The 222,228-nt window shown below is 71.9% G+C and carries 227 protein-coding genes, 1 tRNA gene and 2 pseudogenes (2 of these 230 only partly in view); 91 read left to right on the top strand and 139 right to left on the bottom strand.

The window, feature by feature from the left end; all coding sequences use genetic code 11:
- On the bottom strand, positions 1–223 hold the 5' portion of the coding sequence (locus ACFPLC_RS44400; RefSeq protein ID WP_378190140.1) for a winged helix-turn-helix transcriptional regulator. Its footprint begins 173 nt before the window's first position; 223 of the gene's 396 nt are visible here — the first part of the coding sequence; it begins with the start codon at positions 221–223; its stop codon lies off the left edge, out of view.
- A 104-nt stretch (positions 224–327) separates the two neighbouring features.
- Here ACFPLC_RS44400 and ACFPLC_RS44405 point away from each other — a divergent pair, with 104 nt between their 5' ends.
- Positions 328–1,758: an MFS transporter gene (locus ACFPLC_RS44405; protein WP_378190142.1), complete on the top strand. Its 1,431-nt coding sequence runs from the start codon at positions 328–330 to the stop codon at positions 1,756–1,758.
- A gap of 10 nt (positions 1,759–1,768) precedes the next feature.
- Here the strand turns inward: ACFPLC_RS44405 and ACFPLC_RS44410 are convergent, their stop codons facing one another.
- The 4 genes from ACFPLC_RS44410 to ACFPLC_RS44425 all read right to left on the bottom strand — a co-directional run bounded on the left by ACFPLC_RS44410 (position 1,769) and on the right by ACFPLC_RS44425 (position 4,127).
- Positions 1,769–2,212, bottom strand: coding sequence for an SRPBCC family protein (locus ACFPLC_RS44410; protein ID WP_378190144.1), 444 nt, complete (start codon positions 2,210–2,212; stop codon positions 1,769–1,771).
- A 1-nt stretch (position 2,213) separates the two neighbouring features.
- Positions 2,214–2,930: an anti-sigma factor family protein gene (locus tag ACFPLC_RS44415; RefSeq protein WP_378190147.1), complete on the bottom strand. Its 717-nt coding sequence runs from the start codon at positions 2,928–2,930 to the stop codon at positions 2,214–2,216.
- Positions 2,927–3,478, bottom strand: a complete 552-nt coding sequence (locus ACFPLC_RS44420; RefSeq protein ID WP_026469270.1) for a sigma-70 family RNA polymerase sigma factor — start codon at positions 3,476–3,478, stop codon at positions 2,927–2,929. Before ACFPLC_RS44420 ends, ACFPLC_RS44415 begins: the two co-directional genes overlap by 4 nt.
- A 145-nt stretch (positions 3,479–3,623) precedes the next feature.
- Positions 3,624–4,127, bottom strand: coding sequence for a hypothetical protein (locus ACFPLC_RS44425; protein WP_191313185.1), 504 nt, complete (start codon positions 4,125–4,127; stop codon positions 3,624–3,626).
- Positions 4,128–4,306: 179 nt separating this feature from the next.
- Here ACFPLC_RS44425 and ACFPLC_RS44430 point away from each other — a divergent pair, with 179 nt between their 5' ends.
- Positions 4,307–4,891, top strand: coding sequence for a fibronectin type III domain-containing protein (locus ACFPLC_RS44430; RefSeq protein WP_378236195.1), 585 nt, complete (start codon positions 4,307–4,309; stop codon positions 4,889–4,891).
- A gap of 54 nt (positions 4,892–4,945) precedes the next feature.
- Here the strand turns inward: ACFPLC_RS44430 and uvrA are convergent, their stop codons facing one another.
- Positions 4,946–7,798: an excinuclease ABC subunit UvrA gene (uvrA, locus tag ACFPLC_RS44435; RefSeq protein WP_378190152.1), complete on the bottom strand. Its 2,853-nt coding sequence runs from the start codon at positions 7,796–7,798 to the stop codon at positions 4,946–4,948.
- A gap of 88 nt (positions 7,799–7,886) precedes the next feature.
- Positions 7,887–9,080, bottom strand: a complete 1,194-nt coding sequence (locus tag ACFPLC_RS44440; protein ID WP_378190155.1) for an acyltransferase family protein — start codon at positions 9,078–9,080, stop codon at positions 7,887–7,889.
- Positions 9,081–9,190: 110 nt separating this feature from the next.
- On the opposite strand from ACFPLC_RS44440, the gene ACFPLC_RS44445 reads away from it, so the two are divergent.
- The 3 genes from ACFPLC_RS44445 (at position 9,191) to ACFPLC_RS44455 (ending at position 12,444) form a co-directional block, all read left to right on the top strand.
- Complete coding sequence (locus ACFPLC_RS44445; protein WP_378190157.1) at positions 9,191–9,868, top strand: MBL fold metallo-hydrolase; 678 nt, start codon at positions 9,191–9,193, stop codon at positions 9,866–9,868.
- A gap of 25 nt (positions 9,869–9,893) precedes the next feature.
- Complete coding sequence (locus ACFPLC_RS44450; protein WP_378190159.1) at positions 9,894–11,861, top strand: UvrD-helicase domain-containing protein; 1,968 nt, start codon at positions 9,894–9,896, stop codon at positions 11,859–11,861.
- 97 nt (positions 11,862–11,958) lie between these two features.
- The gene (locus ACFPLC_RS44455) at positions 11,959–12,444 is read left to right on the top strand and encodes an AMIN-like domain-containing (lipo)protein (RefSeq protein ID WP_378190161.1); all 486 of its coding nucleotides are present in this window, start codon (positions 11,959–11,961) and stop codon (positions 12,442–12,444) included.
- 18 nt (positions 12,445–12,462) lie between these two features.
- Here ACFPLC_RS44455 and ACFPLC_RS44460 read toward each other — a convergent pair whose 3' ends face one another.
- The 4 genes from ACFPLC_RS44460 to ACFPLC_RS44475 all read right to left on the bottom strand — a co-directional run bounded on the left by ACFPLC_RS44460 (position 12,463) and on the right by ACFPLC_RS44475 (position 15,476).
- Positions 12,463–13,245 (bottom strand): DUF1684 domain-containing protein, encoded by a 783-nt coding sequence (locus ACFPLC_RS44460; protein ID WP_378190163.1) that lies wholly within the window; start codon positions 13,243–13,245, stop codon positions 12,463–12,465.
- Between the two features lie 78 nt (positions 13,246–13,323).
- A complete protein-coding gene (locus tag ACFPLC_RS44465) occupies positions 13,324–14,262 on the bottom strand; it encodes a hypothetical protein (protein WP_378190165.1) in 939 nt (312 codons plus the stop codon).
- 231 nt (positions 14,263–14,493) lie between these two features.
- Complete coding sequence (locus tag ACFPLC_RS44470) at positions 14,494–14,661, bottom strand: hypothetical protein (protein WP_378190167.1); 168 nt, start codon at positions 14,659–14,661, stop codon at positions 14,494–14,496.
- Positions 14,662–14,771: 110 nt separating this feature from the next.
- Positions 14,772–15,476: a Crp/Fnr family transcriptional regulator gene (locus ACFPLC_RS44475; protein ID WP_378190169.1), complete on the bottom strand. Its 705-nt coding sequence runs from the start codon at positions 15,474–15,476 to the stop codon at positions 14,772–14,774.
- Between the two features lie 75 nt (positions 15,477–15,551).
- Here ACFPLC_RS44475 and rnhA point away from each other — a divergent pair, with 75 nt between their 5' ends.
- The 5 genes from rnhA (at position 15,552) to ACFPLC_RS44500 (ending at position 21,774) form a co-directional block, all read left to right on the top strand.
- A complete protein-coding gene (rnhA, locus tag ACFPLC_RS44480; RefSeq protein ID WP_310976647.1) occupies positions 15,552–16,013 on the top strand; it encodes a ribonuclease HI in 462 nt (153 codons plus the stop codon).
- Between the two features lie 101 nt (positions 16,014–16,114).
- A complete protein-coding gene (locus ACFPLC_RS44485) occupies positions 16,115–16,771 on the top strand; it encodes a hypothetical protein (protein ID WP_378190172.1) in 657 nt (218 codons plus the stop codon).
- 48 nt (positions 16,772–16,819) lie between these two features.
- Complete coding sequence (locus ACFPLC_RS44490; RefSeq protein ID WP_378190174.1) at positions 16,820–17,200, top strand: YchJ family protein; 381 nt, start codon at positions 16,820–16,822, stop codon at positions 17,198–17,200.
- 152 nt (positions 17,201–17,352) lie between these two features.
- Positions 17,353–18,585: a hypothetical protein gene (locus ACFPLC_RS44495; RefSeq protein WP_378190176.1), complete on the top strand. Its 1,233-nt coding sequence runs from the start codon at positions 17,353–17,355 to the stop codon at positions 18,583–18,585.
- A 117-nt stretch (positions 18,586–18,702) separates the two neighbouring features.
- Positions 18,703–21,774 carry a glycosyl hydrolase 2 galactose-binding domain-containing protein gene (locus tag ACFPLC_RS44500; protein ID WP_378190178.1) on the top strand — a complete coding sequence of 1,024 codons (3,072 nt, stop codon included), beginning with the start codon at positions 18,703–18,705 and terminating at the stop codon, positions 21,772–21,774.
- Between the two features lie 46 nt (positions 21,775–21,820).
- Here the strand turns inward: ACFPLC_RS44500 and ACFPLC_RS44505 are convergent, their stop codons facing one another.
- Complete coding sequence (locus tag ACFPLC_RS44505; protein ID WP_378190180.1) at positions 21,821–23,206, bottom strand: carboxylesterase/lipase family protein; 1,386 nt, start codon at positions 23,204–23,206, stop codon at positions 21,821–21,823.
- A 54-nt stretch (positions 23,207–23,260) separates the two neighbouring features.
- Here ACFPLC_RS44505 and ACFPLC_RS44510 point away from each other — a divergent pair, with 54 nt between their 5' ends.
- The 3 genes from ACFPLC_RS44510 to ACFPLC_RS44520 all read left to right on the top strand — a co-directional run bounded on the left by ACFPLC_RS44510 (position 23,261) and on the right by ACFPLC_RS44520 (position 26,335).
- Positions 23,261–23,668: a nuclear transport factor 2 family protein gene (locus tag ACFPLC_RS44510; RefSeq protein WP_378190182.1), complete on the top strand. Its 408-nt coding sequence runs from the start codon at positions 23,261–23,263 to the stop codon at positions 23,666–23,668.
- Between the two features lie 33 nt (positions 23,669–23,701).
- A complete protein-coding gene (locus tag ACFPLC_RS44515; protein WP_378190184.1) occupies positions 23,702–25,585 on the top strand; it encodes a Na+/H+ antiporter in 1,884 nt (627 codons plus the stop codon).
- A 63-nt stretch (positions 25,586–25,648) separates the two neighbouring features.
- Positions 25,649–26,335 carry a histidine phosphatase family protein gene (locus ACFPLC_RS44520; protein WP_378190186.1) on the top strand — a complete coding sequence of 229 codons (687 nt, stop codon included), beginning with the start codon at positions 25,649–25,651 and terminating at the stop codon, positions 26,333–26,335.
- Here ACFPLC_RS44520 and ACFPLC_RS44525 read toward each other — a convergent pair.
- Complete coding sequence (locus ACFPLC_RS44525) at positions 26,298–27,062, bottom strand: ABC transporter permease (protein ID WP_378190188.1); 765 nt, start codon at positions 27,060–27,062, stop codon at positions 26,298–26,300. The genes ACFPLC_RS44520 and ACFPLC_RS44525 overlap by 38 nt on opposite strands.
- Positions 27,063–27,079: 17 nt before the next feature.
- Positions 27,080–27,553, bottom strand: a complete 474-nt coding sequence (locus ACFPLC_RS44530; RefSeq protein WP_378190190.1) for an MmpS family transport accessory protein — start codon at positions 27,551–27,553, stop codon at positions 27,080–27,082.
- A 218-nt stretch (positions 27,554–27,771) separates the two neighbouring features.
- Between ACFPLC_RS44530 and ACFPLC_RS44535 the strand changes: the two genes are divergently transcribed.
- The 4 genes from ACFPLC_RS44535 to ACFPLC_RS44550 all read left to right on the top strand — a co-directional run bounded on the left by ACFPLC_RS44535 (position 27,772) and on the right by ACFPLC_RS44550 (position 31,504).
- Positions 27,772–28,623, top strand: coding sequence for a helix-turn-helix domain-containing protein (locus ACFPLC_RS44535; protein WP_378190291.1), 852 nt, complete (start codon positions 27,772–27,774; stop codon positions 28,621–28,623).
- Between the two features lie 106 nt (positions 28,624–28,729).
- Positions 28,730–29,707, top strand: a complete 978-nt coding sequence (locus ACFPLC_RS44540) for a LacI family DNA-binding transcriptional regulator (protein WP_378190192.1) — start codon at positions 28,730–28,732, stop codon at positions 29,705–29,707.
- 507 nt (positions 29,708–30,214) lie between these two features.
- Entirely contained in the window at positions 30,215–30,796 is a 582-nt protein-coding gene (locus tag ACFPLC_RS44545) for a MerR family transcriptional regulator (protein ID WP_378190194.1), read from the top strand.
- 51 nt (positions 30,797–30,847) lie between these two features.
- Positions 30,848–31,504 (top strand): RES family NAD+ phosphorylase, encoded by a 657-nt coding sequence (locus tag ACFPLC_RS44550; protein ID WP_191313136.1) that lies wholly within the window; start codon positions 30,848–30,850, stop codon positions 31,502–31,504.
- Here the strand turns inward: ACFPLC_RS44550 and ACFPLC_RS44555 are convergent.
- The 3 genes from ACFPLC_RS44555 to ACFPLC_RS44565 all read right to left on the bottom strand — a co-directional run bounded on the left by ACFPLC_RS44555 (position 31,486) and on the right by ACFPLC_RS44565 (position 34,819).
- On the bottom strand, positions 31,486–31,728 hold the full coding sequence (locus ACFPLC_RS44555; protein WP_378236196.1) for a hypothetical protein: 243 nt from the start codon (positions 31,726–31,728) through the stop codon (positions 31,486–31,488). The genes ACFPLC_RS44550 and ACFPLC_RS44555 overlap by 19 nt on opposite strands.
- A gap of 139 nt (positions 31,729–31,867) precedes the next feature.
- Entirely contained in the window at positions 31,868–33,805 is a 1,938-nt protein-coding gene (locus ACFPLC_RS44560; RefSeq protein WP_378190196.1) for a S9 family peptidase, read from the bottom strand.
- Between the two features lie 51 nt (positions 33,806–33,856).
- Positions 33,857–34,819, bottom strand: a complete 963-nt coding sequence (locus tag ACFPLC_RS44565; RefSeq protein WP_378190198.1) for a TerC family protein — start codon at positions 34,817–34,819, stop codon at positions 33,857–33,859.
- A 303-nt stretch (positions 34,820–35,122) separates the two neighbouring features.
- Here ACFPLC_RS44565 and ACFPLC_RS44570 point away from each other — a divergent pair, with 303 nt between their 5' ends.
- From ACFPLC_RS44570 to ACFPLC_RS44585, 4 genes are read left to right on the top strand one after another with little or no spacing between them, the layout of a single operon-like run.
- On the top strand, positions 35,123–37,993 hold the full coding sequence (locus ACFPLC_RS44570; protein ID WP_378190200.1) for an alpha/beta fold hydrolase: 2,871 nt from the start codon (positions 35,123–35,125) through the stop codon (positions 37,991–37,993).
- Positions 37,990–38,913 carry an ABC transporter permease gene (locus tag ACFPLC_RS44575; protein ID WP_191313128.1) on the top strand — a complete coding sequence of 308 codons (924 nt, stop codon included), beginning with the start codon at positions 37,990–37,992 and terminating at the stop codon, positions 38,911–38,913. Before ACFPLC_RS44570 ends, ACFPLC_RS44575 begins: the two co-directional genes overlap by 4 nt.
- Before the next feature lie 27 nt (positions 38,914–38,940).
- The gene (locus ACFPLC_RS44580; protein WP_378190202.1) at positions 38,941–39,108 is read left to right on the top strand and encodes a hypothetical protein; all 168 of its coding nucleotides are present in this window, start codon (positions 38,941–38,943) and stop codon (positions 39,106–39,108) included.
- Between the two features lie 45 nt (positions 39,109–39,153).
- Positions 39,154–39,894, top strand: coding sequence for an enoyl-CoA hydratase/isomerase family protein (locus ACFPLC_RS44585; protein WP_378190204.1), 741 nt, complete (start codon positions 39,154–39,156; stop codon positions 39,892–39,894).
- On the opposite strand, the gene ACFPLC_RS44590 is transcribed toward ACFPLC_RS44585, so the two are convergent.
- On the bottom strand, positions 39,891–40,391 hold the full coding sequence (locus ACFPLC_RS44590) for an SRPBCC family protein (RefSeq protein ID WP_191313124.1): 501 nt from the start codon (positions 40,389–40,391) through the stop codon (positions 39,891–39,893). The two genes, ACFPLC_RS44585 and ACFPLC_RS44590, sit on opposite strands and share 4 nt — an antisense overlap.
- 225 nt (positions 40,392–40,616) lie before the next feature.
- On the opposite strand from ACFPLC_RS44590, the gene ACFPLC_RS44595 reads away from it, so the two are divergent.
- Both ACFPLC_RS44595 and ACFPLC_RS44600 read left to right on the top strand, forming a co-directional pair.
- Positions 40,617–42,002: a S28 family serine protease gene (locus tag ACFPLC_RS44595; RefSeq protein WP_378190206.1), complete on the top strand. Its 1,386-nt coding sequence runs from the start codon at positions 40,617–40,619 to the stop codon at positions 42,000–42,002.
- A gap of 59 nt (positions 42,003–42,061) precedes the next feature.
- The gene (locus ACFPLC_RS44600; RefSeq protein ID WP_378190208.1) at positions 42,062–42,451 is read left to right on the top strand and encodes a VOC family protein; all 390 of its coding nucleotides are present in this window, start codon (positions 42,062–42,064) and stop codon (positions 42,449–42,451) included.
- 320 nt (positions 42,452–42,771) lie between these two features.
- Here the strand turns inward: ACFPLC_RS44600 and uvrB are convergent, their stop codons facing one another.
- Together uvrB and ACFPLC_RS44610 are read right to left on the bottom strand one after the other, a co-directional pair.
- Entirely contained in the window at positions 42,772–44,928 is a 2,157-nt protein-coding gene (uvrB, locus tag ACFPLC_RS44605; RefSeq protein ID WP_378190210.1) for an excinuclease ABC subunit UvrB, read from the bottom strand.
- A 113-nt stretch (positions 44,929–45,041) separates the two neighbouring features.
- The gene (locus ACFPLC_RS44610; protein ID WP_378190212.1) at positions 45,042–46,604 is read right to left on the bottom strand and encodes a DUF5685 family protein; all 1,563 of its coding nucleotides are present in this window, start codon (positions 46,602–46,604) and stop codon (positions 45,042–45,044) included.
- Positions 46,605–46,708: 104 nt separating this feature from the next.
- On the opposite strand from ACFPLC_RS44610, the gene ACFPLC_RS44615 reads away from it, so the two are divergent.
- Positions 46,709–47,242, top strand: coding sequence for a ribonuclease FAU-1 family protein (locus ACFPLC_RS44615; protein WP_378190214.1), 534 nt, complete (start codon positions 46,709–46,711; stop codon positions 47,240–47,242).
- A 5-nt stretch (positions 47,243–47,247) separates the two neighbouring features.
- Here the strand turns inward: ACFPLC_RS44615 and coaE are convergent, their stop codons facing one another.
- On the bottom strand, positions 47,248–48,432 hold the full coding sequence (gene coaE / locus ACFPLC_RS44620) for a dephospho-CoA kinase (protein WP_378190216.1): 1,185 nt from the start codon (positions 48,430–48,432) through the stop codon (positions 47,248–47,250).
- A gap of 156 nt (positions 48,433–48,588) precedes the next feature.
- Here coaE and ACFPLC_RS44625 point away from each other — a divergent pair, with 156 nt between their 5' ends.
- Both ACFPLC_RS44625 and ACFPLC_RS44630 read left to right on the top strand, forming a co-directional pair.
- Positions 48,589–48,831, top strand: coding sequence for a hypothetical protein (locus ACFPLC_RS44625; RefSeq protein ID WP_378190218.1), 243 nt, complete (start codon positions 48,589–48,591; stop codon positions 48,829–48,831).
- Between the two features lie 120 nt (positions 48,832–48,951).
- The gene (locus ACFPLC_RS44630; RefSeq protein ID WP_191313096.1) at positions 48,952–49,200 is read left to right on the top strand and encodes a hypothetical protein; all 249 of its coding nucleotides are present in this window, start codon (positions 48,952–48,954) and stop codon (positions 49,198–49,200) included.
- 56 nt (positions 49,201–49,256) lie between these two features.
- Here the strand turns inward: ACFPLC_RS44630 and ACFPLC_RS44635 are convergent, their stop codons facing one another.
- Complete coding sequence (locus ACFPLC_RS44635; protein ID WP_378190221.1) at positions 49,257–49,703, bottom strand: OsmC family protein; 447 nt, start codon at positions 49,701–49,703, stop codon at positions 49,257–49,259.
- Positions 49,704–49,867: 164 nt separating this feature from the next.
- On the opposite strand from ACFPLC_RS44635, the gene ACFPLC_RS44640 reads away from it, so the two are divergent.
- The gene (locus ACFPLC_RS44640; RefSeq protein ID WP_378190293.1) at positions 49,868–50,479 is read left to right on the top strand and encodes a TetR/AcrR family transcriptional regulator; all 612 of its coding nucleotides are present in this window, start codon (positions 49,868–49,870) and stop codon (positions 50,477–50,479) included.
- 164 nt (positions 50,480–50,643) lie between these two features.
- On the opposite strand, the gene rpsA is transcribed toward ACFPLC_RS44640, so the two are convergent.
- Positions 50,644–52,143 carry a 30S ribosomal protein S1 gene (gene rpsA / locus ACFPLC_RS44645; RefSeq protein WP_003098851.1) on the bottom strand — a complete coding sequence of 500 codons (1,500 nt, stop codon included), beginning with the start codon at positions 52,141–52,143 and terminating at the stop codon, positions 50,644–50,646.
- 318 nt (positions 52,144–52,461) lie between these two features.
- On the opposite strand from rpsA, the gene ACFPLC_RS44650 reads away from it, so the two are divergent.
- The 6 genes from ACFPLC_RS44650 to ACFPLC_RS44675 all read left to right on the top strand — a co-directional run bounded on the left by ACFPLC_RS44650 (position 52,462) and on the right by ACFPLC_RS44675 (position 58,434).
- Positions 52,462–53,313, top strand: a complete 852-nt coding sequence (locus tag ACFPLC_RS44650; RefSeq protein WP_378190223.1) for a class I SAM-dependent methyltransferase — start codon at positions 52,462–52,464, stop codon at positions 53,311–53,313.
- On the top strand, positions 53,310–54,224 hold the full coding sequence (locus tag ACFPLC_RS44655) for a GNAT family N-acetyltransferase (protein WP_378190225.1): 915 nt from the start codon (positions 53,310–53,312) through the stop codon (positions 54,222–54,224). The genes ACFPLC_RS44650 and ACFPLC_RS44655 overlap by 4 nt, the downstream gene beginning before the upstream one ends.
- Before the next feature lie 22 nt (positions 54,225–54,246).
- A complete protein-coding gene (locus tag ACFPLC_RS44660) occupies positions 54,247–55,167 on the top strand; it encodes a GNAT family N-acetyltransferase (RefSeq protein WP_378190227.1) in 921 nt (306 codons plus the stop codon).
- Positions 55,168–55,274: 107 nt separating this feature from the next.
- Positions 55,275–55,970, top strand: a complete 696-nt coding sequence (locus ACFPLC_RS44665; protein ID WP_378190230.1) for an ABC transporter ATP-binding protein — start codon at positions 55,275–55,277, stop codon at positions 55,968–55,970.
- Positions 55,967–57,865, top strand: coding sequence for a YhgE/Pip family protein (locus ACFPLC_RS44670; protein ID WP_378190233.1), 1,899 nt, complete (start codon positions 55,967–55,969; stop codon positions 57,863–57,865). Before ACFPLC_RS44665 ends, ACFPLC_RS44670 begins: the two co-directional genes overlap by 4 nt.
- The gene (locus ACFPLC_RS44675) at positions 57,862–58,434 is read left to right on the top strand and encodes a TetR/AcrR family transcriptional regulator (protein WP_378190235.1); all 573 of its coding nucleotides are present in this window, start codon (positions 57,862–57,864) and stop codon (positions 58,432–58,434) included. The genes ACFPLC_RS44670 and ACFPLC_RS44675 overlap by 4 nt, the downstream gene beginning before the upstream one ends.
- Here the strand turns inward: ACFPLC_RS44675 and ACFPLC_RS44680 are convergent.
- Positions 58,431–59,138 (bottom strand): AraC family transcriptional regulator, encoded by a 708-nt coding sequence (locus ACFPLC_RS44680; RefSeq protein WP_378190236.1) that lies wholly within the window; start codon positions 59,136–59,138, stop codon positions 58,431–58,433. The genes ACFPLC_RS44675 and ACFPLC_RS44680 overlap by 4 nt on opposite strands.
- Positions 59,139–59,224: 86 nt before the next feature.
- Here ACFPLC_RS44680 and ACFPLC_RS44685 point away from each other — a divergent pair, with 86 nt between their 5' ends.
- Positions 59,225–60,151, top strand: a complete 927-nt coding sequence (locus ACFPLC_RS44685; protein WP_378190238.1) for an NADP-dependent oxidoreductase — start codon at positions 59,225–59,227, stop codon at positions 60,149–60,151.
- A 275-nt stretch (positions 60,152–60,426) separates the two neighbouring features.
- Here ACFPLC_RS44685 and ACFPLC_RS44690 read toward each other — a convergent pair whose 3' ends face one another.
- The 3 genes from ACFPLC_RS44690 to polA all read right to left on the bottom strand — a co-directional run bounded on the left by ACFPLC_RS44690 (position 60,427) and on the right by polA (position 65,502).
- Positions 60,427–62,028: a S1 family peptidase gene (locus tag ACFPLC_RS44690; protein ID WP_378190240.1), complete on the bottom strand. Its 1,602-nt coding sequence runs from the start codon at positions 62,026–62,028 to the stop codon at positions 60,427–60,429.
- Positions 62,029–62,130: 102 nt separating this feature from the next.
- Positions 62,131–62,670 (bottom strand): EF-hand domain-containing protein, encoded by a 540-nt coding sequence (locus ACFPLC_RS44695; protein WP_378236300.1) that lies wholly within the window; start codon positions 62,668–62,670, stop codon positions 62,131–62,133.
- Positions 62,671–62,760: 90 nt separating this feature from the next.
- On the bottom strand, positions 62,761–65,502 hold the full coding sequence (gene polA / locus ACFPLC_RS44700; RefSeq protein ID WP_378190244.1) for a DNA polymerase I: 2,742 nt from the start codon (positions 65,500–65,502) through the stop codon (positions 62,761–62,763).
- Between the two features lie 62 nt (positions 65,503–65,564).
- Here polA and ACFPLC_RS44705 point away from each other — a divergent pair, with 62 nt between their 5' ends.
- Positions 65,565–66,005, top strand: a complete 441-nt coding sequence (locus ACFPLC_RS44705; RefSeq protein WP_378190247.1) for a PaaI family thioesterase — start codon at positions 65,565–65,567, stop codon at positions 66,003–66,005.
- Between the two features lie 5 nt (positions 66,006–66,010).
- Positions 66,011–66,982, top strand: a complete 972-nt coding sequence (locus tag ACFPLC_RS44710; protein ID WP_378190249.1) for a LysR family transcriptional regulator — start codon at positions 66,011–66,013, stop codon at positions 66,980–66,982.
- Here ACFPLC_RS44710 and ACFPLC_RS44715 read toward each other — a convergent pair.
- The 7 genes from ACFPLC_RS44715 to ACFPLC_RS44745 all read right to left on the bottom strand — a co-directional run bounded on the left by ACFPLC_RS44715 (position 66,948) and on the right by ACFPLC_RS44745 (position 73,963).
- Positions 66,948–67,709, bottom strand: a complete 762-nt coding sequence (locus ACFPLC_RS44715; RefSeq protein WP_378190251.1) for an alpha/beta hydrolase family protein — start codon at positions 67,707–67,709, stop codon at positions 66,948–66,950. The two genes, ACFPLC_RS44710 and ACFPLC_RS44715, sit on opposite strands and share 35 nt — an antisense overlap.
- A 163-nt stretch (positions 67,710–67,872) precedes the next feature.
- The gene (locus tag ACFPLC_RS44720; protein WP_446681630.1) at positions 67,873–68,586 is read right to left on the bottom strand and encodes an ABC transporter ATP-binding protein; all 714 of its coding nucleotides are present in this window, start codon (positions 68,584–68,586) and stop codon (positions 67,873–67,875) included.
- On the bottom strand, positions 68,573–69,499 hold the full coding sequence (locus tag ACFPLC_RS44725; RefSeq protein ID WP_378190253.1) for an ABC transporter ATP-binding protein: 927 nt from the start codon (positions 69,497–69,499) through the stop codon (positions 68,573–68,575). Before ACFPLC_RS44725 ends, ACFPLC_RS44720 begins: the two co-directional genes overlap by 14 nt.
- Positions 69,496–70,641 carry a branched-chain amino acid ABC transporter permease gene (locus ACFPLC_RS44730; protein ID WP_378190255.1) on the bottom strand — a complete coding sequence of 382 codons (1,146 nt, stop codon included), beginning with the start codon at positions 70,639–70,641 and terminating at the stop codon, positions 69,496–69,498. Before ACFPLC_RS44730 ends, ACFPLC_RS44725 begins: the two co-directional genes overlap by 4 nt.
- Positions 70,638–71,648: a branched-chain amino acid ABC transporter permease gene (locus ACFPLC_RS44735; protein ID WP_378190297.1), complete on the bottom strand. Its 1,011-nt coding sequence runs from the start codon at positions 71,646–71,648 to the stop codon at positions 70,638–70,640. The genes ACFPLC_RS44730 and ACFPLC_RS44735 overlap by 4 nt, the downstream gene beginning before the upstream one ends.
- A 94-nt stretch (positions 71,649–71,742) precedes the next feature.
- Entirely contained in the window at positions 71,743–72,924 is a 1,182-nt protein-coding gene (locus ACFPLC_RS44740) for a branched-chain amino acid ABC transporter substrate-binding protein (RefSeq protein ID WP_378190299.1), read from the bottom strand.
- Positions 72,925–73,348: 424 nt separating this feature from the next.
- The gene (locus ACFPLC_RS44745; RefSeq protein ID WP_086851473.1) at positions 73,349–73,963 is read right to left on the bottom strand and encodes an ANTAR domain-containing response regulator; all 615 of its coding nucleotides are present in this window, start codon (positions 73,961–73,963) and stop codon (positions 73,349–73,351) included.
- Positions 73,964–74,153: 190 nt separating this feature from the next.
- On the opposite strand from ACFPLC_RS44745, the gene ACFPLC_RS44750 reads away from it, so the two are divergent.
- A tRNA-Leu gene (locus tag ACFPLC_RS44750) sits at positions 74,154–74,227 on the top strand.
- A gap of 186 nt (positions 74,228–74,413) precedes the next feature.
- On the opposite strand, the gene ACFPLC_RS44755 is transcribed toward ACFPLC_RS44750, so the two are convergent.
- The 6 genes from ACFPLC_RS44755 to ACFPLC_RS44780 form a co-directional block, all read right to left on the bottom strand.
- Positions 74,414–74,659, bottom strand: coding sequence for a hypothetical protein (locus ACFPLC_RS44755; protein WP_378236198.1), 246 nt, complete (start codon positions 74,657–74,659; stop codon positions 74,414–74,416).
- A gap of 152 nt (positions 74,660–74,811) precedes the next feature.
- Positions 74,812–75,849 carry a hypothetical protein gene (locus tag ACFPLC_RS44760; RefSeq protein WP_378190257.1) on the bottom strand — a complete coding sequence of 346 codons (1,038 nt, stop codon included), beginning with the start codon at positions 75,847–75,849 and terminating at the stop codon, positions 74,812–74,814.
- Between the two features lie 902 nt (positions 75,850–76,751).
- Complete coding sequence (locus tag ACFPLC_RS44765) at positions 76,752–77,675, bottom strand: NADP-dependent oxidoreductase (protein ID WP_378190259.1); 924 nt, start codon at positions 77,673–77,675, stop codon at positions 76,752–76,754.
- Positions 77,676–77,781: 106 nt separating this feature from the next.
- Positions 77,782–78,177 carry a MerR family transcriptional regulator gene (locus ACFPLC_RS44770; RefSeq protein WP_378190261.1) on the bottom strand — a complete coding sequence of 132 codons (396 nt, stop codon included), beginning with the start codon at positions 78,175–78,177 and terminating at the stop codon, positions 77,782–77,784.
- Between the two features lie 9 nt (positions 78,178–78,186).
- Positions 78,187–78,699: a Dyp-type peroxidase gene (locus tag ACFPLC_RS44775; RefSeq protein WP_378190263.1), complete on the bottom strand. Its 513-nt coding sequence runs from the start codon at positions 78,697–78,699 to the stop codon at positions 78,187–78,189.
- 10 nt (positions 78,700–78,709) lie between these two features.
- A complete protein-coding gene (locus ACFPLC_RS44780; RefSeq protein ID WP_378190265.1) occupies positions 78,710–81,445 on the bottom strand; it encodes a helix-turn-helix transcriptional regulator in 2,736 nt (911 codons plus the stop codon).
- Between the two features lie 140 nt (positions 81,446–81,585).
- On the opposite strand from ACFPLC_RS44780, the gene ACFPLC_RS44785 reads away from it, so the two are divergent.
- The 4 genes from ACFPLC_RS44785 to ACFPLC_RS44800 all read left to right on the top strand — a co-directional run bounded on the left by ACFPLC_RS44785 (position 81,586) and on the right by ACFPLC_RS44800 (position 84,801).
- Positions 81,586–82,155, top strand: coding sequence for a VOC family protein (locus ACFPLC_RS44785; RefSeq protein WP_378190267.1), 570 nt, complete (start codon positions 81,586–81,588; stop codon positions 82,153–82,155).
- Between the two features lie 38 nt (positions 82,156–82,193).
- Positions 82,194–83,087, top strand: coding sequence for an alpha/beta fold hydrolase (locus tag ACFPLC_RS44790; RefSeq protein ID WP_378190269.1), 894 nt, complete (start codon positions 82,194–82,196; stop codon positions 83,085–83,087).
- A gap of 46 nt (positions 83,088–83,133) precedes the next feature.
- Positions 83,134–84,255, top strand: a complete 1,122-nt coding sequence (locus ACFPLC_RS44795) for an epoxide hydrolase family protein (protein WP_378190270.1) — start codon at positions 83,134–83,136, stop codon at positions 84,253–84,255.
- Between the two features lie 84 nt (positions 84,256–84,339).
- On the top strand, positions 84,340–84,801 hold the full coding sequence (locus ACFPLC_RS44800; RefSeq protein ID WP_378190272.1) for a VOC family protein: 462 nt from the start codon (positions 84,340–84,342) through the stop codon (positions 84,799–84,801).
- A 22-nt stretch (positions 84,802–84,823) separates the two neighbouring features.
- Here the strand turns inward: ACFPLC_RS44800 and ACFPLC_RS44805 are convergent, their stop codons facing one another.
- The 4 genes from ACFPLC_RS44805 to ACFPLC_RS44820 form a co-directional block, all read right to left on the bottom strand.
- Positions 84,824–85,681, bottom strand: coding sequence for a dienelactone hydrolase family protein (locus tag ACFPLC_RS44805; RefSeq protein ID WP_378190275.1), 858 nt, complete (start codon positions 85,679–85,681; stop codon positions 84,824–84,826).
- 161 nt (positions 85,682–85,842) lie between these two features.
- Complete coding sequence (locus ACFPLC_RS44810) at positions 85,843–86,634, bottom strand: FHA domain-containing protein (RefSeq protein WP_378190277.1); 792 nt, start codon at positions 86,632–86,634, stop codon at positions 85,843–85,845.
- The gene (locus tag ACFPLC_RS44815) at positions 86,631–87,824 is read right to left on the bottom strand and encodes a right-handed parallel beta-helix repeat-containing protein (RefSeq protein ID WP_378236200.1); all 1,194 of its coding nucleotides are present in this window, start codon (positions 87,822–87,824) and stop codon (positions 86,631–86,633) included. Before ACFPLC_RS44815 ends, ACFPLC_RS44810 begins: the two co-directional genes overlap by 4 nt.
- A gap of 883 nt (positions 87,825–88,707) precedes the next feature.
- Complete coding sequence (locus ACFPLC_RS44820) at positions 88,708–89,691, bottom strand: serine/threonine-protein kinase (RefSeq protein WP_378236201.1); 984 nt, start codon at positions 89,689–89,691, stop codon at positions 88,708–88,710.
- Positions 89,692–89,840: 149 nt separating this feature from the next.
- On the opposite strand from ACFPLC_RS44820, the gene ACFPLC_RS44825 reads away from it, so the two are divergent.
- The gene (locus ACFPLC_RS44825) at positions 89,841–90,299 is read left to right on the top strand and encodes a hypothetical protein (RefSeq protein WP_378207201.1); all 459 of its coding nucleotides are present in this window, start codon (positions 89,841–89,843) and stop codon (positions 90,297–90,299) included.
- Between the two features lie 12 nt (positions 90,300–90,311).
- On the opposite strand, the gene ACFPLC_RS44830 is transcribed toward ACFPLC_RS44825, so the two are convergent.
- From ACFPLC_RS44830 to ACFPLC_RS44860, 7 genes are all read right to left on the bottom strand, one after another.
- Complete coding sequence (locus ACFPLC_RS44830; RefSeq protein ID WP_378207198.1) at positions 90,312–90,911, bottom strand: dihydrofolate reductase family protein; 600 nt, start codon at positions 90,909–90,911, stop codon at positions 90,312–90,314.
- A 65-nt stretch (positions 90,912–90,976) separates the two neighbouring features.
- The gene (locus tag ACFPLC_RS44835) at positions 90,977–91,798 is read right to left on the bottom strand and encodes a helix-turn-helix domain-containing protein (protein WP_378207207.1); all 822 of its coding nucleotides are present in this window, start codon (positions 91,796–91,798) and stop codon (positions 90,977–90,979) included.
- A 47-nt stretch (positions 91,799–91,845) separates the two neighbouring features.
- The gene (locus tag ACFPLC_RS44840) at positions 91,846–92,610 is read right to left on the bottom strand and encodes a PIG-L deacetylase family protein (protein ID WP_378207195.1); all 765 of its coding nucleotides are present in this window, start codon (positions 92,608–92,610) and stop codon (positions 91,846–91,848) included.
- A gap of 95 nt (positions 92,611–92,705) precedes the next feature.
- On the bottom strand, positions 92,706–93,491 hold the full coding sequence (locus tag ACFPLC_RS44845; RefSeq protein WP_378207192.1) for a tyrosine-protein phosphatase: 786 nt from the start codon (positions 93,489–93,491) through the stop codon (positions 92,706–92,708).
- A gap of 46 nt (positions 93,492–93,537) precedes the next feature.
- Entirely contained in the window at positions 93,538–94,743 is a 1,206-nt protein-coding gene (locus ACFPLC_RS44850; protein WP_378236202.1) for an RNA polymerase sigma factor, read from the bottom strand.
- The gene (locus tag ACFPLC_RS44855) at positions 94,740–95,093 is read right to left on the bottom strand and encodes a YciI family protein (RefSeq protein ID WP_229902959.1); all 354 of its coding nucleotides are present in this window, start codon (positions 95,091–95,093) and stop codon (positions 94,740–94,742) included. Before ACFPLC_RS44855 ends, ACFPLC_RS44850 begins: the two co-directional genes overlap by 4 nt.
- Positions 95,094–95,116: 23 nt before the next feature.
- Entirely contained in the window at positions 95,117–95,842 is a 726-nt protein-coding gene (locus tag ACFPLC_RS44860; RefSeq protein WP_378207186.1) for a dihydrofolate reductase family protein, read from the bottom strand.
- Between the two features lie 242 nt (positions 95,843–96,084).
- Here ACFPLC_RS44860 and ACFPLC_RS44865 point away from each other — a divergent pair, with 242 nt between their 5' ends.
- Positions 96,085–97,092: an SMP-30/gluconolactonase/LRE family protein gene (locus ACFPLC_RS44865; protein ID WP_378236203.1), complete on the top strand. Its 1,008-nt coding sequence runs from the start codon at positions 96,085–96,087 to the stop codon at positions 97,090–97,092.
- Positions 97,093–97,122: 30 nt separating this feature from the next.
- Here ACFPLC_RS44865 and ACFPLC_RS44870 read toward each other — a convergent pair whose 3' ends face one another.
- Positions 97,123–97,491, bottom strand: coding sequence for a VOC family protein (locus ACFPLC_RS44870; RefSeq protein WP_378207181.1), 369 nt, complete (start codon positions 97,489–97,491; stop codon positions 97,123–97,125).
- A gap of 88 nt (positions 97,492–97,579) precedes the next feature.
- On the opposite strand from ACFPLC_RS44870, the gene ACFPLC_RS44875 reads away from it, so the two are divergent.
- Positions 97,580–98,203: a winged helix-turn-helix transcriptional regulator gene (locus tag ACFPLC_RS44875; RefSeq protein ID WP_378207178.1), complete on the top strand. Its 624-nt coding sequence runs from the start codon at positions 97,580–97,582 to the stop codon at positions 98,201–98,203.
- A 10-nt stretch (positions 98,204–98,213) separates the two neighbouring features.
- Here the strand turns inward: ACFPLC_RS44875 and ACFPLC_RS44880 are convergent, their stop codons facing one another.
- The 3 genes from ACFPLC_RS44880 to ACFPLC_RS44890 are packed head-to-tail and all read right to left on the bottom strand — an operon-like array spanning position 98,214 to position 100,613.
- Positions 98,214–99,107 (bottom strand): LysR family transcriptional regulator ArgP, encoded by an 894-nt coding sequence (locus ACFPLC_RS44880; RefSeq protein ID WP_378207176.1) that lies wholly within the window; start codon positions 99,105–99,107, stop codon positions 98,214–98,216.
- 48 nt (positions 99,108–99,155) lie between these two features.
- Positions 99,156–99,716 carry an adenine phosphoribosyltransferase gene (locus tag ACFPLC_RS44885; protein ID WP_378207173.1) on the bottom strand — a complete coding sequence of 187 codons (561 nt, stop codon included), beginning with the start codon at positions 99,714–99,716 and terminating at the stop codon, positions 99,156–99,158.
- A gap of 60 nt (positions 99,717–99,776) precedes the next feature.
- A complete protein-coding gene (locus ACFPLC_RS44890) occupies positions 99,777–100,613 on the bottom strand; it encodes a helix-turn-helix transcriptional regulator (RefSeq protein ID WP_378207170.1) in 837 nt (278 codons plus the stop codon).
- Positions 100,614–100,696: 83 nt separating this feature from the next.
- Here ACFPLC_RS44890 and ACFPLC_RS44895 point away from each other — a divergent pair, with 83 nt between their 5' ends.
- The gene (locus ACFPLC_RS44895; RefSeq protein WP_378207167.1) at positions 100,697–101,077 is read left to right on the top strand and encodes a nuclear transport factor 2 family protein; all 381 of its coding nucleotides are present in this window, start codon (positions 100,697–100,699) and stop codon (positions 101,075–101,077) included.
- 1 nt (position 101,078) lies between these two features.
- Here the strand turns inward: ACFPLC_RS44895 and ACFPLC_RS44900 are convergent, their stop codons facing one another.
- Positions 101,079–101,471, bottom strand: a complete 393-nt coding sequence (locus tag ACFPLC_RS44900) for a hypothetical protein (protein ID WP_378236204.1) — start codon at positions 101,469–101,471, stop codon at positions 101,079–101,081.
- A 164-nt stretch (positions 101,472–101,635) separates the two neighbouring features.
- Between ACFPLC_RS44900 and ACFPLC_RS44905 the strand changes: the two genes are divergently transcribed.
- From ACFPLC_RS44905 to ACFPLC_RS44920, 4 genes are all read left to right on the top strand, one after another.
- Positions 101,636–102,001, top strand: coding sequence for a YciI family protein (locus ACFPLC_RS44905; protein WP_444859549.1), 366 nt, complete (start codon positions 101,636–101,638; stop codon positions 101,999–102,001).
- Positions 101,998–103,224 carry an RNA polymerase sigma factor gene (locus tag ACFPLC_RS44910; protein ID WP_378207163.1) on the top strand — a complete coding sequence of 409 codons (1,227 nt, stop codon included), beginning with the start codon at positions 101,998–102,000 and terminating at the stop codon, positions 103,222–103,224. The genes ACFPLC_RS44905 and ACFPLC_RS44910 overlap by 4 nt, the downstream gene beginning before the upstream one ends.
- Entirely contained in the window at positions 103,221–104,027 is an 807-nt protein-coding gene (locus tag ACFPLC_RS44915) for a carboxymuconolactone decarboxylase family protein (protein ID WP_378207162.1), read from the top strand. Before ACFPLC_RS44910 ends, ACFPLC_RS44915 begins: the two co-directional genes overlap by 4 nt.
- A gap of 67 nt (positions 104,028–104,094) precedes the next feature.
- On the top strand, positions 104,095–104,436 hold the full coding sequence (locus ACFPLC_RS44920) for a VOC family protein (RefSeq protein WP_378207159.1): 342 nt from the start codon (positions 104,095–104,097) through the stop codon (positions 104,434–104,436).
- A 21-nt stretch (positions 104,437–104,457) separates the two neighbouring features.
- Here the strand turns inward: ACFPLC_RS44920 and ACFPLC_RS44925 are convergent, their stop codons facing one another.
- Complete coding sequence (locus ACFPLC_RS44925; protein WP_378207156.1) at positions 104,458–105,042, bottom strand: CGNR zinc finger domain-containing protein; 585 nt, start codon at positions 105,040–105,042, stop codon at positions 104,458–104,460.
- 78 nt (positions 105,043–105,120) lie between these two features.
- Here ACFPLC_RS44925 and ACFPLC_RS44930 point away from each other — a divergent pair, with 78 nt between their 5' ends.
- Positions 105,121–106,290 (top strand): MFS transporter, encoded by a 1,170-nt coding sequence (locus ACFPLC_RS44930; protein ID WP_378207153.1) that lies wholly within the window; start codon positions 105,121–105,123, stop codon positions 106,288–106,290.
- On the opposite strand, the gene ACFPLC_RS44935 is transcribed toward ACFPLC_RS44930, so the two are convergent.
- A complete protein-coding gene (locus ACFPLC_RS44935) occupies positions 106,287–107,177 on the bottom strand; it encodes a LysR family transcriptional regulator (RefSeq protein WP_378207150.1) in 891 nt (296 codons plus the stop codon). The two genes, ACFPLC_RS44930 and ACFPLC_RS44935, sit on opposite strands and share 4 nt — an antisense overlap.
- A gap of 83 nt (positions 107,178–107,260) precedes the next feature.
- On the opposite strand from ACFPLC_RS44935, the gene ACFPLC_RS44940 reads away from it, so the two are divergent.
- The gene (locus ACFPLC_RS44940) at positions 107,261–108,109 is read left to right on the top strand and encodes an EamA family transporter (RefSeq protein WP_378207147.1); all 849 of its coding nucleotides are present in this window, start codon (positions 107,261–107,263) and stop codon (positions 108,107–108,109) included.
- Here ACFPLC_RS44940 and ACFPLC_RS44945 read toward each other — a convergent pair.
- The 13 genes from ACFPLC_RS44945 to mraZ form a co-directional block, all read right to left on the bottom strand.
- The gene (locus ACFPLC_RS44945; RefSeq protein WP_378207144.1) at positions 108,106–108,936 is read right to left on the bottom strand and encodes an NAD(P)H-binding protein; all 831 of its coding nucleotides are present in this window, start codon (positions 108,934–108,936) and stop codon (positions 108,106–108,108) included. The two genes, ACFPLC_RS44940 and ACFPLC_RS44945, sit on opposite strands and share 4 nt — an antisense overlap.
- A 281-nt stretch (positions 108,937–109,217) precedes the next feature.
- A complete protein-coding gene (locus ACFPLC_RS44950) occupies positions 109,218–110,054 on the bottom strand; it encodes a cell division protein FtsQ/DivIB (RefSeq protein WP_378207142.1) in 837 nt (278 codons plus the stop codon).
- Between the two features lie 4 nt (positions 110,055–110,058).
- Entirely contained in the window at positions 110,059–111,447 is a 1,389-nt protein-coding gene (gene murC, locus ACFPLC_RS44955; protein WP_378207139.1) for a UDP-N-acetylmuramate--L-alanine ligase, read from the bottom strand.
- Positions 111,440–112,564 carry an undecaprenyldiphospho-muramoylpentapeptide beta-N-acetylglucosaminyltransferase gene (murG, locus tag ACFPLC_RS44960; RefSeq protein ID WP_378207136.1) on the bottom strand — a complete coding sequence of 375 codons (1,125 nt, stop codon included), beginning with the start codon at positions 112,562–112,564 and terminating at the stop codon, positions 111,440–111,442. Before murG ends, murC begins: the two co-directional genes overlap by 8 nt.
- A complete protein-coding gene (ftsW, locus tag ACFPLC_RS44965) occupies positions 112,561–114,063 on the bottom strand; it encodes a putative lipid II flippase FtsW (RefSeq protein ID WP_378207133.1) in 1,503 nt (500 codons plus the stop codon). Before ftsW ends, murG begins: the two co-directional genes overlap by 4 nt.
- Complete coding sequence (murD, locus tag ACFPLC_RS44970) at positions 114,050–115,456, bottom strand: UDP-N-acetylmuramoyl-L-alanine--D-glutamate ligase (RefSeq protein ID WP_378207130.1); 1,407 nt, start codon at positions 115,454–115,456, stop codon at positions 114,050–114,052. Before murD ends, ftsW begins: the two co-directional genes overlap by 14 nt.
- Positions 115,457–115,458: 2 nt before the next feature.
- The gene (gene mraY, locus ACFPLC_RS44975) at positions 115,459–116,541 is read right to left on the bottom strand and encodes a phospho-N-acetylmuramoyl-pentapeptide-transferase (RefSeq protein ID WP_043785144.1); all 1,083 of its coding nucleotides are present in this window, start codon (positions 116,539–116,541) and stop codon (positions 115,459–115,461) included.
- Positions 116,538–118,055, bottom strand: a complete 1,518-nt coding sequence (locus ACFPLC_RS44980) for a UDP-N-acetylmuramoyl-tripeptide--D-alanyl-D-alanine ligase (protein ID WP_378207126.1) — start codon at positions 118,053–118,055, stop codon at positions 116,538–116,540. Before ACFPLC_RS44980 ends, mraY begins: the two co-directional genes overlap by 4 nt.
- Positions 118,052–119,596, bottom strand: coding sequence for a UDP-N-acetylmuramoyl-L-alanyl-D-glutamate--2,6-diaminopimelate ligase (locus ACFPLC_RS44985; RefSeq protein ID WP_378207204.1), 1,545 nt, complete (start codon positions 119,594–119,596; stop codon positions 118,052–118,054). Before ACFPLC_RS44985 ends, ACFPLC_RS44980 begins: the two co-directional genes overlap by 4 nt.
- A 260-nt stretch (positions 119,597–119,856) precedes the next feature.
- Positions 119,857–121,782 (bottom strand): peptidoglycan D,D-transpeptidase FtsI family protein, encoded by a 1,926-nt coding sequence (locus ACFPLC_RS44990; protein ID WP_378207123.1) that lies wholly within the window; start codon positions 121,780–121,782, stop codon positions 119,857–119,859.
- A complete protein-coding gene (gene ftsL / locus ACFPLC_RS44995; protein WP_378236205.1) occupies positions 121,782–122,516 on the bottom strand; it encodes a cell division protein FtsL in 735 nt (244 codons plus the stop codon). Before ftsL ends, ACFPLC_RS44990 begins: the two co-directional genes overlap by 1 nt.
- Positions 122,513–123,460 (bottom strand): 16S rRNA (cytosine(1402)-N(4))-methyltransferase RsmH, encoded by a 948-nt coding sequence (gene rsmH, locus ACFPLC_RS45000; RefSeq protein ID WP_378202274.1) that lies wholly within the window; start codon positions 123,458–123,460, stop codon positions 122,513–122,515. The genes ftsL and rsmH overlap by 4 nt, the downstream gene beginning before the upstream one ends.
- Positions 123,461–123,674: 214 nt before the next feature.
- Positions 123,675–124,106, bottom strand: a complete 432-nt coding sequence (gene mraZ, locus ACFPLC_RS45005; RefSeq protein WP_014467434.1) for a division/cell wall cluster transcriptional repressor MraZ — start codon at positions 124,104–124,106, stop codon at positions 123,675–123,677.
- Positions 124,107–124,612: 506 nt separating this feature from the next.
- On the opposite strand from mraZ, the gene ACFPLC_RS45010 reads away from it, so the two are divergent.
- A complete protein-coding gene (locus ACFPLC_RS45010; RefSeq protein ID WP_378236206.1) occupies positions 124,613–125,578 on the top strand; it encodes a hypothetical protein in 966 nt (321 codons plus the stop codon).
- A gap of 53 nt (positions 125,579–125,631) precedes the next feature.
- On the opposite strand, the gene ACFPLC_RS45015 is transcribed toward ACFPLC_RS45010, so the two are convergent.
- From ACFPLC_RS45015 to ACFPLC_RS45030, 4 genes are read right to left on the bottom strand one after another with little or no spacing between them, the layout of a single operon-like run.
- On the bottom strand, positions 125,632–126,357 hold the full coding sequence (locus ACFPLC_RS45015; protein ID WP_378202279.1) for an ESX secretion-associated protein EspG: 726 nt from the start codon (positions 126,355–126,357) through the stop codon (positions 125,632–125,634).
- The gene (locus tag ACFPLC_RS45020; protein ID WP_378236207.1) at positions 126,354–126,911 is read right to left on the bottom strand and encodes a PPE domain-containing protein; all 558 of its coding nucleotides are present in this window, start codon (positions 126,909–126,911) and stop codon (positions 126,354–126,356) included. Before ACFPLC_RS45020 ends, ACFPLC_RS45015 begins: the two co-directional genes overlap by 4 nt.
- A 14-nt stretch (positions 126,912–126,925) precedes the next feature.
- Positions 126,926–127,471, bottom strand: coding sequence for a DUF3558 domain-containing protein (locus tag ACFPLC_RS45025; RefSeq protein ID WP_378202284.1), 546 nt, complete (start codon positions 127,469–127,471; stop codon positions 126,926–126,928).
- Positions 127,464–127,805, bottom strand: a complete 342-nt coding sequence (locus ACFPLC_RS45030) for a hypothetical protein (protein WP_378202287.1) — start codon at positions 127,803–127,805, stop codon at positions 127,464–127,466. The genes ACFPLC_RS45025 and ACFPLC_RS45030 overlap by 8 nt, the downstream gene beginning before the upstream one ends.
- A 273-nt stretch (positions 127,806–128,078) precedes the next feature.
- Between ACFPLC_RS45030 and ACFPLC_RS45035 the strand changes: the two genes are divergently transcribed.
- Genes ACFPLC_RS45035 through ACFPLC_RS45050 form a run of 4 tightly spaced genes read left to right on the top strand, consistent with a single transcriptional unit; the run spans position 128,079 to position 133,244 of the window.
- Positions 128,079–129,146, top strand: coding sequence for an AAA family ATPase (locus ACFPLC_RS45035; RefSeq protein ID WP_378202290.1), 1,068 nt, complete (start codon positions 128,079–128,081; stop codon positions 129,144–129,146).
- Positions 129,147–129,175: 29 nt separating this feature from the next.
- Positions 129,176–130,450 carry a DUF58 domain-containing protein gene (locus ACFPLC_RS45040; RefSeq protein ID WP_191314328.1) on the top strand — a complete coding sequence of 425 codons (1,275 nt, stop codon included), beginning with the start codon at positions 129,176–129,178 and terminating at the stop codon, positions 130,448–130,450.
- Complete coding sequence (locus ACFPLC_RS45045) at positions 130,447–130,683, top strand: hypothetical protein (RefSeq protein WP_378202293.1); 237 nt, start codon at positions 130,447–130,449, stop codon at positions 130,681–130,683. Before ACFPLC_RS45040 ends, ACFPLC_RS45045 begins: the two co-directional genes overlap by 4 nt.
- Positions 130,680–133,244, top strand: a complete 2,565-nt coding sequence (locus tag ACFPLC_RS45050) for a transglutaminase TgpA family protein (RefSeq protein WP_378202296.1) — start codon at positions 130,680–130,682, stop codon at positions 133,242–133,244. The genes ACFPLC_RS45045 and ACFPLC_RS45050 overlap by 4 nt, the downstream gene beginning before the upstream one ends.
- Positions 133,245–133,556: 312 nt before the next feature.
- Here ACFPLC_RS45050 and ACFPLC_RS45055 read toward each other — a convergent pair whose 3' ends face one another.
- The 3 genes from ACFPLC_RS45055 to ACFPLC_RS45065 form a co-directional block, all read right to left on the bottom strand.
- Complete coding sequence (locus tag ACFPLC_RS45055; protein ID WP_378202299.1) at positions 133,557–133,961, bottom strand: DUF3040 domain-containing protein; 405 nt, start codon at positions 133,959–133,961, stop codon at positions 133,557–133,559.
- A 250-nt stretch (positions 133,962–134,211) separates the two neighbouring features.
- Positions 134,212–135,432 (bottom strand): DNA polymerase IV, encoded by a 1,221-nt coding sequence (dinB, locus tag ACFPLC_RS45060; RefSeq protein WP_191314367.1) that lies wholly within the window; start codon positions 135,430–135,432, stop codon positions 134,212–134,214.
- Between the two features lie 107 nt (positions 135,433–135,539).
- Positions 135,540–136,265, bottom strand: a complete 726-nt coding sequence (locus ACFPLC_RS45065) for a methyltransferase domain-containing protein (RefSeq protein WP_378202302.1) — start codon at positions 136,263–136,265, stop codon at positions 135,540–135,542.
- A gap of 106 nt (positions 136,266–136,371) precedes the next feature.
- Between ACFPLC_RS45065 and ACFPLC_RS45070 the strand changes: the two genes are divergently transcribed.
- The 5 genes from ACFPLC_RS45070 to ACFPLC_RS45090 all read left to right on the top strand — a co-directional run bounded on the left by ACFPLC_RS45070 (position 136,372) and on the right by ACFPLC_RS45090 (position 141,261).
- Positions 136,372–137,274, top strand: coding sequence for a ParA family protein (locus ACFPLC_RS45070; RefSeq protein ID WP_378202305.1), 903 nt, complete (start codon positions 136,372–136,374; stop codon positions 137,272–137,274).
- A gap of 3 nt (positions 137,275–137,277) precedes the next feature.
- Entirely contained in the window at positions 137,278–138,087 is an 810-nt protein-coding gene (locus tag ACFPLC_RS45075) for a DNA-formamidopyrimidine glycosylase family protein (RefSeq protein ID WP_378202308.1), read from the top strand.
- 124 nt (positions 138,088–138,211) lie between these two features.
- Positions 138,212–139,258 (top strand): adenosine deaminase, encoded by a 1,047-nt coding sequence (add, locus tag ACFPLC_RS45080; RefSeq protein ID WP_378202311.1) that lies wholly within the window; start codon positions 138,212–138,214, stop codon positions 139,256–139,258.
- A gap of 367 nt (positions 139,259–139,625) precedes the next feature.
- Entirely contained in the window at positions 139,626–140,186 is a 561-nt protein-coding gene (locus tag ACFPLC_RS45085) for a GNAT family N-acetyltransferase (protein ID WP_191314320.1), read from the top strand.
- 43 nt (positions 140,187–140,229) lie between these two features.
- Positions 140,230–141,261 (top strand): quinone-dependent dihydroorotate dehydrogenase, encoded by a 1,032-nt coding sequence (locus ACFPLC_RS45090; RefSeq protein ID WP_378202316.1) that lies wholly within the window; start codon positions 140,230–140,232, stop codon positions 141,259–141,261.
- Here ACFPLC_RS45090 and ACFPLC_RS45095 read toward each other — a convergent pair.
- The 7 genes from ACFPLC_RS45095 to rimO form a co-directional block, all read right to left on the bottom strand.
- The gene (locus ACFPLC_RS45095) at positions 141,233–142,639 is read right to left on the bottom strand and encodes an allophanate hydrolase-related protein (RefSeq protein ID WP_378202318.1); all 1,407 of its coding nucleotides are present in this window, start codon (positions 142,637–142,639) and stop codon (positions 141,233–141,235) included. The genes ACFPLC_RS45090 and ACFPLC_RS45095 overlap by 29 nt on opposite strands.
- A 520-nt stretch (positions 142,640–143,159) precedes the next feature.
- The gene (pspM, locus tag ACFPLC_RS45100) at positions 143,160–144,140 is read right to left on the bottom strand and encodes a phage shock envelope stress response protein PspM (protein WP_378236208.1); all 981 of its coding nucleotides are present in this window, start codon (positions 144,138–144,140) and stop codon (positions 143,160–143,162) included.
- Between the two features lie 25 nt (positions 144,141–144,165).
- Positions 144,166–145,011, bottom strand: coding sequence for a PspA/IM30 family protein (locus ACFPLC_RS45105; protein WP_191314316.1), 846 nt, complete (start codon positions 145,009–145,011; stop codon positions 144,166–144,168).
- A 236-nt stretch (positions 145,012–145,247) separates the two neighbouring features.
- The gene (locus ACFPLC_RS45110; RefSeq protein ID WP_191314315.1) at positions 145,248–145,706 is read right to left on the bottom strand and encodes a helix-turn-helix domain-containing protein; all 459 of its coding nucleotides are present in this window, start codon (positions 145,704–145,706) and stop codon (positions 145,248–145,250) included.
- Between the two features lie 99 nt (positions 145,707–145,805).
- Positions 145,806–146,249 (bottom strand): CinA family protein, encoded by a 444-nt coding sequence (locus tag ACFPLC_RS45115; RefSeq protein ID WP_378202523.1) that lies wholly within the window; start codon positions 146,247–146,249, stop codon positions 145,806–145,808.
- Positions 146,250–146,320: 71 nt separating this feature from the next.
- Entirely contained in the window at positions 146,321–146,962 is a 642-nt protein-coding gene (pgsA, locus tag ACFPLC_RS45120; protein ID WP_378202324.1) for a CDP-diacylglycerol--glycerol-3-phosphate 3-phosphatidyltransferase, read from the bottom strand.
- Positions 146,959–148,395 (bottom strand): 30S ribosomal protein S12 methylthiotransferase RimO, encoded by a 1,437-nt coding sequence (rimO, locus tag ACFPLC_RS45125; RefSeq protein WP_378202327.1) that lies wholly within the window; start codon positions 148,393–148,395, stop codon positions 146,959–146,961. The genes pgsA and rimO overlap by 4 nt, the downstream gene beginning before the upstream one ends.
- Positions 148,396–148,446: 51 nt before the next feature.
- Between rimO and ACFPLC_RS45130 the strand changes: the two genes are divergently transcribed.
- The 3 genes from ACFPLC_RS45130 (at position 148,447) to ACFPLC_RS45140 (ending at position 150,152) form a co-directional block, all read left to right on the top strand.
- The gene (locus ACFPLC_RS45130) at positions 148,447–149,001 is read left to right on the top strand and encodes an amino-acid N-acetyltransferase (RefSeq protein ID WP_378202329.1); all 555 of its coding nucleotides are present in this window, start codon (positions 148,447–148,449) and stop codon (positions 148,999–149,001) included.
- 89 nt (positions 149,002–149,090) lie between these two features.
- Positions 149,091–149,525 (top strand): phospholipase, encoded by a 435-nt coding sequence (locus ACFPLC_RS45135; protein ID WP_378202332.1) that lies wholly within the window; start codon positions 149,091–149,093, stop codon positions 149,523–149,525.
- A 15-nt stretch (positions 149,526–149,540) separates the two neighbouring features.
- On the top strand, positions 149,541–150,152 hold the full coding sequence (locus ACFPLC_RS45140) for a nitroreductase family protein (RefSeq protein WP_378202335.1): 612 nt from the start codon (positions 149,541–149,543) through the stop codon (positions 150,150–150,152).
- On the opposite strand, the gene ACFPLC_RS45145 is transcribed toward ACFPLC_RS45140, so the two are convergent.
- From ACFPLC_RS45145 to ACFPLC_RS45160, 4 genes are all read right to left on the bottom strand, one after another.
- Positions 150,145–150,567, bottom strand: a complete 423-nt coding sequence (locus ACFPLC_RS45145) for a hypothetical protein (RefSeq protein ID WP_378202338.1) — start codon at positions 150,565–150,567, stop codon at positions 150,145–150,147. The genes ACFPLC_RS45140 and ACFPLC_RS45145 overlap by 8 nt on opposite strands.
- 40 nt (positions 150,568–150,607) lie before the next feature.
- Entirely contained in the window at positions 150,608–151,114 is a 507-nt protein-coding gene (locus tag ACFPLC_RS45150) for an RloB family protein (RefSeq protein WP_378236209.1), read from the bottom strand.
- A 65-nt stretch (positions 151,115–151,179) separates the two neighbouring features.
- Positions 151,180–152,382: an AAA family ATPase gene (locus ACFPLC_RS45155; protein WP_378202344.1), complete on the bottom strand. Its 1,203-nt coding sequence runs from the start codon at positions 152,380–152,382 to the stop codon at positions 151,180–151,182.
- Positions 152,383–152,465: 83 nt separating this feature from the next.
- Positions 152,466–154,955 (bottom strand): DNA translocase FtsK, encoded by a 2,490-nt coding sequence (locus ACFPLC_RS45160; RefSeq protein ID WP_378202345.1) that lies wholly within the window; start codon positions 154,953–154,955, stop codon positions 152,466–152,468.
- Positions 154,956–155,183: 228 nt separating this feature from the next.
- Between ACFPLC_RS45160 and ACFPLC_RS45165 the strand changes: the two genes are divergently transcribed.
- On the top strand, positions 155,184–155,999 hold the full coding sequence (locus tag ACFPLC_RS45165) for a lysophospholipid acyltransferase family protein (RefSeq protein WP_378202348.1): 816 nt from the start codon (positions 155,184–155,186) through the stop codon (positions 155,997–155,999).
- A 33-nt stretch (positions 156,000–156,032) separates the two neighbouring features.
- Entirely contained in the window at positions 156,033–156,647 is a 615-nt protein-coding gene (wrbA, locus tag ACFPLC_RS45170) for an NAD(P)H:quinone oxidoreductase (protein WP_378202351.1), read from the top strand.
- Between the two features lie 34 nt (positions 156,648–156,681).
- Here the strand turns inward: wrbA and ACFPLC_RS45175 are convergent, their stop codons facing one another.
- On the bottom strand, positions 156,682–157,269 hold the full coding sequence (locus ACFPLC_RS45175) for a hypothetical protein (RefSeq protein ID WP_378202354.1): 588 nt from the start codon (positions 157,267–157,269) through the stop codon (positions 156,682–156,684).
- A 70-nt stretch (positions 157,270–157,339) separates the two neighbouring features.
- On the bottom strand, positions 157,340–157,888 hold the full coding sequence (locus ACFPLC_RS45180; RefSeq protein WP_378202356.1) for a hypothetical protein: 549 nt from the start codon (positions 157,886–157,888) through the stop codon (positions 157,340–157,342).
- Positions 157,889–158,088: 200 nt separating this feature from the next.
- Here ACFPLC_RS45180 and ACFPLC_RS45185 point away from each other — a divergent pair, with 200 nt between their 5' ends.
- Positions 158,089–159,036 (top strand): EamA family transporter, encoded by a 948-nt coding sequence (locus tag ACFPLC_RS45185; RefSeq protein WP_378202359.1) that lies wholly within the window; start codon positions 158,089–158,091, stop codon positions 159,034–159,036.
- Positions 159,037–159,111: 75 nt separating this feature from the next.
- Positions 159,112–160,488, top strand: a complete 1,377-nt coding sequence (locus ACFPLC_RS45190; RefSeq protein WP_378202362.1) for an amino acid permease — start codon at positions 159,112–159,114, stop codon at positions 160,486–160,488.
- Between the two features lie 98 nt (positions 160,489–160,586).
- On the opposite strand, the gene ACFPLC_RS45195 is transcribed toward ACFPLC_RS45190, so the two are convergent.
- From ACFPLC_RS45195 to thyX, 8 genes are all read right to left on the bottom strand, one after another.
- Positions 160,587–162,230, bottom strand: a complete 1,644-nt coding sequence (locus tag ACFPLC_RS45195; protein ID WP_378202365.1) for a VWA domain-containing protein — start codon at positions 162,228–162,230, stop codon at positions 160,587–160,589.
- 141 nt (positions 162,231–162,371) lie between these two features.
- Positions 162,372–164,069 carry a ribonuclease J gene (locus ACFPLC_RS45200; RefSeq protein WP_378202368.1) on the bottom strand — a complete coding sequence of 566 codons (1,698 nt, stop codon included), beginning with the start codon at positions 164,067–164,069 and terminating at the stop codon, positions 162,372–162,374.
- On the bottom strand, positions 164,066–165,079 hold the full coding sequence (gene dapA, locus ACFPLC_RS45205) for a 4-hydroxy-tetrahydrodipicolinate synthase (RefSeq protein WP_191314299.1): 1,014 nt from the start codon (positions 165,077–165,079) through the stop codon (positions 164,066–164,068). Before dapA ends, ACFPLC_RS45200 begins: the two co-directional genes overlap by 4 nt.
- 90 nt (positions 165,080–165,169) lie before the next feature.
- Positions 165,170–166,651, bottom strand: coding sequence for a serine/threonine-protein kinase (locus ACFPLC_RS45210; RefSeq protein ID WP_378202371.1), 1,482 nt, complete (start codon positions 166,649–166,651; stop codon positions 165,170–165,172).
- A 176-nt stretch (positions 166,652–166,827) separates the two neighbouring features.
- Positions 166,828–167,271, bottom strand: a complete 444-nt coding sequence (locus ACFPLC_RS45215) for a hypothetical protein (protein ID WP_378202374.1) — start codon at positions 167,269–167,271, stop codon at positions 166,828–166,830.
- Positions 167,272–167,295: 24 nt separating this feature from the next.
- A complete protein-coding gene (locus tag ACFPLC_RS45220) occupies positions 167,296–168,537 on the bottom strand; it encodes an Nramp family divalent metal transporter (RefSeq protein WP_378202376.1) in 1,242 nt (413 codons plus the stop codon).
- Positions 168,538–168,677: 140 nt separating this feature from the next.
- On the bottom strand, positions 168,678–169,067 hold the full coding sequence (locus tag ACFPLC_RS45225; protein ID WP_378202379.1) for an ACT domain-containing protein: 390 nt from the start codon (positions 169,065–169,067) through the stop codon (positions 168,678–168,680).
- Entirely contained in the window at positions 169,067–169,819 is a 753-nt protein-coding gene (thyX, locus tag ACFPLC_RS45230) for an FAD-dependent thymidylate synthase (protein ID WP_378202382.1), read from the bottom strand. The genes ACFPLC_RS45225 and thyX overlap by 1 nt, the downstream gene beginning before the upstream one ends.
- 118 nt (positions 169,820–169,937) lie before the next feature.
- Here thyX and ACFPLC_RS45235 point away from each other — a divergent pair, with 118 nt between their 5' ends.
- Positions 169,938–170,456 (top strand): toxin-antitoxin system HicB family antitoxin, encoded by a 519-nt coding sequence (locus ACFPLC_RS45235; RefSeq protein WP_378202385.1) that lies wholly within the window; start codon positions 169,938–169,940, stop codon positions 170,454–170,456.
- 12 nt (positions 170,457–170,468) lie between these two features.
- Positions 170,469–171,392: a DUF4097 family beta strand repeat-containing protein gene (locus tag ACFPLC_RS45240; RefSeq protein WP_378202388.1), complete on the top strand. Its 924-nt coding sequence runs from the start codon at positions 170,469–170,471 to the stop codon at positions 171,390–171,392.
- A gap of 82 nt (positions 171,393–171,474) precedes the next feature.
- On the opposite strand, the gene ACFPLC_RS45245 is transcribed toward ACFPLC_RS45240, so the two are convergent.
- Both ACFPLC_RS45245 and ACFPLC_RS45250 read right to left on the bottom strand, forming a co-directional pair.
- Positions 171,475–172,059 (bottom strand): TlpA family protein disulfide reductase, encoded by a 585-nt coding sequence (locus tag ACFPLC_RS45245; RefSeq protein ID WP_378202390.1) that lies wholly within the window; start codon positions 172,057–172,059, stop codon positions 171,475–171,477.
- 13 nt (positions 172,060–172,072) lie between these two features.
- Complete coding sequence (locus ACFPLC_RS45250) at positions 172,073–173,287, bottom strand: winged helix-turn-helix domain-containing protein (protein WP_378202393.1); 1,215 nt, start codon at positions 173,285–173,287, stop codon at positions 172,073–172,075.
- Positions 173,288–173,347: 60 nt separating this feature from the next.
- Here ACFPLC_RS45250 and ACFPLC_RS45255 point away from each other — a divergent pair, with 60 nt between their 5' ends.
- Complete coding sequence (locus ACFPLC_RS45255; protein ID WP_191314289.1) at positions 173,348–173,905, top strand: GNAT family N-acetyltransferase; 558 nt, start codon at positions 173,348–173,350, stop codon at positions 173,903–173,905.
- A gap of 18 nt (positions 173,906–173,923) precedes the next feature.
- Here the strand turns inward: ACFPLC_RS45255 and ACFPLC_RS45260 are convergent.
- Positions 173,924–174,433 (bottom strand): annotated as a pseudogene (locus ACFPLC_RS45260) (GtrA family protein); the annotation flags it as partial.
- 87 nt (positions 174,434–174,520) lie between these two features.
- Between ACFPLC_RS45260 and ACFPLC_RS45265 the strand changes: the two are divergent.
- The gene (locus tag ACFPLC_RS45265) at positions 174,521–175,039 is read left to right on the top strand and encodes a hypothetical protein (protein WP_378202395.1); all 519 of its coding nucleotides are present in this window, start codon (positions 174,521–174,523) and stop codon (positions 175,037–175,039) included.
- On the opposite strand, the gene ACFPLC_RS45270 is transcribed toward ACFPLC_RS45265, so the two are convergent.
- The 12 genes from ACFPLC_RS45270 to truB all read right to left on the bottom strand — a co-directional run bounded on the left by ACFPLC_RS45270 (position 175,004) and on the right by truB (position 185,228).
- The gene (locus ACFPLC_RS45270; RefSeq protein WP_378202398.1) at positions 175,004–175,195 is read right to left on the bottom strand and encodes a DUF397 domain-containing protein; all 192 of its coding nucleotides are present in this window, start codon (positions 175,193–175,195) and stop codon (positions 175,004–175,006) included. The genes ACFPLC_RS45265 and ACFPLC_RS45270 overlap by 36 nt on opposite strands.
- A complete protein-coding gene (locus tag ACFPLC_RS45275) occupies positions 175,196–176,029 on the bottom strand; it encodes a helix-turn-helix domain-containing protein (protein WP_378202401.1) in 834 nt (277 codons plus the stop codon). It lies immediately after the preceding gene.
- A gap of 212 nt (positions 176,030–176,241) precedes the next feature.
- Positions 176,242–176,451 (bottom strand): hypothetical protein, encoded by a 210-nt coding sequence (locus ACFPLC_RS45280; protein ID WP_378202404.1) that lies wholly within the window; start codon positions 176,449–176,451, stop codon positions 176,242–176,244.
- Positions 176,452–176,710: 259 nt separating this feature from the next.
- A complete protein-coding gene (locus tag ACFPLC_RS45285) occupies positions 176,711–177,157 on the bottom strand; it encodes a tetratricopeptide repeat protein (protein WP_191314286.1) in 447 nt (148 codons plus the stop codon).
- Entirely contained in the window at positions 177,154–177,894 is a 741-nt protein-coding gene (gene dapB / locus ACFPLC_RS45290; RefSeq protein WP_378202408.1) for a 4-hydroxy-tetrahydrodipicolinate reductase, read from the bottom strand. Before dapB ends, ACFPLC_RS45285 begins: the two co-directional genes overlap by 4 nt.
- Complete coding sequence (locus ACFPLC_RS45295) at positions 177,891–179,255, bottom strand: M16 family metallopeptidase (RefSeq protein WP_378202411.1); 1,365 nt, start codon at positions 179,253–179,255, stop codon at positions 177,891–177,893. The genes dapB and ACFPLC_RS45295 overlap by 4 nt, the downstream gene beginning before the upstream one ends.
- Before the next feature lie 126 nt (positions 179,256–179,381).
- Positions 179,382–181,634, bottom strand: coding sequence for a polyribonucleotide nucleotidyltransferase (locus ACFPLC_RS45300; RefSeq protein ID WP_378202414.1), 2,253 nt, complete (start codon positions 181,632–181,634; stop codon positions 179,382–179,384).
- A gap of 222 nt (positions 181,635–181,856) precedes the next feature.
- Entirely contained in the window at positions 181,857–182,126 is a 270-nt protein-coding gene (gene rpsO / locus ACFPLC_RS45305) for a 30S ribosomal protein S15 (protein ID WP_003084034.1), read from the bottom strand.
- Positions 182,127–182,258: 132 nt separating this feature from the next.
- Entirely contained in the window at positions 182,259–182,762 is a 504-nt protein-coding gene (gene thpR / locus ACFPLC_RS45310) for an RNA 2',3'-cyclic phosphodiesterase (RefSeq protein ID WP_378202418.1), read from the bottom strand.
- A complete protein-coding gene (locus ACFPLC_RS45315) occupies positions 182,762–183,235 on the bottom strand; it encodes a helix-turn-helix domain-containing protein (RefSeq protein ID WP_191314281.1) in 474 nt (157 codons plus the stop codon). Before ACFPLC_RS45315 ends, thpR begins: the two co-directional genes overlap by 1 nt.
- Before the next feature lie 76 nt (positions 183,236–183,311).
- Positions 183,312–184,295 (bottom strand): bifunctional riboflavin kinase/FAD synthetase, encoded by a 984-nt coding sequence (locus ACFPLC_RS45320; protein WP_378202421.1) that lies wholly within the window; start codon positions 184,293–184,295, stop codon positions 183,312–183,314.
- A gap of 27 nt (positions 184,296–184,322) precedes the next feature.
- Positions 184,323–185,228, bottom strand: coding sequence for a tRNA pseudouridine(55) synthase TruB (gene truB / locus ACFPLC_RS45325; protein ID WP_378202424.1), 906 nt, complete (start codon positions 185,226–185,228; stop codon positions 184,323–184,325).
- 103 nt (positions 185,229–185,331) lie between these two features.
- Here truB and ACFPLC_RS45330 point away from each other — a divergent pair, with 103 nt between their 5' ends.
- Entirely contained in the window at positions 185,332–185,841 is a 510-nt protein-coding gene (locus ACFPLC_RS45330) for a GNAT family N-acetyltransferase (protein ID WP_378202427.1), read from the top strand.
- Here the strand turns inward: ACFPLC_RS45330 and ACFPLC_RS45335 are convergent.
- From ACFPLC_RS45335 to ACFPLC_RS45345, 3 genes are all read right to left on the bottom strand, one after another.
- Entirely contained in the window at positions 185,786–187,108 is a 1,323-nt protein-coding gene (locus tag ACFPLC_RS45335) for an MFS transporter (protein ID WP_191314278.1), read from the bottom strand. The genes ACFPLC_RS45330 and ACFPLC_RS45335 overlap by 56 nt on opposite strands.
- Before the next feature lie 278 nt (positions 187,109–187,386).
- Positions 187,387–188,709, bottom strand: a complete 1,323-nt coding sequence (locus tag ACFPLC_RS45340; protein ID WP_378202431.1) for an MATE family efflux transporter — start codon at positions 188,707–188,709, stop codon at positions 187,387–187,389.
- 269 nt (positions 188,710–188,978) lie between these two features.
- Positions 188,979–189,968 carry a DHH family phosphoesterase gene (locus tag ACFPLC_RS45345; protein ID WP_378202434.1) on the bottom strand — a complete coding sequence of 330 codons (990 nt, stop codon included), beginning with the start codon at positions 189,966–189,968 and terminating at the stop codon, positions 188,979–188,981.
- 25 nt (positions 189,969–189,993) lie between these two features.
- Here ACFPLC_RS45345 and ACFPLC_RS45350 point away from each other — a divergent pair, with 25 nt between their 5' ends.
- Complete coding sequence (locus tag ACFPLC_RS45350; protein ID WP_378202437.1) at positions 189,994–191,025, top strand: TRM11 family SAM-dependent methyltransferase; 1,032 nt, start codon at positions 189,994–189,996, stop codon at positions 191,023–191,025.
- A gap of 12 nt (positions 191,026–191,037) precedes the next feature.
- Here the strand turns inward: ACFPLC_RS45350 and ACFPLC_RS45355 are convergent, their stop codons facing one another.
- Together ACFPLC_RS45355 and ACFPLC_RS45360 are read right to left on the bottom strand one after the other, a co-directional pair.
- Complete coding sequence (locus ACFPLC_RS45355) at positions 191,038–192,189, bottom strand: SPFH domain-containing protein (RefSeq protein ID WP_378202440.1); 1,152 nt, start codon at positions 192,187–192,189, stop codon at positions 191,038–191,040.
- Positions 192,190–192,209: 20 nt separating this feature from the next.
- On the bottom strand, positions 192,210–192,437 hold the full coding sequence (locus ACFPLC_RS45360) for a hypothetical protein (protein WP_003084005.1): 228 nt from the start codon (positions 192,435–192,437) through the stop codon (positions 192,210–192,212).
- 161 nt (positions 192,438–192,598) lie between these two features.
- Here ACFPLC_RS45360 and ACFPLC_RS45365 point away from each other — a divergent pair, with 161 nt between their 5' ends.
- The 4 genes from ACFPLC_RS45365 to ACFPLC_RS45380 all read left to right on the top strand — a co-directional run bounded on the left by ACFPLC_RS45365 (position 192,599) and on the right by ACFPLC_RS45380 (position 194,696).
- Entirely contained in the window at positions 192,599–193,141 is a 543-nt protein-coding gene (locus tag ACFPLC_RS45365) for a TetR/AcrR family transcriptional regulator (RefSeq protein ID WP_378202443.1), read from the top strand.
- Positions 193,138–193,755 (top strand): class I SAM-dependent DNA methyltransferase, encoded by a 618-nt coding sequence (locus tag ACFPLC_RS45370; RefSeq protein WP_378202445.1) that lies wholly within the window; start codon positions 193,138–193,140, stop codon positions 193,753–193,755. The genes ACFPLC_RS45365 and ACFPLC_RS45370 overlap by 4 nt, the downstream gene beginning before the upstream one ends.
- Positions 193,756–193,991: 236 nt before the next feature.
- Positions 193,992–194,327 carry a DUF6355 family natural product biosynthesis protein gene (locus ACFPLC_RS45375; RefSeq protein WP_378202448.1) on the top strand — a complete coding sequence of 112 codons (336 nt, stop codon included), beginning with the start codon at positions 193,992–193,994 and terminating at the stop codon, positions 194,325–194,327.
- Between the two features lie 30 nt (positions 194,328–194,357).
- Positions 194,358–194,696, top strand: a complete 339-nt coding sequence (locus ACFPLC_RS45380) for a DUF6355 family natural product biosynthesis protein (protein ID WP_378202451.1) — start codon at positions 194,358–194,360, stop codon at positions 194,694–194,696.
- Between the two features lie 48 nt (positions 194,697–194,744).
- Here ACFPLC_RS45380 and ACFPLC_RS45385 read toward each other — a convergent pair.
- The 9 genes and pseudogenes from ACFPLC_RS45385 to rimP all read right to left on the bottom strand — a co-directional run.
- A pseudogene (locus tag ACFPLC_RS45385) lies at positions 194,745–194,897 on the bottom strand (site-specific integrase); the annotation flags it as partial.
- 76 nt (positions 194,898–194,973) lie between these two features.
- Complete coding sequence (locus tag ACFPLC_RS45390; protein WP_378202453.1) at positions 194,974–195,441, bottom strand: hypothetical protein; 468 nt, start codon at positions 195,439–195,441, stop codon at positions 194,974–194,976.
- The gene (locus tag ACFPLC_RS45395; RefSeq protein WP_378202455.1) at positions 195,438–196,256 is read right to left on the bottom strand and encodes an alpha/beta hydrolase; all 819 of its coding nucleotides are present in this window, start codon (positions 196,254–196,256) and stop codon (positions 195,438–195,440) included. Before ACFPLC_RS45395 ends, ACFPLC_RS45390 begins: the two co-directional genes overlap by 4 nt.
- Positions 196,257–196,259: 3 nt before the next feature.
- Positions 196,260–196,742, bottom strand: coding sequence for a 30S ribosome-binding factor RbfA (rbfA, locus tag ACFPLC_RS45400; RefSeq protein ID WP_378202458.1), 483 nt, complete (start codon positions 196,740–196,742; stop codon positions 196,260–196,262).
- A gap of 19 nt (positions 196,743–196,761) precedes the next feature.
- Entirely contained in the window at positions 196,762–197,055 is a 294-nt protein-coding gene (locus ACFPLC_RS45405) for a DUF503 domain-containing protein (protein WP_378202461.1), read from the bottom strand.
- Between the two features lie 79 nt (positions 197,056–197,134).
- Entirely contained in the window at positions 197,135–200,131 is a 2,997-nt protein-coding gene (gene infB, locus ACFPLC_RS45410; RefSeq protein WP_378236210.1) for a translation initiation factor IF-2, read from the bottom strand.
- 78 nt (positions 200,132–200,209) lie between these two features.
- The gene (locus tag ACFPLC_RS45415; protein ID WP_378202467.1) at positions 200,210–200,539 is read right to left on the bottom strand and encodes a YlxR family protein; all 330 of its coding nucleotides are present in this window, start codon (positions 200,537–200,539) and stop codon (positions 200,210–200,212) included.
- A 77-nt stretch (positions 200,540–200,616) separates the two neighbouring features.
- Positions 200,617–201,663 (bottom strand): transcription termination factor NusA, encoded by a 1,047-nt coding sequence (gene nusA / locus ACFPLC_RS45420; protein WP_378202470.1) that lies wholly within the window; start codon positions 201,661–201,663, stop codon positions 200,617–200,619.
- A complete protein-coding gene (gene rimP / locus ACFPLC_RS45425; RefSeq protein WP_191317302.1) occupies positions 201,660–202,202 on the bottom strand; it encodes a ribosome maturation factor RimP in 543 nt (180 codons plus the stop codon). Before rimP ends, nusA begins: the two co-directional genes overlap by 4 nt.
- A gap of 118 nt (positions 202,203–202,320) precedes the next feature.
- On the opposite strand from rimP, the gene ACFPLC_RS45430 reads away from it, so the two are divergent.
- Complete coding sequence (locus ACFPLC_RS45430; protein WP_378202473.1) at positions 202,321–203,256, top strand: ferritin-like domain-containing protein; 936 nt, start codon at positions 202,321–202,323, stop codon at positions 203,254–203,256.
- 70 nt (positions 203,257–203,326) lie between these two features.
- On the opposite strand, the gene ACFPLC_RS45435 is transcribed toward ACFPLC_RS45430, so the two are convergent.
- The 5 genes from ACFPLC_RS45435 to ACFPLC_RS45455 form a co-directional block, all read right to left on the bottom strand.
- Entirely contained in the window at positions 203,327–203,923 is a 597-nt protein-coding gene (locus ACFPLC_RS45435; protein ID WP_378202526.1) for a hypothetical protein, read from the bottom strand.
- Between the two features lie 112 nt (positions 203,924–204,035).
- Positions 204,036–205,049 carry an aminotransferase class V-fold PLP-dependent enzyme gene (locus tag ACFPLC_RS45440; protein ID WP_378202476.1) on the bottom strand — a complete coding sequence of 338 codons (1,014 nt, stop codon included), beginning with the start codon at positions 205,047–205,049 and terminating at the stop codon, positions 204,036–204,038.
- 52 nt (positions 205,050–205,101) lie between these two features.
- Entirely contained in the window at positions 205,102–205,866 is a 765-nt protein-coding gene (locus ACFPLC_RS45445) for an isocitrate lyase/PEP mutase family protein (RefSeq protein ID WP_378202479.1), read from the bottom strand.
- 9 nt (positions 205,867–205,875) lie between these two features.
- A complete protein-coding gene (locus tag ACFPLC_RS45450) occupies positions 205,876–206,658 on the bottom strand; it encodes a PH domain-containing protein (protein WP_378202482.1) in 783 nt (260 codons plus the stop codon).
- 576 nt (positions 206,659–207,234) lie between these two features.
- A complete protein-coding gene (locus ACFPLC_RS45455; protein ID WP_378202485.1) occupies positions 207,235–207,732 on the bottom strand; it encodes a PH domain-containing protein in 498 nt (165 codons plus the stop codon).
- A gap of 91 nt (positions 207,733–207,823) precedes the next feature.
- Between ACFPLC_RS45455 and ACFPLC_RS45460 the strand changes: the two genes are divergently transcribed.
- Positions 207,824–208,420 carry a TetR/AcrR family transcriptional regulator gene (locus ACFPLC_RS45460; protein WP_229903252.1) on the top strand — a complete coding sequence of 199 codons (597 nt, stop codon included), beginning with the start codon at positions 207,824–207,826 and terminating at the stop codon, positions 208,418–208,420.
- A 19-nt stretch (positions 208,421–208,439) separates the two neighbouring features.
- On the opposite strand, the gene ACFPLC_RS45465 is transcribed toward ACFPLC_RS45460, so the two are convergent.
- Positions 208,440–209,090, bottom strand: a complete 651-nt coding sequence (locus ACFPLC_RS45465) for a GOLPH3/VPS74 family protein (RefSeq protein WP_378202488.1) — start codon at positions 209,088–209,090, stop codon at positions 208,440–208,442.
- 146 nt (positions 209,091–209,236) lie between these two features.
- Between ACFPLC_RS45465 and ACFPLC_RS45470 the strand changes: the two genes are divergently transcribed.
- Both ACFPLC_RS45470 and ACFPLC_RS45475 read left to right on the top strand, forming a co-directional pair.
- Positions 209,237–210,472, top strand: coding sequence for a sensor histidine kinase (locus tag ACFPLC_RS45470; RefSeq protein WP_378202491.1), 1,236 nt, complete (start codon positions 209,237–209,239; stop codon positions 210,470–210,472).
- Positions 210,447–211,100: a response regulator gene (locus ACFPLC_RS45475; protein WP_191314617.1), complete on the top strand. Its 654-nt coding sequence runs from the start codon at positions 210,447–210,449 to the stop codon at positions 211,098–211,100. The genes ACFPLC_RS45470 and ACFPLC_RS45475 overlap by 26 nt, the downstream gene beginning before the upstream one ends.
- On the opposite strand, the gene ACFPLC_RS45480 is transcribed toward ACFPLC_RS45475, so the two are convergent.
- The 3 genes from ACFPLC_RS45480 to ACFPLC_RS45490 all read right to left on the bottom strand — a co-directional run bounded on the left by ACFPLC_RS45480 (position 211,094) and on the right by ACFPLC_RS45490 (position 212,709).
- Positions 211,094–211,801, bottom strand: coding sequence for a M50 family metallopeptidase (locus ACFPLC_RS45480; RefSeq protein WP_378202494.1), 708 nt, complete (start codon positions 211,799–211,801; stop codon positions 211,094–211,096). The genes ACFPLC_RS45475 and ACFPLC_RS45480 overlap by 7 nt on opposite strands.
- A gap of 73 nt (positions 211,802–211,874) precedes the next feature.
- Positions 211,875–212,246 carry a winged helix-turn-helix transcriptional regulator gene (locus ACFPLC_RS45485; protein ID WP_378202497.1) on the bottom strand — a complete coding sequence of 124 codons (372 nt, stop codon included), beginning with the start codon at positions 212,244–212,246 and terminating at the stop codon, positions 211,875–211,877.
- 40 nt (positions 212,247–212,286) lie between these two features.
- A complete protein-coding gene (locus ACFPLC_RS45490) occupies positions 212,287–212,709 on the bottom strand; it encodes an SRPBCC family protein (protein ID WP_378202500.1) in 423 nt (140 codons plus the stop codon).
- A gap of 23 nt (positions 212,710–212,732) precedes the next feature.
- Between ACFPLC_RS45490 and ACFPLC_RS45495 the strand changes: the two genes are divergently transcribed.
- From ACFPLC_RS45495 to ACFPLC_RS45520, 6 genes are all read left to right on the top strand, one after another.
- Entirely contained in the window at positions 212,733–213,263 is a 531-nt protein-coding gene (locus ACFPLC_RS45495) for a TetR/AcrR family transcriptional regulator (RefSeq protein ID WP_378202503.1), read from the top strand.
- A gap of 12 nt (positions 213,264–213,275) precedes the next feature.
- Entirely contained in the window at positions 213,276–215,027 is a 1,752-nt protein-coding gene (locus tag ACFPLC_RS45500) for a CocE/NonD family hydrolase (RefSeq protein WP_378202505.1), read from the top strand.
- 68 nt (positions 215,028–215,095) lie between these two features.
- Positions 215,096–215,500 carry a hypothetical protein gene (locus tag ACFPLC_RS45505; RefSeq protein ID WP_191314623.1) on the top strand — a complete coding sequence of 135 codons (405 nt, stop codon included), beginning with the start codon at positions 215,096–215,098 and terminating at the stop codon, positions 215,498–215,500.
- The gene (locus ACFPLC_RS45510) at positions 215,497–215,691 is read left to right on the top strand and encodes a hypothetical protein (protein ID WP_378202510.1); all 195 of its coding nucleotides are present in this window, start codon (positions 215,497–215,499) and stop codon (positions 215,689–215,691) included. The genes ACFPLC_RS45505 and ACFPLC_RS45510 overlap by 4 nt, the downstream gene beginning before the upstream one ends.
- A 46-nt stretch (positions 215,692–215,737) precedes the next feature.
- A complete protein-coding gene (locus ACFPLC_RS45515) occupies positions 215,738–216,424 on the top strand; it encodes a response regulator (protein WP_378202513.1) in 687 nt (228 codons plus the stop codon).
- Entirely contained in the window at positions 216,421–217,785 is a 1,365-nt protein-coding gene (locus ACFPLC_RS45520; protein WP_378202515.1) for a HAMP domain-containing sensor histidine kinase, read from the top strand. The genes ACFPLC_RS45515 and ACFPLC_RS45520 overlap by 4 nt, the downstream gene beginning before the upstream one ends.
- Here ACFPLC_RS45520 and ACFPLC_RS45525 read toward each other — a convergent pair.
- Positions 217,751–218,101, bottom strand: a complete 351-nt coding sequence (locus ACFPLC_RS45525) for a nuclear transport factor 2 family protein (protein ID WP_378202517.1) — start codon at positions 218,099–218,101, stop codon at positions 217,751–217,753. The genes ACFPLC_RS45520 and ACFPLC_RS45525 overlap by 35 nt on opposite strands.
- Positions 218,102–218,183: 82 nt before the next feature.
- Here ACFPLC_RS45525 and ACFPLC_RS45530 point away from each other — a divergent pair, with 82 nt between their 5' ends.
- Entirely contained in the window at positions 218,184–218,726 is a 543-nt protein-coding gene (locus ACFPLC_RS45530; protein ID WP_378202519.1) for a TetR/AcrR family transcriptional regulator, read from the top strand.
- Positions 218,727–218,980: 254 nt separating this feature from the next.
- Here the strand turns inward: ACFPLC_RS45530 and ACFPLC_RS45535 are convergent, their stop codons facing one another.
- Positions 218,981–220,276 (bottom strand): IS256 family transposase, encoded by a 1,296-nt coding sequence (locus ACFPLC_RS45535; protein ID WP_378236211.1) that lies wholly within the window; start codon positions 220,274–220,276, stop codon positions 218,981–218,983.
- A gap of 273 nt (positions 220,277–220,549) precedes the next feature.
- On the opposite strand from ACFPLC_RS45535, the gene ACFPLC_RS45540 reads away from it, so the two are divergent.
- Positions 220,550–221,455 (top strand): LysR family transcriptional regulator, encoded by a 906-nt coding sequence (locus ACFPLC_RS45540; protein ID WP_378201740.1) that lies wholly within the window; start codon positions 220,550–220,552, stop codon positions 221,453–221,455.
- A gap of 119 nt (positions 221,456–221,574) precedes the next feature.
- Positions 221,575–222,228, top strand: partial view of a CaiB/BaiF CoA transferase family protein gene (locus tag ACFPLC_RS45545; RefSeq protein ID WP_378201737.1) — the 5' portion only. The gene runs 483 nt beyond the window's last position; 654 of the gene's 1,137 nt are visible here — the first part of the coding sequence; it begins with the start codon at positions 221,575–221,577; the stop codon falls past the right edge of the window.

Genomic DNA, 222,228 nt, shown 5'->3' on the forward strand with positions numbered 1-222,228 from the left:
GCTCCAGGTTGCGCAGGGTCAGCGTCAGCATCCGGCGGCTGATCCCCTCGACCGCGCGTTCCAGCTCGGTGAACCGCACCGGGCCCCGGATGGCCTCCAGCAGGATGCCGATCGCCCACTTGCCGCTGATCCGGTTGATGACCTCCAGCACCGTGCAGACGTCGAGTTTCTCCGGGTCGATCTCGGTGACCTGGACAGGTACACCGATGTTCCCCTGGGACATGGAAGTGCCTCCTTACGCGCGTCCCCATGGTCACACATGATGGGCACTGTTACAAGAAGTGCCCTGGCGACGACCAGGGGAACTCTCGACTGGAGGGGCCTGACATGGCCGAGAACCACCCCACCCGCTCCCGCGGCCTCGCGCTGGCGGTGCTGTGCGCCGCCTCGCTGATGGTCGTGCTGGACAGCAGCATCGTCGCGGTGGCGCTGCCGTCGATCCAGGCCGACCTCGGCTTCACGCCCGCCGGGCTCTCGTGGGTCTTCACCGCCTACCTGGTCGCGTTCGGCGGCCTGCTCCTGCTTTCCGGGCGGCTCGGCGACCTGGTCGGCCGCCGCCGCGTCTTCCTCGGCGGGCTGGGCCTGTTCACGCTGGCTTCCCTGGTCGCGGGCCTGGCCGCCGACGCGGGCATCCTGGTCGCGGCGAGGTTCGCGCAAGGTGTCGGCGGCGCGCTGGCGTCCGCCGTGGTGCTCGGGATGATCGTCATGATGTACCCCGAGCCCCGGGCGCGGGCGAAGGCGATCGGCGTCTACAGCTTCACGCAGGCGGCGGGCGCGTCGATCGGGCTCATCGCCGGTGGTGCGCTGACGCAGGCGCTGAACTGGCATTGGACGTTCTACGTCAACCTGCCGATCGGCGTGGCGGCGCTGCTGCTGGCCGTTCGGGTCGTCGCGCCGGACCGCGGGACGGGCCTGCGGGCGGGCTTGGACGTGCTCGGCGCGCTCCTGGTCACCGCCGCGGTGATGCTGGGCGTGTACGGCATTTCGGCGTCGTCCTGGGGCGCGGTGGCCGCGGCGGTCGTCCTGCTCGGGGCGTTCGCGGTGCGGCAGGCGAAGGCGCGGACGCCGTTGCTGCCGCTGCGGCTGTTCCGGATCCGCGCGGTGGCCGGCGCGAACGTGGTGATGGTGCTGATGGTCGCCGGGATGCTCGGCTTCCAGTTCGTCACGGCGTTGTACCTGCAGCAGGTGCTGGGCCTCGACGCGCTGGGGACCGGCGTCGCGTTCCTGCCGGTGCCGCTGGTCATCGCGGTGGCGTCGCTCGGCTTCGCGGACAAGCTCGCGGCGCGGTTCGGCCCCCGCGCGGTGCTGCTGTCGGGCCTCGGCCTGGTGATCGTGGGCCTGCTGCTGCTCACGCAGGTGTCCGGCTCGTACTTCACCAGTGTCCTGCCCCCGCTGCTGTTGATGGGCCTCGGCGCCGGCGCGGCCATCCCGGCGCTGATGGGGTTGGCGATGGCGGACGTCCCGGCGGAGGACGCGGGTGTCGCGTCGGGCCTGATCAACACGACTCAGCAGGTGGGAGCGGCAGTGGGCACGGCGGTGCTGGCCGCGGTGGCCGCGGCCCGCACGGAGAGCCTGAGCGCGCTGGACCACCGCGAAGCGCTGGCGGCGGGGTACCGGCTGGCCTACGGGGTGAGCGCGGGCTTCCTGATCGCGGCGGTCGTGCTCGGCGGGCTGGTGCTGGGCCGCCGCACCCGCAAGCCCGCTTCCGCGGCTCCGGCGGCTCCGGAGCAGGAGGTCTGCATCGCCGGTCAGGCCTGACCCAAGCGGGTCAGGTCAGGTAGGCGGAAAGCCCACGGTGGCCCCGCCGCATCATCAGCGCGTGGTTCGCGCGGAAGAGCGGCCGGGCCACCGTGTCGAAGCGCCGCAGCAACTCCTTCCGGGCCTGGACGTCCTGGGTGATTTCCAGCAGCGTGCCCGCGCCCGCCGCGCGGACCGCTCCCGCCAGTGTCCCGTCGAGGTCGCCGCTGAGCCTGACCCGCATCAGGCCCCTGCGCTCGTCCTGGAGGTCCCGGTGCATCCGGACGACGATCCGGAACGGCAGCCGGGACCGGCAAACCAGCTCGGCGGTGTCGTCGTCCACGCGGCGCACCGCGCGGACGTCCGACCACCACCGCGGGTAGCCGGCGAGGTCGGTGACCACGTCGAACACCCGCCCGGGCGCGCTCGTCGGCAGCAGCCACCTGCTGTGGAACCGGTAGAACGCGCCCGTCACGTCATACCTGGGCCGAGACCAGCTTCCGGCCGTCGACCGTGACGATGTCGATCGACTTCACGTCGTCGGGGGCGACCAGTGCCGACCCGTCGAGGTTGAAGCCCTGGCTTTCCCACTTCTCCGACACCTGCCAGCTGCCGGCGGTCACCGCCTTGCCGTCCTTGGTCACCACCTGGAGCAGGCACTTCTCGCCGGCCTTGACGCCCTTGACGCTGACGTCCGTCTTGACCCAGCCCTGGAACGGGATGATGGACGCGGCCAGCTGCACGCCGGTCGTCGGATCCCGGCCTTCGACGGTCTTCGTCCCGGGCACGCCCGACGGCGGTGGCGCGGGAAGCGCCTGCGGTGGGGGCTCGGCCGTCTGACGGCCCACCAGCACACCGCCACCGAGGGCGGCCACCACCAGCACCGCCGCCGCGACCAGGGCCAGGCCCCGGCGTCCACCGGAGCGAGCCGGCGCCACGCGCTCTTCCTCGTCGCGCACCCGGCGCAGGGTCTTCTGCAGCAGCAGGTCCCCGCCCTCGGGCGGCCCGTCGAGGAACGCCTCGGGCGGCACCTCGTCGAGCGAGTCGCGCAGGGCCACGAGCTCGTTCAGGTCGAACCGGCACTGCGCGCAGGTCTGCAGGTGCCGCCGCTCGAAGTCGGCCGCCTCGTGGGGATCGAGCGCGCCGAGGGCGTACGCGCCGAGCTGCGTGTGACTCTCGTCCACCGAGTTCATCGCGCCACCTCCGTTCCGCTCGAAATCATCGCTGCTCTGAGTGCTCGTAGTGCGTAGTAAGACCTTGATTTCACGGTACCCGGTGCGACGCCCAGTGTTCTCGCCGCTTCGGCCACCGTCCGTCCCCGGTAGTAGATCTCCACCAGGACCTCTCGATGCTCGTTGGACAGTCCGTCCATCGCCCCGAGCACGGTCATCGAGTCGACCACGCCCTGGGCGTGGTCGCGCTCGACGGCCGGGGTCGGCACGCCTTCGGCCGGCTCGGCCACCTCCTGGGGCCGCGCCGCCCGTGCTCGCGCCCGGTCGGTGACCAGGTTGCGCGCGACGGTCAGCAACCAGCCGCGCACCGAGCCCTTCCCGTCGTTCTGCAGATCGTCCGCGTGTTTCCAAGCACGGACGAGCGTCTCCTGGACCACGTCCTCGGCCGCCGCCCGATCCCCGGTCAGCCTCGTCGCGTAGGCCAGCAGGCTTCGCCCGTGTTCGGCGTACAGCTGCCGAATGAGGTCTTCGCCTTTGGCCTTCTTAGGCCGCCTGCCTCCTATGGCCACCCTCGTCCTCCCGACGGTGTTCTGAGTCGTCGAGGACAGTAGTGCAACCCTCAGCTCCACCGGCGGTGCGTGCGCCGAGCGCAGCGCGACCATGGTGTTCATCGGCTGCCCGTCCTTCCTCGTTTGCCCGGAAACCCGTCGTAGGTCAGTACCCGGCGCCGCCGGCCTTGCTCTTCGCGGTGATCTTGCTGCCGTCCGGCGCGACGGCGAACCACATGCCGTTCGCGCCCTGGCCGTTCATGTCACCGGTGACCTTGTCGCTCGCGGACTCGTACAGCGGCCAGCCGTTGAGCGTGATCTGCTTGCTGCCGTCCTTGCGGGTCACCGTGCCGACCTGGGTGTCCTGGATGCCCTTGAGCATCGGCGTCGCCACCCCGGCGAGCATCGGCGGCCAGGACTTCGTGCAGTCGCCGTCGCAGTTGGACGTCGGCGGCGAGGACATGTCCTTGTCGAACCGGTAGAGCGTCTTGCCGTCCGCGTCGGTGACCACCGCGCCCACCCCGTCGACCGTGGCGACCTGGAGCATCTTGTGCCCCGGCTCCCCGTGCTGCGGCCCTTGGGCGCCGTCGGCCATGTCACCGCAGGCGGACAACGAGGCGACGGCGAACAGCGCCACCGCGCTGGCGACCACCGGCCGGATACGGTTCATGACGTTCTCTCCTCGGTGAGGGCGGCTCCACCGTCCGGTGGACCTCGACACCCAGAACACGGAGGCAGGCGCGAAACGGTTCAGCCCGGTTTTCGCGCCATTCGGTGCCGGTTCGCCGCCGGATTGGTGTGTCCCGGTGATCGGCACGATCTTGTCGCCGTGCGGCCGGGGTTCCTAAGGTGAGCACGTCCGCACCGCCGCCCTCGCCCGTCCGGGAGGCCGCCGTGCCCGTCAAACCCCTCGTCCTGGTGGCGCTGCTGGCCGCGGGCTGTTCCGCGCCCGCACCTTCCTTCACCGCGACCCTGACTTCGCCGACGGACGTCGTGCTCGGCTGGCCGGACGACGGCGCGGGCCACCGCGTCGAGTACGCCAACGACCCGGCCGGCCCGTGGACGACGCTGCGGTTCCTCCCCGCGCACACGACGAGCTACCACCACCCGGACCTGATCCCGGAGACGCCGTTCTACTACCGGGTGCAGCCGTTCACCGGCCCGGTCTCGACGGACCTGAGCACGGTGGTTTCGGGGGACACGGTGACGTTCACGTGGGCCGACCGCGCGAGCGACGAAGCCGGTTTCCTGCTGGAAATCCGTCGTCCGGGCGCGCCGGAGTTCGACCCGGTCGAGGTGACCGGGCCGGACGTCACGACGTGTGCGCTGTCACTCCTGCCCGGCGAAGCGGGCTCGGCCTTCCAGCTGCGCGCCCTGCACTACGGCCCGCTCTCCCCCGTGGTCCACCAGAGCACCGGCAAGGAAACGCAGTGAATGACTCATTCCTGGCGCCGGAAGCCAGGAATGAGTCATTCACTGCATCAGGGCCTAGAGGACCGTCTTGAGGAACTGGCCGGTGTAGCTGTCCTCGATGTCCGCCAAGTGCTCCGGGGTGCCCTCGGCGACCACCGTGCCACCGCCCGAGCCGCCCTCGGGGCCCATGTCGATGATCCAGTCGGAGGTCTTGATCACGTCGAGGTTGTGCTCGATCACGATCACCGAGTTGCCCTTGTCGACCAGGCCGTTGATCACGCCGATCAGCTTGTTGATGTCCTCGAAGTGCAGACCCGTGGTCGGCTCGTCGAGGATGTACACCGTCTTGCCGGTCGAGCGCTTCTGCAGCTCGCTGGCCAGCTTGACGCGCTGCGCCTCGCCACCGGACAGCGTCGGCGCCGGCTGGCCGAGCCGGACGTAGCCGAGGCCGACGTCCACCAGTGTCTGCAGGTGGCGGTGGATGGCCTTGATCGGCTCGAAGAACTCCGCGGCCTCCTCGATGGGCATGTCGAGCACGTCCGAGACCGTCTTGCCCTTGTAGTGCACCTCGAGGGTCTCCCGGTTGTACCGGGCGCCCTTGCAGACCTCGCACGGGACGTAGACGTCCGGCAGGAAGTTCATCTCGATCTTGATCGTGCCGTCGCCGGCGCACGCCTCGCAGCGGCCGCCCTTGACGTTGAACGAGAACCGGCCCTGCTGGTAGCCGCGCACCTTGGCCTCGGTGGTCGCCGCGAACAGCTTGCGGACGTGGTCCCAGACACCGGTGTAGGTGGCCGGGTTGGACCGCGGGGTCCGCCCGATCGGCGACTGGTCGACCCGCACCAGCTTGTCGACGTTGTTCAGGCCGTTGACCCGGGTGTGGCGGCCCGGCACCTGGCGGGCGCCGTTGAGCTTGTTCGCCAGCACGGTCGCGAGGATGTCGTTGACCAGCGTCGACTTGCCCGAGCCGGAGACGCCGGTGACCGAGACCAGGCAGCCGAGCGGGAAGGAGACGTCGAGCCCGCGCAGGTTGTGCTCGCGCGCGCCGACGACGGTCAGTTGCCGCTTCTTGTCGACCGGCCGCCGGATGGCTGGCACCTCGATCTTGCGCCGGCCGGACAGGTACTGCCCGGTCAGCGACTCCTTGCTCTTCAGCAGCTTCTTGTACGGTCCACTGTGGACGATGTGGCCGCCGTGCTCGCCCGCGCCGGGCCCGATGTCGACCACCCAGTCGCTGGAGCGGATGGTGTCCTCGTCGTGCTCGACGACGATCAGCGTGTTGCCCAGGTTCCGCAGCCGGGTCAGCGTCTCGATCAGCCGATGGTTGTCGCGCTGGTGCAGGCCGATCGACGGCTCGTCGAGCACGTACAGCACGCCCACCAGGCCCGAACCGATCTGCGTCGCGAGCCGGATGCGCTGCGCTTCACCACCCGAGAGCGTGGCCGACGCGCGGTCGAGCGAGAGGTACGTCAGGCCGACGTCGAGCAGGAAGCGCAGGCGCGCCTGGATCTCCTTGAGCACCGCGCCGGCGATCATCGCCTCGCGCTGGCCCAGCTCCAGCTCGTCGAGGAACTGCGACGCCTCCGCGATGGACAGCGCGCAGACCTCGGCGATGGACATGTCGCCGCGGGTCTTGTGCTCCAGCGTCACCGCGAGGATCTCCGGCTTGAGCCGGGTGCCCTGGCAGGCCGGGCACGGCACCTCGCGCATGTAGCCCTCGTACCGCTCGCGCATGTACTCGGACTCGGTCTGCTCCTGCCGCCGCTCGAGGAATGGGATGACGCCCTCGAAGTTCGCGTAGTACGAGCGCTGGCGGCCGTAGCGGTTCTTGTAGCGGACGTGGACCTGCTCGTCGACGCCGTGCAGGACCGCCTTCTGGGCGCGCGCCGGCAGCCTCCGCCACGGCGTGTCCATCCGGAACCCGATGGTCTCCGACAGCGACTCGAGCAACCGGACGAAGTAGTCCGCGCTCTGCCCGCCCGACCACGGCGCGATCGCGCCCTCGGCCAGCGACAGCTCGTCGTCCGGGACCACCAGCTCCGGGTCGACCTCCTTGCGGATGCCGATGCCGGTGCACTCGGGGCAGGCGCCGTAGGGCGAGTTGAAGGAGAACGAGCGGGGCTCGAGGTCCTCGATGGCCAGGGGGTGGCCGTTCGGGCAGGCCAGGTTCTCGGAGAAGCCGCGGATCCGGTGCGGGTCGTTCTCCGGCAGGTCGACGAACTCGAGCTCGATCAGCCCGTCGGCCAGGCGCAGCGCCGTCTCGACCGAGTCGGTGAGCCGCTGCCGCGAGCTCGACTTGACGCTCAGCCGGTCGATGACCACGGCGATCTGGTGCTTTTCCTGCTTCTTCAGCTTCGGCGGGTCGGTGAGCGCGTGGACCGTGCCATCGACGACCACGCGCGCGTAGCCCTGCTGCTGCAGGTTCTCGAACAGGTCGACGTACTCGCCCTTGCGCCCGCGCACCACCGGCGCGAGCACCTGGAAGCGGACGCCTTCGTCCATCTCCAGCACCTGGTCGACGATCTGCTGCGGGGTCTGCTTGCTGATCGCCTCGCCGCACTGGGGGCAGTGCGCCTTGCCGGCGCGGGCGTAGAGCAGGCGCAGGTAGTCGTAGACCTCGGTGATCGTGCCCACGGTCGAGCGCGGGTTGCGCGAGGTCGACTTCTGGTCGATCGACACCGCGGGCGAGAGGCCCTCGATGAAGTCGACGTCCGGCTTGTCCATCTGCCCCAGGAACTGGCGGGCGTACGCCGAGAGCGACTCGACGTAGCGGCGCTGCCCCTCGGCGAAGATGGTGTCGAAGGCGAGGCTCGACTTCCCCGACCCGGACAGGCCGGTGAACACGATCAGGCTGTCGCGGGGCAGGTCGAGATCCACGCCGCGGAGGTTGTGCTCGCGGGCACCGCGAACAACGAGGCGATCAGCCACGCCAGGGTCCTCTCAATGTCTTCTTCAGTGCGGTCGCCGACCCGGTCTGTGTCGCCTGGAACGGCTGCACGGGTGGCCGCGATCCATGCTACGAGCCACCACCGACAAAAACGGGTTCCGCGTCCTTGACCTGCGGTTCTTCTGGCTTCCGGCGTCTGGTGAGCCACCGGTGGGCCGGGCGTTCGACCCCCGCGGTGACCGCCCAGCCGGCCAGCACGGCGGCGCCGACGACCGCGGGGAGCCGCAGCCAGCCGGGGAGGCCGAGGTCGAGCAGGGCGCGGGCCAGGATGTAACCCAGTTCCTGGTGCACCAGATAAAGACCATACGAGATGCCCGCGAGCCAGGTGACGGCCGGGGCGATCCGGGCCAGCCCGGGGAACCGCCAGTCCGCGCCGCGGGCGGCCACGCAGACCAGCAGGAGCAGCACGGCGAACCCGATCGTGGACGGCCAGCGCAGCGCGTCCTGCGGCAGCGCGACGTGGAACGGGAATACCTGCAGGTCCTGCGCGGCGACCGCGGCCACCACGAAGAGGGCGATGTGCCACGTCTTCAGCCGCCGCTGCGCCCACAGCCAGATCGCGAAGACGTGCAGGCGGTGCAGCCCCAGGCCGTAGAAGAACGTCTCGACGACCGGCCCGGCCGTCCCCGGCGGGAAGACGAGGAAGCGCAGCGCGAGCGGGACGAGGATCAGTGCCCACAGCAGGGCGACGGTCAGCCGGTGGGTCCGCCACGACCGCGGCCACAGCAGGGCGGCGCCGGTGAAGGCCAGCAGCTGCACCGGCAGCGTCCAGTAGGAGCCGTCGAGGTAGTAGAAGGCGTCCCAGCGGATGCCCCACTCCTGCACCATGCCGAGGTTGGCGACCAGGTCCAGCCAGGTCGGGATGTACCACGGCGACGGGTTCGTCGGCGGCCCCTGCGGAACGCCGAAGAGGAACCCGGTGACGCCCGGCGGGTAGGGCAGGCCGCTGAAGGAGATGGCGGCCCACCGCGTGATGACGTACGTCACCAGGACGGCGACCAGGTACGCCGGCACCAGGCGCGCGACGCGGTTCCACAGCCACCGGCCGGGATTGCCCTTGCGGAGGCTGGCGCAAACGAAGAAGGCGGAGATCACCAGCAGGATCGCGGCGCCGAACTGCGCTGTCACCCTGATGGGGTACCCCGTGAGTTCCGGGTGCAGGAGGGCACCCTGGTGGGTGACGTGCCCGAGGACGACCGCGAAGACGGCGACGACCCGGAGGAGGTCCCAGCTGATCCGGCGCGGCGTCGGGGAGGTGGGCACGGTCGTCCTGAGGTCGGGGCTGGCGGGGTTCGCGATGAGCCTACGTGGCGGGGCAGCCGCGCGCTTGTGCGGGTGGAACCGCTTGGAACGAAACGACTACCGTGTGCACGGTGAACATCGTGGACACCTACACCGGGCACGTCGACCCGGGCGGCGACGCCACCCGGCGCACCCTGGACGCGCTCACCATCACCAAGCTGTCCGTCGGCCCGATGGACAACAACGCGTACCTCCTGGTGTGCCGTTCGTCGAACGAGGCGCTGCTGATCGACGCGGCGAACGACCCGGAGCGCATCTCGGACCTGATCGGCCACGGCCCGGACCGGCCGTCGCTGAAGACGGTCGTCACCACCCACCAGCACCAGGACCACTGGCAGGCGCTGGGCGCGGTGGCCGGGGCGAACGGCGCGAACACGGCGGCCCACCCGCTGGACGCCGAACCGCTGCCGGTCCCGCCGGACTTCCTGGTCGAGCACGGCGACACGCTGGCGGTGGGAGAGGTCACCCTGTCGGTGATCCACCTGCGGGGCCACACCCCGGGTTCGATCGCGCTGCTGTACCGCGACCCGGCGGGGCACCCGCACCTGTTCACCGGGGACTCGCTGTTCCCGGGCGGGGTGGGCAAGACGTCGTCGCCGGAGAACTTCACCTCGTTGCTGGACGACGTCGAGACGCGGATCTTCGGGGAGCTGCCGGACGAGACGTGGTTCTACCCGGGCCACGGAGACGACTCGACGCTCGGCGCGGAGCGGCCGAAGCTGACGGAGTGGCGCGAGCGCGGCTGGTGACCGGAAGTCTCGACGGGGAGGGCCGGTGGGGATCGGCAAGCACGCCAAGCGGGTGCTCCAGCAGCAGGCGTCGGCGCTGCTGACCGAGCACGTCCCCCGGCTGGGCCCCGACCGGCGCCGGATCCTCACCGCCCTCCTCGTCGAGACCGCAGGCCACTGGCGCCTCTTCGTGCGCGCCGATCCACCCGACTCCCGCGCCGACGCCTTCCTCGTCGGCCCCGGAGGACTCTTCGCCGTCACCATCGCCGCCCGTCCGCCGGACCACCGGCAGGCGCTCGTCCGGCACGCCGAGGAAAGCTGCGCCGGGATCCGGGACGGCCGCGGCCGGGAACTCACCGGCAGTGCCGTCCACCTCGTGCTCATCACCCCGGGCCCCAGGACCTCCCTCCGGGATCCCGGGCCGTTCCGGGTCGTCGCCGAGACCGAGCTGGCGAAGCTGCTCACCCCGTCCGCGCCGCACCTCAACCGGCGCCAGATCGACGCGATCGCCGCGCAGGCCGGGAAGATCCTCACCGGCTACGTCCCCCTGCGCGTCCAAGCGCCCGGGCGCACCGAGGCCGCCGAGGGGTTCCTCGACGCCGGAAGGCTCGTCGAAGCCGAGGTCGCCGCCGCCCAGCTGCGGCCGTTCGACTCGTGGCTGACCTTCCTGCACCCGCACCAGCGGGCGATCGTCACGCGTGACTACCGCGGTCCCGCCCGGATCAGCGGGCCGGCCGGGACCGGGAAGACCGTCGTGGCGCTGCACCGGCTGCGGCACGTCGCCCGGCGGACTTCCGGCCCCGTGCTCTTCACCACCTTCGTGCGCACCCTGCCGCCCGTCCACGAAGCCGCGTTCCGCCGGCTGGCTCCGGAATTCGGCGACCGGGCCGAGTTCCTCCACCTCCACGCCTGGGTGCGCCGGTTCCTGACCGCGCGCGGACGGCCGGTCGAGGTCGACGCGCGCGGGGTGCGGACCGCGTTCGGCCGCGCCTGGTCGCGGCACCGCGCCGTGCTGGAGCCGATCGAGCGGCACGACGAGTACTGGCGCACCGAACTCGACCGCGTCATCAAGGGCCGCGGATTCACCACGCTCGAGGAGTACCGCCGTCCGGCGACCAGGCGCGGGCGCGAAGTCCGGCTCGGCGCCGAGCAGAAGACGGCGGTGTGGCAGTTCTACGAGACGTACCAGGAAATGCTCGCCGAGCGCGGTCTGCACGACCACAACGACGTGATCGACATCGCGCTGGCCGAGCTGCGGCGGCAGCCGCTGGAAACCCGGTACGCCGCGGTGGTCGTCGACGAGGTGCAGGACATCACCCTGAACGGGCTGCGGCTGATCAAGGAGCTCGCCGGCACCGGCCCGAACCAGCTCCTCCTGGTCGGCGACGGCCAGCAGCAGGTGTACCCGGGCGGCTGGCGGCTCTCCGACGCGGGCATCCCGGTCCTGGGCCGGGGCGAGGTGCTACGGGTCAACTACCGCAACCGCACCGAAGTGCTGGCCTTCGCCCAGCGGTTCGACGCCCGCAACGAAGTCGACGACCTCGACGGCGCGTCCGGGATCGCGCTGAAGAACGCGGAAGCGGGCAACACCGGCGGGACGGCGGTGTCCTGGCGTGGCACCGAAGCGGACCTCGCGGCCGAACTGACCCGGCGGATCGCCGGACTGACCGTCCCGCTCGGGCAGACCGCGCTGATCCTCTTCCACCGCCAGGACCTCGTGCGGTGCCGCCGGATCCTGCGCGAGGCCGGCGTTCCCGTCCTGTCCCTCGACGACTACTCCGGCGCCCCGGACGACCACCTCAAGGTCGGCACCGTGCACCGGGCGAAGGGGCTCGACTTCCAGGCCGTCCTGGTCGTCGAGTTCCCGGCCAGGGCGGGCGAAAGCGGGGCGGCCGCGGAAGAGGCGTCGGAGCTGCGCGACCGGCAGCGCCTCGTCGCGGCGACGCGGGCCCGCGACTTCCTCTGGTGGGGTGTCGTCGACGAGGTCACGGACACGTTCGGAGCAGCCGGGTAACGATAGGGGGCACGGGGACAACTTCCCGGACGAACCGGGCGTCTTCCACGAACCCAGCGCTGGGACTTCCATCGGTTCGCTTCGCCAGGAGGCCCCTATGTCCAGACCCGTCCGGCGTGCGCTCGTCGCCGTCACGCTGCTGCTCGCCGGGACGCTCGCCGCCGCGGGGGCGGCCCAGGCCGCCGCCACCACGCCCGCCCTGATCAACATCCGGACCGGGCTCAACCCCGGGTTCGACCGGATCGTGCTCGACCTGTCCGCCGGGACCGTGCCGGGCAACCTGAACTACCAGCTCGTCGACGAGCTCACCGCCGACCCGTCCGGGGAGATCGTGTGGCTCACCGGCGAGTACTTCATCAACGTCTCCGCCTTCCCGCTCGTCGCGCACGACGCGAACGGGAATCCCACCTACACCGGGCTGCAGAAGTTCCGGACGCGGAACCTCACCAACGTCATGGCCATCGCCCTCACCGGCGACTTCGAGGCGCAGACTTCGATCGGGATCGGGGTGCGGACGCGGACCGCGGTGAACGTCTTCACGCTCACCGGTCCCAACCGCGTCGTCATCGACGTAGCGCACTGAACCCGGCAGGCGGGGGAGTCAGCCGCGCTCGTACGGCGTCTTCTCCCCCGCCTCGACCGCGAACGGCAGGTGGTTGCCCGCTGGGGGCAGCGGGCACGTCGCGAAGTCGGTGAACGCGCACGGCAGGTTCACCGCGCGGTTGAAGTCCAGCGTCACCGAGCCGTCCGCCGCCGGCGCGCCGACCGGCAGCGACCGGTTGGCCGCGTAGGTCGTCACGCCGCTCGTCCCGTCGGTGAACAGGATGCTGAGGCCGCCGTCCTTGCCGTTGAACGCGGTCAGGGTGTGCGACGCCCCTTCGTACTCGAAGCGGACCACGCCCGGTGCCGTGTACACGTGGCTCAAGCCCTCCACCACGGCGCCGACCGTCGTCGGGCGCGGCGCCTCGAACGGCTCGAACCGTCCGGACAGCACCCAGGACGGCGACGGCTCGTACGCCGGGACGCCGCGGAACTCGCGCAGCACCTCGGCCTTGGGGTCGTGGACGCGGATCAGGTAGCCCGACCGGCGGGCCACCTCGATCTCGACGTCGCCGGCCAGCACCCGCGTGCCCGCGCCGCTGTTGACCAGCTCGAAGCGCCGGACGCCGGTGATCGGCTCCCCTTCGTGCGCCAGCGACGCACCGGCCGGGTCGACGTAGGCCGCGTCGGCGTCCTGCCACCAGCGGCCCGGGATGCCGGGGTACTCGCGCGGGGCGTCGGTCAGCCAGTCCAGCGACACCAGGGCGAGCCAGCCGTGCGGCTCGGCCAGGTCGGCCTCGCGCCGGGCCTTCCAGTCCTGCCACTCGCTCGTGAACGTGCTCATCGCGGGCCCCTTCCGTCGGCTACGACGGTGCCAACCCGCCGCGGGCGCCGCTATTCCGGGTCCCAGCATCCGGACGGTTCAGCCCGCCGGCGGGTCGAAGGACCACTGCAGCCCGTAGCTCAGGCCCTGGTGCAGGTCGTGGAACTCGAGACCGACCTCGCCGACCCGGTTGACGATCAGCGCGTCGCCCGAGTCGACGCCGTCGTCGACCACCCGGCCCGGCACGCCGTTGAGGCGCCACACCCGCGACGGCGGTGCCGCCCGGTCGAACCGGACCCGCACCGCGAAGTGCTCGCAGCGGCGCAACGGCGTCATGGCGTAGTACGGCCGCAGTTCCGTGCGCCGCGGCGTGAACCGGATGCCGTACTCGTGGCGCTGGCCGAGCCGCAGCGGGTTCGGCAGCCGCATCACGAACTGGGCGTGGCTCGCCGACACCTGGCGCGCTTCGACGATCTCGCCGCCGAACAGCGCGTCGGCGGTGATGTCCGGCACCGGGTCGCTGCCCGGTTCGGCCGGCACGCTGAATGGCAGGACCAGCTCGTCGAGCTCGTCGACCTCCGCGACGATCCGGCGTTCCTCCTGCAGTTCCGGCGGGTCGCGGTCGAGCCGGAGCATCGCCTTCATCGACTCGACGTACCAGCCGGCCAGCGGGTGCAGGTCGCTGCGGGGTCCGGGCGCGCCGAGCAGCTCGTCGAGCCGGCGGAACGCCAGGTCGATCCGGCGGCGGGCGGTGCGCGGGTCGCGGTCGAGGACGCTGGCCAGCCACGAGATCCGCCGGTCGAGGAACTCCCCCGCCGCCTCCTCGTGCAGGCCGAGCGCCGCCAGCGCGGCCAGCTTCAGGTCCGGCGGCAGCCGTCCGCACAGCTCGGTCAGCCGCAGCACGAGCTTCTGGCGCGCGGCGACCGGCTGGTCGGTTTCGGTGATCGCGCACGCCGCCCGCAGGCAGGGGCCGATCCGCTGGTGCAGGTCGGCCGCGTCGAGGCCGCGGCCGCGGCGCAGTTCGTTGAGCTCGCGCACGAACGGGAGGGTGTGCTCTTCCGTCGTCCCACCCCCTCGTCCCCGCGCGGAAGATTTGCCCACGTTAGCAGTTTCCGTTCTCCGAAAGCAGGACAAAATCCGGACACCGCCATTCGGCGAATACCCGGCCGGCCGGCCCCCCACGAGCCGGCCGGCCGGGTCTCACCCGCGGCTCAGTTGACCCCGAAGATCAGGGCCCAGATCGAGTGACTCTCCATCAGACACACCTCCTCATCGCTGTACCCAGGCCGAGGCGGGAAGCGGCGCGGAACCGTGCAACGCCGGCGCGGCGGGCTCCGCCGCGGTTCCGGCGGCCACCGCGAAACCCGCGACGGCACCGACCAAGAACGCGGCGAAGACCGATTTCACCAGGGTCAAAATCCGGCAGTAGACGTTCACGACAAGGACTCCCCGACCTCGCTCGAAATGGAATCCGGCCGGTGGGCATCGCATTCTTTCCGGCCGGGTTCCAGGATCGCCGGGCGACGGGTTTCCTCAGATGCCCGCTGTCACGGGCGTTGTGTGCCGTTTGGCTCAGAACGGGCGAAGGCCCGCAGGACGCGGGGTTCGCGGATGAGGAACCGGCGACGGCCGGTCTCGACGATCCCGCGCTCCCGCAGCACGCGCAGCGCCCGTGCGACGGTACGCCGGGCCGCGCCGATCTGCGCGGCGATGTCCTCCTGCGACAGCGCGTCGACGACGACGCCGTCCGGCACGGTCCGGCCGTGCTCCTCGGCCAGCCGGACCAGCACCACCGCGACCCGGCGGCTGACGTCGAAGGCGGCCGCGTCGACGCGCGCGGACTCGGCGTTGCGGAGCCGGGCCGCGACCGTCTTGATGGTGGCGATGGCGATCGCCGGCCGGGCGTGCAGGACGTCGACGAAATCGGCGCCCTTCAGCTGGAAGACGGTGCAGGGTTCGATCGCGCGGACCGACGCCGACCGCGGCCGCCCGGTGACCGCGGCGAGGTCGCCCAGCACCTCGCCGGGGCCGCGCAGGCCGAAGAGCACTTCGCGGCCGTCATCGACGATCGTGGAGACGCGCACCCAGCCGGAGACCAGCACGTGGACGTGGTCGGACGGGTCGCCCTCCATGAGCACGACGTCGTTCGCGCGGAACCGGCGGCGGGTGCCCCTGGCGAGCAGGTACTCGCGATCGGCTTCGGCGAGGTAGGCCAGGAGCGCCCCTTCGCCCGCGTCGTCGTGCCCGCTCATCGTTCCCCTCCGGAGGTTCACCGTAACCCGGCGTGGCGGTCTTCGGCGAGGGGCGCGACCGGTAGGGTCGCCGCCGTGGACGTGGAGATCTACACCGACGGAGCGTGCAGCGGGAACCCCGGACCGGGCGGCTGGGGCGCGGTGCTGCGCTACGGCAGGCACGAGCGCGAGCTGTACGGCGGCGAAGCCACGCCGACGACGAACAACCGCATGGAGCTGACGGCGCCGATCCGCGCCCTGGAGAGCTTGACCCGGCCGTCGCAGGTGCGGGTGTACACGGACAGCACGTACGTGCGCAACGGCATCACGCAGTGGCTGCCCCGCTGGAAGAGCAACGGCTGGCAGACGGCGGCGCGCGCCCCGGTGAAGAACGCGGACCTGTGGCAGCGCCTGGACGCGGCGATCGGCGGCCACACGGTCGAATGGCTGTGGGTGAAGGGCCACGCGGGGCACCCGGAAAACGAGCGAGCCGACCGGCTTGCGGTGCGCGGGGCCCAGGAGGCGCGGGAAAGCGGGAAACCGGTCAACGCGGGTTAGCCCGGACGGTCGCTGCGCCGTTCGGGCGACGACCATTCCCCTCTTCCGGTTTCCGACGCAGGATCGGACCTTCCGGACCGGGGAGGGAACGGGAGCTCGCGATGGTGCGCATGGTCGGCGGCAAGCCGAGGCCGTTCGGGGCGGACAAACCGAAGAAAGGGCAAGCTGCGTTGCTCACCGCCGCGGTCGTCGGCGCCGCCGCGGCCGGCGGGACGGCGCTGGGCACCGGCGGTGGCGCGGCTTCGCTCGAATCCGGCGGCGGATCAACCCTGAAAGCCCGCAATTCCAGCAAGGAATCGGCCCGCAAAGGCCGGCACGAAGACGCGATGAAACGGCTCGGTCTCAAGACGATCAAAAAGGTCGTCAAGCGCGAGCTGAAGTGCGCGCCGTACGCGTTCGGGCAGGTTCAGCAGTTCTTCGTGCGCCATCCGTGCAAGGCGCTCTCGCGCATGCTGCTGGCCGTCGGCGACGGCCGGGGGAACACGGTCGTCGTCACGATCGCGTGGGTCCGGATGCCGAAGGCCGCCGAGGCCCGCGACCTGCGGGAGCTGGCCGACCGCGACGGCACCGGGAACATCTACGCCGTGCCCGACGCCCTGCTGAAGCGGGCGGGCGTCCGGTTCACCGGCGACCACTACGAGTCCCGGCTCGACGGCCCCCGCCTGGTGATCGCCGAGGCGACGAGCGGCGGCGGCCACCCGGACCCGGCGGTGCTCGAAGACGCCGCGGACGTCGCCGTGGAGTTCCCGGCGCCCTGACGGCCGCGGGCTCCCGGGACCCGGGATCGATCGTGGCAGAATTCCCCGATGCCTCCCGCCTCGTGCCCGTGCGGCCTCGCCGAGTCCTACGCCGCCTGCTGCGGCCGGTTCCACGATGGCGGGCTGGCCGCTCCGACCGCCGAACTGCTGATGCGCTCGCGGTTCAGTGCCTTCGCCGTCGGGGACACCGCTTACCTGCTCCGCACCTGGCACCCCGGCACCCGGCCGCGGCAGCTCCGGCTCGATCCCGGCCAGGAGTGGACGCGGCTCGAGATCCTCGGCCGCACCGGCGGGGGCCTGCTGCAGACCGAGGGCACCGTCGAGTTCCGGGCCCACTACCGCCACCGGGGCCGAGACGGCTTCCTCGAGGAGAACAGCCGTTTCCGCCGCGAGGACGGCCACTGGGTGTACCTCGACGCGGACGCCTGATGGGGACCGCGATCGTCGGCGTCGCGAGGCGCTCCTCGTCGGCGGTCTGCTCCAGCTGCGCACCCGCCGGTGGCAGCGGGCAGATGCGCTCGGCAAGCTGAAGCAGGAAATCCGGCCCGCGCACCGCCGCCGTCGTGCTAAACAGTGCGGCGATGGGAAAACTGACGCGCCGCGCCCGGGCGAAGGCGGACTACCTCGGCTTCATCGGGGCCCGGGAGTGGCCGCTCGCCGCGTCCGGGCTGGGTGTGGCGCTCGGGGTCGTCACCATCCTCCCCAGCGCCGTCGGCGTCGTGCTCTCCGTCGTCGCTCTCGCGCTCGGCACGGCCACCTTCACCCGTGACCTGCGGCTGCTGCGCCGCCGGTGGGCCGGGTTCGAGTTCACCACCATCGCCGCCCCCTTCCCCACCGCGGACCTGCCGCCGCCGCCCGCGTACCCAGACGCGGCCTACCTCGCCGTGCCCGCCCGCGGCACCGCGCTGGTCAGCGCCGCGATCGACCGCGCACTGTGGCAGGAACGGCACACCGTCGACGTCGCCGAGGAGCCCTACCGGCTGCCGCCGTCGCTCAAGGCCACCGCGCCGCACGTGCTGCCGCTGCGGGCGCGCGGCCGGCTGCTGTTCAACGGCCCGATCGTCGGCATGCGCGGCGATCCGCTGCCCGCCGCCGGGGCCCGGCCCGCGCCGATCCGGCTGCACCGGGCGCGGTTCTTCGACGCCGTCTGCTCGAACGAGCTCGCGGCGCTCCGGATCACCCGCACCGACACCGGCGAAGAGTACGACCTGCGCAAGGCCGAGCTCACCGACACCGCCGGCGCGCTCCGGGAGCTGAGCAGCAGCACGCTCGCCGACCTCGTCGGCGTCTCGACGGTCGCGTTCACCACCGACGGGAAGCTGGTCACCGTCCGGCAGTCGCCGCTCAACTCCGTCAGCGGGCTGCTGCTGGCCCCCTCGGGCAGCGGCTCGCTCGAACCACGCGACCTGCGCACCCCGGACGGCAGCCCGCGCCGGTTCCTGCACACCGCGGTCCGCGCCGGGATGGAACGCGAGCTGTGCGAGGAAAGCGGCCTCACCCCCGAAGACGTCCGCGAGACGAAGCTGGTCGGCTTCGCGCGCTGGATGGAGCGGGGCGCCAAGCCCGAGTTCTTCGGGCTGACCGAGCTCGCGGTCGACAGCGCCGAGGTCGCCCGGCGCCGCCCGGTCAGCGGCGAGCGGCTCTACAGTGCCGGCCTGACGCTCTTCGACGTCGACCTCCCCGCGATCGGCGCCGCGCTGGCCGGCGGTGTCCCGCTCAGCGAGGCACTTCCTCAACGGCTCTGGGAAGACGGTTCCCTGCCGCTCCTGCTGGCCCTGCGGGCCGCCGCGGCGTGGCAGGCGGCCCGGGTCTGACGAAACGGCCTCTGTTCCCGGCGTGACCGGGCCGCTACCATCGTCGCAATTGTTAGGAAAGTTCCCTAACGATGGTCCGCTGTCCCCCGCCGCCGTGGGTGCCTAGGAGGCGCGCTAGTGAGCTATCGGCAGAGAAGAACCCGGACTCTCCTCGCGGCGGCCGTGCTGGCCGTCGCGGTGACCGGGGCGACCGTCCCGGCCGCGACCGGGCAGCAACCGGCCCGAGCGGTGCTCGCCGCCGCGGCCCCGGCCACCGCCGTCCCCGGCTTCCTGATCCAGACGTCGGCGCAGGTCAGCGACGACTCCGCGGTCTCCAAGCCCGGCTACAACACTTCCGGCTGGTATCCGGTCGGCCCGCGCTCGACCGTCTACGCCGGGCTGCTGGCCAACGGCAAGTACGCCGACCCGTTCTACTCGACGAACATGAAGAACGTGCCGACGGCGGACTTCCAGGTTCCCTGGTGGTACCGCACCGACCTCACCGTCGCCGACACCACGCAGCGCACGTACCTCGACTTCAGCGGGGTCCTGTCCAAGGCCGACGTCTGGGTCAACGGGACGCGGATCGCCGACAAGACACAGGTCAACGGCGCCTACACCCGCCACGACCTGGACATCACCGCGCAGGTGAAGGCCGGCACGAACAGCATCGCGTTCAAGGTCTACCCGAACGACCCGAACAAGGACCTGTCGATGGGCTGGATCGACTGGGCGCAGACCCCGCCGGACCAGAACATGGGCATCGTGCGGGACGTCCTGGTGCGGCGCAGCGGGCCGGTGGCGCTGCGCGGCGGCCACGTCGTCACGAAGCTGACCGGGACGTCGCACGCCGACCTCACGGTGAAGGCCGACGTCCGCAACGACTCCGCGGCCGCCGTCTCCACGACGGTCTCGGGCACGGTCGCCGGGCGCGCCATCAGCCAGACGGTGAACCTGGCGGCCAAGGAGAAGAAGACCGTCACGTTCGGAGTGATCGGGATCGACAACCCGCAGGTCTGGTGGCCGGCCGGGATGGGCGGGCAGCCGCTGCACGACCTCGACCTGACCGCGAGCGTCGGCGGCACGGCGTCGGACTCCTCGCACTCCACCTTCGGCATCCGCCAGGTGACGGCGAACAAGAACGCCAGCGGAGGCCGGGCGTACACGATCAACGGGCGTCCGCTGCTGATCAAGGGCGGCGGCTACTCGCCGGACCTGTTCCTGCGCTGGAACGAGCAGTTCGCCGCGGACAAGCTCGCCTACGTCAAGGACCTCGGGCTCAACACCGTGCGCCTGGAGGGCCACATCGAGCCGGACGAGTTCTTCGACCTCGCCGACCGGATGGGCGTGCTGACGCTGCCCGGCTGGGAGTGCTGCGACAAGTGGGAGGGCCAGGTCAACGGGGACGAGAAGGGCGACCCCTGGACCGCCGCCGACTACCCGATCGCCAAGGCGTCGATGACCGCGGAGGCCGAGCGGCTGCGCGACCACCCGAGCGTCATCTCCTTCCTCATCGGCAGTGACTTCGCCCCCGACGCGACGATCGAGAAGAACTACCTCGACGCGCTGTCCGCCGCGGACTGGGCGACGCCGGTGGTCCCGGCCGCGTCGGCGAAGTCGTCGCCGCAGCTGGGGTCGTCCGGGATGAAGATGAACGGGCCGTACGACTACGTCCCGCCGAACTACTGGTACGACAAGGCGCACAGCGACCTCGGCGGCGCGTGGAGCTTCAACTCCGAGACCAGCGCGGGGCCGGACATCCCGACGATGGACACGCTCAAGCGGATGATGTCGCCGAGCGAGCTCGACACGATGTGGAAGAGTCCCTCGACCCCGCAGTACCACCGGTCGTCGTCCTCGACGTTCGCCAACCTGAAGCTCTTCGGCGACGCGCTCACCGCCCGCTACGGCAAGCCGGGGAGCCTCGACGACTTCGTCCGGAAGGCGCAGCTGGCGCAGTACGAGAACGTCCGCGCCGAGTTCGAGTCGCACTCGCGCAACTTCAGCGACAGCTCGAACCCGGCCACCGGGATCATCTACTGGATGCTCAACAGCGGCTGGACGTCGCTGCACTGGCAGCTGTTCGACGCCTACCTCGACCAGAACGGCTCCTACTTCGGGGCGAAGAAGGCGAACGAGCCGCTGCACATCCAGTACTCCTACGACACGAAGTCGGTCGTGGTGGTCAACCACAACCACAACGCCGCTTCGGGGCTGACCGCCCGCGTGCAGCTGTTCAACCTCGATGGAACGTCGAAGTTCGACCAGACGAAGAGCGTTTCGGTGGGCGGCGACGGCGCGAAGACGACGGCGCTGACCATCGGTTCGGTGAGCGGGCTGTCGACGACGTACCTGGCGAAGCTGGTCCTGACCGATTCGTCGGGCAAGGAGGTCAGCCGGAACGTGTACTGGCTGTCCACCAAGGCCGACACGCTCGATTGGGGCAACAGCGACTGGTACTACACGCCGCAGTCGGCCTACGCGGACCTTTCGGGGCTGAACTCACTGGCCTCGGTCCCGCTCGGGTCTTCGGCGACCTCGACGGCGAACGGCGACGGCACCACGACGACCAAGGTGACGCTGAAGAACGATTCCTCCGGCAAGGTGCCGGCGTTCTTCGTCGACGCGCACGTGGTCGGCGCGGCGGGCGCGCCGGTGCTGCCGGTGCGGTGGACCGACAACCAGGTCACCCTCTGGCCGGGTGAGTCGACCACGCTGACCGCGACGTACCGGACCGCGGACCTGCGCGGAGCGGCGCCATCGGTGCGGATCGCGGGCTGGAACACCGGGACGAAGACGATCCCGGCGAACGGTTCGCCCGACCCGGGCACCCCGGCCGATTACCAGGCCGAGGACGCGACGATCACGAACGGCGTCGCGGAGTCGAACCACCTCGGCTACACCGGCAGCGGGTTCGTCAACTACGACAACGCGGTCGGCAGCGCGGTGGAGTTCACCGTCAACGCGGCCGCGGCGGGGAGCGCGAACGTCGTCCTGCGGTTCGCCAACGGCACCACGGCGAACCGCCCGATGGACATCACGGTCAACGGCACGAAGGTGGCCTCGGCCGTGGCGTTCGGCGGCACCGGGAACTGGGACACGTGGCAGACCGTCACGCTGCCCGTCCCGCTGGCCGCCGGCCCCAACAAGATCAAGGCGACCGCGACGACCGCCAACGGCGGCCCGAACGTCGACAAGATCACCGTCTAGCTCCGGGCCGAGGGCGGCACTTTCATAGGGAAAGTGCCGCCCTCGGTCAGTTCCAGAGCAGGCGCTGGTCGCGGTCCGGGTCGGAGACCGTCGTCGAGACGTCGTCGAACAGGCGCGTGACGCGGTCCGCCGTCGTGTACTTCGGCCAGCCCGGGTCGCCGGTCGTGACGAAGCGGACCCAGGCGCCGAACATCTCCGTCGCCACCGCCTGCATCCGCTCGGCCGGGAACGTCCGGCCGGCGAACAGGAATCGCCAGTTCTTGTTCCGGATGTCGTCGAACACCAGCGGCAGGTCGAGCCCGTGCGCGGCACCGAGGCCGCGGCCGCGCGGGGCGATCCGCCAGTCCAGCCGGTACATCCAGGCCTCCGGCTGCTTCTCGGCGAAGCGGATCGCCGGGATCCACCAGTCCCCCGCCGTCAGGGCGCGGTTGCGGACCTGGTCCGGCGGCCAATCGAGTAGGTCGTTATACAGTGCGACGGCCTTCTCGACCTCGTCTGCGTCCAGCATCGTCGAGCCGACGCCGAGCAGCTTCGCGCCGCCCGACTGCAGCCAGCTGAACAGGTCTTCCTCGTCGGCCGTGGTCCCGATGAGCAGCGGGATCTCGCGGACGCCGTCCAGCGGCCGGCGCGGAAGCAGCTCGTCGCCGACGACCACGCGGTAGGTCACCTTGGTGCCCGACACCGCCGAAACCCGTTGCTGCGCCTCGAGAATCCGCGTCACCGGCAGTTTCGCCAGGTCGTCCGGCCCGGCCCCCAGCTCGGTGAGCACCGCTTCGGCCACCGCCGTGCCTTCGGCCGGGGTGTGCACGACCGAGCCGACGCCGGTGCCGCTCTGCACGATCGCCCGGTGGACGAGCCCGCGGGTGGCGGGCACGGCCAGCAGCGTCCCCACCGTGCGGCCGCCGTTGGACTGCCCGGCCAGCGTGACTCGGCCCGGGTCGCCCCCGAACGCGCCGACGTTGTCGCGCACCCATTCGAGCGCGGCGACCTGGTCGCGCAAGGAGAGGTTCGAGTCGGCGACGCCGGGCAGGTGCAGCATCCCGAGCACCCCGAGCCGGTAGGCGACGGTCACGACGACGACCCCTCGCCGCGCGTACGCGGACGCGTCGAACTGGTGCGGCGCGCCCATCACGCCACCGCCGCCGTGGATCCACACCAGCACCGGGTACGAGCCGGGTGCGGCCGGGGCGTAGACGTTGACGTAGAGGCAGTCTTCGTCGCCGGTGAAGCCACGCCCGGTGAGCGCGGGCTGCGGCGCCCGCGGGGCCCACTCCGCCGCGTCCCGTACCCCGGCCCACGGCTTCGCGGGCCGCGGCGCGCGGAACCGCAGCTCCCCCACCGGAGGCTCGGCGTACGGCACACCGAGGAAGGTCTGGACACCGTCCCCTTCGGACCCGCGCAGGGCGCCGGCCGCGATCTCCACCGTCGTCACGACTCCAGCCTAAAAGCTTGCGCTGGAGTGCACTCCAGCGTGTTGACTGGGCCCATGACCGCGTCCGAGAACAAGCAGCTCCTGAAGACGGCGTTCGACGCCTGGGCCACCGGCGACATCCGGCCGCTGCTCGCCGCGATGGCCGACGACGTCACCTGGACGGTCAGCGGCCACAACAGCTGGTCCGGCACCTTCCGCGGCAAGGACGCCGTCCGCCGCGACCTGCTGGGCCCGCTCGGCGCGCAGTTCGACGGCACGTACACGAGCACCGCGAGCCGGTTCGTCGCCGAGGACGACGTCGTCGTGGTCGAGACGCAGGGCAGCGTCGCGACCAAGGCCGGGGCGCGGTACGACAACAAGTACTGCTTCGTCTTCCGCGTCGAAGACGGCCGCATCCGCGAGATCACCGAGTACATGGACACCCAGCTGGTCGCGGAGGTGCTCTCGGAGCTGGCCCGCTGACACGCGCCACGGCGCCCGGGTGATGATTACCCCGTGCACATCGCGGCAGAGATAGTGGCGCTGGTCGTGACCGTCCTCGTCGTCAGCGCGGTGGCGCGGCGGCTGGACTGGTCCGCTCCGCTGTGCCTGATCGTCGTCGGCGTCGCCGGCTCGTACGTCCCCGGCGTGCCCGAGGTCCACCTCGATCCCGAGGTCGTGCTGCTCGGCCTGCTGCCTCCGCTGCTGTACTCGGCGGCCATCCAGACGTCGCTGGTCGACTTCCGGAAGAACCGCGGGGCGATCGGGCTGATGTCGGTGGGGCTGGTGGTGTTCACCGCGCTCGGTGTCGGCGTGGTCGCCTGGGCGGTGGTCCCCGGGCTCCCGCTGGCCGGCGGCATCGCGCTCGGCGCCGTCGTCGCGCCGCCGGACGCGGTCGCCGCCAGCGTCGTCGCCCGGCGGGTCGGCATGCCCCGCAAGCTGATCCGGCTCCTGGAGGGCGAGAGCCTCTTCAACGACGCCGCCGCGCTGGTCGCCCTCCGCACGGCCATCGCCGCGCTGGCCGGGTCGGTCAGCCTCTGGCAGGTCGGCGCGGACTTCTTCCGCGCGGCGATCGGCGGGGCCGTGGTCGGGCTGGTCGTCGGGTTCGCGGCGGCCTTCATCCGGGCCCGGATGGACGAGCCGGTGCTCGACACCGCGCTGTCGTTCGCCGTCCCCTTCATCGCCTACATCCCGGCCGAGGCGATCCACGGTTCCGGCGTGCTCGCGGTCGTCATCGCCGGGCTGATCCTCGGGCACAAGGCCCCGCAGATCCTGTCCGGCTCCACCCGGCTGGCGTCCCGGCTGAACTGGCAGACCATCCAGTTCCTCCTGGAGAACATGGTCTTCCTGCTGATCGGCCTGCAGCTGCGGCGGATCCTCGCCGAGGTCGGCGAGAGCGGGCTGTCGCTCCTGACGCTCACCTGGATCTGCGTCGCCGTGCTCGCCGCGACCATCCTCACCCGGGTGCTGTACCTGATCGGCATCGGCACGGTGAAGCGCGTCAAACGGCGCTTCCTGCCCGGCAAGGTCAAGGTGAAGATCTGGCCGTGGCGCTACTCGGCCGTCATCGCGTGGGCGGGCATGCGCGGGGTGGTGACGCTGGCGGCCGCGTTCGTGCTGCCCGCGGACACCCCGCAGCGGGCCGTGCTGGTGCTCGCCGCGTTCGTCGTCGTGGCCGGCACCCTGGCCGTGCAGGGCATGACGCTGCCCCCGCTGATCCGGCGCCTGCGCCTGCCCCGGCCGGACCCCGCGGAGGACGCGCTGCAGGAGGCGGCCGTCCTGCACGACATGACCCGGGCGGCGCTGGCCAAGCTGGAGGAGATCCGGCAGCCCGACGACCCGCCGGAGATCATCCAGCGCCTGCGCGACCGCCTGCAGCACCGCGCCGACTCGGCGTGGGAGCAGCTCGGCAGGCAGAGCGCGCTGGCCGAGACGCCGAGCGACGCCTACCGCCGGCTGCGGCTGGCCCTGCTGGACGTCGAGCGCGACCAGTTCCTCAAGGCCCGCGCCAGCGGCAGCGCCGACGACGACGTCCTGCGCCGGGTCCTGGAGCGGCTCGACATCGAAGAGTCGATGCTCGACCGCGAAGAGGCCGAGCCCGACGTCGAAGGCCGCGAACTGCGCACCCCGGCCGCTACGGCGGGGTCGTGCAAGCACCTGGCCCACGAGTGGGTGGACAAGGAGCCCAGCTCGGCCGACAGCTGTGCCGCCTGCCTCGAAGAGGGCACGACGTGGGTGCACCTGCGGATGTGCCTGAAGTGCGGCAACGTCGCCTGCTGCGACTCCTCGCCGCGCCGCCACGCGACGCAGCACTTCCACGAATCCCGTCATCCGGTCATGCGCAGCTTCGAGCCGGGCGAGACGTGGCGCTGGTGTTTCGTGGACAAGCAACTCGGCTAGCTCCGCCTTCCTCCCCACCACCACCCTCAACGGAGGCGCTCCGCGCCGCTGTACCGTCAAAGCATGAGCACCCCGGAGCAGGAGATCGAGTACCGCCAGTTCCGCTTCAGCCCGCCTCCGGGCGCAACGGAGATCTTCCTGGTCCGGCACGGCGAGTCGGCCCCGGCCCGCGGCGACGACCCGTTCGACCTGGTCGACGGCCAGGCCGACCCGGACCTGGCGCCGGACGGCCGCGACCACGCCCAGCGCGTCGCCGCCCGGCTCGCCGGGGAACGGATCGACGCGATCTACGTGACGACGCTGCGCCGCACGGTGCAGACGGCCGCGCCGCTGGCGGAGAAGCTGGGGCTGACCCCGGTCGTCGAGCCGGACCTGCGCGAGATCCACCTGGGCGACTGGGAGAACGGCCTGTTCCGGAAGTACACCACCGACGGCCACCCGATCGTCGACCGGCTGTGGGCCGAGCAGCGCTGGGACGTGATCCCCGGCGCGGAGTCCGACGAGGCGTTCGGGGCCCGGCTGCGCGGCGCTTTGACGCGGATCGCCGCGGCGCACCCCGATCAGCGCGTCGCGGTGTTCACCCACGGCGGCGTGATCGGCGAGGTGTTCGCCCAGGCCAGCCGCTCGGTCGAGCGGTTCGCGTTCCTCGGCGCCGACAACGGGTCGATTTCGCACCTGGTGCTGCACGGCGACCGCTGGATCGTGCGGCGCTTCAACGACACCGCGCACCTGGCCGCCCCGCTCGGCTGAGCTTCCCGGCCGCGACGAGCTGCACGGTCACCAGGATCGAGACGGCCTCCGCGGCCAGCAGCCCGATCAGCACCAGCACCTGCGTCAGCCCGGCCTGGATCGGCCCCGCGCCGCCGAGCAGGACGCCGACGTAGGCACCCGGGAGCGCCACCAGGCCGACCGTGCGGGTCTGGTCGAGCGCCGGGATGAGGGCGTGCCCGGCCGACGGGCGGCAGATCTCCAGCGCCGCCGGCCGCGGCAGGAAGCCCAGCGCCAGCGCGGCTTCGTACTCGCCGTGGCGGGACTCGAGCTCGTCGAGGGCGCGGCGGGCGGCCTGCGACGTCGCGGTCATGGCGCCGCCGATCACGATGCCGGCGATCGGCACGACCGCGATCGGCTCGAGCGGGACGACCCGAGCGCCGAGAACCAGGGCGAGCACGGGCGCGACGCCGGCGGCGATGGCCAGTGCCGTCCACGGGAGGTTCCGGCGCGCTCCGACGCGGCGCGCCGACGTCACCGCGGCGATCCCGAACATCAGCAGCACGAAGAGGCCGGTCAGCGGCGCCGACCGCAGGACCGCGGTGATCACCAGCGACACGACGGCGAGCTGGGCGACCGCGCGGACGGCGGCGACCAGCACCGCCCGCCCGTCGCCGAGGCCGCCCGCCCGGACGACGGCCGCGCCGGCGACGGCGAGCAGGACGAGGACAGCGACCAGGGCGGGGCCGAAGGTGATCGCGGCGTTCACGCCGCCGATCCTGCCGCTCAGACGGCGCAGCTGAAGAGGCGCCCCGGCTGGGTCTCGGTCTTCTCGGCGACGACGACGCCGTCGACGACGATCCGGCACCGCAGCGCGCCGGGGCCGGGGTTGCGGGCGGCGACGCTGTAGAACTCGGTGCGGCCGGCCGGGCCGACCCGGGTGAACTGCGTCGACCACGGCGTCGCGACCTCGGTCTGCTGGGTCAGCGTGGAGCCCGCGGCGGCGTAGGTGACGTTGCGGGCGCCGTGCGCGCCGAGCAGTTCGTAGACGACGCTGTGGTCGACGGTGCGGACCGCGGCCGGGGCGACGGACGCGGCGGCGGGCTGTCCGGTGCCGGGGCCGCGCGCGGACCGGGGCACGACGTAGGCGGTCACGGCGAAGGCCGCGGCGAGCACGCCGAGGACGACGACGAAGCTGCCGGCCGACCGAGCCCGTCCGGCGCAGTCGCGCTCGGATCGGATCGCGGTGGGAACGCCCATGGAGAGGTCTTCTCTCGTCGCGCGCACTTCCGTCGAGTGCGTCGACCTCTATCTCGCCGTGACCTAACGCGGTGTTAGCAGCTCTTCGCGGGAAGTTCGATGTTCACCCGGACGGGTGTCTCGCTCGGCGGCGGTTTTTGTCGGTGGTCCGGAGGATGATCGGGGTCGTGTACGAGGAGGTGGCGGCGCCGGCGGCATTGCGGGGCGTGGCGAGGTGCGTGTGGCGGTCGGCTTCGGAGGGCCCGAAGCGGATCGTCCCGGACGGGTGCGTGGACCTCGTGGTGGGCGGCGGCTCGGTGTTCGTGGCCGGCCCGGACACGGCGGCGTGGTCTTCGGAGGCCGCGGGGGTGGTGAGCGGAGTCCGGTTCGTCCCGGGCCGCGCGGCGGCGGTCCTGGGCGTGGCGGCGGACGAGCTGCGCGACCGGCGGGTGCCGCTCGGCGAGCTGTGGGGGCGGTCGGTGGCGGAGCGGCTGCTGGAGGGATCGCTGTCCCCGGTGGCGGCGGTGGCGGGGCGGATGGCGGACTTGCCGGCGGAGGATCGGGTGGTTGCGGAGCTGATCGCACGACTGGAGGTTGGGGCGGCCCGGGTCGGTGAAGCGGCGGCGGGGCTGGCGCGAGTCGACCAGGCAGGAGCAGGACTGGCGCGAGTCGATCAGGCGGCGGCTCGACCGGCGAGAGTCGATCAGGCGGCAGCCGAGCTGGCCCGAGCCGGCGAAGCGGCCACGCTGGCCCGGTCCGGTGGCGGCGGGCAGCCAGCCCAGCCATCCACCGAAGTGGCCGCGGCGATCGCCGGGCTAGGCGTGGTGAGCGAGCGGCGGCTGCGGCGGCGGTTCGTCCAAGCCGTCGGGTACGGGCCGGCCACCTACCTCCGGGTCAGCCGGTTCCAGCGGGCCGTCGCGCTGGCTCCGCGGATCTCCGGTCTGGCCGCGCTGGCCGCCGCCGCGGGGTACGCCGATCAAGCGCACCTAAGCCGGGAGTGCCGGGCACTGACCGGCCTCACCCCGCGCGACTACTTCCCTCGGCGCTCCACTGTGGACGTTGCCGTGCGTGATCGACTCCGTTCGGCGTAACCCGTGCGGTCAACCGGAAGTGGGCGTTCACCCAAAAAGGTAAGCAGACGGTAAACGACTACCAAGAGCGCTATCCTCCCCCTCGACGAGTGATCAGGGAGGGCGTGTGGCCACCATCAGCGACGTCGCGGCCAGGGCCGGCGTCTCCACGGCGACCGTGTCGCGCGCGCTCAACGGCAAGTCCACTGTGGACCCCACCTTGGCCGCGCGGGTCCAGGAGGCCGCCGCCGAGCTCGGGTATCACCCGAACGGGCTGGCCCGGAACCTCCGCCGTCAGGAGACCGCGGTGCTCGCGCTGATCATCTCCGACGTCGAGAACCCGTTCTTCACCGCCATCGCGCGGGGCGTCGAGGACCTCGCACAGCGGTCCGGGTATTCGGTGGTGCTCTGCAACTCCGACGAAAACGAGGACAAGGAGCGGCGCTACATCGAGGTCGCGCTGCAGGAGCGGGTCGCCGGCGTGGTGCTCTCGCCCACCGGCCGGTCGACGAACGTCGAGGGCCTCCGCCGCCAGGGCACGCCGCTGGTGGCGGTGGACCGGCCGCTGCAGGCGGCGGAAGGCGACCAGGTGCTGGTCGACACCCGCCACGCGGCCGCCCAAGCCACCCGCCACCTGCTCGACGGCGGCTACCGGCGCGTCGGCTGCCTGACCGGCCCCCCGGGCGTCCGCACGGCCGAAGACCGCCTGGCGGGGTACGCCGACGTCGTCGGCGAAGAGAACGTCCGATTCCGCCGGGCGGAGTACCGCGCCGAAGGCGCCCGGCTGGCCGCGCTGGAACTCCTCGACGAGCCATCGCCGCCGGACGCGCTCCTGGTCGCGAACAGCACGATGGCGATCGGGGTGCTGGAGGCCCTGTCGGCCCGCGGCCTGCGCCCGGGCAGCGACGTGGGCATCGTGTCGTTCGACGACGCCCCGTGGACAACCTTGATCGACCCGCCCCTGACGGTCGTCGCCCAGCCGGCGTACGAAGTCGGAAGGGTGGCGGCCCAGCTGCTGCTGGCCCGCATTTCGGACAGCAGCCGCGACGCGACCACGACGACGCTCGAGGCTCGGTTGATCGTCCGGAAGAGCTCCCGCCGCTGACCCGCGCGCCCAGGTGACACGCCCCGGCGGCACACGCATCAGGCAAGTCGGGCCGCGCACCTGGAGGGCCGGGCCGCGTTCCCAGAGGGTCGGCCTGCGTACCCAGAGGGTCGGTCGCGTACCCGGAGGGTCGGGGTCGCGTGCCCGAAGGGTCGGGTCGCGCGACTGGAGGGCGGCGAGCGACGTGCCTGGGGGCCGGCTCGTGCCGGGCCCCCCAGGCACGCCCCACCCCCTGTGTCCCCCATCGCCGGCGCCGGAACGCCGGGTCCTGTGAGCCCAGAGCGGAAATCGTTTACCAGTCCGGAACGTAGGTCCACGGGAAAACCGTGTCAAGCCGGAGCGGGTCTGGACAACCGCGGCCGTTCCGGGGAAACTGACCGGAAGTTGCCTACTCAACGTGTTGGATGATGTGCCCGGAGTGTCGATCTCTGGTGAATTCACCCACAGACAGGGCAAGAAAGCGCACGAACCCGCACATCCGCGCTGTTTCGGGTTAACCTGAGCCACATGTCTGTAGCGCTGGAGAACATCCTCGCCAAGGCGGGCCTGAAAGTCGACGCGAACGAGTTCCTCACTCTCGTCGAAGACGCGGCGCGCAGACTGTCCCCACCGAATCCCGATCCGTCGCACTACTTCTCGGCCGACCAGCGCGCCGCGCTGGCCGATGTCGGACTGGACCTCTCACCCAGGCGGGAGGACGAACCGGACTTCAGAGCCCGCACCGTCGCCGCCCACGCCGTGCTCGCCGAAGGCGCCCTCAGCGTCAACGAAGCCGCCAAGGCCCTCGGGGTCGACGACAGCCGGATCCGGCACCGGCTCAAGGAAGGGCGGCTGACCGGCTGGAAGGACGGCGGGTGGCGGCTCCCCGCGTGGCAGTTCGCCGGCTCCGGCGTCCTCCCCGGCCTGGAAGTCGTGCTGAAAGCCCTGCCGGACGACCAGCCCGCCCTCGTGGTCGCCGCCTTCATGAGCACTCCGCAAGCCGACCTGGTGATCAACGACCAGCCCGCGACCCCGCGCCAATGGCTCCTCTCGGGTGGTGACCCGGACCACATCGCCCGCCTCATCGCCACGCTCGGCACTCCGCTCTAGGCTGGACCCCCCCGAGCAAGATCACCGACAAGGACGGACCAACCCCCACCCATGGCCCGGCTCCCGCTGCCGCCCGCCCGATCCGTCCTGGTCCGGCAGCTGAACCGCGCCGACGACGTGGTGACGGTCCAGCCCACGACCAGGCTGGTACGGATCTTCACCGCGCACGGCAGACACCCCCAGCAGTGGAACTCGTTCCGCTACACCGGCCCGCTCCCGCACGGCCGCTTCGACCAGCAGTCGCCCGGCCGCGGCGGCGCCCCGGTCACCGATCCCGCCAACGGCGTCCTCTACTTCGGCCTCACCGTGCGCACATCGGTCGCGGAGGTCTTCCAGACCAGCTCGACGGTCGACCGCCGCACCCGCGGTCCCCGGCTGGTCGTCGTCCGCCCGACGCGCACCCTGCGCCTGCTCGACCTGACCGGCCTCTGGCCGACGCGGGTCGGGGCCTCCCAGGAGATTTCGAGCGGGCCGAAGAAGCTCACGCAGGCGTGGGCCCGCGCGATCCGCGGCGCCTTCAGCGACCTCGACGGCCTCTGGTACCGCTCGTCGATGGACTCCGGCGACCCCGCGATCTGCCTGTGGGACCCGCCGGCGGGCGCCGCGCTCCCGATCGCGCCGGACGTGCTGCTGCCGCTGGACCACCCGGGCCTGGACGTCCCGCTGGGCCGGGTCTGCGAAGAGCTGAACTACACGCTCCTGAACTGAGCCGCCCGCAGGTCCGGACCGTCGACGACGTGGGTCGCGACGACCCGGGCGGCCGGAGTCGCGTTGAAGGCGATGCTCGTCCCGACGGCGGCGAAGAGCGGCAGGTCCGACCGGCTGTCCCCGACCGCGGAACACCGCTCCGGCGCGAAGCGACCCGGCCGGTGTAGCGGCCGCCCTCGGCCTCCGGCACCGCCGAGCACTTCGACGAGTACGGGAAGCGCCACTTCGCGCTGGCCCCGGCCACGTACGCCGCCTCGGCCGCGACGAGTTCCGCCTCGTGCCCCAGCGCGGCGGCCGCCCAGGCGCACGAGCTGGTGCCCGGGACGAGGGTGCCGTCGACGTCGAAGCAGACCAGCCCGCGCGTCACAGGTGCCGCGACCACCACTCGAGGACCGCTTCGAAGCGCTGGACGCGGTGCCGGGGCCGGCCCGAGCGGCTCAGCTCGTGGCCCTCGCCGGGGAAGATCAGCATCTCCGCCGGGGCGCCCGCGCGGCGCAACGCCACGAACATCCGCTCCGCCTGCTCCAGCGGGCAGCGCCAGTCCTGCTCCGAATGCACCACCGCGAACGGGATCTTGATCTTGTCCGCGTGGTACAGCGGGGACCGGCGGCGCTGCTCTTCCGGCGAAGACCCGATGTAGGCGTCGACGAAGAAGTAGCCGATGTCGGAGCTGCCGACCATCGAGTCCCACGCGTTGACCGCGCGCTCGCTCCACGCCGCCTTGAAGCGCTCGCCGTGGTGGGCGGCCAGCCAGCTCGTCATGAAGCCGCCGTACGAACCACCCATGATGCCGACGCGGGAGGCGTCCAGGTCCGGCCGCTCCAGCGCCTTGTCGAGCAGGGCCAGGACGTCGTCGACGTCGACCGTGCCGTAGGCGTGCGTGATCGCGTGGCCGTGCGCCTGCCCGTAGCCCGCGGACCCGCGCGGGTTGCCGACCACCACCGCGTAGCCCGCCGCCGCGTACACCTGTGCCTCGTCGAACAGCGCCCACTCCTGCTGGGTGAACGGGCCGCCGTGCACCACGCGCAGCACCGGGTGCGGACCTTCGCCCTCGGGCAGCACCAGCCAGCCGTGCACCGGGTAGCCGTCCGGGGCGGTGGTCTCCAGCTCGATCATCGGCCGGATGCCCTTGTCCCGCAACGGCTTCGAGTAGTCGGTCAGATCCCGGGGCGCACCGTCGCCGAGCAGCACGACCTCGCCGGAGGTGGACGGCGTCGCGATCACCGCCACCAGCACCGAGCCGTCCAGCGTGAACGACCGGACCGCGGTCTGGCCGGCGTGGACCACCGCGAGGTCGGCCAGCGGCGCCTCGACGGCGTCGACGGCGACCGCGCGCAGCTCCACCGCGCCGCGGTTTCGGACGGCGACGAGGACGTCGTCGCCGCGCGGGGCCGGCGGGCCCGCCGCGGCCTCGCAGTCCACCGTCTCGGCGCCGGTGAGCCGCCGGGCCTTCACCGGGCCCGCGCCGAACTCCGGCGTGGCCGCGTAGAGCCCGGTGGGCGCGGCCTCGCGGTGCTCCTCGAAGGACTGTCCGAAGTAGAACAACGTGCCGTCGGGGCCGAACACCGGCCGCTCCGAGTACCCCTCGCCGCGCACGAGGACCTCGGGCTCACCACCGTCGGCGGGGATCGCGCAAATGTCGCGGAAGTCGCTTTCGGCCGCGCCCCAGTCCGGCGGCGCGGTGAAGACCACGCGCGTGCCGTCCGGCGTCCAGACGGGGTGGGCCGCGTCGAACCCGTCGCCGGTCAGCGGCTCGGGCTCACCGGGTTCGAGCGTGTCGACGACGAACAGCCGCTGCATGCGGTCCTGGACGAACCCCACGTCGTCGAGCCGGTAGTCCATGCGCGTGATCCGGCGCGGCGCCTCGGCCGCCGGCTCCGGCGTCTCGCCGTCGGCGTCCGGCGTGCCGTAGCGGCCGGCCTCCGGCACGCGGGCGGTGAAGGCGATCCGGCGCGAATCCGGCGCCCACACCGGTTCCCCGGCCCCGAGGGGCAGCGACGTCAGCCGGCGGGCCTCCCCGCCGTCCGACGGCATCACGTGCAGCTGCGGATGGCTTTCCGCGCCCTTGCCCTCCCCCGCGCGGAGGAACGCCACCCAGCGCCCGTCCGGCGAGATGGCCGGCGCCGAGTCGCGCGGACCGTGGGTCCACGCGGACTCACCGCCGTCGAGCGACACGCGCCGGATCTCGCCGTGCGTGGCGTTCGTCTTCAGATCCGGTCTCTTCAGCGCCGTGAGCAGCAGGTTCCCGCGCAGGGCGGGACGGCCGGGGACGACGAGGGCTTCGATGTCGGCAGGACGCACGTCACCGAAGGTACCGGAAATCCTTAGCGAGACGAACGATTTTGCCGGACGCTAAGCCACGACCTGCTTGCGCTCGTCGCGCCGGGCCTTCGCCAGGCTGGCCACCGTGGTCACGGTGAGCACGACGACGATCACCCCCAGGGAGACCCAGTTGTTGATGTCCAGCCAGTCCGGGACGACGTGGTACTCGTGCAGCGCGTGCAGGAACAGCTTCGCGCCGATGAAGGCGAGGATCACCGCGAGGCCGTAGCTGAGGTAGACGAGCTTGGTCACCAGGCCGCCGAGCAGGAAGTACAGCTGCCGCAGGCCCATCAGGGCGAACGCGTTGGCGGTGAAGACGAGGAACGCCTCCTGCGTGATGCCGAAGATCGCCGGGATGGAGTCGACGGCGAACAGCAGGTCGGCCGAGCCGATGGCCACGATCACCAGCAGCATCGGGGTGATCATCCGCTTGCCGTCGATCTTCACCGTGTAGTGGTGGCCGTGGTAGTCGTCGGTCACCGGGGCGAACCTGCGGACCTGCCGGGTGACGGCGTTCTCGTGGTACTCCTCTTCCTCGCCCTTGCCGCGCAGCATGCTGATCGCCGTCCAGATCAGCACCGCTCCGAACAGGAAGAACACCCAGACGAACTGCGCGATCAGCGCGGCCCCGATGGCGATGAAGACGCTCCGCATGGCGAGCGCGAGCAGGATGCCGACCAGCAGCACGCGGTGCTGGTGGATGGCGGGCACCTTGAACGAGCCCATGATGATCATGAAGATGAACAGGTTGTCGACGCTCAGCGAGTACTCGGTGATGTACCCGGTGAAGAACTCGACGCCCGGGTCGTGCCCGGCGAAGATCCACACGCCGATGCCGAAGGCGATCGCGCACGAGACGTAGAAGACGACCCAGCGAGCCGCTTCCCCCGTGGTCACTTCGTGCGGCTTGCGATCGACGATGACCAGGTCCAGCGCGATCAGCGCGAGCAGGCCACCGATCGTGGCGATCCACAGCCACAGGGGGACAGTCATGGAACTCGAACCTCCGGATAGCGCGCAGCAGCAACTAACCGGAGGTCTCTCCCGCCGGTGAAAACACCGGCCGACGGTGCCGGGGGCGCAGGGCCACCGTGCTGACGACACCGCCGCGAAGGAATACTCCCCTCACAGCGCGTCCAGTTTGCCGGTTCCTCCCACCGAAAGCCAGCCGGGATCGCGCACGTCACCGGGTTGGGTCTGTAATTCCGGTCACTTCGGTCCACCAGGTGGTCCCCGACGTGTGATCACTGTGAGCCGCGGAGGACACTCTCAGGAAACTTCACCTACGGTCACGTCGTGCCCCGACTCCCGCTCCCGCGCACCCGCCGAGCCCGGCTCACGGCGCTCGGCGCCGTCGTGGCGGTGCTCGCCGCCGCGACCGTCCTCTGGGCGACGCGCGACACGGCCCCGCCCGCCGTGCCCACTCAGGACGCCTTGCTCGACCTGCCCGCCGCGCCCGGCTCGGCCGAGCAGGTCGAGATCGACACGACCACCTACCTCCCGGCGACCGTGCCCGCGCCGGCCGTCCTGCTCGCGCACGGCTTCGGCGGGGACAAGAACAGCGTCGCCGACGACGCCCGCGAGCTCGCGCGGAAGGGCTTCGTCGTGATGACGTGGTCCGCGCGCGGCTTCGGCAGGAGCACCGGCAAAATCGGGCTCAACGATCCCGACGGCGAGGTCGCCGACGCGAGCCGGCTGATCGACCGGCTCGTCGCGCAGCACCAGGTAACTCTCGACGCCCAGGGCGACCCGAAGGTCGCCGTCACCGGGGCCTCCTACGGCGGCGCGCTGTCGCTGCTGCTGGCGGGCACGGACAAGCGCGTCGACGCGATCGCGCCCGTGATCACCTACAACGACCTGGCCCAGGGCCTGATCCCGAACGCGGCGACGCCCGCGTCCGCGGCTCCCGGCACCCCGTCCGCCGGCGCCTTCTCGGCCGACGGCGTCTTCAAGAAGAGCTGGGCCGGCATCTTCTTCTCGGCCGGTTCGGGCGCCGCGGCGAGCGGCTCGCCGTCCGCCGAAGCACCGGAAGCCGGGCAGGAGACCGACACGGGATCCACCGGCGCCGCCGGGACCGCGGCCGCCGCGGGGGCCGCGCTGCCGGCCGGGCCACCTGGTGCGGGCGGGCCGCGGAACGCGCCGGCCGACCCCTGTGGCCGGTTCACCGCCGCGGTCTGCCGCGCCTACACCGAACTCGGCACCACCGGGCAGGCGAGCCAGGCGAGCGTCGACCTGCTGCGCCGCGTCTCCCCCGCGTCCGTGACGGACAAGATCACCGTGCCGACGCTGCTGGTGCAGGGCGAGAGCGACACGCTGTTCGGCCTCGACCAGTCCGACGCGAACGCCCGGCAGATCACCGCGGCGGGCGGCAAGGTCAAGACGATCTGGTACACCGGCGGCCACGACGGCGGCAAGCCCGGCCCGCAGCTGCGCGCCAAGATCGCCGACTTCCTGAAGACGGCGCTGGACGGCGGCGACCCGGGCACCGGCTTCAGCTACGACGTCCAGGGCACGTTGCGCGCCAACGGAACGCCGTCGGTCCGCACGGTCAACGCGGTCGCCTACCCCGGGCTGACCGGACCGGCCACGGAACGGCGGCTGCTGGCGCTGAACGGGCCCGCGCAGCCGGTGGTGCGCCCGGCCGGGGCGAACCCGGCCGCGGTCAGCGGGATCCCCGGCCTCAACGGCGTCGCGAGCAGTTCGTCGCGGCTCGGCGCGCTGTTCAGCAACGACCCGCCCGGCCAAGCCGCGCAGTTCGCCACCGCGCCCTTCGACGGCCAGGTCGTCATCAGCGGCTCGTCCACCGTGCGGCTGCAGGTCGCCGCGGACCCGGCGCACCCGCAGCCGGACGCGGTGCTGTTCGCGAAGCTCTACGACGTCGGCCAGGACGGCTCGCGCGTGCTGCCGGCCAACGCCATCGCGCCCTTCCGGGTGAGCGGGCTGCCCGCCGACGGCACCCCGGTCGACGTCACCGTGACCCTGCCCGGCATCGTCCGCCCGATCGAGGGCGGCCACTCGCTGCGGCTGGTCGTCGGCACCACCGACCAGGGGTACGCCGCGCCGGCCGCGCCCGCGGTGTTCCGGATCGGCCTCGCCGGCGGCACCGCGCTGGCCGTGCCGGTCGTACCGGGCAAGTCCGTCGGGTCCCCGGCGCCGATCGGGCAGCTCGTGGGCATCGGCGTCACGCTGGCGATCGGCCTCGCGGCGGTGCTCTTCGCGGCCTTGCGCCGCCGTCGCGCCACCGACGTCGACCCCGAGTTGGCCACCACCCCGCTGGTCATCGAGGGGCTGCGCAAGCAGTACGCGGGCGGGTTCGTGGCGGTCAAGGACCTGTCGTTCCGCGTCGAACCGGGTCAGGTGCTCGGCCTGCTCGGGCCGAACGGCGCGGGCAAGACGACCACCCTGCGGATGCTGATGGGCCTGATTTCGCCGACGGCGGGCAGCATCCGCGTGTTCGGGCACAAGATCACCCCGGGCGCGCCGGTGCTCTCGCGCATCGGCTCGTTCGTGGAGGGGTCCGGCTTCCTGCCGCACCTGTCCGGCCGGGCGAACCTGGAACTGTACTGGGCCTCGACCGGGCGTCCGGCGGAGAAGGCGCACTTCGCGGAGGCGCTGGAAATCGCCGGGCTCGGCACCGCGGTCGAACGGCGGGTGCGGACCTACAGCCAGGGCATGCGGCAGCGGCTGGCGATCGCGCAGGCGATGCTCGGCCTGCCGGAGCTGATGGTGCTCGACGAACCGACCAACGGGCTCGACCCGCCCCAGATCCACCAGATGCGCGAGGTGCTGAAGCGGTACGCCGCGACCGGCCGCACCGTGGTGGTTTCGAGCCACCTGCTGGCCGAGGTCGAGCAGACCTGCACGCACGTCGTGGTCATGCACCGCGGTTCGCTGGTCGCCTCGGGCGAGGTCGGCGAGCTGGCCGCGGCCGGCGGCGAGGCGACGTTCCGGGTCGACGACCCGGCAGCGGCCGCGGCGGCACTGAAGGCGCTCAGCGGGGTCACCGACGTCGACGTCGAGGGCGAGCTCGTGCACGCGAACCTCGGCGAGCTGCCGCGGGCCGAAGGCGTGGCCGCCCTGGTGCGCGCCGGGGTCGCGGTGGAGCAGGCCGGGCCCCGGCGCCGGCTGGAAGACGCGTTCCTGCAACTGGTCGGAGAGGAAGCATGAGCGAGGGTGTGCACACCGATCCGCACGCATTGGACGAGCTGAGCGACATCGCGTCGGCCGAGCACGCGGGTGTCGGGCCGGACGGCGCGGTCGAGGGGTACTCGGCGCGGCGGACACTGCGGCTCGGCGTCGAGCTGCGGCGCCAGCTCAAGCGGCGGCGCACGCAGTTCCTGCTCGGGTTCGTCGCGCTCCTGCCGTTCATCCTGGTGATCGCGTTCGAGCTCGGGCAGTCGAGCCCGAACCGGCGCAGCGGCGGGTTCGTCGACCTGGCCACCGCGTCCGCGCCGAACTTCGTCGTGCTGGCGCTGTTCGTGTCGGGGACGTTCCTGCTGCCGATGATCGTGGCGCTGTTCTTCGGCGACACGATCGCGAGCGAGGCGTCGTGGTCGAGCCTGAAGTACCTGCTGGCCGTGCCGGTGCCGCGGCAGCGGGTGCTGCGGCAGAAGGCGATCGTTTCGGGGTTGCTCTCGGCGTTCGCGCTGGTGCTGCTGCCCTTGGTGTCGCTCGGCGTCGGCGTGCTCTGGTACGGCGCGGGCGACGCGATCAGCCCGACGGGTGACGCGGTGTCCTTCGGCGACAGCCTGGTGGCCATCGCGCTGTCCACTGTGTACATCATCCTGCAGCTGGCCTGGGTGGCCGGGCTCGCGCTCGCGCTGAGCGTGTCGACCGACGCCCCGCTCGGCGCAGTCGGCGGCGCGGTGCTGGTGGCGATCCTGTCGCAGATCCTGGACCAGATCACCGCGCTGGAGGGGCTCCGCAACTACCTGCCGACGCACTATGCGTTCTCCTGGATGGACCTGATCTCGACCGACGTCGACTGGACCAACCTGGCGAGCGGCATGCTGTCGGCGGCGATCTACGGGACGGTGTTCTTCCTCTTCGCCGGGCGGCGGTTCGCTCGAAAAGACATCACCAGCTGAGGCGAGCGGGCGGCGTACGATGCGGAAATGACCACGGTGGCCGCGGTGTCGGCGAGTTCATGCTGCTCGCCTTCGCCGGCCGCCGGCCCGGGCAGCGCTACCGCGTGCCGGCGGCTCAACTTCCGGGGCGGCGCGGACGTCGACGTGACGCTGACCGGGCCGGACGGCGGGAGCACTTCGGTGTCGTCCGGTTGAGCGTCCGGACCTGACCGGCGGCCTCCCCCGCGGTACGGTCGCGCCGTGCCCATCATCCTGGACAGCCACGGCGACGTCGCCGTGCTCCGGATCGACCACGGCGGGGGCAACACCCTCGACACGGAGTCGTGCCGGGAGCTCGTGCGGCGGCTCGGGGAGGCCGAGCAGGCCCGCGCCGTGGTGCTCACCGGGACCGGCGGCATCTTCTGCGCGGGCGTCGACCTCAAGCGGGTCGACCGGGGCGGCGCGCCGTACGTGACGCAGTTCCTGCCGCTGTTGTCGGACGCGCTCCTGGCCGTGTTCGGCTGCCCGCGTCCGGTGGTCGCCGCGCTGAACGGGCACGCCGTCGCCGGCGGCGCGGTGCTCGCCGCGGCCTGCGATCACCGGGTGCTGGGCGCCGGCCGGATCGGCGTGACCGAGCTGCTCGTCGGCGTGCCGTTCCCGGTGGCCGCGCTGGAGATCCTGCGCTGCGCCTACGGCACGGCGCCGTTGCCTTCGCTCACCTACACGGGTGAAACCTGGGGCGGCGCGGACGCCTTGGCCCGCGGGCTGGTCGACGAAGTCGCGCCGCCGGAGGAGGTGCTCGCGCGGGCCGTCGCGGTCGCACGCCGGCTCGGCGAGCTGCCCGCCGAGCCGTTCGCCCACACCAAGGCCCAGATCCGGCAGCCCTTCCACGAGCGGATCGCCGAAAACCGCCACTCGGACGACCCGCACGTGGAGCGGCTCTGGCGGTCCGCCGAGGCGCTCGCCGCGGTCAAGTCCTATGTGGACAGGGTGCTCCGCTAGGCGTGCACGCCGCTTTCGGCGAGCGCCTTGATGCCCTCGACGGTCTTCTGCATGTTCGCCTGCAGCTCGCCGAGCCGCATCGCGACGATCTCCTCTTCGTGCTCGGGCATCGAGCCGATGATCGTCGTGAGGTTGGACGGGCCGGGACCGATCTGGGCCCACTGGCGCAGAATCGTGCCGTCGCCGTCCGGGACGAGCTCGAAGCGCCACGACGCGGCCGGGTTCGTCACGTCCATCACGGCCCACGCGAACAGCCGCTCGGGCTCGTAGCCGGTGACGGTCGAGACCGTCTCCCACTCCCCGGCGATCGGGTGGGAGTTGCGGCCGCGGAACCGCGCGCCGAGGCCGGGCTCGGCGCCGTCGACCCAGCCGCCGCCCTGGAATTCGGTGGAGAACCGGGCCGGCAGGTCGACGTCCAGCAACCAGGACCAGACCTCGGCCGGCGGCGCTTCGATGCGGATCTCGACCTGCGTCGTAGGGCAGTCGGAAACCTTCATGGCGGACCCCTCGCTCGATGACGGTGTGCCTACGGATTCGGACCGTAGCCCGGCGCCGATCGGCCGGACAACTCGCACAATGCCCGCGGCTGCGCACGCCGGCGGAAGCGGCGCCACCCGCCGAAAGTCGGATCCTGACCGATTCTGCGCCCGGACAGCCGATTGCCGACCGGCGCCGGTTCTGTGAGGGTCCCACCGAGGGTTCCGACGACGGGGTGGTGCTCGATGCGCAGACTTTTCACCGCGGGTGCGGTTTTGCTCGCGCTGGCCGGCCTGGCGCCGGCGGCCGCGGCGGCGCCCGACATCAAGGCGCAGCTGCAGCGGATCCCGGGGCTGACGATCGTGTCCGAGGACGCCGCCCCGGCCGGGTTCCGGTTCTTCAAGCTGACCTACACCCAGCCCGCCGACCACCGGCACCCCGGCGCGGGCACGTTCCAGCAGCGGTTCACGTTGCTGCACCGCGACTTCGCCGCCCCGACGGTCGCCTACACGAGCGGCTACAACGTCAGCGGCTCACCGAACCGCTCGGAGCCGACGCAGATCGTCGACGGCAACCAGCTGTCGATGGAGTACCGCTACTTCACCCCCTCCCGGCCGGAGCCGGAGAACTGGGCGAAGCAGCTGACGATCTGGCAGGCGGCCGCGGACGAGCACCGCGCGGTGCAGGCGTTCAAGGCGATCTACCCGGGCAAGTGGCTGGCCACGGGCGGCAGCAAGGGCGGCATGACCGCGACGTACTTCCGGCGTTTCTTCCCGGACGACGTCGACGCGACGATCCCGTACGTCGCGCCCAACGACGTCATCGACCCGATCGACGTCTACAACCGGTTCCTTTCCCGCGTGGGCAACGACCCGGCGTGCCGCGACGCCCTGAAGGCGATCCAGCGCGACGCGCTGAAGCGGCGTGACGAGCTGGGAGCGATCGCCGCGGTGGACGCGGCACAGCGCGGGCTGACGTTCTCGATCGTCGGGTCGGCCGACAAGTCCCTCGAGATCTCGGTGATTGACTCGTACTTCGCGTTCTGGCAGTACCAGAAGCAGTCCGACTGCGCGACGGTGCCGCCGCCGGGCGCGCCCGCGGCCGACGTCTACGCCTGGTACGAGAAGGTGGAGAGCCTCAACACCTACTCCGACCAGGACCTCGCGCCCTACATCCCGTACTACTACCAGGCCGCGGTGCAGCTGGGCTCGCCCGAGGCGTACGACGGCTACCTCCGCGACCTGCTGCGCTACCCGGGAGCCGACCAGCCGAAGACGTTCGTGCCGGCGTCGATCCGCCTGCCGCGCTTCGACTACCTGGCGATGCCCGACATCGATTTCTGGGTGAAGTCCCGCGGCACCCGGCTGCTGTTCGTGTACGGGTCGAATGACCCGTGGGGCGCGGAGCCGTTCGAACTGGGCTTCGGCAGCCGGGATTCGTACCGCTACTACGTCCAGGGCGGCAACCACGGGTCGAAGATCGCCCAGCTGGCCCCGGCCGAAGCCGCGGCGGCGACGGCGACGGTCCGGCGCTGGGCCGGCCTGCCACCGGTTCCGCCGTCGGCGCTTCGCTCGGCACCGGCCGGCTTCCCGGACTTCGACAGGGACCTGACGCCCCGGACGCGGCTGTAACTTTTCTCAGGCCGGGCGTACTCTCACCACACCTGACGGCCCGGCCTGAGGAGGCACGCATGCCTCGTCCCGTCCACTTCGAGATCCACGCGGGCGACCCCGAACGCGCGGTGGCGTTCTACACGGCGGTGTTCGGCTGGAAGTTCGAGCGCTGGGGCGAAGTGCCCTACTGGATGATCACGACCGGCGAAGGAGCCGGAATCGACGGCGGGCTGTTGCCTCGCCAAGGCCCGGCTCCGGAGGCATCGGCGCCGGTCCACGGATTCGTGAACACGATCGACGTGGCGGACCTGGATGAGGCGCTGGGTGATGTCAACCGGGCCGGGGGGACGCTGGCGCTGCCGAAGAATCCGGTGCCGGGGGTGGGGTGGCTGGCTTATTGCAAGGACACGGAGGGGAACGTGTTCGGGATGCTGCAGGCGGATGAGAATGCTCCTGCGCCTGAGTGATCCCCGGTCTTGCACGGGGTACTGGTGATCCGCCGGTGGGGCCCTTCATCCCGAACGCCCATTGTGACTACGGCTGGTGGCACCGCGTCAAGGCGGGAAAGCGTGCCTTGACCCGGTGCCACCAGCCGTGTTGGGGCTGCGGATCGGGATGCAGGGCGGGATCTGGCTGCCGGTTCTCGCGTGCCCGCCTTGGCCTTGGCGGACCACTGCCCCGGCTGCGGTCCGCCGGAGCCGCTCCCCGGCCCGGTTCCGGCGAACCCTTTGCCGCCGCCCCGGGCCTTCTCCCCAATCCGGCCGGGCCTGCCCCGGCGGCCTGATCGCTACTTGATCCCTGCTGCGTCCATTCCCCTCAGCTCCTTCTTCAGGTCCGAGATCTCGTCGCGCAAGCGGGCCGCCAGCTCGAACTGGAGATCACGCGCCGCCTGCATCATCTGGTCGGTCATCTGCTGGATCAGGTCGGCGAGCTGGGCGCGCGGCATTGCCGAAACGTCCTTGTCGACCAGCATGCCCGAGCTCCGGACCCGGTCGCCCTGCTCGGGCTTCTTGCCGCGGGAGGAGTTGCGGCCCGAGCCGCCCACCGAGACCTGCTCGGTGTCTTCCGCCTCGCTGTACACGCGGTCGAGGATGTCCGCGATCTTCTTCCGGAGCGGCTGCGGGTCGACGCCGCGCTCCTTGTTGTAGGCGATCTGCTTCTCGCGGCGGCGGTCGGTCTCCTCGATCGCGTGCCGCATCGAGTCGGTGATCTTGTCCGCGTACATGTGGACCTCGCCGGAGACGTTTCGCGCCGCGCGGCCGATCGTCTGGATCAGCGATGTCCCGCTCCGGAGGAAGCCCTCCTTGTCCGCGTCGAGGATCGCGACCAGCGACACCTCCGGCAGGTCGAGGCCCTCGCGCAGGAGGTTGATGCCGACCAGCACGTCGAAGTCGCCCGCCCGCAGCTGCCGCAGCAGCTCGACCCGGCGCAGCGTGTCGACCTCCGAGTGCAGGTAGCGCACCCGGATGCCCAGCTCGAGCAGGTAGTCGGTGAGGTCCTCGGCCATCTTCTTCGTCAGCGTGGTGACCAGGACGCGCTCGTCCTTGTCCGCGCGCTCGCGGATCTCGTGGACCAGGTCGTCGATCTGGCCCTCGGTCGGCTTCACCACGACCTTCGGGTCGACCAGGCCGGTCGGCCGGATCACCTGCTCGACGAACTCGCCGCCCGCCTGGCCCATCTCGTACGGCCCCGGCGTCGCCGAGAGGTACACCGTCTGGCCGATCCGGTCGGAGAACTCCTCCCAGGTCAGCGGCCGGTTGTCGACCGCGCTCGGCAGCCGGAAGCCGTACTCGACCAGGTTCCGCTTGCGGGACATGTCGCCTTCGTACATGCCGCCGATCTGCGGGACCGTCTGGTGCGACTCGTCGATCACCAGCAGGAAGTCGTCCGGGAAGTAGTCGATCAGCGTGGCCGGGGCCGAGCCGGGACCGCGGCCGTCGATGTGGCGCGAGTAGTTCTCGATGCCGGAGCAGAACCCGACCTGGCGCATCATTTCGATGTCGTAGGACGTGCGCATCCGCAGCCGCTGGGCCTCCAGGAGCTTGCCCTGCCGCTCCAGCTCGGCGAGCCGCTCCTCGAGCTCCTTCTCGATGCCCTGGATCGCCTTTTCCATCCGCTCCGGGCCGGCGACGTAGTGCGTCGCCGGGAAGATGCGGACCTCGTCGACCTCCTTGACGATGTCCCCGGTCAGCGGGTGCAGGTAGTACAGCTTCTCCACCTCGTCGCCGAAGAACTCGACGCGGATCGCGAGCTCCTCATACGCCGGGATGATCTCGACCGTGTCACCCCGGGCGCGGAACGTGCCGCGCGCGAAGGCGATGTCGTTGCGGGTGTACTGCACGTCGACCAGCGCCCGCAGGAAGACGTCGCGGTCGAGCTGCATGCCGACCGCGAGCTTCGAGGACCGGTCCAGGTACGACTGCGGCGTGCCGAGGCCGTAGATGCAGGAGACACTGGCGACCACGATGACGTCCCGCCGCGACAGCAGGTTCATCGTCGCCGAGTGCCGCAGCCGCTCGACGTCGTCGTTGATCGACGAGTCCTTCTCGATGTAGGTGTCCGTCTGCGCGATGTACGCCTCGGGCTGGTAGTAGTCGTAGTAGCTGACGAAGTACTCGACCGCGTTGTGCGGGAACAGCTCGCGCAGCTCGTTCGCCAGCTGCGCGGCCAGGGTTTTGTTGGGCGCCATCACCAGCGTCGGCCGCTGGACGCGCTCGATCAGCCACGCGGTGGTGGCCGACTTGCCGGTGCCGGTGGCACCGAGGAGCACGACGTCCTTCTCGCCCGCCTTGATCCGGCGTTCGAGCTCGTCGATGGCCGCCGGCTGGTCGCCGGCGGGCTGGTAGTCACTGACCACCTCGAACCGGCCGCCGGTCCGCGGGATCTCCGAGACGGGCCGGAAGTCGGACTGGGCGAGCACGGGGTGTTCGGTTGCGAAAGCCACGTGGACCAGAGTAGGCCGACCCACCGACAATTTCCGTCCGCCCTGGTCAGCGGGGGCGAGACAGCGTGATGGAGGTGACATCGCCGCCCTCGACGGCGCGGTGCGTTCCCCTCTCAGCAGCCGCAATCGCAACAGCTGCAACACTCGCAACAGCTGCAGTCGCAGTCGCATCCCCAGGCATCGTGGGGCTTTCCGCTGAAGGGGCCAGGGTAGGGATCGCGGCAGCAGAACTGGCAGGTGCAGCACATGTAGGGGATCAGGGCGCAGCCGAGGAACGCGGTGCGCTTCTTCGGCGGGACCGCGAATTTCGGGTACCAGAGGCCGCCGCCCTTGCCGTCGTACGGGCCGGATTTGCCGTGTTTGCCGGAGTTGCCGGGGTCCTTGGGGTCTCGGGGGCCGCCTGGGCCACCGGGCCCACCGGGACCACGGCCGCCGGGGCCATTGGGGCCGCCCGGACCGCGGCCACCGGGCCCACCTGGGCCGCCCGGGCCACGGCCACCGGGCGCACCCGGCGGCGGGACCGGCCCCGGAGGCGGGGACCCGTGCGGCTGCGGAGAGCCGGTCCAGCCGGGCGGCACCTGGTGCGGGTGCTGCTGGGGCGCCGGCCCGCGCCCGATCCACCCCGGCGGCGGCTGGTGGGGGTGCTGCTGCGGAGTGGGCCCCGGCCCGATCCACCCGGGCGGCGGCTGCTGCCCGGCCGGACCGCCCGGCCACGAGCTGCACTCGAGTGAGGCATCGTCCGCGGAAGGGGAGCTCCCGGTCGCCCCCGAGCCGGGCCCGGAAGCCGGGCACTCATGCTGTTCCGGGCCGTGGCCGTGGGACGAGCCGTGGCCGAAGGCGCGCCGGACCGCCTGGCGCAGCTCGTGCACCAGCAACGCGTGCACCAGGGCCGGCCGGGCGAACTCCGCCTCGCGCAGCGCCAGCTCCACCCCCAGCACCGCGTCATCGCACAGCCGCCGGGCCTCCTCTGGTCCCGTCCCCGTCGCCAGCAGCGGGTTCCACACCCCCGCCGCCGCGTCCGACGCATAGTCCTCGACCGCGTCCAGCAAATGCGCCACCCGGCCGAACAACCGGCCCGCCTCGGCGAGGGGCGCCGCGTTGGCCGGCTTGCCCGCCAGCTCCGCCGTCCGCGCGAACGCCGCCGCCGTGGCTCTCTCCGCCGGTTCCGTCGCCAGGAGCGGCGAGTCGCCGAGGCGGATCGAAGCCTCCAGTGCTCCCTGGCCCTCGACCGCCTCCGTCAGCACTGTCGTGTCGAACCCCACCTGACCGCCGGTGCGGCGACCCTGCGCGCCCCACCGCGCCGCGACCCGGCGTGCGGCCGCCGCCACCGGGCGCCTGCCGAACGCGCCGTCGCCGTCCTCGACGTGGTCGCCGACCTTGGCCGCCGCCAGGACCAGGGACACCGCCGCCGCCAGCCGGGCGCCCTCGCCGTGGGCCACCGACGCCGTCTGCATGCCGCGCAGGGGGCACGGGCCCGCCTCGCGCCGGCCGTCCGCGCGCGGTGTCTGGGCTTCGGCCAGCACCGAGATGATCAGCCCGTCGTAGTTGGTGACCACCCGCGCGAACTGGCCGTGTTCGTCGCGCAGCGTGAGGCACAGACCGCACAGGTGGGCCAGCCAGTCCGCGTGCAGGTCTTCGGCCAACCGGTGCCCGCACGGCCGGATGATCCCGAACATCCCCAGTTCCCCCTCGTTTCCGAAGCTCGGCGCACCTTAGCCCGAACGCGTGACGCCCGGGGCGGGAGTACGCGTTTCGTGACGGGCCCGGCAGGATGACCCGCATGGCCGCACTGCACCCCCCGAAGGTCGAGGTCTTCGACCCCGCCGCGCGCGTGAACATCGACCCGAAGGGCATCCTGCGGGAGGTGGAGGAGTTCCGCGAGGAGCCGTTCGGCCTGTACCTCGCCCGCCCGACCCCGGGCCGCGCCCAGTTCCACTACCTCGAGTCGTGGCTGGTGCCGGGGCTCGGCCTGCGCTTCACCGACTTCTGGTTCTCCCCCGGCCACGAACGCGACCAGGACTTCTACCTCGACGTCGTCCGCGTCCACCGCGACGGCCCGCGCTGGGTCGCCACCGACCTCTACATCGACCTGGTGCTCATCGACAAGCTCTCGGTCGAGGTGATCGACACCGACGAGCTGCTGGAGGCCCTCGAAGCCGGCCTGGTCACCGCCGAAGAGGCCGAGTACGCGCTGAAGACGACCTACGCCGCCGTGGAAGGGCTGGCCGCGCACGGCTACGACCTCGCCGGCTGGCTGTCCACGAAGGACATCGCGCTGACCTGGCGCCGCCAGCCCTGGAAGGCCGATGCCTGACGCGGCTAAGGCGTCCAGCCGGTGGCCGACGCCCACTTCTCCGCGCGGGCGAACACGCCGTTGACCCACTCCTGCTTCTCGTCGGCGTAGGCGGCCACCGAGCCGTCGGCGGCGTGCGCCTCGGCCAGCCGCAGCTTGACGTCGCGGTAGTCGTCGCGCTCGTCCGGGTCCGCCCGCAGGAAGTCGCGGAAGAGCAGGGCGAGCCGCCACGCAGGCGTCTCCAGCGACCGGACGTGCAGGTTCACCGCCCGCTTCGGGTCGGCGCCGACGTGCAGGCGCTTGGGCCACGTTCCGGTGCCGTCCTGGGCGTCGTCGGCCCAGTCGCCGTCCAGCCGCGGGAAGCCGGCGTCGGCCAGCAGGCCGCCCAGCGTGTCCGCGTCGTCCAGTGTGGACACCGTGAGCTGCAGGTCGAGGACGTCCTTGGCGGGCAGGCCGGGCACGGCCGTCGACCCGATGTGATCGGCGCGGCGGGCCAGCTCCCCCGCCACGGTCCGAACCCGGGCCAGGACCCGCTCGGCCTGGGCCGGCCAGGTGAGGTCGTACTCGGCGATCTTCGGCGACATCGGGGGCCGCGGCCGGCGCAGCCGGACGTTGGCCTCGAACGGCACCAGCCGGTCCGCCCACAGCGCGTCGACCTCGGCGAGCACGGTGTCTTCGGCGCCGCCGTTGTCCAGCCAGACGTCCGCGACGGCGCGTCGCTGCTCGGTGCTCGCCTGCGCCCGGATCCGCGCGCGTGCGTCCTCCTCGGCCATCCCGCGGGCCGACACCAGCCGCCGCACGCGCACCTCGACCGGCGCGTCGACGACAACGACCAGGTGGTAGGCCGTCGCGAGCCCGTTTTCGACCAGCAGGGGGATGTCGTGGACGATGATCGCGTCCGGCTTCGCGGCCGCCATCAGTTCCCCGGTCCGCGCGCCGACCAGCGGGTGCACGATCGCGTTCAGCCGGTGCCGCGATTCGTCGTCGGCGAACGCCTTCGCCGCGAGCGCGGGCCGGTCGAGCGAGCCGTCCCCGGCCAGGATGCCGTCCCCGAACTCCGCGACCAGCCGGGCGAGCCCCTCGGTCCCCGGCTCGACCACTTCACGGGCGATCCGGTCGGAGTCCACCAGCACCGCGCCGTGTTCGGCGAGCCGGTTCGCCACGGTCGACTTCCCGGCCCCGATCCCACCCGTCAACCCCACACGCAACATGCCGATCACCCTAGTCACGCGGCGGCCGTCCCCTCCGCGGGACACGTTCGGTCAGATCCGCGCCGATTGTGTGACAAGTGGGAAATTGTCGTAACACAACGCCGGTCTGGCCGATTTACCCGGTATAGGTGGCGTCATCGAGGGGGGCTCGTGAGGATGCCGAAGATCAGAAGGCCGGTCGCGGCCGTGCTCTGCGCGGGCGGGCTCGCCGTGGCCACGCCCGAAGCGGCGGCGGCACCACGCGCGGCCGCGGCGAGCGTGGCCGCGGCGCCGGGGCACTGCCTGTCCGGGATCCGCAAGGTGCAGGTGACGAGCCGGTACACGCCGTCCCATCGGCTGTACGTCGTGCACAGCGCGTGGATCCCGTTCCCCACGTCGCCATGCCTCAAAACCCGGTGATCCGCAAGTCGATCGTGACGCGTGACTCAACCGATATCCGGACACGCCGTGTTGCTTACCCACCTGGCCCCGCGCCAGTGCGTACGGTGCGCGCGACAGCGTCGCCCACGCGGAGGAACGATGGCGGACAGCAAGCACGCCGGGAGGCACCGGTTCGGCACGCCGGGGCTGGTGCCCTGCACGGTCCACCCCTCGGTGGCCGAGGCGCTGGCCGGCTACCGGCGGACCTGGCTGAGCACGCTGCTGGTCCCGGCCAAGCACAGCTTCGCCGGCCTCCGCCGCAAGGCCCGCGCCGCGGCGCTCGAGCGCATCTGGGTGCCGTCGGTCAGCCCGGCCCGGCCGGCCGCGGTGACCGTGCGCGCCGCCTGACCGGCCTTCGGCTGTGACAAACCGGGGACTTCGCCACCCGGACCCGGAGAAGCGGATCAGCGGCCGGTTTCGCGCGTCTCGATCACGATCTCCGACGACAGCGTGCGGTGCACCGGGCACTTGTCGGCGATCAGCATGAGCTTGGCGCGCTGCTCGTCGTCGAGGTCGCCTTCGAGTTCGATCTCGCGGCTGATCCGGCTGAGCAGGCCGCGCTCGGTTTCGCACCGCGCGCAGTCTTCGGCGTGGATGCGGTCGTGCCGCAGCCGGACGGTCGCCCGGGTCAGCGGGATGCCCTTGCGGTCGGCGTACATCCGCAGCGTGATGGCCGTGCACGAACCCAGCGACGCGAGCAGCAGTTCGTACGGGTTCGGGCCGGCGTCGGCACCGCCCACCGCGACCGGTTCGTCGACGAGCAAGGTGTGGGTCGCCGTGATGACCTGCTGGGTGTAGGTGCCGTCGCCGCTCGCCGTGACGACGACCGTGCCGGGCGCGGGGTGATCCATCCGCCGGAAATCCTCTCGGGTAGCGGGAGGCGGCCGATCCGGACATCCGGCGCATTCCCAAGACGCGGCGGATATCGTATCTTCTGCTGCGAGTGGGTCACCCGGACGCCGCCTGCGCCCGGCTGCCGCGAAGGGGGTGCGCCGTGGCTACCAGGCACTTGCCGATGCGTCCGGCCGACCAGGGTGGCCGTGAGCGCTACCTCGACGCGGCGTTGTCGGTGCTGGTGGACCGCGGGGTCCCGGGACTGACCGTCCGCGGGGTGGCCGAGGCGGCCGGCGCGTCGACGCTGTCGGTCTACGCCCGCTTCGGCGGCCGCGCGGGCCTGCTCGACGCCCTGTACGAGCGCACGTTCGACTCGCTGCGGGAGCTGCTGGAAGGCCTGCCGCCCTCGAGCCAGGACGGCGTCGCGGACCTGCTGCACCTGGCGCTGGAGTACCGGCGCTTCGCCCGCGAAAGCCCGACCCGCTACGCGCTGATGTTCGAGCGCCCGGTGCCCGGGTTCGACCCGGACCCGGCGTTGCGGTCGGCGGTGCTGCGGACGACGTTCACCCTGTTCATCGCGCGGGTCCAGCGGGTCTGCCCGCCGGGAGCGGACGCCCGGTCGGCGGCCTACCAGCTGTGGACGGCCATCCACGGCCTGGTCGGCGCGGAGCTGCTGATGGCCTCGCGGCGGCCGCTGCCGGACTGGTTCATCCCGCCGACCGACGAAGCCAACGAACAGATGTACCGCGCGGGTGTCACCGCGATGATGACCGGCCTCGGCCTGCGCAACTGACTCGCCTCAACCAGCGCCGACAGCGCAGTGAATGACTCATTCCTTGCGTCTGACGCCAGGAATGAGTCATTCACTGCGTTGGGCCGGGCAGGGCGCGGGGGAACGCGAAGAGCCCCCGGTCCTCAGTGGACCGGGGGCTCTCGTTCAGCTCGGCGAGCTAGTGCTCACGCACCGCCGGAGAGCTTCTCGCGGAGCGCCGCGAGCTGCTCGTCGGAGGCGAGGGTGCCACCGCTGCTCTTGGAGTCGGCCGGGGCCGAGCCCGAGGTGTAGCTTTCCGCGCCACCCTCGATGCCGGTCGCCGCGTCCGCCGCCGCTTCGGCGTCGGCCTCGACGGCCTTCTGGACCTGCTTCATGTGGGCCTCGTAACGAGTGTGCGCCTCGGCGTACTGGCGCTCCCACTCCTCACGCTGCTTGTCGAAGCCTTCCTGCCACTCCTGGGTGTCCGGGTCGAAGCCTTCGGGGTAGATGTAGTTGCCCTCGGCGTCGTACTCGGCGGCCATGCCGTACTGGGTCGGGTCGAACTCGGTGTCCGGCGTGACACCCTCGTTCGCCTGCTTCAGCGACAGCGAGATGCGACGGCGCTCGAGGTCGATGTCGATGACCTTGACCATGACGTCGCCGTTGACCTGGACGACCTGCTCCGGGATCTCCACGTGGCGCTCGGCCAGCTCGGAGATGTGGACCAGGCCCTCGATGCCCTCTTCGACGCGCACGAACGCACCGAACGGAACCAGCTTGGTGACCTTGCCCGGCACGATCTGGCCGATCGCGTGGGTGCGGGCGAACTGGCGCCACGGGTCTTCCTGGGTCGCCTTCAGCGACAGCGAGACGCGCTCGCGGTCCATGTCGACGTCCAGGACCTCGACCGTGACCTCCTGGCCGACCTCGACGACCTCGGACGGGTGGTCGATGTGCTTCCAGGACAGCTCGGAGACGTGCACCAGGCCGTCGACGCCACCCAGGTCCACGAAGGCACCGAAGTTGACGATGGACGACACGACGCCCTTGCGGACCTGGCCCTTGGCGAGCGCGTTGAGGAACTCGCTGCGCACCTCGGACTGGGTCTGCTCCAGGTAGGCGCGGCGGGACAGGACCACGTTGTTGCGGTTCTTGTCCAGCTCGATGATCTTCGCCTCGAGCTCGCGGCCGACGTACGGCTGCAGGTCGCGCACGCGGCGCATCTCGACCAGGGACGCGGGGAGGAAGCCGCGCAGGCCGATGTCGAGGATGAGGCCGCCCTTGACGACCTCGATGACGGTGCCCTTGACGGGCTCGTCCTTCTCCTTGAGCTCCTCGATCGTGCCCCAGGCGCGCTCGTACTGCGCGCGCTTCTTGGACAGGATCAGACGGCCTTCCTTGTCCTCCTTCTGGAGAACCAGGGCTTCGACCTCATCGCCGACGGTGACAACCTCAGCCGGGTCGACATCGTGCTTGATGGAGAGCTCACGCGAGGGGATGACACCCTCGGTCTTGTAGCCGATGTCGAGCAGGACCTCGTCGCGGTCGACCTTGACGATGGTGCCCTCGACGATGTCGCCATCGTTGAAGTACTTGATCGTCTTGTCGATCGCCGCGAGGAAGTCTTCCTCCGACCCGATGTCGTTGATGGCGACCTGCTGGGGCCCGGTGGGGGCGGTCGGGGCGGTGGCGGTGTCGGTGGTCATTAGGCGGGTTGCTCCGGTGGATGGGAATCGAGGGTTGGCAGTTGTCGGCGCGATGGGCGGCATGCGACGACCCTGCAAGCAAACGTCCACCAGTGAACGACCGCGGCATGACCCCGCATACGGTGCGCGACCCGAGTCCCAACCAGAAGCTGAGCGGAAGGCAGCGCGAACCCACTGCGCTAACACTTATCCTACGCGGCAGCCGCTAGGCGGCACAATCAGGGTCCCCCTGGCTCGCTAAGGTCCTCGCGGAAGCAAACCGCACGCACGAGGACGCAGGTGGAGCCGCTCGCGGCCACCGGGACCGGAGACCCCATCATGCCACCGGAGCAGGCGCCCGCGCCGGGGCGCCACGACGCCGCCGAGCACCGGCTGGGCACCGCGGCGGTCGCCTACCGCGAGGTCGGCGGCGCCGAAGCGGCAGCGGCCAACCTCGCCTGGTGGGACGCCGACGCCGACGACTACCAGGCCGAGCACGGCGGGTTCCTCGGCGACGCCGACTTCGTCTGGTGCCCGGAGGGCGTCCGGGAGGCCGACGCGCGGCTGCTCGGCGACGTCCGCGGCAAGCGCGTGCTGGAGGTCGGCTGCGGGCAGGCCGCCTGCGCCCGCTGGCTGGCCGCGGAGGGCGCCCACGCCGTGGCGACCGACCTGTCCGCCGGCATGCTGCGCCACGCCCGCGACGGCAACGCGCGCACCGGCCTCGACGTCCCCCTCGTCCAGGCGAACGCCGAGCACCTGCCACTGGCGTCCGGCAGCTTCGACGCGGCCTGCTCGGCCTTCGGCGCGATCCCGTTCGTCGCCTCGGTGGACGCGGTCTTCGCCGAGGTGCACCGGGTGCTGCGGCCGGGCGCGCCGTGGGTGTTCTCGGTGACCCACCCGATGCGGTGGATCTTCCCCGACGACCCGGGCCCGCAGGGGCTCACCGTCACCCAGCCGTACTTCGACCGCACGCCCTACGTCGAGGTCGACGACGAGGGCACCGCCACCTACGTCGAATACCACCACACCCTCGGCGACTACGTGCGTGCGCTGGCCGGGGCCGGGTTCACCCTCACCGACCTGGTCGAGCCCGAGTGGCCGGCCGGGCACACGCGGGTGTGGGGCCAGTGGAGCCCGCTGCGCGGCAAGCTCTTCCCGGGCACCGCCATCTTCCGCACGCACCGCTCGTGAGCACCCTCGAAGAGCAGCAGAACGCGCGGTTCGCCGCGCTCGACCCGCTCCTCCCGCCGATCGCGGCCCCGCCGTCGCCGTCGAACGAGCCGCTGGTCGTGACGGTCGGCGGCCGCAAGGCGGGCGGCCTGCTGACGCAGGTCGTGCACGCGCCGGGGTCCTGGCCCGCGCTCTGGGGGCCGTCGGACATCCGGGACCTGACCGCGGTGCCGGGCGACAGCGGGGCCGCGGGCCTCGCCGCGCTGCTCGGCGCGTGGCGCGACCGGCTGCGCGGGACGCCGGCCGGCCCGGACTCGGGCTGCTCGGTGACCTGGCCGAGCCGCGACGCCGAGGCCTCGGCGGTGCTCCTGGCGCACGGGTTCGCGCCGATGACGTGCCTGGCCGTGCGCGCCCCGGATCCGCCCGCGGGCCCCGGACCGGCGCCGGTGACCGTCCGCCGGGCCGGGGAGAGCGACGTCGACGCGCTGACCGAGCTGCGGCTGGCCGAATGGCGCTACACCTCGCTGGTCGGCACCGCCGTGCCCCGGCCGGGCGCGCGGGAGCTGCTGCGCGCCGAGGTCGTCCGCGCGCTGCGCTTCAGCGGGCTGGTCTGGCTCGCGGAGGACGGTGGCGTGCCGGCCGGCCTGGCCTCCTGCGCGCTGGCCTCGGCCTCGCCGGGCAACTCCGTCCACGGACGGCTGCTCCCGGGCCGCTGGGGATACGTCGACACGCTGTCGGTCGCCCCCGCGGCCCGCGGCGGCGGGGTCGGCCGGGCGCTGATGGCGGTGGCGCACCGCGAGCTGCTCGGCCACGACGTGCGCGGGACGTTCTTGTTCTACCACCCGGCGAACCCGCTTTCGCCGGTGTTCTGGCACCGGCAGGGCTATCGTCCACTGTGGACCATGTGGCTCCGGCGTCCCGCCTGGTCCTGACCGCACGATCGAAGGGGGAACCATGGACATCGCCGAGCCGCTGCTGGCGGCGCACCGGGCGCGCTTCGCCGCCGTCGACGCGCTCCTGCCGCCCGCCGCACCACCGGCCGCAGGCGAACGCCTCGACGCGGCGACGGCGGACGGCACGCAGGTCACCGGGGTGCTGCAGCGGCAGCGGCTCGCCCCCGGCGACGTCCCGATGCTGTGGTCGGCCGCCGACACCTGGCAGCTCTTCCCCTACTTCGGCGACACCGGCACCGAAGGGGTGGACCTCCTGCTGCGCGCGCTGAAGGGCCGGCTGTCTTCGGAAGCGATCGGTGACGACTCGGCGTGCGTGGTCGTCTGGCCCAGCCGCGACGCCGAGGCGATCCGAGCCTTCCTCGACCACGGTCTGGTGCCGCTGTCGGCGGTCGGCGTGCGCACCGCTCCCCCACCCGAGCCGGAGCCGGGCGTGGCCGTCCGCCGGGCCGGTCCCGCCGACTTCGACGCGGCACTGGAGCTGGCGACGGCGACGTTCGACTACACCGGGCTCGTCGCCTCGCCGCGCCGGGACAACACGGCCGAGCTGCTGGCGCCCTCCCTGCGCGACGCCCTCGCCGCGGACGAGCCTGCCGTCTGGCTGGCCGAGACCGGCGGTGAGCTGCGCGCGTTCGCGCACTGCGCGTGGCTCGACGCGGTTCCGGGCAGCGAGGCGGGCGAACTGCTGCCGCCGGGGCGCTGGGGGTACGTGAACAACGTCGTGACCGCACCCGGTGAGCGCGGCGGCGGGGTCGGGCGGGCGCTGATGGCGCACGTGCACCGGGAGCTGCATCGCGGCGGCGCGACCCGCACGTACCTGTACTACAACCCGACCAACCCGCTTTCTTCGGTGTTCTGGCACCGGCAGGGTTATCGTCCACTGTGGACGACGTGGGAGGTGCGCCCCGCGACGGCGCTGCGGTGAACCACCCACAAGTGTGACGTGCGTCCAGTGATCTTGCCGCGCCCTCCCGTCGGGACTAGCTTTTGAACTGACCGGTCAGTTCAAAAGTTCGCGAAGCGGGAGAAACCGTGCAGGTCCGAGCCGATCGGGTGTCCCTCGAAGGGCACCACGGCACCTTGTTGCCGCCCACGTCCCTGACCGTCGGCGACGGCGACCTGGCGATCGTGCACGGCGAACCCGGCGTCGGCGTCACGGCGTTCGGTCTCGCGCTGGCCGGCCGGCTCAAGCCGACCACCGGCACGGTGCACGCCGAGGGGGTCGACGCGCCCTTGACCGAGCTCGTCGCGGTCGTCGACGCGCCGGGGGTCAGCGAGCCCGACGACGCGCTGCCGCTGCGCGTGGTCGCCGGCGAAGAGCTGGCGCTGGCGCACCGCCCGGCGGGCAAGGAGGATGTCGCCCGCTGGCTCGCCGACCACGGCGCCGCGCCGTTCGCCGGCACCCGCTTCGAGAACCTCGCGCCCGCCCTGCGCACGCGGCTGCTCACCGAGCTGGCCGCCGAGCGCAAGGGCGTGCGCGTGCTCGTGCTCGACACCCCCGACCGGCACACCAGTGACGTCGGCAGCTGGGCCGGGCTGGCCCGGGAACAGGCCGAACGCGGCCTCGCCGTGGTCGTGCTGGCCGCGACGACCCCGCTGTCCGCCCTGCCCTTCACGCCCGCGCTCGTCGGCGCGGCCGAGCAGCCCGCGCCGCAGCACTGCGCGTCCCCCACCACCCCCGAACCGACCGAAGAGCTCACCGAGAGCACTGACGGAGTCCCCGAATGAACGCCTTCCGGATCGCGCGCAACGAGCTGCGCCGTCTCTCCACCGGCACCCTGCCGAAGCTGGCGCTGGTCGCGCTCGTGCTGGTGCCGCTGCTCTACGCGTCCTTCTACCTCTACGCGAACTACGACCCGTACGGCCGGCTCGACAAGCTGCCCGCCGCGGTCTTCACCAGCGATGCCGGCGCGAAGGACTCGAGCGGCCAGCAGCGCAACGTCGGCCGCGAGGTGACCGACGAGCTGGTCAAGTCGGGCACCTTCCAGTGGCACGAGGTGTCCGAGCAGGAGGCCCGCGACGGCGTCCGCGACGACAAGTACTCGTTCGCCATCGGCATCCCGAGCGGGTTCTCCGCGGCGCTGCTTTCGGTCGGCAACTTCCAGCCGCAGCAGGCGACGATCACGCTGACCACCAACGACGCCAACAACTACCTGTCCGGCACGATCGCCAAGCAGGTCGCCGAGCAGGTCCGCAAGACGATCGCGGAGAAGGTCGGCAGCGAGGCCGCGGACCGGTTCCTGGTCGGGTTCTCCACGATCTACGCCAAGATCCAGGAGGCCTCGACCGGCGCGGCGCAGCTCGCCGACGGCGCCACCCAGCTCAAGTCGGGCCAGCAGCAGCTCGCCGACGGCGCGGCGAAGCTCGCGGACGGCTCGTCGACCCTGGCGACCGGCCTCGGCACGCTCAAGAGCGCCACCGCGTCCCTGCCCTCGCAGACCCAGCAGCTCGCCAACGGCGCTTCGCAGGTCGCCGCCGGTGACCAGAAGGTCGCCGACGCGGCTTCGATCGCCGCCACGGCGTCGTCCGACATCCAGGGCAAGCTCGACTCCTACCGCAGCCAGCTGCAGACCGACCTGCGCAACGCCGGCGTGCCGGACGCGCAGGTCCAGCAGATCCTGGCGCGCGCCGACCAGCTGCGCTCCCCCGTCGACCAGGCGAACAGCAAGATCCAGCAGGCCAACGGCGACCTCGCGAAGCTGGCCGACGGCGCCCGCCAGGTGTCCGACGGCGCGGCCAAGCTCGCCGCGGCGTCCCCGCAGCTGGCGAGCGGCATCGCGCAGGCGTCGGACGGCGCGAACCAGCTGAAGGACGGGGCGTCGCAGCTGAGCGACGGCGAGAAGACCGCGGTCAACGGCACGAACCAGCTCGCGGACGGCGCGGTGAAGCTGCGCGACGGGCTCGCGGCCGGGCTGCAGCAGATCCCGAACCCGGACGACCCGACCCGCAACGCGACGGCCAGCACGATCGCGGACCCGGTGGCGGTGAACGCCAACGGCGAGGCGTCGGCGGGGACCTACGGCGCCGGTCTCGCGCCGTTCTTCATCTCGCTGGCCACCTGGATCGGCGCGTTCGTGCTGTTCCTGATCCTGCGCCCGCTCTCGACGCGCGCGCTGACCGCGGGCGCGGCCCCGTTCCGGGTCGCCGTCGGCGGCTGGCTGTCCTCGGCGCTGCTGGGCATCGCGCAGGTGGTCGTGCTGTTCGGTGCGGTGACGTGGCTGGTCGGCATCCACATCGCCCACCCGCTGGAGGCGATCGGGTTCGCCGTGCTGGTGTCGCTGACGTTCACGTCGGTGGTGCACGCGCTCAACGCCTTCTTCGGCGCGGTGGGCAAGTTCCTCGGCCTGGTGCTGCTGGTGCTGCAGCTGGTGAGCGCGGGCGGCACGTTCCCCTGGCAGACGATCCCGGACGCGCTCTACCCGCTGCACGTGGTCCTGCCGATGGGCTACGCGATCGACGGCTTCCGCCACCTGTTCTACAGCGGCGCCTCGACGGGACGGCTGCTCGGTGACATCGGCGTGCTGCTGGCCTACCTCGTGGGCGGGATCCTGGTGTCCACGCTGGCCGCCGGCAAGCGTCGCGTTTGGACGGTGTCCGCGCTCAAGCCCGAGCTGAGCCTGTGAGCGGCGCGACGAAGCAGAAGCTCTTCGAGGCGACTCTGGAGCTCTCGAAGAGCCGCGGCCTGGTGGGCCTGACGGTCGACGACATCGCGGCGGCTGCCGGCGTCGCGAAGGGCACGGTGTACTACAACTTCGGCTCGAAGGACGGCTTGGTCGACGCGCTGCTGCGCTACGGCGTGGACATCCTCGCCGTCCGGCTGCGCGACGCGGTTTCCGAGGCGGATCCGCTGGACGTGATCGAGGCGCAGGTCGACACGACGCTGGAGTTCATCGCCCAGTACCCGGGGTTCTCGCAGATCCTGGTGAGCGAGCTGTGGCGGACGCCGGGACAGTGGCACGGGACGCTGTCGCTGCTGCGCGAGGAGATCATCTCGATCGTGAAGCAGCAGCTGTCGAGGTTGGAGTCGGAAGGGCGGCTGCCGGAAGGGGTGCAGATCCCGACGGCGGCGGCCGGGTTGTTCGGCACGATGCTGGTGGTCGCGCTGGACTGGCAGGTGTTCGGGCCGCAGCGCACGCGGGCGGAGGTGCGGGACGCGGTGATGGTGCTGATCCGCGGCCTGGGCCGCCGCTAGCCGGTGGCGCGGTAGCGGCCCGGGGTCTGGCCGACGAGGGCGGTGAAGGCGTCGATGAAGCTGGCCGGGTTCGCCCAGCCCAGCCGCGTCGCCGTGTCGGTGACCGAGGTGCCGTCGCCGAGTTCGAGCAGGGCCCGCTGCACCCGCAGCAGCGTGCGCCACTGGGGGAAGCTCATCGACAGCTCGCGGCCGAACAGGCGGCTGAGGGTCCGTTCGCTCGTGCCGGTCCGGCGCCCGAGCCGCGCCAGGGTGGCCGGGCACGCCGGATCGGCGTGCAGCAAGTCGGTGACGGCTTTGAGGCGCGCGTCGCCGGGCTCCGGGAGGCGCAGCGGTTCCCGGGGCGCCCGGGCGAGTTCGGAGAGGACGACCTCGAGCAGCAGCCGGGCCCGGGGACTGCCGTCCGGCTCGGTGGCCGTCGCCAGGTAGGCCTCGCGCAGCAGCGGACTGGCCACGAACACCGAGGGCACGGACGGCAGGCGCCCGGATTCGGCCGCCGGGACGCCGAGGAGCCGGACGACGGTGGCGCCGTGCGCGCGGCTGCTGTGCACGTGGAACGGCGGCACCCAGGTGATCCGGTTCGCCGGCGCCACCCAGGTGCCGGCCCGCGTCGTGGTGACCAGGGCCCCCGAGGCGGCGTACCGGAGCTGACCGAAGTCGTGGGCGTGCGCGGGGACGTCGTCGCCGTGGGCCAAGGGCTCGCACATGCTTCTCACCGTACGTGGCGGGTTTCCGGAATTTCCCGGCGGGACAACGGTGGTGCGCCGGAGGGCGCGGCAGCCATCGTGGCGGCATGCGAATGATCACCCAGCACGAGTTCGGGGGCCCGGAGGTCCTCACCGTCGTGGCCGCACCCGAGCCCCGCCCGCTGCCGACCGAGGTCCTGGTCCGGGTCGAGGCGATCGGGCTCAACCCCCTGGAGCCGCGCCTGCGCGCGGGCGAGTTCCCGTTGCTCGGGCCGCCGCCGTTCGTCCTCGGCTGGGACATCAGCGGCGTGGTCGAGGAGTCCTTGACGTGGCGGTTCCGTCCCGGCGACGAGGTGTTCGGGATGCCGCTGTTCCCGCGGGCGGCGAGCGCGTACGCCGAATTCGTGGCGGCGCCGGGACTGCACCTGGCGCGCAAACCGGCGTCGCTGTCCCACATCGAGGCGGCGGCGTTGCCGGTGGCGGGGTTGACGGCCTGGCAGGGCCTGGTGGACGTCGGCGGCGTGCGCGAGGGCGACCGGGTCCTGGTCCACGGTGGCGGCGGCGGGGTCGGGCACGTCGCGATCCAGCTCGCGAAGGCTCTCGGCGCGCACGTGATCACCACGGCGAGCGGCGGCAAGCGCGAATTCGTGGCGGGCTTGGGCGCCGATGAAGTCGTCGACTACACGGTGGCCGACTTCGCGGAGGTGGTGCGCGACGTCGATCTGGTGCTGGACACGCTCGGCGGGGAGGTGGCTTCGCGTTCGCTCGAGGTGCTGCGGACCGGGGGGCATTTCGTGACGGCGGTGGCGGAGGAGGACCAGGCGCTCATCGCGAAGTTCGAGGCGGCCGGGCGGCGGTTCAGCGGCATCGCGGTCGAACCGGATCCGGTGGCGCTGCGCGGGCTGGCCGATCTGGTCGAGCAGGGCCGGCTGCGGGTGAGTGTGCAGGAGACGTTCCCGTTCGAGCGCATCGCCGACGCACACCGGCTGATCGAGCGCGGCCACCTGCGGGGGAAGGTGGTGCTGACCGTCTGACCCCACCGGGCCCGCGGGGGGCGCCCCCCGGTTTCCACGCTATCAGCCGGCACCGACAATTCCGGGCGCCGGAAAGCCGCTCGGCCGCCGCCTTCGCCCCGGCCGCGGGGGCGCCCCCCGTTTCCTACGCTACCGGCCGACACCGACAGTTTTGGCGCAGCGACCTGACCGCCCAGGTACGCAAGCCGACCCACCAAGCACGCGAACCGACCCTCCAGGTACGCAAGCCGACCCACCAAGTACGCGAACCGACGGTCCGGGTACGCGAAGCCCGCTCAGCCGCGGTCCTCGATCCGCGCCCGGACCGCCGCCGCGTACGTGTCCACCGCCGTCGCCGCTGCCGTGAGCTCGCAGGGGCCGTCGATCAGCAGCCTCTTCGCCGGGATGTACGCCTGCTCGATCTCCGGGTCGCCGACCAAACCGTGCTCGCGGGCCAGCTCGAGGTCGCCCGCCAAGCGGGTGCGCAGCTCTTCGCGGCGGGCGACCAGGCCGTCGAGGACCGCGCGCTGGCGGCGGCCGTCCTCGACCGCCGGGGCCACCGCGTGCTCGTGGCTGTCGATGTGGCGCTCGACCCACTCGGCGTCGCCGTCCACCTCGGCCGACCGCAGCTGCTTGAGCGCGCCCTTCAACCGCTGCGCCCGAGCCGGCAGCATCGCGACGCCCGTGAAGCGGGTTGCCACGCGTAGCTGGTACGCCTCGATCTCCGCCAGCTCCGCCACCGCCTGGGTGAGCACCTCGAGGCGGCCCGCGAGGTCGTCCGGGGCCGGGCGGGCCTGGCCCGTGCTCGCCCGCACCGCCGCCACGCCCGGCGAGGTCTCCTCGCGGAAACCGAGCAGCAGGCGCAGACCCAGCTCGGCCGCGCGGCCGGCGAGCGGGGCGAGCACCTCGCCCACGAGCCGGTCGGGCTCCGCCGAGTCGTCGATCGCGTCGACGACCAGGGTGCGGCCCGCGACGCCGGTCGTGAGCCGGTCGGCGATGCGGTGGCGGACGGCGTCCGCCGTGCGGCCGGTCGCGTCGACCGCGAGGTCCACGCTGCCCGCCGGCGGCATCTGGCCGAACGACGGCGGCAGGCCGGGCACGCCGAGGGAACGTTCCCGGTCGGCCAGCACGATCCCGAACCGCAAGGCCGCGGCGACGGGCGAGCCGGCCTCGCCGGTGTCGACGACCCAGACCGTCCCCGGCTCGGCCTTCGCGAACCAGTCGGCGACGCGCTGCACGAAGGAGACGTCGACGGCCTCGCCGACCGGGCGCGAGAAGCTGGCGTCGACGGCCGGACTGCCGGACGTCCAGATGCTCAGCTGGGGCAGGTGCCCGAGCATGGTCTCCACCGGCACCATCCAGGTGCCGGTGTCCTTGCCGACGACCATGCCGACCACGTGGCCGGTCGCCTCGTCGATCACCGCCGTGCCGCCGAAGCCCGGGCCGAGCGGCTCGGCTTCGGCCGTGCGGAAGAGGCGGACCCACTCGCCGCCGGTCTGCTCCGGGCCGCCGAGCCGGGCGTGCGTCCAGCGGCCGACCGAGCCCGGCGGGAACCCGAACGCGCGGACGAGCTGGTGCTCACCGAGGGGCATGCGGTGCAGCGGGGCGCGGAACACGCGGGATTCGGGACGCTCCAGGCGAAGCAGCGCCAGATCGCCGTGGCCGCCGCCGTCGGAGGGCACCCAGCAGCCTTCGACGACGGTCGCGGCGCCGGGCAAGGCTTCGGCCAGGCCGACGAAGTCGACGCTCAGCGCGGCTCGCGGCCCACCCGCGGCCTCGACGACGTGCGCGCTCGTGAGCACGTGGTACTCGTCCAGTACCGTGCCCGCACCGCACACCCGGCCGAGTTCGTCGTGCAACCGGACCCGCCAGCGTCGTCGCTCACGCTCGAACCCCATTCGGCGGACCCTACGCCGTGATCGCCGCGTGCCGCCGCCGACCTCCCTACCCAGGGGTAATGGCTCACCCGAACGGAGTCATCCGTTCGACGCAACGTCGGATCACACTGGTCCGAACACGCGGCTGCCGGGCGCGGCCGGGTCGTCGCCGGCCCAGAACTCGAACCAGTGCCCGGCGAACTCGTCGCGGGACAGCCCGCCGTCGCCGTCGGAATCCAGGAGGGCGAAGACTTCGCCGGACGGCGTGCCGACCCCGTTCCAGGCCGCGATGAGCCGGTCGTACTCGGCGGCGGAGATGACGCCGTCGCCGTTTTCGTCGACGGCCTCGAACATCGCCTCGGCAGTGCCGGTGACCGCGTCCGGCATGGCAGGCAAGGCGTCGACGACCTGGAGCACCTGGTCGAGGCTGACCCGGCCGCCTCCGCCCGCGGCCGTGTCGAGCGTGCTCCACCAGCCCATCATGACCGCGGCGAGCCGCTGCCCGTCCGGCGTGCCCGCGTCGGTGCCGCGCAGCTCGAGCCACCGGGCGGTGAGCGCCCGGAAGTCGGCCTCCGTCAGGAACCCGTCGCCGTCGGCGTCCATGGCGCCGAAGACGCCGGAGATCTTGCGCCGCTGGAAGTCACTGGCCATGGCGCCCAGCATCGTCGCCGCACGGGACGCCCGACGACGTCCGCCCGAGTACATCCGCGCCACGACCCGGTGATCCGGGCCGTAACGCGGAGTGAGCAAAAGCTAATGCGCGGCTTCGTTCCACGACCGGCCGTAGCCGACCGAGACCTCGAGCGGCACGGCCAGGGCGTACGCCGAGCCCATGCCCTCGCGCACCAGCTTCTCCAGCTGTTCCTTCTCCCCCTCCGCGACTTCCAGCACCAGTTCGTCGTGGACCTGCAGCAGGATCCGGCTCTTCAGCTTCGCCTCGACCAGCGCGCGGTGGACGTTGAGCATCGCGACCTTGATGATGTCGGCCGCGCTGCCCTGGATCGGGGCGTTGAGCGCCATCCGCTCGGCCATCTCGCGGCGCTGGCGGTTGTCGCTGTTGAGGTCCGGCAGGTAGCGGCGGCGGCCGAAGATCGTCTCCGTGTACCCGCACTTCGCCGCTTCGCCGACCACCGAGTGGAGGTAGTCGCTGATGCCGCCGAAGCGGGCGAAGTACGCCTCCATCTGTTCCTTGGCTTCCTCGGTGGAAATCCGCAGCTGCTGCGAAAGCCCGTACGCCGACAGCCCGTACGCGAGGCCGTACGACATCGCCTTGACGCGGTAGCGCAGCTCCGGCGTGATCTCCTCCGGCGGCATCGAGAACGCCCGCGACGCGACGAACGTGTGCAGGTCCTCGCCGGAGTTGAACGCCTCGATCAGGCCTTCGTCCTTCGACAGGTGCGCCATGATCCGCATTTCGATCTGGCTGTAGTCCGCGGTCATCAGCTCGGTGAAGCCGTCGCCGACGACGAAGGCGTCGCGGATGCGGCGGCCCTCTTCGGTGCGGACCGGGATGTTCTGCAGGTTCGGCTCGGTCGAGGACAGCCGCCCGGTGGCCGCGATCGTCTGCAGCAGCGTGGTGTGGATGCGGCCGTCGTCGGCGACGGCCTTGATCAGCCCCTCGACCGTCGTGCGCAGCTTCGTCGCGTCCCGGTGCTCCAGCATGTGCTGCAGGAACGGGTGCTCGGTTTTCTCGAACAGGCCCTGCAGCGCCTCGGCGTCGGTGGTGTAGCCGGTCTTGGTGCGCTTGGTCTTCGGCATGCCGAGCTCGTCGAACAGCACGACCTGCAGCTGCTTCGGCGACCCGAGGTTGATCTGCTTGCCGATCACCGCGTACGCCTCTTCGGCCGCCTGCGTGACCCGCGAAAGGTAGTGCGCCTCCAGCGAAGTCAGCTGCTCGAGGTCGACGGCGACGCCGGCGATCTCCACCTCGGTGATCACTTCGAGCAGCGGCAGCTCCAGCTCGGCGAGCAGCTTCGCGCCGCCGATCTGCTCGAGCTCCTTCTCGAGCGCGCCGGCCAGCTCGAAGATCGCGCGGGCCTTGACCAGCTCGTCCTGGATCTCCTTCTGCTCCAGGCCTTCGGCGCCGCCGTCGAGCAGGGACAGCTGCCCGTCGCCGCCGTCGGTCTCCGAGCGCAGCTCGCGGTGCAGGTAGCGCAGCGCGAGGTCGTCGAGCTCGAAGGTGCGCTGCCCGGGCCGCACCAGGTAGGCGGCGAGCGCGGTGTCCATGGCGAGCCCGGCGAGGGCCCAGCCGCGGGCGCGGATCGCGTGCAACGGCACCTTGAGGTCGTGGCCGACCTTGCGGATACCGCTGTCGGCGAGCCAGGCGGCGAGGGCCGCGTCGTCGGCCTGGTCCATCGCCGTGACGTCGACATACGCCCCTTCGCCGTCGACCGTGGCGAAGGCGACCGCGCGCAGGTCGGACCGGACGGACGTGCCGACCGCGCGGAAGGACAGGGCCACCAGCTCGCCCGCGCCCGCGTGCTCGGTCAGCCACGCACCCAGCGCACCGGGCGCGAGCGCGGATCCGGAGATCTCGAAGCCCTCGTCGGCCTCCGGCTCGGCGCTCTGCAGCGTCGCGAAGAGCCGATCGCGCAGCACGCGGAACTCCAGCTCGTCGAACAGGGCGTGGACCGCTTCGCGATCCCACGGGCGCAGCTCCAGCCCGGACGGCGCGACCTCCAGCTCGACGTCGCGGATCAGCTCGGTGAGCTGCCGGTTGAGCTGGACCGAGGACAGGTGCGCCCGCAGCGCGTCGCCGACCTTGCCCTTGACCTCGTCAACGCGGTCGATCAGGTCGGCGAGCGAGCCGAACTGCTTGATCCACTTGGCCGCGGTCTTCTCGCCGACGCCCGGGATGCTCGGCAGGTTGTCCGACGGGTCGCCGCGCAGCGCGGCGAAGTCCGGGTACTGCTGCGGGGTGAGTCCGTACTTCTCCTCGACGGCGTCCGGGGTGAACCGGGTCATCTCCGAGACGCCGCGCTTCGGGTACAGCACGGTGACCTGGTCGGTGACCAGCTGCAGCGCGTCGCGGTCGCCGGTACAGATGAGCACGTCGAAGCCGTCCGCCGTCGCCTGCGAGGTGAGCGTGGCGATGATGTCGTCGGCTTCGAAGTTCTCCTTGACCAGCGACGGGATGCCGAGCACCCGGAGGACGTCCTTGACCAGGTCCACCTGGCCGCGGAACTCGTCCGGCGTGGTGCTGCGGTTGGCCTTGTAGTCGGCGTAGGTCTCCGAGCGGAACGTCTTGCGCGAGAGGTCGAACGCCACCGCGAGGTGGGTCGGCGCTTCGTCGCGCAGGAGGTTGATGAGCATCGAGGTGAAGCCGAAGACCGCGTTCGTGACCTGGCCGGTCTTCGTCTTGAAGTTCTCCGCGGGCAGGGCGAAGAACGCGCGGTAGGCCATCGAATGGCCGTCGATCAGCAGCAGCTTCGGCCGGTCGGCGAGGCTGGTGGATCCTGTGGCGTTGGCAACGGTCGTCTTCTCACTCGGGCTCACGAGGCCGAGTCTAGGCTGAGGGTCCGACACTCTTACGTGTCGCATAGGAAGAGGAGCTTTGCGTGACCGAACGCGCCGCAGACGTCGCGGTCGAGGACTACGCCGGGATCGATCCGGCCGCCGCGGACCAGCAGCTGAACGACAAGGTCGGCCTGAAGCTCCTGGAAGCCACCGCCGAACGCGTGGTCGGCACCATCCCGGTCGAGGGCAACCTCCAGCCGTACGGGCTGCTGCACGGCGGCGCCAACGCCGTGCTCGCCGAGGCGCTGGGCTCGACGGTCGCCGCGCTGAACGCGGGCCCGGACCGCGCGGCGATGGGCCTGGAGCTGTCCTGCACGCACCACCGGGCCGTCCGCTCGGGCACGGTCACCGGCGTGGCCACCCCGCTGCACGTCGGCCGCGGCACGATCACCGCGGAGATCGTGCTGACCGACGACGAGGGCCGCCGCACCTGCACCGCGCGGCTCACCTGCGTGGTCCGGGACCGCCCGCCGGGCGCCTGAGCCCCGTGGACCTCGACCTCGCCCAGATCCGGGCGTTCGTGGTGACCGCGGAGCAGCGGCACTTCGGGCGGGCCGCGCAGGCCCTGTTCCTCACCCAGCAGGCGTTGTCGAAGCGGATCAAGAAGCTCGAAGACGCCCTGGGCACACCGCTGTTCGTGCGCACGCCCCGCGCGGTCGAGCTGACCGCCGACGGCGAACGGTTCCTCCCCCACGCGCGTGAGCTGGTGCGGGTGGCCGACGCCGCGGTGGCCGCGATGGGTGCCGAGGACCGGCCGCTGCGGCTGGACCTCGTCGACCACCGGCTCTCCCCGATGTCCCTGCTCCGCCGGCTGGCCGTGCACGAACCGGACCTGCGCATCGACCGGGTCGCCGGCCGCGGGTTCGCCAACGCGATCGACCCGCTGCTGTCCGGGGAACTCGACGCCGCCTTCGGCCGGGTGTCCGGCTGCGGGCGGCCGCTGCCGGACGAGCTGGAGCACCGGCCCGTCCGGCTCGAGCCGCTGGTCGCCCTGCTCGCGCCGGAGCACCCCCTGGCCGTGCAGGACGTTATACGCCTCGACGAGCTGCGCGCCGACGGGATCTGGCTGCCCGGGCTCGGCGGCCCCGCCGAATGGCTGTCCTACCTACACGAGCTGTGCGAGGAGTTCGGCGTGCCGATCGACGACTCCGGCGTCAGCTACGACCTGCGGCACACCCTGGAGCAGACGCGGTACGGCAAGCGGCGCGTCACCCTGGCCGGCGCCGACATGGAACTGGCGCCCGACCTGAACCTCAAGGTGCTGCCGTTCGAGCCGTCGCCGCTGTTCCCGTGGTCGCTGGTCTGGCGGCGCGGCAAGGCGAGCCCGGCGCTGCGGCGGCTCCTGGCCGTCGCCGGGCGCACCAGCCGCGAGGAGGGCTGGTGCGCCTACGACCCGGAGCACGCCTGGCTGCCGTCCGGGGACGTCAGCCTCGCAGCCGCCGCGCGAACCACTCCGTGAACGCCGCGTCGACCGCCTTCGCTGCCGCGGTCCCCGGCGGGAACTCGTGCGCCATCCCCTCGACCGTCACCAGCTCGCCCCCCAGCTTCGCGTGCAGCGCCCCGGCGGGCTCGCGCACGGCGACGTCGTCGTCCGCGCCGGCGACCAGCAGGAGCGGCGCGGTCAGCTCGGCGGCCCGGTCCACGAAGTCGTAGCGCGCCGCCACGGCGCGGGAGCGCTCGGTCCACGTGTACGTCACCCCGAAGCGCCGTTCGTTGGCGGCGATCATCGGCGCGAGCTGGACGACCGGGCTCACCACCGCGGCGGCCGCGATCTCGGCGTCCCCGCGCGCCAGCACCTCCAGGGCCACGAGCGCACCCGCCGAGCCGCCGAACACGCCGAGCGGCCCGGTCGCGCCCGGCAGCCGGTCGCGCAGCTCGGCCAGCGCGGCCGGGAACTCGCCCGCCGCCTGCTCGGTCACCGGCTCGAACACATTCAGCACGGCGTCCTCGCTCGCCCGCCGGAAGACCTCCTCGGGGCCGCCTTCGGGCAGCCTCGCCCCGGACAGCGGGAGTCCGAAGTAGACGCGCCACGCCTGGAGACCCGCCATCGGGACGGCTTCGGCCATCGCCCGCTCACCGGACGGCTCGTCCATCAGGTGCCAGCCCGCGACCAGCGCCGCCGGAGTGTCCTGGTCCGCCGGCGGCACCGCCACGAACGGCACCCCGGCGGCAACACCCTCGATCATCTTGCTCTCCTTCGTTCTTCGGTTCACCACAAGCAAACCGCCGGAGAGCGGGGCGGGTCCAACAGCCGTTCCGGCGTCGCCGACAACCGACGGTTGTGGTGCCGGACGCACACCGGCCCCGCACGCCGGAGCGCGCGGGGCCGGTGCGAAGCCGTCTTGGACGTCAGCCGACGCCCAGGTACGCCTCCTTGATGCTGTTGTCCGCGAGCAGCTCCTTGCCGGTGCCGGACTTGGTGATCCGGCCGGTCTCGAGCACGTACGCGCGGTGGGCGCGGGACAGCGCCTGCTGCGCGTTCTGCTCCACGAGCAGGACCGTGGTGCCCTGCTTGTTGATCTCCGTGATGATCCGGAAGATCTGCTGGATGAACTGCGGCGCGAGGCCCATCGACGGCTCGTCCAGCAGCAGCAGCTTCGGCTTCGCCATCAGGGCGCGGCCGATGGCGAGCATCTGCTGCTCGCCGCCGGACATCGTGCCGCCCATCTGGGTCTTGCGTTCCGCCAGCCGCGGGAACAGCTCGAACACCCGGTCCAGGTCCGCGCCGAGGTCCTTGCGGTCCTTGCGGGCGTACGCGCCCATGTCGAGGTTCTCCAGCACCGTCATGCCGGGGAAGATGCCCCGGCCTTCCGGCGCCTGGGAGATCCCGCGGACCACCCGCAGGTCACCGCGCAGCTTGGAGATGTCCTCGCCGGCGAAGGTGATCTTCCCGGAGGAGATCGGCCGGATGCCGGAGATGGCCCGCATGGTCGTCGACTTGCCGGCGCCGTTGGCACCGATGAGCGTGACGACCTCGCCCTCGTTCACCGTGATGGACAGCCCGGAGACCGCCTGGATCCGTCCGTAGTGGACGGACACGTCCGACAACTCAAGCAACGTCATCGTCAGGCACCCCCAGGTAGGCCGCGATCACCGCGGGGTTCTCGCGGATCTCGGCCGGCAGTCCTTCGGCGATCTTCTTGCCGAACTCCAGCACCACGATCCGGTCGGTCACGCCCATGACGAGCTTCATGTCGTGTTCGATCAGCAGGACGGTGTAGCCGTCGTCGCGGATGGTCCGGATCAGACCCATGAGGTCTTCCTTCTCCGCCGGGTTGAAGCCCGCCGCGGGCTCGTCCAGGCAGAGCAGCTTCGGCTCGGTGGCCAGCGCCCGCGCGATCTCCAGGCGCCGCTGGTAGCCGTAGGGCAGGTTCTTCGCCCGGTCGGCCGCCCGGTCGGCGATGCCGACGAACTCCAGCAGGGCCATCGCCTTCTCGACGGCGGCCTTCTCCTCGCGGTGGTGGCGCGGGGAGCGCACCAGCGCGCCGAGCAGGCTGGTCTTGTGCCGCGCGTCGGTGCCGACGACGACGTTCTCCAGCGCGGTCATCTCGCTGAACAGGCGGATGTTCTGGAACGTCCGCGCGATGCCCAGCTGGGTGATGCCGTGGCGCGACGTCTTGCCCAGCGCGTGGCCTTCGAGCCGGACCTCACCCGAGGTCGGCCGGTAGACGCCCGTCATCGCGTTGAAGCACGTCGTCTTGCCCGCGCCGTTCGGCCCGATCAGGCCGAGGATCTCGCCGCGGCGGATGGTGAACGAGATCTGGTCGAGCGCGACCAGACCACCGAAGCGCATGGTGACGTCGTCGACCTCGAGCAGCGTCTGCCCGACCTCGACCTCCATGTCGCGGTCGGTGGCGACGACCTCGGCGACCTCGGCGTCGTGCTCGGCCCGCTCCTCGGCCGTCATGTGCTGCAGCTCGGCGACGAGGCCACCCTCCGCGGCGACCTCGGGACCGCCGTTCTGGGGGTCGGTCATGACTTGCTCCCCGGGGTCGATTCGGTCTGCAGCGCGCCGTCACTGCTGATCTGCTCGCCCCGGCCCAGCAGGCGCTGGTACGCCTGCCTGCCGTAGGCCAGCAGCCGCTGGCGAGCGCCGAGCAGGCCCTGCGGGCGGAAGATCATCAGGATGATCAGCGCCAGACCGAAAATCAGGTACTTGTACTCCGCGATCGCCTGGAAGCGCAGCGGGACGTAGGCGACCACGCACGCGCCCAGCAGGACGCCGACCTTGTTGCCCGAGCCGCCGAGGATCACCGCGGCGAGGAACAGCATCGACGTGACGACGTCGAACTTCTGGTTGTTCACGAAGCCGAGCTGGCCGGCGTAGAGCGCGCCGGAGAGGCCGCCGATCGCCGCGCCGCTGATGAACGCCCAGATCTTGAACTTGAAGGTCGGCACGCCCATGATCTCCGCCGCGTCCTCGTCGTCCCGGATGGCGACCCAGGCGCGGCCGACCCGGCTGCGCTCCAGGTTCCCGACCAGGAACAAGACGGCGATGATCAGCGTGACGCACAGCCAGTACCAGGGGATGCCGTTCGAGTTGTTGAACAGCGCGGACCCGTCGGCGTTCGTGCCCGGCGGGTGCCCGACCTCCTTGAACCCGGAGTTGCCGCGCAGCGGGCCGACGTTGTCGGCGAGCAGGCGGACGATCTCGCCGAACCCGAGCGTCACGATCGCCAGGTAGTCCCCGCGCAACCGCAGTGTCGGTGTCCCGAGGATCACCCCGAAGACCATCGTGACCACCATCGCGATGGGGAGCACGACCAGGAACGGCAGGTGCGACAGCGAGGAGTCGGGGCTGGTGAACAGCGCCATCACGTACGCGCCGATGGCGAAGAACCCGACGTAGCCGAGGTCCAGCAGGCCCGCCTGGCCGACCACGACGTTGAGGCCGATGGCGACCAGCGCGTAGCGGGCCACCTCGAACATCGCGATCGGGAAGTCGTACCCGGGCTGGGTGCTGATGATCGGCGGGTTCAGCACCGGCAGGAAGTAGATGAGCACCACCAGCGGGATGAGGATCACCCACTGCTGCACGCGGCTGAGGTTGTTCCAGCGCTCGCGGAGCGAGTGCTTGCGGGCGGTCGCCGCCGCCGGAGGAGTCGTGGTCGTCGTCATACCCGGGCCTTTCCGAGCGACTCACCGAGGATGCCGGTGGGACGGATCATCAGGACCAGCACCAGCAGCGCGAACGCGACGATGTCGCGCCAGCCTCCGCCGAACAGCGACTGCCCGTAGTTCTCGGCGATACCGAGCAGCAAGCCGCCGAGCAGCGCGCCGCGCAGGTTGCCGATCCCGCCGAGCACCGCCGCCGTGAACGCCTTGATGCCGAGGAGGAAGCCGCCCTGGTACCACGCGCCCTGCGGGATCTTCATCATGTAGAACAGGGCTGCCGCACCGGCGAGCAGACCGCCGATGAGGAAGGTCAGCATGATGACGCGTTCCTTGTTCACGCCCATCAGCGTCGCGGTGTCCGGGTCCTGCGCCACGGCGCGGATGCCGCGGCCGAACTTGGTCTTGTTGACGAAGTAGTTGGCGCCCAGCATCAGCACGATCGAGGCGATCACCGTGATGATCGTGACGTTGGTGACGCTGCCGCCGAAGATCGTGAAGACCTCTTCGTTGCGCATCAGGCGGATGCCGAGCTCGGGGTTGCCGCCGCGCCAGATGAAGATGAGCTGCTGCAGCACGAAGGACGCGCCGATCGCGGTGATCAGGAAGACCAGCTTGGGCGCCCCGCGTTTTCTCAGCGGCCGATAGGCCACGCGTTCCAGCACCACCGCCGTGCCGCCGGATATCGCCATCGACGCCAGCAACGCCAGCAACAGGAAGCCGACGAGCTCGACCACCGTCAGCGTGGGCGTCTTGCCGGGCCGGAAGCCGAGGCCGTAGAAGGTGAACCACGTCGCGTAGACGCCGTAGATGAACACTTCGGAGTGGGCGAAGTTGATGAGCTTCAGGACGCCGTAGACGAGGGTGTACCCCAGCGCCACGAGTGCGTAGATGCTGCCGTAGGCGAGGCCGTCGAACGTGTTGTTCCAGAACTGGTCGAGGAACGCGTCCACGTTGAACGTGATCCAGCTGTCGCTGTGGACCAGCACGGCCGAGCTCAGGTCATGAGTCAATGACACACTAGTTCTCCATGTGGGACCGGGGTGCAGGCCCGGCGGGATCCAGCCGCCGGACGTGCACCCCGGTAATCAGAACGGAAGCGTTGCGCTACTTGATCTCGGTGTTGCGGACGATCTTCCCGCCCTCGACCTTGTAGGTCCACACGGTCGTGCTGGCCAGCTCGCCCTTGTCGTCCCACTTGAAGTGCTTCGTGATGCCCTGGCCGTCGTAGCTCTTGACGAAGTCGAGCAGGCCCGCGCGGTCCTTCTTGCCCGCGTCGATGCCCTTGAGCAGGATCGTCGCCAGGTCGTAGGCCTCGGGCGAGTAGGTGCCCGGGTCCTTGCCCACCGCGGCCTTGTAGGCGTCGGTGAACTTGGTGAACTGGTCAGCCGGGACACACGGGCACGTGAAGTACGCGTTCGCGGCCGCCTCGCCGGCACCCTTGACGAACTCGTCGTCCTTCACGCCGTCCGGGCCGACGAACTTGGCCGTGACACCGGCGTCGTTCAGCTGCTGCGCGAAGGGCGCGGCTTCCTGGTAGTACCCGGAGTAGAAGACGGCGTCCGGCTTCTCACTCTTGATCTTGTTGACCACGGCCGAGAAGTCGGTCTGCTTGGTCTTGACGCTGTCCTGGCAGGTGCCCTTGTCGCCGAGCGCCTGGACGGTCGAAGCCGCGAGGCCGGTGCCGTAGTCGGAGTCGTCCTTGATGACGCACACCTTGGCGGCCTTGAGCTCGCCGGTCATGAACTTCGCGGCGGCCGGGCCCTGGGTGTTGTCGTTGCCCAGACCGCGGAAGAAGGTCTTCCAGCCGTTCTGGGACAGGGTCGGGTTGGTGGCCGACGGGGTGACCGTGACCAGGCCCGCGCCGTTGAAGATGTTGCCGGCGGCCTTCGACTCACCCGAGAACGGCAGGCCGACGACACCGATGATCGCCGGCGTGTTGACGATCTGGGTCACGATGCCGGGCGCCTTGTCCGGGGTGCCCTCGGTGTCGAACTGCTCCAGCTTGACCTGGCAGCCCGGGTTGGCCTTGTTGTGCTGGTCCACGGCGAGCTTCGCGCCGTTCAGGATGTTGACGCCCAGCGCGGCGTTGGCGCCGTTGATGGTGCCCGCGTACGCGATGGAGGTCGGGGCACACTGGGCCTTGCCGTCACCGGCCGGGTCGGCCGCGTCGGCGGCGGCGGACGGCGCCGCGGCCTGGGACTGCGAGCTCGAGCTGTTGTTGTTCGAACCGCTGTCGGTCCGGGCCGAACACGCGCTGAGGGCGATGGCCCCGACACTGGCCAGCACGATGACCCTCGCAAGTCGTGCTTTCTGCACTCGTTCCTCCAAATGCCACCTGGCCGCCCGGTCGGGCGGCTGTCCCGGCGTGGGACCTGACTGGCCGCTGAAAGTAGCCGCCCCGGGAGCCGTTGCACAGAGTCACACGTGCTCTTGTAGCCACATCGTGACGGTCGTCACGAGTATTAACGTATGATTTACACCCGCTCGTCGTAATCAGACCAGCGGGTCGTGACTCTCGGTGTGCATCAGCCCGCAGAGAGCCTCTTGACGCCCGGTTCAAGGTGTGCAGACTCTACGGGTTCCGATGTCGATCATTGCGCCCGGCCACGCCGGGAAGGCTCGCAAAGGTACCAAGTACGCCCTTTCGGGCACCCGGAGCGTCACGAAAAAGGGGGTAACCGTGGTGACGGCTACCCCCTTTTCGAGTGGATCAGCTGCCGATACTTTCCACAACGGCCTCGGCGACGGCCTTCATCGTGGTCCGGCGGTCCATGGCGGTGCGCTGGATCCACCGGAAGGCATCGGGCTCGGTGAGCCCCTGGCGGCTCATGAGCAGGCCCTTGGCGCGGTCGATGACCTTCCGCGTCTCGAGCCGGTCGGTGAGCCCGGCCACCTCGGCCTCAAGGGCCTGCAGCTCGGAGAACCGGCTGACGGCGAGCTCGATGGCGGGAACGAGGTCCCGCTTGGCGAAGGGCTTGACGAGGTAGGCCATGGTGCCGGCATCCCGCGCCCGTTCGACGAGGTCACGCTGGCTGAAGGCGGTGAGGATGACAACGGGAGCGATCCGGTCCCCGGTGATCTTCGCCGCGGCCTCGATGCCGTCCAGCTTCGGCATCTTGACGTCGAGGATGACGAGATCGGGCTTCAGATCGGTGGCGAGGGAGATGGCCTGCTCACCATCCCCGGCTTCCCCGACGACCTCATAGCCCTCTTCGCGCAGCATTTCGACGAGGTCGAGCCGGATGAGAGCCTCGTCTTCCGCAACGAGCACCCGACGCTGCGGAACGGTGTCGGCACCATTGGCCTCGGTAGCCTGATCGGTCACCGGGGTCCTCCTGAAGACTCGGCGGGGCGTGGTCGACTCGCGGCGGTCCGCGAACCTGAAGCCTACCGGGAACGATCCAGAAGCAGAGATGGCGTTCACCACGTAGTGGCGGGCATGACACTCGCTTGTCGGCGGTGGTCAGACCCGGAGGTTGGCGGGGTCCGGTGATCCCGTAGAGTCACCACGTCGCGCCCCCGTAGCCCAACTGGCAGAGGCAACGGATTCAAAACCCGTCCAGTGTGAGTTCGAATCTCACCGGGGGCACCCGCAGCAATCACACCAGCGTCGACCTGCGGCTTCGCCATCCTGACGACTTCCGCGTCCGCTGCCGCTGTGGCCACCTCCTCGATCCTGTCGCCGGGCAGTGTGATGTCGATCATGGCGTGGTCCGTTTCGTGGTCGATGCTGATTCGGAGTTTGGTGAGCTCGTAGAGCCGGACCTGGACATCCTCACGGGTGGTCGTGGCCGGTGACCGCTGGTCGTCTTGATCGAGTTCGGTGATCTGGATCGGTGGGGTCGGCGTCCTCGGCCTGGCTGAGGATGTTGCTTTGCTTGCGCGCGAAGTCCGCGGCTCGCTTCTCCAGCCGAGCCCGACGCTCGCGCCGTTCGGTGCGTTTCCGATCGTCGGCCTGATCCAGCTGTGGGGTGAGCAGGTCGATCCGGCGGTGGCCGAACAGGTACCCGCGCCGCATCATCGTCCGCGAACACCGACGCGGCCGTGCCTGGGTCGGGTCCCGGGTCCAGCTCCGGCAGCAGGAGCTGCCGGGCCAACGGCAGGCTGTGCCCCGGGTGCCGGCTACTCGTAGCAGTTGGAGTTCCGGGGAAGTCAAGGAGACTGAGAGCGTCGTCAACGGCTGGCGGGGACCCGGACCACTAGCGGGCCCGTCAAGAACCCGCCGTTGGGCATGATGACGTGGACGCCCGCCGGGTCGGCGACCACGATCCTCCGTCCCATCGTTCCCGCGAACCACCGGAGGAACCGCCAGCAGTTCGGGCAAATGTTCTGGTTGACCGCGAAGGGGCCGCCCCACTGGACGACCATCTTCTTCTCCGCGTGATAAGGCAGTGTGCCATCTCGCGGGTTGAGGAGGCCCGCCTGGCTCATCAACTCGCGGATCGACTGGATCATCGGCGAGCTCATGGGGTCCCGCTGGCTGCGCGTACGGGGGCCACCGCGCGAGACCGCCGTGACAGGAGAGCCGTCCGGCACGGCGCCGACTTCGAGCTGCAACGTGATGGCGATGTCCATAAGCCTGTCCAGCTCGGGATCGGCGCGGCGGGCGGCTTCAAGCGGAGTCGTGTCGGTGGCCGGCTCGGTAACCGGCGCGCCACCACCGGTTCCCGGGGCGCGCACGGGCGCGGACGGGCCGGAGTGCGGCGCTATGACGGGCCGAACCGGGACGGGGTCGACGATCCGCACACCGGACGTGGCGCCCGGCGCTTCGGCGGAAGGCGGGGACTGCGCCGGCCGCGTTTGCGCGGACGTGCGGATCGTCTGGTAGCCCTCGACGGCGTCGTATATCAGCAGCCCGACGATCACCCCGTCGAGGAACCAGCCGACCGGGTTCCACTCGTCCGCGATGGCCACCGCGGTGAGCCCGGCCAGCAGCCGACGGGAGACGATCCGCTCACCGACCTGGACGACGACTTCCTCTGCCACTCGTTCCGCCACGACCCGCTCGGCTTGAGACGCCGCCGCCTCGACCGCGGTGCGTTCCGCGACCCGCGCGGCGGGACTGCCGAGGGGAGGCAGCTCGAACACCTCGGGCGGCATGCCCTCCAGTGGCACAGCGGGCGGTTCCAGCGTCGGCGGAGCACCGGTCGACGGCTGAAAGGATTGTCGCTGGACGGTGATGCCCTCGCCGTGAATCCGCTGGAACAGCATTCCCACGGCTCGGTTTCCCGCCGACTGCTGCAACGCGACTATCGGGAGCACCGCCCGCCCAGGTGTGGTCCGCGATCGCTCGGGGCGGTCGCGCACATGCCTTTCCTGAGCGAACTCCATACGCGCCAGTGTCCCCCTCGGCAGCCGTCACAGCGGCGATCCGGCCCTTTCGGGCGGGCAATGCCGCCCTTGCGTGCGAGCAGCTCGGCCCCACCACCAAGTCACCAGAGATGCCTCCGCCGAAGGCCGGAAATCGTTTCCCGTACTCCTTTCGGGATATTGTTGGCACTCTCCGTTACAAGGAGCCGCCCGGCACAGATCTATTCCATGAGGGGAGGTGATGGCGATGTCCCGCGGAGAGAACACAGATCCGGCACCGGTTGACGGGCCCGGCCGCGCCGGTCCGGGCGGTATCCCGGCCGCTCCCCGGGCCGACGACCGAGCTCGCGGGCCGGGACGGGTTGCTCGCCGAGATCCGGGCAGCCCTGCACCTGCCCACGGGGACCGTCGCCCCGATAACGCCCTCGACGAGCTGCGTCGCTTTGGCGCAGGAAGCGGTGACCGGTTCGCCGCTCGGGCCGTTGTACAGCGTTGCGAGGCCTTGGCTGGACGCGACGTCGACGATCACCTGGCAGGACGTGAAGCTGCCGTCCTCTCCCTTGCTGAGCACCCATTCACGGCCGGGTAGCCGGCCACAGTTGTGGGTTTGACTTGACTGCCGGGACCGGTGACGAGCGGCAGCGGGCGCGCCTTGGCGTAAAAGCGGACTTCCGCGGCTGCGGACAGCTCGCGGCCTTGCGCCGTTGACGCGGCGTCTTAAGCCCGTCCGCGGTGACCCAGTCGGTGATGACGGCACAACACACCGCCTGACAGCCCCCGCCGACGCAGCGATCGAGCGCTTCTCACGCCACCTTGATGACGACCTTGCCCGCAGTGTGACCGTTCTCGACCACCGCGAGCGCAGCCGGGGCATCGGAGAGCGGGAAAACCTCCGTGATCACCGGTGCGAGGACTCCGTCGAGGGCCAGCCGGGCGGATCGGTCCAGGTTCTCGCGGTCGAGGCGACGCTCCACGAAACGGCCGCCGATTTCGGGCACTGACTGATCCCCCACCGCAATGACATTGCGGGGATCGCGGGCCAGCGGCGCAACCGTGCGCAGCGAGGTGCCTCCGACCAAGTCGACGATCCCGTCGAAGCCGTCTGGAGCCAGCTCGCGTGCCACAGCGACCACGTCCTCGGCGGTGTAGTCGATGAACCGCACCCCGACAGCTTCAGCGTGCTCGCGCTTGGCCGTGCTCCCAGTGCCGATCACCCGCAGCTCGCGCGCAACGGCGAGCCGGGCGACGGCCAGGCCGACTCCGCCGCCGACGCCGTTGATCAGGAGCGAGGCCCCGGCTGGGAGGCCGAGCTGGTCGAGCGCGTCCACCGCGGTGGTTCCGGCGACCGGCAGCGTTGCCGCCACCGTTGCGGACAGGCCCGCTGGGATGCGCGCGGTGTTCGCTGCCGACAGCACCGTCGTCTCGGCGTACGTGCCGCCGCCCGTGAGCGCGAAGCCGAAGACCGCGTCGCCCACCTCGAGCCCTTCGACGTCCTCGCCCAAGGCCAGGACGATTCCGGCTGCCTCCATGCCCAGCACGCGGGGAAACGGACGGCCGCCGTCGAGGCCGGGGACCAGGCCCGCACGCAGGAGGTGGTCGAGGGGATTCACGCCGGCCACCGTGACCCGGATCAGCACCTCACCGCGACCGGGGGCGGGATCCGGACGATCGAAGAACTCCTGCACCTCGGGCCCGCCGTACCTGCCGAAACCCCATGCCTGCCCCATTTTTCGCCGCCTCCTTGATGACCGGCCCGGTGGTTCCGGGCGCTGTCGCCATCGTCACCTCTGACATTGGTGTCAGGGGCAAGCGGCTGAGGTGCAGGTCACAGCGTCAGGCCGACCGGGTCACCGGCTCCGGGGCCCTGGACAGCTCCGCCCGGTGCCGGCTGTTGGCCCGGAGCAGCACATCGAGCGCGTCCCGGGTCTCGATCAGGTGCGCGATTTCGGCGTCGATTCGGTCGCGCTCCCGCGTCATCGCCGTGTACGTCTCCTCGGCGACGTCCAGGTCACCGGGGATGTCCACACACGGCAGCACGGTCGCGATCACCCGGCTGGACAGACCCGCGTCGAACAGCTGTCGGATCAGCGCCACGCGCTGGACCGCGGCCTCGGAATAGTGCCGCTGCCCAGCGTCGGAGCGTGAGCTGGTCAGCAGGCCCTGCTCTTCGTAATACCGCAGTGAGCGCTGACTCACGCCCGTGCGCCTGGACAGCTCGCCGATCCGCATGCAGCCAGCTTACGTGGCCAGCATGGCGCGGCCCGGGTAGTCGCCGGCCGTTGCGGTGCTTCCGGGGAGGACGAAGAAATAGCCGCCGCCGAAGGGGAGGGTGTACTTCTCCAGGGCCTCTCCGGCGAGCCTTCGCTGGATCGTGGCGAAGCCCGACTCCAGGTCGCGCTGGTAGCAGACGAAGATCTGGCCGACGTCCTCGTCCGACAGGCGGTACGAGTGACCACGGCGCAGGATGCGGTGTTCTTCGCTGCCCGCCGCCCGGCGGATGTGGGCGTCGAGGGCGATGACGCGGCCCTGGGGGTCGCCGGCGAAGTCGGGCTTCGCGCGTTCGTCCGCCTGCCCCAACGGCGCACCGGAGTCCTTGTGGCGGCCGAACACGCGCTCCTGGACCGGTACCGGCTCCGCGTCCCAGATCGGCATCGCCGGGCCGACCGCGATCGAACCGGTCCCCGCGGACACCGGATCAAGCAGCACCCGGTACCTGCCGGCAGTGGGAAGCGCGGGCAGGTCGCTGACCACGCCCGGCCCCTCAGCGTGTTCCCACCGCGTCGAAGGCCGTATCGCGCAATTGACGTCGTGAGCTGATCCCGAGCTTGCCGAACACCTTGCGCAGGTGCCATTCCACGGTGCGCGGGCTCAGGAAGAGCCGCGTGCCGATCTCCGGGTTGGACAGCCCTTCGCGGACCAGGCGCGCGATCTGGAACTCCTGCGCGGTCAGCTCTTCCGTGGTCCCGGCGGTGCGTTTGCGGGCCGTCTCGCCGGTGGCCAGCAGTTCGCGGCGGGCACGGTCCGCGAAGGCTTCGAGGCCCATCGCGGAAGTCATGGTGTGCGCGGTGCGCAGGTGCTCCCGGGCGTCGGCACGGCGTCCTTCGCGCCGGAGCCATTCGCCGAACAGCAGGTGGCTGCGGGCCAGCTCCACCCGCAACGGCGTGCCGGTGAGCAACGCGATCGATGCCGCGTAGCACTCGTCCGGGGTCTCGCCCGCCAGCGCCCGCAGGCGGGCCTCGAGCGCCCGCGTCCACGCCGTCGGGGTGGCCCGCGCCCGTTCGGACATCCGGTCCAGCGCGGCCGTGACGAGGTCGCCGTCGCCGGTGCGCGACGCGGCTTCCGCCAGTTCCGCGGTCGCCAGGGCCTGGTGACCGATGGTGTCGTGCTCGAACACCCGGCGCGCCGCCTCGCGGGCGAGGTCGTGGCGGCCGAGACCGTTGGCGAGCACGGCGGTGGCGTAGTCGGCGAACCGCACGACCCGGCCCTGGCCCCGTTCGGCCGCCTCCGCCGCCGCGGCCGTGATTTCCGCGGCCGCGGCGTCCCGGCCGCGCAGGGCGGCGAGCAGGATCGCGCTGTACCCGACCGGCCGGCCGCCGGTGATCTCGGCGAGCAGCCGGTCCTCGTCGACGAGTGCCTGGGCCGCCGTCAGGTCGCCGGCCACCAGCTCCTGGTTGGCCAGGAAGTTGAGGGCGAACTGCAGCTGGACGAGCGCGCCGGTCTCGCGGGCCAGCCCGGCCTGCCGTTCGGCGAGCGCGCGGCCGGCGGCGTAGTCCAGCACCTCGGTCGCGAGGGTGCCGCCGGCCCGGTTGCCCAGCAGCCACAGCACCCGCCCGACGTTCTCGCCGCCGGTGCCCAGCGCCCGGACGGCGTCCACCGCCTTCGTCATCAGCGGGGCCGCTGCCGCGTAGCCGTCGGTGAGCCGGGTGGCGAGCGCGTCCAGCACGAGGTCGACGGCGGTCGGTGGTCCCTGGGCGGCGGGCGCCGCGAGCGCCCGCGTCGCGGCTTCGACGACGCCGGATCCGGCCCACACAGCGGCGCCGAGCGCCTCCAGGTACGTCTCGCGGGCCCGGTCACCGTCGAGACGTCCGGCCGCACGCAGGAGCAGCTCCGCCGCGTCACCGCCGCGCCGCTGGTCGAACGCGATCTGCCCGCGCAGCCGTTCGGCCTCGGCGTCCCGCGCCGGATCCGGCGGCCCCGCTTCGGCCGCGCCCAGCAGGCTCAGCGCCACTTCCAGCGCGCCGGCACCGCGTTCGGCCCGGGCCGCGGCAAGCTCGCGCCGGGCGCGCACCGCCGGATCGGGCGTGAGCATGGCCGCCTGCCGCAGCAGCGCCGCGGCGGCGACGAGACCGCCGCGCGCCTGGGCCCGGCCGGCGGAGCGCTCCAGCTCGGCCGCGACGTCTTCGTCGGGGGCGAGGGTCGCCTGCGCGCGGTGCCAGGCGCGCCGGTCCGGGTCGACGGCGGCGTCGGTCACCTCGGCCAGGGCCCGGTGCGCTTCCCGCCGCTCCCGGGCGTCGGCGGAACGGTAGACGGCCGAGCGCACCAGCGGGTGCCGGAAGCGGATCCGCGGCCCGAACTCGATCAGCCCGGTCGCCTCGGCGGCCGCGGCGGGGTCGGCGCCCAGGCCGAGCTCGCCGGCCGCCCGCCAGAGCAGGGTCGCGTCCCCCAGCGGCTCCGCGGCCGCGACCAGCAGCAGCTTCCGGGTGTCGGCCGGCAGGGGTGCGAGCTGCTGCAGGAAGCAGCGCTCGAGGCGGCCGGCCAGCGCGTCCCCGTCCGGGCGACGGAACCCGTCGGCCTGCTCGGCGGCGGTCCAGAACCGGGGCAGCTCGACCAGGGCCAGGGGGTTGCCGTGCGTTTCGGCGACGATCCGGTCGCGCACGCGGACGTCCAGCGGGCCCTTGAGCACCGAATCCAGGAGGGCGACGGCCGCCGCTGCGCCGAGGCCGCGGACCGCCAGCTCCGGCAGCCCGGCCAGGTCGGGTTCCGCCGCCGGTTCGCGCACGGCGACGACCAGGGCGATCGGCTCGGCCAGCAGCCGCCGGGCGACGAACGCGAGGGTCTGCGCGGACACCCGGTCGAGCCACTGCGCGTCGTCGACCAGGCACACCAGGGGCCGGTCCTCGGCGACTCCGGCGAGCAGCGTCAGCACGGCCAGCCCGACCAGGAACCGGTCCGGCGGCTCCCCCGCGGCCACGCCGAACGCGGTGCCGAGCGCGGCCCGCTGCGGAGCGGGCAGGTGTTCGAGCCGGTCGAGGAAGGGCGCGCACAGCTGCTGCAGGCCGGCGTAGGGCAGCTCCCGCTCCGCCTCGACGCCGGCTGTCCGCGCGATCCGGCACCCGGTTGCCCGGGCCGCGACGTGCTCCAGGAGCGCGGTCTTGCCGCTGCCGGCCTCACCGCGCAGCACCAGCACCCGGCTCTGCCCCGTCCGCGCTGCGGCGAGCACGCCGTCGAGGGCGGCGAGCTCGTCGCCGCGTCCGATCAGCTCCAGCTCCCGGGACATCACCCGGAACCCTAGCGCGATCCCCGGGCCCCGGGCCCGGGGAAGGACCAGGGTGTCTCACGGGGGCGAAGGAGCGTTCGGGGGACGACTGTGGTTGGCGAGCGGCGAACCCCGCCGCCGTCCCGAGAAGGAGTCCGATCATGGACATGAAGCTGGAAGTCGTGGTCCTGCCCGTCACCGACGTCGACCGGACCAAACACTTCTACAAGACCCTCGGCTGGCGTGAAGACGCCGACGTCCGGTTCGGCACCTCGCGCATCGTGCAGCTGACCCCGCCGGGATCGACGGCGTCGGTGCACTTCGGCACCGGCCTCACCGACGCCACCCCCGGCTCGGTCCGCGGCACCTACCTCGTCGTCGACGACATCGAAGCGGCGCGCGCCGAGCTGGCCGGCCACGGCGTCGACGTCAGCGAGGTCTTCCACCGCGACGAGACCGGCGCCTTCGCCCCGGGCGTGCACCCCGACCACGGCACCTACTCGTCGTTCGCGTCGTTCAGCGACCCGGACGGCAACACCTGGCTGCTGCAGGAGATCACCACCCGCTTCCCCGGCCGCGTCACCGGCGTGACGTACGACTCGGCGCAGCAGCTGGAGGAGGCACTGCGCGAAGCCGCGGCCGCGCACGGCGAGCACGAGAAGGAAACCGGGCAGTACGACGAGCAGTGGCCCGTCTGGTACGCCCGGTACATGACCGGCCACCAGGACTGAGCCGCGATCATGGTGGACGAGGGTGCGACAATCGGCGCATGATCTTCAGTTCGGCCGGGCGGGCCGTCACCTCCACTTTGGACATCGCGTACGAGCGGTCGGGTCCGCCGGACGGTCCGCCGGTCATCCTGCTCCACGGCTTCCCCTACGACGTGCGGGCGTTCGACGAGGTCGCGCCCCGGCTGGCCGCCCGGGGCGCCCTCGTGCTCGCCCCCTACCTCCGGGGCTTCGGCGCGACGTCGTTCCGCGAGGAATCGGCGATGCGCTCGGGACAGCAGGCCGCGCTGGCGCACGACCTCGTCGAGTTCATGGACGCACTCCAGATCGACTCCGCGGTCCTCGCCGGCTACGACTGGGGAGGCCGGGCCGCCTGCGTCACGGCGGCCCTGCAGCCGGAGCGGGTGCGTGGCCTGGTCACCGTGGACGGCTACAACGTCCAGGACATCGCCGCCGCGGACGAACCCACGAGGCCGGACTGGGAGCAGTACTTCTGGTACCAGTTCTACTTCCATTCCGAGCGCGGCCGCCGCGGGCTCGAGCAGAACCGCGAAGAGCTCTGCTCACTGCTGTGGCGCTCCTGGTCGCCGAAGTGGGAAGGGGCCGGTGCCGCCTTCCCGGCGAGCGCGCCGAGCCTGCACAACCCGGACTTCGTCGACGTGGTCATCCATTCCTACCGGCACCGCTACGGCCTCGCCGAAGGCGATCCCCGGTACCAGCGGACGGAAGAGCTCATCGCGAAGCAGCCGTCGATCACGGTTCCGACCGTGGTGCTGGAAACGGGCGCCGACGGCCTGCCCGGCCCGAGCGCGGCCGGCGACCGTGAGTACTTCACCGGACCGTACGAACACCGGCTCCTGCGGGACATCGGGCACAACGCTCCCCAGGAAGCGCCGGAGGAGTTCGCGGACGCGGTCGCGGCACTGCTCCGGTAAGCCGGTTCAGCGCAACGACAGCCGCGCCGAGGAAGGGAGATCCGCTGTGACGGCCGAGCCGTTCGAGGTCAGCGTCACCGAAGCCGAGATCGCGGACCTGCGTGCCCGGTTGCGCCGGACGCGGTGGCCCGAGCCCGAACCGGTGGACGACTGGTCACAGGGCATCCCGCTGGCCTACACGCAGGAACTCTGCCGCAGCTGGGCCGAGGACTACGACTTCGGGTTCGCCGGGCGGCTGAACGCCTTCCCGCAGTACCGCGACACCGTCGACGGGCTCGGCATCCACTTCGTGCACGCCCGCTCGCCGGAGCCGGACGCGTTCCCGCTGGTGCTCACGCACGGGTGGCCGGGTTCGGTGCTCGAATTCCTCGAGGTGATCGGTCCGCTGACCGACCCGCGCGCGCACGGCGGGGACCCGGCGGACGCGTTCCACGTGGTCGCCCCGTCGTTGCCCGGCTACGGCTGGAGTGACAAGCCGGCGACGACCGGGTGGGGCGTCACCCGCATCGCGCGCGCCTGGGACACGCTGATGGTTTCCCTGGGCTACCGGCGCTACGGCGCCCAGGGTGGTGACTGGGGCTCGGCGGTGTCCGGCGCGCTGGGCGAGGTGGCGCCCGAGCGGGTCGCCGGCGTGCACCTGAACCTGGGGTCGGTGGCGGCGGGCACGTTCGACGACCCGACCCCGTCCGAGCTGGCGAACCTCGAGGCCGAGAAGGAGTTCCAGCGCACCGGGCGGGGGTACTCGGCGCTCCAGGCGACCCGGCCGCAGACGCTCGGCTACGGCCTCACCGACTCCCCGGCGGGCCAGGCCGCCTGGATCGCCGAGAAGTTCCGGGCCTGGACCGACCACGACGGCAACCACGAGGACGCGGTCACGCGGCAGCAGATCCTCGATGAGATCTCGGTCTACTGGTTCACCGCGTCCGCGACGTCGTCGGCGCGCCTGTACTGGGAGAGCTTCGCCCACTTCCGGGACAGGGTCACCGCACCGGCCGGGCTATCGGTGTACCCGCGCGACATCACCCGCCCGTCGCGGCGCGAGGCCGAGCTGCGGTTCACCGACCTGCGCTGGTTCGAGGAACTGCCCCGGGGAGGCCACTTCGCCGCCCTGGAGCAGCCCGAGTCGCTCGTCGAGCAGGTGCGCGGGTTCTTCCGCCTCGTCCGCTGACGGCCGCGGAATCGAGGACCGCAGCTGTCCGCTTTCACTGGCAAGGTGGACGACGTCAGCCCGACGACCAACGGAGAACCCCTGATGAGCCGACACGTCCAGGTCACGTTCGACGCCCACGACCCGCGAGCGCTTTCGGCGTTCTGGCGCGAGGTGCTGGACTACGTCCACCCGGCCCCGCCCGGGGTCGACCTGCCCGAAGGCGCCGACCCGTTCGCCGCGTGGGACGAGTTCCTCGAGCGGGCCGGCGTGCCGGAAGACCAGCGCACCAGCAGCTCCGCCGTCGAGGACCCCGAGGGCCGGGGGCCGCGTCTGTTCTTCCAGCGGGTGCCGGAGGGCAAGACCGCGAAGAACCGGGTCCACCTCGACGTCCGGGCCGCCCCGGGCCTGCAGGGCGAGGAGCGGATGGCGGCCCTCGAAGCGGAGTGCGAACGGCTGGTCGCCCTCGGCGCGGCCCGGGTACGCCGCTTCGAGCCCGAGCCGCCGCTCAGCGCCGGGTTCATCGTGATGACCGACCCCGAAGGCAACGAGTTCTGCTTGGATTGAGCCCCGGCCGGACCCCTTCGGTCTACAGTGGACAGTTGCTGCGGTACATCGAGATCCCGGTCCGGTCCGCCGCCATCGGGCACAGGAACCTCTCGTAGCGCGTGTCCCGGTCGAGGGCCAGCTTGAGCCACGGGACGAGCGTGCGCATTTCGACTGTGTTCGGCCGGGTCGCGAACAGGTGGTCCACGCCGGTGATCTGGACGTAGGCCTTCTTCAGGGCCGCCGGCAGTGTGGCCCACAGCTTCTCGAGGTACGCCGGGGTGACGACCGGGTCGCGCTGCCCGGCGATGAACATCGTCGGCACCTGGTCGCCGGCCAGGTCGAGGGTGCCCACCGGGGAGCCGGGCGCCAGCCCGACCGCCGACTTCAGCGACGGGCGCCGCAGCGCCGCGAGCAGGGCGCCGGCCCCGCCCGCGGAATGCCCGATGACGCCCAGCCGGCTCGCGTCCACGCGGGTGCGCACCGGGCTCTTCTGCGTCAGGTAGTCGAGTGCCGCGAGCAGCTGCGTGGCGCGGGCGTCGGCGCTGTCGGTCCGGCTGAGGGTTTCGACGCCGATGACGACGAACCCGAAGGACGCCAGCCGCGGCCCCATCCACGCCTCTTCGTCGGCGAACAGAGCGGAATAGCCGGGCACGATCGCGACCGCGCCCCACGTGCCCAAGCCGGTGTCGGCCGGGTAGTAGACGTACCCGCCGTTGAACCCGTTGCCGGGCGGCACTTTCGCCTGCGCCGTCGCGAACGGCCCGTACGGCGCCGCCACGCTCGCGAGGGTGGGATCGGGCCCCCGCTGGTAGGCGTTGGCCACCGCGGGCGACGGCGAGGCAGCCAGGCTCAGCACCGCCGCGACGGTGGCAGCGGCTCGGAAGAGAACGCGTCGCATCGCCTTACCTCCTCGCACGACCCAGCCGGGGAGATCGACGCTAATGCCACCGGTTCGAACGCCACAACTCGCTCACGCGCCGGGCCGGGCCGATTCCGTCGAAGGGCCAGTTCACAGCCGTCGCACGCCTTTCGCGGAAAACTGAAAGTTACGGCCCGCCCTCAGCCGGGGAACAGCGGCGGCTCGGAAAGCTCGAGCCACTCCAGGTCCATCGGCACCAGCGTCGTCGACAGCACCAGCTCGCGCAGCAGGTTCACGGTCAGCGTCAACCCCACCGGCTCCCCCACCTCGTCCCGGCGCAGCCCGTGCACCCCGGCGTCGGAAAGCCGTTGCCGGACGCGGGAAACGAGGTGCTCGACGCGCTTGGCGGTCCAATTCTCGCGAGGCCGTCGTTCGGCGAGCTCGGCGGCCGCCTGCTGGCGGGACAGCGGCAGCGGGTGGGGGTCGTAACCGAGGTAACGCTGCCCGAGCACGGTCAGCGCGAGGTGCTCCTCCGGGGACAGCCGCCAGCGTTTCGGCGGCGCCGTCGGGTGCGTGGGGCGGCGCGTGGCGACCCCCGTCTCGCCGTCGGAGACGAGCAGCTCCAGCACGTGCTCGCGGGTGCCGCGCAGGAACAGCGCGGTGTAGCCGTCGGCCAGCGGCAGCGGTTCGCTGTCGCGGTGCAGCAGGACGTTGTCGGACAGCCGGATCGGCGAGCGGCCGGTGTTGCTGAGCCACCAGCGGTCCCGCTCGCGCACGAGCTGCCCGTGGACCCGGCTGATCCGCACGTCCTCTTCGCCGACGCAGACGTCGACCTCCAGCCGGTTGCGCCCGAAGGTCACCCGGCGGCCGGGCGACGGCGGCACCGCGACGCCGCCGGTGACGGTCAGCGCGCTCAACGTGCCCGGCACGGTGGCGGGGACGCCGTGGCGCAGGCTGCGGCGGCGGTGCGGGTCGAGGCGTTCGGTGGTCACGGCCACCTCCGTTCGTAGGCGCCGATGTCGAAGCCCGCGCCGGCGGGCCGGGGGACGCCGTCGAGATCGAACGCGGGCGCGTGCACGGGACTGCCGGCATCAATCGCGGCTGAGCCCGCGGCGAGGTGGTAGTCGCCGCGGGCCGGATCGGCGAACCCCGGATCCCCGGCGAAGTTGTGGTCGGCGGCGAATGGCCCGGTGTCGACCGGTCCGTCACCGAAGACGTTGTTGCGCAGGAGGTTCACCCCGGTGAACCGGTCGGCGTCGATCCGCAGGGAACCACGGGCGTTGCCGGCGAAGGTGTTGTTGACGATCTCCAGGTTCCGCATGGTCCCGGTCGACTCGACCCAGAGGCTCAGCCCGGCCTGCGCGTTGCCGGCCGACAGGTTGCCGACGACCCGCACGTCCGACAGCAGCCGGCTTCCCGAGTAGTCCTCGACGGCGAGCCCGATCCCGGCCTTGGTGGCCTCGCGGGTCCCGCCGACCACGTTGGCGTAGACGTCCACAGTGGACGAAGAGTCGACGTAGATGTCCGGGCCCCGGTTGCCGGTCACGACGTTGTGGTGGGTCTTCACCCGCGCGGCGTCGTCGTACTTGACGTCGATGCCTTCCTCGCCGTTGTCGTGCACGCGGCAGCCGGACACGTCGACGTCCGACGAGCCCGAGGCGATGCTCAGCGCCTCGTGGTCGGCCGCGGTGCCGCGGGCGTTGGTGCCGTGGATGTCGCACTGCGTGACGCGCACCCGCCGGGTGCCGATCAGCACGAGGCCGCCGTCGCGGGAACCGTCGACGCCGAACCGGTCGAACACGAGGTCGTGCGCGCCCACGGCGTACACGCCGAAGCCGGCCGAGCCGGACACAGTCACGTCGGTGAACTCGAGCCAGCTGTGCCCGCCCACCGCCAGGCCGCCGGCGCCGGTCAGCACGGCGGTGCCGCCGAGGCCGGTGAACCGGATGGGGCGCCCCGGGGCGCCGTCGCGGTGGACGGTCAGCCCGCCCGGGTAGGTACCGGCCTCGATCGCGACCGTGTCACCCGGCCGGGCCAGGTCGGCGGCGGCCTGCACCGTGGCGTAGTACCCGTGCGGGCCGACGTGCCAGGTGCGCGGGACCGGTCCGGCAGCCCCCTCGGCTGCCGGACCGGCCATGGCCACCACCAGGAGCGCCCCACCGGCCAGTACCCGTATCGCCACTTCTCGTCCTGTCTGCTCCGGCCCGCGTACCCGGCCCCGGCTCCCTTTCTAGCCGGGGCAGCCGGGGACCGGTCCCCGGCTCACGGCAGCCGCCGGACGAGGACCTCCGCCAATGAGCGCGCGGTTGCGCACAACGCGTCCCCATTGGCCGCCGTGGTGTCCTCGATGGCGACCGCGGCAACCTCCTCCCGGTCCTGGGGAGTACCGCGCGTCATCGGCGCGGGCGGGGTGTACGAGCGGTGCACGACCTTGACGGAGCACTCCGGGTTCCCGCCGGGCACCGGGGCCACGACGGCGGTGCGGTTGCCGATCCGGATCCGGGCCCCCGGCACCTCGTCGTCCTCCTCGATCGGCCATTCCCGGCTGTACTCGATGGTGATCGTGCGCGGATCGTGCTCCCACGTGCAGCCCCAGCCGCCGAACGCGTGGTCCGGCGGCGTGACCCGGCCCAGCACGCGGGTCGTCGTGGCCTCGTCGAGCAGGCCGCAGGCGTCGACGTGCGCCAGTGACTGCTTCGGGAGCGGGGTACGCCGCGGCAGCGGCCCGTTGGCGAGACTGGTCAGCACGCCGGAGAGCACCGAGTCCGAGTAGGAGCACACCGGCGCCTCACGCGCGCCTTCCAGCGCGCGTGAAGTGACGACGATCCGGTTGGTGTCGGCCAGCGAGATGGCCCGCTCGCACGAGCCGTCGTGCATCTCGGGATACTCGATTTCGCCCATTTTGCCCGGCACCGGCGGCCGGGGCGGGTACCGCAGCGGTCCGGTCAGGTCGAGCCGGGTCTGCACCTTCCCGCCCTTCGCGGGCAGCGTGGTCGTGACGATGCAGGTGCCGAAGTTCGCCACCTCCGGGTCCACGAACGGCTGTCCGAAACCGGTGAGCGAGTTCAGCGAGATCGCCGCGCACGGGTCCGTCCCGGCCGGGTCGGGGCCGAGGGTGTTCGCGCCGGCCGGGACGCCGTGGCCGCTCGGCCCGGCCGGATCGCTCGCGGTGGTGGTCCAGAGGGGCTTTGCGAGGACGAACCCGGCCACCAGCGCGGCCACCGCCGCCACCGCGCCCCCGGCGAGCACCCGGCGGCGCAGGTGGCGTCGCGGGCGCCGGGGCGCGGGCGCTCCGCCGCGAGCAGCGTGACCGCTTCGGCGGCGGTGGGCCGGTCCGCCGGGTGCCGGGCCATCAGCGCCTCGAGCACCGGCGCGAACCGCCCGGCGCGCTCGGCGGGCGCAGTGCGCCCGGCGGCCGCCCGGCGCACCTGCGCGAACGGGCCGTCCTCGCCCGTGCCCCACGGCGAGCGGCCTTCGATCGCGGCGTAAAGGGTGGCCCCCAGGGAAAAGACGTCCGAGGCGGGCCCGGCTTCGGCGCCGTCGGCGACCTCCGGCGCGACGTACCCGAGCGTGCCGGTGAGCTGGGCGCCGCCGGTGCGGGTGACCTCGGTCCAGCGGGCGATGCCCAGGTCGGTGAGCTTGGCGACGTCGTCCGCGGTCACCAGGACGTTGCCCGGCTTGACGTCGCGGTGCACGATACCGCGCGCGTGCATGTCCGCCAGCGCCGCGGCGAGCTGCGCGCCGATCCGCCGGACCCGCTCCTCGGGCAGCGGCCCGTCGTCGTCGACGAGCTCTTCGAGGGTCCGGGCGGCCAGGTACTCGGTGACCAGCCACCGGGCGTCGCCGTCGACGACCGTGTCGAACACGGTGACGACGTTCGAGTGCAGCAGCCCGGCGCCGATCCGCGCCTCCCGCCGGATCTGCCCGGCGTCCTCGCCCAGCGCGCGCTTGAGCGTCACCTGCCTGCCGAGCTCGAGATCGACCGCCCGCCAGACGACGCCCATCCCACCCCGGCCGAGCTCTTCCTCCAACCGGTAACGGTTGGCCACGACCCTCCCCATGCCCACCCATGGAGTGTACGAAATTCCGTGTCGGACCGCTGACCCCGCGTCACCGGCGCAGTTGTCCGGGACCGGTCCCCGAGGCCCCGCTCGATACTCCGGGAGCAGCACCCGGTGCGGGAAGTCGTGAGGGAGCAGTGATCGAGACAGGCGAATTTCCGCGGGTGCGTCTGGCCTGCGTCCACAGCGAGCGAAACCGCGAGTACCTGGCGCCGGTCACCACCGTCCGGTACTCGCTGAGCGACATCCCGGTTCCGCGGCCCGCCACCGGACTCGTCGAAGCCACGGTGACCTGCGGCTCCTGCGGGAGCCGGGTGCGGGTGCGGGTGTTCAGCCGCGCGCGGCGCCGCCGGGGGAAGCTGGCCTGGTTCGGCCTGTTCCTGCTGGGGGCGTTGATCGCCACGCCGTCGACCGGCCGTCTGGTCGCCTTGGACGCACTCGGCGAGCCGGCCGCGCTGCCGTACGTGCTGCCGATGCTGGCCGAAGTCCTGGGCCTCGGCGCGGCGGTGGCGGGAGCCACGTTCTTCTGCACCGACGACGGCGTGCGCCTGACCTCGTTCTGGGGCGACGCCGGGCACCGACTCCGCCGGTGGTGAGGAGGCGCGGGATCAGCCTTCGCCGCCGGTGGCGCCGCGCACCCGGTAGCGCAGGTGAAGCACCCGGTTGCCCCGGATCACCACGTCGGGATCCTCCAGCAGATGCTGCGCGTCGACCCGCCCGAAGTACCGCTTGCCGGACCCGAACACCACGGGTACGACGTCCATGCGCACTTCATCGACCAATCCCGCGGCGAGCACCTGGCCCCCGACGTCGCCGGCGGCCACCTCGACCACGCGGTCACCCGCGAGCTCCTGGGCCTTCGCCACGGCTGCCTCGATGCCGCCGGCGAAGTGGAACGGTGCCGCGGGGTCCCAGCCCTCGGGCGGCGGCCGGTGCGTCACGACGACCACGTGGCCGACGCCGCTCGGCGGCTTGCCGTCCCAGCCGTCCGTGATGTCGAAGACGTGGCGGCCGGCGATGGTCACCGCGATTTCGTCCCAGTACGGCCGGAGGTAGTCGTAGGACTGCTGCGACACCTTCACCACGCCGCTGTCGTCCAGTGGGACGTCACCTCCGGACAACCAGTCGAACAGCGGTCCGGGCTGGTCGTTCTCGTCCGCGACGAAGCCGTCCACCGACACCGAGCTGTACATGACCACCTTGCCCACGGCACTCTCCTCTGCTTGCGGGGTGCCCAAATTAGCCGCTCGCGCGCGGTGGCTCTTGTAAGAAATCAATCGGACGGCAGCGGCCAGCCGTTCAGCACGTGGCCGGGGTGTTCGCGCAGGAACCGCCGCCGGACTTCGACGTACCGGGTCGGCGTGAGCCCGGTGAACGCCCGGAACTCGTGGCCGAAGTGGGCCTGGTCGAAGTACCCCGCGCCGCCGGCGAGGCCGCTCCAGTCGATCGGTCCGGCGGGGTCGATCGCGAACACGGTGGCGGTGAAGCGGTGGGCGCGGGCGAGCCGCTTCGGGGTGACGCCGACGAGTTCCTTGAACCGCTTCGCCAGTTGAGTGCCGCTGACCCCGGCGGCCGCGCTCAGGTCGCCGATCGCCACCGCCCCGCCGGCCGCCGCGATGACGCCGCCGGTCCGGCTGACCAACCCCAGGCCGGCGGTCTCACGCAGCCGTCGCCGCAGCTCTTCCTCGAACAGCGTCAGCATCTCGTGCGGTCCGTCCGCCGTGGCCAGCCGGTCCCGCAGCCCGGCAACCGCGGCCCGGCCCCAGATCTGCTCCAGCGTCACCGGCCGGTCGCACAGCTCGGCCGCGGGCACCGGCAGGAACGGCGCCAGTCCCCACGGCTTGACGTGCGCGCCGACGGACCGCGTCCCCGGCGGATAGCCGAACTCGAACGCGCGGGTCGGCATGCTGATCACGCAGCCGTCGGCGTACTCGGCCGGCTCGGCGTCGGTGCCGCCTCGGATGCGGAACGGCGCCCCGAGGTTGACGACGAGCAGCGCGGTCGGCGCCGGCGGCAGCGTCAGCCGGGCGTACGGCGGCGCGCCCTCCAAGTAGTAGAGGTCGTCGATCAGCCCGTTCAGCGGCGGCCGCGGCACCCGGGACACGTACTCCACCCCAGCTCCTCCCGCCGGCCGGACCCGACTCAGTCCTCGGTGGTTTCCGTGGGGAGTTCCGGCGGTGCCTGCAGGTCGTGGGCGCGGAAGAGGACGGCGTGCTCGACACCCAGGGCTTTGCCGCCCATCGCGGCGAACTGCGGGATGAAGTCGGCGGGCGCCGGGTGGTCCGGGAGGGCGGCCAGGTAGGCCGCGTGCGCCTCCAGTGAAGCGACACCGCGGCGCAGGGGTTCGCCGGTGATGTCGACGCCGTGGGTCGGGTCCGTCATGCCCGGGGTGAGGTACCAGCGCGCGGAATGTGGTTCGAGGCCTTCGTCGTCGATCTGCTCCGGGAAGACCCACCGGTTGCCCGCGTCCCGGATCGCGTCCAGCGTCGCGAGTCCGGCCGCGCGGTGGTCGGCCTGGTCGAAGCCGTACGGCGTCTCGACTTCGAAGCTGCTGCCGAAGACGACGTCGGGTTTGAAGCGGCGGATCTCCCGGCAGATGTCCCTGCGCAGATCGAGACCGTGGACGAGGACGCCGTCCGGGTGCTCCAGGACGGTCAGGTGCTCGACGCCGACCGCGGCGCAGGCGGCCTGCTGCTCGGCCACGCGCAGGCGGGCCGTTTCCTCGGGCGGGTTCGGCATGCCGGCCTCGCCACGGGTGAGCAGGAGGTAGCCGACCTCGATGCCGCGGGCGGTCCAGCGAGCGACGGCCGAGGACGTGCCGTACTCCATGTCGTCGGGATGCGCGACGACGCAGAGCACGCGCCGGAAGGACTCTTCGGGCAGGACTGGCAACGTCATGCCGGACATCCTGCCGCATTTCGGGCCGTCGGCGTCGACGCGGAGCCCGCCACCGTGATTCGACGGAGGTCGCGCCGAGCGCGCGGGCAGGGCCGTTCGGCGCCTCAGTGCCGGGGCTGCCCCAAGAGCCGGCCCCGCACGCTCTGGAGTTCGCTCCCGGTGACCCCCGCGGCGACCAAGTACCGCTCGGCATCGAAACCGTCGAGGGTTGCCATGACGGCCTCCTCGGTCGTGGTCCCGTGGGTCGCGAGCATCGCCTGGATGACCGGTTGCTGGTCTTCGGTTCCCATCGCCGCGTACAAGGCCTTGAGCGCCTCGGCGGACAGGGCGTAGTCCGCCGCGATGGCGCGGGGTTCGACGTCGGCCAGTGCCAGCAGCAAGAGCGCGACCAGACCGGTCCGGTCCCGGCCGCCGCCGCAGTGGAACAGGACGCCGCCGGGCTCGGCGCGGGCGATCGCCTTGATGACCGCGGCGCACCTCCCCGCCTTCTGCCGGAGGAAGGCGGGGTAGTAGAGCGGGCTGCCGTTGAGTCCCTCCCGGTTGACGCGCTGCCAGAACTCGAGGTCGTCGATGTCGTCGAGCGGAACTTCGACCCGGCCGACGGCGGCCGGCGTGGTGGGACCGTCCGGGGCGGCGGCGAACTGCGCCGAGCCCGCCTGCGCAGTCACCGGACGGTGCGCCGGCCGGATTTCGTCCGCGTTCCGGAGGTCGATGATCGTGCGGACGCCGGACTCGCGCGCCTGGGCCCAGCCCGCCTCGGTGACGAACCGGAGGTCCGCGGCCCGGAAGAAGGCGCCGAAGGCGGTCGTGCCGCCGGACCTGGTGGGCAGCCCGCCGAGGTCCCTGGTGTTGAAGAAGCCTTCCCAGGCCACCGCTCTGCTCGTGCTCATCGCCGGCCGCTCCGTCCTCGCCGTGTCGTCGGTCGGGTCAGGGGTATCACCTCAGCCGCGCGGCGCGGGCGAGGAGGTGGCGCCGCTCGGGTTCGCTGGTGGTGCGCCGGGCCGCTTCCTGGTAGCCGGCGCGCGCCGCCGCGTGGTCGCCCGCCATTTCCCGCAGGTGTGCCCGCACGGACACGAGGTGGTGCGAGAACGAGCTGCGTTCGTCCGCGGAGAGGGCGTCCAGCAGCGCCAGCCCGGCGGCGGGTCCGTGGACCTCGGCCACCGCCACCGCCCGGTTGAGCGTCACCGCCGGGTTGGGGGCCACGCGCTCCAGCACCGTGTACAGGGCCAGGATCTGCGGCCAGTCGGTGTCCTCGGCCGTGGGTGCTTCGTCGTGGACCGCGGCGATCGCGGCCTGCAGCTGGTACGGGCCGACCGGGCCGCTCGCCAGGGCACCGGTCACCAGCGCCACGCCCTCGGCGATGGCTTCGGCGTCCCAGCGCGTCCGGTCCTGTTCGCCCAGCGGCACCAGCGACCCGTCCGGGGCCGTGCGGGCCGGCCGGCGGGCGTCGGTCAGCAGCAGCAACGCCAGGAGCCCGGCCACCTCGCCGTCGCCGGGGACCAGCCGGTGCAGCTCGCGGGCCAGCCGGATGGCCTCGGCCGTCAGCTCGGCCCGCACCAGCCGCGTCCCCGACGTCGCCGTGTAGCCCTCGTTGAAGACGAGGTAGACCACGTGGAGCACGGCGCCGAGCCGCGCCGCCTGTTCGGCGGGCGGCGGCAGCTCGAAGCCGGCTCCGGCCGCCTTGATCCGGTGCTTGGCCCGGCTGATGCGCTGGGCCATGGTCGCCTCGGGCACGAGGAAGGCCCGGGCGATCTCGGCGGTCGACAGGCCGCCGACGGCCCGCAGCGTCAGCGCGATCTGCGACGACGGCGTCAGCGCCGGGTGGCAGCACAGGAACAGCAGGGTGAGGGTGTCGTCACCGGCTTCGGCCTCGCCGCCGGCGGGAGGGGTGCGGAGCGCGTCGGCCTCCTCCCGCCGCCGGCGGGCGGCGTCGCTGCGGACCTGGTCGGCGAGGCGGCGCGAGGCCACCGTCACCAGCCAGGCCCGGGGGTTCTCCGGCCACCCCTCCGCCGGCCACTGGGCCGCGGCCGCCAGCAGCGCTTCCTGGACGGCGTCCTCGCAGGCATCGAACCGGCCGTAGCGGCGCACCAGCACGCCGAGCACCTCCGGGACCAGCCGTCGGACGGCCTGCCAGCCGGTCACGGCTCGACGTTCGCCTCGTGCATCAACGGCCGGACCTCGACCCCCCAGTAACGCGCCGACGGGGCGCGGGCGGCGATCTCCAGTGCGCGGTCCATGCCGTCGCAGTCGACGATCATGAAGCTGCCCAGGAACTCCTTGGCCTCCGCGTAGGGACCGTCGGTCACCACCGGTGTCCCCCCGGTGACCCGGACCATCTTGGTGTTCTCCTCGTCGGCGACGCCGTAGGCGCCGACCAGCTCCCCGGACTCGAACAGCTCCTGGTTGAGGGCGTCGGTCTCGCGGATGATCTCGGCGAGGGTCTCCGCACCCACCGAGTTGAAGGCTTCCTCGTTGCCGTAGATCAGCAGCATGTACTTCACGGGACGTTCCTCTCTCACTGCCCGGTCGTGGCCGGTCCGACCAGCTCGCCGCTCGCACCGCGATCGTCCAGCACCAGCGCCGACCGTCCGGTCACGGTATAGCGGACGTGGGTGACCCCGGGCGACTCGACGACCCGGACCGGGGCCAGCTCGATGCCCTCGCCCGGGCCGAGGCCCAGACCGGGGCCGAACAGCCGCTGCCCCTCGCCCAGCAGCACCGGCGCGATGTGCAGGTCGAGCCGGTCGAGCAGCCCGGCGGCCAGCACCTGGCGCAGCAACTCCCCGCCACCGGCCACCGCCACGTCCTTGTCCCCGGCGGCGGCCCGGGCCAGCTCGACGGCCCGCTCGGGCCCCTCGGTGACGAAGGTGAAGGACGTGCCACCCCGGCGTTCGAGCACCTCCCGGGGCCGGTGGGTGACGACGAAGACCGGGGCGCGGAACGGTGGTTCCTCGCCCCAGGGCACCTCGCCGGCGTCGAACATGCGCCGCCCCATGACATAGGCCCCGGCGGACGCGAACATCTCCGCGACGATCTCCGAATCGGCGGACTGCTCGCCGCCGGCGAAGCCCTGCCGCTCCCGCCAGGCCATGGCGTCGACGGCCCAGCGGGTCACCCGGAAGAACCCGGGCGCTTCGGGGCCCCGCATCCAGCCCGTCATGTCCTGCTCGCCCCGCGGGTCCCGCGGCCCGGTGTAGCAGCCGTCGAGGGAAACCGACATCTGGGCGGTCACCTTGGTCATCGTTCGCGCTCCACTCGTGGTGGCGGCCCCTTTCCGGCCGCCGATACCCCCCAATCGGAGCCGGTTTCCCGTTCTCGACACGAGCCGGCGAGAAATTCGGAGAAAGTTTCGACCGGGGTGAATGCCCTCCGGCGACGGCGGTGAGTTACCCACTCACCGGTCTTGCCGGTGGCCAGCGGATTACGCTACGGTGCGATTGGGAGCGCTCCCAGGATCCGGCCGAGCACGGAAGGAGAGCCGCCATGGCTCACCACGGGACAGCGCGTCACCGTCGCAAGTGGACAGTGACAGCGGCGGCGGTCGTCCTCGCGGGCGCGGTGGCCCCCGCGGCCTCCGGCGCCACCACGGCCTCACCGTGCACTCCCGGAGCGACCTACGGCTCGCCGTTGCCGAGCCGGTCGGTGGCCGCCCAGCTCATCCGGAGCGGGTTCAGCTTCCTGGAAGGGCCCACGTGGGACCAGGGCACGGGCACCCTGCTGCTGTCGAACATGCAGAATCCGACGGGCCCGCAGGGCGTGCAGCCGTCGTCGATGCTCCGGTTCACGCCGCCGGCCACGTTCGAGACGTTCATCGCCGACTCCGGCAGCAACGGCCTGGCGATCAGCGCCGACGGCACCCGGGTGCTCGCCGCCACCCACGACAACCGCACCATCTCCGCCTACCGCCTGGCCGACCGCAGCCGGACGACCGTCGCGGCCGGCTACCTCGGCCACGCGTTCAACTCGCCGAACGACCTGACCACCGGCCGCGACGGCACCACCTACTTCACCGACCCGAACTACCAGCGCGGCAACCGGGCGGACGAACAAGGCGGCCACACCAGCGTCTTCCGCGTCCGCGACGGCGTGGTCGCCCTCGTCGACGACACGCTGCCCCAGCCGAACGGCATCGTCCTGTCCCCCGACGGCAAGACGCTCTACGTGGGAGCCACCGGCGCCAACGCGATCATGAAGTACACGGTGTTCCCGGACGGCACCACCGGCAACCGCACGACGTTCGCGAGCATGAAGACCCCCGACGGCGCGACCATCGACTGCGCGGGCAACCTGTACTGGGCTTCCTACGACGAAGGGCTCGTCCACGTCTTCTCGCCGTCGGGCACGCAGCTCGGCACCATTTCCGCCGGGCGCAACACGACCAACGCGGCGTTCGGCGGACCGGACGGGCGAACCCTGTACATCACCTCCGGCGTGTCCGGCGCGTTCGGCCTCTACCGGACGCACCTCGACGTGCCCGGCAATCCTTATTGAGCCGCCGGTTCACGGGTACCGGCGGCCCCGTCAGGCCGGGCCCGCAAGGCCGACGAGGTTGCCCTCCGGGTCGGTGAAGTGGGCCACCACCAGGTCGCGCCCCGGTGCGCGGTCCGGTCCCATCCGGCGGGTGCCGCCGAGGCGTTCGGCCTCCGCGAGCGCCGCGGCGACGTCCGGGACGCCCACGTAGAACACCACGTGCCGCTCGTAGGCCGCACCACCGCCGACGCCGCCCGGGATGCCGTCCGTTTCCACGAACCCGTAGCCGCCCGGTTCCGAGACCCGCTCCGACACCGGGCCGGAGGTGTCGAACTCCCAGCCGAACAGCTCGCCGTAGTATCCGCGCAGCCGCGCCGGGTCAGTGCCGATGATTTCGAAGTGCACAACCGGTCGGCCCATGACCGTTCCTTCCCGTCGACGTCCGGACGCGGCCCACCGTACGCCGGTGTAGTTGTTAAAAACAACTACGCAGTTGTACATTGAAAGCATGCCGACGAGCCGCAGCTACGGGGACGCCTGCACGATCGCCCGCGCGCTGGACGTCGTCGGGGAGCGCTGGGCCCTGCTCGTGGTGCGCGAGCTGCTGCTCGGGCCGCAGCGGTTCTCCGACGTCCGCCGCGCGCTGCCGGGCGCCAGCTCGAACCTGGTCACCGACCGGCTCCGCGAGCTCGAGGGCCACGGCGTCGTGGCGCGCCGGAAGCTGCCGCCCCCGGCCGCGGCGACGGTCTACGAGCTCACGGAACGGGGCCGCGAGCTGGAGCCGGTCGTGCTCGCGCTGGGCGCGTGGGGCGCGCGGCTCCCGCGCCCCGAGCCGGCGTCACTCGGGGCCGTCTCCGTGCTGCTGTACCTGCGCGAGTCCGCCCGGCCGCGCGGCACCGCGTGCTACCGCCTCGAACTGGACGCTCGCGTGTGGACGGTCCGCACCGAGCCGGGCCGCCTCACCGTCGAGCCGGGCGAGCCCGCCGCCCCGGACGCCACGGTCCGCACCGATCCGCCGACGTTGAACGCCCTGCTCGAACGCCCCGCCCACCTGGCCGGCGCGATCGACGACGGCCGGCTGGCGATCGAGGGCGACCTGGCCGCCGTCCGCCGGCTGCTGCGCGAACACTGACCGGGCGGGTTCAGGAACCCGGGCCGCGCAACGACGACGCCGCCGCGGCCGCGACCGCTTCAGCCACTGTGGACAGTGCGGGCAGGTCCAGTTTCCACTGCTGCCAGTAGAGCGGCACGTCCACCGGCCGGTCCCGCACCAGCGGCACCAGCGTCCCGGCCCGCAGCCCCGGCGCCGCCTGCACTTCCGGCACCATGCCCCACCCGAGGCCGGCCGCCACCGCGGCGACGACCATCTCCGACGCCGGGACGTGGTGGCGCAGCGCGCTCGCCCCGGCCCCGCCGAGCAACCGCACGAACGCGTCCTGCAGGTCGTCGTGGTCGTCGAACACGACGACCGGCGCCGCGGACAGGTCCGCCCGCAGCGCGCCGGTCACCCACCGCGCCATGAACCCGGGACTGGCCAGCGGCAGGTAGCGCAGGGCGCCGAGCGGGCGCACCGAGCAGCCCTGCACCGGGGTGGCCGAGGACGTCACCGCCGCCATCACCCGGCCCTCCCGCAGCAAGGTGGTGGTGTGCTCCTGGTCCTCACGGTGCAGTTCGAAGCAGATCGGCGGGTCGGCGACCACGCCGGCGAGCGCCGGCAGGAACCAGGTGGACAGCGAATCGGCGTTGACCGCGATCGGCACCCGGACGGGTTCCCCGCTCATGCCCAGCTCGGCTCGCGCGTCCCGCTCGAGCGCCGCGAGCCGCCGCGCGAACCGGACCACCACCTGCCCGGAGCCGGTGACCCGCACGGGTTTCGTGCGCGTCACCAGCACGCTCCCGGTCCGCTGTTCCAGCGCCTTGACCCGCTGGCTCACCGCTGACGGCGTCACGTGCAGCACGGCCGCGGCGGCGTCGAACGTGCCGGCGTCGACGACGGCGAGCAACGTCCTGACCTGATCCAGGGGCAGATCTGTCATCACACACGTTGATGTTACGGCGGAATCATTAGCAACACTGCATGCGCGTCAGAGTTCCCGGACGTGCAGCAGTGACCGCACGTTCAGGTGCCGACGCACCCGGGCGCTGTCCAGCGCGTCGACCACGGTCGCGGCGCCGAGCCAGGTGGCCTCGGCGTCCTGCGTGAGCAGGTGGGCGACGTGGGCCTGGCCGCCGGTCTCGATCCAGTCGTCGACGAACAGCACGCGGTCGCCGCTGCCGACCAGCCGGCGGCGGAAGCCGAGGCTGAGGTGCCGGTCCTGGTAGTCGGGCGGGGTGGTCCGCCGCAGCCAGGCGTCACTGTCGACCGGCGTCCCCCGGTTTTTGCACACCTCGACGAACCCGACGCCGAAGTGCAGCGCGACCAGTGGTCCCAGCAGGCACCCGCTGGCCTCCGGGCCGAGGACGACGGTGGGCGGCCGGTCGGCGAACAGCCGCGCCAGCGCGGGCCCGAGGCCGGCCAGCAGCTCGGGACGGCGCCACCAGCCCGTGACGTCGGCGTACCAGTTCTCGTCCGTGCGGTCCCCGCGCCAGGCGAAGGCGCGGCGGAGCCCGGACTTCACCTCTTCCAGCCGCACGTCGGAGTACACCGGCCGATGATCGCCGCGCCGGCGCACCCGGGCAATCGGTTTACGCCCGCTGCCGCACCATCACCCGGAACCCGATCGGCGTCTGGCCGGTGCGGGCGCGGAAGTACTTGCTGAAGTCGCGCTGGGAAATCCCAGCCGGACGGCGATCCCGGCCGCGGTGTGCTCGCTGTGGGCCAGCAGCCGCCGGGCTTCGAGGACGACGCGCCGATCGATGAACTCCTTCGCGCCGATCCCGGCCGCGGCGAGCGTGGCCCGGGAGAGGGTCCGGGCCGAGTAGCCGAGGGCGCTCGCGTAGTCCTCCACCCGGCGCGTCCGGGCGTAGTCCCGCTCGACGGCGTCACGGAACCGCAGGTAGGTGGGATCGGGCTCGGGAGCCGGGCGGCCGGCGGTCAGGTGGGCCAGCCGCAGCACGAGCACGGCCAGCAGGTGGCGCAGAACCGCCGTGTGGACCGCCAGGGGCAGCCGGCCGAGGGCGTGGAACTCGGCGGCGAGGTGGCCGGCCGCCAGGTCCAGGGCGGCGGCGTCCTCCGGCTGCGGGCGGCGCAGGACCGGGGCGTGCGGGTCGTCGATGCCGGCGGTGGCGGGGGCGAGGAAGTCCGGCCGGAACAGGATCAGCGTGCCCTCGGCGTGGCCGAGGTCGCCCCACTGGTGGACCTGGCCGGGACGCACCCACAGCCAGGAGCCGGGGTCGAGGGTGTAGCCGGTGAAGTCCGCCGTGTGCCGCAGCCGGCCGGCGGTGAGGGTGAGCAGGTGGTGGAAGTCCGGCCGCCGCGGGACGGCGAGCTCCTCGGCCGGCACCCGGCGGCGCAGGTCGGCCAGCGACAGCACCTCGACCCCGGCGGGCGTGCCGGCCGGCGCGGTGAAGGAGATCTCGGGAATCTGTCGGATTTTGGCCATCACTGGTCGCCAGCGTATCCGTCCACGTCGGATTTTCGCGGATAGCTTGACGAGGAGCCGTCCGAAAGAGACAAGGAAGACCCGTGACCGATCCGGAGCAGAACAAGGCCACCGCCCAGGCCTTCTACGACCTGATGTTCAACCAGTGCCGCCCCGCCGAGGCCATCGACCGCTACGCCGGCGACACCTACACCCAGCACAACCCGCACGTCGCGGACGGCAAGCAGGCGTTCGTCGACTACTTCGAGCGCATGGCCGCCGAGTACCCCGGCAAGCACGTCACCTTCAAGCGCGTCTTCGCCGAGGACGACCACGTCGTCCTGCACTGCCACCAGACCTGGCCCGGCGAGGAGTACGCGGGCATCGACATCTTCCGCTTCGACGAAGCCGGGAAGATCGTCGAGCACTGGGACGTCCTGCAGGTCATCCCGCCCACCTCGCGCAACGGCAACACGATGTTCTGACCTACCGCTCGGGGACTCGGTCAACTCGGTGAACAGCGCGCTGCAGCGGGCTTGCGCCCGGATGCGGGAACACCTGCCCGCGGCCGCGGCGCCAGGTGCCGGACCGCGACCACGTAGGCCAGCTCGATCGTTTCCCGCGCGAGGGCGAGGCCTCCGGCTCCTCCGCGCCGCCCCCGGCCGCTCGTCGAGCAGCCGGTCCGGGTAGGGCCGCAGCCGGCGCACCTCCCCGCCGGTCGCCGGCTCCGGGCGGCAGCGGGCCAGCAGGCCAGGCAGGCGTGGTGGCGATCCGGTACAGCCACGCCCGGAACGTCGACCGCCCTGCGGACGTGTCCCGCCGGTGCCGCTCCGCCAGTCCCGAGGACGCCGGCTCCTCCAGCCGCGTGTCCGCACCCATCACGTCATCCTTTCGCCGGTTCGTGAGCCCGTCACCGGTATGACGGCCGTGAGCGCGGGAACTCATCACCCCGGCCCCGGTGCGCCTGTCGAGTTACGGTTGCGCTGTTCGTCATCCTCTTCGACGCCGGCCCCACCGCCCGAGCTGGAGGACACGTGCAGTACATGCTGCTGATCTTCGACTGCGACCGCCCCGAACCCGGCGACCCGCGCTTCCCCGAGGCGCTGGCCAGGGTGAACGCCTTCGCCGACGAATGCCGCCGGCGGGGTGCCTTCGTCGCCGCGCACCCGCTGCAGGGCGAGCACACCGCGACCACCGTGGCCGTCCGCGACGGCAAGACGCTCATCACCGACGGTCCCTTCCTCGAGACCCACGAGCACCTCGGCGGCGCCTACGTCCTCGACTGCCGCGACCTCGACGAGGCACTGGAACTGGCCGCGCTGTGCCCGATGGCCACGCAGGGCACCATCGAGGTCCGGCCGCTGGCCGGCGTCCCGGGCCTGAACCACCGGACGACGACGGGCGCATGACCGCCGCGCCCGTCCTGCAGGCGGCCTACCGCGAGCACCGGTCCCGGATGCTCGCCGCGCTGGTCCGCGTCCTGGGCGACTTCGAACTCGCCGAGGACGCGCTGCAGGAGGCGTGCGCGCTGGCCCTGCGCAAGTGGGACGACGCCGGGCCGGACGACCCGGTCGCCTGGCTGCTGACCGCGGCCCGCAACAGCGCGATCGACCGGCTCCGCCGGGCCCGGCGCGGCCGGGAGAAACTCGCCGAGCTCGACCTGCCTCCGGAGGCGACGACCGTGGATCCCGGCGCGGAAAGCCTGCTCGGCGTGGGCGACGAGCGGCTCAGCCTGATCTTCACCTGCTGCCACCCCGCACTGGCCGAGGAAGCGCGCGTCGCGCTGACGCTGCAAGCCGTCGCCGGGCTGACCGCCGGGCAGATCGCCCGCACCTTCCTGATCGGCGAGCCCACGCTGGCCCAGCGGCTGGTGCGCGCCAAGCGCAAGATCCGCGACGCCGGGATCGCCTTCGCCGTCCCGGCGGACCACCTGCTGCCCGAGCGGCTCTCGGGCGTCCTCGCGGTGCTGTACCTGATCTTCACCCAGGGCTACACCGCGGGCCCGGACCAGCCGGAGTTCCGCGAGCTGCAGCAGGAGGCGATCCGGCTCGCCAAGCTCGTCGCGACCCTCATGCCGGACGAACCGGAGGCGCTCGGCCTGGCCGCCCTGCTCCTCCTCCAGGACTCCCGCGCCGCGGCCCGCTACACCGCCGACGGCGACGTCGTCCTGCTCGAAGACCAGGACCGCACGCGCTGGGACCGCGCCGAGATCGCCGAAGCGGCCGGGTTGCTCGACCGGGCCCTGCGGCTCGGTGCGCCCGGGCCGTACCAGCTGCAGGCCGCCATCGCGGTCCTGCACGCCCAGGCTCCGGACACCGCCCGGACGGACTGGGCGGGCATCGCCGGTCTCTACGGCCGGTTGCTGGAGCTGAACCCGTCCCCGGTGGTCGCGCTGAACCACGCGGTCGCCGTCGCGATGGCCATGTCCCCGGCCGAGGGGCTCGCGCTCATCGACCGGATCGGCGGTCTCGACCGCTACCACCTGCTGCACGCCGCCCGCGCCGACCTCCTGCGCCGCGTCGGCCGTACCACCGAAGCCGCGGCCGCGTACCGGCGCGCCCACGACCTCGCCACCAAGCCGGCCGACCGGCGTTACCTCGCCGGGCGGCTGCACGCCCTGGAGTCCACATGAGACTGTCCGTTCTCGACCACGGCCACCGCCGCCGCGCCAAGCTGTTCCTCGCCCTGACCTCCAGATCGTCCGGAGTGGACAGTCCCGACATCGTCAAGATGCTGTTGTACCGGCCCGGGTTCGGCAGCCGCCCGCTGCTCGAACTCACCGCGGACGCGATGCGTGGGCCGTCGTACTGGACCGCCGGTGAACGCGAATACCTCGCCATGGCCACCGCCCAGGTGCACGAGTGCCCGTTCTGCGCGGTCACCCACGCCGAACTCACCCGGATCGCCGGCACCGGCGAAATCGACCCCAGCGACCCCGCTTCGGCACGCCCCGAGCTGGCCGCCGTGCGGGTGTTCCTCGAGAACGTCAGCCGGGACCCCGCCCACGTCGACGCCACCGCCGTCGCCGGGCTGCCCCGGCAGGCGGTCCTCGACGCGCTGCGCGTGAACCTGGTGTGGAACGTCGTCAACCGCCTCGCGAACGCGTTCGGCTTCGTCCTCCGGGACGGCCAGCTCGAGACGGGGACGCGGTCGCTGCACCGGTCCGGCTACCGCTTCCCGCGGTTCCTGCTCGCCGACGGCCCCCGCACCGAGCTGGCCGACGTCGCCGCCCGGCTCGACGGCGACCTTCCCGAGCCCCTGCGGGCGTACGCGCAGACCGTCCGCGAGGCGTCCCACCGCATCACCGACGCCGACGTCGAGCGGCTCCGGTCCGCCGGCCACAGCGAAGACGAAATCTTCGAGGTCACCGTGGCCGCGGCGGTCGGCGCCGCCTTGACCAGCTTCGAGGCGGGCCGCCGGGCGGCCGGGGTGTGACCCTGTCGAGTCTGGCCGCCGCCGTTCGTCCTCGGGTGAGTCAACCGACGCACCGGAAGGAACCGACATGCCCGGACAGGTCAACTGGATCGAGCTCCCCGCCGCCGACACCGCCAAGGCGCGCACGTTCTACGGCGCCCTGTTCGGCTGGGACACCAGCGAGTTCGGCGGCGACTACCACGTCATCGGCAACGGCCCGGCCGGGGCCATCACGGCCGCCGACGCCGGCTTCACCCACCCGAGGGTCTACTTCGCCACCGAAGACGTCGACGCCTCGGTCAAGCGCCTGCACGAACTCGGCGGGCGCAGCGAGGACGTGCAGACGGTCCCGGGGGTCGGCCGGATCGCCCACTGCCACGACGACCAGGGAACGCCGTTCAGCCTCTACGAACCCGCCGACCCCAGCTGAGCCGACGCCGGTGACGGCGGTTCAGGAGCTGAACGTCGTCGCCGGCTCGTCCGCACCACCCGAGGCCTGGGAACCGGTGGTGACCTTCGCTCGATAAGTCGACTTCTTCGCCTGGTTCCCGCACACCCCCATCGAGCACCACCGCCGCGTCCCCGGCCGGGACGTGTCCAGGAACAACGCGCCGCACCGGGCTCCCGCGCATTTCCGGACCCGCGCGAACTCCGGTGACGTGACCAGCTCCAGCGCGTCCCGCGCCAGCAGCGCGAGCATCGCCGACGCGGGATCCGCGGCCTGCCAGCGCAACTCACCCGACGGGGTCAAGGAAGGCGCCGGTACCGGCAGCGCGGCGACCCGGTTGAGCCGCTGCCGCGTCGACGGGCGCGCCGAGGTCGTCAGCAGCTCGTGGATCGCCTCGCGGACGGCACGGGCCTCGTCGGCCGACTCCGGCCGGACCGGGGCGGCGAACGGGCCGAACCGGTCGATCCACGCGCCCCACGCCGACGCGTCCGGCAGCTCCTCGGTCTCCGACGGGGTGCCCCGGTACCGCAGCGTCCGGATGAAGTCGAGGCACAGGCGCCCCGCTCCCGAGCGGAATCTGTCCGTCATACGCGTCACAGTACGCCGGAACCGGTTTGACTGGTACCGTCGGGAACCGATCAAACCGGTTCCACGATGGGGGCGCGCATGACCGAGACCGAGCAGAAGGCCCCGCCCGGCTGGCTCGTGCTGCTGCTGGCCGTCTCCTGTGGACTGACCGTGGCGAACCTCTACTACGCGCAGCCGCTGCTCGCCGAGCTGCGGCAGACCTTCGGGATCGGCGAGGCCGCCGCCGGTGGGGTCGTCACCGCCACGCAGATCGGGTACGCCGCCGGGATGCTGCTGCTCGTGCCGCTGGGCGACCGGCTCGAGAACCGCGGCCTCGTCGCGACCCTGCTGGCGGTCGCCTGCGCCGGGCTGGTCGCCACCGGGATCGCGCCCGGGTTCGCCGTGCTGCTCATCGCCTCGCTGGCCGTCGGGGCGGCGTCGGTCGTCGTGCAGATCCTCATCCCGTTCGCCGCCGACATCTCCCCCGACGCCATCCGCGGCCGGATCGTCGGGCGGGTCGTCAGCGGGCTGCTGTTCGGGATCCTGCTCTCGCGCGTCGTCGCCAGCCTGCTCGCCGAGGTGACCGGCTGGCGGGTCGTGTTCCTGATCTCGGCCGGGGCGATGGCGGCGCTCGCCCTGGTGCTGCGGTTCATTCTGCCGCCGCGCGCGCCCAAGACCGACGTCCGCTACGGCGAACTGCTCCGCTCCACGTTCGCCATGGCGCGGAAGCACCCGCCGCTGCGCCACCGGGCGCTCTACCAGTCGGCGATGTTCGGCGCCTTCAGCGCGTTCTGGACGACCATCGCGTTCGTCCTGACCGCACCGCCCTTCAACTACTCCCAGCTGGGCGTGGGCCTCTTCGCGCTGGCCGGTGCGGCCGGGGCCGCGGTGGCGCCGCTGGCCGGGCGGTGGTCGGACCACGGCCACGGCCGCCGGCTCACCGCGGGCGCCTTCGTGCTCTGCGCGGCGGCCTTCGCGCTCGCCGGGTTCGGCGCGCACAGCGTCATCCTGCTGGCGATCGCGGCGATCGCCATCGACACGGCGGTCCAGGCGACGCTGGTCACCGGCCAGCACGTGATCTACCAGCTCGACCCGTCGGCCCGCGCCCGCGTCAACAGCGTCTACCTGGGCACGTTCTTCGTCGGCGGCGCCATCGGCTCCCAGGCCGGGTCGATCGCCTACCACCTCGGCGGCTGGACGGCGGTCGTCGTGTTCGCCGGCGCGCTCCCGCTGCTCGGCCTGGCCGGGATGACCCGCACCCGCGTCTAACGGGCCAGCAGACCCAGCACCAACGCCAGCGGCGGCCACGCCTCCCGTCCCCGGCGCGTGCACGCGAAAGCCCGCTGCCGCACGTCCGGGCCCGCGAGCGGGAGCAGCGTCACCCCCGCCCGTGTGGCGCGGTCCGCCGGCAGCAGGCCGACCGCCGGGGCCGGGCCGGTCGCGATGAGGTCCTCGACCAGCTCGAGGGTGTCCGCGCGGTGCGTCAGGCGGGGCTCGAACCCCGCCATCGCCGCCAGCCTGCGGACCACGTCCGCGTCCGTGCGGTCGCGGGAGTTGACGATCCAGCCGTGGTCGCGGAACGTCTCGAAGACCGCCACCGTCCCGTCACCACGCACGCGGGCCGCGTCGGCAGCCGGGACGGCGAGCCCCCACTTCGCCGTCCACAGTGGACGCGCCATGACCGCGGCTTCGGTGCCCGCCGGGGCGAGTTCGTAGTCGTAGGTGAGGGCGAGGTCGATGTCGTCGGCCAGCAGCGCGGCGAACGCCTCGGGCGGTTCGTACTCGCTGATCCGCAGCTCGACCCGCGGGTGGTGCGCGGCGAGCGCGGCCGCGGCCGGCAGCAGCGAGCGCCGCACGGCGGTGGCGAACCCGGCGACGCGCACGGTGCCGGCCGGCTCGGCGTGCGGGTCGAGGTCGGCGCGGGCGGCCTCCACGGCGGCCAGGATCGTCACGGCGTGCTCGGCCAACCGCCGTCCCGCGGGGGTGAGCCGCACGCGCCGGCCGTCCGGTTCCAGGAGGGGCACGCCGGTTTCCCGGGCCAGCACCGCGATCTGTTGCGAGACCGTGGACGTCGTGGTCCCCAGCACGTCCGCCACCGCGCGCATCGAGCCGTGCCGGGACAGCTCGAGGAGGAACCGGAGCCGACGGGTGTCCACGGCGTCATTGTCCAGGAATGGCGAACGGAATGTCCATGATTGCCACGTGGACGTGAACGGTCACCGTGGGCTTTGCTGGGCCCGTGCCCTCCTCGTCCCGCACCGGAGCGACCCTCGCCGTCGCCGCCATGCTCTGCGTCCAGCTCGGTCTCGCCGTGTCCGTCGGCCTGTTCGACCGCATCGGCCCCGAGGGCGCGGCGTGGCTGCGGCTGGCCTGGGCCGGGGTGCTGCTGCTCGTCGTGGTCCGGCCGCGTCCGTCGTCCTTCCGGCGCAGCACCTTCGCCGCCTGCTGCGCACTGGGCGTGGTCACCGCGGGGATGACGATGCTGTTCATGACGGCCGCCGCCCGGCTGCCGCTCGGCACGGCGAGTGCGCTGGAGTTCCTCGGGCCGCTGACCGTCGCCGCCACCCGTGGCCGCCGTCGGCTTTGGCCCGCCCTCGCCGCGGCGGGGGTGGTGCTGCTGACCCAGCCGTGGCGGGGCGGCGCGGACCTGGCGGGCATCGGCTGCGCGCTCGGCTCCGCCGTCTGCTGGGCCGGGTACATCGTGCTGACGCAGCGGGTCGGTGACGAAGTGGCGGGCGTGCGCGGGCTCGCGGTGTCGATGCCGGTGGCGGGCATCGTGGCGACGCTCGTCTACGGGCCCGGCGTGGTCGAGCACCTGACGTGGCCGCTGCTGGTCACCGGCCTCGGGCTCGCGGTGCTGCTGCCGGTGGTGCCGTTCGCGCTCGAAATGCTCGCGCTGCGGCGGTTGACCGCGCCCGCGTTCGGGACGCTGATGAGCCTGGAGCCGGCGATCGCCTCGCTGATCGGGTTCCTCGTGCTGCACCAGGTCCCGGACGCGAGCGCGGCGGCGGGCGTGGTGTTCGTCGTGGCGGCCGGGATCGGCGCGGAGCGGACGGGGACGCGGGAGCCGGCCGGGCAGCCGGCCTAGGCGAAGACCGCCCGGTTCGCCTCGGCCCATTCCGCGTACGTCGTGCCCGGACGGCCCAGCAGGTCCTCGACGACACCGGTCGGCACCTGCGGGTGCCGCAGGGTTTCCGCGAAGCCTTCGAGCAGCCAGCCGACGGTGTCTTCCGGGACGCCGTACCCGATCCACTGCGCGCGCTGCTCGGCCGGGGTCAGCTCGCGGAACCGGATTTCCTTGCCCAGTACCGTTCCCAGGGTCTCGGCCTGTCCGCGCAAGCTGATCGCTTCCGGTCCACTGAGGACATACGTGGCGCCCGTGTGCCCTTCGGTCGTCAGCACCCGGGCGGCCGCCGCGGCGATGTCGCCGAGGTCGATGGGTGTCTGCGTCGCGTCGCCGTAGGCCATCGCGACCTCACCCGCGCGGACCATGGGCGCCCAGTCGAGCGTGTTGTTCATGAACACGCCGGGCCGCAGGAACGTCCAGGCGAACCCGGCGTCCCGGACGGCGGCTTCGACGGCGGCGTACTCGTGCCCGCTGGACCCCTCGTGCTCGTCCCCGACGCTGCTGCCCGACAGCGCGACGACCCGCTCGACCCCGGCGTCGGCCGCCAGCTCGCAGAACCGCCGGACGGTCCGCGCCATCGGCGCCAGGTACACCGCCGAGACACCCTCGAGCGCCACCGGCAAGGTCGACGGCCTCGCCAGCGACCCGACGACCACCTCGGCCTCGCCCGGCAGCTGCGCACGTCCGGGATCGACGGTCAGCGCCCGCACGGGCACGCCCGCCGCGACGAGTTCGTCGACCACCAGCCGGCCGACGCTACCGGTCGCGCCGGTCACCAGGATCGTCATGAGCGTCCTCCCTCGTTCTCGTATGCCATACGAGATCGTACGGCATACGAAAACCCGCCGCACAAGGTTACGCAACCACAGGAAGGAGACCCACCCGCGTACCCAGAGGGTCGGCCTGCGTACCGGAACAGTCGGCTTGCGTACCGGAACAGTCGGCTTGCGTACCTGGAGGGTCGGGTACCGAACCGACCCTCCAGGTACGCAAGCCGACCCTCGGGGTACGCAAGCCGACCCTCGGAGTACGCAAGCCGACCCTTCGGGTACGCGGGCCCGGAGGGCGGTCAGGAGGTGATGGTCGGCAGTTCCGGTGCCGCGACGTCGTAGACCTTGCCGTCCTGGGTGAGCAGCGCGGCCAGGACCTTCGCCTTGCGGTCCGTCTGCTCCGCCGTCCCCCAGCGGACGATCTTCCCGTTGGCCAGCGTGAACTCCACGCTCGCCGGCGTCTTCGCCGTCGCCGTGGTGACCTGCTTGAGAAGCTGCTCCGGAATGACCCCGAGCACCGCCGTCACCGCGCGGGTCACCGGGTCGTCGGCCGACACCTTCGGCAGCTTGAGCTCCGGCAGGCCCGGCGGGCGCGCCGCGACCGTCTTGAACACCACGCCCCCGCCGTCGACGAGGTGGACGCCGTCGCCGCCCGGGCCGCTGTCGAAGAACGCGATCGCCGTCCGCTCGGTCACCGTGATCTCGACCGTGTTCGGCCACGAGCGGGACACCTCGACCGTCGCGATGCCCGGCATCTCCGCCACCCGGTCGCGGATCTCGTCGGTGCTCAGCCGCAGCATCGGCTTGTCCGCCGGCACCGCCGCCACCGCGCGGATCTGGTCGGCGGGCACCGTGCGGGCACCGCTGACCGAGACGTCCTGCACCCCGAGCATCGAGCTGAAGAAGAGCAGGTAGACCAGGGCCACCACGGTGAGCACGGACAGCAGCGCGACCCAGCGGCGGCGGATCTCCGCCTGCCGGTTGGGCCGGTTGCGCGGCGACGGCTTGGCCCGCGCGGCGCGGGTCCGGCGGCGCTCCTCCTCGGAGCGCCGCCCCCGCCGTTGCCGGGCCAGGGACGCGCGATCCTCTTCCGCGGAGGAGGCGGACGGCGGACGGCGTTCCCTGGTCGGACTCATGGCCTCAGCGCTTGTCCAGCTCGGCGAGGATTTCCGGCCCCAGCTGCGTGACGTCGCCGGCGCCCATGGTCACCACGAGGTCGCCGGGCTTGGCCAGCCCGGCCGCCAGCGGCGCGGCGACGTCGAACGCGGGCTCGTAGTGCACCGACGCGGTCACCTGGTCCGCGATCAGCGCGCCGGTGACGCCCGGCTCGGGCTCCTCGCGCGCGCCGTAGACGTCCAGCACCACGACCTCGTCGGCCAGCGAGAGCGCGGACGCGAACTCCGCCGAGAACGTCTTGGTCCGCGAGTACAGGTGCGGCTGGAAGACCACGATCACCCGCCCGGACCCGGCCGCCGTCCGCACCGCGCGCAGCTGCGCGGCCACCTCGGTCGGGTGGTGGGCGTAGTCGTCGTACACCCGCACGTCGCCGGCCCGGCCCTTGAACTCGAACCGCCGCCGCACCCCGCCGAACGCCGCGAGCCCCTCGACCATGCCGTCGACCGGCGCCCCGAGCTCGATCCCGGCCAGCAGGGCCGCGACCGCGTTCAGCGCCATGTGCTCGCCCGGCACGGCGACGCGCACCGAAACCTCGGCCCCGTCCAGCTCGAGCCGCACGACCCCGCCGTCCGGCGCCGGGGCGTAGTCCAGCACCCGCGCGTCGGTGGCCGTGCGGCCGTAGCGGCGGACCCGGACACCCTGCTCCGCGGCCTGCGACCCCAGCTCGTCCGCCGCGGCGTCGTCGGCGCAGACGATCAGCAGCCCGCCCGGCACGATCCGGCTCACGAACTCGGTGAACACCTTCGTGTAGGCCTCGGCCGTGCCGTGGTGGTCCAGGTGGTCCGGCTCGACGTTCGTCACGACCGCGACCGACGGCGAGTAGGTCAGGAACGACCCGTCGCTCTCGTCGGCCTCGGCGACGAACACACCGCCCTCGCCGTGGTGGGCGTTCGCGCCGGACTCGTTGAGGTCGCCGCCGATGGCGAACGACGGGTCGAGCCGGCAGTGCTGCAGCGCCACGGTGAGCATCGACGTCGTCGACGTCTTGCCGTGCGTGCCCGCGATGCAGGCGACGCGGTGGCCCTCCATCAGCCCGGCCAGCGCCTGCGCCCGGTGCAGCACCGGGATGCCCGCCGCCCGCGCCGCCGCGAGCTCGGGGTTGGTCTCCTTGATCGCCGTCGAGACGACCACGGCCGACGGCGGCTCGGACAGCGCCGCGATGTTCTCGGCGCTCTGGCCGACGAACAGCTCGGCACCCTGGGCACGCAGCGACAGCAGCGCGCGCGACTCCTTGGCGTCCGAACCCGACACGAAAGCCCCGCGGGCCAGCAGGATCCGCGCGATCCCGGACATCCCGGCCCCGCCGATTCCGATCAGGTGCGCCCGGCGCAGTTCTTCGGGCAACTCAAGCACCGGCAGCCTCCAAGACGATCCGGGCGAGGGTCTCGTCGGCCTCGCGGTGGCCCATGCCGACCGCCGCCGCGCTCATCTTCGCGACGCGGTCGGCGTCGGTGACCAGCGGGACGACCAGCTCGGCGACCTTGGCCGGGCTCAGCTCGGCGTCGTCGATCATCAGCGCGGCCCCGGCGTCGACCGCGGGACGGCCGTTGGTGGCCTGCTCGCCGTTGCCGATCGGCAGCGGGACGAACACCGCGGGCAGCCCCACCGAAGTCACCTCGGCGACGGTCATCGCGCCCGACCGGCAGATCGCGACGTCGGCCGCGGCGTAGGCCAGGTCCATCCGCTCCAGGTACGGCACCGGCACGTACGCCGGCTTGCCTGGGAACTCCTGCACGACCAGGGTGTTCTTCGGCCCGTGCGCGTGCAGGACGCCGACACCGGCGTCCGCGAGGTCCTTCGCCGCGCCGGACACCGCGGCGTTGATCGACTGCGCGCCCTGCGAACCGCCGAAGACCAGCAGCGTCGGCGCGTCCGGGTCCAGGCCGAAGAACTCGCGCGCCTCGGCCCGCAGCGCGGCCCGGTCCAGGGTCGTGATCGACCGCCGCAGCGGGATCCCGACCACCTCGGCGTTCGGCAGCGTCGTCCCTGGAACGGCGACCGCCACCCGGCGAGCGAACCGCGCACCGACCTTGTTGGCCAGGCCGGCCGACTTGTTGGCCTCGTGCACGACGATCGGCACGCGCCCGCGCGCGGCCAGGTAGGCGGGCAGCGCGACGTACCCGCCGAAGCCGACGACGACGTCCGCGCCGACGCGCTCCAGCACCTCGCGGGTCTTGCGCACCGAGTCGCGGACCTTCAGCGGCAGCTTCACCAGCTCCGGGGTCGGCTTGCGGGGCAGCGGCACCGGCGGGATCAGCTCGAGGGGGTAGCCGCGGGCCGGGACGAGCTTGTTCTCCAGGCCGCGCTCGGTGCCGAGCGCGACGACCTTCGCGTCCGGGCGCAGCCGCACGACGGCGTCGGCCAGGGCGAGGGCGGGTTCGATGTGTCCTGCGGTGCCACCTCCGGCGACCACCACCACGGGCGCCTTGCCCGTGGCGGACCGCTCGGTTCCCTTGACGGGCTTACTCACCTATGACCTCTCCGGTTCGCGGTACTCCGGGTACCACGGCTCGCTGTTGTCCGCGCGGCCCCGCCGCGAGACGTGGCCGTGCTCGTCCGTGCCGCGCTGCGGCGCACCGGCTCGCGGACCGACCTGCGTCGTTCCTGCGCCGGGGCGGGCCGGGCCGCACGGGGCGCCGGCCGGGCCGCCTTCGCCCCACTGCGCCCCGCCCCCTTGCGCGTGGCGGGCGGGCGGTACGGGTCGGGCGCGGGCAGCCGCAGCAGACGCCCGAATTTACCCGGCCCCTGTGTGCGCAGCGCGGCCACCGCCTCCGGTTCGTGCCGGGCGGCGTTCGCGAGCACGCCCATGATGAGCATGGTGATCACCAGCGAGGTGCCGCCGTAGGAGATGAGCGGCAGCGTGACGCCGGTGACCGGCAGCAGGCCGACGACGTAGCCGATGTTGATGCCGGCCTGCGCCACCAGGAACACCGTCAGCGTGCCGGAGACGATCCGGATCCACGGGTCGATGTTGCGGGTGGCGATCCGCAGCCCGACGACGGCGACCCCGCCGAACAGGACGAGCACCACGACGCAGCCGATCAGCCCGAGCTCCTCGCCGATCAGGGCGAAGATGAAGTCGTTCTGCACGTTCGGCAGGTAGCCCCAGTTGGACGTGCCCTGGCCGAGCCCCTTGCCGAGGAAGCCGCCGTCGGCCAGCGCGAGCTTGGCCTGGTTGGCCTGGAAGCCCTCGGCGCTGACGTCGGCGTCCGGCGACAGGAACGACATGACCCGGGCGAGCCGGTAGGGCGCGATGACGGCCAGCACGAGCACCCCGGCCAGGCCACCGGCGAGGATGACGCCGAACAGCCGTTTCGGGGCGCCGGCGAACCACAGCAGCGCCAGCAGCACCACCGCCAGGGTGACCGTGCCGCCGAGGTCGGGCTGCAGCATGACCAGGGCGAACATCAGCAGCGCGATCGGCACCACCGGCACCAGCAGGTGCCGCCACTGGTGGATCACGTTGTACTTGATCACCAGGATGTGGGCGCCCCAGAAGGCCAGCGCGACCTTCGCGGCTTCGACCGGCTGGAAGGTGAACTCGCCGATCTTGAACCAGCCCTGCGAGCCGTTGACCGTCGAGCCGAGCGGGGTCAGCACCAGCACCAGGAGGCCGAGGCAGATCACCGTCGCCGTCGCCGACATCCGCCGGATCCGCTCCAGCTTGACCCGCAGGCCCAGCCAGAACACGACCGAGCCGAGCGCGACGAACACCAGGTGCTTGATGAACAGCGAGTACACGCCGCTGCCGGTCTTCGGGTTGTAGGAGGCGACCGAAGACGCCGAGAGCACCATGACGATGCCGATGACGGTGAGCACGCCGGTGAGGGCGAGCACGAGGTGGAACGACGCCAGCGGCCGCGAAAGCCACGCGGTCAGCGCGGTCCGGAAGGCGACGAAGCCGCTCTCCTTGCGCTCGCGGCGCGGCCGCTTCGGCGGCGGTTCCGGCTTGTTTTCAGCTGTCGTCACTCGGCTCCCCCGCTGCGTCGTCGCGGAGGACACGCACGGCCGCGGCGAACGCGTCGCCGCGCTCGCCGTAGCTCGAGAACATGTCCAACGACGCCGCGGCGGGTGCCAGCAGCACCACGTCACCGGGTCGGGCCATCGCGCTGGCCGCACTCACCGCCGCAGTCATGGGTTCATCGTCACCCGGACGGAGGCTGTTCACCGGGACATCCGGCGCGTGTCGCGCAACCGCGGCGGCGATCACGGGTGAATCCACGCCGAGGAGCACGACCCCGCGCAGACGGCCCGAGATGCTGCTCACGAGTTCGTCGACCGAAGCGCCCTTCAGCTGGCCCCCGGCGATCCACACGATCGACTCGTGCGCCCGCAGCGACCCGGCGGCCGCGTGCGGGTTGGTCGCCTTCGAGTCGTTGACGTACCGCACGCCGGCCACCTCGGCGACCTCGACGGCCCGGTGCGGGGCCGGCTGGTACTCGCGCAGGCCCTTCAGCACGGCCTCGGGCGTGACGCCGTGGGCGCGGGCCAGCGCGGCCGCGGCGAGGGCGTTCGCGACGTTGTGCGGGCCCGCCGGGCGCACATCCGTCAGCGTGGCCAGTGCTTCGGCGCTGTTCGCCGGGTCGGCCACGAACGCGCGGTCGACCAGCAGGTCCTCGACCACGCCGAGTTCCCCGGCGCGCGGGGTGTCGAGCTGGAAGCCGACCCGGCGGGCGCTCTCGGGCGCGTGCTCGGCGGCGATCCGGGTGGACCAGTCGTCGTCGGCGTTGTGCACCGCGACCTTGGCGCGGGTGTAGACCCGGCCCTTCGCGGCCGCGTACTCCGCCATCGAGCCGTGCCAGTCGATGTGGTCCTCGGCCAGGTTGAGCACCACAGCCGCGTCGGGGGCCAGCGTCGAGGACCAGTGCAGCTGGAAGCTCGACAGCTCGACGGCCAGCACGTCGTAGCCCGCGCGGACCGCGTCGAGGGCCGCGTAGCCGATGTTCCCGCAGGCCACGGCGTTGGCGCCGGCGGCCTTGAGGATCGACTCCAGCATGCCCGCGGTGGTCGTCTTGCCGTTGGTGCCGGTGATCACCAGCCAGCACGGCGGGTGCTCGCGCAGCTGCCCGACCCGCCAGGCCAGTTCGACGTCGCCGATCACCTCGACTCCCGCCTCGGCGGCGGCCACCAGCAGCGGCGACGTCGGCCGCCAGCCGGGGCTGGTGACGACGAGGACGACGTCCGACGGCGGCTCGGTCAGGCCCGGCACCAGCTCGGCGCCGAGGCCGTCCAGCTCGGCCAGGCGCTCGGCGTTGCCGTCGGTGACGGTGACGCGCGCGCCCAGCTCGACCAGCACCGGGACCACGGACTTGCCCGTGACCCCGGCCCCGGCGACCAGGACGTGACGACCCTCGACGTTCAACGTCAGCCCCCGAGACCGAGCTGCTCGCTGTAGAACAGGCCGAGCCCGAACATGCAGCAGATCGCCGAAAGCAGCCAGAACCGGATGATCACCGTGGTTTCGGCCCAGCCCGCGAGCTCGAAGTGGTGGTGGAACGGCGCCATCCGGAACAGCCGCCGCCGGGTCGTCCGGAACACCGCGATCTGCGCGACCACCGAGATCATCTCGACCATGAACAGGCCGCCGATGACGATGGCGAGCAGCTCGGTGCGGGTCGTCATGGACAGCCCGGCGACCAGGCCGCCGAGGGCCAGGGAGCCGGTGTCGCCCATGAAGATCTTCGCCGGGGCCGCGTTCCACCAGAGGAACCCGACGCAGGCGCCGGTCGCCGCGGCGGCGACCACGGCCAGGTCCAGCGGGTCGCGGACGTCGTAGCAGGCGGCGGCCGGCGCGTTGGCGCAGGACAGCCGCTCCTGCCAGAACGAGATGACGACGTAGGTGGCCAGCACCATCGCCGCCGCGCCGCCGGCCAGGCCGTCGAGGCCGTCGGTGAAGTTCACCGCGTTCGACCAGCCGGAGATCACGATGTAGCAGAAGATCACGAAGATCACCGACGGGAAGGTGATCAGCGCGAGGTCGCGGACGTAGGAGAGGCTTTCCGACGCCGGCGTGATGCCGTGCTCGTTCGGGAAGTTCAGCACCAGCACCGCGAACGCGATGGTGACCACCAGCTGCCCGACCAGCTTCGCGGTCTTGTTCAGCCCCAGGTTGCGCTGCTTGCGGATCTTGATGAAGTCGTCGAGGAACCCGACGATTCCCAGGCCCACCGCGAGCATCAGGACGAGCAGCCCCGACGCCGTCGGCGCGCCGCTGCGGGAGTTGAACATCCAGTTGATCAGGTGCGCGGCGAAGTACCCGACGACCATCGCGATGATGATCGCGACACCGCCCATGGTCGGGGTACCGCGCTTGGACTTGTGTCCCTGGGGGCCTTCCTCGCGGATCTCCTGGCCGAAGCCCTGCCGGGAGAAGACCCGGATCAGGTAGGGCGTGAGCAGGATGGAGATCAGCAGGCCCGCCGCGGCCGCGATCAGGATGCTGATCACGCGTCACCACCGTTCGAGCGATTCTCGGAGTTGTCGGTTTCCCGGGGTTCGAGCAGGGCTGGTTCAAGAAGGGCTTCCGCGACCCGCCAGAGGCCGGCCGCCTTGGAGGCCTTGACCAGCACCACGTCCCCGGGGCGGAGCTGATCATGCAGCAGGGCGACGGCGGCCTCGACGTCGGGTACCAAAGTGGACTCCTCGCCCCAGGAGCCTTCCTGGTGCGCGCCCTGGTGCATGGCCGCCGCCTCGGGGCCGATGACGACGAGCTTCGAGATGTTGAGCCGGACGACGAGCCTGCCGATCTCGTCGTGGGCGTTGACCGAGTCGGCGCCGAGCTCGCCCATCACGCCGAGCACGGCCCAGGACCGGCGGCCGGTGTCCCGCGTCATCGCCGCGAGGGCCTTCAGGCCGGCCCGCATCGACTCGGGGTTGGCGTTGAACGAGTCGTTGAGGATCGTGACGCCGTCTTCGCGGGTGACGACCTCCATCCGGCGCGCCGAGCGGCGCTCGGCGGCGGACAGCCGCGCGGCGATCTCGTCCGGCGACGAGCCCAGCTCCAGGGCGATCGCGGCGGCGGCGAGCGCGTTGCTCACGTGGTGCTCGCCGTGCAGCGGCAGCTGGACGTCGGCCTCGCCGGCCGGGGTGATCAGCCGGAAGGACGCGCGGGCCTCGTCGTCGAGGGTGATGCCGGTCGCCCGGACCTGCGCCGACGCGCTTTCGCCGAAGAACACCACGCGGGCCTTCGTGCGGCTCGCCATGGCCGCGACCAGCGGGTCGTCGAGGTTGAGCACCGCGACGCCGTCCTCGGGAAGGGCCTCGACCAGCTCGCCCTTGGTCTTCGCGATGCCCTCGCGCGAGCCGAACTCGCCGACGTGCGCGCTGCCGACGTTGAGCACCGCACCGATCCGCGGCGGGGCGATCTCGGCGAGGTGGGCGATGTGCCCCGGCCCGCGTGCGGACAGCTCCAGCACGAGGTGGCGGGTCCCGGCGTCGGCACGCAACGCCGTCCACGGGTGGCCCAGCTCGTTGTTGAACGACCCGGGCGGCGCGATCGTCGGGCCCAGTGGCTCGAGCAGCTGCGCGATCAGGTCCTTGGTCGAGGTCTTGCCGGACGAGCCGGTGACCCCCACGACCGTCAGGGTGCCCTCGGCCAGGCGCTGGACGACGTGCCGGGCGAGCTTGGCCAGCGCGGCCAGCACCGCGGCGCCGGAGCCGTCCTTGTCGCCGGTCAGCGCGACCGACCGCTCGTGGGCCTCGCCCGCGGGCAGCGGCGGCACGACGATCGCGGGCGCGTCGACCTCGCGGGCGGCCAGCACGGCCACCGCGCCGGCCTCGACGGCCTGCGCGGCGAAGTCGTGGCCGTCGACCTTCTCCCCCGGCAGGGCGGCGAACAGGCCGCCGGGGGTGAGCTTCCGGGTGTCGAACTCCACGGTGCCGGTCACCTGCGCGCCCGGCTCGGCGCGGTGCAGCCGGCCGCCGACGACGTCGGCGATCTCGGCCAGGCTGAGCACGATCACACACTCACCTCGAGTTTGTTGCGGATGGCCGCGGCCAGCTCGTCGCGGTCGGAGAACGGGTGCACGACACCGCCGGCCTCCTGGCCGGACTCGTGCCCCTTGCCGGCGAGGAAGACGATGTCGCCCGGCTCGGCCAGGGAAACGGCGTGCGCGATGGCCTCGCGGCGGTCGCCGATCTCGATGACCTCGCCGCCCTCGGCGGGGCCGACCGCGCGGGCGCCGGCCAGCATGGCGGCGCGGATCGCCGCCGGGTCCTCGGAGCGCGGGTTGTCGTCGGTGACGATCAGGACCTCGCTGCGGCGGGCCGCGGCCTCGCCCATCATCGGGCGCTTGGCGGTGTCCCGGTCGCCGCCGCAGCCGAGCACGGTGATGATCCGCCCCTCGGTGCGGGCCCTCAGCGCGTCCAGGCCCTGGGCGACGGCGGCCGGCTTGTGGGCGTAGTCGACGACGGCGGTGAACTCCTGGCCGACGTAGACCCGTTCCATCCGGCCCGGCACCTGCACCTGGGCGAGGCCGGTGACGATGTGCTCCAGCGACACACCCGCGGTGCCGAGGATCGCGGCGGCGAGCACGGCGTTGGCGACGTTGAACTCGCCCGGCAGCGGGATGCGGGCCGCGGCGCGGACGCCGCCCGGGCCGTGCAGGGTGAACGTCTGCTCGCCCTGCGGAGTGGCCTCCAGGTCGGTGGCCTTCCACAGGGCGTCGGTGCCCGGGTCGGTCGTGACGGTGATCGTCTGCGGCGTGAGCAGGGCCTGCCCCCACGCGCTGTCGACCACGACGACCTCGTGCGTCGAGCGGCCGTCGAACAGCAGGGCCTTCGCCTCGAAGTACTCCTGCATGTCCTTGTGGAAGTCCAGGTGGTCCTGGGAGAGGTTGGTGAAGGCGCCGACGGAGAACCGGGTGCCGTTGACCCGGCCCAGCGCGAGGGCGTGGCTGGAGACCTCCATCGGCACGTGCGTGACGCCGCGCTCGAGCATCACCGCGAGCAGCGCCTGCAGGTCCGGCGCCTCGGGCGTGGTGAACCCGCTGACCAGGCGTTCGCCGGCGATCCGGGTCTCCACCGTGCCGATCAGGCCGGTGGTCAGCCCGGCGGCCTGCAGGCCGGCGTCGACCAGGTAGGACGTGGTGGTCTTGCCGGAGGTGCCGGTGACGCCGAGCACGGACAGCTTCAGGGAGGGCTCACCGTAGATCCAGGCGGCGATCTCGCCCAGGGCGGCGCGCGGGTCGGCGTGGACCAGGATCGGCACGCCGGCGTCGCGCAGGGCAGGCCGCTCGGCACCGGCGGCGTCGGTGAGGACGGCGACGGCCCCGGCCGCGACGGCCTGGTCGCTGAAGTCGGCGCCGTGGGCGCGGGCGCCCGGGAGGGCGGCGAAGAGGTCACCGGGCAGCACGTGCTGCGCGCGCAGCGTGGTGCCGGTGACGGTCAGCTCGGCCGCGTCGGGGCTCTCCGCGATCAGGCGAGCGTCCGCCCTGGCGAGCAGCGTCGCCAGCGGGACCGGGTCGATGCGCGCCGGGCGGGGCGGCGCGGGGACCGCTTTCACCGGGCTTTCCGGCACCTGGGAACTGGACGAGGACACGGACACGGCCAAGAGGCTACCGGCGGCCGGTCCGGGCCCCCGCACGCGGTACGGCGATTGCGTGCGGCCCGGGCACATGTGCTAGGCCCCCGCCCGCTCCTCCTTGCCCCGCAACACTTTCCCCCACGCCGGCCCATGTGGACGCCCGCCTGAACGCAGTGAATGACTCATTCCTGGCGTCCGACGCCAGGAATGAGTCATTCACTGCACTCCCGCGAGGGTGCCTACGGGGTGATGATGAGCGGGACCTCCGGCGAGGGGCCGTCGGACAACGGGATCTGGTACCGCTGCGTCACGTAGGAAGCGATGGTGTGGAACAGCGGCGCGGCGGAGTGCCCGACCGGCAGCGTCGTGTCCGGCGCGTCCAGCCGGATCCCGACGACGAACCGCGGGTGGTCGGCGGGGAGGATGCCGGCGAAGGTGATGTTGTACAGGTGGTCGCTGTAGGCCTTCGTCCGCGGGTCGACCTGCTGGCCGGTGCCGGTTTTCCCGGAGATCTGGTAGCCCTCGACGGCCGCCGTCGGCGCGGTGCCCTTCTGCAGGCCCTTGCCGTTCTGGGCGACCGCGCGCATCATGTCGCGCACCGTCTTGGCGGTCTCGGGGCTGACCACCCGGACCGACTTCGGGGCCGGTTCGGGCACGGTCGTGCCGTCCGGGTTCACCTTGGCCTTGACGATCCGGGGTTCGACGCGCACGCCGTCGTTGGCGATCGTCTGGTACATCCCGGCCATCTGCAGGACGGTCATCATCAGGCCCTGCCCGATCGGCAGGTTGCCGAAGGTGGTCGCCGACCACTGGCTGCGCGCGGGCACCACGCCCGCGCTCTCGCCGGGCAGGCCGACGCCGGTGCGCTGGCCGAGGCCGAACAGCTTGAGCAGGTTCGCGTAGCGCTCCTCGCCGATCTTCTGCGCCAGCAGCAGCGTGCCGATGTTGGACGACTTGGCGAAGATCCCGGTGGTGGTGAACGTCTGGGTACCGTGCGTCCAGGCGTCGTGCACGGTCTTGTCGGCCACCTGCAGCGCGCCGGGCACCTCGACCGTCGACTCCGGCGTCGCGATGCCGTAGTCGATCGCCCCGGTGGCGGTGACGAGCTTGTTGACCGACCCCGGTTCGAACGGCGTCGTGACCGCGGGGTTGGCCAGGTCGTCGGTGTTCCAGGTGCTCTGGTCGTTGGGGTCGAACGTCTTGTCGTTGGCCAGCGCGTAGACCTCGCCGGTCTTGGCGTCCATGACGACCGCCTGGCCGCCCTTGGCGTGCGACTGCTGGACGTAGTCCGCCAGCTGCCGCTGCACCTCGTACTGCAGGTCGGAGTCGATGGTCAGCTCGAGGTCGGAGCCGGGGACGGCGGCCTGCAGGTCGCGCTCGGTGCCCGGGATGACGACGTTGTCGCTGCCGTTCTTGGTGTTGACCATCATCCGGCCCGGCGTACCGGCGAGGTCGTTGTCGCGCAGCAGCTCGAGCCCGACCAGGCCGTGGAGGTTGTGCTTCGACACGTCCTTGTCTTCGGAGCGCCAGTTCGCGGCGCCGACGATGTTGGCCGCCAGGCCGCCGCCCGGGTACTCGCGCAGCGCGCGCTTCTCGACGCCGATCCACGCGAAGTGCTTGACGATGTCGGCGGCGACGGACGGCTCGACGTTGTTCAGCAGGTACGTGAAGGACGCCTGCTTGTGGAACAGCTCCAGCAGCTGCTGTTCGTTCAGCTGGTTCGGCACCTTGGCCGCGATGTACTTCGCGGCCGCGGCGGTCTCGCTGTCGAACGTCTTCTTGGTGCCGGGGTTCTTCGCGGCGAAGTCGTCCATGCTCTTGTGCAGGGCCTTGAGGTTCACCGAGAGCGTGCGCACCTCGACGCTGAACGCCAGCTTCGCGCCGTTGCGGTCCACAATGGACCCGCGCTGGGCGGGGATGTCGATGGTCTGGGTGCGCTGCCGTTCGGCCGCGGCCGAGAGCGCCGCGGCGTCGAACCACTGCACCTGCACCAGTTTCACGCCGGCGACGAGCAGCACAGCGACCAGCAGCAGGCGCACGGCGGAGAACCGGCTCCGGTGCCCGCCGTTCCCCCGGCGCGCGGCCGCGCTGCGGGTGCCGGCGGCGTAGGTCCGCCGAGCGCTGCCCACGGCGCGCGCGCGAGCCTGGTTGCGGCCCGAAGCCATCACTGGCCGCCTCCCGGCTGGGCCGGCGGCTGTTCCTCGGCGGGCACGGCGGGCTGGTCGCCCTCGATCGGCGCGCCCTGCTGCGACTGCGTGCCCTCGGCGGGCGCGGCGGGCGGCGCGGCCGGCACGACGGGGGCCTCCGCCTTGGCCTTCTTGGGCTCGCCGACGAGCGAGGTCTTCCCGTCCGGGCCGACGACGATCCGCGCCGGGTCGCCGCCGGGCACCATGCCCAGCTGCTGGGCCGCGGGGGCCAGCGAAGCGGGCGACTCGGCCTTGGCGACGTCGCGCTGCAGCTGTTCCTTCTGCTCGGCCAGGTTCGCGTTGGTGGTGCGCAGCTGCTCGAGCCGGTAGGAGTCGGCGATCGCCTGCGTGGTCAGCCACAGCGTGGTCGCCACGCCGGCGGCCAGCAGCGCCATCATCATCAGCACGAACGACGCGCGCGACTTCGGCAGCAGCAGCTTCAGCTGGAACTTCGGCTTCTCCACCGTCTCGGCCGGCCGGGCCTTCGGCTCCGGGCGCGCCTCGCGTTCCTTCAGCAGGTCGGCGCGCTGCGCCCGGCGGGCGTAGGCGCGCTCGGCCGCGGACGTGCGGCCTCGCGACCCACGCCGTGCCGGCGCCGGCGCCGGCGCCGGCTGCTGGTCCGGCTCGACGGTCGTCGAGGTGCGGGCGGCTTCGGTGCGACGGCTCCCCGTCGCCGGCGCGGCCCGGCGGCGGGACTTCGCGGGAGCGGTCATCGCGGCTCTCCGATCCTCTCTGCGGCCCGCAGCCGCACCGAGGCGGCACGCGGGTTCCGTTCGATCTCCTCTTCGCCGGCCTTCTCGGCGCCGCGCGTGAGGAGCTTCAGCTCCGGTCCGTGCCCCGGCAGCTCCACCGGGAGCCCTTCCGGGGTGCGGGACTTCGCGAGCTCGGCCAGCGCCTGCTTGACCAGCCGGTCCTCCAGGGACTGGTACGACTCGACGACGATCCGGCCGCCGACCTTCAGGGCGCCCAGCGCCGCCGGCATGGCACGGCGCAGCACCTCGAGCTCGCCGTTGACCTCGATCCGCAACGCCTGGAAGGTGCGCTTGGCCGGGTGGCCGCCGGTGCGGCGGGTGGCGGCCGGGACGGCGTCGTAGAGCAGCTCGACCAGGCGCCCGCTGGTGGTGAACGGCTCCTGTTCGCGGGCTTTGACGACGCTCTTGACGATCCGCTGCGCGAAGCGTTCCTCGCCGTAGTCGCGCAGGATCCGGACCAGCTCGCCGGGCGCGTAGGTGTTGAGGACGTCGGCGGCGGTGAACCCGGTCGTCGGGTCCATCCGCATGTCGAGCGGGGAGTCCTTGGCGTAGGCGAACCCGCGCTCGGTCCGGTCCAGCTGCATCGACGAGACGCCGAGGTCGAACAGGATGCCGTCGGCGTGGCTCAGGCCCACGCCGCGGAGGGCTTCGGGAAGCCCGTCGTAGACCGTGTGCACGAAGTCGACGCGGTCGCCGTGGCGGGCCAGGCGTTCTCGCGACTTCTCGAGCGCGGCGGGGTCGCGGTCCAGCGCGACGAGCCGCAGCCGCGGAAAGGCCTCCAGGAGGGCATCCGAATGCCCGCCGAGGCCGACCGTCGCGTCGACGAGGACGCCGTCGCGGTCGGCGAACACGGGGGTGAACAGCTCGACGATCCGGTCGAGCAGCACCGGGACGTGCTCGGTCATCGTGGTCTCCCCCTCTCTCGCCTGGGCGGCCCGGGGGAAATATGACGGATGCCGTCAGGTCCCTGTCCGCCCGCTGCTGACCTGGTACCGGGGAAGGTGCACCAGGGCCATTGAGCGGACAGAGGCCTCACGGCATCCGGGTGGGCTTCCCCTCCTCGCGCGGACCGGCGAACCTCTCGTCCCCCGACGACGAAGGTGCACCGCGACCGCACGCCTAGAAGACGCCCGGCAGTACTTCCTCTCGAGCCTTCGCGTAGCTGTCTTCGTGCTCCTCCAGGTAGCCCTGCCACGCTTGGGCGTCCCAGATCTCCAGCCTGGTGATCGCCCCGATCACCACGCACTCCTTGCTGAGCCCCGCGTAGCGGCGGAGCTCGGGCGCGATGGTGATGCGCCCCTGCCCGTCAGGGCGTTGTTCATCCGTGCCGGCGAACAGGTAGCGCTGGTAGGCCCGAACCGCCTCGTTCGTGAACGGGGCCTCGGCGACCTTCCGCGCCATCTGCTCGAACTCGGCGCGGGGGAAGACGAAGAGGCAGTGGTCCTGCCCCTTGGTAAGCATCAGCCCACCCGCCAAGGCGTCACGGAATTTCGCGGGCAGCGCGAGCCGCCCTTTGTCGTCCAGCTTCGGGGTGTGGGTGCCGAGGAACACGGCCTCCACCTCCCTACCGTCCACGGTGGCGAACCACCCCGGACGGCCACGGGGCTTCCCTTCCGCCCCACTGGCCACCACCGTACCCCACTTTTCACCACAGTCAACGCGACAAACGGGCAGACCACTCCGTCGTGTGTTCCGTTTGCGCAGGTCAGCCGGGTGGGGCCTGGTGGGGGGCGTGGTGGGGGACGGTGGCCAAGATCCCCCGCACCGGGGTCCGGAGCAACCTCAGCTGTTCCCCATGCGTCCGCATAACGGCCGCGACAGAACCCTGCACCCCCGAAGTGGGGCCCCGTGGGGGACGCACGTGGCCCAAAGTGGGGAACCAGAGCAGCCCGGCGCCGGCCCCAACGTCAGGAATGAGTCATTCACTGCATCCGACGCCAGGAATGAGTCATTCACTGCGTCGCGAAGTTGTCCACAGGCGGACGCGGATACCCCGAGTAGTCCACAGATCACACAACGGCACCTCCCGGAGCGGCCCGATCCGTCACGATCGGCGGGTGGACAGAAGATCTTGGACTCGCGACGCGGAGAGACTCTTCGCCGCCAGCCGCCGTGGCGTGATCACCGTGACCCAGCTGGAAGCCTTGGGGGTGCCACAGGAGACCAGCTACCGGCGGTGCCTTCCCGGTCGCCCCTGGCAGCGGCTCCTGCCGGGGGTGGTGCTGCTCCGCACCGGTGAGCCGACGCGCCGGCAGTTGCTCGAAGGTGCCCTTCTCCACTGCGGTGACAACGCGATCATCACCGGCATGGAGTCATGCCGGCGTCAGGGCCTGAGGCGGGAGGCAGGCACGGACGAACCGGTCCACCTGCTCCTGCCCGCCCACTTGAAGACCACCAGCTGCGGTTACGTCCTCGTCGAGCGGACCACCCGCATGCCCGTCCCGGTCCACCGCGACGGGCTCCCGCTGGCCCCCGCACCGCGAGCGGTGCTGGACGAGTGCCGGCGGTTGCGCGAACACCCGCCCATCCGGGCGTTGCTCGCCGAAGCCGTCCAGCAGCTCGGACTCGACCCGGCCGAGTTGAGCGCGGAGCTGGAAACCGGCAGCCGCCGGGGAACCGCGGTGCCTCGCGCGGTCCTCCGGGAGATCGCTCGTGGTGCCCGGTCCGCGGCGGAAGGCCTGGCGATGGGCTTGTGGCGCCGCACCGGGCTGCCGGAGCCGGTTTGGAACTTCGAGGTCCACGACGAGCACGGCCGTTACATCGCCACCCCGGACGCCTGGTGCGACGAGGTGGCCTTCGCCTGGGAGATCGACTCCTACGAGTTCCACTTCGGGCAACCCGGTTACGCGGCCACCCTCGCCCGCAACAACCGGTACGCCGCCGCCGGGATCGTCCTGGTCCAGACCGTGCCGAGCCGATTGCGCAGCGAGCCACGCGCGGTGGTCGCCGAGCTGGTCTCGGCCTATCGCACCGCCGCGACCCGCCCGCGCCCGCCCGTCAAGCTCGCCGGCCGCAGTGAATGACTCATTCATTGCGTCGGACGCCAGGAATGAGTCATTCACTGCGTTAAAGCGGCTCAGTCTTCCGGGCTCAGGAGGGCCGTGACGCGGGCCGCAAGCCGGGTGCTGTCCACCGGGCTGACCGTCACCCACTCCGCCCCACCCCGGCCCGGCGTCTTCGTCGCGCAGTAGGCCCCGACGTCGGTGTCGAACCACGTCAAGCCGCCCACCCGCGCGACCCGGCCCGATGCCGACCGGCGGAGCACGCTGAACTGCCCCGCCGCGTACACCGGGCGCGCCTGGATTGCCCGGACCTCCTCGAGCTGCGCCGACGCCGTTCCGGACCCGACCTCCGAAGCGAGCGTCGACGCCGGCAGGCTGATGCCGTACCCCGGACCCGCCGACAGCTCCGGCAGGACGTCGACGATCGCCGTCGCGAGCTCGCCCGAGCTGATCGAGTCCAGGCCGATCGTCTGCTCCGGCTGGGTCGCCAGCACCCCTCGCCGACCGCGGACCGCCGTCACCGCCCGGAACGGCGAAGACGCCGTCATGTCCGCCAGCGCCTCGCACGCGACGAACACGTCCGCGTCCGCCAGCAGGTGCAGCCGCGCGGCCAGGGCCGGCTCCAGCCGGGACCCGTCATAAAGGCCCCGCGAAGCAAGGTTCTCGTAGACGGCCTTCCGCACCTCGGCGCGTTCGGCCTCGGTCACGCCGACGCTGCGGACGCTCAGCGGTTCCGGCGGGCGGTCGTGGCCGAGGTCGGTCCACAGGATGTCGAACGCCGACGCGGAAATCCGGATCAAGCCCGCCCCAGCGCCGGCGGGGCGGGGAACTCCTCGGCGGGCACGTGCCCGCGCAGCGCGGTGTCCCGGGTCCGGAGGACGTCGATGGCCTTCTGCCGCGCGGCCTCCGCCTCGGCCCGGCGCGCCGCCATCTCCCCCGCCAGCCCGGCGAGCACGAACACGCTCCCGCTGGACGCCGCGTCGCGGATCATCGACGCCGGGTCGTAGGTCACCGGCGGCGGCATGTCGGCCCGGGCCCGCGCGGCCACCTCGGCCTGCGCGCCGACCGCCTGGCCGACCGACGCCGAGACGGCGGCGGAGTGCGAGAGCCACTGCGCGGCCCGGCCCAGCGCCGCGCGCGCCGCGTCGCCCGCCTGGCCACGCCAGTGCTCGTCCGAAGACGCGATCAGCGCCGCGACGTCGGCGGTGGACTCCTGCAGCCGTTTCGCCAGCCCGTCCCAGCGCGCGCCCGCCTCGCCCGCGGCGACCGGGTCGTTGCCGCGCTCGACCTCCGCGGCCATCGCCTCGTGGCTGTAGGCCTCGTACCGCGCGGTCGGGACGGGTGGTTCGGGCACGGCGCACCTCCTGGTCAGGGCAGCTTGGGTTCGACGAGCCCGGCCACCGTGCCCGCGCGGCGGCACGCGAGCGGGGTGTCCGAGAAGCCGGTGTTGCTGACGTCGATCTGCACGCTGGCGCCGTCGCCGACGCCGAGAAGAACCGCGCAGGTGCCGTCGGCGGCCTTCTTGTCGGCGACCTTCAGCGCGGGGTGGGCGCCGACCGTGGTCTTGGTGACGTTCTTCTTCGCGACTTCCAGATCGGCCAGGCCGTCGGTGGCGCTGAGGGTCACGGTCACCCCGAAGGTGCCGGGCACGGTCCAGTCGCACGCGCGGGCGCCGGCGATCTCCTTGGGCTTGCCGAGGACGCCGATCCCGGCGGCCGACCGGTCCTGCGGGGTGAGCAGCGTGCAGGGGTCCAGCGCGGCGAGGCCGGTCCAGGCGACCGGCGGTGGCGCGGTCGTGGCGGACCGGGACGACGCGGAGGTGTGCCCGGCCTCGGCGGGGTGCTGCCCGCAGCCACCGAGCCAGAGAAGAAGGACGGGCGCGAGCCACCGGACCGTCCGCCGCCGCTCACCCACCCGTGCAGTCCACCCCTTCGGCCGCCTGCTCGTCGGCGTGCTGGTACTTCGCCAGCGCCTCGCCGATCCGCCGCTTGAGCGTCTCCAGCTCCTTGCCGAACGCCGTCAGCTGCTGCACCGCCGAGCCCTGTCCGCCGATGCCGTACTCCGCCATGAACGCGCCGATCTCCCCGGCGTACCCGCCGCCCAGCGGCACGGTCCGGCCGAGCACCTTGGCCTCGCGGACCATCTCGCCGACGACGTCCTGCAGCCGGCCGAGCTTCGCGTAGGCGTCCGTGGCCAGCTCCGGCGCGACCGCGAAGCCGCGCAAGTCGTGGGGCAGCACCTCGCTCATATGCGGTTACGCCTCTCCGTAGCCGGGCGACCTCGAACCGCAGCATACGACAGAGCGGGGCGTCAGCGGGAGCACCCAGAATCGGGTGAACACCCACCCGTTCGGGGTATCGTCGCTGCTTGCGCAGTGTCATCGCGGGGTTCCACCCCCCGGTTCGCCCGGGTTTGACACACTGGGTGGAAGGCTGGTCGCTGCGCGCGGACAGCAGCGAGGGGGCCATTTCGGCCCGGCGGTGCGCACAACGCGCGCGGCCATGCGCCACCAGGAGGTCGAGTGACGTCGAGAATCCAGTCTGCCGCGCCCGGATCGGGCGAGCAGGCATCCGGGCGGCCGCCTTACCCGGCGGAGCCCTCGGGCAACGGCCGGGTCCACGGCCACCCCGGCAGAGTGCCGCTGGACGAGCTGCACGACACCGCCCGGCGGATCGCCGCCAACGTCGAGCGCGTGCTGGTCGGCAAGCCCGACGTCATCCGGATCGCACTGGTCACCCTGCTCGCCGAAGGCCACCTCCTGGTCGAAGACGTGCCCGGCGTCGGCAAGACGTCGCTGGCCAAGGCGCTCGCGCGGTCGATCGACTGCACGGTCAGCCGCATCCAGTTCACCCCCGACCTGCTGCCGAGCGACGTCACCGGCGTCTCCATCTACAACCGCCAGTCCGGCGAGTTCGACTTCCGCCCCGGCCCGGTGTTCGCGAACATCGTGGTGGGCGACGAGATCAACCGCGCCTCGCCGAAGACCCAGTCGGCGCTGCTGGAGTGCATGGAAGAGCACCAGGTCACCGTCGACACCTCGACCTACCGCCTCGAGCAGCCGTTCATGGTCATCGCGACCCAGAACCCGATCGAGATGGAAGGCACCTACGCGCTGCCCGAAGCCCAGCGCGACCGGTTCACCGCGCGCGTCTCCATCGGCTACCCCGACCAGCAGGCCGAGCTGGCCATGGTCGACGAGCACGCCGGCCACAACCCCCTGGAAGACCTGCAGCCGGTGTCCGACGGCGAGACCGTGCACCGGCTGATCGAGACGGTCCGCGGCGTGCACATCGCGCCGGAGGTCCGCCGGTACGCCGTCGACGTCGTCGCGGCCACCCGCGGCGTGCCGGAGATCCGGCTCGGCGCGTCCCCGCGGGCCACGCTGCACCTCGTCCGCGCGGCGCGGGCGCAGGCCGCGTTGTCGGGCCGCGACTACGTGGTGCCGGACGACCTCCACACGGTGGCCGTCCCGGTGCTGGCGCACCGGCTGGTGCTGACCACGGAAGCCCACGCGGCCCGCCGGTCGGCCACCGACGTCGTGCGCGCGGTGCTGCACCGGGTGCCGGTGCCGCAGGGCGCCCGGCCCTAGCTTTCACCTCCAACGGGGAAGAGAACGGCATGCTGCGTGCCCTGTCCGGCCTGACCACCCGCGGCCGCTGCCTCCTGGCCGCGGGGATCGCCGCCGCGGTGTGCTCGTTCGTGCTCAACGAACGCGACCTGCTGCGGGTCGCGGTGTTCGTGGTGGCGCTGCCGCTGCTGGTCGCCGCGTTCATCTCGGCGACGCGGCTGCGCATCGGCGCCACCCGCACCCTGCGCCCGCAGCGGGTCGCGGTCGGCGGCGGCAGCGAGGTGCAGCTGGAGCTGTGGCGCAGCGGACGGCTGCCCGCCGGCGAGATCCTGCTCGAAGACGGCGTCCCGTACGCGCTGGGTTCACGGCCGCGGTTCGTCGTCGAACGGCTCCCGCACGACCGGCGCGTCGCCCTGCGCTACCCCCTGCAGCCGGTGCTGCGCGGGATCCAGCAGGTCGGGCCGCTGCGCGCGACGATCACCGACCCGTTCGGGCTGTGCGAGTTCGAGCGCGAGCTGATCGGGCACTCGCGGCTGGTCGTGGTGCCCCGCGTCGTGTCGCTGTGGGGCCTGCCGAGCGGCGCGGGCATCGGCGTCGGCGACGACGGCACGGTCCGGCTGCACGCCGGCCAGGGTGAGGCCGACGTGATCGTCCGCCAGTACCGCCAGGGCGACGACCTGCGGAAGGTGCACTGGCGCTCGACCGCCCGCCGCGACGAGATCATGGTCCGCGTCGAGGAGCGCCCGTGGCGCGGCGGCACGACGGTGCTGCTGGACCACCGAGCGGCCGCCCACCACGGCGCCGGCCCGGCGGCGAGTCTGGAGTGGGCGGTGTCGTTCGCGGCATCGGCGGCCCTGCACCTGCGCCGCTCGGGCCACCGCGTCCGGCTGGTGAGCGAGCACGGCGTCACGCTCGCGGACACCCCGGGCGACGGCGGGGACCATTACGACCACGTGGTGCTGGACGCACTGGCGGCGCTGCAGCCGGCGCACCAGCGCGACATCACGCTGGCCGGCGACCCGGCGGAGGGCCAGGAGCTGATCGCGGTGCTCGGCACGGTCAGCACGGAGGCGGTGCACGAGCTGACCCAGTACCGCCCGCGCGGGATCCGGAGCTTGGCGGTACTGCTGGACACGCCGACGTGGTCGGCGGGGGTTTCGGCCCCCGAGCAGAGAGCCGCGGCGACGGAGGACTCGGCGGCGCTGCTGCGCGCGGCCGGGTGGGGCGTGATCGTCGCCGGGCCGGGGTCGCCGATGCCGCAGGTGTGGGCCGAGCTGTGCCGCAGCGGAGCTCGCCGCGGGACGCTGATCGGGGGTCCGCGATGAGCACCGCCCGGCACGCACCGGACCGCGACCCGCGCCAACCCGCGCAGCAGCCGCACGCCGAGCGGCGGCCCGCCATCAGCCGCACCCTGCACGCGCCAGCCCGCGATCCGCGCCGGGTTGTGCGGCAGCGGCACGCGATGAGCAGCGCCCCGCGCGCCGAGCTCGCCCGCAACCCGCGCCAAACCACGCCGAGCACCGCCCGCCACCACTTCCTGATCGGGGGTCCGCGATGAGCACCGCCGCCCCGCCGCGGAAGTTAGACCGGCCCGCGCCCCGGCCGGAGCGGCCGCTTTCCGCCTGGCGCAGCAGCGTTCTCGCGCCCGTCGCCGCCGGGGTTGCGACCCTGTGCGCCGCCACCTCGGTCACCAGCGTCGTCTCCGGGCTGGCCTGGTTCGGGTACCTGTTCGTCGCCGTCCTGCTCATCGGGGCCGCCGGGCTGGCTCTGCGCTCGCTGCAGGCGCCGACCGTCCTCGTCGGCTTGGGACAGCTGCTCGTCCTGCTCTTCCTCATCACCGGCGCCTTCACCACGCACGGCATCCTGCAGGTCATCCCCGGCCCGGAAGCGTTTTCCGAGATCGGGACCACGCTGTCGAGCGCCGCCGAGCAGATCCGCGTCGGACTGCCGCCGGTCGAGGGCAGCCAGCCGATCCTGTGCCTCGTCACCATCCTCATCGGGCTGGTCGCCGTCCTCGTCGACACGCTGACCGTCGCCGCCGCGGCGCCCGCGGCGACCGGGCTCGTGCTTCTGTGCGTCTACGCCGTGCCGGCCGCGCTGAGCGAAGAAATGCTGCCGTGGTGGACGTTCCTGCTCGGCGGGGCGGCGTTCGCCGGCCTGCTCGCCGTCGACGGCAACCACCGGCATCGGCGCTGGCGCACCCGGGAGGCCCCGGGGCGCAGCGGCAAGCCGGGCGTGCTCTCCGCGCCGGTCGCGGTCGTCTGCGCGGCGATCGTGCTCGGCCTGCTGGGCGGAGCGATCTCCTGGGTCGGCACCATCGGGCGGATGCCGTTCGGCGAGGGCGGCAACGGCCCCGGCACGGGCTCCGGCGGCTTCGGCATCCAGCCGTTCACCGAGCTGCGCGGCATGCTCGACCAGGGGTCGAACCGCGAGCTGTTCAAGGTCCGCGGCCTCGGCACCGACCGGCGGCTGCTGCGCGCGATGACGCTGGACACCTACTACCCCAACAAGGGCTGGGGCCTGCACGATGAAGGCCGTTCGCAGCAGGGCGTCCCGGTCGGCCCGCAGCTGCCGCCCGCCCCCGGCGACGACGGCACCGGCACCGCGCGCCGGATCGACGTCGAGCCGGCCAGCTGGCGGGACAACTGGCTGCCGGTGTACGGCGCGCCGCGCGTGATCGACGGCGCGGGCACCGGCTACCTCTACGACCAGATCAGCGGCACGGTGTTCACCACCCGCAGCGAAGCGCCGCCGGCGTACACCGAATACGCGTCGCTGAAGGAACCGACGGCCGCGGAGCTGCGCGTGACGCCGCGCGTCGACGACCTGCCGCCGCGCTACACCCAGCTCGACCGGGTCGACGACCGCGTCCGCGCGAAGACCGAGCAGCTGATCGCCGGCGCGTCCAACGACTTCGACCGGGCCACGGCGATCTGGCGCTACTTCACCGCGCAGCAAGGGTTCGTCTACGACACGAAGACCGCGCCGGCGAACGACGCCGACGCGCTCGCCGACTTCATCCTCAACGGCAAGCGCGGCTTCTGCGAACAGTTCGCTTCGGCGATGGGCGTGATGCTGCGGGTGGCGGGCATCCCGTCGCGGGTGGCGATCGGTTTCACGCCGGGCGTGCAGGTCAACGACTACCTGTCGATCACCACCCAGGACGCGCACGCGTGGGTCGAGGCCTACTTCGGTGACAAGGGCTGGGTGACGTTCGACCCGACGCCGCTGTCCGACGGCCGCGGCATCACCCCGTCGTACCTGCAGGCCGGCCCGCAGAACGGCAACCAGCCGGACGACACCCAGGTGGCGCCGAGCACGGTCCAGTCGAGCGCGGCGCCGACCGGCGTCCCCCGCGACAACGAGCCGAACCTCCCGGCGCAGGCGGCCAAGGACACGTCGAGCGGCGACGACTGGCTGTTCGACGTCGCGGTGGCGCTCGCCGCACTGGGCGCGGTCGCGCTGGCCGCCGCGGCGCTGCTGCGGCGGGTGCTGGATCGCGGACGTCCACGGCCGGGGGACGGCGGTCCGGCGCCCGGGCCCGCCGACGGCGACCGAAGCGAGGGCTCGCTGCTGGTGAGAGCGCCGGCGCCGGTCGCGGCACCGTCCCGGTTCCAGGCACTGGTCGGCTGGCTGCCGCTGCTGGCGGTGGCGCTCTGGATCACCGCGCTGGGCCTGCTCGCGGCGACGGTGGTCTGGTGGCTCGGGCTGCTGGTCGTGGTGCTGCAGCTCCTGCTGGCGGGCCCGGCGATGGCCCGCGAGGTCGTCCGACGACGGCGCCTGCAGCGCATCGTCCAGCACCAGCCGGGCGCGTCGGACGCGGCCTGGGCGGAGCTGCGAGCGGAGTGCGCGGACCGCGGCCTCCCGATCCCGAGCAGCGACACGGTCCGCGTGGCGGGCCAGAAGCTGGCGGCGAAGCACCACCTCGACGACGACGGTCGCCAGAGCCTCCGGACGGTCATCGGCGTACTGGAGAGGTCCTGGTACGGCCAAGACGACGCCCCGCAGCCGGAGCTCCCGCCGGCGTTCGAGGGACTGCGGCAGAGCCTTCGCCGCAACGCGCCGCTCTCGTGGAAGGGAAAGCTGTTCCCCCGCTCGATCTTCCGCAACCGCACCTGACCCACCCCGAAGCCCTCGCCCCAAACGGTCAACTCGCGTGTCTGAAGGGTCAACTCGCGTGATTGGACGGTCGACTCGCGTGATTGAAGGGTCAACTCGCGTGTCTGGAGGGCATCACGTGTGTCGCCCCTCCAATCACGCGAGATGTCCCTTCAATCACGGGTGATGCCTCTTCAGTCACGGGTGGGTCACCCGGGTGGGGGTCACCCGGTGTTACCGCGGCCGGGTGGGATGCCGTGGGCTGATTGAGCACACAAGAAGATCCGCGTCCCGCCGAACAGGGCGGGACGCGGATCTCGTGGTCTTGCGGCGCTACTGCTCCTCGAAGCGCTGGCGGAAGCGCTCCTCCATCCTCTGGGTGAAGGAACTCCGGCGGCCCGATGGCTTGCCGCCGCGGGTGGCCGGCCCACCGCCCTTGCCGTCTCCGTCGGCGCCGTGCCGAATCGATGTGACGGCCATCATGACTCCGAAGAACATCACGAGGAACCCGAGCACGCTGATCAGCGGGATGTCGGCCACCCGGAACTGCGGCACCACCACGCCCAGCACCAGCAGGGCCACGCCCACTACGAACAGGGCGATGCCCTGAATACGCCGTCGGCGAGCGGGGCGACGCAACCGGGTGCCACGCACCGTGGATGCGAACTTGGGGTCCTCGGCATAGAGCTCGCGCTCGATCTGATCGAGCAGCCGCTGCTCATGCTCGGAGAGTGGCATCTTTCCTCCTCCGGCACAGCTGTCGCGGGCGCCGGGCCGCGCAACGTCCTGGACCCAACAGCCAACCCCAGGCGGGGTGGCACTGTCCAGGATACGAGGCCCGCGCCCGCACGACTACCCGATCCCGCATCCAGAAGGGATCGAATTGGGCTAAATCCAGACTGAAGGGCGTTGCGGACCGTCACCGTCGCCGATCGTGACCGTTTTGCAGCTTGACCGCCGTTGTGGGGGAACCCCGCCAAGCGGAAGATCACCGTCCGTGCTCCCGGGGCCCCAGCAGGGACGCGGGCCGCACCGCCGCCGAACCGAACTTCGACCGCGCGACGTCGGCCGCCACCTCCGCGTCGCGCCAGCGGGGTGCCGGGGACTCGAACACCAGCTGCTCCCCCGCCTCCCCCGTGTCGAGCCCTTCGACGCGGACGCCGATCAGCCGCACCGCCCCGGTCGGCGCGTGCTCGGTGAGCAGCGCCACGGCCACCGCGTGGATCTCGCGCGCCACGTCCGTCGCCGCGACCAGCGTGCGGGCCCGGGTGATCGTGCGGAAGTCCGCGAACCGCACCTTGATCGACACCGTCCGGCCGCGCACGCCACGCTCCCGCAACGTCGCGCCGACCCGCTCCGAAAGCCGCAGCAGCTCCAGCGCGAGCGAAGCCCGGTCGTGCCGGTCGACGTCGAAGGTGTGCTCCGCGCCGATCGACTTCTCCGGCGAGTCGACCACCACCGCCCGCTCGTCGACCCCGTGCGCGAGCCGGTACAGGTGTTCCCCGGCCGCCACGCCCAGCGACTTCTTCAGCCGCTCCGGCGGGAACGCGGCGACGTCGGCGATCGTGGCCAGGCCCAGCCGCCGCAGGTGCTCCTCGGTCCGCGCGCCGACGCCCCACAGCGCCGACACCGGCAGCGGGTGCAGGAACGCCAGCGTCTCCGCCGCCGGCACCACGACCATGCCGTCCGGCTTCGCCATCCCCGACGCCAGCTTCGCGACGAACTTGACCTTCGCCACCCCCACCGAGCAGGTGATCCCGTGCTCGGCCGCCACCCGCGAGCGGATCTCCGCGCCCAGCGACGCCGGTGTTGCGCCCAGCCGCCGCAGCGCCCCGCTGACGTCCAGAAACGCCTCGTCGAGGCTGAGCGGTTCGACCAGCGGCGTCAGCTCGCGGAAGATCCCCATCACCCCGCGCGACACCGAGCTGTACAGCCCCGACGTCGGCGGGATGTTGATCAAGTGCGGGCACAGCCGCTTCGCCGTCGAGAACGGCATCGCCGAGCGCACGCCGAACTTGCGCGCCGGGTAGTTCGCCGCGGCCACGACCGCCCGCGGCCCGCCCCCGGACACCACGACCGGCTTGTCCGCCAGCTCGGGCCGGGTCCGCAGCTCCACCGACACGAAGAACGCGTCCATGTCGACGTGCAGCATCCCGCACCCGGTGTCGTCCGGCACCGGCTCTCCCGGCCGGACGCGGAACCGGCCCATCCCGCCCGGCAACTCGGCATTTCGCCCCACACCCGAGGACGCTACCGGCCACCCCCGACAGTTTCGGATCACCGGGCAGCGCGACGGCGGAAACCCGCCGGAAGGGGTCAGGCCGGACGCGCCACCGCGTGCAGCCGGCCCGCGATGTCCCGCAGGGCCGGCGTCCCCGCCGCGACCCGCTCGAACTCCGCCAGCTCGTCGTCCCGGACGTCGCCGGTGACCAGGTCCGAGATCACCCGGTCGCCCTGCAGCAGCGTGACTTCCAGGCCGGCCGCCTCCAGGCCGGCACGCAGGCCGTCGGCGGAGAAGCGGCGCAGCACCGTGTCGCCCGCGACGACTCCGTCGGCGCTCTCGAGCAGCTGCCGGGCCTCGCCGACCCGGCCGGCCAGCGCGCGGTGGAACGCCACCGCGTGCCGGTTCGCGACCAGCACCGACACCGCGCCACCCGGCGCGACCGCCGTCGCGAGGGCCGTGAGCACCGCGGCCGGGTCGTCGACGATCTCCAGCAGCCCGTGCGCCAGCACCAGGTCGGCCGAGCCGGCCTCGACGTGCCGGCCCAGGGCGTCCGAGTCGTCCGCGACCACCGTGATCAGTTCGGAGACGCCTTCTTCCTCGGCCCGGCGCTGCAGTGTGGCCAGCGCGTTCGGGCTCGGTTCGACGACCGTCACCCGGCAGCCGGCCGCCGCGAACGGCACCGCCCAGCCACCGCTGCCGCCGCCCACGTCGACGACGCGGGGGTGCTCGGCGCCCCGCGCGCGGGCGGCCTTCAGCTCGGCCTCGAGCACCCGGCGGACGGCGCCCGAACCCCGGGCGGCCACGGTCTCCGTCTTCATGTCGCACAGGGTAGTGCCCGCCTCCACCCGCCTCCCGAGCTCCTCCCTTCGAGTGAACGGCCCTTGCCCGGCGGCGCCTTTCCCGCGCACCCGTAGGCTGGAGACCGTGCACACGGTCGCCGTACTCAGCCTCAAGGGAGGCGTCGGCAAGACGACGGTCGCTCTCGGTATCGCGTCCGCCGCTTTGCGTAGGGGCACGCGGACGCTGGTCGTCGACCTCGACCCGCAGGGCAACGCCACCACCTCGCTCGACCCGCCCTTCACCGACGCGACCCTCGCGGACGTGCTCGAGACCCCGACCCGCGAAACGCTGGAGCGCGCGATCGCCCCGAGCGTCTGGAGCGAGGACGTCGACGTCCTCGTCGGCACCGAAGAGCTGGAGCTGCTCAACGACCCGGACGCCGACAGCCAGCGCCTGGCGAACTTCTCTCGCGCGCTCGACGAGCTGCACCGCACGCCGCTGCGCGAAACGCCGTACGAGCTGGTGATCCTCGACTGCCCGCCGTCGCTGGGCCGCCTGACGAAGTCGGCGCTGGTCGCCGCGGACAGCGCCCTGATCGTCACCGAGCCGACGATGTACGCCGTGGCCGGCGCGGGCCGCGCCCTGGAGGCGATCGAGAAGATCCGCAAGGAGCTCAACCCGGACCTGCGGCCGATCGGCGTTCTGGTGAACAAGCTGCGCGTGCGCTCCTACGAGCACCAGTTCCGGATCGCCGAGCTGCGCGAGAACTTCGGCTCGCTGGTCATGCCGACGGCGATCACCGACCGGCTCGCGGTGCAGCAGGCCCAGGGCGCCTGCAGCCCGATCCACGAGTGGCACTCGCCGGGCGCCCAGGAGATCGCGCTGACGTTCAACATGGTGTTGGCGAAGATCCTGCGCTCCAACCGGGCGGGCCGGCACCGCATCGCCGGCGAGGACGCCGAGGGCCCGGACTGGCCCGAAGGCCCGGCCCCGGAGACCCCCGAGGCCCCCGACACGCCCGCCGAGGTGTCCGAATCCGCGGGGTGAGCCGTGCCCGAAGGTGACACCGTCTTCCTGGTCGCCAAGCGCTTCGCGAAGGCGATGGCCGGGAAGACGTTGCTGCGCGGCGAATTCCGCGTGCCGCAGCTGGCCACTGTGGACCTTTCCGGCCGCGAGGTGCTCGGGGTCGGGACGGTGGGCAAGCACCTGTTCACCCGCTTCTCCGGCGATCTGACGCTGCACTCGCACCTGATGATGGACGGGATGTGGGACGTCTACCCGGCCGGCGCCAAGTGGCGGCGGCCCGGCCACCACGCCCGCGTGATCTTCACCGCGGCCGACGTCCAGGTGATCGGCTTCCGCGTCCACGACCTGAAACTCGTGGCCACGAGCAAGGAACACGACCTCGTCGCCCACCTCGGCCCGGACCTGCTCGATCCGGAGTGGACGGAGGAACACGCGGCCCGCGCGGCCGCGGCCTTGGCGGCCGACCCGGCTCGCGAGCTCGGGCTCGCCTTGCTGGACCAGCGGGTCATGGCGGGCGTCGGCAACCTTTACAAGTGCGAAATCGCTTTCCTGCTCGGGGTCACGCCGTGGACGCCGGTGTCCGAAGTGGACGCCGCGCGCACGGTCGCGCTGGCCCGCAGGCTGTTGCTCGCCAACGCCCTCGCCGGGCGCTTCGACCAGAGCACCACCGGCCACCTCGACCGCAACCGCAAGAACTGGGTGTACGAGCGCACCCGCCAGGGCTGCTTCCGCTGCGGCGGCAAGCTCCTGGTCCGCACCCAGGGCCACGACGTCCGGCAGCGGCCGACGTGGTTCTGCCCGAAGGACCAGGCAGGCCCGTACCCCGAGCAGTAAGCTGGGTGACGTGACGACCTTCAAGCTCCCGCTCTACGGGGCCGACGCCGAACGCGGCGACCTCGCTCCCTGAGCCGCGCGCGCTCCTTCCGTCACCTCACCCGAACACCCAGGGAGCTTTGTCATGCCCGGAATCCTCTCCGGGCAGGCGCTGCGCGCGTTCGCGCACGCCCTGCCCAAGGTCGAACTGCACGTCCACCTCGTCGGCTCGGCGAGTCTGCCGACCGTGCTGGAGCTCGCGCGGAGACGTCCCTCCGCCGGCGTCCCCACCGACGAACGCGAACTGGCGGAGTTCTTCACCTTCCGCGACTTCGCCCACTTCCTCACCGTCTACCTCGCGGTGACCTCGCTGGTGCGCGACCGCCACGACGTCCACACGCTCGTGGCGGGCCTGGCCGCGGACCTCGCCGCGCACAACTGCCGCTACGCCGAAGTCACCGTGACGCCGTACAACCACCTGCTCGACGGCGTGTCCGGCGACGACCTGCTGACCGGACTGGAAACCGGCCGGGCCCGCGCCGCCGAACTGGGCGTCGAACTGGCCTGGTGCTTCGACATTCCGGGCGAAAAGGGCCGCCGGGCCGGGCAGGAGACCCTCGTGTTCGCGCTGCGCGAACGCCCCGAAGGCCTGGTGTCGTTCGGGCTCGGCGGCCCGGAGCTCGGCGTCGGGCGGGCGCAGTTCGAGCCGTACTTCACCCGGGCGCGGGAAGCCGGGCTGCACAGCGTCCCGCACGCCGGGGAGACCACCGGGCCGGCCACCATCTGGAGCGCGCTGCACGACCTCGGCGCCGAGCGGATCGGCCACGGCACCAGCTGCGCCGCCGACCCGGCACTGCTCGAACACCTTGCCGCGCACCGGATCCCGCTCGAAGTGTGCCCGACGTCGAACGTGCGGACCGGGCAGGTCGCCGGCATCGCCGCGCACCCGGTGCGGCGCATGCTCGACCACGGCGTCGTCGTGACGCTCAACACCGACGACCCGCCGATGTTCGGCGCCACGCTCACCGGCGAGTACGTCGCCGTCGCCGAGGCGCTGGGCCTCACCGCGGCCGAACTGGGCCGGCTGGCGGAGAACGCCGTCGACGCCTCCTTCCTCGACGAGCAGCGGAAAGCCGTCCTGCGGACCGAGATCACAGAAATGACGTTGCACGGCACGCCGAACTTCACCTAGCGTGGCAGTACACGAGAAAGGAGGTGGTCCTAAGTTGTATTCCAACAGGACTCGTGAGGTGGCTGTCCGCTAGCGGATGGCACGTGGAGGACTTTGAGCAGCGATACAACCGAGCCACCTTCGGCTCATCGCCTGCTTCACGTGGTGCCTGATAGCGAATACCAGGCAGTCACCGTGCCCCCGGGGTTCCCGAGCACCAGTCCGGCTCGGGCTCAGGCGTTTGACGGCGCTTGAGAGCACCCCCGGGGGCCCCTTTATTTCGCTCATTCGTGCAGGTCGTGCCACCCGGCGTAGCAAGACGACCGTCCGGCGATCAGCGTTCCGGTGTTCTGTCCCCCGGACGGCTGAAGCTCGCTAGCCTGGACGCATGCTCAGGCCCGACTACCCGATCACCACGGCGCGGCTGATCCTGCGCCCGTTCACGTCCGGGGACCTCGACGCGCTGAACTCCTTCCAGTCCCGCGCCGATGTCGCCCGCTACCTCTACTGGGGTCCGCGCAGCCGCGCCGAGTCGGCCGCGGCGCTCGCCAAACGGGTGCACAGCTCGACGTTGACGAAGGAAGGGCAGTTCCTGGCCGTGGCGGTCGAGCTGGCCGCGACCGGCCAGCTGATCGGCGACCTGAACCTGGAGTGGCTGAGCAGCGAACACCGCCAGGGTGAGATCGGGTTCGTCTTCCACCCGGACCACCACGGCAAGGGCCTGGCCGCCGAGGCGACCACCGAGCTGCTGCGGCTGGGCTTCGAAGACCTGGGCCTGCACCGCATCATCGGCCGCTGCGACGGCCGGAACACCGCGTCCGCCGCGCTGATGGAACGCCTCGGCATGCGCCGCGAGGCGCACCTCAGGGAAAACGAGATCGTCAAGGGCGAGTGGACCGACGAGCTGATCTACGCGATGCTCGAAGACGAGTGGAAGGACCGCGACTGAGGGCTGGGGTCGCGGGTTCCGGGCGATTTGGCAGCATAGGGGCGTGTTCTTCGACAAGATCGTCCGCCCGGCGCTGTACCGGCTGTCCTACCATGACCCCGAGCTGGTGCACGAGCGCACGATCGGCGTCCTGGCCCGGTTCGGCAAGCTCGCACCTCGCGGCGTTCTTCGCGTCAACGACCCGGTGACCGTGCTGGGCCTGCGGTTCCCCAACCGCGTCGGCCTGGCCGCGGGGATGGACAAGAACGGCCGCGCGCTGCCGGCGTGGGCCGCGCTGGGCTTCGGGTTCGTCGAAGTCGGCACGGTGACGCGGCTCGCCCAGCCGGGCAACCCGAAACCGCGGCTGTTCACCCTGCCCACCAGCGACGCGATCATCAACCGCATGGGCTTCAACAACGACGGCGCGGCCGCACTCGCGGCGAAACTCGCCCGCGACGGCAAGCCGGGCGTCCCGCTGGGGATCAGCATCGGCAAGTCGAAGGTGACGCCGCTCGAAGAAGCCGTCGAGGACTACCGGTTCTCGCTGCGGGCGCTGCACCCGTACGCGGACTACTTCGCGATCAACGTCAGCTCGCCGAACACGCCGGGGCTGCGGCAGCTGCAGGACCGCACCGCGCTCGCCGAACTGCTCGGCGAGCTGCGTTCGACGTCCCTCGAGCTCGCCGGTGGGGCATCGCCGACGCCGGTGCTGGTGAAGGTCGCGCCCGACCTGACCGACGACGCGCTGGCCGAGCTGCTGGAGGTCGCGCTCGAGCACGGCGTCGCCGGGATCATCGCCACGAACACGACGCTGTCCCGCGACGGCGTCACGCCCGCGGAAAGCGGCCTGGCCGGACAGGCGGGAGGGCTGTCCGGCCGGCCGCTGACCACCCGCGCGGCCGAGGTCGTGCGGTTCGTGCACGACCACACCGGCGGGAACCTGCCGATCATCGGCGTGGGCGGGATCCTGGGCCCGGACGACGCGATCCGGCTCGTCGACGCCGGTGCGTCGCTCGTGCAGCTGTACACGGGCTTCGCGCTGCACGGGCCGGGCCTGGTGCGCCGCGTCAGCCGGGGTCTCGCAGCCCGGCGGTAGACGCGAAGCGCACGTACCCGCGCCAGGATTCGTAGCGGTCCAGACCAGGTCCGTCCGCCGTCACGCAGCGGACGGCCAAGGGTGCGGTGCCGTCGTCCAGCACGACGCGGTCGAGCACGAACGGCTCCTTCAGCGTGGCGGCGAACCGCTCGAACGCGGCCGGGGACAGCCGCCAGCGCTCGCCGTCGAGGGCGCTGCTGCCCTCGACGACACCCGGCTGCGGCGGTTCGGTGTCCAACAGCACCATCCGGTAGCCCTCGGTGGTCCGGACCGGTCCGGTGAACCGGGCACCCAGTGCGACGAGGTCGGCGTTGAGCGGCTGGCCACGCAGGTGGGCGCCGAACACGACGACGTCCTCCCCCAGCTCGGGGTAGGGCGTCATCGGCTCGTCCGTGCAGACGGTCGCCAGGTCGAGGGCGATCTGGTCTTCGAACGCGCGCGTCAGGAAGGTGACGCCGAACGGGCGGCGGTCGCCCGGCAGCACCGGGACGGTCACCGCGGCCACGTCGAGGAGGTTCGCGAAAGCCGTGCAGGCGGCCAGGCGGTGGCCCACGCCGGCCGGGTCGGCCAGCGCTTCGGCGATCCCCGGGTGCTCCGGCACGGTCGGCAGGAGCAGGGCGTCGAAGCCGTCGAAACCGCGCTCCGGAAGGGAGATCGGGGTGAGCACGGCGCCGGCCGCGGTCAGCCGGGCGACGACGGTGTCGAGCGCGAGGGTCGCCGCCTCGCCGAGCGGAAGGTCCGACGGGTAGGCGATCCGCGGGTGCTCGCCGGCGCCGAGGCGGACGTCGGCGGGCCAGGAGCGGTCGCCGCCGGTCATCAGCGCGAGCGCGTGGCGGGCCGCGACCAGGCCGCTCGCGTACACGGAGACGTTGTCGGCGGCGGGCAGCAGGCCGCGCGTCGGCTTCACCGCGGCGATGGCGTTCAGCGCGGCCGGGACGGCGCCCCCGGTGCTCAGCGCCAGGTCGACGACGCCGAGCGCGACGGCGACCGCGGCGCCGTTGCCGCCGGCCTTGGTGCGGTCCCAGGCGCCGGAGATCAGGGCGGCGCCGGTCTTGCCGAGCACGACGGCGCCGGCGGCGGTGAGCCGCGCGACGACGGGCGCGCTGGTTTCCGGGACGCCGTGGCCGGAGGGCTGTTTCGCGACGTCGATGAGGTCTTGGACGGCGATGACCGTGCCGGCCAGCGGGAGGTTTTCGCCGGCTTTGACGCGTTCGTCGACGGCCTTGGCGTCGACGAGGACGTCTTCGACGGCGCGCAGGGTGGTCCAGAGTTCGGGGCGGCCGGCCTCGGTGAGGCGTTCGAAGGCCGCGATGACGCGCTGGGAGGCAGTGGGCGGGGTGATCGGCACGGGGTCCGGGTCCGGCGGGAGCGTGTTCACGGGGCGTCCTTTCCTCGGCGGTCGAGAAAGTCCACTGTGTACGGTCGGCGCCGGCGATCCTCAGTGCACGGCGGGCCTCCCGGCGAGTGACACCTCGGCATGCATGACAGAAACGTTAGGGCGCGGACGTTTCCGTAGCCATCAGTTTCCGATTACGCGCGGGTTTCGGCCCCGGAAGGTGAACAGGGGGCGACGCCGGGGTGAAACGCACGATCACGCACGCGCGGTGACGACCAGCCGGTACGCCCGGTCGGCGGCACCCGAACGGCCGAGTCCCCAGCCCAAACGGCCCAGCAAAACCCGAATCCGCGTGATCAGACCCGAAACTCGCGTGATCGGAGCCGGAACTCGCGTGACGGGAGAGGCATCTCGCGTGATCAGCGGGGCATCACGTGTGTCTGGCGGGGCATCACGCGTGTCTGGCGGGGCATCGAGGTAATGCCCCGCTGATCACGGGTAATGCCCCTGGGATCACGCGTGATGCCTCTCGGGACACGCGTGATGCCTCTTTCCGCTCGGGTCAGGAGAGTTCGCGGAGGGCCATGGCGAGGCCGGCCAGGCGGTCGGTGGCGTCGGTGAGGGCCTGCTTGGACGTCACCAGGCCGTCGCCGGCGGCGGCGACCGTGTGGCCGGCCGCGGCGACCAGGCCGCGGTAACCCTCGAGGCCGTCGTCGAGCTGCTCGCGGAGCTTGCGCACCGCCGCGTCGAGGGCCGCCTGCTCGCGGGCGGGCGCCGAGTCGCGGCCGCGCTCGATCGCCTGGATGCGGGCCGCCAGGCCGCGCAGCGCGGCTGCCGCCTCGGTCGCCGTCTGGCGGGCGTCCGCGACCGATACCTCCGAGACCGGCGGCGCCCCCAGCGAAGACGGCACCGAGAGCTGGCGCAGCAGCTCCGTCAGCGAGGCTTCGCACTCGGCGAGGCGTTCCATCGGCTCGCGGGCCGCCGACCGGGCGGGTGGCAGCGGCGGCGGGCCGGCCGGGGCCGCCGGGATCGGGGTGCGCTTGAGTTCACGCAGTTTCATGCCGGACCGGACGCTGAAGGTGCCGAAGATGACGACGCCGGCGAACGCCGTGATCGCCTGGGGCATCATCGCGGCGTGGGTCGGGCTGATCCAGCCCAGCGCGGCCGCCACGGTGACGATGCCGCACAGGATCGTCAGGATGATCCACAGCGTCAGCGCCTTCGACGTCCGGCGCTTGCGGCGTTCGAGCTTCGCGGCCGGGTGGTTCCAGCGATCCCACCTGGCCCGGGCTTCGGCGAACGCCGGGACCTGGCTCGCCATGGACGACAGCGAGGCCGTCATGTCGGGCCGCCGCACCGGCGGCCGCTGCAAGGGGTTGGGGCGGGCGGGCTTCCCGCCGGCCTGGTCGGCCGGCGGGAAGTACTTCTGCACCTTCTGCAGCTTCTCCTGGGCGCGCACCGCGTAGTCGGGCAGCTTCTCGATGTGCTTCTCCAGCTTCGCGCTCAGCTCGCCGAAGTCACGCCGCCTGCCCTGCTGCCCCATGGTGCACGCCCCCTTCGGTGTCGCGTCAGGCCGGGTTCTTGCCCTGCTCGGCCTGCACGCGCGCCTGGATCTCCCGCTGGATGTCGGCCGAGCTGCTGGCCGGCTTCTGGGCCGCCGTCTTGCCGCCGTCGGTCACCTGGGCGACCGACTCACCGCGCATCGACGAGCGGATCTGCTCGAGCCGCGAGTGGCCGGCCAGCTGCGTGGTGGAGGCCTGGACCTCCATCATCCGCCCCTGAACCGAGTTCTGGGCGAGCTCCGCCTGGCCGAGAGCCGTGGTGTAGCGCTTCTCGATCTTGTCGCGGACCTCTTCCAGCGACGGCGTGTTGCCCGGCGCGGCCAGCTGGCTCATCTGGTTCAGCGAAGCGGAGACCTGCTCCTGCATCTTCGCCTGCTCCAGCTGCGAAAGCAGCTTGGTGCGCTCGGCCAGCTTCTGCTGCAGCATCTGCGAGTTGCGCTCGACGGCCTGCTTGGCCTGCGCCGCGGCCTGCAGCGACTGGTCGTGCAGCGTCTTCAGGTCCTCGATGTTCTGCTCGGCCGTGACGAGCTGCGTGGCGAAGCTCTCCGCGGCGTTCTCGAACTCGACGGCCTTCTGCTCGTCACCCTTGGCGCGGGCCTCGTCCGCGAGGACGAGCGCCTGCCGGGTCGAGGCCTGCAGCTTCTCGACGTCGCCGAGCTGCCGGTTGAGCTTCATCTCCAGCTGCCGCTGGTTGCCGATCACGGAGGCGGCCTGCTGCGTCAGCGCCTGGTGGTTGCGCTGCGCCTCCTCGATGGCCTGCTGGATCTGTACCTTCGGGTCGGCGTGCTCGTCGATCTTCGACGAGAACGCCGCCATCATGTACTTCCAGAACTTCACGAACGGGTTGGCCATCTCCTCCGCCTGCCTTCTTGCGTCCCACGGGCCTTAGGTACTCGGGGTGTGGGGCGTCGCTCCCCTGCTGCCTCTTCCAACGCACCAACCCCGGCGTCGGGTTCCATCGTGTCAGGTCGGCCACGTCCGTTCCAGGCGACCCGGCCGAATTCAGGGATGCCCCCGATCACTACCCGTAGACAACGCGGACGGCCCCGGGCGGGTTGCCCGGGGCCGTCGGTCGATCTGCTCTGGACCTACGCGGCGATCGTGGAGGCCAGCTTGGGCTGGCCGATCGTCGTCCGCAAGGTCGTGTTCATCCGCGGTGCCGGGGAAACCCGCAGGTCGGCGAGGTCGTTCCCGATCAGCTCGGACATCAGGCGACCGCCTTCGATGCCCGCCGACGAAGCTTCCGCGCCCCGCTTCTCCCGGGGTGCGCCTTCCACGATCCGCTCGTCGACCGGTGGGACCTCGACGTTGTCGAGGGCCGAAACGTCCGCCGCCACGTTGTGCAGCAGTTCGCCGAGCGGAAGGTCCAGGGCCTGGCAGATGGACGCGAGCAGCTCGCTCGACGCCTCCTTCTGGCCCCGCTCGACCTCCGAGAGGTAGCCGAGGCTGACCCTGGCGGCGCGGGAGATGTCGCGCAGCGTACGACGCTGGTTGGTGCGGGCATGACGGAGCCGATCACCGATCGCCTCACGCAACAGCACGGTCATCACGCGCCTCCCTTCCGAACAAGTACCCCCTACGTTACCCAGAGCGGCGCCCCGGGCGCAGGAGTTGGTGTGCACGTACGCCAAGGGCGAACGCCCGTTTCACGCCAGATGTTCCCCGAGCAGGGCAAACGCCGCCAAGACCGACTCGGTCCTGATCAAATCCCGATCGCCGTCCAAGGCCAGCGTACGGACTGTGCGTGTTCCCGGCCCGGCGAGCCCGACGTGCACCGTGCCCGGATCGACGCCGTCCTGGGCCGACGGACCGGCCACGCCGGTGAGCCCGAGGCCCCAGGTCGCCCCGCACCGGTCGCGGGCGCCCTCGGCCAGCTGGGCGGCCACCTCGGGGTGGACGGCGCCGTGCTCGGCCAGCAGCTCCGCGGAGACGCCGGCCAGGGCGGCCTTCAGCTCGGTGGCGTAGACGACCAGTCCCCCGCGCAGCGCCGCACTCGCCCCCGGCACCCGCGCGAGGGTGGCGCAGACGAGCCCGGCGGTCAGCGACTCGGCCGCCGCAACCGTCTCGCCTCGCGCGGTGAGCGCTCCGATGAGGGCCGCGGCCTGCTCGTCTCCCGCGGCCGGTCGTGAGTGGGAAAGAGGGTTAGAACCCTCCTTTTCACTCACGACCCGGTGACCCGGCGGCCGGCGGCGCGGAGCCGGACCGCGCGGACCAGGTAGTCGACGCCGGTCACGACGGTCAGCACCAGCGCGAGCCCCATCAGCGACCACCGCACCGGGTCCGCCCCGGCCGGCAGCGGCAGCAGGTACGCCACGATCGCGGCGATCTGGGCCATCGTCTTGGCCTTCCCGCCGCGGCTGGCCGGGATCACGCCGTGCCGGATGACCCAGAACCGCAGCAGCGTCACGCCGATTTCGCGGACCGCGATGACGATCGTGACCCACCAGCCCAGCTCGCCCAGCACGCTCAGCCCGACCAGCGCCGCGCCCGTCAGCGCCTTGTCCGCGATCGGGTCGGCGATCTTGCCGAAGTCGGTGATCAGGCCGTACTTGCGGGCCACCCAGCCGTCCAGCTGGTCGGTGGCCGAGGCGATCGCGAACAGCCCGGTCGCGAGCGCCCGCCAGGTCGTGTCGTGGCCGTCGCCGACGAACAGCGCGATCACGAACAGCGGCACCAGGACCAGGCGCGACAGCGTCAGGAGGTTCGCGACGTTGAGCGTCGGGACCGGGGTCGGCTCCGGGACCTGGGCGGGGGCGTCGCGCGCGAGTCCTTCGTCGGCGGCGTCGCTGGGGAGCGCACTCACCGGTCGGCGTCCGGTACCGCGCGGACGATGAGGTCCACGCCCGCCGAGTCCACGACCTCGCAGCGCAGGAAGTCACCGACCTGCGCCTTCTCCGGGGCGTCGAGGATGACGCACTCGCCGTCGACCTCCGGCGCCTGGTGCGCGGCGCGGCCGGTGAGCTCGCCGTCGTCGTCCAGCTCCACCAGGACGTCGACGAAGGTGCCGATCCGGTCCTCGGCGCGCTGCGCGGTCAGCTCCTCGACCAGCGCGGAGATCCGGGTGACGCGCGCGGCGACCTCCTCGGCGGAGAGCTTGCCGTCGAAGGTCTCGGCCTCCGTGCCGTCCTCGTCCGAGTACCCGAAGACGCCCACGGCGTCCAGGCGCGCGCCGGTCAGGAACCGCTCGAGCTCGCTCAGGTCGTGCTCGGTCTCGCCGGGGAACCCGACGATCACGTTGGTGCGGATGCCGGCCTCGGGCGCGTACTCGCGGATCTGCTCGCACAGCGCGAGGAACGAGTCGGTCGAGCCGAACCGGCGCATCCGGCGCAGCACCTGCTCGCTGGAGTGCTGGAACGACAGGTCGAAGTACTCGGCGACGCCCGGCGTGGTCGCGATGGCCTTGACCAGCTGCGGGCGCGTCTCGGCCGGCTGCAGGTAGGAGACTCGGACGCGCTCGATGCCGTCGATGTCCGCCAGGCGCGGCAGCAGGCGCTCCAGCGCGGTGGCGCCGTCGCGGCCGAAGTCCTTGCCGTAGGACGTCGAGTTCTCGCTGACCAGGAACAGCTCCTTGACGCCGTGTTCGGCCAGCCACATCGCCTCGGCGACGATCTCGTCCGGCTGCCGCGAGACGAACGAGCCGCGGAACGACGGGATGGCGCAGAACGAGCAGCGCCGGTCGCAGCCGGAGGCGATCTTCAGCGCGGCCACCGGCGAGTCGTCGAGGCGCGTGCGCAGCACCCGCGGGCCCCAGCCCTTCTGCGCGTGGCCGGGGACCTCGACCGTCTCCGCGGCGGCGGGCCGCTCGACCGGGCTGATCGGCAGCAGCTTGCGGCGGTCGCCCGGGGTGTGCGAGGCGATCTTGCGGCCGGCGACGACGTCGTCGAGCCGGGCCGAGAGGTCGGCGTAGTGGTCGAAGCCCAGCACCGCGTCGGCCTCCGGGAGGCTGTCGGCGAGCTCGTGCCCGTAGCGCTCGGCCATGCAGCCGACCGCGACGACCTTCTTGCCCGTGTCGGACGCGGCGAGCAGCGTGTCGACGGAGTCCTTCTTGGCCGACTCGACGAAGCCGCAGGTGTTGACCACCACGACGTCGGACTCTTCGGGGTCGGCCGCCAGCTCCCAGCCGCCGGCCGCCAGCCGGCCCGCCAGCTCCTCCGAGTCGACCTCGTTGCGGGCGCAGCCCAGGGTCAGGAGGGAGACGCGTCGGGTGGCAGCTGGGTCCGCGGCAGGGGAAGGCACGACGTTCAGGGTAGCCGCCGGTCCCGGGCGGCCCGACGACGGCGTAGCCCCATGGTGTCACCGCGCGTGCCGGGCGATGTGGCAGGGTGGACGATCGTGCCGTCCGACTCGCCCCGCCCGACCGTCCGCCGCGCCCGGATCGCCGACGTCCGCAAGATCAAGGCCCTGGTCGACGCGGACGCGGGCCGCGTCCTGCTGGAGAAGGACCTGGTCACCCTGTACGAGGACGTCCAGGAGTTCTGGGTCGCCGAAGTGGGTGACGAAGTGGTCGGCGCGGCCGCGCTGCACGTGCTCTGGGAGGACCTCGCCGAGCTGCGCACCGTAGTGGTCGACAAGGCCGTCCGCGGTCAGGGCGTCGGGCGCGTGCTGGTCGCCCGGCTGGTGGACGAAGCGCGTGAGCTCGGTCTCAAGCGGCTGTTCGTGCTGACCTTCGAGACCAGTTTCTTCGCCGGGCACGGGTTCGTGGAGATCGACGGCACACCCGTTTCGCAGGAGGTCTACGAGGAGATGCGGCGGTCACACGACACCGGCGTAGCGGAATTCCTCGATCTTCCCTACGCCAAGCCCAATACTCTGGGAAATTCCCGCATGTTGCTCGAACTGTGAGTGAAAACCTCCTTTCGGGCGGTGACGTGCGCCACCGCGCTGCCGGAAGCTGATCGGGCACTCTCCCCTGATCGGCAAGGAAGCACACGATGCGCACGACACTGCGGAACCTGGGGGCCACCGTGACGGTGGCCGTATCTGTCGGCGCGGGCGCCCTGCTGGGCACCGGCACCGCGGCCGCCGTCGACATCCCGGCGGTCACCGACCAGTACCTCTTCAGCACTTCGCTCTCGAACTTCGAGACGATCCGGAACTCCGCGCCCTACAACGGCCAGCTCGACTGGTCGTCCGACGGCTGCTCGTGGGCGCCGGACAACCCGTTCGGCTGGAAGTTCCTGCCCGGCTGCCACCGGCACGACTTCGGTTACCGCAACTACAAGAAGCAGGGCCGGTTCACCTCGGCGAACCGGCTGAAGATCGACGACAACCTGTACACGGACCTGAAGAGCGTCTGCGGGTCGAACATCGCGTGCAAGGGCGCGGCGTGGACGTACTACGAGGCGGTGCGCAAGTTCGGCGGCTGAGCCAGGATGGTGATCATGGAGATCGATCACCTGCTCAGCACGACCCGCGCGGTGCGGCGCAAGCTGGACCTCGACCGCCCGGTCGAGCCGCAAGTCCTCGAGGAGTGCCTGAACCTCGCGCTGCAGGCACCGACACCGGGCAACGTCCAGGCGTGGCGCTGGCTGGTCGTCCGCGACCAGACCGTCAAGGACCGGCTCGGCGTGCTGTTCCGCGAAGTCGGCGAGGCCTACCTCGCCAACCTCGCGCAGCACGCCGAACCGCGGGCGCTGGCGTCCGGGCGGCACCTGATCGACGTCATCGAGCGCGTCCCGGTGTTCGTGATCCCGGTCCTGGCCGGCCGCCCGGCCGGCGACAACGCGACGGACGCGGCCTTCTACGGCGGCATCTTCCCGGCGGTGTGGAACTTCCAGCTGGCGCTGCGCTCACGCGGGCTGGGCTCGACGCTGACGACCTACCACCTGTCCCGCGAGGCGGAAGCCGCCGAAATCCTCGGCATCCCCGACGGCCACACGCAGGCCGGGCTGCTGCCGGTCGCCTACACGACGGTGCCGGACTTCAAGGCCGCCGCGCGCACCCCGCTGTCCGAGGTCGCCTACCTGGACCAGTGGGGCACGCCGCTCAGCTGATCCGGACCGTCGCCTCCCCCGCGTCCTCGCTCACCGCCACCAGCTCGATGCGGCTGCCGGCGAACGACGTCGCCTGGGGGCCGGTGCGCACGCCGCTGTGCAGCTCGGCCGTGGTGCTCTCGCCGTGGCCGGGCTGCTTCAGCAGGAACGCCAGCGTCGCCTCGCCCTGCCAGATGCACTGCATGCCGGGACGGCACCGCGAGTCGGCGACGACCCGCAGGTAGCGCACGGTCAGGTCCTTGCCCTGCACGGCGGCCTCCTGGCCCAGGCGCAGGGTGACGTCCTGCCCCGCCGGAACGCTGACGGTCGACGGCGACGCGGCCGGCCCGGAGACAGCGGGCTGCCCGGCGGCGACCGAGCCCACCGTGACGACGGCGAAGGCGAACAGTCCGGCTAGGAATCGCGGTAGGTCCACGCGCTCAGGACGGAACCGAGCCGCAACGGGTTGCACGCGCTCAGAGAACCTTCTTCACCAGAGCACCGACCCCGGTGGCGGGATTGTGTTCGTGCTCGGTGGTGAGCGCGTGGCCTGGTTCCAGCGCCCGATCAACGGCCGCTTCGACGCCGCTCGCGTAGTCAGCGAAACGCAACGCCGACTTGTCATACTCGGGAACGTGCCTGCGAAGGCGCCTCGCCACCTCCGAGTAACAGGTCAACGGTGCGACGCAAGCCTCGAAGTGGAGCAGGAGCCAGTATTCGAAGCACGGGTTCGAGATCGCCAGGTTGACCCTGACCCGTCGTGCCGTGACGACCGCCTTCGCCACGTCGAACTCGTCCACGTCGACGACGCACCAAACCTCGTCATAGCTGTCCGCGGCGGTGTCCCGCAAGCCGGCGGCGTAACGCACGACCGTCTCGGGATCGGCGGGTTTCGCCTTGACCTTGATCGCCACCGCCGGGTTACGCCTCGATTCCTTGAGGCCTTGGAAGTAAGCCGGCTCGGTCGCTTCCGCGCCGCACACGACCAGCAGGCACGCTCGTGGTTCCCGGAATGCACCACGCCGGCGACCGGCGTTCTCCCGTCTCGTCATCCGTGGCCGACCGCGGCCGTGAAGTCACCCAGTACGGGCACGGCACCGTAGCTGCCCGCCAGGTAGCGCCGTTCCGTGTTCTGATCTTTCCGCGGCTTGAAGTCGGTAAGCGGGTAGAGGTGACTCGCTCCCTCAGCGCCTCGGTCGACGAACCAGATCTGATCCCGTTCGAGTACCTGTTCGCCGAGCATGGTGCCGAGCAAGCTCGTGTCGTGCGTGGTGAAGACGAGCTGAGCGCCCTTGGCGTTGACTTCGCCATTTTGGAAGAGCCCGACGAGTTTCGCCGTCAGGAGCGGATGCAGGCTGGCGTCGATTTCGTCGACGAGCAGGACGAGACCGCCGTCCAGCGCCCTCAGCACCATCGGAAGAAGACCGATCCAATTGCGCGTACCGGACGACTCGTCGCCGAAGTCGAACGGCTCGCGAGCAGACCCGTGCAGGAGTTTGAGTTCGAGATCGAACCGCCCGGAATGGCGGCGGTCCACCACGACCAAGTCCACGATGCCGACGTCCGCCACCCGGAGCAGCGCAACCATCCGTTCCCGGGCCGCCGGATTCCGGCGCAGGTAATCGCCGACCCTCCACTGCACGAAGTCCGCGCCGGGCGACGGGCCGTCGAAGCCACTCGCCAATACACCGGCCTCGAACCACCGGTAGACCGGCATCAGGGGACCGAGTTCGAGGCGGTCGCACACGCTCAAGAACAAGGCGGTCGGACGAATCAGTTCTTCCAGGACCTCGAACTTCGTCTTGGAATCAGCCACCGTGCTGCCGAACTTGATCGCGTCCCGATCGCGCTCGAAGATGACTCGCTTCCGCTTCTCGGGGTAGGCGTACAACCACTCCTCCAGGATTTCGCTGTCCCGCAGGAGAAATCCGTAGGTGTATGGAGTGCCTTCCGCGATCAGTTCGAACACGAAGGTCGATGGCCGCTCCGGCGACTGCGGGTCAAGCCGGAACGGGTCTTGCAGAGCACTCAGGTCGTGCGGGGTCGCGGCATCTCGAAGATGCCTGTTCAGCACCGCCCACCGCACCAGGTCGATCCCCTTGAACAGGTTCGACTTGCCGGAGGCGTTGGCCCCGTAGATGGCGGTCACCGGGACCACTGGGCGCTCGTCCCCCGGCATGGCGGGCATGAGCAGCAGCTCCTGCTCGTCGCGGAACGAGCGGTGATTGCCGAGCCGGAAGCTCCGCAGCATCCTGACCACCTCCCTGACGGTGCTTCGAACCGTTCTGTACCAGTAAACCGCACAGAACGGCTCGAAGCATCTACCAGGGTCTGCTACTCGTCGTCGTCGCTCGTATCGGCGTCCACCGGGCCGCCGCCGCGGATCATGAACAGGACCGACTCCAGTTCCTCCGGCTTGATCAGCACGTCGCGGGCCTTCGAGCCCTCCGACGGGCCCACCACCCCGCGGCTCTCCAGCAGGTCCATCAGCCGGCCCGCCTTGGCGAACCCGACCCGCAGCTTGCGCTGCAGCATCGACGTCGAGCCGAACTGGGACGTCACGATCAGCTCCGCCGCCTGCAGCAGGACGTCGAGGTCGTCGCCGATGTCCGGGTCGATCTCCTTCTTCTCGCCCGCCTTGGCCGCCGTGACGCCGTCCTGGTACTCCGGCTGCGCCTGCTCCTTCGCGTAGTTGACGACCGCGGCGATCTCTTCGTCGCCGACGAACGCACCCTGGATGCGGACCGGCTTGCCCGCCCCCATCGGCAGGTACAGCGCGTCGCCCATGCCGATCAGCTTCTCCGCGCCCGGCTGGTCCAGGATGACCCGCGAGTCGGTCAGCGACGACGTCGCGAACGCCAGCCGCGAGGGCACGTTCGTCTTGATCAGGCCGGTCACGACGTCGACCGACGGCCGCTGCGTGGCCAGGACCAGGTGGATGCCCGCCGCGCGCGCCTTCTGCGTGATGCGGACGATCGCGTCCTCGACGTCGCGCGGGGCAGTCATCATCAGGTCGGCGAGCTCGTCGACGATCGCCATGATGTACGGGTACGGCCGGTACTCGCGCTCGGACCCCGGCGGCGCGGTGATCTCGCCAGAGCGCACCTTCTTGTTGTAGTCGTCGATGTGCCGGACCTTGTTGACCTGCATGTCCTGGTAGCGCTGCTCCATCTCCTCCACCAGCCAGGCCAGCGCGGCGGCCGCCTTCTTCGGCTGGGTGATGATGGGCGTGATCAGGTGCGGAATGCCCTCGTACGGCGTCAGCTCGACCATCTTCGGGTCGATCAGGATCATCCGGCACTCGTCCGGCGTCGAGCGGGCGAGCAGCGACACCAGCATCGAGTTGACGAAGCTCGACTTACCGGAGCCGGTCGAACCGGCGACCAGCAGGTGCGGCATCTTCGTCAGGTTTGCGGTGACGAAGTGGCCCTCGATGTCCTTCCCGAGGCCGATCACCATCGGGTGGTTGTCCTTGACCGTGGTCGGCGCGCGCAGGACGTCGCCAAGGCGGACCATCTCGCGGTCGGAGTTCGGCACCTCGATGCCGACCGCGGACTTGCCCGGGATCGGCGCCAGCAGGCGGACGTTGTCGGTGGCCACCGCGTAGGCGATGTTCTTGGTCAGCGCGGTGATCTTCTCGACCTTCACCCCGGGGCCGAGCTCGACCTCGTAGCGGGTCACCGTCGGGCCGCGCGTGAAGCCGGTGACCTGGGCGTCGACGTTGAACTGCTCCAGCACGCCGGTGATCGCCTCGATCATGGCGTCGTTGGCCTTGCTGCGGGACTTCGGCGCGTCGCCGAGCTTCAGCAGGTCGGGCGGCGGGAGCTGGTAGTCGCCCTCGACCGTGCGGGTGACCGCGAGCGGCGGTTCCGGAGCCTTCTTCGGCTTCTTCTCGGGGACTTCGACGGGTGCGGGCTTGGGCTTGGGCGGCTTGATCGGCGTCGGCGCCTCGGCGAGCATCGCGTCGATGTCCAGCTGCTCGGGGTTGGCGTCGGTGGCCTGCCGCCGCCGCGACGGCTTGCGCAGCCGCGCGGACTTCGGGTCGGCTTCGGTGACGGTGTCCTCGTCGGTGGCGAAGCCCGAGCGCTGCGCCTCGGCCTCGGCGATCTCCTCCTCGTCGAGGCCCCAGTTGCGCAGCCGGTGCGGGATCTCGCGGACCGGCGTGCCGGTGAAGACCAGCACGCCGAAGAACAGGGCGAGGATCAGCAGCGGCACCGCGACCCAGGTGGTGACGCCCATGGTGAGCAGGCCGCCGGAGAACGCGCCGACGATGCCGCCGGCGTACATCCGGCCGTCGTTCGTCTCGGGCAGCGCGGTGAAGATGTGCAGCATCCCGAGCACCGACAGCACGACCATGATCGTGCCGACGACCATCCGCGGCCGCGTCTCCGGGTGCGGCTCGGACCGCATCAGCGCGACGGCGACGACCACCAGCACCAGCGGCAGGGTGACGGCCCCGGCCCCGAGGACGGTCCGGGTGGCGATCTCCACCCCGGCCCCGATCGGGCCGGCCGCCCGCCACCAGACGCCGACGGCCGCGACGATGGCCAGGGCCATCAGCCCCAGCGCGAGCCCGTCACGGCGGTGTTCCGGCTCGAGCTCGCGGGTGCGGCCGACCGTGCGGGCCAGCGTGCCCATGCCCTTGGCCAGCAGGTTCCAGGTCCCGCGGACGCCCTTGCCGAAGATCCCGGGTGTCTTGCGGCGGGCGCGTGGTGCGGGCTTGCGAGCGGCCGGGCGTGACTTCGCGGGTGTACGCGGCTTACGCGCCGCTGCCCCCTTCGCGCCGCTTCCCGTGCTTCTCTTCCTCGTCGCCGACCCAGCCATGCCGTTTACGGTAACCGGCCATCGCGGTTCGTCCCACGCGCCACTCTCGGCCCAGGGTGAACTTCTGCCTCACACCGGCGGTTGAGCGGCCATCCGGGTGAACCGGCCGGGAGGCTCGATGTAGTGAATGACTCATTCCTGGCGTCCGACGCCAGGAATGAGTCATTCACTGCGCCCGGTGCCCAGTGGCGCAAACGGGTGAAAACGGCGTCTGCCATGCTCTGCCCCATGGTCGCGTTGAACTCCGACAACACCGCCCGCCGGGCGCCCGCCATCTGGCGGACGATGCTGAACATCGACCGGGGGCTGGTGAACCTCGTCGGGCGGCTCACGGTCACCGGCCGGGTGCCCGCGCAGCTGCGGGGCAAGCCGCTGCTGATGGCCGCGAACCACATCGGCGTGTTCGACGCCTTCGTGCTGATGGCCGCCTGCAAGCGGATCGGCATCAACCCCCGGTTCATGCTGGCCGGCGGCATCCTCGACGCGCCGGTCATCGGGCCGGCGCTGCGGGTCAGCGGGCACCTGCGGGTCGACCGCAAGCACGCCGGGACCGCCGTGGGGCAGTTCGCCGAGGCCGTCGAGGCGATGAAGACCACGCGCGAGCCGATCATCGTCTACCCGGAGGGCCGGATCAGCCACGACCCGGGCCTGTGGCCGGAGCGCGGCAAGACCGGCGCGGCGCGGCTGGCGCTCGCGGCGGGCGTGCCGGTGATCCCGATCAGCCAGTGGGGCGCGCACGAGGCCGTCTACTGGGGCACCGAGACCGTCACCGGCCCGGCCGACCTGGTCCCGCTGGCCCGCTCCGGGCTGAGCGCCCCGCTGCGCCGCCCGCGGTTCCGCGTGCACTTCGGCGACCCCGTCGACCTGTCGGACATCGACACGCAGCGGCCGGGGGCCGGGGTGCGTGCGCATGCGAAGATCATGCAGGCGATCACCGACGGCCTCGTCCCGCTGCGCCGCGACGAGCTCGACCGGCCCAAGTTCCACGACCCGACCCGGCCGACCGACACGGTCAGCCCTTGGAAGCCGCCGTCCGCACTGTGAGACACGGGCGCGCACACCCTTAAAGTCGGCGACGTGAGCACACGGATACTCGTCGTCTACTACAGCTCGACCGGGAACACCGCCGCCCTGGCCGAGTCGCTCGCCGCGGGCGCGCGCGAGACCGGCGCCGACGTGCGGGTGCGGACGGTGCCGGAAACCGTGGCCGCCGACGCCATCGCGCGCAACCCGTGCTGGCAGGCCTGGGTCGACGCGGGCCCGCACCACGAACTCGCCACGCTCGGCGACCTCGAGTGGGCCGACGGGCTCGCCGTCGGCAGCCCGACCCGGTTCGGCGGCCCGGCCGCCCAGCTCAAGTCCTATTTGGACGGCACGGGTGGCCTGTGGGCGCAGGGAAAGCTGGCGGACAAGGTGGCAACGTCGTTCACGACGGCGTCCACCGCCCACGGCGGCCTCGAGTCGACGCTGCTGGCGATCAACAACGTCTTCTACCACTGGGGCGCGATCGTCGTGCCGCTCGGCTACACCGACCCGCACCTGAAGGAGTCGGGCAACCCGTACGGCGGCTCGTTCGTGTCCCGGAAGTCGGCGGCGCCGGACGACGTCGCGCTCGACGCCCTCCGCCTCCAGGGGCGGCGGCTGGCCACGATCACCACGCACGTGGCGACCGGGCTGAAGCGCGCGGAGTGACGGTCCGGGTGCCGAAGCACCCGGACCCTCCGGATCAGCGCCGAGCCGCGCGGCGGCGCAGCACCCAGGCACCCGCGCCGGTTGCCCCCACGAGGGCGACCGCCCCGCCCACGAGCAGCGGCGTGGCGCCGGACTCGTCGTCGGCCGGGCCACCACCGGTTTGCGGCGCCCCCTGCGGCTTCACCCCGACCTGCGGCGCGGTCTGCGTGGGCTGGGTCGGCTTGGACGGCGCCGGCTTCGTCGACGGGGCCGGCTTGGCGGGCTTCCCGACGGTGAAGGCCCGGATGCCGCCCGGGTGCTCGCCGGGCCCGCCCTCGACGCAGTACATGATGGCTTCGTAGGTCCCCGCCCGCACCCCGGTGAAGGTCAGGGAATAGCTCTTCCCGTCCGCCTTCATGACGTTCCAGCCGAGCGGCTCGTGCCCGTTGTGCGTGCCGTAACCCGCTTCGGCCTGGACACCCTTGGTGACGCACGTCCCCGTGATGGTCACCGTGCTCCCCGAAACGGTGACCTTCATCGTCGTCGGCGTACCCGTCGGCGTTTCCGCGGCCGACGCCACCACCGGCGACAGCACCACGAAACCGGCGGCCACACCCGCGGCAGCAGCAATTACCCGCAACATTGTCTTTCCCCTCCAAGAAATCACCGCACGCGGAATACGTGCGATGCACGGCTGTATCGAGAACTTCGGTTCAGCGCCGGGCAGCGCGGCGGCGCAGCACCCAGGCACCGGCGCCGGTTGCGCCCACGAGAGCAACTGCCCCACCCGCGACGAGCGGCGTGGCGGTGGACTCGTCGTCGGCCGGGCCACCACCGGTCTGCGGCGCACCCTTCGGCTTCACGCCGACCTGCGGCGAGGGGTTCGGCGCCGGCTTGGCGGGCTTCTCGACGGTGAAAGCCCGCATGAGGCCGCCGAAGCCTTCCGTGTGCTCGATGCAGGACAGGTTGGCTCTGTAGCGTCCCGGCCGCACGCCGGTGAACGTGAACGACTGCTTTTTCCCGTCCACCTTCATGACGTGGTAGTCGATGTGCTTCTGCCCCTCGGACAGACCGATACCCACTTCCGCCTTGACCCCACTGTTGACGCACGTCGCCGTGATGGTCACGGTGCTGCCCGACACCGTGACCACCATGGATGTCGGGTCGCCCATCATCCGCGCTTCCCCAGCCGAAGCCGCGACCGGCGACAGCAGCGCCAACCCGGCGGCCACACCCACGACAGCAGAAATCTTCCCCAGCATTTTCCCCTCCAAGGATTCAAAAGAAACTCATTCCCCGCCGGATCAACCGCGGGGCCCCTGTTTCTTGAGACATCCGGAAGACGTCCACCCCCAGACCCGGTTCCCACCCGGACGTAACGAAACGGACTCGGCACCCTCGTGACCCGAGTAACCGGGATAATCGTTTCGGCGGTGACGCCGGGGCACCTACAGTCGCGACGGTGACCACCGAACTCCCCGTCGTCGCGCCGCCCCGAGTTGCCCACCGGGGCCGCGGGACCACCTATGTCCTGCTCGCCGCCCTGTTCTTCAGCACGTCCGGCACGCTCGGCAAGTCCGCGATGTCCGCCGGGATCACGCCGCAGCAGGTGGCCGCGGCGCGGATCGCGCTCGCCGGTGTCGTGCTGCTCGCCGGGGTGGCGCTGGTGGCGCCGCGGAAGCTGCGGGTGCGCCGGGCCGACCTGCCCGTCCTGGCCGGCTACGGCCTGCTCGGCGTGGCCGGCGTGCAGCTGCTCTACTTCGTCGCGGCGGGCCGGCTCCCGGTCGGCATCGCCATCCTGCTGGAGTTCGTCTCGCCGGTGCTCATCGCCTTGTGGGTGCGGTTCGTGCGGCGGCACCGGCTGCCCCGGGCGGTGTGGGGCGGCATCGCGCTGGCCATGGCCGGGCTCGCGCTGGTCGCCCAGGTCTGGGAAGGCGTCACGCTCGACGGGCTCGGCCTGCTGGCCGGCTTCGGCGCGGCGCTGTGCTCGGCCGGGTACTTCCTGCTCGGCGAACGCGCGGTGGCCGGCATCGATCCGCTCGGCCTGGTCACCTGGGGCATGGTGATCGGCGCGCTCGCGATCAGCTTCGTCGCGCCGCCGTGGACGTGGCCCGTCGGGCTGCTCGGCGCGGAAGTCGGGTTCGGTGTCTGGCACCCGCCGGTGTGGCTGCTGCTGACGCTGCTGGTGCTGGTCGCGACGGTTCTCGCCTATGTCTGCGGGACCTCGTCGCTGCGGCACCTGCCCGCGTCGGTGGCGAGCGTGCTCGGCCTGGTCGAACCGGTGATCACGACGGTCGCGGCGTGGCTGCTGCTCGGCGAGCAGCTCGCCTGGCCGCAGCTGCTCGGCTCGGCGATCCTGCTGGCCGGGGCGTACTTCGTGCAGCGGAACTCGGAAGTCATCGCCCGCTGAGCTTGCGCAAATTCTGCACCGGGTGCGGAGCGGGTGCGAAAATTCCGCCACCCACGTCCCCGGGGAGGAAGCACCTTGACCACCAAGTCCGGGCTGCGGCCCGACCTGCGGCAGCGGCACGTCCGGATGATCGCCCTCGGCGGCATCATCGGCGCGAGCCTGTTCATCGGCAGTGGCGCGGTGATCCACACCGTCGGCCCGGCCGCCGTGCTCTCCTACGCCATCGGCGGGCTGCTCGTCGTGCTGGTGATGCGGATGCTGGGCGAGATGGCGACGGCGGCGCCGTCACTGGGCTCGTTCATGGAGTACGCGCGCGACTCGCTCGGCGGCTGGGCGGGCTTCACCATCGGCTGGCTGTACTGGTACTTCTGGGTCGGCGTGGTCGCGTTCGAGGCCGTCGCGGGCGCGAAGATCCTGCAGGGCTGGATCCCCGGCGTCCCGCAGTGGGTGTTCTCGCTGGCGCTGATGCTGCTGCTGACGGCGACGAATCTGGCGTCGGCGCGGTCCTTCGGCGAGACGGAGTTCTGGCTGGCGTCGATCAAGGTCGCCACCATCGTCGTGTTCCTGCTGCTCGGGACGCTGTTCGTGCTTGGCCTTTGGCCGGACGCGCACTTCTCGATGAGCAACATCGGGCTCGACGGCTTCGTCGCGAACGGCCCGTTTTCGGTGGTGCACGGCGTGGTCATCGTGATCTTCTCGTACTTCGGCGCGGAGATCGTCACGATCGCGGCGGCGGAGTCCGACCAGCCGGAGACCGCGGTCCGCAAGGCGACCTCGACGATCGTCTGGCGCGTGATCGTGTTCTACGTCGGTTCGGTCGCGCTGCTGGTGATGATCACCCCGTGGCGCGAGATCCCGAGCGAAACGAGCCCGTTCGCGGCCGCGTTCGGCCGCTTCGGCGTCCCGGCGGCGTCGACGATCGTCTCGGCGGTGGTCCTGACCGCGGCGTTGTCGGTGCTGAATTCGGGGCTGTACACGGCATCCCGGATGTTGTTCGCGCTGCGGCGCCACGGCTGGGCGCCGGGCTGGATCGCGGACACGAACGCGCGCGGCGTGCCGTGGAAGGCGATCCTCGCGTCGACGTCGGTCGGGTACGTGGCGGTGGTGATGAGTTACGTGTCCCCGGACAAGATCTTCTACTTCATCATCAATTCGGCGGGCGCGGTGGCGTTGTTCGTGTACGCCATCATCTGCGGCTCCCAGATCCGGATGCGCCGGCGGCTGGAGGCTTCGGAGCCGGAGAAGCTGAAGCTGCGGATGTGGGGCTATCCGTGGCTGAGCTGGGTGACGTTGGTGCTGACGCTCGTGGTCGTGGCCTCGATGCTGTTCGTCGACGAGGACGCGCGGGCCCAGCTGTACCTGAGCTTGATCAGCCTGGCGGTGATCCTCGGCGTCTACGCCCTCATCCGCCGGCGATCCCGCCGTGCGCCAACCGGCATCACGCGTGATTGAAGGGGCATCATGCGTGATTGAAGGGGCATCGCGCTGATGCCCCGCTGATCACGCGTGATGCCCCTCGGGACACGCGTGATGCCCGGCGGCGCACGGGTTCAGCCGCCGGCGATGCGGGACAGGGCCCCGAAAAAGACGTCCGTGATCTTCGCCGGGTCCGGGGCCACGAAGGCCTGGCCGCCGGTGGCCGCGGTCAGCTGGTCGAGTTCGGCCTTGTCCGCGTCCGGGCCGATGCCCACGCCGATCAGCGGGATCGGGCGGCGCGGGTCCTGGAGCTTCGCCAGCTCGGCCAGCAGGTCCTCGCGGGAAATGCCGTGCGGGTCGTCGTTGCGGCCGTCCGTCATCACGATCACCACGTTCAACCGGCCCGCCTCCCACTCGCGGCGGGCCGTGCGGTACGTGTCGAGGACGCTGTCGTAGAGGCCCGTTCCGCCGTCCGGGGTGGCCTTCACCTGGTCCAGCTTCTCCAGGGCTCCGCTCGCCAGGTGCTGGGCGACCGGGGCCATCGGGAGCAGCTCGCGGTAGTCCTTGTCGCCGTCCAGGCGTGTCGAGAACGCCAGCATGCGCAGCTGGGTCGCCGGCTTGAACAGGTGCATCGCCTTCGCCGCCGCCTGCATCGTCACCTGCATGCGGTTCAGGCCCGTTCCCGGGACCTGAGCGTTCATCGAGCCCGACACGTCGACCAGCACCTGCACCCGCGCGCTGAGGTTGACCCCCGCCCACTGGTTGAGCAGCTCGTCGACGGCCGGCGCGAGCGGGAGGTTCGCCGTCCGGATGCCCTGGGGCTGCACCCGCGGGTCGTCGGAGTGGTTGCGCAGGGCTTGGCCGCCCGCCGCGCGCAGGCCCGTGCTGGCGATCGCGTCCGCTCCGATGTCACCGAGCACCGCGTCGCGGAAGGCCTCGACGATCGGGCGCTGCTGCGGGGTGATCCCGCCCAGCTCCGCGAACGGGTAGTCCAAAGTGGGCACCGCCGCCGAATAGACCGCGACCAGCGGGGGCTTGGGATCCTCGACGTTGTGGCGCAGCAAGGAGTTCTCGGACGCCGGGAACGCCGTCACCGCGGCCGTGCCGCCGCCGTCGCTCGAGCCCGGCAGCCGGGCGATCAGCTCCGTTTCCGCGCCGAGCGTGTTGGCCGAGAACCGCCGCAGCGTCGCCACGTACGCGGCCGACGGCTCGGGCGACGCCGCGACACTGTCCCGCAACCCGAGCAGCGCCAGCGCGCCGACCGCGTCGCGAGCCGGGTCCGGCATCCCCGGCACGGCGCCCGGCGCGGCCAGTACCTCCGCCCAGGTGGGCACCCGCTCCGGCCAGCCGAGGCCCTTGGCGACGTCGGCGGCGACCGCGAGCACCACCGGCGAGCTCGCCACCGACGCCCCGGTTTCGGGGACGTCGGAGGCGCCGAGCTGGTGAGCGCGACGCAGCGCGAGGGTGGAGTCCGGCACCCAGATCTGCGGCCGCGGGCTGCCGTCCGAGATGGCGAGCCGCTCGGCCGCCTGCGTCGCCTCCCGGGTCTGGATCTCGATGCTGCCGCACCCCAGGCCCAGACCGCGCGCGACGAGCGACAGCGCGGGCGCGATGTCCGCGGACGCGGTGACGAGGACCTTCGCGGGCTGCTCGCACGACGGCCGGGCACGCACGGTCGTCACCGTCACCCACGCGGCGGCTCCGAGGACGAGCACGAGACCGGTCGCGACGGCGGGCACGAGCAGCCGGCGTCGTCTACCGTCCGAATGACGTCCCATCGGCGCGGCCTCTCTGCGCGAGGCGGGGTGGGATCAAGGTTATCCCGCGGGAAAGCGGTGTCCAGTGGGCCGGACGGCGTAACAAGCCGAAAGGCCGCACCGAGGGGATTCCCCGGTGCGGCCTTCACGGACGGATCCGGTCTAGACCGGGATGACCGTCGGGACGATCATCGGGCGGCGGCGGTAGGTGTCGGCCACCCAGCGGCCCACGACCCGGCGGACCGCCTGGGCGATCCGGTGCGTGTCGGTGATGCCTTCGGCCTCCGTGCGCGCCAGCTCCATCTCCACCAGCGGCACGACGGCGGCGAGCGCCTTCGGGTCGTCGGAGAAGCCGCGGCCGGACACCGTGGGGCTGCTGACCGCGCGGCCGGTGCTGGAGTCCACCGCGACGCTGATCGAGATGAACCCGCCTTCGCCGAGGACCAGGCGATCCGACAGCGTCGACTCGCCGACGTCACCGACCGACAGGCCGTCGACGTAGACGTGCCCGACCTCGACGCGGCCGGTGCGGGACGCCTTGCCGTCCACGAGGTCCACGACCACGCCGTCCTCGGCGATGACCACGTTCTCCGGCGCGACACCCGTGCGGATCGCCAGCTCGCCGTTCGCGCGCAGGTGCTTCCACTCGCCGTGCACCGGCATGACGTTGCTCGGGCGCACCGCGTTGTACAGGTAGAGCAGCTCCCCCGCCGACGCGTGGCCGGACACGTGCACCTTCGCGTTGCCCTGGTGGACGACGTTCGCACCGAGCCGGGTCAGGCCGTTGACCACGCCGAACACCGCGGTCTCGTTGCCCGGGATCATCGAGCTGGCCAGCACGACCGTGTCGCCCGCGCGGATCGAGATCTGCCGGTGCTCGCCGCGCGCCATCCGCGACAGCGCCGAGAGCGGCTCGCCCTGCGAACCCGTCGAGACGAACAGGACCTTGCTCTCCGGCAGGGTGCTCGCCTGGTCGAGGTCGACGAGCAGGCCGTCCGGCACGTTCAGGAGGCCCAGCTCGGCGGCGATCCCCATGTTGCGGACCATCGAGCGGCCGACGAACGCGATCCGGCGGCCGTGCCGCTCGGCGGCGTCGAGGACCTGCTGGACGCGGTGCACGTGGCTGGCGAAGCAGGCCACGATCACGCGCTGGTCCACCCGCCGGACGACGTCGTCGAGGACCGGGCCGATGTCGCGCTCGGGCATGACGAACCCGGGCACCTCGGCGTTGGTCGAGTCGACGCAGAACAGGTCGACCCCCTCGTCGCCGAGCCGGGAGAAGCCGGCCAGGTCGGTGAGGCGCCCGTCGAGCGGGAGCTGGTCGAGCTTGATGTCGCCGGTGTGCAGGACCACGCCCGCCGGGGTGCGGATCGCCACCGCGAGCGCGTCCGGGATGGAGTGGTTGACCGCGAAGAACTCGAGGTTGAACACGCCGACGTCGCGGCGCTCGCCCTCGCGGACCTGGATCAGGTTCGGCCGCTGCCGGTGCTCCTTGGCCTTGGCCGCGAGCAGGGCGTTGGTGAACTTCGAGCCGTAGATCGGCAGGTCCGGCCGCAGGCGCAGGAGGAACGGGACGGCACCGATGTGGTCCTCGTGCCCGTGGGTGAGCACCAGGCCGTCGATGTCGTCGAGGCGGTCCTCGATCGCGCGGAAGTCGGGCAGGATCAGGTCGACGCCGGGCTGGTCGTCCTCGGGGAAGAGCACCCCGCAGTCGACGATGAGCAGCCGGCCGCCGTACTCGAAGACGGTCATGTTGCGCCCGACCTCGCCGATGCCGCCCAGCGCGACGACGCGCAAGGCTCCCTCGGGCAGTGCGGGCGGGGCGTTGGTGGGGCCTGGACCTGGGGGAAGTGCGCTCACCGAGGCAGGGTCCCAACGCTGGTGTGCGAGGTCGGCGCGACGTAGGCCGCTCGCGAATCTGCTTGTGCCACCCGCTCACCATGCCAGTCCTGAGCCGCCGTGTCGCCCAGCGGCACGCCGCCCTGGGCAAGATCAGCGGCGATCAGGGCCGTCTGCTCGCTGGTCGGGGCGACGATCGGCAGCCGCGGGTCGCCGATGTCGAAGCCGCGCAGCCGCAGCGCCGCCTTGCTGAACGCGACCCCGCCGACCCGCGACATCGCGCGCAGCACCGGCAGCATGCCGCGGTGGTTGGTGCGCGCGGTGGAGGTGTCGCCGTTCTCGTAGGCGTCGATCATCGCGCGGATCCGGCCCGCGACGACGTGACCGATCACACTCACCACGCCGACGCCGCCGACGGAGATCCACGGCAGGTTCAGGCCGTCGTCGCCGGAGTAGTAGGCGAGGTGGGTGTTGGCGATGACCTCGGACCCGGCGATGAGGTCGCCCTTGGCGTCCTTGACCGCGACGATCCGGGGGTGCTCGGCCAGCCGCAGCAGCGTGTCGACCTCGATCGGGACGACCGAGCGCGGCGGGATGTCGTAGAGCAGCACGGGCAGCCCGGTGCTGTCGGCGACCGTGGTGAAGTGCGCGAACAGGCCGGCCTGGCTGGGCCGCGAGTAGTACGGCGTGACGACCAGCAGGCCGTGCGCCCCGGCTTCTTCGGCCTGCTTGGCCTGCTCGATGCTGTGCGCGGTGTTGTTGGTGCCCGCGCCGGCCACGACGGTCGCGCGGTCGCCGACGGCCTCGACCACGGCGCGGATCAGGTCCTGCTTCTCCGCGTCGCTCGTGGTCGGGCTCTCGCCGGTGGTGCCGTTGACCACGAGGCCGTCGTTCCCCAGCTCCACGAGGTGCTCGGCCAGCTCCTGCGCCCGCTTCAGGTCCAGCGCGCCCTCGGCGTCGAACGGGGTGGCCATCGCGGTGAGCACGCGCCCGAACGGCCGTCCGGGCGCTGCGGTAGGTGGGTTGGACATGGAGAGAAGGTACCCCGAGGGTCGGACGAAAACCGCGTCGACCTGGTCACCAGGAGGATTTCCCGGAGTCGGCCGCTCGTCGCGGAACTTCTACTTGACCTTGGTCACGATCGGGGCGGTGATCGGCCCGCCGTCGGCGCGGGCGAGCAGGCAGTAGTACTCCCGCGCGGGTGCCTCGTTCTTGACCGGCGTGGCTTCCCACTCGGCCTGGGTGGGGACGATGGCGCGGTAGGTGAGGTCCGGCCGCCGGGCTTCGGGCACGATCGACGACCGGAACGCGGTCGCGCACGCCGCCTCGGCACTGGCCGTCACTGCGGGCAGGCCCGGATAGGCCGCGATCTTGGCGTCCTCGGAACTCCAGTTCTCCACCGAGAGCAGGTTCCCGATCTCGTAGACCTCCAGCGTGTGGCTCTTGCTGCACTCGCTCGACTTGTTGTCGTCGTCGCTGATGATCGAGCCGTCCTGCACCGTGGTGTTGAAGCACCGGAAGTAGCCGCCGATGTCGGTGCGAAGCTGCCCGCCGACGCCGTAGGTCATGGTCGGCTGCTTCTGCTTGTCCGCGGCGGGCGTCTCGTAGGCCTTGCCCGCGAAGAACCCGCCGATCAAGGCCGCCACGACCAGCACGGCGGCCGCCGCAAGCCACAGCGCGCGGTGGGGCTTCTTCGCGGGCGCCTGCGGCGCCGGAGCACCGAGCATCGCGGTGCCGTGGGGCGGGGTGGGCCGCATGCCCTGCGCCGTGGTCAGCAGGTTCTGGGCCTGGGCCGCGGTCAGCCGCGCGTCGGGGTTGGTGACGAGCAGGCCGAGGATGGCCGCCGCGATCGGGCCCTGGCCGCGGGTCAGGTACGGGATCTCGGTCATGATCGCGTGCAGGGTCGCGGCGGTGGTCGCGCGTTCGAACGGGATCGAGCCTTCGACGGCGAAGAACAGTGTCGCGCCGAGGGACCACAGGTCGGACGCCGGCGTCGCGTCCCGGCCCTCGACGCGCTCCGGCGCCATGAACGCGGGCGAACCGACGATCATGCCGCTGGTGGTCAGCCGCGGGTCGTCGACGGCGTGGGCGATGCCGAAGTCGGTGAGCTTCACGCGGCCGTCCGGCGCGACGAGGATGTTCGCCGGCTTGACGTCCCGGTGCACGATCCCGGCCGCGTGGGCGGCCTGCAGGGCGGCGAGCACCCGCTCCCCCAGCCGGGCGGCCTGGGCGGCGGGCATCGGGCCGCGCTGCCGCACGAGGTCGGCGAGGCTGGGCGCTTCGACGAGCTCCATGACGATGAAGGTGGTCCCGCCATCGGTGACGACGTCGTAGACGGTGACGATCGCGGGATCGTTGAGCCGCCCGCCGGTGCGCACCTCCCGCAGGGCGCGTTCGGAGAAGACGGCGGCCGACTCGGCGTCGGGCAGCCGCAGTTCCTTGACCGCGACCTGCCGCCCGATGACCTGGTCCTGCGCCCGCCACACGACGCCCATGCCGCCCCGGCCGAGTTCGCCGAGCAGGAGATAGCGGCCCGCGACGACCCGCTGACCAGTCGTGATGGGTGCCTGCGGCGGATAGGGCCGGGTCTGTTCGTCGGTCACGGTGCTCCTTTTGGCGGCGGTCGCGCAGATGCTAGTCGGACCGCCGCGGAGCGCCGCGGGTTCCGCGGAATTCGTGCCCCAGACCGGCGTGCTCGAGGGTCGGCTCGCGGACCCTAGGGCTAATTGTCACATTGATGAGGCAGTAAATAAGTGCCACTACACTGAGACAGTTACCCCTAGGGTGCCGGAGGGTGGGTTTCGCCGCGGTAGGGCAGCCAGCGGTAGCCCGGCGCGAAGTCGCTGAACTCGGCGCGCTCGCCCGTCGCGGCCCAGATGTCCTCGGACACGACGAGACCGGGAAAGATCGTCAGGTCCGGCTCCGCCATGAGCTCGTCGTAACTGCGGAACCCGCCGGTCTCGACCCCGGCGAGCGCGTAGCGGTACACCGGCGGCGCGGTCCGCAGCAGCCAGTAGAGCCGGCGCCCGGCCGCCGTCATGGCCGTCGCGTCCTCGGGTGAGCCGATTCCGGACCGGCTGAGACCTTCCGGGGTCACCCCGCACCACCAGCCGGGGCCGTCGGAGAAGACCCGCACCGGCCAGCCGTCGAAGTGCCGGGCGAGGTCGCGGGCGTGGGTCTCGCGCTCCCCGCATTCGGCGTTGAGGGCGAAGATCCAGGCCATGGCCGCGTGTCCCCGTTCCGTGGGTCAACCGGTGACCGTGAGGTAGATGAGCACCAGGTTGAGAGCGATGATGATCGCCGCGATCACCGAGGCCGCGACCGTCGTCGAACGGCGGTTCACGTCCTCCCCCATCAGATCACGGTCGGCCGTCAAGCGGATCAACGGCACCAGCGCGAACGGGATCCCGAACGACAGCACCACCTGCGAAACGACCAGCGCCGCACTGGGATCGGCGCCCAGCGCGAGCACCACGATCGCCGGGGTCAGGGTGACCAGGCGGCGCAGGACCAGCGGAATCCGCTTGTGCAGCAACCCCTGCATGATCATCGCGCCCGCGTACGCGCCCACCGACGTCGACGCCAGGCCCGAGGCCAGCAGGCCGATCGCGAACAGCAGCGCGACGCCCGGGCCGAGCGCCGCGGCGACCGCGCCGTGCGCGCCCTCGATGCTGTCCACGCCCTCCTGGCCCTGGAGGTTCGTCGCGGCCAGCAGCAGCATGCCGAGGTTCACCGCGCCCGCCAGCAACATGGCGAAGCCGACGTCGACCCGGGTCGCGCGCAGCAGGCGGTGGCGCCGGACGCCGTCGGGACGGCCGTGGCGGTCGCGGACCAGGCCCGAGTGCAGGTAGACGGCGTGGGGCATCACCGTCGCGCCGAGCATGGCCGCCGCGATCAGGACGCTGCCCGAGCCGTCGAACTTCGGGATCAGGCCACCCGCCGTCGCCGCGGCCGACGGCGGCTCGACGAACAGGCTCGCCAGGAAGCCGACGGCGATCACCACCAGCAGGCCGGTGACGACCCGCTCGAACGTGCGCTGGCCGCCGCGGTCCTGGACCGCCAGCAGGGTGAGCGACACCGCGCCGGTGATCAAACCGCCCACGATGAGCGGCAGGTCGAACAGCAGGTTGAGGGCGATCGCGCCGCCGACCACCTCGGCCAGGTCGGTGGCGACGGCGACGATCTCCGCCTGCGCCCAGTAGGCCAGCCGCGCGGGCCGGGACAGCCGGGCGCGCAGGGCCTCCGGCAGCGACCGCCCGCTGACCAGCCCCAGCTTCGCCGAGAGGTACTGCACCAGCACGGCCATCAGGTTCGCCGCGACGATCACCCAGACCAGCAGGTAGCCGTAGCGGGCGCCGGCGCTGATGTTGGAGGCGACGTTCCCCGGGTCGACGTAGGCGATGGCGGCGACGAACGCCGGGCCCAGCAGGGCCGATCCGGTGCGCAGGCGGGTCACCAGTCTCGGCCGGACAGCCTCGGTCACAGCCATTGACGCCCACCTCTCGAAAACCGGATGTCGGGGACCCTAAACCGAAGTTTAGGAGCGCCGAACTTTGTTTTTCAAGGGTGACGGCTCCCACCCTCGACCCCGGATACCCGGTTCGACGGCGGTGAAAAGTGCGAAAAAAGTCAGGCGACCTCGTGGCCGGACTCGCGCAGGGCGGCGACCGCGTGGTCGAGGTCGGCGGCGCGGACCAGGATGTGGTCGGTGTCGAACGTCGAAATGGAGAACAGCGCGACCCCGGCCGCGGCCAGCTCCGAGGCCAGCGCGGCGATGATGCCGGTGAGCGTGAACTCCAGCGGGCCGCGGACCGACAGCAGCCGCCAGCCGTCCTCGGCCGCCGTGGCCCCGCCCGGCTCGCGGCCGGCCGGGCAGATCACCGACAGTTCCTGGGGCGTCCGCGTCACCGAAACCAGGCCGTCGCCCGGCTCGAAGAGCTCGGCGGGCACCGCGGCGTCCGCGGGCAGCCGCACGACGGCGTACTCGCCGGGCCGGACATCGATCGCGAGTCGCTTCATCAGGCTTCCAGCACCTTCGGGCTCGTGGCGATTTCGGTGCCGTCCGGCAACGTCGAGATGGTGAAGTCCGCGAACACGTTCGGCGCGGCCTTCTGCAGCTCCCGCAGGCACTCCACGGCCAGCTCGCGGATTTCCACGTCGGCGTGCTCGGTGGCGCGCATGGCGACGAAGTGCCGCCACGCCCGGTAGTTCCCGGTGACGACGATGCGGGTCTCGGTCGCGTTCGGCAGCACGGCGCGGGCGGCCTGGCGGGCCTGCTTGCGCCGCAGGGTCGCGCTCGGGACGTCGGCGAACTTCTCCTCGAGCCCGGTCAGCAGCTCGGTGTAGGCCTCGACGCTCGCCCGGGTCGCGGCGACGAACTTCTCGTGCAGCACCGGGTCGTTCGCGATGATCTCCGGTTCGACGAACTCGGCGTCGCGTTCCGGGACGTACCGCTGCGAGAGCTGGGAGTAGGAGAAGTGCCGGTGCCGGATCAGCTCGTGGGTCAGCGACCGGGAGATACCGGTGATGTAGAAGGTCACCGAACCGTGCTCCAGCACCGAAAGGTGCCCGACGTCGATGATGTGCTCGAGGTAGCCGGCGTTGGTGGCGGTGGCCGGGTTCGGCTTCTTCCACGACTGGTAGCAGGCGCGCCCGGCGAACTCGGCGAGCGCTTCGCCGCCGTCCGCGTCGGTCGACCACGGCACGTCCCCGGGCGGGAAGAACTCGGTCTTCGCGATCAGCTGCACTCGGGGTGACACGGTTCCGGTCACTCGGCACTCCTTCTCCCGGCTCCCGCGCAGCCTAACCGCGTGAGGGCGATCACTCCCGGGGGACACGTGACATCACGCCGTCCTTGACTGACACCACGGATGACGTCATAGTGGTGTCATGGACCTGACGCCGTACATCGCCAACCTTCGCGAGGACCTCGCGAACACGGCTGCCGCCGGGGACGAGCACACCCGGCGGGCGGCCGCGCTGCTGTCCTCCGCGCTCGAGCCCGCCGTCCGCCTGACCCTGATGAACGCCCTCGCCGACCTCGCCGCCGAGGTCACGGCCGCGCTGCCGGGCCAGGTGGTGGACGTCCGGCTCGACGGGCGCGACGTCCGGGTGGTCGTCACCGGCGACGCCGAGGAGACGACGTCACGGGCGACACCACGTGACACCACACCGCCGCCGCCGATCGACGGCGGTGACATCAGCCGGATCACCCTCCGGCTGGTCGAGCAGATCAAGGGCCAGGCCGAACGCGCCGCCGCCGCGCAGGGCGTCTCGCTGAACACCTTCGTTTCGCAGGCGGTCCAGGGGGCGCTGGGCCACGGCGCGCTCGGCGGGGGCGGGAGCCACAAGCACCACGGCAAGGGCGGCGGGAGCGGATCGCACCTGCACGGCTGGGTCGAAGGCTGAGGGGACGAGACGATGAGCGAAGAACAGACCACACCGACCGAAGAGCCGAACGACGAACTGGTCCGGGTCGACGAGTTCGAGACCGACGTCCCGCTGGAGCTCGACCTCAGCGTCACGATCGGCCGCGTCGAGGTCGTCCTCGAGGGCGACTCCGGTGCGCGCGTCGAGCTGCGGCACGACCAGGGCGAGCAGCAGCCGTGGGTGGCGGGGGTCAACAGCCTGCTGTCCTGGGTCGGCGAGCGCTTCGGCGACCAGCTGGGCGTCGACCCGAGTGCCTCCCCCGCCGAGGCGGTGCGGCAGAGCCGGATCGAGAAGCTGGGCAACCGCCTGGTCGTCAGCGCCCCGAAGGCCTGGCAGCTGCGCAACGTCGCCCTCGCGGTGAAGGTGCACGCGCCGGCGGGCTCGCACGTCGAGGTGCGGGCGGGCGCGGCGGACGTCACCGTGACCGGCTCGGCCGGCCGCGTCGACCTGCTGACCGGCTCCGGCGAGGTGAAGCTCGACCGCGCCGACGGCTCGGCCACGATCCGCACCGGCAGCGGCGCGGTCAAGCTCGGCCCGACGCTTGGCGGGCTGCAGCTGCGCAGCGGCAGCGGGCACGTCGAGGCGTCGTCGATCAGCGGGTCCGCGACGCTGGCCACCGGCACCGGTGACGTCTGGCTGGGCGCGGTCTCCGGCGAGGTGATGGCCCGCACGGGCAGCGGCGACCTGTCGGTGGCCGACGCCGCGTCGGGCACGCTCGACCTGATCACCGGCTCCGGCGAGGTTCGCGTCGGCATCCGCGGCGGCACGTCCGCCGAGGTCGACCTGACCTCCAGCAGCGGCCGCGTGTCCAGCGAACTGGACGTGGCCGAGACCGCCCCCGAGGGTGGCGTGAAGCTGAAGGTCCGCGCCCGCACGGGCACCGGCAACGCCGTGGTGACGCGCGCGGCGGGCTGAGTAAGGGGGAAGAACGGGCCGTTCTCGGTAGGGGGTGCCGGGGACGGCCCGTTCGCGCGAAATACCAGAGAAAGCGCGGGTCTTATTCCGCCCGCACTCGTTCAAGGACCGGGCGAACGTCCTCTTCCAGGATCGAGCCGAGGTAGACCGCCGCCACCCGCTGCTGCTTGTCGACGATGAGCGAAACCGGGATGGCCGCCAGCGGGATGCCGCGCAACTGCAGGGCGACCCGGCCGGACGGATCGAAGATCGACGGATAGCCGACGCCGAAGTTGCCGATGAAGTCGGCCGCGTACTGGCGGTTGTCGCGGACGTTGATGCCCAGGACTTCGATGCCCTCGCTCCTGCCCGCGTCCGCGATGGCCTTCAGGGTGTGCGTTTCCGCGCGACACGGCCCGCACCACGCACCCCAGAGGTTGAGCAAGACGACCTTCCCGGCGTGGTCGGACAGGGACACCGTCTCACCGGGGTTCACCACGTTCGGCCCCGACAGCTCGGCCGCCTTCTTGCGTTGCTCGGGCGGGTAGAAGATTTGCGTCTCCCCACCCGGGGAAACGAACTCGAAGGTGTTCTCCTGCGCCACGGCATCCTTGCCCGTGGCACACGAGCTCGCCAGCACGAGCAGGGCGACCGCCGGGACCACCGAGCGAAGCAGAGTGCGGGCCATTCCGGAGTTCACCTCAGCGGACCAGCTTCGCCAGCGGCGCAGCGAGGTCGCCGCGCTCTCCCACCGCCACGCCGGACAGCCCCAGCCACTCCGCCATGTGCTTCAGCTCCGCGGCCAGCTCCGGCAGTACCCGCGCCACGTCGACGCCTTCCTCGGCGAACGCTCCCTGGACCCGCAGCACTCCCGCCGCGCGGTCGGACTTCAGGTCCGCCCGCGCCACCAGCTCACCGTCGAGCAGGAATGGGAACACGTAATACCCGTACACCCGCTTCGGCTCCGGGACGTAGATCTCGATCCGGTAGTGGAACCCGAACAACCGCTCGGTGCGGGCCCGTTCCCAGATCAGCGGGTCGAACGGGCACAGCAGCGCCCGGCCCATCACCGCCCGTGGGGTCCGGGCCGACGTGTGCCGGTAGGCCGGCTGCTTCCAGCCGCGGACCGCGACCGGCTCCAGCTCCCCTGCCTCCACCAGCTCCGCCACCGCCTGGCGGGCCGGGGCCGGGCCGAGGCGGTAGTAGTCGCGCAGGTCGGTCTCCGTCGCCACGCCCAGCGCTCGCGCCGACCGCGAGATCAACCCCCGCGCGCCTTCCTCCGCCGACACGGACCGGGACAGGATCTCCGGCGGGACCACCCGCTCGGTCAGGTCGTAGAGCCGCTCGAAGGAGCGCCGCGTGCCCGTGGTCAGCTGGCCGATGCCGAACAGGTACTCGCAGACGCGCTTGACCTCCGACCGCTCCCACCACGAGCCCGGGCCGCGGCGCTGGGCGTCGGCCTCCACCGCGCGCTCGATGCCGCCCGCGCCGATCGGGCCCAGCTCCTTGACCACCGCCAGGATCTCGTCGACCAGGCCCGGCGACTTCTCGATCAGCGACCCGTAGTGCCGCCACCAGCCGTCGCGCTTGGCGCCCGAGCGGATCAGCGGCCAGTCCTCGATCGGCAGCAGGCTCGCCTCGTGCGCCCACGTCTCCACCAGCATCCGCGGGCGACGCGTCGAGTGCGCCCACGCCGCTTCGTCGAGCAACGCCGGGTCGTACGCGCCCAGCCGCGCGAACACCGGCATGTAGTGGGCCCGGACGGCCACGTTCACCGAGTCCAGCTGCAGCAGCTGGACTCGCGACAACACTCGTTTCAGGTGTTGCCGCGAAGGCAGGCCGGACGGACGCGGGTCGGTGAAGCCCTGTGCGGCCAGGAACGTCTTCCGGGCCGTCGAGACGCTGATCGTTTGCATGGTGAGGTCATGGTGCCACCCACCACCGACAAAAACCGGCGCCCCGATATCTTCAGCGACATGAGCGACGCCGCCGTCCGTCCCGCCGATCTGTCCGACGCCGCGGAGATCGCCCGCATCCAGCGTGAAACCTGGCACGCCGCCTACGAGGACCTGCTCGGCAAGCAGGCCCTCGCGCAACTGGACGCCACCGACCTCGCCGGCACCTGGACCGAAACGATCGACTACCCCGGCAGCCTCGTCTACGTCGCCACCGAAGGCGAGTTCACCGTCGGCTTCTGCGTCGCGGGCCGCGCTCCGGAAGACGAGGTCGCCCAGGCCGACGGGAGCCTGCCCGAGGACGCGGACACGACGGGCCTGATCGCCACCCTGCTCGTCGAGCCGCGGTGGGGCCGCCGGGGCCACGCCGGACGGCTACTCGCGACGGCCGCCGCGGGCCTGCGGGCCGACGGCGCCTCCCGCGGCATCGCCTGGGTCGCCCAGGGCGACCACGCCACCCTCGGCTTCTACCGCCGGGCCGGCTGGAACCCCGACGGCACCGTCCGCACCCTCGACACCGGCGACCGCATGGTCCGCGAGGTCCGCCTCACCGGCACCCTCGACCTGACCCTGAGCTGAGTCGCGGAAGATCACCCACCGCATCACGGCGTACATGAACACGCCCTCGCACGCGCCCGCGACCAGCCGCGAGACGTGGTATTCGACGCCCAGCGCCGTCAGCCCCGCGCCCACACCCAGCAGAAATGCCGCGTAATTGACAGCGATCGCCACGATGTAAAGCCCGAGCTGGATTCCGACGGCGGCGTGGGAATGGAAGTTGAACGTCCGGTTCAGCGCGAAGCTCAGCCCGAACGCGCAGACGTACGCCAGCGTGATCGCCAGCCATACCGGCCAGCCGAGCACGCCGTGGAAGACGGTGAGCAGCCCGAGGTCGACGCCGAAGGTGAACCCGTTGATCAGGCAGAACCCGAGAAACGTCGGCGCCACGATCCGCGACAGACCCAGCGGCAGGAAGCGCACGACGGTCCGGCAGAGGGCGCCGAATCGGTCAGCGGGCGTACGGGGTCGGTCGGCGGCCACCCCGTCAGTGTTCCGGCGGGAGGTGGCCGGAAGCCGTCCGGCAGGTGATCTTCTGGTGCGGACCACCCGCCGAAGACGGGGGCTAACCCCCGTGCGCGGTGATTTCGAACTGATAACTTGGAAGAACGCGAGCGATATTCAGGAGGTGACACGATGAGCTGGATCCTGCTGACGCTGGGCGTCGCGTTCGGTTCGGCCATCGTGCCGCTGATCAACGCCGAGGTGTTCCTGCTGGGCTTGTGCGCGAGCCAGCCCGGGCTGCACTGGCTGTGGCTCGGGGCGGCGGTGGCCGTCGGGCAGATCGCCGGGAAGACGCTGTACTACCTGGCCGCCCGCGGGACGATCAAGCTGCCGAAGCCGCTGCACGACCGGCTGCACCGGGAGCGCCCGCTGACGCCCCGGCGCGTGCGCTGGCAGCTGCGGACGAAACGGGTGCGCGGCTGGGTCGACCGGCTGCGCGAGCGATGCCACCGGCACCCGCACTGGATGGCCGGCACGTACGGGGTGAGCTCCCTGGTGGGGTTGCCCCCGTTCATGGCGACGAGCGTGCTCGCGGGGCTGGTGCGGATGCGCCTGGCGATGTTCTTGACGACGGGCCTCGCCGGAAGGTGGATCCGCTTCAGTTTGATAGCGGCTTCACCTGCGGTCTTCGCGGGGTGGCTCCACCACTGAGAGGAAGGCGGACCAGGCAGCGCGCGAGACGGCGAGCTGGCCGAGGTGACGGGCTTTGGTGTCTCGCACGCCGACGGTCTCGGCGAGCAGCACTTCAACGCACTCGTCTTTCGCGGTATAGCTCGACTTGCGCCAGCTGTACACGTTGCCTCCCACCTATCGCACCACCTCGCGAAGCAGAGCTTGCGAAGCATCTTCAGGCAATGCCTTGCCCAGTAAGAGCTTTACCAGCTTCCGATAGGGCGCGATAGCGTCCAACTCGTTGATGAAGGCGCTGGCGTGGTGATGCTCCAGCAGGACGATCGGCGGGTCGCTCGGGAACTCGTAAAGAGCGAACATGCCGCCCTTGCCAGGGTGATATCCCACATCGGCAGGTACGATCCGCACTGAAATGTTAGATGTAACAGCTAACCGGAGCAGGTGGTCGATCTGGTCGGACATGATGTCCGGATCGCCCACCACCTCGCGGATCGCCAGCTCGGAGATGATGGCTACGAGCCGAACCGACCCGTAGCCGGAAAGAATGCGCTGCCGTTTCAGGCGCGCCACCAAGCGCGCATCCGCTTCCTCCACCTTGATTTCGGAGGCAGCGAGCAAAGCGCGGGCGTAGTCGGGGGTCTGCAACAACCCCGGAATGATCAGCGGGGACCAGTTGGTGATCAGGCTCGCCGAGCGCTCACACTGCATGACCGCGGTGAGCGCCGCGGGCAGGTCCGACGGGTTGGAATCCAGCCAGTTGGGGATCTTCGCGTACTGCACCAAGGCCAAGATCCGGTTGGTCACCACCCGATCCACCCGCAGGTACCCGAGGATCCGGGCCACCTCCTCGATCGGCGGCACCCGGATCCCCAGCTCCCATTGCGACAGCAACCGCGGATCCACTTCCAGGGCCCGGGCCAGCTCGCGCAGCCCGAACTTCCGCGCTTCACGCACCTCACGCAGCGACGCGGACAACGCCCGGCAACCCGGAGAAGACGAAGTCGGTTTCATGCGGCCGATAGTACGAACCGCGCTCATTTCCCGAATGAACGACAACTGTCAGCGAATTGCCACACCCCGGTTCCCAACACCGCGATCGGGAAACGCCGAAAACCCACCGAGCCCGCGCAGCACTCCGCGCGTGGTCGCCGCCGGACCGGCTTGCGCCAGCGCGAACACCGCCACCACGCTCGTCCCGGTCGGGAAGAGCGCCAGCACGCCCGTCAGGTCCGGGCCGTCAGAGCCAGCACGAGCACGGCCGTCGCCACCGCGCGGGCGGGCAGATCCCACCACGGCAGCCGCACCGGCCCGGCCAGCCCGAGCGCCACCCACACCGGCACCGGCGCGAAGGACAAAGCCAAATCCAGCGCCAGGCAGACGAGCCAGCCGACCACCAGTGCGTCCACCCAGCCGCGGGCCCGGGACACGCGCACGAACACCAACGGTGAACGCGGCCAGCGACCACCAGCCCCAGCAGCGACGCCGTCGCCGCCCGGGCGACGAACGCCGGGCCGTGCCCCACGTAGGTGATCAGCAGGATCGGGCCCCGCAACGACCGGCAGCGTTCTCTTCGGAGGGGCTCCCAGCAGGCCCGTCAGGCCGGGCGCCCAGCGCCGTCCGGCCGGCGACGAGCCGACCACCAGCAGCGTCCAGCCTGCCAGAGCAGGGCACTTTCACGTGAAAGTGCCCGTCTCAGCGGTCGGCGGCCTCCAGCTCGACGGCCTTTTTCATCGTCTCGCGGGCCCGGCGCCGGTCGCCGGCGATGTCGTAGGCGTACGCGAGCTTGTACCAGACCCGCCAGTTCCCTTGGTCGGCCTCGACCTCCGCGCGGCGCTGCTCGAACCACGCGTCGGCCGCTTCGCGATCGACGCGGCCCGAGGGGCGGCGCGGGAGGTCGGAGACGTCCGGGAGCGCGCCCTCCGCGTCCAAACGGCGGGACAGTCGCTGGATCTGCAGGCCGTTGCGCCAGGTCACCACCACGACCCAGATGCCCAGCACCGGCAGCAGCAGGACGCCCGCACCCAGCGCGATCCCGGCCCCGGTGCCCGTCTTGAACAGGGCGAACGCCCGGTCCGCCAGCAGGAACAGGTAGACGATCAGCGCCGCCGTCAGCAGCAGCGCCACATTGCGGGCCTTCACAGGTCGAGGACGTTTTCCAGGCCGACCGTCAGGCCGGGGCGCTTCAGCACCTCGCGCACGCCGAGCAGCACACCCGGCATGAAGGACGTCCGGTCGAGGGAGTCGTGGCGGATCGTCAGGGTCTCCCCCTCGCCGCCGAACAGGATCTCCTCGTGCGCGACCAGGCCCGGCAGGCGGACCGAGTGCACGCGGACCTGCTCGACCGTGGCGCCGCGGGCGCCGTCGAACTCGTCCGTCGTCGCGTCCGGACCCGGCGTCACGCCCGCTTCCGCGCGCGCGGCGGCGATCATCCGCGCGGTGTGGGCGGCGGTGCCCGAGGGCGCGTCGGCCTTGCGGTTGTGGTGCAGCTCGATGATCTCGGCCGAGGCGTAGAACTTGGCCGCCTGGGCCGCGAACCGCATCGCCAGCACCGCGCCGAGCGCGAAGTTCGGCGCGACCAGCACCCCGAGCGAGGGCTTCGGCTCCAGCAGCGCACGCAGCTCGGCCAAGCGTGACTCGCTGAAGCCGGTGGTGCCGACGACCGCGTGGATGTCGTGCTCGACCAGGTACTGCAGGTTGCCCATGACGGCTTCGGGGTGGGTGAAGTCGACGACCACCTGGACGTCGGCGAGCGCCGCGAAGTCGTCGCCCGCGTCCAGGGCCGCCACGAGCTTCAGGTCCGACGCGCCCTCGACGGCGTTCACCACCGTCGCGCCCATCCGGCCGCGCGCACCGAGCACACCGACGTTGATGGTCATGAAGCGATCACCTCGTGCAGGTCGTCAGGAAGGTCGTCGGCGTGAGCGTACGGGCCGACGACCGCCGCCGCCGAGACGCCACCGGGCCGGGCGAACAAAGTGCGAGCGAGCGCACACACGTCGTCCGTCGTGACCGCGTCGATGCGGGCGATCGTGTCGTCGACGCCCAGGTAGCGGCCGTAGTTCAACTCGTTCTTGCCGATCCGCGACATCCGCGACGACGTGTCCTCCAGGCCCAGCACCAGCCCGCCGCGCAGCTGGCCCTTGGCGCGGGCCACCTCGGCGTCGGTGAGGCCGTCGACGCCGACCTTGTCGAGCACCTCGCGGATGACGCCGGCGACGTCGCCGAGCTTCTCCGGCTGGCAACCCGCGTACACGGCCATGTGCCCGGTGTCGGCGTAGCTCGCGACCGACGAGTACACCTGGTACGCCAGCCCGCGCTGCTCCCGGATCTCCTGGAACAGCCGCGAGCTCATCCCGCCGCCGAGGGCCGCGTTGAGCACCGACAGCGCGAAGCGGCGGTCGTCGTGGCGGGACAGCGACCGCAGGCCGAGCATGACGTGCGCCTGCTCGGTGTCGTCGGTGTGCAGGGCCAGCTTCGGCGGGGTCTTGATCCGGGCGCGGCCCTCGCGGGGGGCGATCGGTGTCGCGGTGCCGGCCAGGCGCTCGCCGAGGGCCTTGCGGACCAGGCGCAGCACCTGGTTGTGGTCGATGTTCCCGGCCACCGACAGGACCATCCGCGGCAGCGTGTAGCGGCGCTTGTAGAAGTTCCGCAGGGCGGCCGGGGACATCTCGATGATCGACTTCTCGGTGCCGAGCACCGGGCGGCCGAGGGGGTGGTCGCCGAGGATGGCCGTCACGAACGTCTCGTGCAGGAGGTCCTCGGGGTCGTCGTCGCGCATCGAAATCTCTTCGAGGACGACGCTGCGTTCCATGTCCATGTCGCGGTCGGTGCACAGCGCGTCGAAGACGACGTCGGTGACCAGGTCCACGGCGAGCGGGAGGTCGGCGTCGAGCACCTGCGCGTAGTAGCAGGTGTGTTCCTTCGCCGTGAAGGCGTTGAACTCGCCGCCGACCGCGTCGATCTCCTCGGCGATCTGCGTGGCGTCGCGGTGTTTCGTGCCCTTGAACAGCAGGTGCTCGAGGTAGTGCGCGGCACCGGCGACGGCCACCGGCTCGTCGCGGGAGCCGATGGCGACCCACAGCCCGACCGTGGCCGAGCGCGACGCGGGGACGTGCTCGGTGATCACGCGCAGGCCGCCGGGCAGGACGCTGCGCTTGACGACCGCACCGTCCGAAGTGGACTCCAGCGTGCGGGTGGTGCCGACGGGCTGCTCGTGCCCGGAAACCTGCCGTGCCATGGGTTCCTTACTCACGATGCCGCGAAGGCCCCCTACCGCCGGGGTCGTGAGTGGTAAGGAGGGTTCTAACCCGCTTTACCACTCACGACCGCCACCGCGGTCAGGAGGCCTTCGGCGGAACTGGTGTTACTTGGCGTCGGCCTTCTCGGCGTCGGCCTTGGGCGCGTCACCCTCGGCGGGCTTGGCGTCGTCTTCCTTGACCACGATGAGGCTGATCTTGCCGCGGTTGTCGATGTCGGCGATCTCGACGCGGAGCTTGTCGCCCACGTTGACCACGTCCTCGACCTTGGCGATCCGCTTGCCGTTGCCCAGCTTCGAGATGTGCACCAGGCCGTCCTTGCCCGGCAGCAGCGAGACGAACGCGCCGAACGCGGCCGTCTTCACCACGGTGCCGAGGAAGCGCTCGCCGACCTTGGGCAGCTGCGGGTTGGCGATGGCGTTGATCTTGTCGATCGCCGCCTCCGCCGACGGGCCGTCGGCTGCGCCCACGTAGATCGTGCCGTCGTCCTCGATGGAGATGTCGGCGCCGGTCTCCTCGGTGATCGAGTTGATCATCTTGCCCTTCGGGCCGATGACCTCGCCGATCTTGTCGACCGGGATCTTCACGGAGGTGACGCGCGGCGCGAACGGGCTCATCTCGTCCGGGCCGTCGATCGCCTCGGCGATGACCTCGAGGATGGTGCTGCGGGCGTCCTTCGCCTGCTTCAGCGCGGCCGCGAGGACCTCCGACGGGATGCCGTCGAGCTTCGTGTCGAGCTGCAGCGCGGTGATGATGTCCTTGGTGCCGGCGACCTTGAAGTCCATGTCGCCCAGGGCGTCCTCGGCGCCGAGGATGTCGGTGAGCGCCACGTACCGCGTCTCGCCGTCGACCTCGTCGGACACCAGGCCCATCGCGATGCCCGCGACCGGCGCCTTCAGCGGCACCCCGGCGTTGTACAGCGCCATGGTGGACGCGCAGACCGAGCCCATCGACGTCGAGCCGTTGGAGCCCAGCGCCTCGGAGACCTGGCGGATCGCGTACGGGAACTCGTCGCGCTTCGGCAGCACCGGCACCAGGGCGCGCTCGGCGAGCATGCCGTGGCCGATTTCGCGGCGCTTCGGCGAACCGACGCGGCCGGTCTCACCGGTGGAGAAGGGCGGGAAGTTGTAGTGGTGCAGGTAGCGCTTGGTCGTCTCCGGCGAAAGGGAGTCGATCTGCTGCTCCATGCGCAGCATGTTCAGCGTGGTGACGCCCAGGATCTGGGTTTCGCCGCGCTCGAACAGCGCCGAGCCGTGCGCCCGCGGGATCACCGCGACCTCGGCCGAGAGCGACCGGATGTCGGTGAGGCCACGGCCGTCCATCCGGATCTTCTCCGTGAGGACGCGCTGGCGCATGATCTTCTTCGTCAGGGCCTTGAACGCCCCGCCGATCTCCTTGTCGCGGCCCTCGAAGGCCTCGCCCTCGCCCAGGCCGATCTTCTCGATCACGGCGGCCTTGACCTCGTCGGTCGCGGCGTCGCGGTCCTGCTTGCCGGCGATCTGCAGCGCGCGGGCCAGGTCATCGGTCGCGATGGCGGCGACGGCCTCGTAGACGTCCGGCTGGTAGGCCGGGTAGACCGGGAACTCGCCGGTCGGCTTGGCGGCGTCGGCGGCCAGGCGCTGCTGCGCCTCGCACAGGACCTTGATGAACGGCTTGGCGGCCTCGAGGCCCTCGGCGACCGAGGTCTCGTCGGGCGCCTTGCCGCCGGCGGCGATCAGGTCGAGCGTGTGCTCGGTGCCCTCGGCCTCGACCATCATGATCGCGACGTCGTCACCGACGATGCGGCCGGCGACGACCATGTTGAAGGTCGCCTTCTCCAGCTGGGTCCAGGTCGGGAACGCGACCCACTGGTCCTCGATCAGGGCGACGCGCACGCCGCCGACCGGGCCGGAGAACGGCAGGCCGGCGATCTGGGTCGACGCCGACGCGGCGTTGATGGCCAGCACGTCGTACGGGTCGTCCGGGTTGAGGCTCTGGACGGTGATGACGACCTGGATCTCGTTGCGGAGACCGTCGGCGAACGACGGGCGCAGCGGGCGGTCGATCAGGCGGGCGGTGAGGATCGCGTCGGTCGACGGGCGGCCCTCGCGGCGGAAGAACGCGCCCGGGATGCGGCCCGCGGCGTACATGCGCTCTTCGACGTCGACGGTCAGCGGGAAGAAGTCGAAGTGCTCCTTCGGGTGCTTCGAGGCGGTCGTCGCCGAGAGCAGCATGGTCTCTTCGTCGAGGTACGCGACCACGGCGCCGGCGGCCTGGCGGGCCAGCCTGCCGGTCTCGAAGCGGACGGTGCGGGTGCCGAACCGGCCGTTGTCGATGACGGCTTCGGTCTCGTGCACGGTGACTCCGGTGGAGTCGGTCATAGATTGTTCTCCTCTTTGGTTCCTTCGTACGACGCGAGTCTCCCACCCTGGGACCCGTTTCGCCTGAGGACGCTCGAGGAATGAGGCCGGTCTTCGATCGAAGCCCCCGGGACGCTTCCCGGAAGCCACTACCGAGGACCGGCGGACGGACCCTCGTGCGCGCTCGCGCCGTGTTCTGTGGCGAGGGGGAGCGACCTCGTGGTCACTCCCCCTCGGGTAAAGCTATCGGCGCAGGCCGAGGCGCTGGATCAGCGCACGGTAACGCTCGATGTCCACCTTCATCACGTAGTTCAGCAGCCGGCGGCGACGGCCGACCAGCAGCAGGAGCCCGCGACGCGAGTGGTGGTCGTGCTTGTGAGCCTTGAGGTGCTCGGTGAGGCCGACGATGCGCTTGGTGAGCAGCGCCACCTGGGCCTCGGGGGATCCGGTGTCCGAGTCGTGCACGCCGTACTCGGCCAGGATCGACTTCTTCTCTTCGGTGGACAGCGCCACTTGTGTTGCTCCTCGAAATAATCAGTGCCGTGCGGCCCCGGACGCCGGATGCACGCCGGGAAGACGGTCACGGCCGCCACGGACTGCAGCCGGACCCGGTCGTTGAGGTTACCAGCCCGCTGAACTGCCTGTTCAGCCGCGGTCCAGCTCGAAGGCGCGGGCCACGGAGTACCGGGGACCGCCCCGCTCGCGCTCGCTGGTCATCAGCACCACTTCGGTGGCCCGCCAGCTCCGGCTGGTGAAGCTCTGGAGGCTCTCGGTCCAACGCGCGGCGAGCCCCGGTTCTTCCCGGGGGAACCGCGCGAGCGTCAGGTGCGCCCGGTACGGCCTCGGTTCGGCGTCGGCGCCCGCGGCGTTCGCGAGCGGTGTCAGCTCCGGTCCGACGGCAGTCAACCACAGCACCCCGGGGAACGTCGCGGCCTTTTCCAGCCGGACGTCGACGCCCCCGCGCCCGGCCAGCCGCTCGCCCAGCCAGGCGGCGCGGGTTCCGACGTCGTCCGGCCCGTAGTAGGCGAGGGTGATGTGCCAGCGCTCCGGCGGTTCCCAGCGCAGGCCTGATCGTGGGTCGCCCAGGGCCGCGGCGATCTCCTCGACGACGTCCTCCGGCGGGAGCAGCGCGCTGAACAGGACCGGCATCAGGCGCTGTTGCCCGCCCGGCGCAGCAGGTCGGCGATGGCCGGGAAGTCGTCGTCGAGGCGCTTGGCGGCCTCGCCCAGGTCCTCGTCCTCGGCCAGGTCGCGCAGGTAGGCGAGGACTTTCTGGTCTTCGTTGACCACCGGGATGTTGTCGCGGCCGACGGTGGGGCGGGAGTCGCGGACGTCCTCCATCGCGGCCAGCATCGCGTCGCGGTTGCCGGCGGCGACCTCGGGCACCAGGATCTTGCGCTCGAGCATGATCATCCTGGCCAACACGACCGGGTTGCCGATCTTCGCGCGCCGCCCGCTCATCACCTGGCTGAGCATGGGGGCGCTGATGCCGAGGACCTCGGCCAGGAACGCCTGCGAAACGTCGAACGCGACGACGAGCCGGCGCACGCGGTCACCGAGCGGCTCCCCGTACCACTCGCGCTGCAACGCGATGTTCCGCTGGACGATCTTGTGGTCCTCCACCAGCTCCCCTTTTTCTTCGCGCGCACCGTCCGTGAGCATCTTGCCATCGCTGCCCGGTTCGTGGACGCGGAATCCCCTATTCGTCCCCGGTCAGGGCGTCCGGGGGCAGTTCGAGTGCCTTCCTGGTCTCCACCACGTCGTCGTCGATCTGCGCGACCAGCCCGGCCGAGTCGGCGAACCGCACCTGGTCCCGCAGCCGCGTGACGAAGTCGATGGCCACGTGCTGGCCGTAGAAGTCCTCGTCGACGTCGAGGACGAAGGCCTCCACGGTCCGCTCGCGCCCGGAGAACGTCGGGTTGGTGCCCACCGAGACCGCCGCGCGCAGCCGGCGCCGGGGGTCGGCCGAACGGGTGAACCACGCGCTGTAGACACCGTCGGCCGGGACGGCGGCGAACCGCGGGGTGGACAGGTTCGCCGTCGGGTAGCCGAGCTCGTGACCCCGGCCGTCGCCGCGGACGACGATGCCTTCGAGGCGGTGCGGGCGGCCGAGCGCCTCGGCGGCGGCGACCACGTCACCGGCGTCGATGCACGACCGGACGTAGGTGCTGGAGAAGGTGATCGCCGACTGGTCCTCTTCGGACAGTTCCTTGCCCTGCAGCTCGGCACCGAACGCGGCGAAGCCGAACCGGCGGCCGAGGGTGCGCAGCATGGCGACGTCGCCGGCCGCCTTGGCACCGAAGGTGAAGTTGTCGCCGACGATCACCGCGGCCGCGTGCAGCCGGTCGACCAGCACCTCGTGCACGAACTCCTCCGGCTGCAGCCGGGACAGCTCGAGGGTGAACGGCAGCACGCAGAAGACGTCGACACCCAGGCTTTCGACGATCTCGGCCTTGCGCCGCAACGTCGTCAGCTGCGCCGGGTGGCTGCCCGGGCGCAGCACCTCCGACGGGTGCGGGTCGAACGTCAGCATCACGCTCGGCAGGCCGCGCTCGGCCGCCGCCGCCACCGTACGGCTGATCAGCTCCTGGTGCCCGCGGTGGACACCGTCGAACACGCCGATGGTGACCACGCACCGGCCCCAGCTGCCGGGAAGGTCCCCCAGCCCACGCCACCGAAGCACGTCAGACTCCCGTCTCTCGAGCCCACCCTAGGCGGGCAGCAACACGACCACCGCGCGGGACACGCCTTGTTCGTCGGCGGCCAGGGCGAGCACCCGGCCGTCGGGACCGAAGAGCCCGTACGTGCCTTCGACACCGGCCGCCGGGATGCGCTGGCCGTGGCGGACCGCTTTCGCCGTGGCGGCGTCGAGGTCGCGGCGCGGGAACGCGGCGGCGACGGCGGCGTCGAGGTCGAGGCTCAGTTCGGGCTGTTCTTCGAGCTGGTCGAGCGTCCTCGCCTTGGCCAGGGTGAACGGGCCGACCGTGGTGCGGCGGAGGGCCTTCAGGTGGCCGCCGACGCCGAGGTCCGCTCCCAGGTCGCGGGCCAGCGCGCGGACGTAGGTGCCCGAGGAGCACTCGACGACGGCGTCGACCTCGACGTGGTCCTCCTCGTGGCGGACGGCGAGGACGTCGAAGCGGTAGACGGTGACCGGGCGGGCCGGGATGACGACGTCCTCGCCGGCGCGGACGCGGGCGTAGGCGCGCTTGCCGTCGATCTTGACCGCGCTGACCGCGCTGGGCACCTGCTGGATGTCGCCGGTGAGCTTCTCGACGCCTTGGGCGATGTCCTCGTCGGTGACTTTTTCCGTCTCGGCTTGGCTCAGCACTTCGCCTTCGGCGTCGTCGGTGGTGGTGCTGCTGCCGAGGCTGAGGGTGGCCAGGTAGGTCTTGCGGTCCAGGGCGAGGTGGCCGAGCAGCTTGGTGGCGCGTTCGATGCCGAGCACGAGGACGCCGGTCGCCATCGGGTCGAGCGTGCCGGCGTGCCCGACCTTGCGGGTCCCCATGATCCGGCGGGCGCGCGCGACGACGTCGTGCGACGTCATGCCGGCGGGCTTGTCGACGATGAGGAGGCCGGGGGGCGGCGCGGGGCGGCGGGGCGGTTTGGGGCTCGACACGCGGCAACCCTAGCGGCCGCTGATCGTGGACCGGATGACGGTCACTTTCACGTGAAAGTGCCGCTTTCCCGTGAAAGTGGGCGGTCCGGGCCACGATGGAGGCGTGACGGAGATCGAAGTCCGGGCCGCCCGGCCCGCCGAGCTGGAAGCGGTCGCCGCGCTGCGGTGGCGCTGGGTGGCCGAGCGCGACGGCCTGCCCGACGCGGGCCGCGAGGCGTTCGTCCGCGAATTCGCCGCCTGGGCGCGGGAGAACGCGGCCAGCCACCGCTGCCTGGTCCTGGTGTGCGGTGACCAGGTGCTCGGGATGGCGTTCCTGGCCATCACCCCGCGCGTGCCGACACCGGCTGCGCCGTCGCGGGCCGCCGGGGACGTGCAGAGCGTGTACGTCGTGCCGGAAGCGCGTGACGGCGGCCTCGGCGGACAGCTGATCGAGGGCGTCCTGCGGCTGGCCGGGGAGCTGGGCCTGGAGCGGGTCACCGTGCACTCGTCGCCGCGGGCCGTGCCCGCCTACGAGCGGCGCGGGTTCGCGGTGGCGCCGGAACTCCTGCAGGCACCGATCAGGCGGCCACGATCGGCGTCTCCGGCAGTGCCGCGTCCCAGCGACGGCGGGTGATCCGGACCGGCAGCTCCTCGCCGCGGGCCTCGGCGAGGAACAGGTGGGTGCGGGTGCGGCGCCACCACACGAGCATCCGGACCGTGCCGAAGGCCAGCACGGCGACCAGGGCCAGCAGCGCCAGCCGGAAGTTGCCGCCGGTGACCTGGAGGAGAACGCCGACCGCCAGCGCGGCGATCGTCGTCGCCACGAAGCCGCCGACGTTGACCACGCCCGTCGCCGTGCCGACGCGGGTGAGCGGGTTGTAGTCGCGGGCCAGCGCGAAGCCGATCATCGAGGCCGGGCCGCCGAGGGCGAGGAAGGCGAACGCGGGCACCAGCACCGGCAGGGGCACCTGGCCCGGCCAGCCCAGCAGCACCGCCCAGACCAGCGCGGCCCCGCCGATGTAGCCGCCGACCAGCGGCATCCGCAGCGACGGGCGGCGGCCGATCAGGCCGCCGAGGGCCGGGCCGCCGGCCATCGAGCCGAAGACGAACACGGTGAGCAGCGCGCTCGCCGTCGCCTTCGACTGGCCTTGGCCCTGGACCAGCCAGGGGACGCCCCAGAGCAGCGTCAGGGCGTTCGGGGCGAACATCGTGCTGAAGTGGACCCAGAAACCCAGGCGCGTCCCCGGCGTCCGCCAGGCCTCGGCGACCTGGCCGGCAAGCTCGCGGGGGCGGACTTCTTCGCGGGCGGGCGGCTGTTCGCCCGCCGGGACGTCGCGGACCCGCAGGGCCACGACGGCGGTGTAGAGGACCGTGATGGCGCCGACGGCCAGGAAGGTGGGCGTCCAGCCGGCGCCGTCGAGGACCAGGGCCAGCGGGACGGTGGCGGCGAGGTTGCCGATGTAGCCGACGGCCGCGGTGAACGACGTCAGCAGCGCGTACTGCCGGCCCGGGAAGTGGGCCGCGACCAGGCGCAGGACGCTGACGAAGGTGAGCGCGTCGCCGAGGCCGAGGACGCCGCGGGCGAGCAGGCCGAGGCCGTAGGAGTGGGCGACGCCGAGCAGGAGCTGGCCGGCGCCGAGGATCAGCACGGCGGCGGTGAGGACGCGGCGGGGGCCGTAGCGGTCGACCAGGACGCCGGTCGGGATCTGCATCGCGGCGTACACACCGACCTGCAGGACGGTGAAGGTGCCGAGCGCGGCCGCACCGACGCCGAAGCGCTCGGCGGCCTGCAGCCCGGCGACCCCGAAGGACGTCCGGTGGAAGACGGCGAGGAGGTAGACGGTGACGGCGGCGAGCCAGATCAGCCAGGACCGGGCGGTGGCGCGGCCGGTGGCGGGCACAGGTTCCTCCAGGGGTGGGCGGTTCGGGGCGCAGGACGCCCACGCTGCCGTACCTACTACTTGTAGCGCCTAAGCAACCAAGAACCATAGCCACGACCCGCGTGGCTTTCCCCACAGGTAACCCCCATCACCCGTGCTTGAGCGGGCATCACACGTGCTTGGAGGGGCATCACGCGTGATTGAGGGGGCATCGGGCTGATGCCCCTCCGAGCACGCGTGATGCCCGCCGGATCACGCGTGATGCCCCTCCGGACACGTGCGAGGCCGGTTTGCGCACGTCAGGTGGGGCGGGTGGCGCCGGTGACGGCCCAGTTTCCGGAGCGCCAGCGGGCCAGGACCGCGGCCAGGCGGAGGAGCATGAAGAGGGACAGGCCGGTCCAGATGCCCGTGAGGCCCCAGCCGAAGCCGAGCGAGGCCCAGATCAGCGGGAGAAAGCCGAGGGCGGCGCTGCCGAGCGTCGCGTTGCGGAGGAAGGCCGCGTCGCCCGCGCCCAAGAGGACGCCGTCCAGGGCGAAGACCACGCCCGCGATCGGCTGCAGGGCCACGAAGAACCACCACGCGTGCGGGATCTCGGCGAGCACGCCCGGGTCGGACGTGAACGCGTGCGGCAGCACCCACGACAGCGCCGCGAACAGCACGCACAGGAAGCACCCCAGCAGCAGCCCGTACCCGGTGATCTGCGACGCCACCCCGCGCGCCTGCCGGGCCGAGTTCGCCCCCAGCGCCGCCCCCACCAGCGACTGCGCGGCGATCGCCACCGAGTCCAGCACCAGTGCCAGGAACGTCCACAGCTGCAGCACCACCTGGTGCGCGCCGACCGCTTCGGTGGACGTCCGGGCCGCGACGGCCGCCGCCGAGACGAAGCACGCCTGGAAGGCCAGGCTGCGCAGCACCAGGTCGCGGCCGAGGCCGAGCTGGGCGCGCATCACCGTGAAGTCCGGCCGCAAACCCACCTTCTCGCGCACCAGCGCCAGGATGAACAGCGACGCCGAGATCACCTGCGCCGCGACGTTCGCGATCGCCGAACCCTCCAGGCCCAGCCCCGCCCAGTAGACGAGGACCGGGCACAGCACGGCCGAGATCCCGTTGCCCGCCAGCACGTACCGCAACGGCTTCGCGGCGTCCTGCACTCCGCGCATCCAGCCGTTGCCGGCCATGGTGACCAGGATCAGCGGCGCGCCGAACAACGCGATCCGCAGCCAGGACACGGCGGCCGAGGCGATCTCGTCGCTCCCCGAAAGGACCCGCGCGATCGGCCAGGCCAGCAGCTGCCCCGCGGCCAGCACGACGAGCCCGACGAACACCGCCAGCCACGTCGCCTGCACGCCTTCGCGCACCGCGTCGGCCCGGCGGCCGGCGCCGTGCAGCCGGGCGGTGCGGGACGTCGTGCCGTAGGACAAGAACGTCAACTGGCTCGACACCTGGGCCAGCACGACGCCGCCGAGCGCGAGCCCGGCCAGCGACAAGGCATCGAGGTGACCGACCACGGCGGTGTCGACCAGCACGTACAGCGGCTCGGCGGCCAGCACCCCCAGCGCGGGCACGGCCAAGCCCAGCACGCGCTTCGCCGGGACCCGCTCGATCTCCTCCACGTTCGCCACGATCCGGACTCTAACCGCCGCCACCGACAGTTCCGGCCGTCGGGAACCTTGTTCGGCGCGGAGCTCGCGAGGAAGCGGGTCCAGGCACACGCGATCGCGCAGTCGCCGGCGCGCGGAGACCGACCACCGGCGGGGCGTGCGGAGGTCGAGCAGCAGCCGGTCGGCCGCGGCGGCCGGGAAGGCGCGAGAGCGCGACCGAATGCAGTGAATGACTCATTCCTTGCGTCGGACGCCAGGAATGAGTCATTCACTGCACCGGGACCGGCGCGCTACAGCAGGGGCGCCCGCTCCAAAGCCGCGCGCAGCCCCGCGACGACCTCGTCGGCCGGGCCCGCGATCGTGCAGCCCGCGGCCTGCCGGTGGCCGCCGCCGCCGAACTCGGCCGCCACCGCCGAGACGTCGATCCCGGTGGAACGCAACGAGATCTGCCACTGCTCCGGGTGCGCCGGGTCCTGTTTGAGCACCGCCGCGACGGCCGCCTCGCGCACCGAACGGACGACGTCGACGACCGACTCGACCTCCTCGCCGCGGACCGTGCGCGCGGCTTCGACGGAAACCACCGCGTGCACGAAACCCCGGCCCTGCGCGGCTTCCGGCTCCAGCCGCGCCTCGCGCAGCACGGACGAGAGCATCGGCAGCCAGGCGAACGGGCGCTCGTCGACGATCCGGCGCACGATCACCTCCGGGTCGGCCCCCGCTTCCAGCAGCCGGGCCGCCATCCGGTGCGTGTCCGGGCTCGCCCGGCGGAACCCGCTCGTGTCGGTGACGATCCCCGCGTAGAGCCCGCGGGCGATCGGCTCGTCCAGCTCCGCGCCCAGTGCCTCCAGGACGCGGAACACGAGGACCGCGCTGGCCTCGGCGTGCTCGTCCACGACGTGGCAGGTGCCGTAGAAGGTGTTGGTCGCGTGGTGGTCGATCACCAGCACCGCGCCGGCGAGCTCGACGCGCCCGGCGAGCCGGCCGAGCCGCTTCGGCGTCGGCGTGTCGACGCACACCAGCAGCTCCTCGGAGTCCGGGAGTGCGTCCGGGTGGGTGAGCAGGCCGTCCTCGTCGAGCCACCGCAGCGTCTCCGGGGCCTCGTCGGGCTCGCCGAAGGAGACGCGCACGCGGGCGCCGCGCTGCCGCAGCGCCCGGCCGAGGGCCAGTGCGCTGCCCAGCGCGTCCGCGTCCGGCCGCACGTGGCCGAGGATCGTCACGTCGCCGGCCGACGCGAGCAGGGCCGCCGCGTCCCGGATGTGCTGCACCGAAGGAGGGGTCACGGTGCGTCACGCTACGCTCTGCGGGATGCCTGAGTACGCGATGCTGGTCTACCCCTCGGCCAACCGGGTCTACGCCGCCTCCTCCCCCGCGCTGCTGCGCGCCGAGCTGGCGGTGTTCGGCGCGGCCCTGGCGGCCGAGCTGTCCGCCATCGAGGAGGTCGAGCTCGGCGGCGTCGGCTACGTGCGCTTCACCAGCTCGGCACCCCTCGGCGAGCGCGACCTCGCGCTGCTGTCCAACCTCTCGTCGCTGTATGCCCTGTTCGAGCTGGGTGACGGCGTCCTCCGTCCGGTGCGCGTGACACCGCTGGCCAAGGCCGATTCGGACCTGCTGACCATCCAGAAGTACGCGGGCAAGACCAACGAGCTGTTCACCAAGCTGCTGGTGAACGTGACACTGCTGGCGACCGCGGACCCGTTCTCGGACCGGCCGAAGTACCTGCTCGACCCGCTCTGCGGCCGCGGCACCACGCTGAACCAGGCGATGATGTACGGCCTGCACGCGACCGGCCTGGACGTCGACGCCAAGGACTTCGAGGCCTACGAGGCGTTCATCAAGACGTGGCTGCGGAACAAGCGCGTGAAGCACACCGCCGAGTCGGGCCAGCTGCGGCGCAACAAGGTCCGGCTCGGCCGTCGCCTCGACATCGAGTACGCACTGGACAAGGAAGCGTACAAAGCGGGTGACACGCGCAAGCTCACCTACTTCAACGCCGACACGCTCACGACCGACGAGGTGCTGCGGGCGAACTCCTGCGACGTGATCGTCACCGACGCCCCGTACGGCGTGCAGCACGGCAGCCACCGCGAAGCCGGGTTGCAGCGGAGCCCGCGCGACCTGCTCGCGGCGGCCGTCCCGGTGTGGACGCGGGTGCTGAAACCCGGTGGGGCGCTCGGCATTTCGTGGAACACCACCGTGCTGCCGCGGGAAGAGCTGGTCGAGGTGCTCCGGAAGGCCGGGCTCGACGTGCGCGAAGGCGGGCCGTGGGAGGAGTTCGCCCACCGCGTCGACCAGGCCATCCTGCGTGACCTGGTCGTCGCCGTGAAACCCGCGTCCTGAGTCGACAAAGCGCTACGCGGTGAGCTCGGGCTTCACCGGCGCCTGCCCGTTCGCTTCCGGTGCTGCCGCCGGAGCCGGAGCGGGCGGCGTGCTCAGGCCGCGCTTCACCGAGTCCAGAATGGACAGTCCCTGGCCGACCAGGCCGGCGGCCATCTCGCCGAGGCCGTCGGCGCCGTTGAGGATGTTCACGTTCGCCCCCGACAGGCCCCGCCCGGCTTCCTTGACGATCTGCGGCAGCTGGTCGATGAGCATCCGGTCGAGCGCGACCCGGTTGTGCGACGCCGCCGCCTCCGCCTGGATGCGCATCTTCTCCGCCTCGGCGACGGCCAGGATGCGGATCCGCTCGGCCTCGGCGTCGGCGGGCTTGATGACCTCGGCCACCAGCTGCTGCTGCCGCAGTCCGGCTTCCCGCTGGGCCAGCTCGGTGCGCGCGTCGATGACCTCCTGCTGCGCCTTCGCCTGGGCGAGCGGACCGGCCTGGGCGGCCTGCGCCTGTGCCGCCTCGACCTCGGCGCGGTACCGCGCCTGCACGATCGACGTCTGCCGGGCGTACTCGGCCTGCGTCCGCTGCGACTCCTGCTCGGCCTCCGCCGCGGTCTTGTTCGCCACGGCCTGGGCGATCTGCGCGTCCCGCTGGATGGCGGCGTTGTGCGGTGCGGCCATCGCGGCGATGTAGCCGAGCTTCATGTCGTCGATCGACTGGATCTGCAGGGCGTCGACGGTGAGCCCGATCTTCGCCATCTCCACCGCGGAGCCGTCCAGCACCTCGGTGGCGAGCTTCTGCCGCTCGGTGATGATCTCCTCGACGGTCATCGACCCGATGATGGACCGCAGGTGCCCGGCGAAGATCCGGCCGGTCAGCACGGACATCTGGTCCTGGTCGGAGAGGAACCGCTGGCCGGCGTTGACGATGCTCTCGGTGTCGTTGCCGACCTTGAACGCGATCACCGCCCGGACCGTGAGGGCGATGGCCTGCTTCGTCACGCACACTTCGGTCACTTCCGCCTCGCACATGGCGAGCGTGAGGAACCGGACTTTCCGGAAGACCGGCATGACGAAGGCACCGTGGCCGGTGACGACCCGGAACGGCGACGCGCCCTTGCTGTTCTTGCCCCCGGAGATCAGCATCGCCTCGTTGGGAGCAGGCACGCGATAACCGAACATCGGCTGTCCTTTGGAAAGCACTAAGAAGCGGGATCCGAGGCGTCCCACGCCACGACGTCGACCGTGCGCCGTCCCCGGGTTTCCACGACCAGGACGGTCGTGCCCTTCGGCAGCTCCGTGTCGGACCAGGCAAGGAAGGTTTCCAGGCCTCCCCTGATCCTGATCAGCACCTCCCCGGGGCCCCGCTGCCCGCGGGTGCCGACCAGGAGGACTCCGGTGCGGCCGGACGGGGAAAGGTCGGAGTGCACGGGTGCCGACCTCCCCTCGGTGGCCGTCTCGGTGCGGGGCGAACCCCCGCCCGTCCCATTGTGCTCCCGCCGGGCGCACCCGGTGGGCACTGTGAGGTTCCGATCAGGCGGGCAACCGGGCGAGCCGCCCGGGCGTACAGCCGTCGCTATACTCGCCGACTGTGACCGTCGAGCAACGTCCCCTGCGCGCGGACGCCCGGCGCAACCGCGAGGCGCTGGTCGCGGCGGCGCGGGAAGTGTTCGGCGCCAAGGGGGTCGACGCCCCGCTCGACGAGATCGCCCGGCGCGCCGAAGTGGCGATCGGCACCCTCTACAACCGGTTCCCGACACGGGCGGACCTCGTCGAAGCCGCGTTCCTGCCGACGCTGGAAGAGGCGCAGGCCGTGCTGGAGGAGGCCCTCGCGTGCGAGGACCCGTGGGACGGTTTCGTCCTGTTCCTCGAACGTTCGGTGCTGATGCAGGTCTCCGACCGCGGCTTCACCGAGGTGTGCTCGCGGACGTTCGACCCGGGATCGGGTCTGGAGAAAGCCAAGCAGGCCAACGGTTCCCGGATGCACCGGATCATCACGCGCGCCCAGGAGGCCGGTGCGCTGCGGAAGGACTTCCGGGGAACCGACCTGCCGATCGTGTTCGCGGCGGCGACCGCCACCCCGGACTGGCGGCGCGCGCTCGGCATCGTCCTCGACGGCCTGCGCGCGCGATGACCTGGCTCGCCGACACCGCCACCTCCTACGACACGGTGGCTGCGAGCTACGCGGACTTCGTCTCGGACGCGCTGGAGAAGCAGCCGTACATGCGGGCGGCCCTGGCGTTGTTCGCCGCGGAGGTCGACGGGCCCGCGGTGGACGTCGGCTGCGGCCCGGGGCACTTCACCGCGCACCTGGCTTCGCTCGGGGTCGACGCGTCGGGCGTCGACCTGTCCCCGGGCATGGTCGACCTGGCCCGGCGAACCCACCCGGAGCTGCGGTTCGAGGTGGGGTCGATGACGGACCTCCCGCTGCCGGACGCGTCGGTAGCCGGGGTGCTGGCGTTCTGGTCGCTCATCCACGTCCCGGACGACGCGGTGCCGGCCGCGCTGGGCCACTTCCACCGCGTCCTGCGGCCGGGTGGCCTGCTGGTGATCGGCTACCACGTCGGCGCGGGCACCCGGCTGAAGACCCAGGGCTACGGCCACCCGATGCGGGTCCACGTCCACCTGCGTCAGCCGTGGTGGCTGGCGCGGCGGGTGCGGGAGGCCGGGTTCACGGTCGAGGCGGAGTGGTCGCTCGACCCGGAAAACCCGGTGTCGCAGGCGATCCTGTTCGCCCGGCGCGGCTAGGAGCCGGTCGCGCAGAGCCGCCGGTCCGTGACGATGCATGCCTGACGGTCTCGCGGCCGCGCAGCGTTACGCCGATCAGGTGATGCGAGGTATCCGCGTCAACCGGCGGTCGCAGGTGGGCGTGTCGGTTCCGCAATGTGACAAGTGCGAACCGAGGGAGAAGCCGATCGCTCGCGCCCCGCGCGCCGGCTGCGCACAGTTCGCGCTCGGCAATTCAATGGACTGAGACATATCGGATGTTCCAAGAATGGAGAGATTCAGTGACGAGCCGACTTCGGACGTGGTCCACCTTCATCGTCGGCATCGCTGCCGCCGTCTTGACGGTCCTACCACCGGCAGTGGCGGCCGCCGACACACCGCCGTCAGGGTGCGGCTTTCACAAGGTCGGCGGGACCCGGGCGCTCGCCTACTTCAACAACTGCAGCATATATGCCGTAAAGATCCACGTGGACGTCGTCTTGGACCCTGACCGAGAGTTCTGCGTGTCAGCGAAGAACGATTACCGATTGGGAACGTACGGGACAATTCTTCCCGGGCGGATCCAGAATGCATGGTCGCTTTACGTTTGTTGATTTGACACGATCTCAAGCAGACAAGAAAGGATGCCTGAATTGCTCACGATTCGAACAGGTGGAAAACTGGCGGCAGCTGTCGCCGCCGCGGCGCTGGTGCTGACCGGTGCCGAGGCCGGGGTAGCGCTGGCTGACACGCCACCCTCAGGGTGCGGCTTCCACGTCAAGGATCCCGGGAACCCCGTCTACTCGAGTGCATGGTTCAACAACTGTTCGTACTATCCGACGTTGGTGCACGTCGACGTGTCCCTTGCCAGGGACCGGAATGTCTGCATCGCGCGCAAGTCGGACACCTTCTTGGGAGAGTACGGCTCTGGCATCGGGGAAGTCCGCAACGCGTGGAGCATCGGCACGTGCGGTGCCGCATAGACGAACCTGTCGCCGACCGTCGGGGCCGCGGACGGTTGTGTCACACGATCAAAGGCACAACCGTCCGCGGCCTGACTGATCACGCGCGGCCATGGCCGTGCTGGAGTACCCCATGATGGACTTCATGGTCCGCTCGGGGACCTCCTGCAGCAGGAGTACTGTCGCGGCGGTATGGCGGGCGTCGTGAAGCCGCGCCCCGCGAGCCGGCCCGGCGTGAGCAGGAGCCGCATCGGCAGGCCTCGCCCGTCGACAGCGAGGGAACCTGGGTGCTCAGCCGCTAGGCGAAGGCCTGCTCGGCGAAGCTGAGGCCGCCGCGCTGCGCCATGGTCAAGACCTGCCGGTCGACGTGCTGTGGTGGTGTGCGCAGGTACTGCCGGAAGCCGCGGGCCCGGAACCTGAGGTCGAACTCGTGCCCTTCGAGGTGCCATCCCGGGTACGGGCGGTCGTCCGGTGGCGCCAGCCGGTGGAGGTCCGAGAGCTCCAAGCCGCCGTGCAGGGGGCCGAGCTCGCCGGTGATGTCCCAGGCTTCGTCGAAGACCAGGGTCGCCGGGGCGATCCAGAACGTGAAGTGCTTCTCGCCCCGGGCGGGATCGACCCAGCGGACGATGTAGTCGAGGTCCAGCACCAGCCGGCCCGGCAGCGGGTCGTCGTCCTCCAGGACGCTGAGCGCGTGGATGTGGCTGTCGTGCCAGCCCATCTGCGGGAAGTCGGCGTCGGTCCAGACGGCCTTGGACACCTCGGTCACGACAGGCGCTCCCCCACGAACTTCACGATCTCCGGTAGTACGCCTTGCCAGTATTCGTCATCGTGGCCGCCCGGCGAGAAGCGGGACACCTCCGGCGAAACCGCCTTCACCAGCCGCCGGTCGGCGGCCAGGAACGGGTCCGACTCGCCGCACCACACGCCCAAGCCGCCGGGGCGGAGCTCGGCCGTGTGCCGCAGGGGTTCCGCGTCGCGCCAATTCGCCTCGTCCGCGAACACCTTGCGGCTGCGGGCGTCCGGCCAGCTGACGAACAGCGCCGCGCTCGCCGTGGCCACCGCCTTCAGCTCCGGGTGGGCGCGGGCGAACCGCAGGGCGCCGAAGCCGCCCATCGAAATGCCGAACACCGCCGACGGGGGGCGCAGGTCGCGGGCCGTCAGCCAGCCCGGGACTTCGTCGACCAGCATGCGCTGCGGGTCGTCGGCACCGCCGGTTCTCACCCAGTAGTGGTCGCCGTCGAGGGCCGCGATCGCGAACGGCGGCGTTCCGGCGCGGACCGCCGCCGTGAGCACCGCCGGGACCCCCAGGGAGAGGAACGTCCGGGCCCGGGCGCCGCGGCCGTGCAGGGCCAGGCACACCGGCAGGCCCCCGGCCGGGACGCCTTCGGGCGTGATCAGCACCAGGTCGACGTCGGTGCCGCGGGCCGCCGAGGGCATGCGCTGGACCGTCACCGGGTCACGCGGCGCGACCGGCCGGGTGGGTGCCGGCACCGGGGGCGGTCCGGGCGGGGGTTCGGCAGCCGAGCAGCCCGCCAGCAGCGCCAGTGCGCTGCCGGCGAGCAGACCGCGGCGGGAGAGCACGGGTCAGCCCCGGCTCTCCTCCTCCGCGAGCTCGTCGTCTTCGGCGTCTTCGGTCTCGCGAGGCGCCTTGTACGGGTCGGCGTCGCCCGCGTGCTGGGCGCCGGTCGCGCGGCGGGCGACCTCGGCGTCGGCCTCGCGGGCCTTGGCCAGCAGGTCCTCGATGCGCTTCGACTCCTCGGGAATCGTGTCCGCGACGAAGGTCAGCGTCGGCGTGTAGCGGACGCCGGTGCCCTGCCCGACCTTCGTGCGCAGCACCCCGCGCGCCGATTCGAGCGCCGCCGCCGCACCGGCGAAGTCCGGGACGGAGTCCAGCTTCTCGCCGAGGACCGTGTAGTACACCGTCGCGTCGTGCAGGTCGCCGGTGACCTTCGTGTCCGTGATGGTCACGTAGTCCAGCCGGGGGTCCTTGACCTCGTGCTCGATCGCCGACGCGACGATCTGCGAGATCCGCTTGGCGAGCTTGCGAGCCCGAGCAGGATCGGCCATGTCGTTCTCCTAGGAAGATCTAATCATCGGGGCCGAGCAACCGGCGGCGGGCGGCGAGCAGTTCGAACTCCGGCCGGCTCGCCACGTACCGCTCACACGAGTCGAGCACGTCCCGGACGTGCTCGCCACCTTCGGCGACCACGGCCACCCCGATGAGGGTCCGGCGGTGCAGGTCGGTGTGCCCGGCTTCGGCCACCGACACGGCGAAGCGCTTGCGCACCTCGGCCAGCACCGGACGGACCACGGATCGCTTCTGCTTCAGCGAATGGACGTCACCGAGCAGGATGTCGAGCTCGAGAGCTCCGACGAACATAGGCAAATTTTGGGGTGGTGTCGTAGGGATGGGAACCCCGGGTGTGCGGCGGTAAGCCGCACACCCGGGGACACAGGCATTACGCCCGCGGCTTCTCGCGCTGCTCGTACGTCTCGATCACGTCGTCGACCTTGATGTCGCCGTACGAACCGAGCGTCAGACCGCACTCGTAGCCCTCACGGACCTCGACCACGTCGTCCTTGAACCGCCGCAGCGAGCTGATCGGCAGGTTCTCCGCGACGACCGTGCCGTCGCGCAGGAGACGGGCCCGGGCGTTGCGCCGGATCTCGCCGGACATGACCAGGCAACCCGCGATCGTGCCGATCTTGGAGGACTTGAAGACCTCGCGGACCTCCGCGCGGCCCAGCTCGACCTCTTCGTACTCCGGCTTGAGCATGCCCTTGAGGGCCTGCTCGATCTCGTCGATCGCCTGGTAGATGACCGTGTAGTACCGGACGTCGACGCCCTCGCGGGTGGCCCGCTCGGTCGCCTTGCCCTGGGCGCGGACGTTGAACCCGAGGACGATCGCGTCGGACGCGGTCGCCAGGTCGATGTCCGACTCGGTCACGCCACCGACACCGCGGTGGACCACGTTCAGCTCGACCTCGTCGCCGACGTCCAGCTGGAGCAGCGAGGCTTCGAGGGCCTCGACCGTACCCGAGTTGTCACCCTTGATGATCAGGTTGAGGCTGTTCGTCTCCTTCAAGGCGGAGTCGAGGTCCTCGAGGCTGACCCGCTTGCGGCGCGACGCGTTGAGCGCGTTGCGCGTGCGAGCCGACCGGCGCTCGGCGATCTGCCGGGCGACGCGGTCCTCGTCGACCACCAGGAAGGTGTCGCCCGCGCCCGGCACCGACGTGAAGCCGATGACCTGGACGGGCCGCGACGGCAGCGCCTCGGTGACGTCGACGTTGTGCTCGTCGACCATCCGGCGGACGCGGCCGTAGGCGTCACCCGCCACGACCGAGTCACCGACGCGCAGCGTGCCGCGCTGGACCAGGACGGTGGCCACCGGGCCGCGGCCGCGGTCGAGGTGCGCCTCGATCGCGACACCCTGGGCCTCCATGTCCGGGTTGGCCCGGAGGTCCAGAGCGGCGTCGGCGGTCAGCAGGATCGCCTCGAGCAGGCCGTCGATGTTGATGTTCTGCCGCGCGGAGATCTCGACGAACATCGTGTCGCCGCCGTACTCCTCGGCGACCAGGCCGTACTCGGTCAGCTGCTGCCGGATCTTGTCCGGGTTCGCGCCTTCCTTGTCGATCTTGTTGATCGCGACCACGATCGGGGCCTTGGCGGCCTGCGCGTGGTTGATCGCCTCGACCGTCTGCGGCATCACACCGTCGTCGGCCGCCACCACGATCACCGCGATGTCGGTCGAGTTCGCACCACGGGCACGCATGGCGGTGAACGCCTCGTGACCCGGGGTGTCGATGAAGGTGATCAGGCGCGGGTTGCCCTCGAGCTCGGTCTCGATCTGGTACGCACCGATGTGCTGCGTGATGCCGCCGGCCTCGCTCTCGCGGACCTTCGTCTTCCGGATCGTGTCGAGCAGGCGGGTCTTACCGTGGTCGACGTGACCCATGATGGTCACGACGGGCGGCCGGACCTGCAGGTCCTCTTCCTCGCCGGAGTCTTCGCCATACGTGATGTCGAAGGTCTCCAGGAGCTCGCGGTCCTCCTCCTCGGGGCTGACGACCTGAACGTTGTAGTTCATTTCGCCGCCGAGCAGCTCGAGGATGTCGTCGGACACGGACTGCGTCGCGGTGACCATCTCGCCGAGGTGGAAGAGCACCTGCACCAGCGAAGCCGGGTTGGCGTCGATCTTCTCGGCGAAGTCGGTCAGCGAGGCACCGCGCGGCAGCCGGATCGTCTCGCCACTGCCCTTGGGCAGGCGGACGCCGCCGACGCTGGGCGCCTGCATGTTGTCCATGTACTCCTGGCGCTTCTGCCGCTTCGACTTGCGGCCCTTGCGCGAGGGACCACCGGGACGCCCGAAGGCACCCGCGGTACCGCCACGGCCACCGGGGCCGCCACGACCGCCGCCGCCACCGCGGAAGCCGCCGCCACCGGCCGGGGCACCGCCACCGGGACCGCCGCCACCCGGGCGGAAGCCGCCGCCACCGCCGCCGCCACCGGGGCCGCCGCGGAAGCCACCGCCGCCGCCACCGCCACCGGGACCGCCGCGGAAACCGCCGCCGCCGCCACCGGGACGACCGCCGCCACCGGGGCCGCCACGCGCGCCGCCACCGGGGCCACCGCGGGCGCCGCCACCGGGACCGGCGGGACGCTGCGTGCGGCCCGGCATCATGCCGGGGTTCGGCCGCGGGGGCATGTTGCCCGGGCTCGGCCGGTTGCCACCGGCGCCACCACCCGGCCGCGGGGCCGGACGGTCACCGCCGGCGCCACCGCCGGGACGCGGGGGCCGGTTGTCGCCGCCCTGGCCGCCGCCGGGGCGCGGAGCCTGCGGACGCGGGGCCGGGGCGCCGGAACCGACGCCGAACGGGTTGTTGCCGACGCGCGGGGTGCGCGGGCCGGGCTTGGGACCGCCGGGCTTGGGGCCCTGCGGCTTCGGCGGGACGACCGAACCGGTGCCGCCCGAGGAGGACACCGAGGGCGTGGCCGGGGTGTCCTGCTTGGGAGCGGCCGGAGCCTCCGCCTTCGCGGCCGGGACCTGCTCCTGGGGGGCCGGCGCGGCAGGCTGCTGACGCGGGCCGGGCCGCGGGCCGGGGCGCTGCCCCGGGGTGGCGGGCCGCGGCGCCGCGGGCGCCTGCTGCTGGGGTGCGGCCGGAGCCGGAGTGGGCGTCGCCTGGGCCGCCGGAGCCTGCGGGGCAGGCGCGGGGGGCTTCGGGGCGGCGGGTCCGGGCTTGGCGGCCGGCGGACCGGGGCGCGCCGACGGGCCGGGGGTGGGCTTCTTGGCGCCCTTGGGGGCGTACGCGTCGCGGAGACGGCGGGCGACGGGCGCCTCGACCGTGGACGACGCGGACTTGACGAACTCGCCCTGTTCCTTCAACTTCGCGAGCACGTCCTTGCTGGTGATGCCGAGCTCTTTCGCGAGCTCGTGTACGCGGGCCTTGCCTGGCACAACTCTCCTCATCTAGGGGAGGCCAGGCGGAAAACCCGCTGACCTCGTCCTTATTGTCTGACGCTCATGGCTTCAGCTTCACGGCTGACTCATGACGGGTCGACCTGCTTCCTTGCTTCCTCGCGACCCCGGGGACGTCCCGGGCTCGTGGTGCGTGGTCCGTGGGGCTTCGGTGCGCCCGACGTGCTCGCGGACCTCCGCGGCGTCGAGCGCCCCGGGAGCCCGCAGGGCCCTCGGGAAGGCTCGCCGCCGTTCGGCCTTGGCCAGGCAGTCCGGGTCGGGGTGCAGCCAAGCCCCCCGGCCCGGCAGCCGCCGACGCTCGTCGACGACCACCCGCCCGGCCACCGCGACCACGCGCAGCAGCTCACCGATCAAGGCCCGCCGCTTGCAGCCGACACAAGTCCGCACCGGGGAATTCCGGTGGGGCTGGTGCTCGGCTACCCGCCGCGGGCTTCGAACCACTCCTGAGTCTAGCGCTTCGACCTTCACTCAGCCGAACCGGTTGTCGCGGCGGGCCGCGGCGGACGGGCGTGGTCTTGATCACCCTCGTCGTCCGCCGGTGCGGCGTCGCTGCGGATGTCGATCCGCCAGCCGGTCAGGCGGGCGGCGAGGCGGGCGTTCTGGCCCTCCTTGCCGATCGCCAGCGACAGCTGGAAGTCCGGCACCACGACGCGGGCGGTCTTCGCCCGCTCGTCCACGACTCGTACCGAAACAACCTTCGCGGGCGACAGCGCATTCCCGACGAAGCGGGCCGGATCCTCGGAGTAGTCGATGATGTCGATCTTCTCGCCGGCCAGCTCGCTCATCACGTTACGCACGCGCGCGCCGACCGGGCCGATGCAGGCGCCCTTGGCGTTGACGCCCGGCACGGTGGACTTGACCGCGATCTTCGTGCGGTGCCCGGGCTCGCGCGCGACGGCGGCGATCTCGACCGTCCCGTCGGCGATCTCCGGCACCTCGAGCGCGAACAGCTTGCGCACCAGGTTCGGGTGCGAGCGCGAGAGCGTGATCTGCGGGCCGCGGTTGCTGCGCGACACGGTGACCACATACGCCTTGATCCGGCTGCCGTGCTCGTAGGACTCCCCGGCGACCTGCTCGCCGGAGGGCAGCACGCCCTCGGTGTCACCCACCTGGACCACGACCATGCCGCGCGCGTTGGCGCGGGCGTCGCGCTGGATGACACCGGCGACGATTTCGCCCTCCTTGGTGGAGAACTCGCCGAAGGTCTTCTCATGCTCGGCGTCGCGCAGCCGCTGCAGGATGACCTGGCGCGCGGTGGTGGCGGCGATCCGGCCGAACCCCTCGGGGGTGTCGTCCCACTCCTCGTCGACCTGGCCGTCGTGGGTCAGCGTGTGCGCGAGCACGCGCACCAGGCCCGTCTTGTGGTCGATGTCGATGCGGGCGTGCGGCTGGTGGCCCTCGGTGTGCTTGTACGCGGTGAGCAGGGCCGTCTCGATGGCCTCGATCACCGTTTCGAAGGGGATGTCCTTGTCCCGTTCGATCGCCCGCAGTGCGGCGATGTCGACGTTCACTTCGACCCCTTCTCCGTCTCGGCCTGACCGGCGCCGATCATGCCGGACGCGTCGTCTTCGAGCAGTTTCAGGTCCTCGGCGGGCGGCTGCTTGAACTCGATCTCCACGACCGCCTTCGCCACGTCGGCGTAGCGGACGTCGCGGAGCTTGCCGCCGGCCAGGACGCGGGCGGCGTCCTCGCCCGCGTGACCGACCCGGCCCACGAAGGGCGCCCCCTCCACCGGGCTGATCTTCACCAGGCGGAACCGCGCGCGCCGCCAGTGCCTCGGCTGGGTGAGCGGGCGGTCGAGGCCCGGCGAGGTGACCTCCAGCGTGTAGGCGCTCGCGAGCACGTGCTCGTTCTCGTCGAGCGTCGCCGAGACCGTGCGGCTGATCTCGGCGATCTCGTCCAGCCCGACCCCGTCGTCGGAGTCGACGACGACCTTGACCAGCTGGCGCCGGCCGGCCTGCTGCACCTCGAACGAATCGAGGTCGAAACCCGCGGCGGTGACGGCTTCGGCCACTATCGGCTGAAGCCGGCTGGCGAGTTCTCCTGGCACGTGGGGGTCTCCTTGCTCGGGCTGGGTGGTCGGGTCGGTGGTGGACCAGCTTATCCGGTCGCCCGCTCACCCCGCGCGAGCGGCGGGGCCGCCCCGGGGCCTGGCAGGATGGGGCGGCGTGACCGGAAGACCGACCGAGCTGACCCGCCGTGGCGCCCTCCGCGCGGGGGCGCTGGCCGCACTGGCCGTTCCCCTCGCCGCCTGCGGGCCCGGCTACGACGAAAGCCCCGACCCCCTGCAGCCCCTGCTGGCCGCCGCCCAGGCCGACGCCGACGCCGCGCGGGCGCTGGCCAAGGGCGCGGACGCCGACGCCGCCGGCCAGCTGGCCGACGCGCGCGCGGCACACGCGGCCGCCCTGAAGTCCGAAGTGGACCGGCTGAACCGGCCCAAGCCGTCGCCGTCGCCCAACCCGCCCGCCCCGGCCGCGCTGGGCGGTTTCAAGGAACGGCTGGCGGCCGCGCGCAAGCAGGCCGAAGACCTCGTCGGCGGGCTGCCGCGCTACCGCGCCGGGCTGGCCGCGGCGGTGGCGGCGGGCTGTGCGGCGCTGCAGCGCACCGCCCCGGCGCTGGGGCCGGGCGAGGACGCCCCGAAGGTGGGCACCGCCCCGGCCGGCGCGGTGCCGCCGGAGGCCGTGGACCCGCTGCAGGTGGCGCTGGCCGCCGAGCACGCGGCGGTGTGGGTGTACGGGCTGGTCAGCGCGTTCCTGCCGGACGAGTTCGGCGACGCGGAGAAGAGCGGCGCGGCCGAGCACGCCGTGCGCCGGGACTTCCTGCAGACGGCGCTCTCGGCGGCCGGGGCGACCCCGGTGGCCCCGGAAGCGGCGTACGTGCCGAAGAACCCGGTGACGGACGCGAAGTCGGCGTCCCAGGTGGTGGCGACGGCCGAGGCGGACTGCGCGTCGGCGTGGCTCGCGGTGATCGACCACACCGACGACGCGGGGTTGCGGACCACGGCGTTGCACGCGCTGATCGCCGCCTCCCGCCGCGGCACCCCCTGGCGGGCCGAGGCGGGCGAGAAGCCGGTGGCGATCGCCCTGCCCGGCCAGTCCGGCTGACCCGGCCTCGTGAGTGAGAAACAGTGTTAGAACACTGTTTCTCACTCACGAGGGCTGCGGCAGGGGGCGGTCAGGAGTGGAGGTCGGCCGAGAGGCGCAGGGCGTCGTCGGCGATCTTCTCGATCAGGTCCTTGTCCTTGTGCTTGGCGTAGAAGTCGGCCAGCACGATCGTCGTGTTCGTGCCGTCGACCTTCGAGGAGTACGCCGCGTCCGCGCCGCTCACGCTGGGCGTGCCGGTGCCCGCGAACGTCTTGTCCTTCACCAGGTCCGTGACGTTGCCCGTCTCGTCCTGCTCGGTCAGCGTCTTGAGCGCCTTCGCCTTGGCCGAGTCCGGCATGCCGACCACCGCCACCGACACCAGCGCCTTCGCGCCGCCCGACTCCGTCGTGTACAGCGCCCGCACCAGCGACTGGCACGGGTTGTCCTGGAAGAAGGCCTTCGTCTTGCCGTAGGACTTCTCGACGCAGTCCGTCGTCTTCGCCGGCCCCGAGACCAGGGTGAACTCGAACTGCCCGGTGTTCTGCGCCGGCGGCTGCGCGACCGGCCGGTCCGGCGCCGAGTCGTGCCGGATCAGGTACCACAGCAGCCCGGAGACGACGGCGATCGCGACCAGCCCGGCGCCCCTGAGCAGCAGGGACCGGGTGTCGCGAGCCGGCGGCCCCGGCACGGGCGGGCGGGGCTGCGGGGGCACCGCGCCCAGCGGGGCCGTGTCGGACGGGCCTGGGGTGAAATGCGCACCAACCACGGGGCCATACGGTAGTTCACCCGCGTCCGGCGGTTCACTCGAACGCGCGTAAAACCTGTTCGACGTCGTCAGCGGTGTTGTAGAGGTGGAAGCCGACCCGCACCCGCCCGCCGCGGACGCTCGACACGACGCCCGCCTCGGCCACCCGCGCCGGGTCGGCGTCGAGCGAGACGATCGCGGTGCCGCGCGGCGGCAGCCCGAGCTTCTCCAGCAGCGTGTCGGCGAGGCCGGTGTTGTGCGCCCGGACCTCGGCGAGGTCGAGGCCGGCGAAGTACTCCAGGGCCACCGCGGAGCCGACCTGGGCCAGCCAGACGGGTGAGAGGTCGAACGCGCGGGCGTCGCCGGCCAGGCGCAGCGGGAGGCCGTAGACGGTGGCCCACGGGTCCTCCCCCGCGTACCAGTTCGCCGCGACCGCGCGGGTGCGCTCCTGCGCGTCCGGCCGCACCGCGAGCCACGCGCTGCCGCGCGGCGAGCAGAGCCACTTGTAGCCCGCGCCGAGGACCCAGTCGGCCCAGGCGACGTCCAGCGGCAGCCAGCCGACCGCCTGGGTCGCGTCGAGCAGCACCGCCGCTCCGGCGGCCTCGGCCGCGGCCCGCAGCGCCGGGAGGTCGACGATCCGGCCGTCGGCGGACTGAACGACGCTCACCGCGACGACGTCGTGGCCCTCGACCCGCGACGGCAGCACGTCCAGCGGCACCTCCGTCACCGTGATACCCGGGTTCGCCGCGAAGGGGAACGTCACGCTGGTGAAGTCGCCCTCGGCGACGAGCACGCGGGTGCCGCCGGGCAGCGCCGCGGCGACGTTGGCGATCAGCTGCGAGACCGACGCGCCGCTCGCGACGCGGCCGGGTTCGACGCCGAGCAGCCGGGCGAACCCGGCCCGCGCCCGCGAGACGTACTCGTCGAACTCCCCCGGCCGGGTCGCCCCGGTCCGCCACCGTTCCACCGATTCGGCGACGGCCGCGGCCACCGGCGCGGGCGGGACGCCCACGCTGGGCGTGTTCAGGTATCCGGACGGGGCGGCGAAGTCGGTTCCGAAGGCACGCATACCCCGACCCAAGCAGACCGGGGCGGGCCGGTTCACCCGATTTACGCCCGGTTCACGGCAGCAGGGCGGTGACGTCGGCGTAGGACGGCGGCGTCAGCGGCAGGTCACGGCCGTCGCGCACGGCCAGCGCGGTCCCGGCCGCGGCGGCGAGCGCCATCCGGTACGGCAGCGACCCCAGGCTGACCCGCGCGACGCCCAGCTCCGACAGCCCGGCCACGGTGACCTTCCCCGGCAGGAATAGCAGGTTGAGCGGCAGGCCGGCGGCGACGATCCGCTCGACGTCCGCGGGCTCGGCGAGGCCGGGCACGAAGACGCCGTCCGCGCCCGCCGCCGCGTACGCCCGCACCCGCCGCTCGGCTTCGGCGAGGGAGCGGTCGCCGGCCCAGTGCGTGTCCGTCCGGGCGTTGACGAACAGGCCGGGCACGCGGTCCTTCACCGCCGTGACCAGGGCACACTGGACGTCGACCGGGGCGAGCGAGCCGTCCGCCCGGCCGTCTTCGAGGTTGACCCCGGCCACGCCCGCGTCGGCCAGTTCGGCCGCGAGGTCGGCGACGGCGGCCGGGTCCGCGCTGAAGCCGTCGGCGATGTCGACGCTGACGAGCGCGTCCAGCCGGGTCAGGCGCCGGGCGAGGGCGACGGTCGCGTCGCGCGTCGACGGTGCGCCGTCGGGCTCCCCCGCCGCCGCGGAGACGCCGAGACTGGTCGTGCCCAGGGCGCGGAAGCCCTGCGCGGCGAGGAACGCGCCGACGCCGAACTCCCAAGCGTTCGGCAGGAGCAGCGGGGATCCGGGGACGTGCAGCGCACGGAAGTCGTCCATGTCCCGAACCTAGAGCCGGGAAGCTTCGGCGGGCGCCGAAGTCCGGAGGAACGGCGTCAGCACCCCCGGCACCGCGGCCGCCGCGAACTCGAGGCCTTCGTCGGTGTCGGCGTCGAGGATCGCGTACGCGCCGGAGCCCGCCGCGGTGGTCGCGGTGAACGTCGCCAGGCCACGGCGGCACTGGAAGACCGACTGCTTCACGATCCAGCCGATCACCCCGTCACGCGTCAGCACGGCCGTGCTCCGCCGGAGGGAACCCGCGCGGGTCACCAGGTAGCGGCCGCGCGAGCCGTGCCCGAGGCCGCGGTAGGCGTCCAGGGCGAGCAGGACGGCCACCGGCAGCGCGACGACGGCGACGGCCGCGGCGAGCGGGGCGCCGAGCGCCGCCACGACGAGCACCGGCGTGCTCGCGGCGAGCACGGCCCACCGCAGCCGCCGTGCCCGGGCGGCCGTGGGGTGCGGCACCAGCTCGACGGCCTCGAGGCGTTCGCCCAGGACGTGGTGCACGACGTCCCGCGCGACGGCTTTCGGTGCGGCGGGCAGGAGCGTCTTGGACTCGGTTTTGCCGTCTTCGCGCCGCAGGCCGGTGGTCACGGCGTCCACGCGGGCGGCCCCGGCGAGCCGGGCGCCGAGCGGCTCGACCAGTTCGACGCCGCGCAGGCGCCGTTCTTCGAGGGTGGTCGACCGGGTGGTGAGCAGCCCGCGGCGGACGCGCAGGGTGCCGCCGGGTTCGCGGTCCAGGCGGTGGTGCCACCACATTTCGGCGGAGAGGCCCACGGCACCGGCGACCATCGCGAGAGCCGTGACCCCGATGGCGAGGGGCAGGTTTCCGAGGAGCCACTTCAGCAGGGGGCCGCCGGCGCCGAACCAGTCCGCGACCTTGAAGAGCGATCCCCACGCGGCCAGGCCGATCGTCGGCGCGACAAAAGAGAGTGGTGCGTAACGGATCCAGCGCGGGTTGAAAGTCGCGAGTGGACTGTCCTCAGTGGATTGCTTCGAGAGCAGCAGCTCGGTGCGCAGGGCTTCGGCGTCGGCTCTGGCGAGCGGGGAGAGGGTAAGGGTTTCGCGACCGCCGGTGCCGATGGCCAGCGCCGCGACGCCGAACGCGCGGTGCAGCGGGTTGGCGGTCAGGTCGGCGGTGCGGATGCGTTCGGATCAGCAGCGCGGCGGCCGGGAGGAGCCATAGAGAGCGGGTGCCGATGGCGATCGGGGTACCGGCGGAGACGGCGACGCCGGTCATAAGGACCGCGGTGACGGCGAGAGTGCGCTGGTCGAGGCGGCGCCAGCGGGGTGCGGTGGCGTTGGGGTCGGGTGGGCACTCACCACCATCAGCCCACGCGCCGCCGGAGCCGAGCCCGTGCCCGCCCCTCACGTCGCGTCCCCCGGGGTGGCGTCCGTGCGTTCCGTCAATTGCTCCGCCACGTCCGCCGCAACCTGAGCATCCAAGCCGCGGAGGCGAACCGCGCCGCGAGCCGAGGCCGTGGTCACCGTGATCGTCGCCAGGCCGAAGTGCTGCTCGAGCGGGCCGCGCAGCGTGTCGACCGTCTGGATGCGGGACAGCGGCACCACCCGCCACTCCTGCCACAGGAACCCCGAGCGCACGTAGACCGCCGTCTCGGTGACCTCCCAGCGGTGCAGGCCGAACCACCAGCCCGGCAGGACCGCGCACCAGGCCACCCCCAGCACCGCGACCACCGCGGCCGGCACCAGCAGCCAGACCGCGGCCGGCGGGATCAGCAGGCCGAGGGCGGCGAGCACGAGCGCGACCGGCCCGAACACCAGCGCTCCTTGCGTGCGCCACCAGGCGATCGCGCGGCGGTCGAGTGCGTGGCGCGGCGGCCGCAGCCGTAGTTCTCCGGTCTCCACCGGTTCCCCCCGAAGTTGTTTTACAATGCGATCGCATCGTAACGGCGGAGCCCGGGTTTCGCAATGCGATCGCATGACAACGGGAGCGGACGTGCCGAAACAGGTGGACCACGAGCAGCGCCGGGTGCAGATCGCCGAGGCGCTGCAACGGCTGACCACGCGCGCCGGGCTGGAAGGCGTCAGCCTGCGCCAGGTCGCGGCCGAAGCGGGCATGTCCATGGGGTCGGTGCAGCACTACTTCAAGACGAAGGACGAAATGCTGCGGTACGCCCTCGAGCACCGCCACAAGCTGCGCAGTGAACGGATCACCGCGAAGGTGCTGGCCGAGGGTCCGCCGACGCCGCGGTCGATCCTCCGCGCGTGCCTGGTGGAGATCCTGCCGCGCGACCCCGGCAGCGAGGCCGACTTCCTCATCGGCGTCGCGTACTTCATCCGCGCCGTGGCGGATCCGGCGATGGCGAAGGCCTTCGGCGAGGGCATGCCCGAACTCCTGGAGTTCTTCGCCGACCAGGTCCGCCAGGCCCAGGAGGCGGGTGACGTCGCCGCGTCGGCCGATCCGGCGACCGAGGCGGCCCTGCTGTGGGCGATCGCGGACTCCCAGGGCTCGGAAATCCTGATGGGCCACCGCACCCCGGCCGAGGCGATCTCCACAGTGGACTACTACCTCGACCGCCTCTTCACCCCCTGACCCCGGGTCGTCCGGACGGTCAGCCGCCGCCTCCGGAGGCCGCGGAGATCGCCGCCGTGCGGGCGGCGCGGAGCTCGCGGATCACCTTGCGCAGGGCGGGCACCGCGGCACCCGCCTGCTCGGCCAGCCGCGCGAGCCGGTCGCGGTGGCGGCGGCGCTCGGCGCGCGGGAGCACCGCGCCCAGCTCGACCGCCGCGGCCAGCGACGTCAGGGCCGCGACGTCCGGCGACACCGGGGCCTCACTCCGCACCGCCGCCCGCACCTCGTCGCGGAGCGCGGCCGCCGCCGCGGGCTCGCGGACCTCCGGCCGCCGGCGCGGGAACAGCCCCAGCACGCGGGAGGTCCGCAGCGTGATCACGCCCGCCGCGTCGAGCTGGGCTTCCAGCGACTGCAGCGTCCCGCGCGCTCCGCGGCGCACCCGGGCACCCCACTTCCGGTGCGGGTCGGCGGCGAGCTCGGCGAGCAGGTCGTCGAGCACCAGGTGGCCGGTGCCGCCGGTGCCGGTCACCGCCGGACGGCCGTCGTCGTCGGTGATCCGGCCGCGCAGCACCAGGTCCGTCAGCGCGGCCGCGCGCACCAGCAGCGCCACGCGCTCCCGGTCCGGCAGCCGGTCGCGCACGGTGTCGCACGCCAGGAGGTACGCCCGGGCGGGGAGGGAAAGCTCGCTCATACCCCCAGTCCACCGCGGACCACCCCGCGGGCGGAACCGGACGACGAGGGTGATCGCGACGACGAACGTTGCGCGCCCGCACGAGCGGGCGCAACCAAAGTTGCGCATTGGGGGCAGCGGCCCGCGGCAGCGGTTACCGTGACCGCGTGACCCCTGCCCGGCGGCCGCTGTGGCCGAGCCGCTCCGACGCCTGCTGGCTGATCTTCGCGGCCCTGGTGTTCACCGGGATGAACGTCCTGCTCTACGCCCTCGGCGACCGGACGACCGGCGCGTGGGGCCCGGCCGCCGGACTGGTCCTGCAGATCGCCTGCGACCTCAGCCTGGTGCTGCTGTTCCGCTTCCCCGGCCCGGTGTGCGCGTTCCTCACCGCGGCGGCGGTCGCGATGCTCGCGGCCGACACCTTCGCGCCCGGCTTGCTCATGCCGCTCCACCCGCTCGCGCTGACGACCGTGCCGACGATCACCCCGGTGGTCCTGTCCCAGGCCGCGCGCGTCCTGGACCGGCGGAGCGTGCTGCTGGTGGCCGGCGTCCTGGCCGTGATCGCCGCACGGCCCTGGCCGCCAACCTGGGCGATCACGCCGTTCGGCCTGCTCAACACGGCGTTGCCGGCGCTGGCCTCGCTGTACTTCCAGACCCGGCGGCAGCTGCTGCAGTCCCTGCGCGACCGGGCGGAACGCGCCGAGCGCGAACAGCACCTGCTCGCCGAGCAGGCCCGGGCGGCGGAACGGCGGCGGCTCGCGGGCGAGATGCACGACGTCGTCACGCACCGGCTCAGCCTGATGGTGCTGCACGCCGGCGCGCTCGGCGTGACGTCGGCGGACCCGGCCGCGCGGACGGCGGCCGAGGACATCCGCCGGGAAGGCGCGCTGGCCCTGGACGAACTGCGTGACCTGGTCGGTGTGCTGCGCAACGGCGCCGAAACCGGGCCGCGGACGCTCAGCCCGGAGGAGCCCGGTGACCCGGCCCGGCTGGTCGAGGAGTCCCGGTCGGTCGGGGTGGTGACGGACCTGATGGTGGACGGCGATCCGGCGCAGGTGTCGCCGACCGTCGCGCGCACCGCGTACCGGCTCGTGCAGGAGGCGCTGACGAACGTGCGCAAGCACGCGCCGGGCGGGTCGGCGACGGTGTCCCTGCGCTACCACGCGGGCGGTTTGGACGTCTCGGTCGACAGCACGGCGGCGGCGCACCCGCCCGACCCGGCGCTGGCGGGCAGCGGCTCCGGCGCGGGCCTGGCCGGCCTGCGGCAGCGCGTCGAACTGGTCGGCGGGCGGTTCGACGCGGGCCCGCGACCCGGCGGCGGGTTCCGGGTCGGTGCGATACTGCCCGCCTACGTCCCGACGGCGGAAGGCACGCACTGTGATCCCGGTGCTCGTGGTCGATGACGAGCCGATGGTCTGCGCGCACCTGCGCACGATCCTGGGTTCGGCGGACGACATCGAGGTCGTCGCCCAGGCCGGCGACGGCGCCGAAGCCGTCGAGGCCGTGATCCGGCACCGGCCGCGGGTGGTGCTGATGGACCTGCGGATGCCGGGCGTGGACGGGCTGACGGCGATCGCCCGCATCACGGCGTTGCCGGAGCCACCGGCGGTGGTCGCCCTGACGACCTTCGACGCGGACACCTACGTCATCCGGGCGCTGCGCGCGGGCGCGGCGGGCTTCCTGGTGAAATCGACGCCCCCGCAGGACCTGATCGGCCTGGTCCGGGTGGCGGCGGACGGCCACACGGTGCTCTCGCCGTCGGCCGCCCGCCGGCTGGTGGCGCTGTCCGCGGACGGCCGCGAACGCGGCGAAGACGCGCGCCGCCGCATCGCGGGCCTCACCGAACGCGAGCGGGACGTGCTGGCCTGCCTCGGCGAAGGACTGTCCAATGCGGACATCGCCACCCGGCTGCACCTGGCCGAGGCCACGGTGAAGAGCTACGTCTCGCGGATGCTCGTCAAGCTGGACTGCGCGAACCGGACCCAGGCGGGACTACTGGCCCACGAGGCGGGGCTGGTCGCCCGTCAGTGAAACAGCAGCGGCGCGGCGTGCCAGATCGCCCAGCCGTTGAGCAGGAACCACCCGCCGATCCACAGCGGTGACGGCATTTTGGTCTGCTTGGCCAGCTTGGCGGCGTCGTCCTTCAAGTCCTTGTACCCGTTCCGCTTGCGGTTGACGACCAGGATCCGCACGCCGCCGAGTTCACTGATCAGCAGCAGCCAGGCTTCGGCGTAGGCGATGGCGGTGCGGAGCCAGGCCGGGGCATGGCGCAGGGCCGCGTACACGACCGCCCCCACCAGGATGATCATGATCAAGGTCCGCAGGTCCCGGGCGAGCAGCAGGAGGAACACCATCGCGACGAGGGTCAGCACGAGCACGGCTTGGACGTGCCCGCGGTGCAGCAGGGCGGCCGCGCCCAGACCGGCCAGTGGCGGCATCGCGTAGCCGGCGGCGTAGACCAGGACTCTGGCGAAGCCGACATTGCCGCCGAACGCGGTGAAGCCGCCTTCGGCGTCTTCGATCTTGATGCGGGAGACGTTTCCGCCCATCAGCAGGGCCATCGCCGCGTGGCCGCCTTCGTGGAACAGCGTAGCCAGGACGTTCGCGTTGCGCAGCAGGCTCCGCCGCCCGTTGGGCGCCGTGACGACCGTAGTCAGCGACACCGCGATGGCGAACAACGCGGTGAGGACGACGACTCCCCCGCCCGGCGCGGGGACGGTCTCGTTGAGCACCGCGACAGTGTCCCTGCGGACGGGCCGGCGGAACCCGTACCGGGACGGATTGTCCAGGAGCTGTCCACCGGCGCTACGCCGACGCGGGCGTGTGCTCCGCGTCGTAGGCGTCCCGGGCCTCCTGGACCAAGGACATGTGCTGCCGGGCCCAGCGGTCCAGCATGTCCAGGGGCTCGGACAGGTTGCGCCCCAGCGCGGTGAGCTCGTACTCGACTTTCGGCGGGATCGTCGGGTACGCCGTGCGGGTGAGGATGCCGTCGCGGACCAGGCTGCGCAGCGTCTGCGTCAGCACCTTCTGGGAGATCCCGTCCACCCGGCGACCGAGCTCGGTGAACCGCAGAGGACCGCCGGAGAGGGCGCCGACGATCAGCACCGTCCACTGGTCGCCGATCCGGTCGAGCAGCTGGCGGGTCGGGCAGTTGCGGTCGTACGGATCGGGCCCCACGGCGTGCCTCCTCACTCTCCCGGGGAGAGTAACACGCCGATCAGGCGGTGGCGGCCAGCCCGGCGGCCACCTTCTTGACGAAGGAGCCGAGGAACCGCCGGTAGAACCAGCCCGTGCCGGGGATCTTCGGGGTGAACGTCGAGTGCCAGTGGATGTCGGTGCCGCCGTCGCGGGGCGTGAGGTCGACGTAGGCGACGTAGTCCCGCAGCGGCAGGCCGCGCTCCAGCGAGTAACCGAACCGGCGGCCGGGCTCCAGCGCGACGATCTTTTCGTACGAGCTGATGCCGTTGGTCTTGAACAGCCGGACCGCACCGAGACCTTCCGGCTCTCCCTCTCCTTCGCGGACCAGCTCGAACGACCCCAGCGGCGACCACGTCGGCCAGCTCGCGCCGTCTCGCAGCAGCTTGTACACGGCATCGGCCGGGGCCGCCGACCGGACGTGAACCGAAATGCGTTGTACCATTTGGTACGTGTACCATCTGGTACATGATCGACGCAAGCCCGCGCGCCCAGCTGCTCGACGCGGCGATCGACCACATCGCCCACCACGGCGGGGCCGACCGGAGCCTGCGGGCGCTCGCCGCCGACCTCGGCACCAGCCACCGCATGCTGATCTACCACTTCGGCTCCAAGGAAGGCCTGCTCACGGCGGTGGCGCGGGAGGTCGAGGCCCGCCAGCGCGCCGCGCTCGATGGCCTGGACCCGGCGGACTTCTGGCGCCGGCTCACCGACGACGACCTGCGCGCCAACGAAAAGCTGTTCTTCCAGCTCTACGGCCAGGCCCTCGGCGGCACCCCGGGCACCGCGGAGTTCCTCGACGGCGTGATCGAAGACTGGCTCGGCCCGATCGAAGCCCGGCTCGGCCGGCTCGGCGTCCCGGAAGCCGACCGGCCGGCCCACGCCCGGCTCGGCCTCGCCGTGGCGCGCGGGCTGCTGCTCGACCTCGTCACGACCGGCGACCGCGAAGCCGTCGACGCCGCGATGGAGAAGTTCCTGGCGCTCTACGAAAAACCGTGATCCCCTGTCGGAATGCGACTGGTACTGGGGTTCTTGGCCGCACTGCTCACGACTTCGGCGCTCACGCCGACGGCTTCCGCATCGCCTGCGGAGAGCCGCCCGACCTATTCCTACGCGGACGCGATCCGCGAGACGGCGTGGGTGGAGACCGGCACGGACAACGACCACGACGGCAGGCCCGACCGGATCGCCGCCGACGTCATCCGGCCGGACGCGCGGGTGCGCGTCCCGGTGATCCTCGACGTCAGCCCGTACTACGCGTGCTGCGGGCGTGGCAACGAATCGCAGAAGAAGACGTACGCGCCGGACGGCACGCCGCAGCAGTTCCCGCTGTTCTACGACAACTACTTCGTGCCGCGCGGGTACGCCGTCGTGCTGGCCGACGTCGGCGGGACGAACCGCTCGTCCGGCTGCTTCGACGACGTCGCGTCCGGCATCGCGGTGGTGAACTGGCTGAACGGCCGGGCGAAGGCCTTCGACGCCCCCGACGGCGGCCGTCCGGTTTCGGCCGCCTGGGCGACCGGGGACGTCGGCGCGATCGGCAAGTCGCAGGACGGCGCCGCCGCGATCGGGATGGCCGCCTCGGGCGTCGCGGGGCTGAAGACGATCGTGCCGATCGAAGGCGTCGCGGACAACTACGCCCAGGTCATCGGCAACGGCGCGCCCTTCGCCACGCCGGAGAACACCGGGTCGCCCTTCACCTACAACGAGCGCGCGGCGGAGCTGTGCCGGCCGTTCGACGCCGAGCAGAAGGCGCGCGCGGGCACGAACGGCGACTACAACGCGTACTGGGAGAGCGTGAACTACGTGCCGCGCGCCGGGCAGGCGAGCGTGTTCATCGCGCAAGGCTTCGGGGACTGGGTCGTGGCACCGAACCAGTTCGCCCGCTACTGGGACGCCCTGGGCCGGGCCGGCGTCCCGCGCAAGGCGTGGCTGAGCCAGGCCGGCCACACCGACCCGTTCGACCTGCAGCGCGCGCAGTGGGTCGAGACGCTGCACCGCTGGTTCGACCGCTGGCTGCTCGGCCTGCGCAACGGCATCGAGCGCGAGGCCGCCGTGCACCTCGAGACCGCGCCGGACCGGTGGACCGACGTCCGGAGCTGGCCGCCCGCCACGGTCCCGGCGACGTTCCGCCCGGCGAGCGACGGCACGCTGGGCCTGCGCGGATCCGGAACGGCCACCGTGGCCGACGACCCCGCCGTCACGCGCGAGCAGTGGGCGGCCGGGGTGTCGGCGGCGAAGTTCACCGGGGCGCCCCTGCCGGCGCCGGTGCGGATCGCCGGGTCGCCGTCGGTGACGATCACGGCGGCGTCGGACAAGACCGCCGCCCGGCTCGGGGTCGCGCTCGTCGACTACGGGCCGGCCGAGCTGCGCAACACCGCCGAATACGGCAGCGGGGTCAAGAACCTGGCCACGCGGTCGTGCTGGGGCTCGAGCACCGGCGGTGACAGCGCGTGCTTCCTCGACACGGTCGCCGACGTGGTCGGGGTGGACCACCGGATCGTCGCGGCCGGCTGGGCCGACCTCGGGCACCACGCGTCGCTGCGGCACGGCGAACCCCTGGTGCCCGGACGGCCCTACACGATGACGTTCGCCCTCACCGCGCTCGACCACGTCGTCCCGGCCGGGCACCGGCTCGGGCTGCTGCTCGGCGGCACCGACGGGCTGCTGTTCGACCCCGCGCTGCCGGACTTCGGCGAAACGCTGACGTTCGACCTCGCGCGGATGTCGGTCACCGTCGGCCTTACAAAGCCCGAACACTAGGCGGACGCCCTCCGAACACCACCCGGCCAAAGTTCTCCTCGTACCCGGAACACCGACGAGGAGAGACGATGCGAGGAACCACCTGGACCCGGCTGGCGCTGGCGGGCGGGGCGAGCGCGGCCTGCCTGCTGGTGGCGGCGCCGCTGGCGTCGGCCCAGACCACGTCACCGGCGCCGGTCGCGCCGATCACGCTCAGCCCCGAGGAGTCGCAGCAGGTCTGCGGGGACTGGGTGCCGAAGCTGCAGAAGCGCGCCGCCAACCTGGAGAAGCGGATCAACGGCGGTCCCGAGATCAAGGGCTCGGTCGCCAACCTCAAGGCGCGGGCGGCCGACCAGCGGGCGGCCGGGCACACCGCGCGCGCCGACCAGCTGGACCAGCGCGCCACCAAGCGGCAGGGCCGCATCGGCGAGCTGAACACGGCCAAGCAGAAGCTGGACGCCTTCGCGGCCGCGCACTGCAAGCCGGCCAAGTGAGGGGCGCGAGGGTCGCGGCGGCGGTCGGGGCCGCCGCGCTCATCACGCTCGGCTGTTCGGCGTGCCGCGACAACCTGATGGGCTCGCCGGCTCCGTCGACGTCGCCGGTTTCGCCGTCTTCCGAGCTGAGCGGGATCGAGTCGACGCTGAACGGCATCGAATCCGACATGAACAGCGATGGCTCGCCCTGACCGGCTAGCGTCTCCCCTCTGAAGTCCGGCGGAGACGGGAGCAGGTATGGGGTCACCGGGACGCGGCCTCGTCCTCGTGGTCGAGGACGAGGCCGCGATCGCCGAGCTGGCGGCGCTCTACCTCAAGCGCGACGGCTTCGGCGTGCACGTCGAGGCCGACGGCGGCCGGGCCCTCGACGCCGTCCGGCGCCTCAAGCCGGTGGCGATCGTGCTCGACATCGGACTGTCCGGAATGGACGGCATCGAGATCTGCAAGGCACTGCGCGCGGCCGGGGACTGGACGCCGGTGCTGTTCGTCACCGCCCGCGACGACGAGCTGGACCGCTTGCTGGGCCTGGAGATCGGCGCGGACGACTACCTCACCAAGCCGTTCAGCCCGCGCGAGCTCGCGGCCCGGGTCCGGACCGTGCTGCGCCGCGCCTCCGGGGCGGCCCCGGCCGCGTCGGTGTTGACCGTCGGCGGCGCACGGGTGGATCTCACCAGCCGCCGGGCGTGGGCGGGCGACGTCGAGGTTTCCCTGACGTCGACCGAGTTCGACCTGCTGACGCACCTGCTCCGGCACCCGGGGCAGGTGCTTTCGCGCGACCAGCTGCTCAGCGCCGTCTGGGGGTACGCCGCGGCGGCGGGCACGCGGACGGTGGACGTCCACGTGGCGCAGCTGCGGGCGAAACTGGGGGCGTCGAGTCCGATCCGGACGGTCCGGGGCATCGGGTACGCGGCGGACCCGGCATGAGAGGCACCTTGGCCGGCCGGATCACCCTGGTCTGCCTGGCGGTGGCCGGGGTGGCGGTGATCGTGGCGGGGCTCGTCGGGGCCCGGCTGATCCGGACGACGGCGGACAACGCGCTGCAGTCGTCACTGGCCGCGCAGGCCGACGTGGTGGCGTCGCAATTGGACGAAACGGGCATCGGCAACCGGCTGGGCGTGGGCAAGGTCGCCGACGTCGTGCGCGGGCAGGGCATCTCGGTGGTGGTCCGCCGCGCGGGCGGGCAGGCACTCGGGGACGCCGTCGCCGTGCAGGCCGCCGGGAAGCTCGGGCTGGCGGCGGACCACTCGGGGCGCGTCACGGTCGCGGGGTCGCAGTACCTGGTCGAGACGCGGGTGGTCGGCGCGCGCGGGGCGGCGTTCGCGCTGGTCCTGCCCGCGCGGAACGCGCAAGCGACGCAACGCGCGCTGGTGCGCAACATCCTGCTGGCGTTGGGGATCGGCCTGCTGGTGGCGGCGGTCGCGGGCTTCGTCTCGGGGCGGCTGCTGGGCCGTCCGCTGCGCCGGGCCGCACTGGCCGCGGGCTCGCTGCGGGCGGGACGGCGGGACGTGCGGGTGCCGGTGCAGGGACCGCGGGAGGTGGCGGAGGTGGCGGGGTCGCTGAACGCGCTGGCCGACGCGCTGGCCGTCAGCGAGGCACGGCAGCGGGAGTTCCTGCTGTCGGTGTCGCACGAGCTGCGGACGCCGCTGACGGCGGTGACGGGCTTCGCCGAGGCGATCGCGGACGGCGTCGCGTCGGGGCCCGACGCCGTCCGGGCCGGGCAGACGATCCAGCGGGAGGCGGCGCGGCTTTCGCGGCTGGTCGAGGATCTGCTGGAGCTGGCCCGGCTGGGGGCGGACGAGTTCCGGCTGGACCCGGCTCCGCTGGACCTGGCCGCGCTGGTGCGCGACTGCGCGGAGGTGTGGCAGCTGCGGTGCGCGGGTGAGGACGTCCGGCTGTCGGTTTCGGTGCCGTCGGCGCCGGTTTTCGTGGTGGCGGACGCGCGGCGGCTGCGTCAGGTGGTCGACGGGCTGGCGGAGAACGCTTTGCGCGTCACGCCTTCCGGTGCGCCGATGGTGTTCTCACTGTCGGTGTCCGATTCGTCGGCTTCGCTGGCCGTCCGGGACGGCGGTCCCGGCTTGGCGCCCGAGGACTACCCGGTGGCGTTCGAGCGAGGGGTGCTGAACGCGCGTTACCGCGACCGCCGTCCGGTCGGCTCCGGGATCGGGCTGGCGCTGGTCCACGCCCTGGTCACCCGGATGGGCGGGACGCTGACGGCCGGCCCGGCCCCGGAAGGCGGCGCGGCGTTCACCCTCACGTTCCCCTCAGCTGCGCCGCCCGCGCGGTGACGTCCATGAGGGCCCAGTGCTCGACGACCCGGTCGTCGCGGACCCGGATCATGTCCATGCTGGTGACGGCGTAACCGGGGCCGGAGCTGGTGTAGCGGTTCACCGAGAACTCGCCTTCGGTGACGTTCTGCTCGATCTTCACCGTGACGTCGGCCTTCTGGTCCCACTTCGCGCGCCAGGCGTCGATGCCGTGGTGGTCGCCGGCGCTGCCGCCGCGGTGGTCGACGACGTCGGGGTCGATGTAGCGCAGGCCTTCCTCGAAGCGTCCGGCCGTCCAGAGCTCGACCAGCCGCGCGTGGACTTCGGACGGGGTCATCGGCGCCTCCATTAAGTGGGGAGTTCCCCGGTTAGATGTCGCTAGGCTAACCGGGGAACTCCCCGCTTGGCAAGGAGCACGGATGCCCGCACGAGCCCGCCGGTCCGACGCCCGGGACAACCGCGCGCTCCTGCTGGCGGCGGCGCGCGAGGTGTTCACCGAAGAGGGGCCCGACGCCCCGCTGGACCGGATCGCCCGGCGCGCGGGCATCGGCAACGCGACGATGTACCGGCACTTCCCCAGCCGTCGCGAGCTGGTCATCGCGGTGTACGCGGGCGAAGTCGCTTCGCTGATTTCGGCGGCGCGTCTCGACGCGGCCGACCCCGGCGCGGAGCTGTTCGCCTGGCTGACGGCGTTCGTCGAGCACGTCCGGACCAAGCGCGACCTCGCGTTGTCCCTGACCACCCCGGCCGGCGACCACGAGACCCTCTTCGCCCACTGGCACTCGACGGTCAACGAGACCGCCGCCGCCCTCGTCGACCGCGCGAAGGCCGCCGGCGCCATCGCCCCCGACACCGACCCGCTGGACCTCCTCCTGCTGGCCACGGGCGTCGCCCTCGCCAACGTCCCGGCCCGCACCCCCCGCCTCCTGAACCTGGTCCGCCGCAGCGTCTCACCCCCCTGATCACGAGTGATGCCCCGCCAATCACACGTGATGCCCGCCCAATCACACGAGATACCCGGCGGATCACACGAGTTCCGCCCCCAATCACGCGAGTTCCGCCTCCAATCACGCCAGCTCGGCCTCCACTCACGCCAACCGACCCTTCCGGTACGCAAGCCGACCCTCCAGGTACGCAGACCGACCCTCCGGGAACGCGAATCGTCCAACCGGGTACGCGGGGTCTATCCCGTGATCGGTGTTTCCGGCGTTGTTGATCAGTAGGTTTCGGCTCCCGGCCAGCGGTCACCGAACGTGATGGCGAACGCGTTGATCACTGGCTTCCAACGCATCGTCCACCGGGCGCGGCCTGTCCCGGTCGGGTCCAGGCTGCGGGTCACAAGGTACAGGCACTTCATCGCGGCCTGCTCGGTCGGGAAGTGCCCTCGTGCACGGACTGCCCGCCGGTAACGGGCGTTCAATGATTCGATCGCGTTCGTGGAGCAGATCATCGTCCGGATCTCGACGTCATAGTCAAGGAACGGCGTGAACTCATTCCAAGCGTTGCGCCACAAACGAATCACCGCTCCATGCTTCGCCCCCCATTTCTCCTCAAATTCGTCGAGAGCGACCGCGGCGGCGTCCGGGCTGGGTGCGGTGTAGATGGGTTTGATGTCGCGTTTCACCGCCTCCCAGTCCCGGCGGGACACGAGCCGGAACGTGTTGCGAATGAGGTGGACGATGCAGGTCTGCACAATAGTTTTCGGCCACACGTTCGTCACCACCTCGGGCAGGCCCTTGAGGCCGTCGCAGACGAGGAAGAACACGTCCCGGATGCCGCGGTTCTTCAGGTCGATCAGCACGCTCATCCAGAACTTCGCGCCCTCGCTGCCGGTGCCCATCCACAGGCCCAGGACGTCCTTGTGACCGTCGATGGTGACGCCGATGGCGGCGTAGACGGGCCGGTTGGCGACCTGGCCGTCGCGGACCTTGACATAGATGGCGTCGATGAACACCGCCGCATACGCCGTATCGAGGGGACGGTTGGACCATTCCTGCATCTCGGCGACGACCTTGTCGGTGATCCGTGAGATCGTTTCCTTGCTGACCGAGGATCCGTAGATTTCGGCGAAGTGCGCGGATATCTCGCCGGTGGTCATTCCTTTCGCATACAGCGACAGCACGATCTCGTCCACTTCGGTGAGCCGCCGTTGCCGTTTCTTCACGATCTGTGGCTCGAATGTGCTCTCCCGGTCCCGCGGCACCTCGATCCGCACCTCGCCAGCGGCGTCGGATATCACCGTTTTCGGCCGGGTACCGTTGCGCACGTTCGTCGACTCGCGATCCGGGTTGGCCTGGTTCTTCTCATGGCCGAGGTGTTCGGTCATCTCTTCGTTGAGGGCGGTTTCCAGCACGTTCTTGGTGAAGAGTTTCAGCAGGCCGTCCGGGCCGGTCAACGCCAGACCGCGGGCCTTGGCCTCGGCTACCATCGCGGCCGCGGCGGCCTGCTCCGGCGACAGCTCCTGCGCCGGCTTCCGGTCGCGTTTGCGTGGACTCACAAGGTCCGATGTCATCACTCACAGTGCCCATCCCGCCGGACCTCGGCCCGGCGTGTCGGGCCGGAAACACCGATCCTGGAACAGTCCCTGATCGAGGCCGGGACTCGCGTGATTGGGCGCGTAACTCGCGTGACTGGAGGGGTATCTCGCGTGATTGAGGGGGCATCACTCGTGATTGAGGGGGCATCACTCGTGATTGGAGGGGCATCTCGCGTACCTGGAGGGTCGGGGTGCGTGCCTGGGGCGTCGGGCTGCGTACCTGGAGGGTCGGGTGGTTAGGGTCGGGGTATGGAGATGCTGCACCTGCGTTATTTCGTTGCGGTCGCCGAGGAGTTGAACTTCTCCGCGGCCGCGCGGAAGCTGCACATGGCCGCGTCGCCGCTCAGCCAGCGGATCAAGGACCTGGAGCACGAACTCGGGCAGCAGTTGTTCGACCGCAGCACGCACCACGTCACCCTCACCGACGCCGGGGCCGCGCTGCTTCCGCTCGCGCGGGACGTGCTCGAGCAGGTCAGCGCCATTCCGTGGAAGCTGGCCGAGGCGACGCGGCCGCAGCGGAGCACGCTCTTTCTCGGCATGCCCGCCGGCGTGCACCCCGACCTGCGGGAACGCGTCAACGCCCTCGCCGAACGCGTCAAGCAACGGTACGAGCTCAAGCGCTGGCCCGGCACCACCGCCGATCTCGTGCAGGGCGTGCACGACGGCAAGCTGGCGCTCACCCTGGCCCGGCTGCCGGTCACCGATCCCGCGCTGGAACAGCTGCCCGTGATGACCGAACGGCTCGGCGCCGTGGTGCCCGCCGACCTGTTCGCCGGGCGGGACTCCGTCAGCCTCGCCGAACTCGCCGACTTCCCGTACGTGGCCTCCCCCGAGGAAATCACGCCCGCCTATTTCGACCAGCTGGACCACCAATTGAGCGAACTCGGCGTCAAGAAACGCATCAGGCTGACGAACACCGGCTACGGCGGCACGTCGGAAATCATCTCCAGCGGCGAAGCCTTTTCCATTTCCATGCTCGACGCCAAGAGCCCGATGCACGGCTACCGGCTCGACAACGTCACCGTGCTCCCCTTCACGGATTTCCGCCCCCAGCTGGACACCGGCCTGCTCTGGCGGCGCGATCGCACCGACGGCGACCTGCGCGAGCTGGTCACCGCCGCGCGAGAGATCTTCGCGACGCCGCTCAGCACCTAGGAAATTGTATGACCGTCAGAGTCATACCATTGTTCGCATCATGATCATTCCCTTTCACGCCGCACACGCCTACGTTCGTAAGTAGAGCGAAACATCCAAGGCGCGAAAGGACGGAAAAGATGACGACCGGACCGCTGGACGGCGTGCGCGTGATCGACCTCTCGACCGTGGTCATGGGCCCGTACGCGGCCCAGATCCTGGGCGACCTGGGCGCCGACGTGATCAAGATCGAGTCCCCCGCGGACACCGTGCGGGTGGGCGAGTACCGCACCACGCCGGGCATGACGGCACTGAACCTCAACGTCAACCGCAACAAGCGCAGCGTGGCCCTCAACCTCAAGGACGAGTCCGAGCGCGAGCGGGCCCTCAAGCTGATCGACACGGCCGACGTGCTGATCACCAACATGCGCCCCGGCGCGCTGGCCCGCCTCGGCCTGAACTACGCCGACGTCGCCGCGCGCAACCCGCGCCTGGTCTACGCCCACGCGCAGGGTTTCCGCAGTGACTCCGACCGCGCCGGGAACGCCGCCTACGACGAGACCGTGCAGGCCTCCTCCGGCCTGGTCGACGTGGCCAACCGGGCGCTCGGCGAGCCGGTCTACCTGCCGACGATCATCGGTGACAAGGTCTCGTCGCTGACCATCGCCTACAGCGTGCTCGCCGCGCTGGTCCACCGGGACAAGACCGGCCAGGGCCAGCAGATCGAGATCCCGATGACCGACACGCTGATCGCGTTCAACCTCGTCGAGCACCTCGCCGGGCACACCTTCGAG

The organism is Amycolatopsis plumensis, from assembly GCF_042652605.1.
GTDB lineage: Bacteria > Actinomycetota > Actinomycetes > Mycobacteriales > Pseudonocardiaceae > Amycolatopsis > Amycolatopsis plumensis.

What these genes read in the sequence shown, in the direction of transcription:
- ACFPLC_RS44405 (WP_378190142.1), top strand. Translation starts at nt 328, where the DNA reads ATGGCCGAGAACCACCCCACCCGCTCCCGCGGCCTCGCGCTGGCGGTG.
- ACFPLC_RS44415 (WP_378190147.1), bottom strand. Translation starts at nt 2,930, where the DNA reads ATGAACTCGGTGGACGAGAGTCACACGCAGCTCGGCGCGTACGCCCTC.
- ACFPLC_RS44425 (WP_191313185.1), bottom strand. Translation starts at nt 4,127, where the DNA reads ATGAACCGTATCCGGCCGGTGGTCGCCAGCGCGGTGGCGCTGTTCGCC.
- ACFPLC_RS44455 (WP_378190161.1), top strand. Translation starts at nt 11,959, where the DNA reads ATGTCCAGACCCGTCCGGCGTGCGCTCGTCGCCGTCACGCTGCTGCTC.
- ACFPLC_RS44460 (WP_378190163.1), bottom strand. Translation starts at nt 13,245, where the DNA reads ATGAGCACGTTCACGAGCGAGTGGCAGGACTGGAAGGCCCGGCGCGAG.
- ACFPLC_RS44475 (WP_378190169.1), bottom strand. Translation starts at nt 15,476, where the DNA reads ATGAGCGGGCACGACGACGCGGGCGAAGGGGCGCTCCTGGCCTACCTC.
- ACFPLC_RS44485 (WP_378190172.1), top strand. Translation starts at nt 16,115, where the DNA reads ATGGTGCGCATGGTCGGCGGCAAGCCGAGGCCGTTCGGGGCGGACAAA.
- ACFPLC_RS44490 (WP_378190174.1), top strand. Translation starts at nt 16,820, where the DNA reads ATGCCTCCCGCCTCGTGCCCGTGCGGCCTCGCCGAGTCCTACGCCGCC.
- ACFPLC_RS44495 (WP_378190176.1), top strand. Translation starts at nt 17,353, where the DNA reads ATGGGAAAACTGACGCGCCGCGCCCGGGCGAAGGCGGACTACCTCGGC.
- ACFPLC_RS44510 (WP_378190182.1), top strand. Translation starts at nt 23,261, where the DNA reads ATGACCGCGTCCGAGAACAAGCAGCTCCTGAAGACGGCGTTCGACGCC.
- ACFPLC_RS44520 (WP_378190186.1), top strand. Translation starts at nt 25,649, where the DNA reads ATGAGCACCCCGGAGCAGGAGATCGAGTACCGCCAGTTCCGCTTCAGC.
- ACFPLC_RS44530 (WP_378190190.1), bottom strand. Translation starts at nt 27,553, where the DNA reads ATGGGCGTTCCCACCGCGATCCGATCCGAGCGCGACTGCGCCGGACGG.
- ACFPLC_RS44545 (WP_378190194.1), top strand. Translation starts at nt 30,215, where the DNA reads ATGTCTGTAGCGCTGGAGAACATCCTCGCCAAGGCGGGCCTGAAAGTC.
- ACFPLC_RS44550 (WP_191313136.1), top strand. Translation starts at nt 30,848, where the DNA reads ATGGCCCGGCTCCCGCTGCCGCCCGCCCGATCCGTCCTGGTCCGGCAG.
- ACFPLC_RS44565 (WP_378190198.1), bottom strand. Translation starts at nt 34,819, where the DNA reads ATGACTGTCCCCCTGTGGCTGTGGATCGCCACGATCGGTGGCCTGCTC.
- ACFPLC_RS44575 (WP_191313128.1), top strand. Translation starts at nt 37,990, where the DNA reads ATGAGCGAGGGTGTGCACACCGATCCGCACGCATTGGACGAGCTGAGC.
- ACFPLC_RS44580 (WP_378190202.1), top strand. Translation starts at nt 38,941, where the DNA reads ATGACCACGGTGGCCGCGGTGTCGGCGAGTTCATGCTGCTCGCCTTCG.
- ACFPLC_RS44590 (WP_191313124.1), bottom strand. Translation starts at nt 40,391, where the DNA reads ATGAAGGTTTCCGACTGCCCTACGACGCAGGTCGAGATCCGCATCGAA.
- ACFPLC_RS44595 (WP_378190206.1), top strand. Translation starts at nt 40,617, where the DNA reads ATGCGCAGACTTTTCACCGCGGGTGCGGTTTTGCTCGCGCTGGCCGGC.
- ACFPLC_RS44600 (WP_378190208.1), top strand. Translation starts at nt 42,062, where the DNA reads ATGCCTCGTCCCGTCCACTTCGAGATCCACGCGGGCGACCCCGAACGC.
- ACFPLC_RS44610 (WP_378190212.1), bottom strand. Translation starts at nt 46,604, where the DNA reads ATGTTCGGGATCATCCGGCCGTGCGGGCACCGGTTGGCCGAAGACCTG.
- ACFPLC_RS44615 (WP_378190214.1), top strand. Translation starts at nt 46,709, where the DNA reads ATGGCCGCACTGCACCCCCCGAAGGTCGAGGTCTTCGACCCCGCCGCG.
- coaE (WP_378190216.1), bottom strand. Translation starts at nt 48,432, where the DNA reads ATGTTGCGTGTGGGGTTGACGGGTGGGATCGGGGCCGGGAAGTCGACC.
- ACFPLC_RS44625 (WP_378190218.1), top strand. Translation starts at nt 48,589, where the DNA reads ATGCCGAAGATCAGAAGGCCGGTCGCGGCCGTGCTCTGCGCGGGCGGG.
- ACFPLC_RS44630 (WP_191313096.1), top strand. Translation starts at nt 48,952, where the DNA reads ATGGCGGACAGCAAGCACGCCGGGAGGCACCGGTTCGGCACGCCGGGG.
- ACFPLC_RS44635 (WP_378190221.1), bottom strand. Translation starts at nt 49,703, where the DNA reads ATGGATCACCCCGCGCCCGGCACGGTCGTCGTCACGGCGAGCGGCGAC.
- ACFPLC_RS44640 (WP_378190293.1), top strand. Translation starts at nt 49,868, where the DNA reads ATGCGTCCGGCCGACCAGGGTGGCCGTGAGCGCTACCTCGACGCGGCG.
- rpsA (WP_003098851.1), bottom strand. Translation starts at nt 52,143, where the DNA reads ATGACCACCGACACCGCCACCGCCCCGACCGCCCCCACCGGGCCCCAG.
- ACFPLC_RS44650 (WP_378190223.1), top strand. Translation starts at nt 52,462, where the DNA reads ATGCCACCGGAGCAGGCGCCCGCGCCGGGGCGCCACGACGCCGCCGAG.
- ACFPLC_RS44660 (WP_378190227.1), top strand. Translation starts at nt 54,247, where the DNA reads ATGGACATCGCCGAGCCGCTGCTGGCGGCGCACCGGGCGCGCTTCGCC.
- ACFPLC_RS44670 (WP_378190233.1), top strand. Translation starts at nt 55,967, where the DNA reads ATGAACGCCTTCCGGATCGCGCGCAACGAGCTGCGCCGTCTCTCCACC.
- ACFPLC_RS44680 (WP_378190236.1), bottom strand. Translation starts at nt 59,138, where the DNA reads ATGTGCGAGCCCTTGGCCCACGGCGACGACGTCCCCGCGCACGCCCAC.
- ACFPLC_RS44685 (WP_378190238.1), top strand. Translation starts at nt 59,225, where the DNA reads ATGCGAATGATCACCCAGCACGAGTTCGGGGGCCCGGAGGTCCTCACC.
- ACFPLC_RS44690 (WP_378190240.1), bottom strand. Translation starts at nt 62,028, where the DNA reads ATGGGGTTCGAGCGTGAGCGACGACGCTGGCGGGTCCGGTTGCACGAC.
- ACFPLC_RS44695 (WP_378236300.1), bottom strand. Translation starts at nt 62,670, where the DNA reads ATGCTGGGCGCCATGGCCAGTGACTTCCAGCGGCGCAAGATCTCCGGC.
- ACFPLC_RS44715 (WP_378190251.1), bottom strand. Translation starts at nt 67,709, where the DNA reads ATGATCGAGGGTGTTGCCGCCGGGGTGCCGTTCGTGGCGGTGCCGCCG.
- ACFPLC_RS44720 (WP_446681630.1), bottom strand. Translation starts at nt 68,586, where the DNA reads ATGACGTTGCTTGAGTTGTCGGACGTGTCCGTCCACTACGGACGGATC.
- ACFPLC_RS44725 (WP_378190253.1), bottom strand. Translation starts at nt 69,499, where the DNA reads ATGACCGACCCCCAGAACGGCGGTCCCGAGGTCGCCGCGGAGGGTGGC.
- ACFPLC_RS44730 (WP_378190255.1), bottom strand. Translation starts at nt 70,641, where the DNA reads ATGACGACGACCACGACTCCTCCGGCGGCGGCGACCGCCCGCAAGCAC.
- ACFPLC_RS44755 (WP_378236198.1), bottom strand. Translation starts at nt 74,659, where the DNA reads ATGATGCGGCGCGGGTACCTGTTCGGCCACCGCCGGATCGACCTGCTC.
- ACFPLC_RS44760 (WP_378190257.1), bottom strand. Translation starts at nt 75,849, where the DNA reads ATGCTGTTCCAGCGGATTCACGGCGAGGGCATCACCGTCCAGCGACAA.
- ACFPLC_RS44765 (WP_378190259.1), bottom strand. Translation starts at nt 77,675, where the DNA reads ATGGGGCAGGCATGGGGTTTCGGCAGGTACGGCGGGCCCGAGGTGCAG.
- ACFPLC_RS44770 (WP_378190261.1), bottom strand. Translation starts at nt 78,177, where the DNA reads ATGCGGATCGGCGAGCTGTCCAGGCGCACGGGCGTGAGTCAGCGCTCA.
- ACFPLC_RS44780 (WP_378190265.1), bottom strand. Translation starts at nt 81,445, where the DNA reads ATGTCCCGGGAGCTGGAGCTGATCGGACGCGGCGACGAGCTCGCCGCC.
- ACFPLC_RS44785 (WP_378190267.1), top strand. Translation starts at nt 81,586, where the DNA reads ATGGACATGAAGCTGGAAGTCGTGGTCCTGCCCGTCACCGACGTCGAC.
- ACFPLC_RS44790 (WP_378190269.1), top strand. Translation starts at nt 82,194, where the DNA reads ATGATCTTCAGTTCGGCCGGGCGGGCCGTCACCTCCACTTTGGACATC.
- ACFPLC_RS44800 (WP_378190272.1), top strand. Translation starts at nt 84,340, where the DNA reads ATGAGCCGACACGTCCAGGTCACGTTCGACGCCCACGACCCGCGAGCG.
- ACFPLC_RS44805 (WP_378190275.1), bottom strand. Translation starts at nt 85,681, where the DNA reads ATGCGACGCGTTCTCTTCCGAGCCGCTGCCACCGTCGCGGCGGTGCTG.
- ACFPLC_RS44840 (WP_378207195.1), bottom strand. Translation starts at nt 92,610, where the DNA reads ATGTCCGGCATGACGTTGCCAGTCCTGCCCGAAGAGTCCTTCCGGCGC.
- ACFPLC_RS44845 (WP_378207192.1), bottom strand. Translation starts at nt 93,491, where the DNA reads ATGAGCACGAGCAGAGCGGTGGCCTGGGAAGGCTTCTTCAACACCAGG.
- ACFPLC_RS44855 (WP_229902959.1), bottom strand. Translation starts at nt 95,093, where the DNA reads ATGCTGCTGATCTACGGCAACGAGGAAGCCTTCAACTCGGTGGGTGCG.
- ACFPLC_RS44860 (WP_378207186.1), bottom strand. Translation starts at nt 95,842, where the DNA reads ATGACCAAGGTGACCGCCCAGATGTCGGTTTCCCTCGACGGCTGCTAC.
- ACFPLC_RS44865 (WP_378236203.1), top strand. Translation starts at nt 96,085, where the DNA reads ATGGCTCACCACGGGACAGCGCGTCACCGTCGCAAGTGGACAGTGACA.
- ACFPLC_RS44870 (WP_378207181.1), bottom strand. Translation starts at nt 97,491, where the DNA reads ATGGGCCGACCGGTTGTGCACTTCGAAATCATCGGCACTGACCCGGCG.
- ACFPLC_RS44875 (WP_378207178.1), top strand. Translation starts at nt 97,580, where the DNA reads ATGCCGACGAGCCGCAGCTACGGGGACGCCTGCACGATCGCCCGCGCG.
- ACFPLC_RS44880 (WP_378207176.1), bottom strand. Translation starts at nt 99,107, where the DNA reads ATGACAGATCTGCCCCTGGATCAGGTCAGGACGTTGCTCGCCGTCGTC.
- ACFPLC_RS44890 (WP_378207170.1), bottom strand. Translation starts at nt 100,613, where the DNA reads ATGGCCAAAATCCGACAGATTCCCGAGATCTCCTTCACCGCGCCGGCC.
- ACFPLC_RS44900 (WP_378236204.1), bottom strand. Translation starts at nt 101,471, where the DNA reads ATGGGTGCGGACACGCGGCTGGAGGAGCCGGCGTCCTCGGGACTGGCG.
- ACFPLC_RS44905 (WP_444859549.1), top strand. Translation starts at nt 101,636, where the DNA reads ATGCTGCTGATCTTCGACTGCGACCGCCCCGAACCCGGCGACCCGCGC.
- ACFPLC_RS44910 (WP_378207163.1), top strand. Translation starts at nt 101,998, where the DNA reads ATGACCGCCGCGCCCGTCCTGCAGGCGGCCTACCGCGAGCACCGGTCC.
- ACFPLC_RS44915 (WP_378207162.1), top strand. Translation starts at nt 103,221, where the DNA reads ATGAGACTGTCCGTTCTCGACCACGGCCACCGCCGCCGCGCCAAGCTG.
- ACFPLC_RS44920 (WP_378207159.1), top strand. Translation starts at nt 104,095, where the DNA reads ATGCCCGGACAGGTCAACTGGATCGAGCTCCCCGCCGCCGACACCGCC.
- ACFPLC_RS44925 (WP_378207156.1), bottom strand. Translation starts at nt 105,042, where the DNA reads ATGACGGACAGATTCCGCTCGGGAGCGGGGCGCCTGTGCCTCGACTTC.
- ACFPLC_RS44930 (WP_378207153.1), top strand. Translation starts at nt 105,121, where the DNA reads ATGACCGAGACCGAGCAGAAGGCCCCGCCCGGCTGGCTCGTGCTGCTG.
- ACFPLC_RS44945 (WP_378207144.1), bottom strand. Translation starts at nt 108,936, where the DNA reads ATGACGATCCTGGTGACCGGCGCGACCGGTAGCGTCGGCCGGCTGGTG.
- ACFPLC_RS44950 (WP_378207142.1), bottom strand. Translation starts at nt 110,054, where the DNA reads ATGAGTCCGACCAGGGAACGCCGTCCGCCGTCCGCCTCCTCCGCGGAA.
- ACFPLC_RS44990 (WP_378207123.1), bottom strand. Translation starts at nt 121,782, where the DNA reads ATGGCTTCGGGCCGCAACCAGGCTCGCGCGCGCGCCGTGGGCAGCGCT.
- ftsL (WP_378236205.1), bottom strand. Translation starts at nt 122,516, where the DNA reads ATGACCGCTCCCGCGAAGTCCCGCCGCCGGGCCGCGCCGGCGACGGGG.
- rsmH (WP_378202274.1), bottom strand. Translation starts at nt 123,460, where the DNA reads ATGACCGAGCACGTCCCGGTGCTGCTCGACCGGATCGTCGAGCTGTTC.
- ACFPLC_RS45030 (WP_378202287.1), bottom strand. Translation starts at nt 127,805, where the DNA reads ATGAGCGAGGTGCTGCCCCACGACTTGCGCGGCTTCGCGGTCGCGCCG.
- ACFPLC_RS45040 (WP_191314328.1), top strand. Translation starts at nt 129,176, where the DNA reads ATGCTGCGTGCCCTGTCCGGCCTGACCACCCGCGGCCGCTGCCTCCTG.
- ACFPLC_RS45045 (WP_378202293.1), top strand. Translation starts at nt 130,447, where the DNA reads ATGAGCACCGCCCGGCACGCACCGGACCGCGACCCGCGCCAACCCGCG.
- ACFPLC_RS45050 (WP_378202296.1), top strand. Translation starts at nt 130,680, where the DNA reads ATGAGCACCGCCGCCCCGCCGCGGAAGTTAGACCGGCCCGCGCCCCGG.
- ACFPLC_RS45055 (WP_378202299.1), bottom strand. Translation starts at nt 133,961, where the DNA reads ATGCCACTCTCCGAGCATGAGCAGCGGCTGCTCGATCAGATCGAGCGC.
- dinB (WP_191314367.1), bottom strand. Translation starts at nt 135,432, where the DNA reads ATGGGCCGGTTCCGCGTCCGGCCGGGAGAGCCGGTGCCGGACGACACC.
- ACFPLC_RS45065 (WP_378202302.1), bottom strand. Translation starts at nt 136,265, where the DNA reads ATGAAGACGGAGACCGTGGCCGCCCGGGGTTCGGGCGCCGTCCGCCGG.
- add (WP_378202311.1), top strand. Translation starts at nt 138,212, where the DNA reads ATGCCCGGAATCCTCTCCGGGCAGGCGCTGCGCGCGTTCGCGCACGCC.
- ACFPLC_RS45085 (WP_191314320.1), top strand. Translation starts at nt 139,626, where the DNA reads ATGCTCAGGCCCGACTACCCGATCACCACGGCGCGGCTGATCCTGCGC.
- pspM (WP_378236208.1), bottom strand. Translation starts at nt 144,140, where the DNA reads ATGGGGCAGCAGGGCAGGCGGCGTGACTTCGGCGAGCTGAGCGCGAAG.
- ACFPLC_RS45105 (WP_191314316.1), bottom strand. Translation starts at nt 145,011, where the DNA reads ATGGCCAACCCGTTCGTGAAGTTCTGGAAGTACATGATGGCGGCGTTC.
- ACFPLC_RS45110 (WP_191314315.1), bottom strand. Translation starts at nt 145,706, where the DNA reads ATGACCGTGCTGTTGCGTGAGGCGATCGGTGATCGGCTCCGTCATGCC.
- ACFPLC_RS45130 (WP_378202329.1), top strand. Translation starts at nt 148,447, where the DNA reads ATGGTGTCACCGCGCGTGCCGGGCGATGTGGCAGGGTGGACGATCGTG.
- ACFPLC_RS45135 (WP_378202332.1), top strand. Translation starts at nt 149,091, where the DNA reads ATGCGCACGACACTGCGGAACCTGGGGGCCACCGTGACGGTGGCCGTA.
- ACFPLC_RS45140 (WP_378202335.1), top strand. Translation starts at nt 149,541, where the DNA reads ATGGAGATCGATCACCTGCTCAGCACGACCCGCGCGGTGCGGCGCAAG.
- ACFPLC_RS45155 (WP_378202344.1), bottom strand. Translation starts at nt 152,382, where the DNA reads ATGCTGCGGAGCTTCCGGCTCGGCAATCACCGCTCGTTCCGCGACGAG.
- ACFPLC_RS45160 (WP_378202345.1), bottom strand. Translation starts at nt 154,955, where the DNA reads ATGGCTGGGTCGGCGACGAGGAAGAGAAGCACGGGAAGCGGCGCGAAG.
- ACFPLC_RS45165 (WP_378202348.1), top strand. Translation starts at nt 155,184, where the DNA reads ATGGTCGCGTTGAACTCCGACAACACCGCCCGCCGGGCGCCCGCCATC.
- ACFPLC_RS45175 (WP_378202354.1), bottom strand. Translation starts at nt 157,269, where the DNA reads ATGTTGCGGGTAATTGCTGCTGCCGCGGGTGTGGCCGCCGGTTTCGTG.
- ACFPLC_RS45180 (WP_378202356.1), bottom strand. Translation starts at nt 157,888, where the DNA reads ATGCTGGGGAAGATTTCTGCTGTCGTGGGTGTGGCCGCCGGGTTGGCG.
- ACFPLC_RS45195 (WP_378202365.1), bottom strand. Translation starts at nt 162,230, where the DNA reads ATGGGACGTCATTCGGACGGTAGACGACGCCGGCTGCTCGTGCCCGCC.
- dapA (WP_191314299.1), bottom strand. Translation starts at nt 165,079, where the DNA reads ATGTCCAACCCACCTACCGCAGCGCCCGGACGGCCGTTCGGGCGCGTG.
- ACFPLC_RS45215 (WP_378202374.1), bottom strand. Translation starts at nt 167,271, where the DNA reads ATGGCCTGGATCTTCGCCCTCAACGCCGAATGCGGGGAGCGCGAGACC.
- ACFPLC_RS45220 (WP_378202376.1), bottom strand. Translation starts at nt 168,537, where the DNA reads ATGGCTGTGACCGAGGCTGTCCGGCCGAGACTGGTGACCCGCCTGCGC.
- ACFPLC_RS45225 (WP_378202379.1), bottom strand. Translation starts at nt 169,067, where the DNA reads ATGAAGCGACTCGCGATCGATGTCCGGCCCGGCGAGTACGCCGTCGTG.
- ACFPLC_RS45235 (WP_378202385.1), top strand. Translation starts at nt 169,938, where the DNA reads ATGGACCTGACGCCGTACATCGCCAACCTTCGCGAGGACCTCGCGAAC.
- ACFPLC_RS45240 (WP_378202388.1), top strand. Translation starts at nt 170,469, where the DNA reads ATGAGCGAAGAACAGACCACACCGACCGAAGAGCCGAACGACGAACTG.
- ACFPLC_RS45245 (WP_378202390.1), bottom strand. Translation starts at nt 172,059, where the DNA reads ATGGCCCGCACTCTGCTTCGCTCGGTGGTCCCGGCGGTCGCCCTGCTC.
- ACFPLC_RS45250 (WP_378202393.1), bottom strand. Translation starts at nt 173,287, where the DNA reads ATGCAAACGATCAGCGTCTCGACGGCCCGGAAGACGTTCCTGGCCGCA.
- ACFPLC_RS45255 (WP_191314289.1), top strand. Translation starts at nt 173,348, where the DNA reads ATGAGCGACGCCGCCGTCCGTCCCGCCGATCTGTCCGACGCCGCGGAG.
- ACFPLC_RS45265 (WP_378202395.1), top strand. Translation starts at nt 174,521, where the DNA reads ATGAGCTGGATCCTGCTGACGCTGGGCGTCGCGTTCGGTTCGGCCATC.
- ACFPLC_RS45275 (WP_378202401.1), bottom strand. Translation starts at nt 176,029, where the DNA reads ATGAAACCGACTTCGTCTTCTCCGGGTTGCCGGGCGTTGTCCGCGTCG.
- dapB (WP_378202408.1), bottom strand. Translation starts at nt 177,894, where the DNA reads ATGACCATCAACGTCGGTGTGCTCGGTGCGCGCGGCCGGATGGGCGCG.
- ACFPLC_RS45295 (WP_378202411.1), bottom strand. Translation starts at nt 179,255, where the DNA reads ATGGCACGGCAGGTTTCCGGGCACGAGCAGCCCGTCGGCACCACCCGC.
- ACFPLC_RS45300 (WP_378202414.1), bottom strand. Translation starts at nt 181,634, where the DNA reads ATGACCGACTCCACCGGAGTCACCGTGCACGAGACCGAAGCCGTCATC.
- thpR (WP_378202418.1), bottom strand. Translation starts at nt 182,762, where the DNA reads ATGCCGGTCCTGTTCAGCGCGCTGCTCCCGCCGGAGGACGTCGTCGAG.
- ACFPLC_RS45350 (WP_378202437.1), top strand. Translation starts at nt 189,994, where the DNA reads ATGCCTGAGTACGCGATGCTGGTCTACCCCTCGGCCAACCGGGTCTAC.
- ACFPLC_RS45355 (WP_378202440.1), bottom strand. Translation starts at nt 192,189, where the DNA reads ATGTTCGGTTATCGCGTGCCTGCTCCCAACGAGGCGATGCTGATCTCC.
- ACFPLC_RS45370 (WP_378202445.1), top strand. Translation starts at nt 193,138, where the DNA reads ATGACCTGGCTCGCCGACACCGCCACCTCCTACGACACGGTGGCTGCG.
- ACFPLC_RS45375 (WP_378202448.1), top strand. Translation starts at nt 193,992, where the DNA reads ATGTTCCAAGAATGGAGAGATTCAGTGACGAGCCGACTTCGGACGTGG.
- ACFPLC_RS45380 (WP_378202451.1), top strand. Translation starts at nt 194,358, where the DNA reads ATGCCTGAATTGCTCACGATTCGAACAGGTGGAAAACTGGCGGCAGCT.
- rbfA (WP_378202458.1), bottom strand. Translation starts at nt 196,742, where the DNA reads ATGGCCGATCCTGCTCGGGCTCGCAAGCTCGCCAAGCGGATCTCGCAG.
- ACFPLC_RS45405 (WP_378202461.1), bottom strand. Translation starts at nt 197,055, where the DNA reads ATGTTCGTCGGAGCTCTCGAGCTCGACATCCTGCTCGGTGACGTCCAT.
- ACFPLC_RS45440 (WP_378202476.1), bottom strand. Translation starts at nt 205,049, where the DNA reads ATGCGTGCCTTCGGAACCGACTTCGCCGCCCCGTCCGGATACCTGAAC.
- ACFPLC_RS45445 (WP_378202479.1), bottom strand. Translation starts at nt 205,866, where the DNA reads ATGGACGACTTCCGTGCGCTGCACGTCCCCGGATCCCCGCTGCTCCTG.
- ACFPLC_RS45450 (WP_378202482.1), bottom strand. Translation starts at nt 206,658, where the DNA reads ATGGTCGCCGGTGCCGTGGGCCTCTCCGCCGAAATGTGGTGGCACCAC.
- ACFPLC_RS45465 (WP_378202488.1), bottom strand. Translation starts at nt 209,090, where the DNA reads ATGAGCGAGCTTTCCCTCCCCGCCCGGGCGTACCTCCTGGCGTGCGAC.
- ACFPLC_RS45490 (WP_378202500.1), bottom strand. Translation starts at nt 212,709, where the DNA reads ATGGTACAACGCATTTCGGTTCACGTCCGGTCGGCGGCCCCGGCCGAT.
- ACFPLC_RS45495 (WP_378202503.1), top strand. Translation starts at nt 212,733, where the DNA reads ATGATCGACGCAAGCCCGCGCGCCCAGCTGCTCGACGCGGCGATCGAC.
- ACFPLC_RS45500 (WP_378202505.1), top strand. Translation starts at nt 213,276, where the DNA reads ATGCGACTGGTACTGGGGTTCTTGGCCGCACTGCTCACGACTTCGGCG.
- ACFPLC_RS45505 (WP_191314623.1), top strand. Translation starts at nt 215,096, where the DNA reads ATGCGAGGAACCACCTGGACCCGGCTGGCGCTGGCGGGCGGGGCGAGC.
- ACFPLC_RS45515 (WP_378202513.1), top strand. Translation starts at nt 215,738, where the DNA reads ATGGGGTCACCGGGACGCGGCCTCGTCCTCGTGGTCGAGGACGAGGCC.
- ACFPLC_RS45520 (WP_378202515.1), top strand. Translation starts at nt 216,421, where the DNA reads ATGAGAGGCACCTTGGCCGGCCGGATCACCCTGGTCTGCCTGGCGGTG.
- ACFPLC_RS45525 (WP_378202517.1), bottom strand. Translation starts at nt 218,101, where the DNA reads ATGACCCCGTCCGAAGTCCACGCGCGGCTGGTCGAGCTCTGGACGGCC.
- ACFPLC_RS45530 (WP_378202519.1), top strand. Translation starts at nt 218,184, where the DNA reads ATGCCCGCACGAGCCCGCCGGTCCGACGCCCGGGACAACCGCGCGCTC.
- ACFPLC_RS45535 (WP_378236211.1), bottom strand. Translation starts at nt 220,276, where the DNA reads ATGACATCGGACCTTGTGAGTCCACGCAAACGCGACCGGAAGCCGGCG.
- ACFPLC_RS45540 (WP_378201740.1), top strand. Translation starts at nt 220,550, where the DNA reads ATGGAGATGCTGCACCTGCGTTATTTCGTTGCGGTCGCCGAGGAGTTG.